Source organism: Paraburkholderia sp. BGA-UO-ETr-F21 (genome assembly GCF_059567925.1).
The window spans coordinates 109,515-340,200 of the sequence record NZ_JCAQOY010000029.1 but is presented as its reverse complement, the minus strand read 5'-3'; the positions used below and the strand labels follow the sequence as shown (position 1 = coordinate 340,200).

The window sequence follows — 230,686 nt, the reverse complement described above, 5'->3', positions numbered from 1 at the left end:
CCCGCACCTGACTCGCGGGCCAGTCAATGGCATGGTTTCTGGACAGCACGGGTCGCGAGTGTCTCGCCCGGACGGCGATTTCACGCGTTGCGGTAAAATCGGTGTTTTGAATCAAGCCGTCTGGCCGCCCCATGTCTTCACCTCGAACTCCCAGTCCGCGCCGCGTCTCGGTTGCACCCATGATGGACTGGACTGATCGTCACTGTCGCTCCCTGCATCGCGTGATCTCTCGCCATACCTGGCTTTACACGGAAATGGTGACGACCGGCGCGCTGCTGCATGGCGACGTGCCGCGCCATCTCGCGTTCACGCCGGCAGAAGCGCCGGTCGCTCTGCAACTCGGCGGCAGCGAACCCGACGATCTCGCGCGCGCGGCGAAACTCGGCGAACAATGGGGCTATGACGAAATCAACCTGAACTGCGGCTGCCCATCCGAGCGCGTGCAACGTGGCGCATTCGGCGCGTGCCTGATGAACGAGCCGCAACTCGTCGCCGACTGCGTCAAGGCCATGCGCGATGTAGTGTCCGTGCCGGTGACGGTCAAGCACCGCATCGGCGTGGATGCAGTCGAGGAGTACGGTTTCGTGCGCGACTTTGTCGGCACGATTGCGGATGCCGGCTGCAATGTGTTCATCGTGCACGCACGCAACGCGATTCTGAAGGGTTTGAGCCCAAAGGAAAATCGCGAGATTCCGCCGCTGAAATACGAGTACGCGTATCAGTTGAAGCGCGACTTTCCGCAGTTGGAGATCATCATCAACGGCGGCATCAAGACGCTTGATGAAGTGGAGACGCATCTTCAACACGTCGACGGTGTCATGCTCGGGCGCGAGGCGTATCACAACCCGTATGTGCTGGCCGATGTCGATGCACGCTTCTATGGTTCGACAGAAACGCCGCTCACTCGCGAGCAGGTCGAAGCGAAACTGATCGAGTATTGCGCGGCTGAAATGGCGCGTGGCACGTATCTCGGCGCGATTACGCGCCATGCGCTCGGCCTCTATCGCGGTGAAGCGGGCGCGCGTGGATGGCGCCGTGTGCTGTCCGATAGCAAACGTCTCGCCACGCGCGATCTGAGGATCTTCGATGAGGCAAGGCAGCATCTGCGCGAGCCTGCCGAAATTTTTGAATAAAGGACTAGGCAAACGAGATTCTTGTTCGTATAATCTCGTTTCTTCATCGACGAGCCAGGTTTTACGGCAAGTCAAGCAGATGTCAGTGGTGGCTGTAGCTCAGTTGGTAGAGTCCAGGATTGTGATTCCTGTTGTCGTGGGTTCGAGCCCCATCAGCCACCCCAAAGAATTCAAGTAGTCAGGTTTTACGAACGGCGTTGTGAGAAATCACTTCGCCGTTTTTGTTTTGGCCTTTGCGGTTTTCCTTCGCGGTTTGAATCCCGCTTCAGCGCGTTGCGTCCGACACGTTGGCTCCGCCCTCATCCGTTTCGGTCGAAAGCCGCCCCGTGTTGCGCATGGCCGATAGCACGTCCTCGATCTTCGCGTCCTCGAGCGGGCGCCGACCGGCGCGCAGGCGTCGAGCGTTTGTCAAATCAATGGCACGTTGCAAATCGGAAGTTTCGGCGGCGATATACACCGCGATCCCGTAGCCGTATCGCTCGGCGAGTTTGTAGTCAAAGAAGTATTTCATGCTTTCGTTTTCGGCAGCCGCACCGAAAACTTTACAGGAACGCCACCAACGTTTCAGCGAGCCGCCCGCTGCGAGGCGTCATCCTCCACATGCTTGTCGGCATCGCCCTGCTGTCGTGAGACGCGGTGCGTCCGCAAAAATCGCCGAACCGTCTGCCGTCAGTGCTGACTCGCGTTCAGCAACATCCAGATCTGCTTGTGTGGCTCGCCGGTCAGAATGCGAGCGAACACCGCGTTGCAGCGCACGCAGGTGTAGTGCTCCTCCACTCGCACGTCTTTCACCGCCCCACGATTATTCAGCGCCAGCCTGTCATGCGGGCTACTGGCGGCCGGTTGGCCATACAGGTCGGCGCAGGCAGCGCATGGTTGAATCCATAGGTCCATCAGACTGCTCCCCCAAGCAACGGATCCGATCGAATTCGATCGAGCCGCGCTCCATTCAATGCATTTAACCTCGTTGCGCCGCGGGTCTTTATTCCTCAAGACCCTTGCCGCACGGGGTCGGACCATCGCTCACGCTTATCCCGCCTGCCTTGCGTCGATTATTCCAGAATAGAGAACAGTAATTTCAAGTTATCGATACAAATTCTCGATAGTAGGGGTATACACTGCATTCCATCGACGTTGCAGACACACCTCACCGGCCCCTGCGACGCCTTCCTGAAATGAAGTCGTAACGTTATCGGAGTCACACCATGAAGACCAAGCTCATCGCCGCCCTGCTGGTTGCTGTTTCTGCCTCGATCGCCGCTCCCGCTTTTGCTAGCGGTTACGGCCCGGCACCGTTCTATCGTCCGTCGGTCGGCGCACCGGCTTCGCAACAAGGCCAGAACGCACAAACCGTCGCAGCTGAGCGCGCTAACGCTGAATCGAATGCCTACGGCGGCGTGAACAACGTGTCGTCGCAATCGGGCGCCAAAGAGCCGGTTTCGGGCCCGCAATCGGTTTTCTTCGGCCACTAAGCAGTTGCCGTTGAACCGGCTGCCTCACGAGGGCGGCCGGTAAACTGGGCGCCGCGCATGCAGTATCGATGCCGGCGCCAGTTGCGTTTACCTTGCGTCACACAAGGCCCCGCAAGCAGCTCCACAAGCCGCTGCAAACCCCCTTCAGAACAGCGCCGCCGATATCACGCCAGCGCGCCTCGGCGCGACGATCTGCCACCAAACCGCTCGCCCCCTAAATGGCAAGCCCCGCATCGATCACTTCGCGCGCCGCGCGGAAGGCCGCCTCGGCCGCGGCATGCTCGGTAGACCATAGGCTGTCGATATGCACGAGCCGCCAGTCGACCATTACCACGTCGTTGCGCAACACCCGGAAATGCGCTTTGACGCCCGTCAGCACCTGCTCGACGGCGACCTCGATGTCGTAGTCCTGATAGCGCTCCTGGTAGTCCCCCATATCGAGGCCCTTCGGCTCCATGGTCTCCTCCGTGATACCTGCGCGAATCTGACGGCCAGACTCGTCCGGCGAGCACGCCAGCGGCTCGCGGAACGATTCGGCCGAACGTCAGGCCGTTGCCGCTTCGACGATCAATCGCAATCGCCCGAAAGGTATTGCCGGCCGTTGCAGGTGATCTCGACTTCGCCGCCGCTCGCTTCGGCAACCAGACCGCCCGCCAGCAATTCGGCGGTCACGGACTGATCGAGTTTCGGCGCCGGCTGTCCGACACCGACGTCGTTCAGACGCCGCAAGGCCTCGACCGATTCGGGACTCAATGACTTAGACATGGCTGTCTCCGTCTACATGCTCAATTCATCCTAGCAAGTTTCGGGGACGTATGCAGGTGCCGCGTCGAGGCACGCGGGTTGCGTCGCGCAATTGATCCCACCAGCACAACGGCGTCGACACCGGTAACCAGCAACCGGAGCCCGGCAGGCGGCACCGCCAAGGAGCACGATCATGGAGCGAAACAGATGCGCCGCGCTGATAGCGGGCGTCGCGCTGGCAATAGCCGGCGCGCGCGGAGCGGTGACATTCGCGCAGACGGCGAAGCCGGGACAAGGGCAACAATCAGGACAACAACCCGCACAAAAACCCGCGCAGGCAGCTGCGCCAGAAGCCAATTCGTCGATGGTCAGGCCGCCTCAGTCCGCCTCGGGCTTGAACGGCTCAAGCGGCCCAAGCGGCACAAGCGGCTCGAGCAATCCTGACAACATGCCGATCAAGCGCCCCGAGAAGCCGACCAACGACAAGATGATGCACGAGCCGCCCGCGAGCGGCGCGAACGCGAAATAGCGCAAGCCTCACAGGCGCGCGATCGAGACCTCCGTCGACTTCACCAGCGCAACCACTTCCGAGCCGACCTTCAGATCGAGTTCGTCGACGGAGCGCGTGGTGATCACCGAGGTGACGATACCGAAAGGCGTATCAACGTCGACTTCGGAGACCACCGGTCCGCGGATGATTTCCTTGACCTTGCCTTTGAACTGATTGCGTACGTTGATTGCGGAAATGCTCATTTCGAGTGGCTCCAGAGAAGCGATTGAGAAAAGTCAGTCAAGGAATGTCAGACGGCCCAGCGGACGTCTGTCGGCCGCCTCGCGCGGCCTTCGTCACGCGTGTCGTACGCACGGTCGGACAGCGCGTCGTCGTTCGGCGCCGTCTTCAGTACGCGTTGCAACACATGCTCTTCGAGCGCGGCGAAACCGGCCGATGCACGCGCCCGCGGACGCGCCAGCGGCACCGGCTGATCGAGCGCAATGCGCCCTTCTTCGATCAGCAGAATCCGGTCGCCGAGCGCCACGGCTTCATGTACGTCGTGCGTCACCAGCAGCGCGGTAAATCGATGTTCGCGCCACAGGCGCTCGATCAACGCGTGCATTTCAATGCGCGTCAAGGCGTCGAGCGCGCCGAGCGGTTCATCGAGCAACAGCAGTTGCGGACGATGCACCAGCGCGCGCGCCAGCGCCACGCGCTGACGCTGGCCGCCGGAAAGCTGCGCGGGCCAATCATTGGCGCGCTCCAGCAAGCCGACTTCAGCGAGCACGGCGCGGGCGTCCTCACGCGCGCTGCGGCCCAAGCCGAGCATCACGTTTTGCAGCACGCTCTTCCAGGGCAACAGACGCGCGTCCTGAAACATGATGCGGGTGTCGAGCGGGCCGCCGTCTTCGGTGCGCTTTTCGAGCACGCCCGAAGTAGTCTTTTCCAGACCGGCGACGAGCCGCAGCAAGGTGGATTTGCCGCAGCCGCTGCGGCCGACGATCGCCACGAAACTGCCGCGCTCGATTGACAGATTGAAATCGGCCAGCACCTCGCGCTCGCCATAGCGCTTGCCGACGCCGCGCAACTCCACCGAATAGTCAGCCGCGCGGCGCACGTCGTCGCGCGCGAGCGCGCCGCCATGCAGCCGCGAATCGACGCGCGCCTGTTGATGATGCGCCGCATCGGCATGCTCGAAGTCCGCGGCTTCGTTCGCGTCATGTTCGACGGTGCGGGCTTGCACCAGTTCGGCTTCGAGGTCGCCGCCGGCGATCCCGCCGAACGACGCCGACAAGGTCGTTGCGTTCATAGCTTCGCTCCTCGTTGGTAGGCCGGGTGCCAGCGCAGCGAGACGCGCTCGAGGCTCTTGGCCAGCACATCGGCGAGTTTGCCGAGCGCGGCGTAGAGCAGAATGCCGACCACCACCACATCGGTTTGCAGGAATTCGCGCGCATTCATCGTCATATAGCCGATGCCGGATTGCGCGGAAATGGTCTCGGCGACGATCAGCGTGACCCACATCAGCCCGAACGCGAAGCGCACGCCGACCAGAATCGACGGCAACGCGCCCGGCAAAATCACATGCCGGTACAGCGCAAAACCCTTCACGCCATAACTGCGCGCCATTTCGATCAGATTGGCGTCGACCGAACGGATGCCGTGGAAAGTGTTGACATAGATCGGGAAAAATACGCCCAACGCAACGAGAAACACCTTCGCTTCCTCTTCGATGCCGAACCACAGAATCACGAGCGGAATCATCGCCAGTGCCGGGATGTTGCGGATCATCTGCACGGTCGAATCGAGCGCGACCTCGGCGGGCTTGAACAGACCCGTGGCGAGTCCGAGCACGAGTCCAATGCCGCCGCCGATCGCGAAACCCGACACCGCGCGCCACGTGCTGACCTTCACGTCCGCCCACATTTCACCGGACTGGATCAGCGACCACGCGGCCTTCACGACCGCGAGCGGCTCAGGGAGCACGCGCGTGGACAACACGCCGCTGCGCGCGGCGAATTCCCACGCCAGCAGAATCGCGAGCGGCGCGAGCCACGGCGCGAGATGCGCGCCGATCCGGCGCAACGTATTGAAACCCGCGCCGCCAGTTGCGCCTTCGTCCCGATCCGTACTTACAGTGGATTGAGCCATGCTTGCCCTTCCTCATTGCTTATCGATGATCGCGCGTGCCGTTCGTAGCACCTGCACTCAGCTCGAACTCGCCGCCTTCGGCAGATAGTTGTTGCCGACGATCTCGCCGAATGGACCCGACAACGGCCCGTTCGAGACTTTGTTCAGCCGGTTCGGCAGCAGCGGAAACACGAGTTCGGCGAAGCGATACGACTCTTCCAGATGCGGATAGCCCGACAGAATGAAGGTGTCGATGCCGAGGTCCGCGTATTCCTTCATGAGCGCCGCCACCTGCTCCGGGTTGCCGACCAGCGCCGTGCCCGCGCCGCCGCGCACGAGGCCCACGCCCGCCCACAGGTGCGGATAGACCTCGAGCTCCGCGCGGCCGCCGCGCTTGCCGCCGTGCAGCGCGGCCATGCGGCGCTGCCCTTCGGAATCCATCTTCGAAAACGAAGCCTGGGCACGCGCGACGGTGTCGTCGTCGAGCTTGCTGATCAGCTTGTCGGCGGCGGCCCACGCTTCTTCTTCGGTCTCGCGCACGATCACGTGCAGACGAATCCCGAACTTGATCTGACGGCCGTGCGCCGCGGCGCGCGCGCGAATGTCGGCGATCTTCTTCGCCACCGCGGCGGGCGGCTCGCCCCACGTCAGATAGGTATCGATATGCTCGCCCGCCATGTCGTGCGCGGCCGGCGACGAGCCGCCGAACCACAGCGGCGGATGCGGATGCTGCACGGGCGGATACAACGCCTTGCCGCCCTTCGAGCTCAGATGCTTGCCCTCGAAGTCGATCGCGTCGTTGGTATGCGCGGCGCTCAGCAGCTTGCGCCAGATGTGCAGGAATTCGTCGGTGATTTCATAGCGCGTGTCGTGGTCGACGAACACGCCGTCGCCTTCCAGTTCCGCCGCATCGCCACCGGTCACGACATTGATCAGCAGACGCCCGTTCGACAGACGGTCGAACGTCGCCGCCATGCGCGCGGCCAGACCCGGCGACGAGATGCCCGGGCGGATCGCCACCAGAAACTTCAGCCGTTTGGTCGCGGCGATCAGGCTCGACGCGACGACCCACGCGTCCTCGCATGAGCGGCCCGTCGGCAGCAGCACGCCCTCGTAGCCGAGCGTATCGGCGGCGACGGCGATCTGCTGGAAGTAGTCGTAATCGGCTGCGCGTGCGCCTTGGGACGTACCGAGATAGCGGCTGTCGCCGTGAGTCGGAATGAACCAGAACACATTCATTTGCTGCTCCTGCATGATCGAAACTGGATTGAATGGAAACGGTGCGTCGAGTGCCGGCGCGCGCGGCCGCGCGCATCCATCCGGCACACAGCCGGACGGTGCAGCGCAAGAAGACGGAAAAACGCGGTATCGGCGCCGGCTAGCGGCGGCAGCGGACCCGCCGGCGCGCGTGCGCCATGTGGCAGGTGAAGATCGGCATCAGGCAGGACATCGCGACGGCTTCCCTCGACCAAACGTGCGCGTCATGCGCGCGTCGATTAAACGGCGACGGCGGCAAACGCCGTCTGTATGGTGAAAGAGTCTATGGATCGGGCCGCGGCTTTTGAACGATTTTTTTTAGCTTAGGTTTTCCACTTTCGTGATTAGCCCGACGCTAAAGCATACGGATGGCGCGCCTTGTGGATGCCTGGTGGACGCGTGGTGGACGCCTTTTTGGAACCGAGTTGCGTCGAGCAAGCGCGTGTCACGCTCGCTAACGCGCCGGGCCGCGCGACGTGTACCGCCCTCCCGCCAGCCCCGGCGCGAAGCGACAGGTCTGGGGCCGCTCTATATAATGGCGCACGTTTCCAATAATCCGGTGCAGGCCACGCGACACCACGCCGCCTGTACCCTGGCGGTGCAATGCATGCAAAAACTCATCCTGCCGTTCGTCGCCGGTTTTCTGGCTTCACTGTTCTTCCACGAATCGACACTGGCGCTGCTGCACGCAGCCGGGATGATCGACCCGACCGGTTTTTCGACCGCGCCGTTTCTGCCGCTCGGGCTACCTGAGTTCATCGCCAACGCGATCTGGAGCGCGTTCTGGGCCGTGCTGATGGCGTGGCTCCTGCGCGTCGCGCCGCATCGTCGCGCGCCCTGGGTGCCGGCCTTCGTGTTCGGCGGCATCGCATTGACGGCGGCGAGCGTGTTCGTCATCGATCCGCTGCGCGGCATCTGGCCGAGCGGCAATATGCTGCCGCGCCTCGCGGTCGGTTTCGCGGCGAATGCCATGTGGGGCTGGGGCGCGCTGGTGTTCATGCGCGCCTTCATGGCAAGCGAAGATGAGGAGTGAGTGTGGACAATGCGCGTGGGCAATGAACGGTCCCCGCACGCTCGCCGCACGTCACGCGCCACGCTGACATGCCGCTCGCAACGACGGCATGACTTTCCGGCGTTTCAGGCTTAGGGCCTAACCGCGCAAATCCCGCAACGGGTGTTCGCTGGCCGGCCACGGGCTCTCGAACATCTTCTCGACCTCGGCGGCGCTCACGTCTTCAATGCGCGCAAAGCGCCAGCGCGGCGCGTTGTCCTTGTCGATGATGCGCGCGCGAATGCCTTCGATCGTGTCGCCCTGCAGAAAGCTGGAGCGCGTCAGATCGAGATCGCCGCGCAGCACGTCCGCCATCGAACCCTCGGCGCGCGTCACCACTTCCAGCGACACCGCCATCGACAACGGCGAACGTTCGCGCAATATCGCGATCGTCTGTTCGGCCCAATCGGCGGCCTCGCCGCTGTCGCGCTCGCTTTCGAGCGAGGCGAGAATGCGAGCGATATCCGGCAACGCGAAGTGACGGTCGATCAACGCACGCGCCTGTGCGAGCGACGAGGCCTCCGGCTGCGGCACGACCTGGTTCGCAAGAGCCTCACGCTCGATGCACGCCACTACGTCCACGCCTCGTTCGAACAGTTCGCTGCGCAAGGTATCGATCAGCGCGGGCAATGCCGCGTCCTCGATGTAGGCGTCGGCCAGACCGGCGTAGAGCGCATCGGCCGCGTCGATCGTCTCGCCTGTCACGGCCAGATAGCGCCCGATCGCGCCAGGTGTGCGGGCCAGAAACCAGCTCGCGCCGACATCGGGAAATAGCCCGATGCGGGTCTCGGGCATCGCCAATCTGGTCGAGTTGGTGACGACGCGCAGGCCGCCGGTACGATGCGCGCCCTGTGAAATACCCATGCCGCCGCCCATCACGACGCCGTTCATCAACGCGATATACGGCTTGGGATAAGTGAAGATGGCGTGATTGAGCCGGTATTCCTCGCTGAAAAACGTGTCGCGCGCGTCCTGCTCGCCACGCTGCGCCGTCTCATACAGAAAGCGGATATCGCCGCCCGCGCAGAACGCGCGCGGGTGCTGGCTGCGCACCACGACGGCGAGCACATCGGGATTTTCGCGCCACTGGTCGAGCGCCGCGTGCATTGCACGAATCATCCCGGTCGACAGCGCGTTCAGCGCCTTCGGCCTTTCCAGTTCGATGAAGCCGATGCGGTTGGCTACGTAGGTCGCGATTTCGTCGCTGACGGCGGGCGAGGCGGGAATGGACATGGAGTGCTAGGCGCAGCGGCGCGATATGAGGTGGAAATGAACGGTATCACGCACGAGTGGGTTTGCGCCTTGAAGCGGGCGCAGGCGTGGGAACCTTGGCCGTCGCCGCTTGCGCCGGCTTCCTGGCCGGCGTCTGCGTGGCAGGTTCCTTGTCTTGCTCCGCCGGCGACTCCGCGCTCGCGCCAGAGGGCTTTTTCTTGCGTGTACCCGCGGTCGTCGCGATGCGCTGCGACGGCGCGTTGTTTGGCGTCGCATCCGACACGCCCAGCCAGGTATCTAAAGCGACGCCCACGACCGTGTCGAGCGGTGCGGTAGGAAACACAGGACAGGTGAGGTTCAGTGCAACGATACCGTGCAAGGTCGCCCAGAAGGCCTCGGCCCACACCGCCACATCCGTCGATGCCGGTAGCCCGCCCGCCGCTTTGAGTTCCTCCAACGCGGAGATCATGATGTGCAACGCGGCCTCGCCGGGGTCGTCCTCGGGTTCGGCCGAATCACCACCCGCCGCGTCCGCTGGCGTGACTGCCGTGTCCTCGCCCGCCGCCGCCCTTCCCTTGAGCGCGCCGCCCAAAGCCGCGCCGGTATAGCTCGGATCTTCCATGAAGATCAGCCGGTAGGTTTCCGGATGCGCGACCCCGAACGCCACATAAGCCCGCCCGAGCGCCTTGAGCCGCTCAGCCGGATCGGCGATGCCCGCGAGCGGCACGAACGTCTCCAGCAATTGCGCGTAGCCTTCCGCGCACAATGCCTGCGCGATCTCGTCGCGGCTCGCAAAGTGCAGGTAGAGCGTGGCCGGTGAATATTCGATGGCGTCGGCGATCTTGCGCATGGACAGCGCGGCGAAGCCCTCGCGCATCACGATGCGGCGGGCGGCATCGAGGATGCGTTCGCGCAATGCCTGCTTCTGGCGGTTCTTTCGTTCAGCGATTCCCATGGCGAACATTCTCCGGTTGACAAACTGAAAAGTCAAATTAAACTGAACACCGTTCACTGAACGGCGTTCATTAAATTTTCATTCGTCAATCCATTCATGCAGGCGCGATGCGGCGCCGTTTCGAGGAGTCGTCATGCAAGCCATAGGCAAGGTCGGTTTATTCGGAGCCGCGGGCGCGGCCGGTCAGATCATTGCAGCGGCGCTCAGTGCGGCGGGCCGCGATTACCGCGTGGTCGGCCGCTCCCGCGAGGCGCTCCAGGCCGCGTTCGGAAACGATCCGCATGCGGAGATCGTCACGTGGAATCCGGACGACCCCGCTTCGATTCGCGCGGCCGCGCAAGGTCTGCAGACGGTGATCTACCTCGTGGGCGTGCCGTACGACCAGTTCGCCGCTCATCCGCCGCTCATGGAGCGGACCCTTGCCGGCGTGAAGGCGGCAGGCGTCGAGCGCTTCATTCTGATCGGCACCGTGTACCCGTACGGCCGCGCGCGTGGCAATCCGATCAGCGAAAATCATCCGCGTGAGCCGCACACGTTCAAAGGACGGATGCGCCTCGCGCAGGAAAATCTGGTGCTGGCAGCGCATGGACAGAACGGCCTCTCGACCCTCGTGCTGCGCCTGCCCGACTTCTACGGCCCGGGTATCGAGCGCAGTCTGCTAAACGGCGTGTTCGAGGGCGCGGCGAACGGCAAGCGCGCGCAGGTGATCGGACCAGTGGATATGCCGCATGAATTCATCTATCTGCCGGATATCGGGCCGGTGGTCGAAAAGCTCACGCGCACGCCGCAAGCGTATGGGCGCTGGTGGCACCTTGCCGGCGCGGGCACGATCACGCAGCGCGAAGTGGCGCGGCAGGCCTACGTGCTGGCGGGCCGCGAACCGAAACTGCTGGTGGCCGGCAAGACGCTGCTGCGCCTGCTCGGTCTGTTCAATCCGTTGATGCGGGAACTGGTGGAGATGAACTACCTGATGACCGAACCGGTCGTGCTCGACGATTCGGCGTTGACGGAACTGATTGGCCCGATCGCCAAAACGTCTTACGAGGAAGGTATCCGCCATGCGTTCGATGCGGCACGCGAGGCGGCAGCCTCTAGCGCTGGGGCAAACAGAAGCGCGGCGAATGCGGCTTGAACGAGGGCGATGATAGCTGTGGAGGAAACCGTGAGCGGTGTTCGCGTGGCCAGTTGCCTGCCGGCTAGCGGCCGTTTATGCCAACGCAGGACGGATCGGCTCGGCCCGCGCCACCGATCGGCCGCACGCTGCAGCAATCCGGAGCGCTCGGCCGCAATGCGGAGCATTCGGCAGCACTCTATTCCAATGAGTCGCACTCACGCGTCATCAACCGCCCACACCGCCCACGTTGCCCGGCGGAAAATGGCCGCTTTTCAGCAGCACGGGCGTGCCGTTACTGATCTGCAAGTGCTCGCGCGCCACCGCTTCGATGCGCGGACGTCCGGCGTCGAACGCGCGCATCCACCCTTCCAGGTCTTCGGAGTAGGCGCCGAAATGATCTTCGAGCGCTTCGACCGAAATCGCGCACGGCACCGGTTCGCCGTCCACCAGCGCGGGAAACACAACGGTCAGATTGGAGTCGCGGTAGGCAGGCGCGTCCGCGGGAAACCGAATTTCCATGGTCGCCTCATCAGAAAGGTCCGGCAGGAAACCGGCGCCGGCGAGAGAGGGCCGGCCCCGGACAACGTCGATATGGTACTCGCGCGACTGGACCGCGGTCCAGCCTGCGGTGGCGCTTTCTTCAGCAGTTTCGACGTTGCTCCCGGCGATGCCTTGCTCCCTTGGAAACACGGCCATCAAGCGCCTCCCAGCAGGCGGTCGACGTAATCCCGCGCGGCCTGCTCGACAAAGAAGAGCGCCTCCTCTTCGCTGCCGAAGCGCTGGCCATCGCCGAGATCGAGCAAGGTTTCCATGCGGTGAGGATCGTCCGGGCCGTGTTCGGCGAGACTCACCGAGCCGACGTAAGTCCCGCTCGCACCGCCCGCAGGCGTGGCCGGCGTATCGGCCGCGTGCACGAGACGCGCGGTGGCGCTGATGTAGTAACCACGATAGGGGCCGCTGACCCGTTCAGCCATATTCGTTCTCCTCGTTGCAATTCATGAGCGGATGCCGCGTGGGCGAGTGTCCGGGACGCCTGCTCACGTTGACCCCGTGTCTGAGCGCCGTGTCGACCCTTGCGCGCCTCGTCCATACGGAACAGGCGTCGGAGCGCCACGGCTAACCACTATGTAAGGCGCCTCGCGAGCCGATTAGTTCTGTACAGCCAGCCAGCGAGGCGCCCAATCGCACTTGTGCGGCCCACGCCGGTCGAACCACCTAGTCGGCACGATCCGTGCTGCCGCGACGACGCCCTTTTCAAGTCAGCGAGCGCAATATGGGAAAATATTTTCTGCAGAACCACGAACTGCCCGAGCCTGATGCGGCAAACACATGGTTTGCCTATGCCGAAAGCCACGGCATCGACATTCCGAAAGCCATCAGCATCTGGGAAGACGCGGCCACGGAAACAGGCGCTGAAAGCCGCCGGCTGGTCAGCGCAGCGGGCATTACGATCGAAACGCCCTGAGCTTGCCCCCAACGAACAGGCGCTCCTTGTCTGCGTGGCAAGCCCACTATCACTCTGAAAGGAAACATCACGATGCATTTCATGACGCAACTGCGCCGCGCCGGCCGCCTCAACCGCCTTCGAACCAGCGCAGCGCTTGCCCTGGTTCGCCGGACGTCGCTCGCGGCGGCTTTGCCCGCAGCCGTGCTGTTGGGCGCGGGGCTGGCCGGCTGCGCATCGTCGAACACCACATCGCTGATCAATCTGCCGAACGGCCAGACCGGCTTCGCCGTGAATTGCAGCGGCGCCGACGCCGCTTCCAGTTGGGCCTCGTGCTACGTGCAGGCCGGCAAGGCATGTGGCGCGACGGGCTACGACATCGTGTCGAAAGACAATGACGAAGGCGCCGCCGCGGGCGGCAGCGTCACCAACGTCGTCTCGGCCAACGTGAAGAACCGTTCGATGATCGTGCGCTGCAAGTGAGCGCCCGTGGCGCCTGTGGGTGCGCGATTCGGTGCGCGATGCCTCAGTGCGCCTGCATCTTCGAAAACATGTTCAGCACGGCGACACCGGCAATGATCAAACCGAGCCCGATAATCGCCGGCACGTCGGGCACCTGCCGGTACAACACCACCGCGACCAGCGTGATCAGCACGATGCCGGCGCCGGACCACACCGCATAGACGATGCCGACCGGCACGCTCTTGAGCGTCAGCGACAGGCAATAAAACGCCACGCCATAGCCAAGCACGACCACCACCGAAGGCACCAGCCGCGAGAAGCCCTCCGACGCACGCATCGCGGAGGTCGCGATCACCTCGGCCACGATCGCGATGCCCAGCAATGCATAAGCAGGCAGCCGCATCGCCTCAGGCCTTTGCAAGCGCGAGCTTGCTGTAGTCGTGACCGAGGTGCGCGCACAGCGCTTCTACGACCAACTCGTGATCGGCGCGCTGCGGCAAGCCCGACACCGTGATCGAACCGATCACGCCCGCGCCCGCCACCGTCAGCGGAAACGCGCCGCCGTGCGACGCATATTCCGTGGCGGGCAAGCCGTGCTTGTCGGCGAGCGTGCTGCCGGCCTGCTGCATCTTCAGACCGATTGCGTACGAACTGCGGCGGAAATGCGCGACCGTGTTGCCCTTGCGGCGTGCCCAATCGACGTTGTCCGGCGTCGCGCCGCCGAGCAGACTGAAGAACAGCGGCTGACCGAACGTGCGCACGTCGATCGCGGCGGGGATGCCACGCGCCTTGGCGACCTCGTGCAGGTAGGCGCCGACTTGCCAGGCGCGGTCGGCATCGAAGTGGGGAAACACTAGCGCGTGTTCCTGGCCGGCAATCACCTGCAGATCGTGAGCGATATCCATGGGGTTCGGATCAAAGGTAAGAGGTGAAGCGTGCGCCGCCGTGCATGCAAGGCGGCGTCGCGAGAAGAATCTGAATTCTAGCGCAGCGCCTTACGCCGGCCTTCCGGCATGCGACGCGCGCAGTGCGTGCCGCGACCTTGGCAAGCTCACGCGAGCCGCACGATGCATTGGATTGAAGCCGGCTCTTAAATAGCTATTGCATCCGCGCCCAACTTCTTCTATAATCTTTTCTTCGACGGACGCGGGGTGGAGCAGTCTGGCAGCTCGTCGGGCTCATAACCCGAAGGTCGTAGGTTCAAATCCTACCCCCGCAACCAAGTGCATTTAGCGTGTTCAACGTGGTGCGCAAAAAGGTTCGAGACGTCGAAACAAAACATTGAAGGCTTGCCCAACCGGCAGGCCTTTTTTGTTTTCTTTCAAGATCTTTCATAATGCGTTGCGCGCTGCGTGCGGCGCACACGTCTTTCCCGCATTCGCATTTCATCAGCGGCTCTCGATCACCACTCGCACTGCCCACACCACGTTTCGCCCTCACGGTTCAAGCCTCGGGCTCAAGATATTCTGCACCCCAAATTAAAAATACCGCCTCCTGTGCCCCAGTCTTCGGCATGCCCCTTGCCAGCTAACCCAATCGTTGCCGAATACCGCGCATCGCAATTTTCCGACGTGAGTAAAAACGCGCCCCAGTGATAAACTCCTATCACCCTTTCCTGTCCCCTTCCTATGAAATTCTGTTCTGTCTGCGGCCACGGCGTCAGTCTGAGCATTCCGCCGGGCGACAACCGCGAGCGCTTCGTCTGCGTCAGTTGCGGCACGGTGCACTATCAGAATCCACGCAACGTGGTCGGCACCGTCCCGGTCTGGGACGACAAGGTGCTGCTGTGCCGTCGCGCGATCGAACCGCGCTACGGCTACTGGACGCTGCCCGCGGGCTTCATGGAAATGGGTGAGACGACCGCCGAGGCGGCATCGCGCGAAACGCTGGAAGAAGCCGGCGCGCGCGTCGAGGTGCAGAGCCTTTTTTCGCTGCTGAACGTGCCGCACGTGCATCAGGTGCATCTGTTCTATATGGCGCGCCTGCTCGATCTGGACATTGCCGCCGGCGAGGAAAGTCTCGAAGTGAAGCTCTTCGAGGAGCACGAAATCCCTTGGGACGAGATCGCCTTTCCCACGGTTGGCCAGACTTTGCGTTTCTTTTTCGCCGACCGTGCCGCCGGCAGCTTCGGCCTGCACACGGGCGACATCTTCCGCTCGCTGCGCGAAGGTTGAGCGGCGCGCATGGTTCCGTGGCTCGGCCCCGACGATCCGTTTCCGCCCGTCGAGCGTGCGCTCGGCGCGACCAGTGGCGCGCCCGGCCTGCTCGCCGCCAGCGGCGATCTGCTGCCGTCGCGACTGATCGACGCCTATCGGCGCGGCATCTTCCCGTGGTATTCGGACGGCCAGCCCGTGTTGTGGTGGAGTCCCGACCCGCGCATGATCCTGCGCCCGGCCGAATTCAAAGTGTCGCCGTCGCTGCGCAAGACGCTCAGGCGCGTGCTGCGCGAGGACGCGTGGGAAATCCGCGTCGACCATGATTTCGCCGCCGTGATGCGCGCGTGCGCTCAGGCGCCGCGACGCGGACAGCGCGGCACATGGATCACCGCGGACGTCGTCGAAGCCTATTCGTCGCTGCATCGGGCAGGCGACGCGCACAGCATCGAAACCTGGTTCGAAGGCAAGCGCGTGGGCGGTTTGTACGGCGTGTCGTTCGGCAAGATGTTCTTCGGCGAATCCATGTTCGCGGACGTCACCGACGCGTCGAAAATGGCGCTGGCCGCGCTTGTCGGACACTTGCGCCGTCACGAAATAGAAATGATAGACTGCCAGCAGAACACGTCGCATCTGGCGTCGCTGGGCGGCCGCGAGATAGCGCGCAAGGCGTTCATCGCGCATGTTCGCGCGTCGGTCGAGGCACCGCCGATTCCCTGGCGCTTCGACAAGACCGTGTTGCTCGAGATCGTCGCGCCAGCGGCGTAGGAAGAATCAGGCCGAATCCGGATCCGCCGCCCACCGAGCCGCGGGTCACGCCGCGGGTGGTCAACCGCAAGGCGCCGGGTTTGCATTACCAGAGACGCTTCGAGAGCTGCCAACGTGACTCATCCCAACGAGCTGCCTCTTTCCCCGCTTTCGGCGCTGCAATTTTATGCAACGGCGCCCTACCCCTGCAGTTACCTGGATGGGCGTATCGCGCGCTCGCAGGTCGCCACCCCCAGTCACCTGATCAACTCCGACGTCTACACCGACCTCGTCAAGGCCGGCTTCCGGCGCTCGGGCGTGTTCACCTACCGGCCGTATTGCGACGGGTGCCGCGCGTGCGTGCCGGTGCGCGTGCCGGTCGACCAGTTCGAGCCGAACCGCACGCAGCGCCGCGTCTGGAAGAAACATGGCGAGCTGATCGCCACCGTCGCACCGCTCCATTACGACGAGGAACACTACGCGCTCTACATGCGCTATCAGTCGGCGCGGCACGCGGGCGGCGGCATGGATCGCGACAGCCGCGACCAGTACGAACAGTTCCTGCTGCAGAGCCGGATCAACTCGCGGCTGGTCGAATTCCGCGAACCGCTGCCGGAGCGGCCGGATGCGCCGGGCATTCTGCGCATGATCAGCATGATCGACATTCTCGGCGACGGGCTCTCGTCGGTGTACACGTTTTTCGAGCCGGGTCTGCCGAACACGAGCTTCGGCACCTACAACATCTATTGGCAGATCGAGCAGGCGCGCAGCCTGAAGCTGCCTTACGTGTACCTCGGCTACTGGATCCGCGAGAGTCCGAAGATGGCGTACAAGGCGAATTTCCGCCCGCTCGAAGGTTTGATCGACGGCGCCTGGCGGGTGCTCGATCCCACGGGCATCGACCTGCCGCCGGTCGATCTGGCGATTCACGGCAGGCGCCCCCCGTTCAAGCCGTAAGCCAGCTGCGGCCGGTCGCGGCGCGCTCGCGCAAGCCGGCTTCATTAATGCGTCAAGGTAACGCTTCAAAGCCGGTAAAATGGCGGGTTCCCATTTTTCGGCCACCCGGCTTCGTCCCGTGTTCAGTTCCCTCTACCCGCTCGTACGCGCCCAACTCTTTCGCATGGACGCGGAAGATGCTCACCACCTGACCCTGCGCATACTCGGCGCCGCCGGCCGCACCGGCCTCGCCGGCGCGCTCGCGCCGCACGTGCCGGATGCGCCGCGCACCGTGATGGGGCTGACGTTCCGCAATCCGGTCGGGCTCGCCGCGGGCCTCGACAAGGACGGCGCCTGCATCGACGGTCTCGCCGCGCTCGGCTTCGGCTTTATCGAAGTCGGCACGGTGACGCCGCGCGCGCAGCCGGGCAATCCGCGCCCGCGCATGTTCCGTCTGCCGCAGGCGAATGCCGTGATCAACCGGATGGGCTTCAACAACGCCGGCGTCGACCAGTTCGTGAAGAACGTGCAGGCCGCGCGCTACCGCGGCATTCTCGGCCTGAACATTGGCAAGAACGCCGACACGCCGATCGAACGCGCCGCCGAAGACTACCTGTACTGCCTCGAACGCGTGTATCCGTTCGCCAGCTACGTGACGGTCAACATCTCGTCGCCGAACACGAAGAATCTGCGCCAGTTGCAAGGCGCGGGAGAACTCGACGCGCTGCTCGCCGCGCTCAAGGACAAGCAGCAGCGTCTGGCCGACATGCACGGCAAGCTGGTGCCGCTCGCACTGAAAATCGCGCCGGACCTCGACGACGAACAGATCAAATCGATCGCCGACACGCTGCTGCGCCACCGCTTCGAGGGCGTGATCGCCACCAACACCACGCTGTCGCGCACCACTGTGACCGGCATGCAATACGGCGACGAAGCCGGCGGCCTGTCGGGCAAGCCGGTGTTCGACGCGTCGAACGAAGTGATCCGCAAGCTGCGCGCGGAGGTCGGCGAGACGGTGCCGATCATCGGCGTGGGCGGGATTTTCTCCGGCGACGATGCGCGCGCCAAGATCGCAGCCGGCGCGTCGCTGGTGCAGCTCTATACCGGCTTCATCTACCGCGGACCGGCGCTGGTGCGCGAATGCGTGCAAGCGCTGCGCTGAACGCGTGCGCGTGCGCAGCACGGCAGCCGCGCCAGTAATATAGACATAAACAAACGATATTTTGGTTTCGATAGTCTGCTTTGTTATGCTTTCGTCTGCTAAAACGCCAGCCGTAAAAAAAGGAACTCGATGAAATTTGGCTTGTTGAAAAAGATTCTGGTCGCCGGTCTGATCGGCGCGTCGTTCACCGCCGTGACCGCCCACGCCGACGACCTGCTCGATCAGGTCAAGCAGCGCGGCACGCTGCGTATCGGCCTGGAGGGCACCTTCCCGCCGTTCAATTCGAAAGCGCCGTCGGGCGAACTGGTCGGTTACGACGTCGACATCGCCAAGGCCGTAGCCGCGAAGCTCGGCGTGAAGCCGGAATTCGTCACGACCGAATGGAGCGGCATCATCGCCGGTCTGCAGGCGGGCAAATTCGACGTGATCGTCAACCAGGTGGGCATCACCGACGCCCGCAAGCAGGCGCTCGACTTCTCGCCGGCCTACACGTACTCGGCCGCGCAACTGATCCAGCGTAAGGACGACACGCGCCAGTTCAAGTCGCTCGACGATCTGAAGGGCAAGAAGCTCGGCGTCGGTCTGGGTACGAACTACATGGACATGGCGAAGTCGGTGCCGGGCATCGACGTGAAGACGTATCCGGGCGCGCCCGAGTATCTGCGCGATCTGGCCGCCGGGCGTCTGGACGCAGCGCTCAACGACCGCCTGATGCTCGCGTACCTGATGAAGAACTCGCAGTTGCCGCTGCGCACCGGCGCGAACGTTGGCGCGGGCAACCCGTCCGGCATCCCGTTCAGGAAGGGCAACCCGAAATTCGCCAAGGCGATCGACGACGCGATGACCCAACTCGAAGCCGACGGCACGTTCTCGAAGATCTCGGACAAGTGGTTCGGTATCGACGTCACGAAGCCGGTCAAGTAACACGCGCTGACTGAAACGAAGGGCGGCATCGTCGGCGATGCCGCCCTTCGCGCTTTGACGGCAACGTTTATGATGTGCGCTTTTGCGCGCCAACCCGACCACCGCTCATGTCCACCACTTCCCTGCTCGTTGAATCGCTGCCCGTGCTCGCGCAAGGCGCCGTCCTGACGATCAAGTTCGCGGTTCTGTCGATGTTCTTCGGCCTGCTTGCCGGCGCCGTGCTCGCCTTGATGGGCGTGAGCCACAGCCGCGTGCTGAACTGGATCGCGCGCATTTACGTGAGCGTGATGCGCGGCACGCCGCTGCTGGTGCAGATCTTCGTGATCTATTACGGCTTGCCGAGTTTCGGCATTTCACTCGACCCCACACCCGCCGGCGTGATCGCCCTGTCGGCGAATGTCGCGGCGTACCTGTCGGAGAGCATGCGCGGCGCGATTCTGGGGATTCACAAGGGTCAGTGGCTCGCCGCCTATAGTCTCGGACTTTCGCGCCGCCAGACGCTGCGTTATGTGATCGCACCGCAGGCCTTGCGCATTGCCGTGCCGAGTCTGTCGAACAGTCTGATCAGCCTCATCAAGGACACCTCGCTGGTGTCGGTGATTACCGTGACCGAACTGCTGCGCAGCGCGCAGGAGATCATCGCCTCGACGTATCAGCCGCTGCCGCTGTATCTCGCGGCGGCTGCGGTCTACTGGGTGCTGTGCCAGGTACTCGAAAGCGTACAGCGCTGGTACGAACGTCGCCTCGCGCTGCCGTCGCGCCACTGAAGAACCGGCGCGCCGACAGTGGCGGCGCCCCGAAGCGCCGGGACGCACCGGGGCGCACCGTAGCGCGCCCGCTCGGATAAGCGCCGGATAACGCGGCGCAGCCCGGTCGCCGCATGTTTAGCCCGCGCTCACTCCCCGGCGAACTTCAGCCCGAGCGCCGCGCGCGCGGCGTCGGCCATCGCGATCATCTGCAACGACTTGGCATGCGGCATCACCGGGCTTTCCACCTGCCCCGCCCGGATCAGTTCGCAGAAGTGCGCCGTCTCGTAGTTCAGGCCACCGCCTTCGAACGGCTCGTCGAGTTCGACCACGCGTCCATCGGCATAACGGATCGTCGCGCGCGACGGGTTCCACCATGGCTCATGAATCGTGACGTGGCCATGACTTGCCATCAACAGCGCATCGCCTTTGCCGTGCAGATCGAGCCCGCAGAACAGCTGGGCGATGCCGCTCTCGTGCCGGCTGTTCAGGCTTGCAAAGGTATCGACGCCGGTCTTGCCGAGCCGCCCGAGCGTCTGCACCTCATGCGGCGCGCCCAACCAGTCGACGGCGAGAAACATCTCGTAGATCCCGATATCGAGCAGCGCGCCACCCGCATGCTCGAACGACAGCGACGGGTGATCGTCCGGCACGCCCGGCACTGAGCAACCGGCCCGCACCAGCCCCACCGTGCCGATCGGGTCGGCGCTTAGATGCGCGCGCAACTTTCTGTACAGCGGATAGAACGGCGGCTTCATGGCTTCCATGAAGAGCCGTTGCGCGGCGCGCGCGGCGTCGAGCACGCGCTCGAGTTGCGGCTGATTGATGGTGGCGGGTTTTTCGCACAGTACGTGCAGACCGGCTTGCAGCGCGGCGATCGAGTAGCCGGCGTGACTGTCCTGGACGGTGGCGATATAGAGCGCGTCGATACCGCTTGCGAGCAGCGCCTCGAAACTCGCGCAAACTTCGCCGCCGAACTCCGCGGCGAAAGCCGCGGCCGGTTCCGCGCGGCGTGACCACAGCGCGGTCAGTTGCGCCTGTGGCACATGAGCGAGACCTTGAGCGAAGCGACGGGCAATGCGGCCCGTCCCAACGATTCCCCAGCGGACCATGCCGTCCAGCGAGGCTTCCTGCGTTGCGATTGTCATCGTTCCTTCGAGTCCATGCAGTTCAGAACAGGCGCTATTGTCGCGCATGCCACACGCTCTCGCGTAGGGCTGAACTCGCGCCTTTTCGTGCTGCGCAGTCTCACAAGGAAAAAACCAGAATCCGGCGTGCCGCCGCGGCGGTCGCGCTCAGCCGTGCGCCGGCGGGTCCGCAGAAAACTGGCTGCCGACTTCTTCCGCGGTGTAGTCGATCATGGCGAGCGAGGCGACTTCCGCTTCCTTCGGATCGCGCCGTTCAATCGCTTCGACTACGCGCTGATGCGAATTCACCGCCGTTTCCCACAGCCCGTCCCGATCGGTGACGATGGGGTTCACGGTCGACAGCGCGCCGCGAATGATCGCCGCCATCTGCTTGAAGAACTGGTTCCCGCTCGCCACCACGATACGGGTATGGAACAGTTCGTCGGCTTCCTGATAGCCCGGCTCGCTCGGCCGAATACCGCGGAATGCCTCGAACGCCTCGCGAATCGCGGCGATATCCGCCGCGCTGCCGCGTGCGGCCGCCTGCGCCGACGCGCGCGGTTCGATCAGGATGCGAAACTCGATCACGTCGCGCAGAAACAGCGGATCGGGTTTCGCACGAAAACGCCATTGCACGACGTCCTCGTCGATCATGCGCCAATCGCTCATCGGCCGGATGCGCGTGCCGATTTTTGGCCGCACATCCAGCATGTCGCGCGCGAGCAGCATCGACAGCGCCTCGCGCATGACGGTGCGGCTGACGTCGAACTCCTTCGACAGCACATCCTGCGGTGGCAGTATGGCGCCGTACTTCTCTTCGACGATGCCCGTGACCAGTCCATCCATGACCTTGCTCACGAGCGATCGATCTTTGTTTGCGTGTTCCATCACACTCTCCCCGAAGCGGTGTTTGCCCCCGCGTAGCCTGTTGATCGAGCGGCCCCGTGTGTCGTTTTATTGGTGTGACAATGTTGTTCTACGATACGTTGCTAGCTTCAAAACGCTTGCGCCAGTTGGGACACTTCCTGAGAGGGTTATCCCTCTGAAGAATTGTTTCTTCCGTGAAACGCCGCATATCTTGACGGGCCATAAGCTTGCGTTTCAAGCGTGCCTGCGTCGTGAAATTTGCATAGTGCGAAGACGCACGTTGCGAGACGAATTGTCTGATCTGCAACGATTGAGGCGGATATGGACTGGCGGAAAGCGACGGTTGGCATTCGCATCAACGCGTAGTCGCCGCGAGCGGCGGCGAGTCCAGTGCGCCATCCTGCGCCGACACGGATCCGTAGCGTCCACCGAAAAAAATCAGGGGCGCGTGCTCATCCAGCGAGAACACCAGCACCTCGCCGACGAACAACGTATGGTCGCCGCACGGATGCCGATCCACCACGCGCGCCGCGAAACGCGCCGCCGCGTGTTCGAGGAGCACGACATCCGGCAACCCCTCGACCGCCGCGAAGCGCGGCGCGAGCCAGCTTTGCGGCTCACCGGCGAAGTGGCGGCTATGCGGCTCCTGCGCCTCGGACAATACGCTCACGCCAAACAACGCGCTGTCCATCAGACGCTCGTGCATACGCGCCCGGTGTCCGACCGAGACGACGACGAGCGGCGGCTTGAGCGAACCCGACATGAAAGCATTGGCGGTCATCGCGTGCAGACTGTCGCCGCTGCCGGTCGAGATCACCACGACCCCGGTCGCGAAGCGCCCCAATGCACGGCGAAAGCGCTGCTCGTCGAAAGCGGCCTGCGCGGGCTGCGGCGTTTCAGCGTGAAGTACCCTTGCCTGCATGGCCGTTCTCCTGATCGCGACCGTACTGATCGTCGAAACGGACGATGTCGTCTTCACCGAGATACCCGCCCGATTGCACCTCGATTATTTCCAGCGAATCTTGCCCGGGTTGTCGAGCCGGTGCGTGACGCCGTGTCTACACGTCAGCCGACAATTCAGGCGCAGGCACTACGCCTGACCGAATAAACGAAACGCGCGCGCACGCTTGACAAGCCATTGCGTGGCCCGCGCGCGTCGCCCACCGGCGCGCCTCGCGAGCGGCTCGCGGGCGGTGACGGCGTCGGGCACGCGCCGCTCATTGAAGGTGTCGCGATAGAACGCTTCAAAATACGACATCACGTTTTCCTGCGCGCTGGCCGACAGGATCGCGTGATCGGTGTGCTCGCAAAACGCCGCGCGAATGTGCCTGAAGCGCTGCAGCCGCGCGCCACGCACGCCGAAATGGCGCTCGAGTTCTTCGACGCCTTCGTCGAGCACTCCGAAGAGGAGCCGTGTCTCGACACCGTGCGCGTCCACTGCGGCGAGGAGGCTCCGCTCTTCCTGCGCACCGAGTTCAATGCCGCAAATACGTTCGATCCGATCGGCAAGCGTCGCGCCGAACCGCGCCGCGAAGCGTCCCGCGAGTTCGCGCGCGACCGGCCATCCGCCCGTTTGCCCCTTCAGCACGCGCAGCCATTTGCGCGGCTCGCACATCGAGCGCAGATAGCTGCGTGTCGAACCAAAAGCCGCGACCGCGACGGTCGGCTTGCCATGCGCGTCGCAGATGTTTTGCCACGTGAATTTCTGCAAGTTCACCAGCACCGCGCCGAGCACCGCCGGTTCGCGTGCCGCCGCATGCAGGCCGACGTAAGCGCCGGCGCAGATGCCGAGCAGCACCGCGCCGCGATGGCCCTGCGCTGTCAGCCAGCGCGCCGCACAGGCGGCGTCGTCGACACCCGACTGCGCGTACAGCGCGTCGAGGCTCAGCGCATCCAAAGATGGCATGCTGTCGCCCAGACCGCCGAGATCGACTCGTAGCGAAGCAATGCCTTGTCGCGCGAGTCGCCTGGCAAAGCGCACGCCAAGCCGCGCATTGCCGATTCGCGAGACCGCGCCTGTATTCAGCAGCAGCGCCGCTGGCGCAGTAACGGCGCCGTGAGCTTCAGGCCGGCAATAGATGCCGAACAGCCTGCCGCCGTCGAGCCATATCGGCGTTTCAACCACGCCGGACTCGACCACGTGGGTCGTCTCGCGATTAGAAGTGTGTGGGGCGCTGCCATGGGTATCGCTGATCGTGCCCGCGCGCCCGGATGCAATCGCATGAGCCGCGCCATCCACCAACCAGTTCTCTATCGACTGAAACGCGGACTGCGGAATCTCACTATCGAGCGACTCCATCATGAACCTGCTGTACTCATCGAAAGGCTGCCGTTCAACGGCGACGCCTTGCTCGCGGTAATGCGCAGCCAGCGCGTCGACTCGCGCGGGGTCCAGCGAATCGAGCATGAGCACGCGACCGGCCGGCCGCGGTGCGTCGCGGGTCAGATCGACAGCACGCAGACTCTCCAACGTATCCTGATAGAGGCGAAAGCCGTACGCCTCGACGAAAGCGTCGGTATCCGGCTCGGGCACGCAGTCCATCGCAGCCGGAATCGACAGCCATTGACGATAATGCGCGCGCAGCTCGCGCTGATAGTTCTTGCCCGACAGGACCGGCGCGAGCAGCACGAGACCGTCCACCCCGCCGAGTTCCTGAGCGGCGAGCGCCGCGAGCGTGGCGCCGAGCCGCAATCCGCACAACGTCACGCGTTCGACACCGGACGATTCGCGCAGCAATGCCTCGGCTTGCCTGATGCTGTCGATCCACGCGCGCCAGCGGCCGGGTTCGCTCGCCTCGCCTGCTGAATCGCCCGTGCCCGGGTAATCGAAACGCAGCACCGGCATGCCGCGCGCGGCGAGCCGCTCGGCCAGCCTGCGCATGCCGCGATACGTGCACAGTGCGTCGTAGCCGAACGGATAGCACAACACCACCCCGTCCGGCCCACTCGCCGGATGCAACCAGCCGAACTGGCCATCGAAGACTACTGGCCTCACGCTATGCTCCTCACGGGGTCCTCCCTTTCAACGCATTACAACAAACGTCACATGACTCATATGTACGTCCTGCCACATTGTCTCGGAGTCCGATTCATCGGCGAATGCGCTTGATCCCGCTCGATCCGCTTGATCCGCTTGATCCGCTTGATCCGCTTGATCCGCTTGATCCGCTTGATCCGCTTGATCCGCTCGATGCGGGTGATCGGAAACGGCCAGCGTAGTCAGTTGCCGTGCGGCGCACGCAACGCGAACGTCGAGCGCGCGGCGAGCAGCAAGTGATAGAAGAACCGCGCGCGCAGTCTGTCGCGCATCGGGTAATGCTTCGACAGCAGCACACGCCACGCGGCAGCGGGCTCGCCGGCTCGCGCATAGGCGGAGGCCGCGCGCGGCGCCACGCGGCGCAATGCATCATCACGCGCGGCCTGTGCCGCAGCCGGAACATGGCTCTCGCGAAGTTGTGCAAACGCGTGCATCGCGGGTAACGCATGCGTTGAAATCGACAGCGCCGTTTCGCGCGATACCGAGACGCACTCGTTCACGAAGCAGATCGCCGTTGCGTCCACGCTGAGCCGCAAGCCGAAATCGAAGTCGCACGCTTCGCCGACTTCGGCGGCCGGGCGATACCCAATGCGGCGTGCCGCCAACGTATCGACCAGAAAACCGTTGTTCGGGAACATCTGGTCGATGCCGGCCAGCGCCGGTATGGGCAAACGGCCGGCACGCTCGGGCACGCGCCGGTAATCGCGATTCAGGCGATCGCTGGCTTCGGGGCGCGGCGTGCCGTCGTCGGCGATCACGCGCTGCTTGCCGAACGCCGCTGTCAGATCGGGGTAGGTTCGCCAGCATGCATCGAGACGATTCAACGCATGCGGTTCCAGCAGATCGTCGTCGTGCAGGAGCACGAGCCGGGCGCCGCGAGCACGCGCGAACAGGCGATTCACATTGGACGCCTGACCGAGCCGGGGCACGTTGCGTTCGTAACGAATGGGCCGGTCGCTGCGCAAGCGGCAGCGTTCCACGACATGCCGCGCGCTGTCGTCGGTCGAGTCGTCGCCGATCACGATTTCGAACTCGCCATAATCCTGCGCGTGGCAACTGTCGATGGCCTGTTCGAGCAACGCAGGCCGGTTGCAGGTGGGAATGCAGATGGAGATGAGCCGCGCATCCAGTCCACTCGCGCCGCTCCCGCCCTGTTCGTCGATGCGCTCAGCCATGGATGTCCCACCAACCGCTCGCGCCCAGGTCCCCTTGCATTCTGGCCGACGAGCGGCGCTCGAATCCGGCACGTTTCATTGTCAAACCCCGTTCGATGATTACGCGGCAACAACCCAGCCGCGCGGCATTACCTTCTGATGATTTGCATTTAACCTCGCCGGATGGCAAGTATCTGTACGGGCACACACATAGACGCGCCAGGGGCCAGGGCAATATCGAAACCTGCGACGGGCCGACACCGTCGTGTCAAGCGCGCTGCAGGGTGCGACTGCGCACCGACAGCGGCCAGAACGGACCACACCATTGCAGGAATTCAGACGCCGGAAAAGCGCACCATGGAAAGAAGTATCGTCAGGAACATCGTCATCAATTTCGCCGGGGCGATCGCTCCAACGTTTATCTCCCTCGTCACCGTGCCCGCCTATATTCACCTGATGGGCGTCGAACGATACGGCGTGATCAATCTGGTGTGGACCCTGATCGGCTACTTCAGCGTGCTGGATCTCGGCACGAGTCTCGCCACCGAAAATCAGATCTCCAAAGCACGCGCCGCCACGGACGATTCGATCGAGCGCATCTTCTGGAGCGCGTGGTTCATGAATCTGGGCACCGGCATTGTGGGCGGCCTTCTCATTTACGTGGGCACGGTTGTCTATATCACGCACGGCGTGAAGATCGAACCGGCCTTCCAGCGCGAAGTGATGGCGAGCCTGCCGTGGATCGCCGTGGCCGTGCCGATCGCCAACGTCTCATGGGTGTTTGCCGGCGCCATCAACGGCGTGGAGCGCTTCACCAGCTTCAACGTCAATCAGACACTGGGCACCGCGCTGTTCCAGTTGCTGCCGCTAGCGGCGATCTTCTGCTTCTCGCCCTCGCTCGCGGTGGTGATTCCGGCGGCTGTGGTGGCGCGCCTCGTGGCCGGCCTGATGCTCGGCGCGGCCGCATTTCGCGCGCTCGGGATTCGCCGCGTGCGGATGCCGCAATGGCATGTGATGACCGAACTCTTCCGCTATGGCCGCTGGATGCTGATGTTTTCCGGCGCCAACATGATTGCGTCGACACTCGACCGGGTGCTGGTGGGCGCGCTGCTCGGCGCGCGCTACGTGACGTATTACGCAACGCCGCAGAACCTGATTACGCGCCTGAATCTGCTGCCCATCGCGATGGTGCGCACACTGTTCCCACGCCTGTCGGCCGTGTCCCGCGCGGATGCGGACGCATTGGCGCATAGCGCTCTCGCGTTTCTCAACGGCGCGTTCACGCCGTGCGTGATCGTCGCGCTATTCGCACTCAAGCCTTTCCTCCTGCTCTGGCTGGGGCCGACGGTCGCGGCCGCCGCGCCGGTTGCCAGCGTGCTCGTGCTCGGCGTATGGCTGAGCGGCCAGTGCGGCATTCTAGGAATTCTGATCCAGGCGCAGACCAGCCCGGCCGCCGTCGCCACGGTGAGCTGGCTCGAATTGCCGGTATTCGCCGGCGCGCTGTGGTGCGGGATTCACTGGTTCGGGATCATGGGCGCGGGTGTCGTCGTCACGCTCAAAGCGCTATTCGACTACGCGGTGCTGCTGGTGTTCGCGCGGCTGCACGTGTGGTCCATCGTACGCAATATGCTGGCCCACCTCGCGTTCCTGCTAGTAGCAGTCGCGCTCGCCGATTCGATCAGCGCGGTGCCGACGCTCATCGTCGCGGCACTCGTGCTAGCCCTCGCGAACCTGGGGCTATCGTTGCACGGGTCGAGCGAGCTTCGCGGCTTGGTCGGCAAGCTCTGGGCGCGCTTTACGCCGTCCACCACCAGCTAGTCCATAGGACTGAAGCGGGCCGCTGCTGAGCGCGGCCCTCTCTTTCAGATCGAGCTCGAGAGCGTGACAGTGTCCGGCACTACTCGTGTAACCGCCGTCATACCGCGTGTGGCGATGCTCGCAAAGCGGCGCGGCTGGCAGCTCGCCAAAGTCCGTTCGTATATCGACAGATAGCCGTCGCTCACCTGCTGCACGCTGAATTTGTCGAGCTTGCAGAGCGCGCGTGCGGACAGCGCCGCATGCGCATCGCGCGCGCTCAGCAGATGCCCGAGCGCCTGTGCCAACGCAGTCGGGTCCTGCACCGGCACGAGCACGCCGGCTTCGCCGCCGTCGAGCATCTCGGGAATGCCGCCCACGCGCGTCGCCACGATCGCCCGACCTAATTCACGCGCTTCACAAAGCACGAGGCCGGCCGCCTCGTAGTGCGAGGCGAGCACGAACACGTCGGCCTGCGCGAGATACGCACGCGGGTCGGCGACAAAACCTTCGAAACGCACCTGCGCGGCGACACCCAGTTGCCGAGCCAGCGCTTCCATGGCACCGCGATCCGGACCGTCGCCGACGAGATACAGGAGCGCGTGCGGCACGCGCTCGCGTAGCAGCGCGAAGGCATGCAGCAGATCGCCGATCCCCTTACGCTCATACATGCCCGACACCGTGACGACGCACGGATGCGCCAGTTGCGGTTGCGCGGGCACCGGCGTGTCGGCGAGGCGCGGCGTGCCGATCGTGCCATTGCGCACGACACTCAGGCGCGCCGGCGCAATGCCGCGCCGCGCCATCGCCGCGGCCACCGCATCGCTGACCGCCACCACGTGATCGCCGACGCCCATCAGCGTGGCGCTGCGCTGAAACTCGTTGTGCACCGTGGTGATCAGCACGTAGCGCCGCCGCAGCGCGCTCACGCGAGCGATCAGCGCGCCGGTCATCATGTGCGCGTGCACGACGTCGGGGTCGACCTGCGCGACCAGCCGTCTGAAGCCCGCCACCATGCTCGCGACACGCGACGGTCTGGGCGATTGCGGCAACCGCACGTGACGCACGCCGTGCCGCGCCAGCAGCGCTTCAAAGCCGCCGCCCGCCGAGGCCACCGTCACGTCGTGGCCGGCGCGCGCCTGCAGGCAGGCAAGGTCGACCATCACGTTGACGATACCATTGCCGACGCATTGCGCGTGATTGGCGAGGTGAATGATTTTCATGGAGTCTGCGCGACAGTCGTTGAATGAGGGGCAGCCGCGACAAGCGGCGCCGAGGGCGGCGTGAAGCGGTACATCAGCGCCTTGCCGTAGGCGTCTTCTTCCACCAGCACGAGGTATTCGCCCGAGGCGAGGCGATGCGCAGTCATCGGCATGGGCACATCGACCCAGCCGCTCGTCGAGCCGACTTCCTTGCCCGGCGAGAGGCGGCCGATATCGCGTCCGCTCGCGCGGTCGTACACACGCACCACGGCGCCGCGCGTTTCGACGGCGAACACGTAGTCGCCCGCCACGGCAAAGCCGCTGATCGACGACCAGTCCGGCGCGCCGCGATCGGGCAAGCCGATCACATAGCGCAGCACGGGCTTGCCGCTTTTCCAGTGGTCATAGCGGGCCAACTGCGAACCCGCGCCATTCCAGTTCTCCTGCACGAACGGATGCGCGGGTGTCGAGCCGGAGACGAACATGCTGTCTTCATCGGGGAAATAATTCAGGCGCGCGACCCGGTAGAACGGCGCGGGCGGCGCATACTGCCGCATCGCCGAGTAGCGGTAGATCGGATTGCCGATGCGATCGAACCCCTGCAGCGGAAAGCAACGAATACCCTGCGATTCGGTGCCCTGCCAGATATCGCCGCGGCTATCCACCCACCAGCCGCGCATTGGCGGAGCGTCGGCGTTGCGAATGTTCTGGTCGAATGCCTGTGGAGAGAAGTCGCCCTTGCCCGTCGTATCGCGCCAGATCCATTCGCCTTGCCGCGGCTGATTGGGCGGCCACGCGCCGTCGATATGCGACTGTGCGAAGAGCCCAGCGGGGATCGCGGTCTCGCGGTCGTCGGCGAAACGATAGATCCGCAGATACGAGGAATACATATCGGTCGTAAAGAGCAGACGGTGACCGCGCACATCGCGCACCATCGGCATGCCCCGCTGGCCGCCGAGATACAGATGAAAATATGGATCGTACGGATAGCGGAAACGGTCCGCGGTGTAGCCGGCATACGCCCACTCCTGCCCGAGTGGCCGCGAAAGATCGAGCGTGAAACGCTTGCTGCCGCTGTACACCGAAGGCGGCTCGCCATCCACGAACTGCGCGCCGTCGACGAATAACAGTCCCTGCAGACTGAAGCGCTGTTTGCCATCGGGCGTATAGCTTTCGAGCAGCGCGCCGTCGTAGGTGCTCGGACCCGTGCCGAACGGGCGCGGACCCGCGCCGTTCATCGACACATAGACGTTGCCGCCGCGGTCCACGCCCACTCCCGTCAGCCCGTTGAAGCGCCGTGGCCCCGGCGCGCCGGCCCGGCCCGCGTAGATGCCGCCCTCCTGTCCGAAGCTCGCCGACAATTGCATGCCCGCTCCTTGCTGAGTCGTGGCGCTCGCCGTCGCGCCGGGCGTCGCCGTGAAGATCAGGATCTGCTGGCGCACGCCGTTGTCGGCGATCAACAGGCGCCCGCGCGCGTCGACCGTCAGGTCTACGGGCACCACGCCGTCGGGCAATGCGAGTTCGCCCAGACGGGCGCCATCGCGTGCATGGTGAACGACGCGCCGCGCGCTGTCCGTGCGGCTGTTCTCAATGGCCCACAACGAGCCGTCGGAAGCGAGCGCAAGCCGGCCAGGCTCGGGCACCGGGAACGCACCGACCGCTTGCATGGTTTGCGCGTCGTACACCTGCACGCGGTTATCGAGCAGGTTCGAAACGAACAGCCGCGTGTCGTCCGCGGCGAGGCCGCGGACCGCGTAGTCGGTCTTGTCGGAATAGGTGGAGATCAACAGATACGCGAGCCGGCTGCTGGCGGGAAACTTCACCTGGCCGGCGAACGGCACGCCGTCGCGTAGGTCGGCCCGGCTGCGGCGCGCCACGCCCGTCCACACTTCGCCCTCGCGCGGGGTCGCGCGGTGTTTCGCCTCTTCGTTGCCGAGGCTCACCATGGTTTGCGCGACGTACACGTACTCGCTGTTCACGGCGATCGCATCGCCCCCCATCATGCCCCAGCCATGCGACTCGCCGCCGTGCCGCACCAGCTCGCCGTTGCGGTACTGGCCGAGTTCGCCGCCGCCTTCGTCCCAGGGCGCGTTCGTGAATACGTCGCCATCCGGCGTGACGGCGAGCGCCTGCACGTCGATCTGCATCCAGCGATGATCGGCATAACCCCACGTATTGCCGATCCACGAGGTTCGGTAGGATAGCGAAGGATGGGCGGATGCCGCCTGTACTTCGGCGGCGGGCCGGCTGGCCGCGGCTGCGGCGACGGTCGTTGCGGCTGCGGTTGCGTTGGGAGTGGTAATGGCTGCCGCCGCCTCGGTACTCAGCGCCGGCCCGTGAATCGTCCATCCCGAGCCAGCGGGGCCGATCACCACCAGCACAGGCAAGGCCACGGCGATTACGCACACCAGGCGCTCGAAGGTTTTGCGTGCGGTGCTTCGCATGATCACAGGCGTATCAGAATGCGCTGATCGCTTCGCGATAGACGCGCGCAACCTGCGCGGCGACCACCGGCCGGTCGAAATGCGCGCTCGCATACGCACGGCACGCCTCGGCATCCGGCACCACGCGGCGCCCGAGCAGGACGTCGGCAATCCCTTCTCCGAGCGAGCGGAAACCGCTCGACGGCAGCACCAGTTCGGACGACAGCGGCGCCACCGCTTCCGGCAGGCCGCCCACCGGCGTCACCAGCACCGGCGTGCCCGCGGCGAGCGATTCGATCGTGGTGAGCCCGAAGCCTTCGAGCGACACCGTCGGCACCACCGAAAGATCGGCGGCCCGATACCACAGCGGCACTTTCTCGTCGGCGACGAAACCCGCCAGCCGAACATTACGTTCCAGCCCGCGCGAAACAATGCGCGCCTGCAACTGAGCTTCCAGCGGTCCCTTGCCGGCGATGATGAGAAGTGCGTCCGGGATCATCGGCTTGACGAGGGCCATGGCGTCGATCAGGTCTTCGAGGCCCATGCGCGAGACGAGACGCCGCATGCAAAAGAGCAACGGCCTGTCCTGAGGCAAACGCAAACGCCCGCGCGCCTCGCGCTTCGTCGCCCGCGTATTGAAGTGCGCCACGTCGACACAGCCCGGCACGATACGAATGCTGTCCTCACGCACGCCGTAGTTCTCGTGAAGCAGCCGGCCAAATGCCTGCGACAGCACGATATGCCGCGTCCCGCTGCGATAGACGAAGCGCTCCAGCGCGACGCGCATGGCGCGCGACCAGCCGCCACCACCGCCCGGAAACGATTCGGCCGCCCATGGTCCGTGAAAATGCACGACCTTCGGCACGCGCCGGAACACGCCGACAGTCGGCGCCGCGTAGAGCGCGAAATGCGAGGCGACCACATCGGGCATCTTCGCGGCGCGCAGCGCACGCGACTGCACACGCGAACCCCACAGCCGCGTGCCGAGTTGCGACTGCGCGCCGGCAAAAGCCAGCACGCGGCCGCCCGACGCATCGAACACGCCCGGCGTGCCGGCCACCATGCCGCGCACATTGACGCCATGCTCGGGCAGCGTATCGATCAATGCCTTGAACATGCGGTCAAGGCCACCCGGCCTCTCGTTGAACCAGTGCATTCCGATTTGCAGCGATTCGATCGACGTATCGCTCATAGTTCCGCCGATGCGGTCGTGCACGCCGCCGGCAGCTCGCGCGCCGCGCGCCGTGCATGCACCTGTTCGTAAACGGACAGATAGCGCTCAGCCATCGCCTGCCAGCTCAACGTGCCGGCCACCGCGCGCGCGGCGAGCCCAAGGCGTCGCGCGTAATCCGGCTCTCTGGCGAGATGCTCGATCGCCACGGCAAGCGCGGCGGCGTCGTTGGGATCGTCGAGCACGATACCGCTGCCGCGTGCGATCACTTCCGCGCCGCCCGCGGTGCGCACGGTGATGACCGGCAATCCGGCGGACAACGCCTCGAGCAGCACGAGCCCCATCGGCTCGTAGCGCGAGGGGAACACGAACGCATCGACCGAGCGCATCAGCGCGGGCATGTCCATCACCATGTCCGTGAAGTGGACCCGCTGCGTCAGTCCGAGCGATTTCACCAGCGCGGGGTAAGGACTGTTGTGCAGAATCCCGGCGACCGCGAGATGCACTTCGGGGGACGTGCGTACGAGCGCATGCAGGACGGTGTCGAGATTCTTGCGCGACATACGCAGGTCGCCGGCGAACAGCAGCATGAACGGCGCTTGCGGCAGATTGAAACGGGCCCGCTCCGGTGTACCGGGCGTGAACTCGCCGACATCGACACCGTTGTGAATCACCTGCACCCGTGCCGAGCCGACGCCCAGCGCGCGAACTTCGCCGGCCACTTTCTGCGAAACCGGCACGATCACCTCGGCATGCCGGAACGCCCACTTTTCGCACAGGATATTCAGCAACGTGTAGACGACCTGGTACGCGTGATACAGGTTGTGCAGCAGCCTGAACGGATAGAAGCCGCAGCGATACCAGCCGTCGTGGACGAAGTGCGCGGCGTTGACGTCGGCACGCGCCCACGCAATGAAGCCGTTCACATGCACCACGTCGAATTCGTCGCGATGCGCGCGAATCCATGCGCCGCAACGCCAGGCGAACATCTGGTACTGAAGCAGTTTGGTCGGCAAACCGCTGGTGGGAACCTGCACGAAACGCACGTGAGGATGCTGCACCAACTCAGGCGCGGCCTCGGCGGCGAGCAGCGTCACCGAATGACCGGCGGCGAGCGCCGCCCGCACGATCTCATAGTTGACCCGCCCCTGGCCGTCGTTTTTTCGCACGACGTGGGTGACGATCAGAATCCGCATCCTTGTGTCCTTCATCTGGATATCTTGTTGTGCCGTAGTGAAGCAACGGCGGCCGCGCCCTGCCGTTCACGCGCATAACGCAGCGAAATCACGGGCAGCGTCACACCGAGAAAGAAAAACATCCCCGATACGGAGGTCAGCGTATTGATGAAAATCATCATCGAGAAAATCGCTACCGCCACGCCCACACCGGAAATCGCCAGCAGGTCGGTCGGATGCAGCCGGCTTGCCCGGTACGCGCGCCAGAGCAAAACGAATACGCCGGTGGCATAGAGCAGCGTGCCCGGCCACCCCATCACGAAGGGGACTTCCATCAGGCCGCTGTCGAAATCGACCCTCGCCGTGGATGATTTGTCGTCGGAGAGCTTGGTGCCAAGGCCGATCGTGCCGAGCCCCTGTCCCGCGATATCGGTAAACGCCGAGGAGAAAAAGCTCTTGTAGAACTCGGCGCGCGCCTGATAGCTGTTGTCCTCGCCGAGGTTCTGCATCGTGCTGAAGCGCTGGATCACCGGTTCGGCAACCTGATCGATCATCATCAGCGGCGCGGCCATCACGGCGAGCCCAAGCACGCCGGCCATCAACCGCATGCGGCTCCTGCCGTCGAGCATGAGGAACGAATACACGATCGCGATCGCAAAACCGCCCCACGTGCTGCGCGCGCTCGTGAGCAGCAGCACGGGAATGCCCACGCAGCCCAGCACGATGCGCGCCTTGCCGCGCGCCGCGAGCGACATCAGCAGAATCGTCATGAGCGTGACCGCGAACGGGCCGCACGAATTCATCGTGCTGCTCACACGCATGCCGAACGGCACCGGTTGCCCTTCGGATTGCATTTTCGAAGCGATCAGCCAGAAGGCGTCCCACGGCATCGGCGAAACGAATTCGACGAGGCCGTACACGCTCATCAGGAGTCCGCCATAAACGAATGCCTTCAGCAACACGCGGTGATAGTCGGGATAGTGGCGCCATGTGACCGTGAGATAAAACGCCACCATCACGGGATACAGCCAGTTGATGAGCGTGTAGGTCGCGGCAGCGGGACCGACCTGCGCCATGCCGACCACATAGGCGTACAGCAACGCGATCACGATCAGCACGAGCGGCGCCGCGCGACGCTGCCCCAGCAGCGAGACGTGCTTGAGCAGGGTCAGGCCTGTGAGCGCGACCGCGAGCAAAGGCGCGATCATGATCGGGCTTTGATCGTTGAACGAGCCGTTGACGAAGTCGGCAAGACGGCGCACTTCCGGCGTCAGGAAAAACAGCCAGCAGACGAAGCCGAGGTAATGCGCGGGCGAGCGCCAGTAGAACAACAATGCAATGCCGAATGCGCCGAGCGGAAAGAAGTATTCGACCACCCTGCCCTGATGCAGCGCGACCAGGCCCAACGTCACCGCAAATAGCAGTAGCGGCAGGCGCAGTGGATGGCGCAGGCCCCTCGCCCGCGCACCGGAGGCCGGCGCGGCAAAAGCAGGTGCCGCGCCCGGCGAAGTGCGTGGTATGTCCGGCGTCGGTCTCGCGAGTGCAAGCTGTGCGCTGGAAGGCGTGACGAGCATTCGCCCCATCACAGCAACTCGAACGTATTCACGAGCACGGCGGCGCCGCGCTCGCGGCGGCGCACGCCGAAGAGCGGCTGACTGACGCGCGCCTGGCGTGTGAGACCGATGAATGGCACGCCATGTTCGAGATAAGGTCCTTCCGTCTTGCGAAAGCCGAATTGCTCGTAGAAGCCGCGCAAACCGAGCGGCGCACTGACACGCGTGGCATGTCCCGGCCAACGTTCGGCGATTGCCTGCAGCACGCGTTCGAGCAGCAGTTCGGCGGTGCCGTCGCCGCGTCGCAGCGGACTCGTCAGCACCTTGTCGATGGTGATCTCCGGGTCTTCCGCGTCGCCGGGCTGCACGCGTGCGTAAGCGAGAATCGGCATGGAGCGCGCCATGTCCTCAACCGCGAACACGTGCAACGCATTTTCGTCGCGGCCGTCGGCGTCCAGACAGACATGCGACTGTTCGACTACGAACACCGCGCTGCGCGCCCGCAGGATCAGATACAACTCGCGTGCCGAAAGCTGATCGAATTCCAGCGTTTTCCAGTTCATCACGTTCCCCAGCGGTCAATAAGTTCAACGAGACCGGCTTTAGGCGCCGGCTTCGACGGCCTGGCTGCCTGCGCCGGTCCGTTCTGATGGCTACACGGTACGTCCGCAAACCGCGTGTTTCCGTGCGCCATCGCACTGACGCTAGGCTTTGACAATTCTTAAATACGGGACATCGGGCACGGCGTGGCAAAGCGCCGCCTGAAACCGCACGCAGTCACTGTGACCGCGCCGCCGCTGGCAAATCGACCACGCCGGCAAGCGCCGCGCGCAATCGACACAAAAACGATCACGTGCGTTCGATCGATGTCCGCGACATTCGAGACCGTTGAACAACTGGGGGACCACACCATGAAAACCGCATTGCGACGCATCCTTTCCGAATCGGCCCGCCTCGACGTCGCGCCGGAGAGCCTCGCCGACGACGCCGACCTGTACGCCGCGGGCTTGTCCTCACTCGCGACCGTGCATCTGATGCTGGCCATCGAAGACGAATTCGGCATTGAAATTCCAGACCGTTTGTTGACGCGGCGGCTTTTCTCGAGCATCGATTCGATGGCCGCCGCGGTAACCGAACTGCAACAGGCGAAGGCGGCAGCATGAACGCCCCGCTGCTGGATGCGGCGGCTTCGCTCGCCCCTACCCAGGTGCCGGCCCTCGACGAAGGCGACCCGCCGGCCGTGCTGAGCGCGGTCGAAGCCGAACCCGGCTGGCGCGCGGCGGCGCAACGCTGCGCCGCAGTGGCCGCGCAGTTCGCGGATTCGGTGGATCGTGAGGCACGCTTTCCGCGCGAAGCGTTCGACGCGCTCAAACGCGAGCGCCTGCTTTCGGCCATGGTGCCGGCCGCATTCGGCGGCGCGGGGCTGTCGCTCGCGGACGTCGGCGCGATCTGCGAAACGCTTGCGCAAGGCTGTGCGTCCACCGCGATGGTGTATGCGATGCATCAGATCCAGGTGGCCTGCATCGAGGCGCATGGCAGCGACTCGGCGTGGCACCGGCAGTTGCTCGCGCAACTGGTCGAGAACCAATGGCTGCTGGCTTCGGCCACCTCCGAAGAAACCATCGGCGGCAATATGCGCACCAGTGCATGCGCAGTCGAGCTCGACGCTGCGCGCTTTCACATCGAAAAGCTCGCACCGACGATCTCTTACGGCGCACACGCCGACGGCATTCTGGTCACGGCCCGCCGCACCGCCGAGTCGGCCGCGGCGGATCAGGTGCTGATCGTCGCGTTGCGCGCCGACACGCAATTGGAAAAGCGCGGCAGTTGGGATTCGATGGGCATGCGCGGCACCTGCAGCGAGGGCTTCCGGCTCGTCGCCACGGGTCTGGCCGAACAGATCCTGCCGACGCCCTTTGCCGAGATCGCCGATCAGACCATGCTGCCGGTTTCGCACACGCTGTGGGCCTCGGTCTGGACGGGTGTGGCCAGCGACGCGGTGAATCGCGCGAAAGTGTTCTTTCGCGCGCAGGCGCGCTCGAAGCCCGGTGCGATCCCGCCAGCCGGCTTGCGTCTCGCCGAAGCGGTCGGTCTGCTGCAGATGATGCAGGCGCGCCTCGCGGTCGCGCTGGAGGCGGCGCGCGCCGCCCACCAGGCACGCCACGGCGGCTCGCAAGCCGATGCGCCGCTCGCAGCCATGCTCGGCTTCGCCTCCGACATGAACACGCTGAAGACGAGCATCTCCACCACCGCGCTGCAGGTCGTGCAGGAAGTGCTGATGATCTGCGGCATGGCGGGCTACAAGAACGGCACACCGTACAGCGTGGGACGCCATTTACGCGACCTGTACTCCGCGCCGCTAATGATCAACAACGACCGCATTGCGCAGAACACCGCGAGCCTGTTGCTCGCGCAACGTCCTGCCGCCCCGGGGAGAGCCTGACATGAACACGATGACCGATACCGCCGCCCTCGCCGCTGCCGCTCAGGCAGCGGAAGCGCCGGGCTTTCGCGACGAACTGCTGGCCGCGGGCCTGTTGATCGATACCGGCGAAAACGGCCTGTACGGCCGTAGTCAGATTTTCGAGGACGTGGTGGACCGTCTGAACGTGGCGATCACGCATCTGGGCGCGGACCAGCAGCCCGAAGTGCTGCGCTTTCCGCCCGCCATGCGCCGCACCGACTTCGAAGACAGCGAGTATCTGAAGAGCTTCCCGAACCTGGCCGGCACGATTCACTCGTTCTGCGGCGACGACATGGGCCACCGGCGCCTGCTGCGCGCGCTCGACGACGCGATGACCGAAAGCGACGACGACCGCAGCGACTCGTGGATGGCGCAGCAGAAACCGACCCGCGTGGTGCTCACGCCGGCCGCCTGCTATCCGATCTACCCGGTGATGGCGCGACGCGGTCCGCTGCCCGCCGGCGGCCGCACCATCGACGTGCTGTCGTATTGCTTCCGTCACGAGCCGTCACTCGATCCCGGCCGCATGCAGATGTTCCGTCAGCGCGAATACGTGCGCCTCGGCAGCGGCGAACAGGTGATGGCATTCCGCCAGATGTGGATCGAGCGCGGCTCGCTGCTCGTGAAACTGCTGCAACTGCCGGTCGAAGTGGATCTCGCCAACGACCCGTTCTTCGGCCGCGGCGGCAAGATCGTCGCCGACAGCCAGCGCGCCCAGGCGCTGAAATTCGAACTGCTGATTCCGGTGGCCGACCCGCGCGGCAAGACCGCTTGCCTGTCGTTCAACTATCACATGGAACACTTCGGCGCGATCTGGAAGATCGAGTGCGACGACGGTACGGTTGCGCATACGGGCTGCGTCGGCTTCGGCATGGAACGCATCACGCTCGCGCTGTTCCGTCATCACGGGCTCGATGTAAACGCCTGGCCGGACGACGTGCGCGCGCTGCTGTGGGGCGATACCGAAGCACGCGTGACGCACGGCATCGCGTCCATGCAGACAGAAACAGGCGTGGCGGCGCAAGACGCCGGAGAGCGCGTATGAATCCGTCGCTGACACCCGTGCCGAACGGCGCGCACACCGCCTTCCCGCTGACCCGGCGCGTCGATCTGTCCGCCGCGGGCGGCGTTGCCGCGGCCACGCCGGCCGCGCCCGCCACGCGTTTGCGCGAGCATGCGCCACACGCGTTGCATCAAGGCGAGCGCGTGTGGCAAGAAACGAATTGCTACGTGGACCTGTGGATCGAACTGCTGCACGGCTTCGGGCTCGATCCGCGCGCGGCGTTCGGCTTTACCGTCACGCAGGATTTCGAAGGCGATCAGTTCACGTTCTTCAAGTTTCCGCTCGAAGACCTCGAACGGCTCTACGGCACCCAGGTGCAGGAACTGGCCATCTACGATTCGCTCGAAGCGCGCGTGCTCGCGCAGACTTCACGCGGCCACACGGTGCTGGTGGAAGTAGACGGCTATTACCTGCCGAACACGCGCGCCACGTCGTACCGGCGCGAGCATCCGAAAACCACGGTGGGCATCGACTTCATCGATCCCGCCGCGCGCCGTCTCGGCTATTTCCACAACACCGGCTATCACCTGCTCGACGGTGAGGACTACGACGGCGTGTTTCGCAAGCTGCCGCAATTCGCGCAGCAGCCCGACCTGCTGTTTCCGTACGTGGAGTTCGCCAAGCAGGCGCGGCCCGCGCTCGAAGGCACCGCATTGGCGGAAGCGTCGGCGGAATTACTGTGTGCGCACCTGGGGCGCCGGCCGCTGACCAATCCGATTTCGTCATGGCGTGCCGCGTTTCCCGCGCATCTCGATACGCTGCTCGAACGCGGCGAAAAATTCTTCCACCCGTACTCGTTCAACCTGATGCGGCAGCTCGGCGCGAACTTCGAGTTCCTCTCGAAGTATCTGGTGTGGCTTTCCGCACAAGGCTTCGAGATTCCGGCATCGATTCCGGCCGCGGCGCAGAGCATCGCGTCGGAGTCGATGATCATGCAGTTCCGGCTCGTGCGGGCCATTGCGCGCGGACGCCGCGATCTGTGCGAAGACTGCTTCGACGTGCTCGAAAGCGCTTACGAAAAGACGCTGCCGCCGCTCGCCGCGCTGGTGCTGTGACGCTCCGCGCACGGCTTCGCGGACTTCTCGGGAACTCGCCGTGGATGCATTGACGATCGACCTGGTGCCTGACAATGGCGATGCGAGCGGCGAACTCGCGAACGTTCTTCACGAAGCCGGCGATTCTGGCGATGCCGTTCAAACCGATGCCGCATTGGCGCGGGCATCGCAAACACTCTGGCCGCAGCGCCTCGAGATCGGCTGGGAATGTTTGAGCACGGCGGCGGGCGCATGCGCGTCGCCCGCCGATTTGCCCGCGCACGGCTGGCTCGCCGCGCAAGTGCCGGGCACCGTGGCGAGCGCGCGGCGTGCCGCAGGTCTTCTCGACCTCGCCAATCCGCCGCCGCTTGCCTTCGACGATCACTGGTATCGGCTCGCACTCGAAGGCGCCGGCAACCGCCGCTTGCGCCTGCACGGGCTCGCCACGCTCGCCGAAGTCTGGCTCGGCGGCATCAGGCTTCTCGACTCCGATTCGATGTTCGTCGCGCACGATCTCGACATCGAACTGAACGGCAACGCGACGCTCGCGCTGTGCTTCCGCTCTCTCGCGCCGGCATTGGCGGCAAAACGTTCGCGCGCGCGCTGGCGGCCCCGGCTCGTATCGCCGCCCACCTTGCGCAACGTGCGCACCACCCTGCTTGGCCATATGCCTGGCTGGTGTCCTTCGGTGCAGGCGGTCGGCCCATGGCGTCCCGTCGAACTGCTGAGCGACGCGCCCCACGCATTCGACACCGTGGACATAGCAAGCCGGCTCGACGGCGACGACGGCCTTGTTTCGTTGACGCTACGTTTCCTGCATCCGCATCACGATGCGAACTGCCACGCCTCACTTAAATGCGGGGATGCTGTTTCGTCTTTGCAATGGCGCGATTCATATACACTGACCGGCAGCGTGCGCGTGCCGCACGTGCAGCGCTGGTGGCCGCACACGCACGGCGAACCCACTTTATATGCATTGTCGTTGCAGCTTGATGACGGGCGCGCGATATCTCACGCGTTGGGTCTGGTCGGCTTTCGCAGCATTGACGTGGAGCATGGCGCGGACGGCATGGGCTTCGCGTTGCGCGTAAATGACCTGCCCGTGTTCTGCCGTGGCGCATGCTGGACCAGCGCGGACCTCGTCACCCTGAGCGGTAGTGAAGCGCAATTGCGTCGCGCTTTTACGCTCGCCCGCGATGCGGGCATGAACATGTTGCGCGTGGGCGGCACGATGGTGTACGAGTCCGACGCGTTTTACGCGCTTGCCGACGAATACGGCATGCTCGTCTGGCAAGACTTCGCATTGGCGAATTTCGACTACCCGAACGATGCCGCATTCCGCGCGTCGATCGAGCGCGAGGCCACCCAGTTTCTCACGCGCACACGACGCTTCGCTTCGCTCGCGGTATTGTGCGGCGGCAGCGAAGTCGACCAGCAGGCGGCCATGTTCGGCCTGCCGCCTTCAATGCGCGCGCAACCACTCTTTACCGAACAGTTGCCCGCCATCGTCGCGCGTGAGCGCTCCGACGTGCCATATGTGAGCAACTCCCCGTCGGGAGGCGCGTGGCCGTTTTCGACTAACGAGGGTGTCACTCACTACTATGGCGTGGGCGCCTATCAGCGTCCGCTCGACGACGTGCGCCGCTCGCAAGTGCGCTTTGCCGCCGAATGCCTCGCTTTCGCCAACGTACCCGACGACGCCACCTTGCGCGACGCGCTGGGCACGATCCATCTGCACGATCCGCGCTGGAAGGCCGCCGTGCCGCGCGACCCCGGCGCAGGCTGGGATTTCGACGACGTGCGCGACCACTATCTGCAAACGTTGTACGGCGTCGAGCCCGCCCGCCTGCGTTATGAAGACCCCGAGCGTTATCTGGACCTGTCGCGCGCGGTGGTCGCCGAATTGATGGCAGACGTGTTCGCCGAGTGGCGACGCGCCGGCTCGTCATGCGGCGGCGCGCTCGTCTGGCAGCTTCAGGATTTGCGACCTGGCGCAGGCTGGGGCTTGATCGATGCCACAGGGCGGCCTAAAAGCGCCCTGCACGGCCTTGCCGGAGCGCTGCAACCCATTCAGGTGATGATCACCGACGAGGGCCTCAACGGGCTCGACATTCATCTGCTCAATGAGCGCGCACAGCCATTGCACGCGCAACTCGATCTGCTGTGTCTGCGCGACGGCAGCGTCAAGGTCGCCTCCGCAAGTTGCGCTATCGACCTGGCGCCGCATAGCGCACAGCGTTTGAGCGCAGCCGCGTGCCTTGGCCAGTTCTTCGATTTCACGCACGCGTACCGCTTCGGCCCGCGCGCGCACGACGTGACGATCGCCACGCTGCGCGACAAGGCAAGCGGCCGGATCGTTTCGGAAGCGTTTCATCTGCCGGAGCGTCGCATTGGCGAACGGCACGACCTGGGCTTGACGGTCGCCGCGGAGCGTAACGGCGACGGCTGGCAGCTCGTGATCGAAACAAAGCGTTTTGCGCGCTTCCTTCATATCGTTGACACACACTACCGTGCCGCGCACGACTGGTTCCATCTGCCACCGAACCGCCGTTGCGTCGTGCCGCTCATCCCGCTCACACCGCTGGACGGTTTGGTTGCACACGCATCGAATGCCGTGTTTAAAGCTGATGCAACATATGCGGCGCCCGCCGGAGAAGTTCGCGCGGTCAATGCGATATCCGCCACGTTCTACGGCTGAACGTCTCCCTGATCTAGCCACCCCTTCGCGAAGCGCGTAAAACCTCGCGCTGCGCGGATCCACCTGTCTGGTCTGCAGAATCACTGTTGGTTTTTCTCAGACTTTTGCGTCGCCAAAAACCTCATCGGTACGCCACCGCACGCAGCGTGTCGAACACATCTGAATCAAATCCGGCACATCCCGGACGCCGTATCAAAACGCATCCTGATGGGCTGATTCAACCGTGAGACACCCGGCACCAGGCCCCTACCAGCACCCGCCAGGCCAATCCCAGCAAGGCGTTGATCCGAATCGACAGACCCCGCGAAGCGGCCTCGGAGCGCGAGGCCGTTGTACAGATTTGAAACAAAAAGGCGCGTTTGGCTTCGCACGCCGCTAAGACTTGGTACGTTACCCCGCACCAGTCCTCGTTTCCCCTACCGCTGGCACGCTCCTCGCTAATAGACGAGCGCAACACAGCGTCACCGCAGATGAGATCGACAACAACGGCGGCGGCGCATCAGGCCAATACGGGGCCGGTCCTGTTTATCCTTCGCTGCTCGCCAGGCAGCAAGTCGTCCAACAAGGGATGCAGGCATCGGATCAAAAACAGAAAGTCACGCAGAGCGCGACTTTCACGCGAGGACCGATCATGTTGACACTTCAATCCGATTTGCACGGCAACCATTTGCTCGGCGCATTGCCGTCCCACGAATGGCAGGCCCTGGCTCCTCATCTCGAACTGGTTCACCTGCGCACCGAGCAATTGCTGTGTGACTCCGGTCAACGCATTCATCACGTCTACTTCCCGACCACTGCGATCATCTCGATGCTCTCGACGATGGAAGACGGCAGTTCGGTCGAAATCGCCGCGGTGGGCCGCGAAGGCATGACGGGCGTGCCGGTGCTCACGGGTGGCGAGACCATGCCGAATCGCGTACAGGTTCAATGCGCCGGCTTCGCGTACCGGATGAGCGCACAGGCGCTCAAGCAACAATTCGCCCGCTCCGACTTTCTGCGCCGCCTGATGCTGCTGTATATGCACGCGCTGCTCACGCAAGTCGCGCAAACGGCCGCCTGCAACCGCCACCACGCGCTGAACAAGCAACTGTGCCGCTGGTTGCTGATCGAGGTGGACCGTGTCGCGTCGAATGATCTGACCGTGACCCAGCAACTGATCGCCGACATGCTCGGCGTGCGCCGCGAAGGCATTACCGAAGCGGCCGGCAAGTTGCACGACGAAGGCCTGATTCACCATAGCCGCGGCCACATCAAGGTGCTCGACCGTAAAGGACTCGAAGCACGCGCCTGCGAATGCTATGGCCTCGTCAAGCGCGAATTCGACCGCCTTCTACCCCGTCTGCGCCAGGCTGAAACCGTCGAGTAAGCGCTGGTTCGTCCGACTAATGGGTAGAGTCAAACATGTTCAGGAATACTGCGCGATTCCTCGACGCACTCTTCGTGATTGCGGGAGGCCTGCTCGCTCACTGGATGCGGTTCTCGACGCCGAGTGCGGTGTCGGACACCGAGCGTCTTCTGATCGCCTTCAACTGCGTGCTGGTTCTGCTGCTGTTTCCCGGCTTCGGGGTTTATGAAACCTGGCGCGGCAAACCGTTGTCCTCCATGCTGGCAAGAGTTGCCGCCGCATGGATGGTGGTGGTCGCCACCGCGCTGATCCTCGCGTTCACGCTGCATCGTATGGATGCCGTGTCGCGTTTGTGGTTCGGCTACTCCACGTTGATTTCCGGCGCGCTGATCATCGCAACCAAGTGCCTCGTGCATGTGGCATTGCGCTTCGTACGCAGCCGCGGGATGAACTACCGCACCGTCGCGATAGTCGGCGCACCCGGCTTCGCACGCACGCTGCTCGCCCATCTCGAACATGCGCCACAAGCCGGCTTCAAACCGGTCTGCCTGTTCGACACCAGCCTCGAAGCGGCCGGGAACTACGGTGCGCATCCGCACCGTCTGCCGGTACTGACCGATCTGAACGCGTTCGCCGCCAAGGTGCGCGAGGAACATGTCAACGAAGTGTGGCTCGCGTTGCCGCTTTCCGAAGAACACACGATTTACCGGTTCACGCGCATGTTCCGGCATGACTTCGTGAATCTGCGCTTCATTCCCGATGTGCGAAGCCTCTCGCTTTTCAATCACGCGCTGGTCGATGTCGTCGGTTTACCGACGCTCAACCTGAGCGCGACGCCCTTCTCGCCGCCGCAGATGTGGCCCAAGCTGATCTTCGACCGCCTGTTCGCGGCAGCCGCGCTACTCGCGCTCGCGCCGGTGTTCGTGGTGCTCGCGATCGGCATCAAGCTCGGCTCGCCGGGGCCGGTGTTCTTTCGCCAGACTCGCAAAGGCGTGGACGGTCAGCCGTTCGCAATCTACAAGTTCCGTTCGATGACCGTGCATCACGAAGCGCAGGGCCAGCTCACCCAGGCCTCGCGCAACGACGCGCGCATCACGAAGCTCGGCGGCTTCATGCGCCGCACGAGCCTCGACGAACTGCCGCAGTTTCTCAACGTGCTGCTCGGCCAGATGTCGGTAGTCGGCCCGCGTCCGCATGCGGTCGAACACGACGATCTCTACAAGGATCAGGTGTACGGCTACATGTACCGCTACCGGATCAAGCCCGGCATTACCGGCTGGGCGCAAGTCAACGGCTATCGCGGCGCTACCAGCAAGGTGGAAAAAATGGAAGCGCGCGTCAAGTTCGATCTCTTCTACATCTATAACTGGTCGTTCTGGTTCGACATGAAGATCGTGTTCATTACGATCTTCAAGGGCTTTGTCGGCCGCAACGCATACTGATCATGCCAATACGGGAACCGTTCGTGAAAGTCTCCGTGATCGTGCCGACCTACCGGCGCACCGCCGACCTGGCGCGCTGCCTCGCGGCACTCGACGCGCAGGAGCGTCGCGCCGACGAGGTGATCGTGATCGCGCGTCACGACGATTACGCCACGCTCGACTGGCTGCGCACCCGCGAGGCCAACCGGCCCGATCCGCGCCGCTCGGTCGTACTGGTGCGCAAGCCCGGCGTGGTCGCCGCGTACAACCTCGGCATCGAGAGCGCGAGCGGCAACGTGCTCTGCTTCACCGACGACGACGCCGCGCCGCATTCCGACTGGGTCGCGCGGATCGCGCGCGCCTTCGAACGCGATGCGACGCTCGGCGGCCTGGGCGGGCGCGACATCGTGCATGAACGCCACGGCATCCTGCAGGGGCAGAAGCCGCGCGTGGGCCTCGTGCGCTGGTATGGGCGGACCATCGGCAATCACCATATCGGCCACGGCAAGGCGCGCGAAGTGCAGGTGCTCAAAGGCGTGAACATGTCGTTTCGCCGCGAGGCGATCGGCGCGTTGCGCTTCGACGGACGCTTGCGCGGCACCGGCGCGCAGGTTCACTGCGAGATGGCCTTCAGTCTCGACATAGAGCGGCGCGGCTGGAAACTGATCTACGACCCGGCGCTCCTGGTAGAGCACTTCCCCGCCCAGCGCAGCGACGAAGACCAGCGTTTCACCTTCAACGACGCAGCGTTCTATAACGCGTCGTTCAATCTCCGACTCATCATGTGCGAATACCTGACGCCGCCTGGCCGATGGGCGTTCGTCGCTTACTCGACGCTGATCGGCGATCGCGCGGACCCGGGGTTCCTGCGCGCATTGTCACTGGCATTCGAGCGCGGAGGCTTGGCGCTTGCGCTGCGCAAGTGGCGAGTCGGCTTACGCGCAATGCGCGGGGCATGGCAGGAAGCAATGCGCTGACGCTTGACGCAACCGATCGACACACCTGATCGGCGTACCGGTTTCTCGCGGGGGGGACCACAACATGACGATCAGAACGATGGCCGTCGGGCTCTCGGCAGCATCGCTTTTCCACACACCACAGTTGTTCAGAACAATCGCTCGCAACGGGGTATCACTATGAGTACATACGACATGCTGGAACCGGGACCGGCGTCCAGCAGCGACGAAGATGCCGTGATGCGCGATCTCTTGCGCATGGTCATGGATCAGATCTGGTGGGTGATCGGCATCGCCGCGAGCGTGATTCTCGCCGCCGTGCTCTACACGAAGGTCGCCACACCGATCTATTCCGCCGACGCGCTGCTCCAGGTCGACGCGCAAAGCAACAACAACGGCAGCACGCAGTCGCAGAATTCGCCGACGCTCACGCCGTCGGTCGGACCGATGCGCACCGACGCGGAAATCGAAATCATCAAGAGTCGCGCCGTGGTCGAGCCGGTGGTCGAACAGTTCAAGCTGAACTTCGCCACGTCTGAAAAGACCGTGCCGGTGCTCGGCAAGATCTCGGCGCTGTTCGCGCGGCCGGGCCATCCGCTCGGCGCGGCGTTCGGCCTGGATTCGTATGCGTGGGGCGGAGAGCAATTCGAGGTCCAGTCGATCGCCGTGCCGAAGTCGCTCGAAGGCGCGCGCCTCACGCTGCGCGTGCTCGAATACGGCCGCTACGAACTGACCGATGCGCTCGGCCAACAGATCCTCACCGGCGTCGCCGGCCAGGAAGCCGAAGGGGGCGGCGTCACGTTGTTCGTGAAGACGCTGGTGGCGCGTCCGGGCACCGAGTTCTACGTGACGCGCTACAACCAGCTCGACGCGGTTTCCGGCCTTGCCGCCGGTTTGCAGGTCACGGAAAAAGGCCGCGACACCGGCGTTGTGCAACTGTCGTACACGGGCACCGACCCGCACGCGATCACCGACATCGCCAACGCGGTGGCCCACTCGTACCTGAAGCAACGCACCGAACGCGCGCAGGAAGAAGCGAGCCGCATGCTCACCTTCCTGAACGGCGAATTGCCGCGTCTGCGCGAAGAAGTGAAGCGGACGGAAACCGCGTTGTCGGAGTATCAGTCGAAAGTCGGCTCGTTCTCGTTCCAGCCCACTCAGGAAGCCGGTGTGTACCTCGCCGGTGGCCTCGACTATGACAAGCAGCTCGGCACGTTGCGCATCCAGCGCGCGCAACTGTTGCAGCGATTCACCGAAGCGTCCCAGGAGGTGCAGCAGGTCGACGCGCAAATCGCCGCGATGACGCGCGAGAAGAAAAACTTCGAGGATCACTTCGCCTCCTTGCCGAGTTCCGAGCGCAACGCCATCGCCTTGCAGCGCGACGCGAAAGTGGCCGGAGAAATCTATGTGACGCTGCTGAACAAAACGCAGGAGCTTTCGATTTCGCGCGCCGGCACGATCGGCAACGTGCATATCATCGACGAAGCCTTGCTGCCGTCCCAGCCGGTACGGCCGAAGTCGGCGCTGATCATTTCGGCGGGCACGGTGCTCGGCGTGATCGGCGGGATTCTGTTCGCGTTCTGCCGCCGCACGTTCTTTACCGGCGTGTCCGACCCCGAGTTCGTCGAACGGCGCTTTCATCTGCCGATTTTCGGCTCGATCGCCTTCAGTCCGGAACAGGCGCGCAGCGACCGGCAATTGAGCGCGATGCGCCGCGCCGCCCTGCCCGGACCACGCTCCACGCCGACCGAAGTACGCGCGGTCGCGGACGAGCCGTCGGGCGTCATGCGCCTACTGCGCTCGCGTTCGGCGGCCGACAGTCGAGCCCAGGTGGCGGTGGGCACGCAGACCGTCATCGGTTCGGGCAAGACGCCGATACGGCCGCTGCTGGTCAAGACGCATCCGTACGACACGACGGTGGAAGGCTTGCGCGGGCTGCGCGCCACGCTGCAATTCGGCCTGCTCGACGCGCCCAACCGGATCGTCGCGATCACGAGCCCGGCGCCCTCGGACGGCAAGAGCTTCCTGTGCGCGAACCTCGCCGCGCTAATGGCGGAATCGGGCAAGCGCGTGTTGCTGATCGACGCCGATCTGCGACGCGGCCGGCTCGCTCACTATCTTGGACGCTCGCCTAACGGCGGCCTGACTGAACTGCTGACCGGCCAGGCGGATCTGGAAGCCGTGGCGCGCGCGACAGGCGTGGATGGCCTGCACTTCATCGGGTCGGGCGCTTATCCGCCGAATCCGTCGGAGATTCTGACCTCGCCGCGTTTCAGCGAAATTCTCGCGCGCTTCGAGCAGGAGTTCGATCTGGTCATTGTGGATACGCCGCCGCTGCTGGCGGTGGCCGACGCCGCGGTGGTCGCCCACATCGCCGGGTCCACGGTGCTGGTGATGCGCTCGGGCGCACACACCGAGGGCCACGTGGCCGACGCGCTGAAGAAACTGCGGCGCGCGCGTGCGCGGGTGGTGGGCGGCGTGATGAATGCCGTGCCGCTCAAGAGTCACAATCGCAACGGCACGTATGACTATGCCTATGCGTATACCTACTCCGCCGGTGACCCGCCTGACATTCATGCGCCGAGCTGAAGCACGTTGAGCGTTGAGCGTTGGGCGCTGGACAAAGAAAGGGCTGCGCCGCATGAAGGCGCAGCCCTTTTGTATTTGCGCGAAGGTCTTTAGACCACAACGAAGCGCGCGCTCAGAACGCGCCACTCGCGTGTGCCTATTCCTGTGTGTGGATCGAGGATGCGGGCGCGCACGCGCTTCTTACGCGAAGGTGCTTCGCATGCTTCGCGTGATCGAAACAGGAACAGCGCCAATGCGCCGAGCACCGACACCGGCGATTAACAATGCCGCCGGTGCGACGTGGACAGGCTGAGGTGAATGGACGAGAAAAGGCTTGCCGGCCGGCACAGCGCACAGCGCGAGGCCGACGCTGCGCGGCGTTTACAGGAACGCGCTGACGTCGGTATGAAAACGCACGGCCAGCGCCTTGGCCACCTTCTTGCTGATGGCGCGGCGGCCCGCGAGGATATCGCTCACCACGGTAGGCGACGCAATACCTATCAGGTCCTTCTGCCTCAAGCCATGCGTTTCCAGCAAATGACGCAACACCTCGCGCGGCTCCGCTTTGGGAATCGTCACGTTGTGCGCTTCCCATTTTTCGATCAGATCGGTCACGATCGCGAACAGATCGGACAGCGGATCTTCCTCGTTGCCATTCAGATGGTCGGCAAGCGAGTTGGCGAGCCGCACCATGGTCTGGTAGTCCTGCTCGTTGCGAATGGGTGTGATCGGCAACTGGGTTCGCAGTGCCGCCCAGGTTTGAGCGATGTCGGGAAAGGCTCCCGGAAGGCGATCGGCATTCATGAGTTTAGATTCTTCCTCGTCCAATGGTCGTACTCCGCATGCGTCATGACATGACGAACGAATAACGACTGCCTGTTGTAGTGAATCGCCGCAACGATCCGGAACCGGTTGCCGCCTACATCGAAAACGGTGTATTGAGGCGGCACGTAGTCCACGCCGGCGAACGTCTGCTTCAGGTCGTTATAGCCATACGCGAGGCATGCCTGCGCCAGTGAATACCACGTCAATAGCGCACTGCGCGCGCCCGGATGTCTCTTTATGAAGTCCAGCAACGCTTTCTTTGAAATGACCCGCATCGGATTTCCTCGCACGTTTTCGCGCGCTGAACATGCGCGCTTCACCTGCAAGGCTAAACGGAGCGAATCGACACCGATAGCCGGCCGGACGGCATAGTCCGAACGGCTATTTACAGCTCACCGCGGTACCACGAACAGCATTTTATTCGCATACCGCGAAGTTCGCAATATGCGAATAAAGAGACAGCCCGGCGCTTCTCCGGGCCGTTCCCCAATCCATACCGGGCCCAGCTGCCGAGCTCACGTTCGAGCCCGTCAGCGGCCCCAACTGCTTTTCGGCGCCGGTTCGGCGGGCCACCGGAGCTCCTGGGTGGCCAGATCGGGTTCGGCCCGCTCGACCATGCCGACCCGATGGCGCAACCCCGCCGCCGCGATCGTGCGCGTCACCTCCGCCATGAACGCGCGCCGGAATACCGCCGCCGAAAAACGTTCCGCGTTCGCGCGGCACGCCGCCGGCGTGATCTGCTCGCACTGACGCTCGAAGCGGGCGATCGCGTCGAGCATCGACACCACGGTCTGGCGCGCGAAATACACGCCGGTGGGATGCGCCTCGCCGATCGGCACCACGGTTTCGAGCGCGCCGCCCTTGCCGAATGCAATGACCGGCGTGCCGCAGGCCTGCGCTTCGAGCGCGACGATGCCGAAATCCTCTTCCGCGGCGAATACGAAGGCTCGCGCGCGTTGCAGATGATCCTTCAGGACCTCGAACGGCTGATAACCGAGGATCGTCACATTCGAACGCGCCTTGGCGCGAATCGCCGCCATCTCCGGCCCGTCGCCGATCACGATCAGCTTGCGATGCGGCGTGGCGTTGAACGTCTCGACAATCAGATCGATGCGCTTGTAAGGCACCATCCGTGAAGCGGTCAGATAAAAGTCTTCCTTGCGCGTGCACAGCTCGAATTCGTGTACGTCGACGGGCGGTGGAATCACGGCCGCATCGCGCCGATAAGTCTTCATCATGCGGCGCGCCACGAACTGCGAGTTCGCAATCAAACGGTCCACGCCGTTGGCCGAGTGCGAATCCCAGCCGCGCAGGTAGTGGAGCAGCGCGCGCGCGGCCCACGACTTCGGTCCATGCGTCAGATTCGCTTCGCGTAGGTACTGGTGCTGCAGATCCCACGCGTAGCGCATCGGTGAATGCACGTAGCTCACATGTGTCTGATCCGGGCCGACCAGCACGCCCTTGGCGACCGCATAGGAACTCGTAATGATCAGATCGTAGCCGGACAGATCGAATTGTTCGACGGCAAGCGGCATCAACGGCAAATAGGTGCGATAGTGGCGTCGTGCGAACGGCAAACGCTGAATGAATGAAGTCGTCACGGGCTTGCCGCCCAAAGGTCTACGGTCTTTAAGGAAATCGACAAGACTGAAAAGATCCGCGTCGGGAAAGCACTCGATGATCTGCTCAAGCACCTTCTCCGCCCCGCCCGGCGCGACCAGCCAGTCGTGCACGATCGCCACTTTCATGATCACCCCGTTTTTTAATTAATGCCTCTTGGGCCTGGTAACGAGTGTATGTGGCGCATCGTTAGCTGTGCGTGCGCGTGCCCACATTCGGCGCGCGACTGTACGCGAATAATCAAGCATCGCCATTCGCCTATTGCGAACCTGCGCGTTCCATTACTTCGCCTTCCTATGCGCCCGACGATCGACGCCACGCCACTCGCCCCTCTTGCTCCACGCGCCCCGCTTGCGCATTCCTTGCCGCGGGTTCAGCCCGCGCTGATCGATCCTGCTGGCGCGTCCGCACCTGCGTCCGCATCTGCATCTGCACCTGCCTCGCCGACGGCAATTGGCGCAACGCCTGCGATACCGCGCGTGCTGTTCGTCGATCAGAGCGGCCAGCTCGGCGGCGCTGAATTCGCGCTGCTGCAACTGGCGCACCATTGCGCTGCGCGCAGCGAAGTCGTGCTACTTTCCGATGGTCCGTTTCGCGCGCGCCTCGAAACACTCGGCGTGCGCGTCCAGGTGATCAACGACGCGCGGGTGTCGAACGTCGAGCGGCAAGCGTCCGCGTTGAGCTGTCTGCGCGTCGTGCCCGGCATCCTGCGTCAGGTGCGTGCGATCGCAACGCGCGCACGACAGTTCGACGTGCTGTTTCTCAACACGCAAAAAGCGCTGGTGCTCGGCGCGCTCGGCAAACCGCTGCATCGCAAACCGGTGATCTGGTATCAGCACGACATTCTCACGCGCGAGCATTTCGGGCGCGTGCAGTTGAGTGTCGTCAAATGGCTCGTGCGGATCGCGGTCGATCACGTGGTGGTGAATTCGCAGGCGTCGGCGCGCTCGCTCGCGGCGTTGACAGGTATCGCGGCCGGCTCGGCGCCGGTCGTCTACAACGGCATCGACGCCGCCGCGTTCATCCGTGTGAACGGCAGCGACATGGCCGCATTGCGGCGGCGTCTCGGCCTGCCGGAAGAGGCATGGATAGCGGGCCTGTTCGGCCGCCTCGCACCGTGGAAGGGCCAGCATATCGCGCTCGACGCGCTCGCGCGCCTGCCGGACGCGCATCTCGTGCTGGTGGGCGCGCCGCTATTCGGCGAGGAAGCCTACGCGCAGCGCCTGCGCGAGCAAGCCTCGGCGCTCGGCGTGACGGATCGCGTGCATTTTGCGGGCTTTCAGGACGACGTGCCCGCGTGGATGAAAGCGATGGACGTGATCCTGCACACATCCACCGAACCGGAGCCGTTCGGGCGGGTGGTCGTCGAAGGGATGGCGGCGGGACGCCCGGTGATCGCCTCGGCGGCCGGGGGCGTGACCGAGATCGTGCGGCACGGGCGCAATGGCTGGCTGGTGAAACCGGGCGACGCCACCGCGTTGGCTGACGCGATCGGCGCGTTGCGCGCCGATCCGGCCTTAGCGCAGCGCCTTGCACAACAGGCGCTGACCGATGCACAAACGGAATTTTCAGTGGAGCAGTATTTGCAGCGGATGACGCAAGAAATCAGGCAAGCCGCAGGCTAACGCTTGTCGTTGCGAACTTCATGCCCGACGCCGGACGCGAGCCGGTTGACCCAGGCTCGCGCGCGGCGCTCACGCGGCGCTCAGACAGCGTTGCTCAACTCTTGCTGTACTGGATCGTCTCGACGCCGGTATCCGTGCCGAGCATGCACAGATCCGCGCCACGGGTGGCGAACAGGCCCACCGTCACCACGCCCGGCCATGCGTTGATATGGGTTTCCAGCGTGCGCGGGTCGCTGATGCGCAAACCCTTGACGTCGATGATTTCATTGCCGTTGTCGGTAATGAACGGCACGCCCTCTTTCGTGACGCGCACCACCGGTACGCCGCCAAGCGCCGCCACGCGGCGGCCGATCGCGGTACGCGCCATCGGCACCACTTCGATCGGCAGCGGGAAATTGCCGAGCGTATCGACCAGCTTGCTGGCGTCCGCAATGCACACGAACACGTCCGACACCGACGCGACGATCTTCTCGCGCGTCAGCGCGCCGCCACCGCCCTTGATCATCGCGCCGCTGTGGTCGATCTCGTCGGCGCCGTCCACATACACCGGCAGCGAATCGATTTCGTTGAGGTCGAGCACCTTGAAGCCGTGCGATTGCAGCCGTGCGGTGGTGGCGAGCGAACTCGACACCGCGCCGCGATAACGCGTCTTGTCGGCGGCCAGCGCGTCGATGAAACAGTTCGCGGTCGAGCCGGTGCCGACGCCGATCACCGAGCCTTCGGGCACGTTGGCGTTCACGTAGTCGGCGGCGGCCTGGCCGACCAGTTGCTTGAGTTCGTCTTGAGTCATGGGAGAGGCAGGCGAGCAGTAAAAAACGCTAGTTTACCGGAGTGGCGCGCGAGCGCCCGTCGGGAATACTTCTTCAGCGGGGGCTGCCGCATTGCGTCCAGCCGGTGGAACCGAGTGGATATGGCAAGTCGACCGCATGAGCAGCATGCACACAATCATCGCGAGACAAAACACAAGAAAAAAGGTTGGGTAGCGAAAGACCCGACAACTTTGCCAGTTTCGTCGCAAAATGCCCTACGGTCGGCTATGTCGCTAGAGGGGGTGCCACTGACGGATTTTAACGATCTCCTTTGGATCATGGCGCAGGAGTCGGACGGCGTTGTCAATGCACGCAATACTGAATCAACTGCGCGGGGCCTGTTTCAACTGCTACGCCCGCAGTACAGCTTGAATCCAAACGGTGAAAAATCGTTCGGCAACGCCATCGAAGAGTGCCAGGGCGGAATTCACTACATCTTCGGCCAATATCACACGGCGCAGATGGCCAGGAAGTTCTGGGAAAAACATCACTGGTATTGAAAATGAAAAAGCTATTTTTCGCGTTTCTTGCGTTGTTGGCTTTCTCTATCGGGCAGTCCTCCGCTGATGAAGCAGCGCCCCAATTTAACGATTTTCCCGCCACAGACGTATTTAATGGCAAACCGTCGAAAGTCAGAATTATCTCTTCCCGAGATAGAAAATTCGCCACTCGACTACGCGAGTTAAGTGGTCAGCGTCCGAATTTTGCGGGGCACTATACGCTCGCCAGTTGGGGATGCGGCGCGTCCTGCATTCAAACGGTCGCAATTGATGCGAAGACAGGAAAGGTGGCGTGGCTTCCCTTTACCGTGTGTTGCTGGGACATCGATATAAGCGAACCGATCGAGTTCAAACGCGACAGCAGCCTGATCATCGTCCACGGAAGCCGGAATGAGGCAGGCGCCGGTGTGTACTATTACCGCCTGGACAAGGCCGGATTCACGCTGGTAAAGGCCGTTGAAAAAGTTGCGTCGTAATCGAACGGGACAGGGCGGCCGGGAAAACGAAGCACTGACGAAACCGCGCGTGTTTGCGGCACTCGAGCCAGCACACGCGCGTCGTAACCCGGCTTGCATTTGCCACTCACTCGCCGGACAGTTGCAGACCACTTCAATCGCTACTGTCCGGAAAGCGGCTGCTTGAACTTGCGCAAGCTCTTGCCTTATCGGCGTTACTTCTTCACCGACCGCTGACGCACCGCTTCGAACAGACAAACCCCGCTTGCCACCGACACATTCAGGCTTTCGACCGTGCCCGCCATCGGGATCTGCATGACCACGTCGCAGGTGTCGCGCGTGAGGCGGCGCATGCCCTCGCCTTCGGCGCCCATCACGAGGGCCACCGGACCGTCCAGTTCCGTGTCGTAGAGGCTCTTGGTGGCCTCGCCGGCCGTGCCGACGACCCACACTCCCGCGTCCTTCAACTCACGCAGCGCGCGCGCCAGATTCGTCACCGTGATGTACGGCACGGTGTCGGCCGCGCCGCTCGCCACCTTCGCGGCCGTCGCGTTCAAACCGACCGCGCGATCGCGCGGTGCGATCACCGCGTGCGCGCCGGCAGCGTCGGCAACACGCAGACACGCGCCGAGGTTGTGCGGATCGGTCACGCCGTCGAGCACGAGAATCAGCGGCGAACCGTTGATGCCGTCGAGCAACTCAGCCAGATTCTGCGCGAGCGGCATGTCGCCCGCGCGCGCGACCACGCCCTGGTGACGCTCCGTGTGCGCGAGGCCCCACAGACGCGTTTCGTCGGCGGCGATCAGGCGCACGCCGGCTTCTTTCGCCGCGTGCAGGAATTCGGTCATGCGACGGTCTTTGCGCGTCGCGTCGTAATAGACATCTTCGACCGTCGACGCATCGTGCCGGATACGCGCCGTCACTGCGTGGAAACCGTATAGAACCTTGAGACGTGCCATAACTGATACAACCTTTGATTGAGCGCGCATGCAACGCGCGCTGCTGTGATGAATATGAACCTGTGCGAATCTGTTTACCGCGCCTGCTTGCCGCAGTCGTAAGCCGCGTTCGCAAGCCGCGTTCGGACGGCAGGCTGCGATGAAATGCAGACCGCGCGCAACCGGCACGTTGCTACGTGCCCGATGCGCGCGGTTCAAGCAGTCAGGCGACTTCAGCGCTTCTTGCGTGCCTGCGGTTTCGACGCCGATTTGGTCGCGGCGCCATGCTTCTTCGCCGCGCCGCGCGCCGCGCGTGCTTCCTTCACCGCTGCGGTTTGCGCGGGCGCAGGCTTCTTGCGGCGCGCGCCCGGCGCGGCCGCGCCACCTTCCGCCGGCGGCAACGCACGCACGCGTGCACCGCCATTTTCACCGGATGACTTGTCGGCCGCCGGCCCGCGCACCAAAGGCGGCTTGATCGGCGTGTCGCGCACGAGCCGGAAGTCGATCTTGCGTGCGTCGAGATCCACGCGGCTCACCTGCACCCGCACACGATCCGACAGACGATAACGAATGCCGGTGCGCTCGCCGCGCAACTCGTTCTTGATCTCGTCGTACTGGAAGTAGTCCGAGCCGAGTTCCGTGACGTGCACGAGGCCTTCGATAAACAGCGAGTCGAGCTGCACGAAAATGCCGAACGACGTGACGCCATTCACCATGCCGCCATACTCTTCGCCGAGTTTGTCGCGCATGAAGTAGCACTTCAGCCACGCTTCGACGTCGCGCGAGGCTTCGTCGGCGCGGCGCTCGTTGGCCGAGCAATGCAGACCGAGTTCTTCCCAGATCGCCACGTTGTTGCCGCGCACGCGGCCGCGTTTTTCGTCGTCGGCCTGCTGCATGGCGCGAGCGCGCGGCGAGAGCGCCGTATTCAGCTCGACGCCTTGCGGCGGCTCCGGCTGATACTTGCGACCCTGCAGGATCGCGTAGATCGCGCGGTGCGTGAGCAGATCGGGATAACGGCGAATCGGGCTCGTGAAGTGCGCATACGCCTCGTACGCGAGACCAAAGTGGCCGATGTTGTCCGGGCTGTAGACCGCCTGCTGCATGGAGCGCAGCAGCATGGTTTGCAGCATCTGCGCGTCGGGCCGCTCGCGGATCTGCGCCATCAGCGCGGCGTAATCGCTTGCGTGCGGCGTCTCGCCACCGTTGAGCGTGAGGCCCATGCCGCGCAGGAAGGTGCGCAGATTCTCGAGCTTTTCCGCGGTCGGTCCGGCGTGGACGCGGAACAGCCCCGGATGTTTGTTGCGCTTGAGGAAGTCGGCCGCGCAGACGTTCGCGGCCAGCATGCATTCCTCGATCAGCTTGTGCGCGTCGTTGCGGGTGCGCGGAATGATCTGCTCGATCTTGCCCTGCGCATTGCAGACGATGTACGTCTCGGTCGTATCGAAGTCGATCGCGCCGCGTTTCTGGCGCGCGGCGAACAGCGACTTGTACACGCCGTACAGATTCTGCAGTTGCGGCAGCAGCGCGGCGCGGCGCGCGGCCTCCGGACCCTTGGTGTTCTTCAGGACCGCGGCGACTTCGGTATAGGTGAGCCGCGCGGCCGAGTGCATCACGCCGGGATAGAACTGATACGCCTTCACTTCGCCGCGCGCGGTGACGATCATGTCGCACACCAGCACACAACGGTCGACGTTCGGGTTCAGCGAGCACAAACCGTTCGACAGTTTCTCCGGCAGCATGGGGATCACGCGGCGCGGGAAATACACCGAGGTGCTGCGCTCGATCGCGTCGGCGTCGAGCCCGCTCTTCGGGTGCACGTAGTGCGAGACGTCCGCGATTGCAACGATCAGCCGGAAGCCCTCGCCACGACCCACCTGAACCGGCTCGCAGTACACGGCGTCGTCGAAGTCGCGGGCGTCTTCGCCGTCGATCGTGACGAGCGGCACATCGCGCAAGTCGATGCGATGACGCGCGTCGACCGGACGCACTTCGTCGGGCAAGCGCGAGGCTTCGTCGAGCGCGGCCTGGCTGAATTCGTGCGGTACGCCGTACTTGCGCACCGCGATTTCGATTTCCATGCCGGGGTCGTCGATATCGCCGAGCACTTCCACCACGCGGCCGAGCGGCTGCGAATGACGGCTCGGGAAATCGGTCAGCTCGACCACCACCACCTGGCCGACCTTGGCCTTCTTGGTGTTCTGCGTGATCAGAATGTCGTGGCCGATGCGCTTGTCTTCAGGCGCGACGATCAGCGCGCCGTTCTCGTTGAGCAGGCGGCCGATCACGCGCTTGTTGGCGCGGTCCGTGACCTCGACGATATGCCCTTCCGGCCGGCCGCGCCGGTCATAGCCGACGATGCGCGCGAGCACGCGGTCGTTGTGCATGACCTTCTGCATTTCGCCGGTGGGCAGGAACAGATCGTCCTGGCCGTCGTCGCGAATCAGAAAACCGTAGCCGTCGCGATGGCCTTGCACGCGGCCCGCAACGAAGTTCGACGGATGGGTCAGCTGATAGAGATTGCGCTGATCGAGCCGGATCTGGCCGTCGCGCTCCATCGCGCCTAAGCGCTTGAAAAAACCTTCGCGCTCCTGGCGCTTGATCGACAGCGCTTCGGCGATGTCGTTCGCGGCAAGCGGCGCTTCACTCGTGCGCAGGACGCCCAGGATTTCTTCGCGGCTTGGAATCGGATACGGAAATTTGCTCAAGGGCTTATCGATGATTTTTTCTCGTTGCATGGACGTCGGTCGGCGATGTGGCTCGGTCTAGGAAGCGATGACGGTGCGCTTCGGTTGCGCTTGAACCGCGCTTGAATTGCACCTGCAAATGCACAGAAAAGACTGCTCGGGTCCGGCTCGTTCAAAGCTGAGTCCGACGGGCGTGTGCACCGTGCCAACGAACTACTGCGAGGCATTCTAACACCCGTATTGCGCGCCAAGCGGCCCCGACAATAGTCGTTAGGCAGTTGCTGTGAAGCGCTTGCAGGCACGTCGTCGCGATGTTTAAGCAAGTTTTGAGAAACGCTTGACAGGCCCTAATCTGTCGCTATAATGGCGTTCTTTGCTGTTCATCACCTGCCCAGGTGGCGAAATTGGTAGACGCACTAGGTTCAGGTCCTAGCGGTGGCAACACTGTGGAGGTTCGAGTCCTCTCTTGGGCACCAGATTCAAAAGTAAAGCCGCTTACGAGCGGCTTTACTTTTTGTGTGAGACCTGGTGATCTGCTTCCGGTTATTCGGAGTGGATTGCGTGGTTGACAGGTAGTTTGAGGTACTTGGCAGAACGGTTGTTGAGCAGTGAAGTATCGCTTCGCTGCACGACTTATCCGGGCGGTTGAGTGAAGCGAAGTTAGTTTGCAGGTAGGGATTGACACGCTGCATCATCACGCTAAAATAGCGGTCTAGCTTGAAGACGTGCCCAGGTGGCGGAATTGGTAGACGCACTAGGTTCAGGTCCTAGCGGTGGCAACACCGTGGAGGTTCGAGTCCTCTCCTGGGCACCACCCCTCTTCAAGTGAAACGAAACACCCCGTTGAGCCTTTGCGCTTCGCGGGGTTTTTTGTTTCTGGCGACGCTTCTTGATGCCTGCCGGACTTCGCCTGCGGCAGAGTGACATTCAACATGCCACCCGGCCAAAGGCCGAATCCTCATCGCGCTTTACCTGCCCCGCTCCAGTTCAAGCCAAAGCTCGACTGCAACGCCGGCACCCACTTCGCGCACGCGCGATACCCCAGCAGCGCGCCGCCCACGGCGAACAGAACGGGAATCAGAAAATCCTGGCTCACGCGGGTGAATTCGAACATCAGCACCACGGCCGTGATCGGCATTTGCATCGAGGCGGCGAGAAATGCCGTCGCGCCGACCACCGCGAATGCGCCCAGCGACGCCCCCGGCCACACGACGCTCCACAATCCGCCGAGCACGATCGCCAGCAACGCACCGTTCGCAAGCCCCGGCGTGAGCAAGCCACCCTCCGCGCCTGCCCGCAGACTGCTCGCGGTGATCACTACCTTCAGCACCAGCAGCATCGCGGCAAGACTCACGGTCAGGCCACCATCGAATGCCAGTCCCGCGGGGCCCTTGCCATTGCCGAGCAACTGCGGGAAATGCATTGCCAGCACGCCGATCATCGCGAAGTTCAGCAGCGACAACACCGGCAGGCGCCAATTCTTCGGCGCGGCCGCACGCGAGCGTTGCATCAGTTCCGCGAAGCTCCACGCCGCCGCGCCGAAGATCGGACCGCACACCACGGACCACACCACGAGCGACGAACTGAGCGTCAGCGAAGGCACGAAGTATTGATGCTCGTTGCCGAGGCCCACCTGAGCGACCAGCGCGGCCACCGACGAAGTCACGATGGCCGGCACCAGAACAGGCCAGCCGAAGCTGCCCAGCAACACTTCGAGTACGAACACCGCGCCGCCGAGCGGCACGTTATAGACGGCGGCCAGCCCGGCGCCCGCGCCGCACGCCACCATGATCCGGCTTTGTGCGACCGACAGGCCCGCCCGCCGCGACAGCCAGCCGGCCAACGCCGAGCCGATTTCACGCGGCGCTACTTCACGGCCGAGCGGCGAGCCCAGCGCAACGGTGACGATCTGGAGCACGGCATGGACCGTCGTGCTTGCTACAGGCATCTGCGGATCGTCGGACTTGACGGCCTGGCGAATGCTCACGAGCGGCCGGCCGAAACGGTACAGCGCCCACCAGCCGAGCCCGGCCACGAGTCCGCAAACCGTCAGCACGAGCAGGCGGCGTTCGGGCGAGGCGCCGCTCACGCCCTGCAGAAAACTCTCCGCGCTGATCACGTGCGTCACGCTGTAGCCGTAAGCGAGATGCTGAATGCCATGCAGCAGCAACGCGAGCAGCATGCCGCCAAGACCGGCGCCGACACCCGTGAGCAGCGTGACGGCGGCGACTACGGCAAATGGACTCCGTTCGCGGCGTACGGACTCGGAAGCGATTGATTTGAATGACATGGCGCGCGGACTACGGCGAAATAAGTGGAATGCCAATCATGTTATTCCGCGACGCAACATGAATCAAATTGATTTTTCAGCTCGACTGATTCACTGCACGCATATATAAGACGGACCGACCCGCAGCACAAACGCCGCGGCGCCTTCACGCTGGCCTAGCGAACCGACACAAAGAACATCGACACCACGCACGCGACACCGACGAACCAGACCAGCGACCTGAGCGACGCCAGGTTAGCCACATACAGTACGCCGTGCAGCACTCGTGTGATCACGAAGGTGATCGCCAGCCAGTTGATCCACGTGCTCGATCCGCCCACCTGTCCGGCTACGACGATCGCGGCGGTAAACATCGCCAGCGCCTCCCACGCATTCTGATGCGCCGCATGAGCTCGCGCTCGCCAGCCTTCGAGGTTCGCAAGATAAGCGCGCGGCGTGCGATTGTCGTAGCGTTTGCTGACCTTCGCCAGCATGGTCCACGGGAACGGCAGCAGCGCCACGATGAGCAGGCATATATGCGGAATCGTCATTGGTTAGTCTCCCTTGTATGCGCGGCGCGAATGCCGCGCGAGCCGCTGTTATACCCGCCGGTGCGCGCCGTCGCCAACCGGAATCCCAGGAGTGTCACCTCTACCTGCAAGCGAATTACCTTAAGTCAAACTGACCGGATTACCGCAATGGCAGCCGAAAAACATTACAGATTACACACTCTATTGCAACACCATTAATACAATAATTACATTTACCCGACGCATAAACATGTACCGCGATTCCGCGTGAAATTGGCTCCAGGGATTAATACGGATAAACGCGCGTTCATTCATGCAAGCGTTTAACAGTCGGCGTACACTCGCTCGAAGCCTATGCCACGGGGGCGTCGGGGCTGCACAGCCGCCCGTGGTCGATCACGGGATATCGGGGACTCAGGAGAACAATCAATGAGCTGGACACGGGAACAGAGAAACGTCACGATCGCCGCCTATCTGGGCTGGACACTCGACGCATTCGATTTCTTTCTAATGGTGTTCGTATTGAAAGATATCGCGGCGGAGTTCAATACAAAAATCCCCGAAGTCGCCTTCGGCATTATGTTGACCTTGATGATGCGTCCGCTCGGCGCATTGATTTTCGGCTGGCTCGCCGACAAGTACGGCCGCCGTCCCACGCTGATGGTCAACATCGCGTGCTTCTCGCTACTGGAATTGCTCTCCGGTTTTTCGCCAAATCTGGCCACCCTGCTCGTGCTGCGCGCGCTGTTCGGCATCGCGATGGGCGGCGAATGGGGCGTCGGTGGCGCATTGACCATGGAAACCGTGCCGCCGAAATCGCGCGGCATCGTCTCGGGTCTGCTGCAAGCCGGTTATCCAAGCGGTTATCTGCTCGCCTCGGTCGTGTTCGGCGTGTTCTATCAATACATCGGCTGGCGCGGCATGTTTTTCGTCGGCGTGCTGCCGGCGTTGCTCGTGCTGTACGTACGCGCGCATGTGCCGGAATCGCCCGCCTTCAAGACGCTCGAAAAGAAAGCGCGTCCGGGTCTCGTCGCCACGCTCAGGCAGAACATCAAGCTGTCGCTGTACGCGATCGTTCTGATGACCGCGTTCAACTTCTTCTCGCACGGCTCGCAAGATCTGTATCCGACCTTCCTGCGCGTGCAGCATCAGTTCGACGCGCATACGGTCTCGTGGATCACGATCACGCTGAATGTCGGCGCGATTTGCGGCGGCCTGTTCTTCGGTTCGTTGTCCGAGAAAATCGGCCGCAAACGCGCGATCTTCATCGCCGCATTGATCGCGTTGCCGGTGCTGCCGCTGTGGGCCTTCTCGAGCACGCCGGTGCTGCTCGCGCTCGGCGCGTTCCTGATGCAGATCTCGGTGCAGGGCGCTTGGGGTGTAATTCCGGTACACCTGAACGAAATCTCGCCCGACGAAATCCGCGCGACGTTCCCCGGTCTCGTGTATCAGCTCGGCAATCTGATCGCGTCGGTCAACGGCCCGTTGCAGGCGAGCGCTGCTGAAGCGCACGGCAACAACTACGCGCTCATCATGGCGGTCGTGATCGGCATCGTGGCGGTGGTGATCGCCGCCCTGATCCCGTTCAGCCGCGAGCGCCGCGGCATCGACATGACGCAGTCCGCCAAACAGGTGGCGGCACAGCTTTAAGCGTTCGAACTAAACAGCTATTTTGCCGGCGCGTTATCAGGCACAATAGCCTGCAAAGGCGGCTCGAACCGCCGCGACGCAAAGCACGCGTCAGCAAACAGAAGCAGGGCCAAACACAGGTAGCAAAGCAATACGAGGCCGTTCCGATTTTCATCGGAACGGCCTTTTTTATTTCCGCGCGGTTTGACGCACTGCGCGCAGGGAAAGCTCGACCTTCGTCAGGTCTTCTAGAGGAGTTAGTCGACACCGATCCCTTGCTCGCACGCACCATTCCTTCTTATCCTGAAAAAAACGGCTGTTTCAAATCGACATTTGAATCGCTTGTTTGCGGGCCGGATGCCCGGCAACTGGGAGACGCAACATGGCAGTTCGCACAACAGGCCGGCATGCCGGCGATACGAAGTCCCGCATCCTCGACGCCGCCGAAACGCTTTTCGTCGAATGCGGCTATGAGGCCATGTCGCTGCGCCAGATCACTTCGCGCGCCGAAGTGAATCTCGCGGCAGTGAACTATCACTTCGGCAGCAAGGAGTCGCTGATCCACTCGATGCTGTCACGCCGTCTCGACCGTCTCAATCAGGAGCGGCTCAAGCTGCTCGACCGCTTCGACGCCATGCTCGGCGAGCGCCTGACCTGCGAGCATGTGCTCGGCGCAATGTTCATTCCGGCGCTGCGCCTGTCACGTGAACCGCGCGTGGGTGGCAAGGCGTTTCTGCGTTTGCTCGGCCGCGCTTATACCGACCCGTCGTCGTTCATTCGCGACTTTCTCAACGGGCATTACGCTTCCGTCGCGGTGCGCTTTTTCGATGCGTTCCAACGCGCACTGCCGCATCTGCCGCGCGAGGAACTCGGCTGGCGCCTTCACTTCGCGATCGGCGCGCTCTCGGGCGTGCTGGCCGGCACCGACACGGACAGTCTGCTTTCCGAGTTTTCGCAAGGCAAGTCGATGAACGATCTGCAACTCATCGCACGCCTCGCCTCGCTGATGGTGGCCGCGCTCAAGGCACCGCTGCCCGACGGCTCGCAACTGGCCGTGTTCGCCGCGGTGCTCGGCGACGCGACTGAAGGCGGCTCGGAATGCGCGACTGGAGACGGCACGGAAAGCGCGGCGAGCGCGGCACGCGCGTCGGGCGAATCGGCGTCGGCGTCGCCCTTTTCGTCCGTATCGGAAGGCGAACGGCATGGCGGCGCTATGGAAGCGGGGGCGTTTCAGCAGGCGTTGCACGGCACGGCATAGCGTTGAACCGGCGCGGACGGCACTGTCGTGAGCCGTCCGCACGGAGCGCCCATGCAAGGCAATAACCGGATCGCCACCGCACCATGCAAGCAATCCACGCAACGTTAAGCACGCCGCAGCATCGAAAGAATCCTCGACCGGCAATCCCTACACAGGCGGTCAGCATCAGAGAAGCAATACGTTCCCGATACACACTCAGCAGGAAGGCGACCGGACATCATGAACGCTGCATACCTGAGCAACGACCTGACCAGCAACCTGAGCGGGACGTCTAAGTCCCGCACCTAAGCGTCGCCGCGCTGTCGAACTACAAACGCGACACGCCAACGAAGCAGGCTCGACAGGAAAGCGAAACGCAGGCAACACCCGGACGCGCGACAAAGCATCCCGCTCGCCGGAAACAAAATCATTAGAACGCGCACCATCCGCGCCCCGTGGATGCGTTCGCACGCACCATCGAAACAGGAGGAAACGTCATGCCGTGGTTCATCCTAGTGCTCGTCATCGCCGCTTTCGCGCTCGTCTACGTTCAGGCACGCGCCGTGTGGTGGCTTGCCTTCATGATCGTCTGGGTCGCGGCCGCGCATGTGAGCGGCGCGGCGGGACCGCTGGCCACGACGCTGCTCGCCATCGTATTCGTCCTGCCTGCCCTCGTGCTCGCGCTCAAGCCGCTGCGCCGCGCATGGCTCGCGAAGCCGGTGCTCGACATCTTCCGCAAGATCCTGCCGGAGATGTCGCCGACCGAGCGTGACGCGATCGAAGCCGGCACGGTCTGGTGGGACGCCGAACTGTTCTCGGGACGCCCGCACTGGGACAAGCTGCTCGGCTACGGTCCCGCCACGCTGACAGCGGAAGAGCAGTCGTTCCTCGACGTCGAATGCGAGCAGCTGTGCGATCTTGCGAACGACTGGGAAACCACCATGGTCTGGCAGGATCTGTCGCCGACCACCTGGCAGTTCATCAAGCAGCGCGGCTTTCTCGGCATGATCATTCCGAAGCAGTACGGCGGCAAGCAGTTCTCCGCCTACGCGCATTCGCAAGTCATCATGAAGCTCGCCACGCGCTGCTCGGCCGCCGCCGTTTCGGTGATGGTGCCGAACTCGCTCGGCCCGGCCGAGTTGCTGATGCACTACGGCACCAACGAGCAGAAAAACCACTATTTACCGCGCCTCGCACGCGGCGAGGAAATCCCCTGCTTCGCGTTGACGAGCCCATACGCGGGTTCCGACGCGGCGGCGATTCCGGACGTCGGCATCGTGTGCAAAGGCACGTTCGAGGGCCGCGAGACGCTCGGTTTTCGCGTGACGTGGGACAAGCGCTACATCACGCTCGGACCGATCGCGACCGTGCTCGGCCTCGCGTTTCGCGCGCTCGATCCCGACCATCTGCTCGGCACGGACAACGAACCCGGCATCACCTGCGCGCTGATTCCGACCGACCATCCGGGCGTGAACATCGGCCGCCGTCACTGGCCGCTCAACGCCGTGTTCCAGAACGGCCCGAACTCGGGCAAGGACGTCTTCATTCCGCTCGACTGGGTGATCGGCGGGCGCGCCCAGGTCGGCAACGGCTGGCGCATGCTGATGGAATGTCTGGCCGCGGGCCGGGCGATTTCGCTGCCGTCTTCGAATGTGGGGATGGCGAAAATCGCCGTGCGCGGCACCGGCGCTTACGCCGCGGTTCGTCGCCAGTTCCGCACCGCCGTCGGCAAGTTCGAGGGCGTGCAGGAAGCGCTCGGCCGCATGGGCGGCAACCTGTACGTGATGGACGCCGCGCGCCGCCTGTCGGCGCATGCGGTGGATCTCGGCGAAAAGCCCTCGGTGATTTCGGCGATCGCCAAATATCACATCACCGAGCGCGCCCGCATGGTCATCAACGACGGCATGGATATCGCCGCCGGCAAGGGTATCTGCATGGGGCCGTCGAACTTTCTCGCGCGCGCCTATCAGCAGGTGCCGATTGCGATCACCGTGGAAGGCGCGAACATTCTCACGCGCTGCCTCATCATCTTCGGCCAGGGCGCGATCCGCTGCCATCCGTATGTGCTGAAGGAAATGGCCGCCACGCGCGAAACGGATCGCACCCGCGCGCTGCGCGATTTCGACGCGGCGTTCTTCGGCCACGTCAGCTTCACGCTGTCCAACGTGGTGCGCAGTTTCGTGTACGGCGTGACGGGTGGCGCGTTCATCGTCAAACCGCGCACGGCGTATGCACCGCTGCATGCTTACTATCGTGCGGCCACGCGCCTGTCCACCGCGTTTGCGCTGCTTGCCGATGTCTCGATGTTCGTGCTCGGCGGCGACCTGAAACGCCGTGAGCGCATCTCCGCGCGTCTGGGCGACGTGCTGTCGCAGCTTTACCTGATCTCGGCCACGCTCAAGCGTTTCGAAGACGAAGGCCGTCAGGAAGAAGACCTGCCGCTGGTTCGCTGGGGCGTCGAGGATTCGCTGTACAAGGCGCAACACGCACTCGACGGCGTGCTCGCCAACTATCCGAACCGCCTCGCCGCCGGCCTCGTGCGCGTGCTCGCCTTCCCATTCGGGCTGCCCCACCGCGAACCGTCCGACCGCCTCGGCAGCGAAATCGCGGAACTCATGCAGACACCTGGCGCCGCGCGCAACCGTCTGGTGTCCGATTCGTACGTGCCGCATCCGGATGTCGACGCGCTCGGTTACGGCGAGCTGGTGTTCGAGCTGAACCCGCGCTTCACGCAGATCGACCAGAAGCTGCGTGAAGCGGTCAAGCAAGGCCTGCTCGAACCGATGCCGCAGAGCCTGCCGCAACTGGCCGCATGGACCGAAGCGGCACAGAGAAAAGGCCTGCTCGACGCCGACGAGCGCCGCGTGCTGGACGATTACGCGCGTTATGGCGCGCAAGTCGTGAAGGTGGACGACTTCCCCGCCGACTTCGACATGCTCGCCAACCTGCAAAAGCGCAAGGAGACCCTGGAAAAGGCGCTGGAGCTCGCGGCCTGAGCCCTGCGCCGGTCTGAAAAAAACATCCGGGCAAGGCGCGCCGCGTGCGCCGAACTCGGTGCACACTGACACACGTTCGACGCCCCCGATTCCCCAAAGACGAACCCCTTTGGGGCGGGCGGCTTCCTTCGAGGCGTGGCCAGCGGAGCAACCAATAATATGAACGACTCTTATCTGAACTTCGTCAATTCGCCGTTCGGCGCGCGTCTTGCGCGCTCGCTCGGCCTGCCCAGGCCCGAGGTGCTGCGCCGCTTTCGCGCCGACCAGCCCGAGTTCGGCGGTCTGGTGGCGATCGGTGCGGGCCGTGAACCGCAGTTGCTCGACGCGCTCGCAAATCTCGTGGCCAGCATCGGCGTGACGAGCGTCGCGCATGAGAGCGCCGGGCTATGGGTGCCGCTCGCCAATCGCCACGGTCTCATGACGGGCCGTTTCGAACCTGCCGACTCTGCATCGCAAGGCAAGCTCGCGGCCCTGCTGTTCGACGCGAGCGGAATCGACGACAGCACCCAGCTCGAACCGCTGCACGGCTTCTTTCACGACACGCTGCGCTCGCTCGGCAAGTGCGGGCGCATCATCGTGCTGGGACGGCCGCCGGAAAGCTGTGCGACGCCACGTCAGTGGACCGCGCAGCGCGCGCTCGAAGGCCTCACGCGTTCGCTCGGCAAGGAAGCCCGGCGTGGCATCACCGCCAATCTCGTCTATGTGGAGCAAGGCGCCGAGAACGGCGCGGAAGCGACGTTGCGATTCTTTCTGTCACCACGTTCGGCTTATGTGTCGGGTCAGGTCGTACGCATCGCCGCTGCCGGCGCGGGCCATGAGGCCATGCCGGCTTTCGACTGGCAGCAACCGCTCGCGGGCCGGCGCGCGATCGTGACGGGCGCCGCGCGCGGCATCGGCGCCGCGATTGCGAGCGTGCTGGCGGCCGAAGGCGCGCACGTGATCGGCATCGACATTCCTTCAGCGCGCGAGGCGCTCGACGCGACCATGCGTCAGCTGAACGGCACCGCGCTCGCGTTCGACATCGCCGCACCCGAAGCGCCCGCACAAATCGCCGCTGCGCTCGACGAACAGGGCGTGGATATCGTCGTGCACAACGCCGGCATCACGAAGGACAAAACCATCGCGAAGATGACCGACGCCGCGTGGCAAAGCGTGATCGACATCAACCTGTCCGCGCAGGAGCGGATCGACGACGCCCTGCTCGCCGCCGGCATTCTGCGCGATGGCGGCCGGATCATCGGCGTGTCGTCGATCAGCGGCATTGCCGGCAATCTCGGCCAGACCAATTACGCCACCTCGAAGGCCGGCGTGATCGGCCGGGTGCAGAGCATGGCGCCGTCGCTGCGCGCGCGTGGCATCACGATCAATGCGGTGGCGCCCGGCTTCATCGAGACGCAGATGACCGCGAAGATTCCGCTGACCATCCGCGAAGCCGGTCGTCGCATGAATTCGATGAGCCAGGGCGGCCAGCCGGTCGACGTCGCGCAGACCATCGCCTGGCTCGCGCATCCGGGATCGGCCGGCGTGAGCGGCCAGGTCGTGCGCGTGTGCGGTCAAAGCCTGATTGGAGCGTGATCATGAGCGAGCCGGGGCACCCGTTCGGCGGCAGTCATGCATCGAACACGGCGCGGCCGAAGACCGTCGTGATCGAGACCTTGCCGGCGCCCGCGAAGCTCTATGCGCGCGCGTTGTCCGGCGTCGTCAAACGCGGGCGCGAGACGCATCTGCCGCCGCTGCGCCTCGTGCGTCCCGCCGTCCCCCTCGACCCCGGCCCGATCTGGCGCTATGCGCGCGTGTGCGGCTTCATCCCCGAGCACGGCGTGCCGCTCACGTATCCGCACCTGCTCGCTTTTCCCCTGCATCTGCTGATGCTGACCGACCCGGCGTTTCCGTGGCCGGCGCTCGGGCTCGTGCATCTGGCCAACCACGTACGCCTGCGCCGGCCGCTCGCCTACAAGGACATGCTGCGCGTCGAGGTGGAATTCGGCGCGCTGCTGCGCCACGACAAAGGCCAGGCGTTCGTGCTGCATACCCGCATGTACCGGCGCGGCGAAGCGGTGTGGGAGGGCGACAGCGTTTATCTGAAGCGCGGCGTGCCGGCGAGCGGCAGTGCGCTCGATCCGCTCGAGCTCGGGCCCGAACCGCTGCAACGCATCGCGCGCTGGCAACTCGCGTCGCAACTGGGCCGCGACTACGCCGGCGTATCGGGCGACTACAACCCGATCCATCTGACCGCTTTGTCGGCGAAGGCGTTCGGTTTTCCGCGCGCCATCGCGCACGGCATGTGGACGCTGGCGCGCGCCGCCTCCGCACTGCAACCGCCCAAGCCGCTCGCGGAAGCCACGCTCAGCGCCGAATTCAAACTGCCGATGCTGCTGCCCGGCGAAGCGTCGCTGTGGAGCGCGTCGCCTTCGCTGATCGAACGCGACATCGAAGTGCGCGACATCAGCGGGCAAAAGCCGCATTTGCGCGGCCGCATGCAGTGGAGACTGCAATGAGGTGCGCGCGGCGTGCATCGAGTCATGGAATCAGAACCGGCTGAAATCGTTGTTCTATCAGGACGGTCAGAACGGTCAGCACGATCAGGACCGCCGCAGTCGATCATCGCAGCAGTCGCACCATTCGCCCACTCAATAACCAGGGAACGACCCGAAGGAGCCGAGCATGTCCAACCCCCAGCCAGCCGTACGCCGCGTCGCCATTGTCGGGGGCAACCGCATTCCGTTCGCCCGCTCGAACACCGCCTACGCGACCGCGTCGAATCAGGACATGCTGACCTTCACGCTGCAAGGGCTGATCGACCGCTACAACCTGCACGGCGAACGGCTAGGCGAAGTCGCGGCGGGCGCCGTCATCAAGCATTCGCGCGACTTCAATTTGACGCGCGAATCCGTGCTGTCCACCACGCTCGCCAGGGAAACGCCCGCCTACGACGTGCAGCAGGCCTGCGGCACCGGACTCGAAGCCGCGATTCTCGTCGCCAACAAGATCGCGTTGGGACAGATCGAGGTGGGCATTGCGGGCGGCGTCGATACGACTTCCGACGCGCCGATCGGCGTCAACGAGCGGATGCGCAAGATTCTGCTCGAGGCGAATCGCGGCAAAAGCGCCGGGCAACGCGTCGGCGCGCTGACCAAGCTGCGGCCCGGCATGTTTTTCAAGCCGCTTCTGCCGCGCAACGGCGAGCCGCGCACGGGCCTCTCGATGGGCGAGCATTGCGAGCTGATGGCCAAGCGCTGGAATATTTCGCGCGAGGCGCAGGACGTGCTCGCCTACGACAGCCACCGCAAGCTCAACCAGGCGTACGCACGCGGCTTCGTCAACGACCTGATGACGCCGTACCGGGGACTCGCGCGCGACAACAATCTGCGCGCCGACCTCACGCTCGAAAAACTCGCGAGCCTGAGGCCCGTGTTCGACCGCGACGCCGGCACGCTCACCGCCGGCAATTCGACGCCGCTCACCGACGGCGCCTCCGCCGTGCTGCTCGCGAGCGAAGACTGGGCAGCGCAGCATGGATTGCCGGTGCTCGCGTATCTGAGCTGGTCCGAGACCGCGGCCGTCGACTTCTTCGACAAGAAAGAAGGCCTGCTGATGGCGCCCGCGTACGCCGTGCCGCGCATGCTCGCGCGCGCCGGACTGAGTTTGCAGGACTTCGATCTGTACGAAATCCACGAAGCGTTTGCCGCACAGGTGTTGTGTACGCTCACGGCGTGGCAGGATGACGAGTATTGCCGCACGCAACTCGGTTTGCCAGGCGCGCTCGGGGCAATCGACCGGGCAAAATTGAATGTGAACGGCAGCTCGCTGGCAACGGGTCATCCGTTTGCCGCGACAGGTGGACGCATTGTCGCCGGCCTCGCGAAAATGCTCGCGCAACTCGACAAACCGGCCGGCACCGCGCGCGGTTTGATTTCGATCTGCGCGGCGGGCGGCCAGGGTGTGGTGGCGATTCTGGAGCGGTGAACGGCCGTAGGATCAGCATACAAATAGATGAAGCCCTAGCTTCAGCGATTATTCCGCATCAAGCTTTGCATGGGAGGAGACGATCATGACGCAGCCCACTCAAACCCCTTTCCCGCTCGCCACGGATTCCGCGGCGCCGAGCGCGGCAACCCACGCGCCCAACACCGACGGCATCTGGTACGCGTCCTATCCGGCGGACGTGCCGCACGACATCGACGTCAACCAGTACGAATCCGTCGTGCAGTTCTTCGACGAATGCATTGCGCAGTTCCGCGAGCGCGTGGCGTATGTGAGCGTGGGCGCGAACCTGACCTACGGCGAACTCGGCCGCAAGGCCAGCGCGTTCGCCGCGTATCTGCAAAGCGTCGGCGTGAAACCTGGCGAACGCGTGGCGATCATGTTGCCGAACACGTTCCAGTACCCGGTGTCGCTGTTCGGCGTGCTGAAAGCCGGCGGCGTGGTGGTGAACGTGAATCCGCTCTATACGGTGCGCGAACTCGCGCACCAGTTGAAAGACAGCGGCGCGCAAACCATCATCGTGTTCGAGAACTTCGCGAAGACGGTCGAAGACGCGCTGCCCGGCACCAAAGTGCAGAACGTCATCGTGACGGGTCTCGGCGATCTGCTCGCCGATGGCCTGAATCTGAAGGGACGCCTGCTCAACTTCATGCTCCGGCACGTGAAGAAGATGGTGCCCGCGTACACCCTGCCGAAGGCCGTGCCGCTCCTCGAGGCGCTGTCGATCGGCTACTCGCGGCCGCTGACACCCGTGCACCCCACGCATGCGGACATCGCGTTCCTGCAGTACACGGGGGGCACGACCGGCGTCGCCAAGGGCGCGATGCTCACGCACAAGAACATCATCGCCAATCTGCTGCAAGCGAAAGCGTGGTCCGAAGGTCAACTGACCGGCGACATCGAAACCGTGCTCACGCCGCTGCCGCTCTACCACATCTATTCATTGACCGTGAACGCGCTGATCTTCATGGGGCTGGGCGGGCGCAACATTCTGATCGCCAATCCGCGCGACATGAAACGCGTGATGATGATCATCCGTCACGAGAAATTCACCGGTATGACGGCCGTGAATACGCTCTACAACGCCTTCCTCGAAAACGAGGAGTTCTGCAAGCGCGACTTCTCAAATCTGAAGCTCGCCATGGCGGGCGGCATGGCCACGCAGAAATCGGTGGCCGAGCGCTTCAAGGCGGTGACCGGCAAGCCGATCATCGAGGGATATGGGTTGACCGAATGCTCGCCGATCGTGTCGATGAATCCGGTCGATCTGAACAACATGCGTGACTTCGAAGGCTCGATCGGTTTGCCCGCGCCGTCCACCCACGTGCGTTTCAGGAAAGACGACGGCAGTTGGGCGAACATCGGCGAGGCGGGCGAATTGTGCGTGAAGGGGCCGCAGGTGATGAAAGGCTACTGGAACCGCCCGGACGAAACCGCCAAGGTGATCGACGACGACGGCTGGCTCGCCACGGGCGACATCGGCGTGATGGATTCGCGCGGCTATATCCGCCTGATCGACCGGAAGAAGGACATGATCCTGGTGTCGGGCTTCAACGTCTATCCGAACGAAATCGAAGACGTGATCGCCGCGCATCCGGACGTGCGGGAAGTGGCGGCCATCGGCGTGCCCGACGCCACACAGGGCGAACGGGTGAAGGTGTTCATCGTCAAGCGCAATGCTTCGCTGACGGCCGAACAGGTGATTGCCCACTGCCGCAAGAATCTGACAGGCTATAAGGTGCCGAAGCTCGTCGAGTTCCGCGACGAGCTGCCGCAAACCAACGTGGGCAAAATTCTGCGCCGCGCGCTGCGCGACGAGGAACTCGCGAAGCAAAAGCCTGCCTGACTGGGATTGCGCCTCGCGTCACCTTACGGAGAGATTCATGAAGCACCGCATGTCCGCACGCTCATGCCGCACGTCGGCCTTCATGCCTCTCCCCCGTGTTTCGACGCAGGCCGCCGGTATACGGGCGTCGCTCCATGCGCCGTTGCAAAGCACGCCGTCGCGCAAACTGCTGCTCGCGGCGCTCGTGGCGAGCGCGGTCGCGCTGGCCTCGCCTCACGCATTCGCGCAAAACGACGATACGCCGCCCGCGCTCGATACCGTCAGCACCCTCAAGGCGCCGGCCACGCCGTCCTCGCAGGTCGGCAAGCTCACGCTGGATCAGCAGGTCAAATGGCTGCGTGCCGCACAGCAAAGCGGCGCCATGGAAAAGCTCGACGACGCGCAACTGGTCGCGCTATTCCAGTCGCTCGATCCGCTCGCGTTGCCGCGTTATATCAAGGAAGGGCCGAACGGTTATCCGTCGTACGAGTTCACCATGTTGCGTTCGGAACGCATTCGCGGCCAATGGCCCGATAAGCCCGATCACATGCTGGTGCGCCTCGCGCGCGACCCGCTGCGAATCTACGCAAAGTGGCTGCCTGATGGCGCGCACGCGGGCCAGGAAGTCATCTACGACGAGTCCAGGCGGACCGACGAAATGTACGGACACCTGGGCGGCATCCTGAACGTGATGCCGTTGTGGACCTCACTGCACGGCGTCCTCGCCCGCGCGCAGTCGAACCATGACGTGCGCGATCTCGGCACCGAATACATCGCGAATCAGTACCTCGCCGAGGGCAAGAAATACGCCGAGGCCGGCTTGCCGCGCTCGACCACGATAAACGTGAAAACCATCGACGGCGTGCGCGTGGTGGCCTTCACCTTCGAGACGCCGAACGGCCAGCCGCAGTTCTACGCGAAAAAAGAGACGCTCGGCCTCGATCTGCGGCACCCGTATTTCCGCTCCGTCGAGTCTTACGACAATAACGGCAATATCTTCGAGCGGATCGTGTTCGAAACCATCACGCCGAAAACCTTCGACGATTCGACGTTCGATCCGAAGAACAAGGCGTACAGGTTCTAGCGCGGCGCGAACGCGAAGGCGACATGGACCGGTTGCGCGTGGGCGCCCGTCCCGTGCTCGTCACTCCGTTCGACCCGCTGTCCCGCACGGATCGCGAATTCGCTAAGGACGAAGAAATCCGAGGCGCGCGTGAGGCCGATCAGCCTCGCCGCCGATCGCGCGGACGTCGCGCCGAGCAGCGGCGCGAGGGTCGTGTACCAGAGCACGCCGATATCGTCGCCGGTTTCGAAAATCGGCCACTGCCTGTGCGCGGCATATTCGGCGAGCGCGACGCCGTGCGCGAGCGTCGAATCGACCACCGCCACCATGCTGTTACGCGCCGCGCCGTGCGCGAGCCACGGCCACGCGCTGCCCGCCACGCTCGGCAGGCAGGCGCCGGTCATCATGAAAGTGCGCCGATGCATGGTTCGCTCCTGTCGTCATATCGGGCGACACGCGCCCTCAGGTGTAGCCTCGCCGGTCGCGCCACGCAGCCGGCCAGATGCCCTGCTTGCCCGGCGCGAGAATGCCGTTCGGGTCGAGCGCGTCCTTGATCGTTTCCGAGAGGCGCAGCAAGGCGCCGTCGTTGAAGCTGTATTGGGCGGCGGCAAAATCCATATACGCGAGATGCGCGCGATATTCGCCGTAGCCGGCGGCGCGCGCGTCGCTCATCAGCGAACGCAAAAGCGCGCCGGCCTGCTCGACCTGGTTCGCGTCGTCGCGGTCGAAAATCGCCGCGAAGATGTGATGCAGATGACGCGCGCCCGCCGTAAAACCGCCGTAGTAATCAAAGCCGTACTCCGCGGCGCGCGTTTTGACCATCGTGTATTGACGCAACGCGTCGCGCCCGGTCGCCGGGCACACCGGCGCGAAGTCGACATGCGCGCCCGCGCCGCCGCGCCAGTCGAGCATGCGAAACGCGCTCATCGCGGGAATGCCGGCGAGATTGCGGTCGCCGCCCGCCGTGGGCTGCGCATCGCCGGCATAACGCGTAGCGGAGAACCGTGCCTGCGGCACACGGGCAAACGCGCGCTGCACGATCGCATAACGCGCGTCGATCAATTCAGGCGTACCGTATAGCGCGAAATGCAGATTCCAGCGGCCCACGTTCAGCTTGTCGAGCATGGCGGCCACCGCGCGCTCGGGCATCGCGCCCGGCCCGTCATACCACTGCGCGCGTGCCGACAACCCGGCCGCGCGGCGCAAGCCGCCTTCGATCACCGCATGATTGCGGATCGTTTCATCGAGCCGCAGCGGACGCAAAGTCTCCACGATCGCTTCGAGATCCGCTTCATGGCGAAACTGGATTTCGCCCAGCAGATACGCGGGCGGCGCGGGCATCAGCCAGACGCCCAGCTTGGTGACGATGCCGTAGTTCGACTGCATGAACATCGCGTCGAACGAGGGACCGAAGCCCGGTTGATACAACTGCCACGCGGTGCCGATTTCGATCCCGCCCATTCCCGTGCGCAACACGTCGCCATTGGCCAGCACCACTTCCATGCCGCATTGCGACGCCGCATGGTCGCCGTAATCCGTATACCCGAAGCCGCGCTCGAGCGTATTGCCGACCACACTGCCCCAACCGGCCGCGGGCGGATCGACCCACAGCTTGTAGCCTTTCTCGCGTAAATACGCGTACAGATCGAAATAACTCACGCCCGGCTCGACCAGCGCGTATCCCATCGTCTCGTTCACTTCGATGATGCGGTTCATCCGGTGCAGATCGAGCACCACCGAACCGGCGAGTCGCGGCGCCGCTCCGCCATAGGCGAAGTTGCGCCCGGTCGAGACGGTCCACAGCGGAATGCGAAATTGATTGGCAATCCGCAATATCGCGCGAATCTCGTCGACGGATCCAGGCAAGAGCGCGGCACTGGCCGAAAACGCCTCGCGCTCGCCGGGCGCGAACGGATCGAGATACGCGGCGAGCCCGTCCGCCGAGGTGACCACCTGCGGCTCGCCGACAATCGAGCGCCAGGCGGCGAGCGCGCGATCGAACTGCGCGGCGGATACCTTCGGCGGCAAGCTGCGAATCAACGCATCTCCTTGGCCGTCGCGCGCGCGAGCGGCAGCGGGTTAGCGGCGCATTCCACCGCCGCCATGCGACATGCCACCCCACGAGCGGGTGGGCGGCGCACCGCGCCAACCGCCATGGCCGCCCACGCCATACGGTCCGCGCACGCCGTGCATGTAGCGCACATGATCCATGTGATGAAAATGATGAAAGCGGTCGACGAACACGAACGACACGCCGACACCGAACACAACCGGTGGCCCCCAATACCATGGATCGTAGTAGTAGACCGGCCCATCCGCCAAGGCCTGAGCAGCAGCATCGTCTTCGACGATCTGCCACGTGCCATCCGCTTGCAGGCACGCGCGGCCGGTGATCTGCTGCATGACGCCGTCGATTTCCGCCTGCCCCACCACGAAACGGCACGTCGACGTATCGGCTGAAACCGGATCCGCTTGCGCTTGCGCCTCGACGGGTGCCGCGCATGCGGCGCAAAAACACAGGCAGGCTGCGGCGCTAAACAGCCGGCTGCCGAAAAGATGAAATGTGAACATGATTTTGCTGCCTCGACGCACCGGCGTTGCGACCCGCAAAAAACGTGTCGGCGCCGTGAAGACACCGTCGGTTTGCCTTGCTCGAAACCGTGCCGCGCATGCGCACGCGAGGACGACACGATCCAGCACCGAGTAAACGAAACGCCGCGCAACGCTATTCCGCTTGCGCCGCTGCAACGCCGGCGGTTTCGGTTACCGCGTATTGCAGCGCCGCGCGACGGCGTTTCGCGCCTGCGAACACCGCTACTGCCAGGACTCCGGTTTGCCGCCGAGCGCGCTGCACACGTCGATGGCGATGGTGCGCAGTTTGCCTTCCGCGATCGGCCCGGAGAGCGCATAGCCCATGCCGTCGTTGATCCAGTAGAAGGTGCGCCGGTTGCCTTCGCGCAACAGCCGGAACGCGGTTTCGTCGCGCGAAGTGCCGGTGACGTAAAGCGTGAGCCGCGCGCCGCTGCCGTTCTCGTACATGAATTGCGCGGCCGGTCCCGCTTCGCCGGGCAACAGCCGCCCGCCCACCAGCGAATAGCCATACTCCTGCAACGACGGCACCGAGAGCGGCCGGTTCAGCCGCTTGGAGAGCCAGTTGATCAGATGCTCTTCTTCGCTGGCCGCGACCTCCACCGGGTGACGACGCTCCGGCGTGTACACCGCATAAGCGATGTCCGCGCGCTGGGCGAAGCTCGGCGGCTGGCCGCCCAAACCGCCCCACGCGCCACCGGTCAGACGCGGCGCGAGCGGACCCAGAGCCAGCGCGAGCCCGGCGCCAGCCGCCAGCCAGCAGGCCGCGACGCCCACTCGCTGCCACCATGGCGTGTTCCGGCGCAACACGATGAAGGCCGGTTCGTCGGCGGCATCGTCCGCACGGCGTTGATTGCGCTCATCACGCTCGCTGCGCGGCGGCGCGCCGCACAACGCCCGCAACGCGGATTTCTGCGCGCGCCAGGCGGCCACGCGCGCGGCGGCCTGCGGATGCTGGTGCAGTTGCGCCTCGATCGCGGCGCGCTCCGTGCCCGGCAATTCATCGTCGACAAACGCCGACAGCGCTCGCAGGTCGAGCCCTTCGGGCAAGCTGGAATCGTAGTCGTCGTTATTCATCACGGGTTTCTCACTACTTTCAACGGCGGAGATTTACGCGCCGGGCCTTGAGCCGGCCCCTCCGTCAGCAACGCGCGCATATGTTCGCGCGCGCGCGACAGCCGCGACATGACCGTGCCGATCGGCACGCCGAGTGCGCGCGACGCTTCCTGATAAGACAGATCCTCCACGCAGACCAGCAACAGCACTTCGCGCTGTTCGACCGGCAGACAATACAGCGCGCGCTGCAGATCGCGCAGCACGAGCCCGTCGACTTCACCCTGAGGCGCTTCGAGATTGCGCCACGGCGCGCTCTCTTCGTCGACGGCAATCTCGCGGCGGCCGCGCAACTGGTCGATGTAGAGATGCCGCAGGATCGTCAGCAGCCACGCGCGCAGATTGCTGTCCGGCCGGAAAGCCGCCCAGCGCGCGAGCGCGCGCTCCGCCGTATCCTGCACGAGGTCGTCGGCCCAGGCGCGGTCACCCGTCAGTGCGCGCGCGTAGCGGCGCAACTGCGGGAGCCACGAAATCACTTCAGTTTCGAAACTCACCCGGCGCGAGACGTTCAGTAGCCGCCGCCGCTGCCCGTGCCACCACTCGTGCCGGAGGCGCTGCTATCGGTCGCGGACGTGCACGCGCTCGTCGCGAGCGTGCCGCCCGCGAGCGCCAGCAGGACGAAAACGGCGGAGAGAATGCGGGATAGTTTCATGGTGAGTCTCCTCATGGGCGCCGGGACGCCTCGCGCGAACCGTGCAACCGATCGGCCGCGCGCACGATGCAGCGCCGCCATGCCTGATATAACGCCGGCAGCCGGTGGTTTATTCCGCTGAAGGCGCCGCCCTGCGCTATCTTTTTCCGCCATCCGCGCCGCGAGGGCCTGCGGGTGGCGGAAGAATGCGGCATTCGTCCGCAGATTCGTAACTCAACGTTACAGTCAATAGTTATCAGATGCTTATGTGTCCACAAGCCGTTATAGTGGACGCAGTTCGCCCGCCGACGCGTTCCGCCCCCACACAGGGTAGAATCGCGGCGAACAACCGTCTTTCTAACCTGAATTGTCCATGGCTTCCGCAGAATCGCATCCGCAAAACGACTTCATGAACGCCGCGCGCAAAGAACGAAAGCGCGTTGAGATCTACCTTGTCAATGGCATCCGCCTGACCGGGTGCATCGAGTCGTTCGATCAGTATCTGGTGATGCTGCGCACGCCTGTCGGCCTGCAAGGCATCTACAAGCGCGCGATCTCGACGATCCAGCTCGACACCGGCACGCGTCCGGCTCCGCGCGCGGGGCGTCCGTCGCACGGCGAACACACCACGCGCGGTCCGCACGGTTCGCGTGAACCGCGCGATCATCGTGAGCCGCGCGAACCGCGTGAACCGCGCGAGTCGTATGGCGCGCCGTCTTCGGACCGGCCTGCGTCAGATCGTAGCAGCAGCACGTCGGACGGCCCCGTGGTCGTGACGCGCCGCCGTCGTTTGTTCGGCACGGGCGGCGACGGTGGTAATCATGGCGGCGGCCACCATGGTGGCGGCAGTCACGGTGGCAACGGCGGTGGTAATGGTGGTAACGGTGGTAATGGCGGCACCGAGTAAGTTGCCGCAACAGCGCTCGGCTACTCCGTTGAATGGCCGAGCCGCTGCAAGATCTTTTCCAGGCGCATCACCTGCAGTTCCGTCAGTTCGAATCCACATTTGACCGCCAGCACGCGGCGGCGCCAATAGCAGGCGTCCAGCATGCGCTGCGCCGGTTGCCTCGTTGCCCAATCCAGATGTTCCAGTTCTGCTTCCACGACGTGTGACGCGTTGAGGCGCTGTGCGCACGCAGTTTTTTTCCGGTTCATGGTTTTCGCTGCCTTGTTGTTCACGGGTTCCTGGTTGCGCTCCTCCCGAGCTCGACACTGCCGGTTCGCGACATGCGTTGCGGTCTTCCGGCCAACACGATCGGCGATTGATTTTGTTTTTCCCGCGCCGCTTTGCGTCGACACACGGAAAACGAGCTGATGCGCATTGGTTTTAAGTTTTTATTGATGACGCCGCTTCGCCTCCCCGCTCGTTCGCCTCGCGCTTTTGAAGCAGACGCTTACGCGCACATTCCTAAGCCATTCGGCCGATATTCGCCGGCGCCCGCTTTGCGCTATGCTGGATTGCCGACTCTCTTCTCACGGAGCACGTCATGACCAGCAAGAAGCAACACGAAACTCACAAAGCCGAAACGCAAACGCCCGCCGAATCCGCTGAGTCCGAGGACAACAGGCTCGATGAGGCACTCGAGGAAAGTTTTCCCGCCAGCGATCCGATCGCTGTGGACACGGGAGACCCGCATCACGTGGAGGACAAAGAGGGGTCTTCGGAGGGAAAGAAGCGGCGCTAGAAATTGCCGCACTGATGTATCACGTGGGCACAGCGAAATGATGTCGTGAAGGTTGGGCTCGCCCGCGCAGATGCGGTGAGCCAGGTGTGGCCCCTTGAGCGCGTGCTCGTCAGATGCGGTATCGCAGAGGTCGCATGCCGAGGGTGGCAGGCGCTGCTTGCGCAGCAAGCACAGCGGGCAGGTGTCGGGCGGCATCTCCAATCCCGCGCCGCCCTGCCCAGCCGACAGTCCTCAGAGCATCGCCCTCAGTGCGAGGGCAAACCGCTTTCCAACTGGCGTTGCAGCTCGCGTACCTGACGCTGCGCGGCACGCAACTGATCTTGCGCGGAAGCTTTCTGCTGAGCGAGCGCCGTGGCTTCGGCGCGCGTTTGCTGCTGCTGGCTCGCCACGATGGTCTGCTGCTGACGCGCAACATCCAGGTCCGCTTGCAGGCGGTTCGCACGGTCCTGCGACAGCGCGATCATCCGCTCCGTGAACGCCTTCTGCGCCTCGAGTTGCGTGCGGCGAATCTCGACGTCCGACAGTTGCACCGTCTGACGCACGAAATCCTTGTAGATCATGTCGGCACGCGCCGCGTCCTGCGTCTTGATGACCCGCCAGAAGTTTTTCTGCTGGAACAGCGCCACGTAGTACGTCATTTCCTTGCCGTAAAACAGCAAGCTCGCGCCGTAACTACCGTTATAAGTGGTGCGCAGTTCGCTCAGATCCGAGCCGTGGATCATTTGCTGCAATTCCGCCACGTTACCCGCGGCGGATTGCTTCGCTTCGTCGGGCGTGAGCGCGGAAGTCTGGGCCTGTCCCGCCTGTGAAGTTGCCGGCAACGCCGCCGTCGTGCCTGGCTGGGAAACAACGCCGCTCACGGCGCCAGCGCTCGTGCTGCTGTCCGGCAGAGCCTGCGCATTGACACCCCGCGCTGCCCCCATCGCGATGACTGCGGCGAAGGCAATCTGTCGTAGTTTCGACTTTCGGTCCATGTAATTCCTGCTTGAACAGTTTTTGTTTTAGTACAACCGTCTCATTATTACTCACTTTCGCGTGTTTCGGGCTCTTCGTCAAAAATTTGGTACTTGCGCATTTTCTCCCACAGCACCTTGCGGCTGATGCCGAGATAGAGCGCCGTATCCTGGCGACGCCAGCCGTTTGCGTCGAGCGCGGCCAGCACGCGGTTACGCTCGGCCATGTCCCATTTGCTGCGGTCCACCAGCACCTCGGCGACACTCTCCGCCGGCACCGGCTGGCTGGTGCGCGCCAGCGCGAGAAGCCGTTGCAGGCGCGCCGCATCCCACGCGCCGATCTGGCGCACGGTCACGCCAATGCGCTCGGCCAGGTTGCGCAGCTCGCGCACATTGCCGGGGAAATAGGTATCGGCCACGGCATCGGCGAGCCAGTACGGCAGGTCGGGCAAAGCAGCCAGACGCTCGGTACCGACGATCTGCGCGATGAACGCCTTGAAGATCGCAATCTTGTCGACGGCGCCCCGCTCTTCGAGTGACGGAATTTTCAACTCGATCACGGCGAGGCGGTAGTACAGGTCGGCGCGAAACGTGCCGTCCTTCACCAGTTGCGGCAGCAATTTGTTGGTCGCCGCCACCAGCCGGAAGTCGAGCTTCACCGGCGTCGCCGAACCGATACGCGTGACCGCGCTGTCTTCGAGCACGCGCAGCAGCTTGACCTGCTGATAGAGCGGCAGATCGCCGATTTCGTCGAGGAACAGCGTGCCGCCGTCGGCCTGCTCGAAATAGCCTTTATGCGCGACCACCGCGCCCGTGAACGAGCCTTTCGAGTGACCGAAGAACAGCGACTCGAACAGGCCGTCCGGTATCGCGCCGCAGTTCACCGCGACGAACGGGCCTTGCCCGTAGCGGCTATGTTTCTCGTGCAGCAGTTGCGCGATGCGCTCCTTGCCGACGCCGGTTTCGCCGTGCACCAGCACGCTCGTGTCGCAGTCGGCGAAAGTATCGACTTCGTGCAGCAGCGCCTGCATGCACTCCGAGTTCGCGATCATCGCGTCGGACTCGTGCGTCTTCGCGCTATGCGCGCGCATTTGCAGCACGAGCTTCATGACCATGCCGCGCAATTCGGCGCAGGTGAAGTCGAGCGGCAGGATATGCGAGTACTCGGACGGATAGGTGGCCGGATCGTGTTCGCGCGGCGCGGCGCCGACCCATACGACGGGGATGCCGTGCGCCGCCTGCCAGTCGCGCAGGATCAACGCGCCGCTGTCGATCACCGACACGCTGATGATCGCGAGCGACGGCCGCAGCGCGGTCCGTTCGGGCGAGATCGCGATATCGTCCGCACGGATCACTTCGACATCGAAGCTCGCCATGCAGCGCGCGACCCGGTCGACGATGTCGGCCTTGCCCTCCCAGACGTAGATATCGAGTTCCTCGATTTTGGTGGGGGTTCTCATCTTGGATAGGCTAGTTGACCAGTTGCGCGACGCCGCACGTCAGCGACATGTTGTGGACCGTGGCGGTGCCGACCTGAACGCCCAACAGGGAAAGTGTCGGGACGAGGACTGCGTCGAGCAGGTTGAAAACGGGTTGGAGAGCCGTCGAGAATACGGGCGCGAGGGCCGCGAGCAAGGGCTTGGTGACCGTTGTCAAGTCAAGCCCCGCAGCGGTCACTTGAAGCAGGTTCGGCAACGCCTTGAGTAGCTGCGCGGTTAGCGTCGACGCGTCGCTTCCGACGGCATTGGAATTGACGGTGATCGACGAGTCGAAACTGCCGGATGAACCGTTGAAGGTAACGGGCTGCGGCGAGGGCGGCGCCAATGGCAATTGGCCCGTGCCACCAAGCGCGATCTGCGTGAGGTCAATCGTGCCGGTCAGAATGGTCCACACCGTAACGTCAGCGATGTTGATCAAGCCGCCGCAAGCCGCGTTTGCCCCGAGGCAGACCGTAGCAATACTCGGAGCGACCTGAATCGTGGCCTTGGTCGCCGCCTTGGTCGATTCGCAGCCGACCGAACTGAGTGAGGCAGTGCCCTGCGCACTCGTCAACGAAAGCATGATCGGGGTATTGAGAGCGGCGATGCTGATCGAGCCGATGCCGAGATTCAGGCTGATCGGCGTGAACATCACCGGCAACAGATTGACGCTCGCGTTGATCACCGCCGTGCGCGCTTGAGTCCGGTACGTCCCGTCGGCCGACGTGCCGCCCTCGCCTACGGCCAACACGGGCGGATTGATGATCTGTAGCGAAATGCCCGCCACGCCGGCCAGCCCGGCCGCCACATTGATCACCGGCGCGTTGCCCTGGCTGCCATCCGGGCTGCGTTGCGCGATCTGTGCGGCGACCAGTAAAGCATCGAACGCGTTGATCGTCGCGCTCGCCGCGGCATTCGGATTAGCGAGGCCGAGCGCGAGCAGTCCTGGCGCGGACGTGCCGCCGTCGCCGATCGCAATGTTCTGCCCGCCCGGAATGGCCACGGCCACCTTCTGCAGAATCGCCGCGTTGATGGTGTCGCCGCCCGCCTGCAGCGCGTTGACCATCGCGACCATCAGTTGCTGAAAACTCACCGTGGTGCCGAGCAGCCCCTTCATCGTCGCGGCACCCAGCGCCACCTTCAGATCGTCCAGCTTGACGTGCGCCGTCGCGAGACTCTGCGTGTCGCCCACGCTCAGCGACACGCTGGTTTTCAGCAGTCCGCCGAGGATCGCGTTCAACAGCGCCGACTGTTGCGTATTGATCGTCGCGATGCCGGTGCCGAGCGAGAACGCGTCGATGTTGGAGGCGAACGCGGTAGCCGTCGCCGAGACGTTACGGTTCGGTCCGACGAAGAAGTACGGTACGCGTTGAGTCGTCGTCACCTGCACCGCATTGAGCGGGTTGCCGCTGGTGCCGAAGTACGTGCTCGAACTCGTGTCCCAGCGGCCGCACGTGGTGGTGATAGTCGTGGTGCTGCCGGTCGTGAAACCGTTGGCGCTCGCATTCTGCTGCGCGGCGGTGGTAGCCGTCGCGCAACCGCCCGAGGAGGCGATCATCTGAACCGCCGCCATCGCGGCCAGATCGGCCGTGCGCTGCAATTGCCTGCGCGCGAAATACACGTTGCCGACATCGATCGCGCCGAGCGCCGCGATCGCGAGGCTCAGCCAGATCGCCGCGACCACCGCGACCGCGCCATGCTGACCGCGCGCGAGCGCGCGCCGCGCGTGCAGCGGACGTGCGTTGCGCGCGGCGAGGCGCATGGCAAAAGGCAACTTGCGCATGTCAGTTCGAGCCACCGCTACTTCCGCCGATGCCGCTGTTCAAGCCCATCGCGCCGCTGCCCCCGCTGCCGCTATTCAATGCGGAGCCATACAGATCGGGAATCTTGCTCTTGAACGATTCCATATACCGACGGTAGGCCAGCCCGGCTTCGGCGCCGAGCATCGGCAGCGCCGGCGCAGTCTGCGTATTGCTGCTCTGCAGGTCGAGCCAGGCACGGGCCGCGTGACCCACTTCGCTGGCCTGCACCACCGGTTGCACAGCCTGAACCGGCTGTTCCGTGTCGCTCGTCTGCGCGCTCGCGGGAGCGGACGCGCCCAGCAGCATACCGGCCATTGCGGCCATCGCGGCCATCGCGGCCTTCGCCAGCCGCCGGCTCGACTTTGCCGCCCGCCAACCCCGCTTCGTCATTCTGTTTTTCATTGTTGCTCCCTGATTGCCTGATGCCTCAGCACGAAGTCGCCACGCGCCCGCTCATTGCGAAAAACGCTGCAACAGACGCGGCGCGGGCTCGATCCCCTGCGCGCTCGCGACCGTGCGCGCGCCCGTACTCCCCGCGCCCACCTGTGGCTGCGCTGGCGCGCCGCGTTGCGCACGCCCTGCCGCGGCCACTTTCGCCGCGTCGCTGCGAATCGCGGCTCGCACGTCCGGCGCGAGTTGCTGCTGATTCATCACGGCCAGCGCCTGCGCCTGGTCGCCATTGGCGAGCAGATAGAGCGCCACGTTGCTGACGATCTTCGGATTGGTCGGGTCCAGTTCGGCCGCCTTCATGAGCGGCACGCGCGCACCGTCCACATCGCCGTCGCGCAAACGCGCATAGCCGAGGTCGGACAAGGTCGCCGCATCGGTCGGCGCGAGCTGGACCGCCTGCTGAAATTCCTGCGCGGCGCGCGTGAAGTCGCCGGCCGCGCCAGCGATCAGACCGAGGCCGCGATAGCCACGCGTGGCGAGCGGCGTCTTCAGCAGTTGTCCGTAGACGGCCACGGCGGCGGCAGGCTGATCGGTCATACGCAGCGCGTCGGCGCGCAGCAGAATCGAGTCGGGGCTCGCGCCGTACTGCTTGTCGTACGCATCGATATGCGCGAGCGAAGCGAAGTACAGTCCCTGAGATTGCATCCGGTCGATCAAGCCGAGGTACATGCCGGGCGTGTCCGGCGCGGGATCCTTATTGGCCTGCTGGGCCAGCACGGCGCGCTCGGCCTGCGGTCCGACGCCGTAACCCACAAGGTCTTTAGATGCGCACGCGCCGAGCAGCGACAGCGCGGCCAGCGTCGCGGCGCAACGGGCGCCCGGTTTGACGGAATCGAACGGGAGACTGTAAGTCATGGCAAATCCTCAGTGCTTCGCTGCGCCCAACGAATGCTGGACAGCCAGCACGCCGGGTCCGGCCGTGACGATCATCAACGCGGGCAACAGCGTCACGATCATCACGCCTGTCATCTTCACGGCGAGCCGGCCGATACGTTCGCGCAGCATCGCGCGGCGCGTCTCCCGCAGGCGGTCGCCGAACTGCTTGAGCGGTTCCTGCACGGCGCCGCCGTGCCGGTCGACCTGCACCAGCAAGCGCATCACCGCGCGCAGATCTTCGTTGTCGTAGCTCGTCGCGAGCCGGTTCAGCGACTGCTCGCGCGTGCGTCCCGCGGCGAACTGACGTTGCGCGATCTCCAGCTCGCCGGCGAGCACCGGCAACATGCCGCGAAAATCGTTGACCACCACCTGCAGGCTCTGATCGAGCGACAAGCCCACGCCTTGCAGGAGACGCAGCAAATCGACCAGCAACGGCAATTCGTCGACCACACCGTTGCGGCGCTTGCTGGCACGCCGCCGCAACACGACCTTCGGCAACATGAAGCCCACCATCGCGGCGATGATCACCAACGCCATATAGCGTGCCCCCTCCAGCTGACCGCGCGCCAGCATGGCGACCAGCACGGGCAGCACCAGCGCACCGACCAGCCGCGCCACCAGAAAGAGGCCACGCGTGCGCGTATCCACGAAACCGCATTGTTCGAGCAGCCGGCGATCTTCTTCCGCGACGATCTGGCGGCCCAACGGCGTGTCGAGCCAGCGAATCCCGGCATGCGCAAAGCGCTCCAGCAGGCCTTTGAGACCCGTGGGCCGAGCGCTGCGCGCTGCCGCCTTCGCGCCACTCTGTGCGCCTTCTCCATTGCGTGCCGCCGCGGCGGCGAGCAGCGCGCGCTCGTCGAGCGCGTGGCGCAGCGTGCGTTCGCTGCGCCGCGCCGCCGCCACGCGCGCCAGCACGAGGCCTGCGATCAGCAGCAAGCCGAGTGCCGCCAGAGCGAGCGCGAGTGCGACGAGTTGTTGAGTCTGCATCGTCAATTCCTCAGGTTCGCGAGGCGATACAACAGATAGGCCCCGCCCAGCTGCAATGCAAACGCCAGATAGACCAGTTGCCGGCCGGTCGGGTCGAACCACATCGACGCGAAATACTTAGGATTGGAGAGGATCAGAAACCCGCCGATCCCGACCGGCAGCATGGCCAGCACCCACGACGAGAGCCGCGTTTCCGCCGACATCGCGACCAGTTCGCGCTCGGCGTGTTCGAGGTCGCGCATGAACGAGGCCATCCGTTCGAGCATGACGTCGGCGCGTCCGCCGTATTTGACCGACAGACGCAGCACGGCGCCGACCAGTTCGAGTTCGCGCACGCCATAGATCAGCGCGACCTGGGAGAGCGCGCGATCGATCTCCACGCCGGTGCGCAGCATTCGCGACACGTAGTCGAGGCATTCGCGCAGCGGCGCCTCGGTGGTTTGCATCGCGGCCTGGAAGGCCGCGGGCACGCTGTTGCCGAGCGTGATCAGACGCACGATGCCGTCGAGAAACAGCGGCAACTGCCGCACGATCTGCTGACGGCGTTTGTTCACGCGCAGCGTCAACAGAAAATAGAAGAACATCACGCAGGCGATCAACGCGGCGCCGGCCGCGAGCAAGCCGCCTGCGAGCGCGGCCCAGCCGCACAGCAGCAACACCACGGTGCCCGCGAGCGCGGCCGGCGCTTTTGCATTGGCAATGCCCGCACGCGCCATCGCGTGCCGCACCATGAAACGCACGCGCGCCTGCAGATAACGCCAATACTCGAGCCAGCCAGCGTTGGCAGACGGTGCCTGCGGAGCGATCACGGCCTGCGTCGCGACGGCGCGCGCGGGGCCGCCGCGCGCACCGCTTGCCGGGCCGCTGCCCATCCCACCCGCAGCGACGCCGGCCGCCATGGGGGACGCCCCAAACGAACCCCCGTTAGGCGACGCCATGCGGCTGTCGATGTAGCGTTCCGCGCTCACCTGGCCTTTGCGTTGCGCGCCGCGCTGCCAGAGCAGCAATGCGAGCGCCGCGCAGAGCAGCGCAAGCGCCGCGAAGACCAGGACCGCGCTAGACATTGAAGCCTCCGCCAAACCCGCCACCACCACCGCCGAAGCCGCCACCGCCAAATCCGCCGCCACCGCCCGATCCGCCAAAGCCGCCGCCGAAGCCCGCGTTGCCGAACGCATTGTTTGCCTCGCCGCCGCCGAGCGCCTGGCGGAAACGCGCCAGCTTCGGCGAGTGCGGATGAATGCCGAGCGAGACCCAGTTGTCGAGCTCGTCGCCTTCGGCGGTCAGGATCGGCTCGTAGCGATACAGCTCCTGCGTGGCGATGATGTTGTCGGACAGCCCCGTCACTTCCGTGATCGACAGGATCCGACGGCGGCCGTTGGAGAGCCGGCCGATCTGCACGATGAAGTCGATCGCATTGGCGATCTGGCGGCGCAGGCTCGACTCGGTGCCCTGAAAGCCCGCGAAACCCGCCAGCATTTCGAGCCGGTACAGACATTCGCGCGGCGAGCTCGCGTGCACGGTGCCCATCGAGCCGTCGTGGCCGGTGTTCATCGCCTGCAGCATTTCGAGCACCTCGCCGCCGCGCACTTCGCCGACGATGATGCGGTCCGGCCGCATCCGCAAGGTATTGCGCAGCAGGTCGCGAATCGTCACGACGCCCGCGCCGTCGAAGCCGCCCGGCCGGCTTTCCAGCCGCACCACGTGCGGATGGTTCAGCGACAGTTCGGCAGTGTCCTCGATGGTCACGACCCGTTCCGGTTCGGGAATATGAAACGCCAGCGCATTGAGCAGCGACGTCTTGCCCGAGCTCGTGCCGCCCGACACCAGCACATTGCAGCGCGCCGCCACCGCGGCTTCGAGCAACGCGCCGATCTCCGGACTGTAGGTGCCGTTGCCGAGCAGATCGTCGGGCCGCATCGGATCTTTGCGGAATTTGCGGATCGAGACGATCGGCCCGTCGATCGAGAGCGGCTCGATCACCACGTTCACACGGCCGCCGTTCGGCAGACGCGCATCGACCATCGGATTCGATTCGTCCAGACGTCGGCCGATCGGCGCGAGAATGCGCCGCACGATTCGCAGCAGGTGCGCGTTGTCGGCAAAGCGCACCTGAATGCGCGTCAGAATGCCGTGGCGCGACACGTACACGTCGTTGTAGCCGTTGATCAGAATGTCTTCAACGGCCGGATCGGCGAGCAGATCCTCGATCGGACCGAAGCCCGCGAGTTCCTTGGTCAGCGCTTCCGCGATCAGGCGCACTTCGCTCTCGTTGATCGGTATGCGGCGCAGCCTGACGAAGCTGTCCATCTCCAGATCGACGAACTGGTTGATCGCGTTACGCGACCAGCGGCCGAACTCGGAGCCGAGTTCCTCAATACGCGTGAGCAGATGTTCGTGCGCCGCGTTCTTGATATCCTGGAACTGCTGGCTATGCGCGAACGAAGGCGCGTCGTCGGCAAATTCGATTTCTTTTGCCATCGTCTATGACCGCTTGTGAGTGGTTGGAATGAGGCGCTTGAGCGCGCCGAGAGCCGACTTGCCGCGTGCCTGCGAAGCGGTGCGCTCGGCGCCGCCGAGCCGCTCGATCAACGGTTCGAGCGCGCGCACATACGGATCGCGCGCGGCGACATCGGCCAGCAGATGCCCCTGATTGACCGCCTGCCCAAGCGCGATACGCCGCTCCGGCAAGGTGGCGAGCAATGGAATGTCCAGACGTTGCGCGATCTGCGCGGCGGCGAGACCGAGATCGGCGTCGAACTTGTTGACGATCAGCTGCACGTTCGCGGTATCCACGCCCTCTTCGCGCAACGCGTCGAGCACGCCGACTGCCGATACGATCGAGGCCACGCCCTGATCGCACAGCAGCCAGGTTTCATCGGCGGCCTGCACGACATGGGCGATGAACTCGCCATTGGTGAAGCCGCCGAGATCGACGATCTGCTGGTCGAAGAACGCCCGCAGGCGGCTCAGCAAACCGATCGACGACGAGTACGAGACCTCGCGCATGTCCGCCAGATTCGGCGGCAGCGTGGTGAGCGCGAGGCCGCTCGCGTGGTGCGACAGCGCGGTATGCACGAAGGTCTGATCGAAGCGGCGCAGGTTGCGCACGGCTTCGACGAAATTGAATTCACTGCGCGTATTCAGGAGCAGCGAGGCGTCCGCGGCCGGCAGGCCGAGATCGAGCAACGCCGCTTGCCGGCCCTGCGCGACATCGCGCCGTTGCAGCATCACCGAAAGATTCGCGGCCAGCGTGCTCACGCCCATGCCGACGCGCGCGCCCAGCAGCGCGGTGACATGGCCATGGCGGCTAACCGGCTCGACAAGGTTGTCGAGCACCTGGCGCGTGATTCGCAGAGCGTCTTCGCGGGGCGCCGTCAGATCGATGAAGTCGCGCACGCCGGCACGCAACGCGGCCAGCGCGCTTTCGGGTTCCGCGAGCGAGCCCAGCGCGACGATCTGCATGCTGGGATAGGCGGCGCGCACCGCGCTCGCGGCAGCGCTCGCCGCCGCGGCGCGGCCGCAGGAAAAATCGACGAACACCAGCGACGGATTCAGCGTCGCAATGCGCTGTGTCAGCATCGACGGATCGAGCGTGGCCACTTCGACCACACCGGCGCCCACCAGCGTATCGGCGAGCCAATGCACGTGTTCGTCGGTTAGCGACGCGAACACGAAATAGTCGGTGACCGCCCGTTCAGTCAATGAATGCGTTCTCGCGTTCATGTTGGACTTCCTTATGCGGCATAGGCGACAAAGCCCCCGCGTCGTACTGCTTGCCGGCGGACGCGCGCGGTTCGCGCGCACGCCGGCTCACCCCTGTATTCATCCGGCGCACTGCAAGAGCGCCTGCCGGCTTCACTTCGAAAATCCCGGCGACGAATCGCGCGCCGCCACGCCGCCGATCAGCGAGCGCCACACCGGCCCGTTGCGCTGCTCGGACTGCTCGCCCGGCGTCGACGGCAAGGTCGCGCCCTTGGCGAGCGGCGAGACCAGATGCGGCGTCACGATGATCACCAGCTCTTTCTCGTTCTGCTGGTAGTTCAGCTGTTTGAAGAACGTCCCGATCACGGGAAGGTCGCCGAGCAACGGCACTTTCGAGACATTCGACGCCGTCTCGCGGTCGATCAGCCCGCCGATCACGAAGCTCTCGCCGTCGCCGAGTTCGACGGTGGTGTCCGCTCGCCGCGTGATGAACGCGGGCACCGACACGCCGCTGATCGTCACCGCGTTGGCGAAGTCCAGCTGGCTAGCCTCCGGCGCCACTTTCAGGGCGATGCGTTGCGGGCTCAGGACGGTCGGCGTGAGCGTGAGTCCAATGCCGTACGGCTTGAATTCGATCGAAGTCGTACCGAGCGCCTGCGGCACCGGAATCGGCACCTCGCCGCCGGCGAGGAAACTCGCGCTCTGGCCTGACAACGCGACCAGAGTCGGCTCCGCGAGCACCCGCGCGAGGTTGTTGCTCTCGAGCAGACTCAGGTTCGCGAACAGCCCGTGCGTCGCGGAGTTGAAAATCAGGTTGAACGCCGACGAGATCGGCGTCACGCCGGTCAGACTCGGCGCCTGGCCCGCCGTCGCCGACACCGAAGTCAAAGCCGACGGCGCGAACGAACCAAATGTGAAGCCGTTGTTCTGCTTGAAGAAGTTGAAGCCCACTTCCTTCAACACCGAACGGCTGAACTCGACCACCCGCACGTCTACCTGGACGACTGCGCGGCTCGCCACCCTCGACGTGTCGAATACCGAACCGTCCTTGCCGAGCGAGCCCTCGGCCGCGACCACGGCGCGCTGGTGAGCCTCCATTGTCGCGGACGTGCCGGACACCACGGCCGTGCCGCCGAGCACTTTCACAGCCGGCGTGTCGGGTCCCAGCAACGACGCGGCGGCCGGCGTGGTCACGTCGACCGTATATTGCAACGGCGCTTCGCGCTCGCGCGCCCACAGCATCAGGTTGGTCGTGCCCGCAGCCTTGCCGACCAGCAGCACGCCACCGCGCTTGTCGCCCTTGATGATCAGCACGTCGGCCACCGACGGGTCACCGATCGCGACACGTTGCAGCGTGTGGCCGACGGCGATTTGCTGCTGCGCGCCGACCGACAGCGCAATGGTCTGCCCAGGCGCAGCGAGCGCTGGCTGGGCCGATTGACCCGCTTGTGCCGCTTGTGCCGCTTGTGCCGCTTGTGCCGCTTGCGCCGCCTGCCCGCGCTGCACCGGCCCTGCTGCATCGGTCGCCGCCGATACGGCCAGCAAGACCACCCCCAGCCACGCCGTCTTGCGGAAAACAAAAATCCGTTCTGTCATGTAGTTATGGACGCGACCGGCCGCCCGCTCCCTGAAACTGCTTTACCAGGCGACCGTCTCGGCGCGCCCACCCCGTATCACTTCGATACCGCTCTTTGTACTGTTGGTATTGCCGGCCACGCGCGTCGGCAGCACGCGCGGAAGCGGCGGCAGCCGTGCGGCGGCGCCGGCGCTGCCAGCGTTCACGCTGCCCGACAAGGTGTCGAGCGCCACGCCGGCTGCGGCGCGGGTCGAATCCTGAAGCGGCGCGCCAGTGCCCGCCTGGGCCGCGGTCTTCAGCACGCCCGGATAAGCCGGCAAAACGCTTTGATCGACTACTTCGGCATCCTTCGGATTACGCAACGCGAAGATCAGACGGCCGGCGCTCTCGGCGAGCGTCAGACGATCGACATCGGCGACCGGCACGGCGAGCACCGCCGTGCGAACCATGCCGTTCGGATCGCCCGCGCTGTCGCCGCTCGCGGTGGCGTTGCCGAACGCCAGCACGCGCACTTTCGACATCAGCAGACGCGCCTGGGTCCGGTCGATTTCGCCGCCGTTCCCCATGCTGCCGCCGTCGCGCTTGAGCGTAAAAAATACGTCGACGAAATTGCCCGGCCGCAGACGGTTGCCGACCGCGTTGCCCTCGTCCACCCGCACGGCGAGCGCGCGCTCGCCCGGTTCGACGCGCTCCGCGAGCCCCGACGACAACTGGCTTTCCAGCACCGGCGAGTCCGCGCCGATCTCCGCGTTCGGCACGCGCCCGGCCAGTTGCGCCGGCTCCGTGAAGGCGCCGTTCGGATTGATCGGCAGCGATTGCACGCGCAGATCGTCGGGGGTAATGGCTTTGCCCGCCGTCAGCGTGCGGGTCGCCACCACCACCGGAAAACTCGCATGCATGGCGGGCGTGACGGCCACGGGCGCCGGGCGGCGCGACAGTGTCCACGCGAACATCCCGAGCACGAGCGCCACCACGATCAATACACCGGCAAAAATTCTGGTCAGATTCGGCATGACGATTGGCTGCTTCGGTTAAACGATGCGGTGCCGTGCGCGCGTGCAATCACGCATTCACGGACGACGAGGCACGGAGCCGGCGCGCGCGTCACTGGATGTTCTCCGGATTGAGTTGTACGGTGGCGCTGCTCGACAACGACTTCGGCACCACGATTCCCAGCAGCGGCAGGATCGGCACGATCGGATTCGCCTGATAGTTATAAGTGAGCAGCACGTTCACGCATTGCATGGCGCCGCCCGGCCCGCACGTCGCGGAAGACGGCGTGCATTGCATGGCCTGCACCAGTTTCGAGGCCACCAGCTTGGCCGCCGCGCAGGCCGCATTGCCGCGGTTGGTCAACGCGGTTTGCAGCGACGTGTTGCTCTGCCAGTTCAAGGCCGCGCGCGCACCCTCTTCCGCGGCCAAGGTCAGATTCTGCTGGGCCACGAGGATCAGGCTGAACGTGATGATCGCGTACAGGATCGCGAAGAAGAGCGGGAACACCAGGGCGAATTCAATCGCCGTGGCACCGCGCTGCGCCCGCGCTCCGCGTTGATGGATTCGCTGGTGTTGCAAACACGTGCGCTGCATCATGGCCGGCTTCATCGCAGTCCTCCGGCCATGCCATGCAGCACGAGCCAGCCGCTTGCGGCCACGGTGAGACACGCGGCGTACGGCGTGGATGCTTTACCGGCAAGTTCGAAGGTCGCGCCGGATCGACGGACAAGACCCATGAGCCGCGAGCGGGTCTTGATCAGCAGCCAGAGCGCATGCACGCCGGCTGCAAGACTCGCGGCCATCCACAGACCGGGCAACGCCTGCATACCGCACCACGCACCCAGCACGGCGAAGATCTTGACGTCGGCGGCGCCCATGACACCGAGCGCAAAAAACGGCAGCAACGCAGCGAGACCAATCAGCGCCCCAATACCCGCGCGAGCAGGAGAAATCCCGAAAGGCCCGCATTGAAATAGCGCGCAGCCGAATGCCGCGGCTAAACCCGCCACGACAATCGAATTGGATATACGCCGCCAGCGGCAATCGCTAATCGCGACTGCCGCGGCCCAGACGATAAATAACATAATGCCAACGAAAACATTCATTTCGCGCTCGACAGGCAAAGCTACGCCCTGCGAATTGCAATGCAATTCGCATTAATCATTCAGCGATGCGTAATACGTCAGCGAAACGAGCGGTCGCCGGAACGACGACCGCTACGCCCAACCGCTTCGCACGACGCTTACGGTTTGCCCTTGATGATTATTACGTGGTAATCAGGCTGGCGACTTTGTTCATCACAGCCGAGATATTCGAGCCGACACTCCCCACCGCTGTAGCGATGACGAGCACAACAAGCCCCGCGATCAGGCCATATTCAATGGCGGTCACGCCTTTGTTGTCGTTCAGAAAACGTTGTGTGAATTTTTTCATTTGAACCCTCGGACTTCATTTATTTCATTTGTGTACGTGCTGCATCGGCCGGTGGAGTACCCGAGTGCGCGAACCGTTGGTCTCTCATTCCCGGTTCTCTTGTTGCACCGCAGTAGCTTCACTTTGCAGCCGCCGTCAGTAAAACGGATGCATATGAGCTGTCTGTTCGATAACCCACCTCCCTCGTCAATCTCCGATGCTTTCGGGTTTTATAGCCGAACAATGATATTTAAGCAATTGTTCGCTGCCCCGATGCTCGTCACGTGTGCGTTTTATCCGCCCGCTCAGATTAACGGCAGTCCGTGCGTTGCAGCACATAGGTATAACCATGAGTTAGATTCGCTCCACTAATTATTTGTTTGAACAGAACGTTTCAAGCGCGCGGGCCCGTTTCGCGCACCTGCGTTACGTCGTGCAGCGTAACGGCGCGCGCGGCTCGTTACGTTACGCCGCCTGCGTAACCACCCCCGAGCATCGCATTTTGCGGACCCATTCTGATTCAGCGCGCATTCCATCAACTTCTCGCAAAGCCTTATCGGATAAGGCGCGGCGCGACACCTCGAGAAAATCCTCCGCATCGCTCAAGCGAAATGGCACGGCTCGTGCAGAGATAGGCACGCAGCAACATCCAACAACACATGCGATTCGAGGGCGACATGAACATTCAAACGACCAACACGACGATACGGGCAACCATGATTGCGGCCAGCGTAGCCGCGATGCTTTCTCTCGGTGCTTGCGGCGGCTCCGGCAGCCTGAGTTCCGGCACCGGCAGCAACGGTAGCGGCTCCGCGGGAGGCACACTGTCCACCTCGGGTGGCGGCAGTGGTTCGATGGGTTCGGGCGGCTCGGGCTCGGGCACCACCACCGGCAGCAACGGCTCGGGAACGTCGGGCACGGGCACGGGCACGGGAACAGGCAACGGAACGGGAACGGGGACGGGCACCACCGTGGTCGCCAACGCGCTCGGCACGGTCGCGGGCAATACGGGCGGCGTGGTCAGCGACGCCGGCTCGACGGTCGGCAGCATCGGCACCGTGATCGGCTCGCAGACCTTGCCCGGCGTCAGCTCGCAAACCACCCAGGCCGCCGGCGGCATCGTGCAGCAAGTCGGCGCGGCCGTGTCCACGCTCGGCGGCGGGGTGTCGCAAGGGCTCGGCCAGCTCGGCACCGGCGGCAACGCGGTCGGCACGACGGTCTCGAGCCTGGGTGGGGTCGTGGGTCATGTCGGCGGCGCGGTGACGGATGCGGGCAACCTCGTGACGAGCCTCGGCAGCGGCCCGCTCGCTCCGCTGTCGGCGATCACCTCGCCGCTCGGCGGCGTCGTCAACACGCTCGGCGGCGCGGTAACCAATGGCGGCAGCACGCTCACCACCGCCCTCTCGACTGGCCCGGTCCAGAAAGTCACGCAAACCCTCAGTACCGCAATCACGCCGATTACGTCGATGGTCGCCGCGACCACGCAGACGGTCGGCAACACCACCGGCCTCGGCGCACCGCTGAACGGCCTGCTCTCGGCGGTCGGCGGCGGGCTCGGCAAAGCCGGCGCGCTGTTGACCGCGACCGGCGGCAACCCGGTCACGGCTGCACTCGGCCACACGGTGACCGACACCGGCACGACAGTCGCTTCGGTGGGCGGCCTGCTCACGGGCGGCAGCGGCGGCAATCCGCTCGCTCCGCTGACCAGTGCACTCGGCGGCCTGACCGGCGGCACCAGCAGCGGTCCGCTCGCTCCGTTGACCAGCGCACTCGGCGGCCTGACCGGCGGCACCAGCAGCGGCCCGCTCGCTCCGGTCACCGGCGTGCTCAGCAGCGTGACCGGCGCAGTTGGCGGCGCAGCCAGCGGCGGCAGCCCGCTCACTCCCGTCACCGGCCTGCTTTCGAGCGTGACGGGCGGCCTCTCCGGCGCGGCAGGCGGCAGCAGCGGCCCGCTCGCTCCGGTCAGCGGCTTGCTGACGAGCGTGACGGGCGCGCTTGGCAGCGTCACGACCACGGCGAGCGCCTCACCGACTACGACGACCACGGCCGCCTCCACCAGCTCGGGCGCCGGTCTGTCGCTGTCGACCAGCACGGGTAAAGGCACGACAGGCAATCCGCTCGCACCGGTGACCTCGCTCGTCGGCGGCCTGCTCGGCGGATTGGGCAAGAAGTAACCAGGACGCTCGGGAACAGCACAAAAACGTAGCGCGAGACCAAGCCGGAGCGCGGCCCGCCAGCCGTGCTCCGGCACTACCCGAGACCGACTGAACTGGGCGCGCCGCTCAGACACCCGTTGCACCGGCGCACTGGAACCAACGCACACGACATCCAGAAGACACGGAGGAGCACACATGTCCACTCAACGTTTCTTTTCTCTCCACGCGACGTGCGCGACTGTGTCGTCGTTGCGCACCCCATTGATCGCCGTGGCCGTCGCCGGCCTGCTCGCGGCGTGCGGCGGCAGCACCGTCAGCGCGCCGCCGACCACCTCGAGCACCGGTAGCGGCAGCGGCTCCGGCTCGACCACCACCGGCACCACCACCACCAAGACCGGCACCACCGGCCTCGCCACCGCGGCCGCACAGACCACCAACGACCTCGGCTCGACGATCGCCTCGCAGACCATTCCGGGCCTGAGCCCGCAGGTCACGCAAGGTCTCGGCAATGCCGTATCGAGCACGAGCGGCACGCTCAACGCGCTCGCCAATGCCGTGAGCAGCGGCGTCGGCCAGACCGGCACCACGGCCAATCCGGTCGGCACCACGGTTGCCGGACTCGGCTCCGTGGTCGGGTCGACGAGCGGCGTCGTGCAAGGATTGAGCACCGCGGTCGGCGGTCTCGGCAGCGGCAATCTCGCGCCGCTGTCGCCGCTCACGACACCGTTGGCCAGCACCCTCTCCACCGCCGCGGGCGCGCTGAACGCCGGTGGCGCGACACTCGGCAATTCGCTCGGCTCCGTGCCCGTGCAGCAGATCACGCAACCGATCAGCACCGCCATCACGCCGATCGTGACGACGGCCGGCCTCGTCACGCAAACGGTCGGCACGCAGACCGGCCTCGGCGCACCGCTCGGCGGCGTGCTCGCGCAAGTGGGCGGCGCGTTGAGCGCCGCCGGCTCGCAAGTAGGCGGCGCCACGAAGAACCCGCTCGGCGCCGATCTCGGCACGGTGGTCGGCTCGCTCGGCAACACGGTGACGAACGCTGGCGGCCTCGTCAATCCGAACGGCCCGAATGGCGCCATGCCGATTCCCGGACTGATTACAAGCCTCGTCGGCAGCACGAACGTCAACGTCGCCAATGGACCGCCCGCCAGCAGCAATCCGTTCGGCCCGCTGCAAAGTTCGCTGGCGAGTCTCGGACTTGGCAGCAATCCGGTCGGCTCGTTGTCGACGCTGCTCGGCGGCACCCCGCTCGCCGGCCTGACCTCGGCGCTAAGCGGCACGCCGCTGGGTTCGCTGACTTCCGGCCTGAATGGCACGCCGTTGAGTTCGCTGACTTCGACGCTGGGCGGCTCGGGTAGCGCTTCGAATCCGTTGTCGACGCTGACCGGCGCGCTGTCCGGCGTCACGAGCGGCACTTCGGGTAGCGGCGCTCAGCCGCTCGCGCCGGTGACCGCACTGGTCGGCCAGTTGACCGGCACGCTCAGCTCGGCGGCAGGCTCGACGAGCGGCTCGGGCACCGCGACGGGCGGCTTGACGACCCTGCTCGGCGGCTTGCTGCCGGCAACCCATAAGTAGTAAACCTAACTGTCTTGCGGCTATCGCACGCATCATCTATCCGATGAGACTTGCGCGAAGCGAGCTCATCGGATGGAACCTGAAGCCGCGAATAGCCAATGCGCATAGACAGTCCGACTCATCACGTGCTCCGGTTTTCTTCGGCGAAGGCTCAAGCCCCACGGAGCATGTGACGTAATACATGCAAGCATGGCAGTACGCATCGAGCCACATATAAGCGTTCGCAACCCGCCCGGCCAGGCAACGCGAGCGCGACACAAGAACGGCACACGAGGAAGATCCGATGAAACTCGGGTATGGCAGCACATGGACCGTCGTCGTCGCCGCGATTGCGGCGAGCACCCTACAGATGCAGGCACACGCGCAGTCCCGCGCGGGCAGCACGGCAGTTGGCGGCAATCCCCTGGATTCGCTGCCGCAGATCAAGGCGCCCGACAAAGGGCCCAATGTGACCGTGCAAGTCGCACCGCAAGCCCCCCAACTCGAAGAATTGCTCGCCCGCCACATCACGCCCTCGCGCATACAGGTCGAGGGCGTGAAGTCCATTCCATTCGACGACGTCGCACAACGGTTCACGCCGCTCGTCGGTAAAGACACGACGATCGGCGATCTGATCCAGGTCGCCAACGGCGTCACGAAGCTCTATCAGGACCGCGGCTTCGCTCTCTCGTTCGCGTTTGTTCCGGCGCAGACATTCGAAGGCGGCGTGGTGCGCGTGACGGTGGTGGAAGGCTACGTGTCCGCGGTCAAGGTAACCGGCAAGGCGGGCGCCGTGGAAGACAAGATCCGCGCGATCGCCGACCACATCACCGCCGACCGCCCGTTGCGGCGCGCCACCTTCGAGCGTTATGTCAACGTGCTGGGCCTGCTGCCGGGCGTGAAGGTCGCGGCCAACGTGCCGCCGCCGCAGAACACGGACGGCGCCACCACGCTCGAACTGAACGTGGAGCGCAAGCCGTTCGACGTGAGCACCGGGATCGATTTCAATCACCCCGGCGTACAAGGATTGTTGACCGCCACCGAAAACGGATTGACCTCGTTCGGTGAACAGTTGAGCGTGTCGGCCTTGCTGCCGAAGGGGCGTGACAATGTCACCTATCTCGCCGCGCACGGCGCGGTGCCGATCGGCAGCAATGGCCTGCTCGCGAAGATCGACGCCTCGCACTATCGCGGCAACCCGACCGACAACCCGGGACTGCCCTCTTCGATCGAACGCACGGTCATCAACGACAAGGTGGGCGGCTCGCTGGCGTATCCGATCCTCTTGAGCAACACGCAGAGCGTGATCGGCACGGCGTCGGTCTACGCGTCGCACGACGAGGATCGCTACAACAACCACGACACGGGTGCGCAGATCGGCTTCCGCTCGCAAATACGCGTCATGCAGTTACAGGCCGACTACACCGGCGTGCAGACCGGCCAGGTACGCCGTGCGAGTGTCAACGTGGCCAAGGCGTTCGACATTCTGGGTGCGTCGAAATCCGGCGACTCGAATGTGCCGGGCTCGCCAGTCACCAATCCGGCGTCGATCAACTTCGTGCGAACCGGCGCCAGCTTTTCGCAAACCAACGAGTGGCCGTTGAAGATCGGCACCGCGGTCTCGCTGACCGGTCAATACAGCGGCGTGTCGCTGCCCACCTCGGAACAGATCTCGTTCGGCGCGCAGCGGTTTGCGCAAGGCTATCAGCCGGGCGAAGCATCGGGCGATTCAGGCTGGGGCGCGATGTTCGAAGTCAATCGCGCTTTCACGCCGGGCTTCACGTATTTACGCACGCTCACACCCTACGTCTCGTTCGACATGGCGCGCGTCTATCTGCATGCGGGTACGCCCTCACCTTCGAAGCTTTCATCGATCGCCTTCGGCTTCCGGATCTCGGACGCGAAGTACTACAGCCTGGATCTGTCGGTGGCCAAAGCGATTGGCGATGCACCGGTGGAAAGCGCGTCACGCAGTCCGCGCATCAACGCGACGTTCTCATACCAGCTGAACTGATTCGCCAAAGTGCCGCGTCCTGATTAGAGGGTCCACTATCAAACGGCGCGCGCACTTTCACGTATTCTGCGCTGACGATGTCGCGACCGGTGGCGCACGAGCTGCAATCCGCAAGTAGCGCACCCAGCCGGACGATGCAGAACCTGAGAGGCCATGCAGACATCGGCAGGCATCACGGTGGCAAAGTACGAAGGCCGCCCGAGATGCCAATAACGCCGCGCGACCATGATCGCGCCGTCTTTAATCAAGGAGGAAGACAATGACGCAATTCACCCACCGTGCTCGCGCAATCGCGCTTCGCTCAGTCAAACATGCCGCGCTCGCCGGCGTCCTGCTCGCCAGCGCCGTGACGGCCATGGCGCAAGCCGACAGCCCGGTCGGCACGTGGCAAACCATCGACGATCATACCGGCCAGCCGAAAGCGCTCGTGCAGATCGCGCAGGACGGCAGCGGTTCGCTCAATGGCAAGGTGATCAAAGGACTCGGCGCGAACGACCAGCCGGACCGCCGCTGCACGGCATGCACCGACGCGCGCAAGGATCAGCTGATTCTCGGCATGACGATCATTAGCGACATGAAGAAGGACGGCGACGCCTGGGACCACGGGCAGATCCTCGACCCGGAAAACGGCAAGCTCTACAAGTGCAAGATGCACCTGGAAGACGGTGGAAACAAACTGGTCGTGCGCGGCTATATCGGCGTTTCGTTGCTGGGCCGTTCGCAGACGTGGGTGCGTCAACAATGATGCGCGGGTAGTTCAGATGTAACGCGGCGAGCTCGGCGCGAGGCGCGCACCTATGCGCCGAAGCACCTGGCAGAGCCCGGGCCACACCGCGAGAGAAATAAAGGGGACTTGGGCGCGGAAGAACCCGAGAGAGACTCACAAGAAACGGCCGACGATCATCATCGCTCGGCCGTTTTCTTTTGTTTGGAGTCGCCCGTTCGAATCCGTCATGCAGCGTGTTTGAAGGGCGAATTGAACACGAACGGCGAGGACGGCAGCGGCTGCGGCGATGCCGGGCTGAACACCGCAGGCGAGACGAGCGCCGCTTTTTGTGTTTCGGCACTCTTCTGCTCCGCACTCACGTGCGAGCGCATCCGACCTTCCATGAGCGCGCACAACTCGACGCTCGCCGCGCCGAACAGTTGTTCCATCACCCGCTTGAGTACACCGGACTCATACCACGCCTTGAAGCGGCGATGGCAGGTTTGATACGACGGGTATCGACGCGGCATGGCGGACCAGGTGGCGCCGCTGTACATGACCCACAGCACGCCGTTCAGTACAGAGCGCGTATTGGCGAGCGGCCGGCCACGCAGTTCCGAGCGCGGACGCAGTTCCGGCAGAAGAGGTGCGATACGTTGCCATTCTTCGTCGTTGATATCACGGTAGGGATTCATGGTTTCTCCTTTGTCAGAACCTCGACAAAAGATAGCCAGTCGTCCGCGGCCGGAGAATAAGACCAATCCGAATCTTGAAAATACGCCGGGTGCAGTTGCCCCGTTCGCCAACGCCGTGCGATCTATCGCGAAAGCACCGCCGGCCGTACCGCGCAGTGTGTCAGGTCAGCGACGTATCGACGATCCGCCGTGGCGCGTCGAGATACTCCTTCGACTGCATTTCGACGATACGTGAGACCGTTCGGGTGAACTCGTTGGCCATCGGACCGTCCACATACAGTTGCTCGGGCGGCACGGCGGCGGACATCAACAGTTTCACTTTGTGGTCGTAAAACACGTCGATCAACCAGGTGAAGCGACGCGCTTCCGAAGCCATGCGCGCCGACATCTGCGGCACGCCCGAGAGCACCACGGCGTGAAAGCGGCTTGCCAGTTCCAGATAGTCGTTCTGCGAGCGCGGACCGCCGCACAACGTGGCGAAGTCGAACCACACGACGCCGTCGGCGCGGCGCAGCGCCTTCAACTCGCGCTTTTCGATATGCAGGATCGGGCTTTCATCGGGAACGGCCGCAAGGCGCCCGAAAGCGTCGCGCAATGCTTTGTCGGCGGCGGCGCCAAGCGGCGCGTGATACACCTCCACCTGAGCCAGGGTTCGCTGCCGGTAGTCGATGCCCGCATCGACGTTGATCACGTCGAGCTTTGCCTTGATGAGTTCGATCGCCGGCAACATCCGGTCGCGATGCAGTCCGTCCGGATACAGCGTGTCAGGATCGTAGTTGGAGGTCATCACGAACTGCACGCCGTTTTCGAACAGCTTGTCGAGCAGGCGGTACAGGATCATCGCGTCGGCGATATCCGACACGTGGAATTCGTCGAAACAGATCAGGCGGTAGCGCTTTGCGATCCGGCGCGCGAGTTCGTCGAGCGGATCGGCCTGACCTTTCAGATCTTCTAGTTCCCGGTGCACTTCGCGCATGAACTCGTGGAAATGCAGACGCGTTTTGCGATGCAACGGCACGATCATGTAGAAGCTGTCCATCAGGAAGCTCTTGCCGCGCCCTACACCGCCCCACATATACACGCCGCGTGGCAGATCCGGGTGGATGATCAGTTTCTTGAACGCGTTCGAGCGGCGCGACTTGTATTCGGTCCACTCTTCATAGCACCGCTGCAGACGGTCGACCGCCGCGCGTTGCGCCGGGTCCGATTGGTAACCCCGCGTCTGCAGTTCTTTTTCGTAGTATTCGGTGACGTTCATCGTGTTGCCGTTGCTGCAAATAGAAAGGCGGGAGGGAATGAACCCGCCCGCCTTCGTGGTAATGCCGGAGTACTGTCAGTCAGGCGTGCGCGTGATTACATGTTTAGCGCGCGCTTGTCGACGGCCAGTGCCGCTTCGCGCATGACTTCCGACAGCGACGGGTGCGGATGGCAAATGCGGCCGATGTCTTCCGACGCCGCCTTGAATTCCATCGCCACCACGGCTTCCGCGATCAGGTCCGATGCGTTGGCCGAGATGATGTGCACGCCGAGCAGTTCGTCGGTCTTCGCGTCGGCGATCATCTTGACGAAACCATCCGCCTTGTTGATGCCCAGTGCGCGACCGTTCGCCATGAACGGGAACTGACCCGTCTTGATCTCGCGGCCTTCGGCCTTCAGCTGCTGCTCCGTCTTGCCGACCCATGCGATTTCCGGTTCGGTGTAGATCACCCACGGAATGCAGTTGTAGTCGATATGCGGCTTCTGACCGTCGATGATTTCGGCAACCAGCACGCCTTCGTCTTCGGCCTTGTGCGCGAGCATCGGGCCACGCACCACGTCGCCGATCGCGTACACATTCGGCACCGCCGTTGCGCAGTGGTCGTCGACGTCGATGAAACCGCGCTCGTTGGCCTTCAGGCCGATCGCTTCGAGACCGAGGTTGTCGGTGTTCGGCACGCGGCCGATCGACACGATCAGGCGGTCGGCTTCGAGCGTCTGCGCGTTGCCGTCCTTGTCCGTGTACGCGATCGTCACGCCGTTGTCGGTCGTCTTCACTTCGCCGACCTTCACGCCGACGTGGATGTCCAGACCCTGCTTCTTGAACTGCTTGGCCGCTTCTTTAGCCAGCGCCTGATCAGCCGCGCCGAGGAATTCCGGCAGCGCTTCGAGCACGGTCACTTCCGCACCCAGACGACGCCACACCGAACCCAGTTCCAGACCGATCACGCCTGCGCCGATCACGGCCAGCTTCTTCGGAGCCGTGTCGAAGCTCAGTGCGCCTTCGTTATCGGCGACGATCTTGTTGTCGACCGGAATGTTCGGCAGATGGCGCGCCTTCGAACCCGTGGCGATGATCACGTTCTTTGCCGTGACCACTTCGGTTTCGCCTTCGCCGCTCACTTCGATCTGCACGCCGGCGTCCGTCTTGCCGGTGAACTTGCCGTGACCCTTGAGCCACGTGATCTTGTTCTTGCGGAACAGGAATTCGATGCCCTTCGTCATCTTTTCGACGATGCCTTCCTTGCGGGCCAGCATCTTCGAGATATCGACCTTCACGTTTTCCACGGAGATGCCGTGGTCGGCGAGGTGATGCGACGCGTTTTCAAACTCTTCCGACGACGCGAGCAGCGCCTTCGACGGAATGCAACCCACGTTCAGACACGTGCCGCCGAGCTTCAGCGCGCCGGCCGGGTTCTTCCATTTTTCGATACATGCGACGGTCTTGCCGAGCTGCGCTGCGCGGATTGCGGCGATATAGCCGCCGGGGCCTGCGCCGATCACGACGACGTCAAATTCTTTGGACATGACAATCCTTTTGATGGCGGAACGGCGCGCGGCCACGCTTCGTGACGCGCGGCGTTCCTGTACTGCGGAATGCGAAAGACGTGTTGCTTGCCTGTTGCTTATATGGTGCCGGCTCGCCCTACGACAAGCCGGCACCGGCCGGGCCGGTGATTACAGGTCCAGCAGCAGGCGAGCCGGATCTTCCAGCGCATCCTTCATGGCGACCAGCGACAGCACCGCTTCGCGACCGTCGATGATCCGGTGGTCGTACGACAGCGCCAGGTAGTTCATCGGGCGGATCACGATCTGGCCGTTTTCGACCACAGCGCGTTCCTTCGTGGCGTGCACGCCCAGAATCGCGGATTGCGGCGGGTTGATGATCGGAGTCGACAGCATCGAACCGAACACACCACCGTTCGAGATCGAGAACGTGCCGCCGGTCATTTCTTCGATCGACAGCTTGCCGTCCTTGGCCTTCTGGCCGAATTCGGCGATCTTCTTCTCGATGTCGGCGAGGCTCAGCTGATCCGCATTGCGCAGGATCGGCACCACCAGACCGCGCGGCGAACCGACAGCGATACCGATGTCGAAGTAGCCGTGATAGACGATGTCGTTACCGTCGATCGACGCGTTCACCAGCGGGAACTTCTTCAGCGCGTGGACCGCCGCCTTCACGAAGAACGACATGAAGCCGAGCTTCACGCCATGTTCCTTCTCGAACTTGTCCTTGTACTTGTTGCGCAGGTCCATCACCGGCGCCATGTTCACTTCGTTGAACGTGGTCAGGATGGCGTTGGTTTGCTGCGACTCGAGCAGACGCTCGGCGATACGAGCGCGCAGACGCGACATCGGCACGCGTTGTTCCGGGCGGTCCTTCAGCCATTGGTCAGCCGAAGCCGGCGCCTTGACGTCCGGCAGCGACGGCTTCGCAGCCTTCGGTGCAGCGGCCGGAGCCGGTGCGGCCTTGGCAGCAGGAGCGCCCGCAGTCAGCACGTCACCCTTGGTGATGCGGCCGTCGCGGCCCGTGCCGGCGACGTCGCCCGCGCCCAGGCCCTTCTCGGCCATCAGCTTGCCGGCAGCCGGCGAAGCAGCGGTGTTGGCACCCGTTGCGGATGCGGCTTGAGCCGCCGGAGCCGGTGCAGCGGCGGGTGCCGGTGCGGCTTGCGGAGCGGGCTTCACTTCGGCTTCGACAGCAGCGGCGCCTGCCGTGCCTTCGGTGTCGATCTTGGCGATCACCTGATCAGCGACGACGGTATCGCCGTCGTTCGCGATGACTTGCGCGAGCACGCCGGCCGAGGGTGCCGGCACTTCGAGCACGACTTTGTCGGTCTCGATTTCGATGAGAATTTCGTCTTGAGCAACAGCCTCGCCGGGCTTCTTCTTCCACTGCAGCATCGTGGCTTCCGAAACCGACTCGGAGAGCTGGGGAACCTTGACTTCAACAATAGCCATTATGAATATCCTGAATACGTATCGGGTGACGGCGCGCGATCCATGGATCCGCCGACCGCCTGCGAACCTTGACTGCCGCGCTGATCATTCAGATGCGGCACGGGAAAGCGCCCTGCGCTTTCCCGGTTCGGCTCTTGTGATTATTTAGCGATCGACGCGCTCTTGAGGCGGCCGAAAGCGCCTTCGACCAGCGCCTTCTGCTGCTCGTAGTGCTTCGCGTAGTAGCCGACTGCCGGCGAAGCCGAAGCCGGACGTCCGCTGTATGCCAGCTTCTGCCCTTCCTTCATGCCGTCCTTCAAGTGGTGCTCGATGTAGAACCACGGGCCTTGATTCTGCGGCTCGTCCTGCACCCAGACCACTTCGGTCGCGTTGTCGTACTTCTTCATTTCCGCTTCGAACTGCTTGTGCGCGAACGGATAGAGCTGTTCGATACGGATGATCGCGACGTCGTTCGACTTCGATTCACGGCGATGCGCCAGCAGGTCGTAGTACACGCGGCCCGAGCACACGACCACGCGCTTGACCTTCTTCGCGTCGATCGCTTCGTCGATTTCGCCGAGGATCGGCTGGAATGCGCCCTTCGCCAGTTCGGACAGATCCGACACGGCTTCCTTGTGACGCAGCAGCGACTTCGGCGTGGCGACGATCAGCGGCTTGCGGAACAGGCGGATCATCTGACGGCGCAACAGGTGGAAAATCTGCGCCGGCGTGGTCGGTTGAACGACCTGCATGTTGTGGTCTGCGCACAATTGCAGGAAACGCTCGATACGTGCCGACGAGTGCTCCGGACCCTGACCTTCGTAGCCGTGCGGCAGCAGCATGGTGAGACCCGAAACACGGCCCCACTTCACTTCGCCCGACGAGATGAACTGGTCGATCACGACTTGCGCGCCGTTCACGAAGTCGCCGAACTGCGCTTCCCACGCGACGAACGTATTCGGTTCAGCGGTCGAGTAACCGTATTCGAAGCCCAGCACCGCTTCTTCCGACAGCACCGAGTCGATCACCGTGAACTTGGCCTGACCTTCAGCGATGTTCTGCAGCGGCACGTACGTGCCGTCGTTCCAGCGTTCGCGGTTCTGATCGTGCAGCACCGCGTGGCGGTGCGTGAACGTGCCGCGGCCCGAATCCTGACCGGTCAGGCGAACCGCGTAGCCCGAAGCGACCAGCGATGCAAATGCCAGGTGTTCGCCCATGCCCCAGTCGAGCTTCGCTTCGCCACGGCCCATCGCGCGACGGTCGTTGATGACGCGCTCGACCAGCGGGTGAACCTTGAAGTTTTCCGGAATCGTGGTGATGCGCTCAGCAAGGCGCTTCAGTTCCGCGAGCGGCACTGCGGTATCCGCGGCGTCGGTCCACTTGCGGTTCAGGAACGGCACCCAGTCCACCGCGTACTTGCTCTTGTAGTTCGAGAGCACCGGGTCGACCGTGTGATGGCCTTCGTCCATGGCCTTGCGGTAGGCCTTGACGTATTCGTCCGCGTCGGCAGCCGTGATCACGCCTTGCTGCACCAGCTTTTCAGCGTACAGCGCGCGCGTGCCCGGGTGCTTGGCGATCGTCTTGTACATCAGCGGCTGCGTGACAGCCGGCGTGTCCTGCTCGTTGTGACCCAGCTTGCGGAAGCAGACGATGTCGACGACGACGTCCTTGTGGAACTGCATGCGGAAGTCGATAGCCAGCTGCGTAGCCAGCACCACTGCTTCAGGATCGTCACCGTTCACGTGCAGCACCGGCGCTTCGATCATCTTGACCACGTCAGAGCAATACAACGTGGAGCGCGAGTCGCGCGGGTCCGACGTCGTGAAGCCGATCTGGTTGTTGATGACGATGTGCAGCGTGCCGTGCGTGCCGTAACCGCGCGTTTGCGCGAGGTTCAGCGTTTCCATCACGACGCCCTGGCCGGCGAAAGCCGCGTCGCCGTGGATCTGCACCGGCAGCACTTGCAGGCCGCTGTCGTCGCCGCGACGGTCCATACGGGCCTTGGCCGAACCTTCGACCACCGGGTTGACGATTTCGAGGTGCGACGGGTTGAACGCGAGCGACAGGTGAACCGGGCCGCCTTCGGTCGAGACGTCCGACGAGAAACCCTTGTGGTACTTCACGTCGCCGGCCGGCAGGTCGTCGTGGTGCTTGCCTTCGAATTCGGCGAACAGGTCCGCCGGCATCTTGCCGAGCGTATTGACCAGCACGTTCAGACGGCCACGGTGAGCCATGCCGATGACGATTTCCTGAACGCCATTGGCGCCGCCGTGACGCACGACTTCGTCCATCGAGGCGATAAAGCTTTCGCCGCCTTCGAGCGAGAAGCGCTTCTGGCCGACGTACTTGGTGTGCAGGAAGCGCTCGAGGCCTTCAGCGGCCGTCAGGCGATTCAGGATGTGCTTTTTCTTTTCGTTCGAGAAGCTCGGCGTGGAACGGATCGATTCCAGCTTCTCTTTCCACCAGCGCTTCTGCTCCGGATCGCTGATGTACATGTACTCGGCGCCGATCGTGCCGCAGTACGTGTCGCGCAGTGCCTTGACGATCTCGCGCAGCGAAGCACGCTCGAATCCGAAATACAGATTCGTGGCGCTGAACTCCTGGTCCATGTCGGCTTCGGTGAAGTCGTAGAACGCGGGTTCGAGTTCGGGGATGGCGGGACGTTCGCGGCGCTTCAGGGGATCGAGATTGGCCCATTGCGAGCCGAGGAAGCGATATGCGCCGATGAGGGACTGCACATAGACTTGCTTTCGCGCGGTGGCGAGGTCTTCGCCGCCGGTTGCGGTGCGCGGGATGAAGGCGTTGGCCTTGGCGCGTTGCGCAAACGATTCGACGATCGGGCCATGGGCCACGTCGTTGGCATTGCTGCCATCCGATGCAGGGACGTTCTGCAACGCGTCGAAATAGCTGCGCCAGTTCTCGGGCACTGACGCCGGATTATCGAGATACGCTTCGTACATTTCTTCTACGTACGGAGCATTGCCGCCGAACAGATAAGAGTTCGACTGGAATTGCTTCATCATTTTTACGCTCACCTTTCTTCGAGCTTCTCGAGAAATAGCGGGTTACAGAACCTTCCGCGACACGGCCTGACCGTTTAGCGGATTGCGCGAATCAAGTCTTGCTTGGAAGGACCTAAAACTTTGCACCCGGGGAGCATATCACAGAACGGATAGTGCAGATAGCAGACGGACCGGCCCCAGAGCCCGTCCGGACGGCGTTTGCGCGTCGTTTCGAAAATCCGCAAGAGTGCATGGCGCCATGCGCAACGATCGTCTTTCGGAGGATGCGCCTGCATTCACGGACACGAAGAATGGACGCGAAGAGATAAATCCTGTTGTGGGGCGCAACCCTGTTCGCCACGCGGTGCGACAACAGGACGAGGCCGCGAACGCGGACTTCTTCTGGCCACCCTCGGATGTAGTGGCTGCTCAATACCCTGCGCGGTGGCGTTTTCCACAGACTGGATGTGCGCAATACGGTTCCGGCACTGACAGGCCGACGAGAGGATCGCGGCTGATCAAAGGAAGCGATGCGTATCGGTATGCCATGACTTTCACGCTGTTCTTACGATTTTCCAAAGGAATCACCTAATGGGACTTACCGTCCAGAGCACGAGTGCAGTGATGCAGAAACAGATTTCCGACAGCCCGACTTTCGCACCGAAAAGGCCGGCGCGGACACCCGAAGTATTCCCGGGCCAGATTTTGTCCGGGGACAGGCGCACGCCGCGACACGAGCGCTCCGTCGATCCAACGCCGGGCGCAACCGGCAACGGGCCAACGGACCCTGCCAAACAAGGGCCGGGCGCCGATAAGACACTGGAGCGGGAAAAACGCGGCCAGGTGCTGGGCGCCTGTAAAGGGTCCTACTTCCGGGAATGCAGAGGCGGAGAGGAACTTCTCGAACTCTCAACAGCGCACGAAAGGTTCGATCAGGCCTACCACGAAAGGACGAGAAAGGGCCCCGATGGGAAGGGCAGTTGCCAAGGCGTTGTTTTCGAAGCCATGCGCCGCGTTGATCGCGCAACCGATGGCGCCTCGGCTCCCGACACCCTGCCCGAGGCGATCAGTCATATGAACAGGGACATGGACACCCTGTCCGCCGCACACCCAGGTGGCATCTATGACCGTATCGACGGTTTCCAGAGCGGGTCGAGGCTCCCGCCACTAGCGAACTACCGCCAGTCGTCGAGCACGAATTTCAATGTCCACGGCACCACCGATCGCTCGAGCCGCATCGACGGATTGATCCATTCCTTCGATGACAACACCATGCCTGAAGGCGCCCTCGCATACGTACGTTTAGGCATCCGGCACGCTGACTCGATGGCGTCGGAGCCATACGGACACGCGTTAGCCATACAGCATCTTCCGGGCGGGAGCCAGTACACACTTTTCGATCCGAACAACGGCGCCTTCACGTATAGCAACCTTGCGGATATGCAAACCTCTTTGAGCAATTACCTAGGTACAGCATTCTCAGAGGATGGATACGTGGTCGCCCCGGATAGCGTTAATTTCTATACGCCGCCCGCAGCGCGTGATTGGGGCTCAGCAGCGCCGGTCACCCAAGTTCCTCCGCCCGGCGTCGTTCGGCCCGAGACCAATGAATTGCTACAACACTTTGGACTCCACCACACCCAACTCTAAACCTCACCTCGCACAAAGCACGAATCACGGCCGACAAATGTAACCTGTCCCGGCCGTCGCCCAAATGAAAGAAGCCGTTCCGGACAAGTCCGGAACGGCTTCTTTTTATCCACGCGGCGCCGAGGTCAGTAACAGCGGCGCCTCAAGCGCACGTGCCATTCACTCAGTCCACCGCGCCCTTACGGCTCGCGCTGCGGCGCTCGTGTTCCTTCAGGTAACGCTTGCGCAGACGGATGGATTGCGGCGTGACTTCGACCAGTTCGTCATCGTCGATGAATTCGACCGCGTATTCCAGCGACATCTGGATCGGCGGCACGAGGCGCACGGCTTCGTCCGTACCCGACGAACGCACGTTGGTCAGCTGCTTGCCCTTGATCGGGTTCACGACCAGGTCGTTGTCACGGCTGTGAATGCCGATGATCATGCCTTCGTACAGCGGCTCGCCCGGCGACACGAACATACGGCCGCGATCCTGCAGCTTCCACAAGGCGTACGCGACTGCCGCGCCGTCGTCCTGCGAGATCAGCACGCCGTTGCGACGCTCGCCGACCGCGCCTTCCTTGACCGGCTGATACGAGTCGAACGTGTGGCTCATCAGGCCCGTGCCGCGCGTGAGCGTGAGGAATTCCGACTGGAAGCCGATCAGGCCACGCGCCGAAATACGGTATTCGAGACGCGTACGGCCACGGCCGTCCGACGCCATGTCGAGCATTTCGCCCTTACGGCGGCCCAACTCTTCCATCACGCCGCCCTGGTGGCCGTCTTCCATGTCGACCGTCAGGTTTTCGTACGGCTCGTGCTTCACGCCGTCGACTTCCGTCATCACCACGCGCGGACGCGACACGGCCAGCTCGTAGCCTTCTCGACGCATGTTTTCCACCAGAATGGTCAGGTGCAGCTCACCGCGGCCCGCCACTTCGAACGTGGTTTCGTCGCCGGTTTCCTTCACGCGCAGCGCGACGTTGTGGTTCAGCTCCTTCATCAGGCGGTCACGGATCTGACGGCTCGTGACGAACTTGCCTTCGCGGCCGGCCAGCGGCGACGAATTGACGAGGAAGTTCATGGTCAGCGTCGGTTCGTCGACGGTGATCATGGGCAGCGCTTCCGGTTGTTCCGGTGCGCAGATGGTCACGCCAATGCCGATTTCTTCGATACCGTTGATCAGCACGATGTCGCCGGCTTCAGCCGAGTCGACCTGCACGCGCTCCAGACCCTTGAACGACAGCACCTGGTTGATCTTGCGGTTCAGGATCGCGCCGTCGGGACCCGAACGGACGGCGACCGCCATGCCGGGCTTGATGCGGCCACGCGTGATACGGCCGACGCCGATACGGCCGACATACGACGAATAGTCGAGCGACGTGATCTGCAGTTGCAGCGGCGCCTCCGGATCGGCCGGACGGACCGGCACGTGTTGCAGCACAGCCTCGAACAGCGGGCGCATATCGCCTTCGCGCACGTCCGGGGTCAAGCCTGCGTAGCCATTCAGACCCGATGCGTAGACGATCGGGAAGTCGAGTTGTTCGTCGGTTGCGCCGAGCTTGTCGAACAGGTCGAACGTCTGGTTGATCACCCAGTCGATCCGCGCGCCCGGCCGGTCCACCTTGTTGATCACGACGATCGGTTTCAGGCCGAGCGCCAGCGCCTTCTTGGTCACGAAGCGCGTTTGCGGCATCGGACCTTCAACGGCGTCGACCAGCAGCAGCACGGAGTCGACCATCGACAGCACGCGCTCCACTTCACCGCCGAAGTCCGCGTGGCCCGGGGTGTCGACGATGTTGATGTGCGTGCCTTCGTACTCGACCGCGCAGTTCTTGGAAAGAATCGTGATGCCACGTTCTTTTTCGATGTCGTTCGAGTCCATCACCCGCTCAGCGATCTGCTGGTTGTCACGGAACGTGGCGGTTTGACGGAGGAGCTGGTCGACGAGCGTGGTCTTGCCGTGGTCGACGTGGGCAATGATGGCGATGTTGCGTAGGGCGCGAGTCATAGGAACCTGGAGACAGTTGAGTGCGCCAGCAGAGCAGCATTGTGTACGAAGCCAACAAAGCCCAAAGCGCACTTTTGGGAACCCAACATTATAGCACGCGTAAATGATGCTTTCTGGTATTCCCTGATAAGCCTGCCGATTTCCTCGTAGCGGCCCGCCGGAAATGAAGAGTAAGGGTGCAGCAAAACCCTACGCAAAATCGCGCGGACCTTGACTTGAGCTGGAATGGACCTTTGCCTAAGCTGTAATAACACTTGCCGCGTCAACCAACCGCCCACTATAATCCTGCCTAGTCAACCATTGCATTCGCACGAGAATCATGACCGAGCCGTCTTCCACACCCACGCCGGACGTCATTAGTGAGTACCAGTTAGGCGAAAGCGTCGGCTACCTGATCTCGCGAGTGAAATCGACCATGTCGAACCTGGTCAATCAGCGCAGCATGGCCGAGTTGGGCATCACCAGCCAGCAAGGCAGCATCCTGTTCATGGTGGCGAGCGGGAAGTGCCTGCTGGCGGCCGAACTGGCGCGTGAATATGGCATCGACGCAAGCGCCATCACGCGTCTAATCGACCGGCTGGAAAAGCGCGGCCTGCTCACACGGGTGCGCAGCAACGAAGACCGCCGGGTCGTGCGCCTCGCGCTGACGCCGGAAGGTCTCGCGATCGCCGCCAGAATGCCGGCTATTTTCACCGGCGTAATGGACAACCTGCTCGGCGGCTTCACCCCGGAAGAAGTGGGTTTTCTGAAGAGCATGCTGCGTCGCGTGCTCCTCAATTCCGGCGACCAAACGGGACTAACCCGTGATGCAGCAAGCAATTTTGACAGTAAATCGTAAGAAATTGCTTGCAGCGTCCATCATTACAATTCACTCAAAGAGTCGAGCGATGAAATCCCTTTCCCTGTCCGCGCCCGCGCTTTCGAGCCGGGCCGCTGTCGCCGCCGCGGTGACGGTGCTCGCCCTCACAGGGTGCGCGAACTACATCGGCATGAAAAGCGACAAGCAGATGTCGTCGCCGGCCCAGTACGAATCCGCGCAGAGCCTGCCCGCTCAGAGCGGCCAGTGGCCGTCGCTCGATTGGGCCAACCAGTTCGGCGACCCGCAACTGCCCAAGCTGATCGCGGAAGCGCTGGAAGGCAGCCCGTCGATCGCGCAAGCCCAGGCGCGGCTCGCCAAAGCCTCGTCCTATATCGAGAGTTCGCGCGCGGCCCTTTATCCGAAGGCCAACGCCAGCTACTCGTGGACCCGCGAGCTCTTCTCCGAAAACGCGCTCTACCCGCCTCCGTACGGCGGCACCTGGTATAGCGAGAATAATGTGCTCGCGAGCGCGTCGTGGGATCTGGACCTGTGGGGCAAGAATCGCCAGCGTCTCGGCCAGGCCGTGTCGCAGGAAAAGGCCGCTGAGGCCGACATGCAGCAGGCGCGCGTCACGCTCGCGGCGTCGGTGGCCAGCACGTACAACCAGCTCGCGCAGCTGTACGCGTTGCGCGACATCGCGGCGCGCGAAATCGCCAACCGCCAGGATATCGGCCGCATCACGAACGGCCGCGTGGCCGCCGGCCTCGACACCAATGTCGAGCGGCAAACCGCGAACGGCAACATCGCGACCACCCAGGCCAATTTGACCGACCTCGACGGCCAGATCACGGTCGTGCGCTACCAGTTGGGCGCGCTGCTCGGCAAGGGTCCGGATCGCGGCCTGCAGATCGCCGAACCCACGCTGACCAAGGGCGACGTCGTGGCACTGCCGAACAATCTGCCCGCCGACCTCGTGGCGCGCCGCGCGGATATCGTCGCCGCGCGCTGGCAGGTCGAAGCCGCGATGCACGACGTGAAGGAAGCCAAGGCCGAATTCTTTCCGGACGTGAACCTCGCCGCCGGCTTCGGTTTCGACGCGTTCGGCTGGGGACGCTTCCTCAAGGCCGGCAGCCGCCAGATGCAATTCGGCCCGGCGATTCATCTGCCGATCTTCGACGCCGGCGCGCTGCGCTCGCAACTGAAGGGCCGTTATGCCGACTTCGACCTCGATGTGGCGAACTACAACCAGACGCTGATCAACGCGCTCTCGGACGTCGCGACGCAAGTCTCGTCGATCAAATCGATCGACCAGCAGCAAGGCGACGCACAGCGCGCGCTCGACGCATCGACCAAGGCATATCAGCTGGCGGTGATCCGCTACAAGGCCGGTTTGTCACCGCAGTTGCAGGTGCTGACCGCCGACCAGAACCGCCTCGCCGCTGAACAGACCGTGACCAGCCTGAAGATGCGCCGCCGCGATATGCAGATCAGCCTCATCAAGGCGCTCGGCGGCGGTTTCGACGCGACGCAAACCGGCCTCGTGGTGCCGACCGATGCCCCGGCATCGGCCACCACGGCGACCGCAGCGGCTAATTGAGCGCGAATCACGGCCAGAACGAACACTCGCACGAACATCCGAATAAACGACGACGCTTGAGAGAACCCGGAGCACATCAATGAGCACCCCCCAGCAGCCCGCGGCTAACACCCAGCCGGCACAATCGGCGAATAACGGCAAACGCAAGCGCATGATGACGCTGCTCGTCATCGTGATCCTGATCGCCGCGATCGCTTATGGCCTTTACTACTTCCTCGTCGCGCGTTTTCACGAAGACACCGACGACGCGTATGTGAATGGCAACGTCGTCCAGATCACGCCGCAAGTCACCGGCACGGTCGTCGCCGTGAACGCGGACGACACCCAGACGGTGAAGGCCGGCGACCCGCTCGTCGTGCTCGATCCGGCCGACGCCCGCGTCGCGCTGGAACAGGCCGAGGCCAATCTGGCGCAGACGGTGCGCCAGGTGCGCGGCCTGTTCGCCGACGACAATCAATATCAGGCGCAAGTCGCCGTGCGTCAGGCCGACCTGTCGCGCGCCCAGGACGACCTGAAGCGTCGTATGACGGTTGCGCAAACCGGCGCCGTGTCGCAGGAAGAAATCTCGCACGCCCGCGACGCCGTGAAGAGCGCGCAAGCCGCCGTGGACGCCGCCCAGCAGCAGTTGGCGTCGAACCGCGCGCTGACCGCCAACACCTCGATCGCGAATCACCCGAACGTGCAGGCCGCCGCCGCGAAGGTCCGCGACGCATACCTGAACAACGCGCGTAACAACCTGCCGGCGCCGGTCACGGGCTACGTGGCGAAACGCTCGGTGCAGGTCGGCCAGCGCGTCTCGCCGGGCACCCCGCTCATGGCGATCGTGCCGCTCGGCGGCGTGTGGGTCGACGCGAACTTCAAGGAAGTGCAGCTCAAGCACATGCGCATCGGCCAGCCGGTCGAACTGACGGCCGACGTGTACGGCTCGTCGGTGGTGTATCACGGCAAGGTGGTCGGCTTCTCGGCCGGCACGGGTTCGGCGTTCTCGCTGTTGCCCGCGCAGAACGCGACCGGCAACTGGATCAAGGTGGTGCAGCGTCTGCCGGTGCGGATCGCGCTCGATCCGAAGGAACTCGAACAGCACCCGCTGCGCATCGGCCTGTCGATGCAAGCCGACGTGAGCATCAAGGACGACAACGGCGGCCAGCTCGGTCAGGCGCCGAACACGGTCTATCAGACCAACGTGTTCGAAAAGTACGGTGACCAGGCCGACGCGGAAATCGCCCGCATCATTTCGGAAAACGCAGGCCCGAACGGTGGCTCGCAGAAGTCGGCCCAGGCGGGCGGCGCGAAGCCTGCCGCCGCGAAGCTGATGTAAGCCGAGTGACGAATCAGACAAGGCTTCTTTAATGGCTCAGGCTCAGGCGCAAGTCCCTCACCCGCCGCTCGAGGGCGCGCAACTGGTGATCGGCACCATCGCGGTGTCGCTCGCCGTCTTCATGAACGTGCTCGACACGTCGATCGCGAACGTATCGATTCCGTCGATTTCCGGCGACCTCGGTGTGTCGTCCGACCAGGGCACGTGGGTCATCACCTCGTTCGCGGTCGCCAATGCGATCTCCGTGCCGCTCACCGGCTGGCTGACCGACCGCATCGGCCAGGTGCGCCTGTTCATGGCGTCGATCATCCTGTTCGTGATCTCGTCGTGGATGTGCGGCCTCGCGCCGACGCTGCCGTTCCTGCTCGCTTCGCGCGTGTTGCAAGGCGCGGTGGCCGGTCCCATGATCCCGCTGTCGCAAACGCTGCTGCTCGCGAGCTATCCACGCGCCAAGGCCCCCATGGCGCTATCCATGTGGGCCATGACCACGCTGATCGCGCCGGTGGCGGGCCCGATTCTCGGCGGCTGGATTTCGGACAACATCTCGTGGCCGTGGATTTTCTACGTCAACATTCCGGTCGGCGCGATTGCCGCCGTGGCGACGTGGATGATCTTCCGCAACCGCGATTCCGTCGTCAGAAAAGCGCCGATCGACGGCGTCGGGCTCGGTCTGCTGATCGTCTGGGTCGGCTCGCTCCAGGTCATGCTCGACAAAGGCAAAGATCTCGACTGGTTTTCGTCGACCACCATCGTCGTACTGGCGCTGGTCGCGGTGATCGCGCTGGCGTTCTTCATCGTGTGGGAATTGACGGCCGAGCATCCGGTGGTCGACCTTTCGCTCTTCAGCCGACGCAACTTCACGGGCGGCACGGTCGCCTTGTCGATCGGTTACGGGCTCTATTTCGGCAATCTCGTGCTGCTGCCGCTGTGGCTGCAAACCGATATCGGCTACACGGCGACCGAAGCCGGCCTCGTCATGGCGCCGGTCGGCCTGTTCGCCGTGCTGCTGTCGCCGATCACGGGCAAGGTGTTGCCGCGTACCGATCCGCGCTATATCGCGACCTTGTCGTTCCTCGTGTTCGCGCTGTGTTTCTGGATGCGTTCGCGCTATACCACCGGCGTCGATACGTACTCGCTGCTGGTGCCAACCTTGATTCAGGGGATCGGCATGGCCGGGTTCTTCATCCCGCTGGTGTCGATTACCTTGTCAGGGCTGCCGGGTAACCGGATTCCGGCGGCGTCGGGCTTGTCGAATTTCGTGCGGATCATGTGCGGCGGCATCGGCACGTCGATCTTCCAGACCGCGTGGGACCACCGCTCGATCATGCATCATGCGCAACTGGCCGAGCAGGCCAACGCGTACAACCCGGTGTTCGACCAGTCGATCCGGCAAATGGGCGCGGCGGGCTTCAGTCAACCGCAGGCGTATGGCCTGTTCAACTCGATGGCGACGCAGCAGGCCGCGCAACTGGGTGTGAACGATCTGTTTTTTGTGTCCGCTGGTATCTTCGTCGCGCTGATCGCGCTGATCTGGATCACGAGGCCTGAGCGCGCCGGTGGCGACGCGGGTGCGGCGGCCGCGGCGGCGCACTGAGTTTTCCGCGACGGTTGCCTCGGCAGACGATATGAAAAAAGGCGGGACCGCTATCGAGCGGTCCCGCCTTTTTTCTGCGCCTTCGATCAGCTATGCGCATCACGCACGCTGCCCACCGTCCAGAAGGCTTTCAGCTCGCCGCAGTGACGACCAACCGTTCCGGCGCCAGCACGCCTTCGCCCTGCTTCGCGACACCCAGCAGACGCCCCTGCGCGGCATACACCCGAACGCGCGGCGCATTCAATGCTTCGCCCGTGATATCCAGTTCGGACAGTTTCAACCGCTGACCGTGCAGGAAGCGGCGCGTCGCGTCTTCGTTCAACTGGACGAGCGGGAAGGTGGACAGCAATGCGTCCACCGGTTGCAGCCACGCGTCGCGCTCGCCTTCCGTTGCATCGGACAATGCGTCGAGCGTCACCGAATTTTCAAGCGTCAGCGCGCCGACGCCCGTGCGCCGCAGCGCCACCAGATGCGCGCCGCAACCCAACGCTTCGCCGATATCCTCGGCCAGCGTGCGCACATAGGTGCCCTTGCTGCAGGTCACGCGAAACGTCACGTCCGGCAACGCGCAACTGAGCAGATCGAGCTTCAGGATCGTCACTTGGCGCCCTTCCCGCTCCACCGTCTGGCCGGCACGCGCATATTCGTACAGCGGCTTGCCGTCACGCTTGAGCGCCGAATACATTGGCGGAACCTGAGTGATTACGCCGAGGAATGTGGGCAGAACCGCTTGAATCGCCGCCTCGTCGCAGGTTACTTCGCGCGTGTCGATGGCTTCGCCCTCGGCGTCGCCGGTGGTCGTGCGAATGCCAAGGCGCATGGTGGCCTCATACGTCTTGTCGGCATCGAGCAGGTCTTGCGAAAACTTCGTGGCTTCGCCGAAACAAAGCGGCAGCAAGCCAGTCGCGAGTGGATCGAGCGTACCGGTGTGGCCCGCTTTTTTTGCCAGATAAAGACGCTTCGCGCGAATCAGCGCGTCGTTGCTCGACAGGCCGAGCGGCTTGTCGAGCAACAGGACGCCGTCGAGCGCGCGGCGCGGCACGCGGGGGCGTTGAGATGCGGTCATGTCGGAGGGACGAAATCTTCGATAAATACGGAAAACAGCGCTGAGCGCAGGGCCACTCAAGCATCGCGGCGAGAGCCTCGGCTACAGCGCGCTCAGTCTTCTTTCGCGCGATTCGCGTTCGCCTCGTCGATCAGACGCGACATTTCGACGGCTCGCTCGATCGTCTTGTCGTAATGGAAATGCAGCGTCGGCACGGTGTGGATATGCAGGCGCTTGAACAGCTGATTGTGCAGATGCCCGGCCGCATGCGTGAGCGCTTCGAGCGTCTGTTGCGGATCGCCCGTGAGCGTCGTGAAGTAGACCTTGGCGTGCGCGTAGTCCGGCGTCAGCTCGACACTTTGAATCGTGACGATGCCGATGCGCGGGTCCTTGACCTCGCGCAGCAGCTCGGACAAATCGCGCTGGATCTGATCGGCGATCTGCACGTTGCGATTGGGGGAAGAACGTTTTTTAGGCATGGTGTGATGTGATCCGCTTTAACGGATGCAAAAAATGGTTCGCGCTAGCGCGGTGCGGGCTTTCCTTCCGGGCGACATTCAGGCGGCCGGGAGAACCGGAAGCCCGACAGCGGGCTGTTACGCGGCGACCGGCGTCAGAGCGTGAAAGAGCGCGGTAAACCGGGAATAAACGCGCGGGAACAAACGCGCGGCAACCAACGCGCGGCAACCAACGCACAGCAACCAACGCGCAGCAGCAAATCACGACAGCAAAGCGTGGCGCCGAAGCGCGGCAATCACGCGGAACAACGTGCGGCGCCAAAAACAACGGGCGGAGCGGGCGTTAAAGCCCGCTCCGCCCCTTTGAGCCGTGCCGCGTAAATTACAGCGAACGCGCGACTTCGGTGATCTCGAAGACTTCGAACTGATCGCCTTCGACGATATCGTTGAAGTTCTTGATCGACATACCGCACTCGAAGCCCTGACGGACTTCCTTCACGTCGTCCTTGAAGCGCTTGAGCGAATCGAGTTCGCCCGTGAAGATGACGACGTTGTTGCGCAGCACGCGCACCGACGACGAGCGCTTGACGAAACCGTCCGTGACCATACAACCGGCCACCGCGCCGATCTTCGGTACCTTGAAGACCTGACGCACTTCGACCGTACCCGTCACGACTTCGCGCTTCTCCGGTGCCAGCATGCCCGACATCGCGGCCTTCACGTCATCCACTGCGTCATAGATGATGTTGTAGTAGCGAATATCGACGCCGTTGGCTTCCGCCAGCTTGCGAGCCTGCGCATCCGCACGGGTGTTAAAGCCGATGATGACTGCTTTCGAAGCCGTTGCAAGGTTGACGTCGGACTCGCTGATGCCACCCACGGCGCCGTGCACGATCTGCACGCGGACTTCGTCGGTGGACAGCTTGAGCAGCGACTGCACCAGCGCTTCCTGCGAACCTTGCACGTCGGCCTTGACGATGAGCGGCATGTACGCCACTTCGCCTTCGCCCATCTGTTCCAGCATGTTCTCGAGCTTCGCGGCCTGTTGCTTGGCCAGCTTGACGTCGCGGAACTTGCCTTGACGGAACAGCGCGACTTCACGCGCCTTGCGGTCGTCCGGCATGACGATGACTTCTTCGCCAGCTTGCGGGACTTCCGACAGACCCTGAATTTCAACCGGGATCGACGGACCGGCCGACTTGGTCGGCTTGCCGGTCTCGTCAAGCATGGCTCGCACGCGACCGTAAGCGCTACCTGCCAGCACCACGTCGCCGCGGTTCAGCGTACCCGACTGGACCAGGATCGTTGCAACCGGACCCTTACCCTTGTCGAGCTTCGCTTCGATGACGAGACCCTTGGCCGGCGCTTCGACCGGTGCCTTCAGTTCCAGCACTTCGGCTTGCAGCAGCACGTTTTCGAGCAGATCGTCGATGCCCGCGCCGGTCTTGGCCGACACCGACACGAACGGCGAATCGCCACCGTATTCTTCCGGCACGACACCTTCAGCGACGAGTTCCTGCTTGACGCGCTCCGGATTCGCATCCGGCTTGTCGATCTTGTTGATCGCGACGACGAGCGGCACGCCGCCTGCCTTCGCGTGGGCAATGGCTTCCTTCGTCTGCGGCATCACGCCGTCGTCGGCAGCCACCACAAGAATCACGATGTCGGTTGCCTTCGCACCGCGAGCACGCATAGCCGTAAAGGCTTCGTGGCCCGGCGTGTCGAGGAAGGTGATGACGCCACGCGGCGTTTCGACGTGGTAAGCGCCGATGTGCTGCGTAATGCCGCCCGCTTCACCCGCTGCGACCTTGGCGCGGCGAATGTAGTCGAGCAGCGACGTCTTGCCGTGGTCGACGTGACCCATGACCGTGACGACCGGCGGACGCGGCAGTGCTTCCGCATCGGACACTTCGCCTTCGACCAGCATGGCTTCCGGATCGTCCAGCTTGGCCGCAACCGCGTGGTGGCCCAGTTCTTCGACGATGATCATCGCCGTTTCCTGGTCCAGCATCTGGTTGATCGTGACCATCTGGCCGAGCTTCATCATCGACTTGATGACTTCCGAAGCCTTGACCGCCATCTTGTGCGCCAGATCGGCGACCGTGATGGTTTCCGGCACGTGCACTTCACGCACGATCGGTTCGGTCGGCGCCTGGAACGTGGTGCTTTGATCCTGATGCTTGCCGCGACCCTTCGGGCCACCGCGCCAGCCACGATCGACACCGCCGCTCGAATCGCCACGCGTCTTGATACCGCGGCGCTTCGCTGCGTCGTCCTGCCAGCCGCCCTTGCCGCCGCCCGGCTTCTTCTTGTCGCCGGCGGAAGGCGTGGTCGTGGCAGCCGGAGCCGCCGCAGCCGGTTTCTTGGCTGCCGGACGTGCCGCCGCTTCACCCGCCGGACGCGCCGGCTTGTGCAGCGTGCCCTTGGCTTCCGCGGCCTTGGCCGGCTCGGCGGGCTTCGGTGCCGGTTCCGGCGCCTTGACCTGCGCCTTGCGCGGCGTGTTCATCATTTCGCGGATCGCGCGTGCTTCGGCTTCAGCCGCGGCACGACGCTTGGCGATTTCTTCCTGCTCGGCACGCGCTTTCTCAGCAGCCTGACGCGCTGCGTCTTCCGCCTTCTTCGCGGCTTCGCGTTGCGCGGCACGCTCTGCAGCTGCGCGCTCGTCGTCCTGCTCGTTATCTTTGGCAACTGCCGGTTCCGCGGCCTTAGCCACCACCGGCTCGGCCTTCGCGGCCGCCGGCTGCGCGGCTTGCGCCGGCTTCGCAGCCTGTGCCTGCTGCTCGCGAGCTGCCGCCTCGGCCGCAGCCGCTGCGCGCTTCTTCGCTGCTTCTTCTTCCGCACGGCGACGCTCGGCTTCGGCAGCCGCTTCACGCGCCTGACGTTCCGCTTCTTCGCGTTCGAGTTGTTCCTGGCGCGCCTTCAGCTCCTGAGCCTGCTTTTCGAGCAGTTCGGCTTCGTGACGAGCTTCCTCTTCACGACGCTGGAGTTCGAGATCGTCGACGTCGGCCTCGGCCACATGATTCGATGCATCTCCGTTTTCGGCGGAGGTTTCGTCGCGGCGGACGAAAGTGCGCTTCTTACGCACCTCGACCTGAATGGTGCGAGCTTTGCCCGTCGCATCGGATTGCTTGATTTCCGACGTATGCCGTTTCGTCAGCGTGATCTTGCGCTTGTCAGCATCAGTCGAGCCGTGAGACTTGCGCAAGTGGTCGAGCAGACGCGCCTTGTCCGTTTCGGACAAGCTGTCGTCTTCGCTCGCTTTTGTGACGCCTGCTGCCTGCAGCTGCTCAAGCAGCACGCCTGCAGGCATTTTCAGTTCCGCGGCAAATTGGGCTACGTTGTTACTCGCCATTCATTCCTCTTAATGCAAGGACCGATTCCTTGCGGTTAGCATCGGGTCATGCGGCCTGACGGCCGCTTCAATTTAGTGCGCCATGGTCATTTCTCACTGGAACCAGTGTTCACGTGCTTTCATGATCAACGCCTTAGCGGCATCCTCTTCCATTCCGGTCATCTCGACCAGTTCATCCACAGCCAGCTCGGCGAGTTCGTCGCGCGTCTGGATCTGATGTTCGGCCAGCTTGGCGAGCAGGTCGGCGTCCATGCCGTCCAGGCTCTTCAGGTCGAGCGCTACATTTTCGACCTTTTCTTCATTCGCGATCGCCAGCGTCAACAGCGCGTCGCGTGAGCGATTACGCAGTTCGTGAACAGTGTCTTCGTCGAATGCTTCGATTTCGAGCATTTCGTTGAGCGGCACATAAGCGATCTCTTCGAGGCTCGTAAAGCCTTCGTCGATCAGGATGTCGGCCACTTCTTCGTCGACATCGAGACGCGCCATGAACAGGTCACGCAGTACGCCGCGCTCCTGATTCTGCTTTTGCGCAGATTCGTCCGGCGTCATGATGTTGATCTGCCAGCCGGTGAGTTCGCTGGCAAGACGCACGTTCTGGCCGCTGCGGCCGATCGCGACCGCCAGTTCGTTTTCGTCTACGACGACGTCCATCGAATGCTTTTCTTCATCGACGACGATCGATTGGACGGCTGCCGGCGCGAGGGCGCCGATCACAAACTGAGCGGGATCCTCCGACCATAGCACGATGTCGACGTTTTCGCCACCGAGCTCGTTACGCACCGCCTGCACGCGCGAGCCGCGGATGCCGACGCAAGTGCCGATCGGATCGATGCGCTTGTCGTACGCGACCACGCCGATCTTGGCGCGCACGCCCGGATCCCGCGCGGCCGCCTTGATTTCCAGCAGACCTTGCTCGATTTCCGGCACTTCCATCTCGAACAGCTTCATCAGGAATTCGGGCGCCGTACGCGACAGTTCGATCTGCGGACCGCGAGCGGTGCGATCGACCTTCGCGATATAGGCGCGCACGCGGTCGCCCACGCGCAGGTTTTCCTTCGGAATCAGCTGATCGCGGCGCAGCAACGCTTCGACACGGCCGGTTTCGACGATGAAGTTGCCCTTATCGAGGCGCTTCACCGAGCCGGTCATGATGTGCTCGCCGCGCTCGAGGAAGTCGTTCAGGATCTGTTCGCGTTCGGCGTCGCGCACCTTCTGCAGGATCACCTGCTTGGCAGCCTGCGCGCCGATCCGGCCGAATTCGATCGACGGCACCGGTTCTTCGATGAACTCGTCGAGTTGAATCTCGGGCTTCTGTTCGCGTGCTTCGAACAGCAGAATTTCCTGATCCGGTTCCTGCAAACCGGCTTCGTCCGGCACCACTTTCCAGCGGCGAAACGTTTCGTGCTCGCCGCTTTCACGGTCGATATGGACGCGGATATCCGCATCTTCTTCGAAGAGTTTCTTGGAGGCCGAAGCGAGAGCCGCTTCGAGCGCGGCAAATACCACGTCTTTGTCGACATTCTTCTCGCGTGCCAGCGCATCCACCAGCATCAACACTTCGCGACTCATTGTTTGCGGCTCCTAAAGTCAACTTTCGGAACGAGGCGTGCTTTGTCCATGTCCGCGAGCGTGAAATCGAGCATCGCGGCGCCTTCCTTCCCTTCAAATTCCAGACCGATCGTCTCGCCTTGCGGAGCATGCAGGATGCCCCGGTACGATTTCCGTCCGTCCAATGGCTTTTTCAATGTGATTACCACTTCGCTGCCTGCGAAGCGTTCGAAATCCGCCAGTTTCTTCAGCGGGCGGTCGAGACCCGGCGACGACACTTCAAGCCGCTCGTAATCGATATTTTCGACCGTCAGAACGTGCTGGAGCTGACGCGTGACTTTCTCGCAGTCTTCGATCGCGATGCCGGCCGGCTGGTCGATATAGATACACATCATGCCGCGCCCGGTGCGCTCGAAGTCGACGAGCTCGTAGCCGAGTCCCACGACCGTGGTTTCAATCAGTTCCGTCAGTTGCACAATGCCCTCTTAGATGTTCGCGCAGCGAGCCTGCCGCCTGTTCTGCAAACAACCAATGCGGGCCGCGCGCCAAGCCGGCGCACGTTCGTGCTACCCGAGATGCCGAACCACTGAGAACTGAGCGGCAAAAAAAAATGGGCTAAACGCCCATCATCTTATTACCGGTGGTCGCACCTGAGCCGCACATAAAAAGCCGCACGCCCAGCGACTTCGCGATTGTAGCCATTTTTCAGGACAAACGCAAACCGCAAAGCGCCGCCCAACGCGCATTTCAGCTTGATTTCATGGGAATCTTTCGACGATATGGCGGCCGTTCAGGCCTTTTGCAAGGCGGCTCGCGCCGCCGCGGATCCACGCCGGACAGGCCGGGCAAGTGAAATCTGCCCCCACTTCCGTCCGCGCTGCGGTTTTATGTGCCGCAAGAAAATCGCGAAACAACACGAAACCTGGAGAGCGCGTCGATCGACCACGGCGGCAGCTGACGAAAATCGTTGAAAAACGTTTCAGCGGCCGGCCGCCATGCATGACTCGCTTACTTTAACGGCCGCGCGAACGGCCGCGCGGCGCGCCACCGCCGCGATTGGCGCCGCCCGGGTTGGCATTGCCGCCACCCGCGCGGTTGGCGTTGCCACCGCGATTGCCGCCCGGCCCGCGGCTACCGCCGCCATTGCCGGGATTGGCACCCGCACCGCCGGGACGCTTGCCGCCGGCCGCGCGATTGCCATTGCCCGACGGCGCACGATTACCGTCGACCTCACGCCCGCCGCGCGGGCCGCCCGCACCGCCGCCCATCGGACCGCCGAGGCCACTCGCGCCGCGGCCGGCACCGCGATTGCCGTAACCACCACCGCCAAAGCCGCCGCCGCTCGCACCGCCACCGAATCCACCGCCCGGCGCACCACGGCGGCCTTGGCCGCGCGGTTGCTGCTGTTCGAAACGGCTATGCGACATCAACACGGGCTCACGGTTGATGAAGCCCATCGACGTCTGCATCGGATCCGGCTGCTTACGCTCCGGCGCTTCGCGGCGGCTGCCCTTGTCTTCGGTCGGCGCCTTCAGGCCCACCGACGCCATCAGCGCACGCACCTGGTTGTCTTCGAGCTCTTCCCAGCGGCCGCGCTTGAGGCCCTTCGGCAGCGAAATCGGGCCGTGACGGGTGCGGATCAAACGGCTGACCATCAGGCCGGCCGCTTCGAACATACGACGCACTTCGCGGTTACGCCCTTCGGCGAGCGCGACGTGATACCAGTGGTTCGTGCCTTCCCCGCCGCCATCACGAATCCGCAGGAAGTTTGCCGGGCCGTCGTCCAGTTCGACGCCGTGCAGCAGCTTCTGGCGCATGCCTTCCGCCAGTTCGCCGACCACCCGCACCGCATATTCACGCTCGACGCTGTAACGCGGGTGCATGAAACGGTTCGCCAGATCACCCGACGTGGTCAGCATCAGCAGACCTTCCGTGTTGAAGTCGAGACGGCCGACCGCGAGCCACTTGGCGGTTTTCATCGGCGGCAGTTTGTCGAACACCGAAGGACGGCCTTCCGGATCGGCATGGCTGACGATTTCGCCGGTCGGTTTGTGATACAGCAGCACGCGCGGCGGCTTGTTGGCGAGCTTGCGCTTGACCGGCTTGCCGTTGATGCGAACCTGGTCGGTCGGCATGATGCGCTGGCCGATGTGAGCCGGTTCGCCGTTCACCGACACGCGGCCGGCAACGATCAGCTCTTCCATGTCGCGACGCGAACCCATGCCGGCCTCGGCCAGCACCTTGTGCAACTTTGGTGCGTCGTCATCCGCTGCCAGCACGCGCTTGGGCGCGGCGGGCTTGCCACGACGCAGCATCGGCGCGCGCACGCCGCCGGTGGCGCTGTTATCCGCGTCGAACGCGGGAGACGTAACGTACGAGAACAGATCGTCCTGACCGGCTTCCGCGGCAGCCGCCGGCGCTTCACCACCGCGGCGGTTCTGACGCTGGCCGCCTTCGCGCGGCTGACGCTCGCGCTGACCTTCACGAGGCGCTCCTTCACGCGGTGCGCCCTCGCGGCGCGCGCCGCCCGCATTGCGGCGCGGCCCCTGACCCTTCGCGCCGGCATCTTTGCGCGGCATACGCACTTGCGCGACGACCTCGCCGTCCGGCGGCGCCTCACTGACAACCGGCGCCTCTTGCGCGGGGCCGCCTTCGGCGCCCTTCGTCTTCGCGCCGGCGCGGCGCCGGGCGATCAGGCTGCGCGGACCGCGACGCAGGCCGCGGCGCGGACGGTCTTCACCGTCTGCTTCCGTGGTCTGCGCCGGGCGCTCGCCCTCGCCTGCCGACGCTTGCGTGGTGCGCGTTTCGTCAGCGCGAGCCGACGGCACGGCGCGCTCGGATTCGGACGAATCGGTGTCGTGGGTATGTGTCAAAACAACCTCAAAATGTCAGGTCGCGCACGCCCGTTGCGGGCGTGGCAAAAAAAGTTCGGTTACGTCAGGCGCTGCGCGACTCAGGTTCGTCGTCGGTCAGAACGCCCGCGTCCTGCGCCGCATCGCGACGATCCAGAGGATCGCCGTGCGCCGCCTTGGTCGGGTTCGGCTCGGCGGCGTGCTCCGTATTGCGGAGTACGCCCGAGTCGTGCGCGGGTATTGCCGGATCGGTCTGGGAGACCGGATCGTGATTCTGTGCGGACCCGGCGGTGCCGGTCTGCGGTGCAACGTTTTCCGCGTGCGCCGTTTCAGCATGATCCTGCGCGGCTGGCTCACCCATTGCGTCCGGATGCAAGCCAGATGCGGGTGCGATTGCCACTGCGCTGTCAGTCGCTCCGGCCGCCTGCGCTGCTTCCATCGGCTCAGCGTGCTGCTTTTGATGCAATTCAGCGAATTCGCCAGCGATTTCCGCTCCGGGCGCCTCGGCTGATGTTTCGAGCCGGCTGGCACCGGCATGGCTACCGGCGTCCGCGTCCGCCTCTACGGCATCGAACTGCGGCGCTCCGCCCACGGCCTCATCAATAGCCGGAGGTTCACCACTAGCGGTCGAATCGACAAGCTCGCCCGCAGCGGCGCTTTCATCTACCACGCCGGAATCCACCGGCTCTTCGAGCGTGCCCTCTTCGCCCGACGCCAACGCTTGCGCGGCGTCCGCGTCCGCGTCCGCGAACTCGATCGCATGCTGGCCGAGCAGATCCGCGTTCAACTGCGCCGACGGGTCCGCGAGCGGCGGCAATTCGTCGAGCGCTTTCAGCCCGAGGTCGTCGAGAAACTGCCGCGTCGTCGCGTACAGCGCGGGACGGCCCGGCACGTCACGATGACCGATCACTTCGATCCAGTTGCGGTCTTCGAGCTGCTTGACGACTTGCGTATTCACCGTGACGCCGCGAATTTCTTCGATATCGCCACGCGTGACCGGTTGCCGGTAGGCAATGATCGCGAGCGTTTCGAGCACCGCGCGCGAATATTTCGGCGGTTTCTCAGGATGCAAGCGATCCAGATACGAACGCATTGCGGGCTTGCTTTGAAACCGCCAGCCCGACGCCAGCCCGACCAACTCCACACCGCGCCCAGACCAATCCTGCTTGAGGTCTTCGAGCAAATTCCGAACGGTGTCTGCCGACACGCCGTCGGCAAAGAGCTTGCGCAACTCGCCGAGCTTTAACGGCTCCTGCGCGCAGATCAAGGCAGTCTCGAGGACGATCTTCGCCTCTTGGGTATTCATGCAGCTAGGTCAGACCCTGTGGTCAAAGAACCGGATCAAACAGACGATGTGGAACTGAAGACGCGCTCGCCCGATTCTGATCGGTCATATTGATGGGAGCACGCACCGGGGGGAGGCGAAACAGACAATCGAACCAAACCCAGCCGGACGGAGCAGCGATATTCCTGAAAGGAATCGCGTGACTGAGCGCCATATTACGCAAAAACAATCAGTGCGTAAAGATGAAATCCCCCGCGCATTTTCCGGCCTCGCCTTGGCGGGCGTGCTTTAGTGAAAAAGCGGGCTTAATTGGACGGAAACCCGCTTTCTTCGGTTGTTCTTCTCCCGGTTTGCTCAATAGTGTTTTGCGCGGCCACCTTGCGGCAGGCGCTCAGCGGTCAGTCGTGTGGCGCGCGAGGAACCGCTTCAGGCGCTCGACGCCCGCGTCCAGTCGCGCCGTGTCGCAGGCATAGCACCAGCGGACGAAGCCCTCGCCCTGCGGGCCGAACGCGCTGCCCGGCGCCACGCCGAGCCCTACCTCACGCACCATTGCCTTGCATAGCTCCAGACTGCGCGAGGCACCCGGCATCGAGAAAAACAGGTACATCGCGCCGGGCGGCGCCTTGACGTCCACCCCCGGCACTGTAGAAAGCGCGCGCACCAGATGATCGCGCGACGCTTTCAGGTCCAGCACCAGTTCCTGCGTGAAGGCTTCGCCCTGCTCGATGGCCGCGATGCCGGCTTGCTGAACGAAGGCCGGCGCGCACGAGGTGTTGTACTCGACGAGCTTGCCCAGATCGTCCATCAACGAGGCGGGCGCGACGATCCAGCCGAGCCGCCAGCCCGTCATCAGCCATGCCTTGGAAAAGGAATTGACGCAAATTACGCGCTCGTCGCGGGTAGCCAGGTCGAGGAACGACGGCGCGGTGAGCGAGGGCGCGGCGTTGGCGTTGGCGTTGGCGTTGGCGTTGGCGTCCTCATAGTAGAGACGCTCATAGACTTCGTCCGCCACGATCCAGATACCGTGGCGCCGGCAGTGCGCCAGCACCGCGCGCTGCTCGTCGCGACTCATCACCCAGCCGGTCGGATTGTTGGGCGAATTGATCAGCAACATCTTCGTGTCGGGCGTCAGCGCCGCGAGCAGTTGCTCGAGGTCGAGCTGCCAGCCGCGTTCCCCGTAGCCCAGCGCGACGGTTTCGACGTGCGCGCCGAGAATCTTCGGAATCTCGACCAGATTCGGCCAGAGCGGCGTAACCGCGACGACGCGGTCGCCCGCGCCCACCACGAGCTGCGCCGCGAGCATCAACGCATTCACGCCCGCGCTGGTCACCGCGATGTGCTCCGGCGATGTCGCGCCGTGCAGCTTGCTGACGTAGCCCGCCAGCGCGGCGCGCAGCGGTGCGATGCCGAGATTGTGCGTGTAGAACGTCGCGCCCGCGGCGAGCGACGCGCTGGCCGCGTCGCGGATAAACGCCGGCGTCACGCGGTCGGACTCGCCGAACCAGAATGGCAGCACGTCGTCGACGCCGAAACCGGCGTTGGCGACTTCGCGAATCTGCGAAGGACGCAGGTCGCGCACGGCGTCGCGCGCATTGGGGATAGCAGGGAAAAACGAATCCGTTTCGCTCATCGAGACTTCCAGACGGGTGGATGGCATGAATTGAAATGCAGCGGAGGCGACAGTTTAGCTTGGCGCTCCTTCTGGGGGCGGCGAGGCAGGCAGCATTATCGTTACTAGCTCAAATCCTCCGCCCGCCCCGGCAACTGACGGATCAGCCCCCACACCGCCTCCGCAGCCGGCGAGAGCGAGCGGTCGCGCCGCCGCACCAGTTCGACCGTGCGCTCGGCGCGCGGCACCAGCGGCCGGGCCACCAGCGAGGCGCCCTCCGGCAGCGGCAATGCCAGCCACGGCAGCACGCTCACGCCGACGCCCGCCTCCACCAGCCCAAAAACGGTCGCGGAATGCCCCAGCTCCTGCACCACCGTGGCGCTCACGCCATATTCCTGCATTACGGCGTCGATGATCGGCCGGCTGCCCGATGCGTAGTCGAGCATCACCAGTTGCTGGCCTTCCAGGTCCGTCCACGCGACCCGCTGCCGGGCGGCAAGCGGATGATCGTCGCGCGTAACGACGCAGAACGAATCCGTCATGAGCGATTCGCTAAGCAGATCGTCTGCGGCGAACGGGCCGATGATCACGCCGAAGTCGACCTCGCCCGACTTGACCTTGCGGACCACGTCGCTCTGCACGTCGTCACGCAGGCCCAGTGCGACGTAGGGAAACTGTTGGCCGCAGGCGGCCACCACGCGCGGCATGAGGCGGCACGCCACCGTCGGGCTGGCGGCCACCACGACGCGCCCGCGGCGCTGTTCACCAATTTCGCGGATCTCGCGCAGCGCGTCGTCCAGATCCGAGAGCAGACGCGACACGCTCGACACCAGGTTGCCGCCCACATCCGTGAGTTGCACCTCGCGGGTCGTGCGATCGATCAGCTTGAGACCGATCTCGCCCTCCAGTTCGCGCACGCAGCGGCTGACCGCTGACTGCGTCAGGCCGATTTCATCGCCCGCCCGGCTGAAGCTTTGCAGACGGGCGACCTCAATGAAAACCCTTAGCTGCCGCAGCGTGACATTCATTTACCGACCTCATCAATTGCATCATTTAATGCGTATTGTAAGTCGAAAGTCAGCACCACAATCGGTTTTAGTCATTGCGCTGCAATGCAGCAATAAGGCGCAAACGCACGCTGGCCGGGCCTGATTGCACAAGATTGGTGATTGTCCCGATTTGCGAGATGGGTTTTTTGGATTCTTATACGCCCCTAGCTAGCGCCCGCGCTGGCCCGCTGTCATGGGGCTTTCAGGCGGTTGGACTCAACTTGGCACACTTCCTGCATTTACATGCACACAAGGGTCGGCGCCATGATTCTGACTGCATAGCAGACCGTGGCAAGCCCGACCCTCCTTGGCACTCGCCTATCGAGTGCATGGAGAGTGCGCGGCGCGGGGCAGCGCACCGGAGTTAGCTTCGCTGAGGTGAAACATGATGCTGTTCGACGATTTGAGAGACAACGAGTGGGCGCTGGTCGAGGCGTTGTTCTGTGCGGAGCCAGCACGGAGCGAACGGCGCGGTCGACCACGCGTGGAAGCGCGCGCGGTTGTCAACGCCGTGCTGTGGGTGCTGTCGACGGGCGAAGGCTGGTCCAAACTGCCGGGCCGCTATCCGTCGCCGCCGACTTGCCGCCGTCGCTTCGACGAGTGGCAAGCCGATGGTACGCTCGCCGAAATAGTTAAGCGACTCGGCACGAGCGGTCGTGAAATTTCGCTGCGCGGCCGTATCGGCGCAACCGCAGCCAAACCGCCGGCACCGCCGAGCCGTGACCGCCTGCGCGGCGCATTCTGGACCAATCCGGAATCGTGGCGCGCTCCGGTCAAGATGGCCTGACGCGAACTGTTTGACCGCCGGGCGCTTGCGGGCGCCCGGCGTTTATCCGATTCAGGTCGACGCGCGCCGCTTGTCTGCGCTCGCCGCATCTGTCATGGGCACCGCTCCTCGGCGCGCCCAATGCAGTCGTCCCCTCCTGCTTACACCCAGCTGAGTGCGCGCTGCTTCAGATGTCTGAAGCAGCGCGATAGTTGCGGGTGAAACATCCATTTACTATTACTTACAGCGTGCTTTCGCGACTGCGCATACCTTATACGTATGCAAACAGGCCTTGAGTCGATCGGCTTGACGGGAGCTCAGCATGAAACCAATGTCACTGCTTCTGTGCGGCATTGTCGTTTCATCAATGGCCGCACCGGCGCTTGCTCAGCAGCGCCAACAGGCATGGAACTGGCGGCCGGATCGTCCGGCTACCCTCGAAGCCTGGCAACAAAGCGATACGCGTGGCCGCGACTTCACGCCGCCGGCGCCGCGCGGAGATTTGCGTGGCGACATCGCCAGTAACGTGCGCACGCGTCCGGAGGCGCCGCGGCAGGATCCGACGCGCCGGCGTTAGTCAGCGCTTGGTCAGCGGTCAGCCAGCGTGAGCACGGAAACGGTTCGTTATGTGCTCGCGCGCCAAGCTGTGCTTTTAATTAATTGGGGGAACCACCCCGCCGAATGGCAGTCTGATTTAACGCCATTAGCACAGCGTGGCAGTAGTAATTCCGGTACGCCCGTATCCTCGCGATACGGGCTTTTTTTTGCGCGTCTCGGGCGGATGCGAAATGTATGCGCGTACGGGCGAGCAAGACGCCCGACACGACCGAGTGTGCTGTGCGATTACCCGCTAGAAGTCAGACGGACACAGCAATGGGATCACCGCCAGCCGCGTCAAGCGGCTGGGAAGGTACGCCTGGCAGCCCGCCGGACTTATGGCCGGACTTCGAGCGCGGCAGTAGGCCGCGTGTCGGCTGCGGCGACGACGTAGTCGTTCATTCGCTGTGCGGTCCAACTGAGCAGGCGCTCGTCATGTGCAAGCCGCGCGAATTCCGCTCTACCGCGCTCAGTCAGCACGGCAATGTCGACCGGTGCGTGAAAACCCGGAGCCGGTGCGACAGTGCGCTGCCGAACGGTGTCCATCAAGCCCAGTGCGCGAAGATATTGGAAGACGCCCGGTCTTCTGGCCCATGGGACCTGGCGATATTGCGCCCGCCGCAGCGCTTCAAGTACCGCTTCGTTGGAATACGTGGTCATCTCACTTCTTTCTTAAAGTGCAGCTATGACACATCCATGCCCAACACGTCACCGCGCCACCAGTGACGCGCTTGGCACCCGCCCTTGGCTGGAAGCTGGCTGCGATTGTCGCAGTCGAATTCCGCCAGGTGCTGCCTGGTCTCGTTTTCGGAACCCCCGTCTGAACGGCATGTTAGCGTTCTGCCTACGAGCCGACGATGCAACCGCTGCGGCGCGATAGCAAGCCCATAGATTTGTCCCGAAAGACATACGTTACCCCATTTAAATTGATTCTATTCACTTTATTAGCGCTTTTTTTTGCAGCAATCGTGCTATGGAAGCGCGCCAGGCGCCCGCTCGCCGTCTGCACGGTTGCCCTGTTCTGGCTGCTCGCCGCCGGCTGGCTCACCGCGCCTTTGCTGTATCTGGCGCAACCGCGCTGGCAGACCGATACGCCCGCCCGGTTCGCGCCGCGCACCGCGATCATCATGCTCGGCGGCGGCACGACCTACGACGACCACACGCTCGTGCCTCCGCGCGACGTGATCGCGCGCATCTCGGCGAGTGCCGAAAACTATGCCGCCTGCAAACGCGCGGCGGCCATATGCCGTGTGATCGTGAGCGGCGGCAATCCGCAGCGGCACCCCGCGACGGAAGCCGATACCTATTTGCCATATCTGTTGCGTGAGCAGGTGCCGCGCGCGGATATCGTGCTGGAAAACAGCAGCCTCACTACCTACGAGAACGCGCGCAACGTATCCGCCATTCTGGAGGGCTCACGTTACGATTCGTTGATCCTCGTTACCTCCGCCTATCAGATGCCGCGCGCCCTGCTCGACTTCCACCGCTTCGGCCTTGCGCCACAACCGATGATCTCGAACGCGCGGCGCGCACGTCTTGGTGTACTGCCTCGGTATGACAATCTGGTGAATGCGGAGATCGCGTTGCATGAGTTGATTGGCATCGCACAATTTCACGTCTATCGCGCAATCGGGTGGTTCTAGAATCCAGATGGCATTGAACAGCCATTTATTTAGAAATGCGAAGGTTGTGGATCAGTGACGAAACCTGATCGTGACTTATTCGCGAAGTGAGTCGCATCGCAGCCGCGCTCGGCGTAACAAGATGTAACGAATTGTCATCGCACTTACAAATCCGTCCGCTGGAGCGGATATTGCTGACTAGAATGCATTGTCTTTCCGTCTGGACAGGCAAGTACTCGGGTCCACAACCACTCTGCGGAGGTAGCAATGAAGAAAGTGTCCCTGGCGATCCTGGTTTCCCTCAGTGCCGTAACGGGCGCGGCTTATGCGCAGGACAACGGCGTCATGATGAGCACCGATCCGGCCAAGGCCGCCGACGTCGAGCAGCGCGCGCAAGATTTGCAAAACCGCCAGCAAGCAATGGAAAGCGCACCGGCCGCACCGATGAAACACCACAAAGGCGCCCCGCATCACAACAAGGCGCCGAAGGCCGACGCCGGCTCCTGAGCACCGTTCACCCGACTCACCCGCGGCCGCGCCGCGACGGTGAAAAGCCGAAGCCTGCATCGCCGGTTTCGGCTTTTTTGTTGTCTAATGGTTTGGCGAGTGGTCTTCCGAAGGTCTGGCGGAAAACTTGCGAGCATCGCAGCAGGCCGGCGCGCCGGCCAACCCGGACATGCCGCTTAAGCCCTGCGGCGCGCGCCTGACGGTGTGCTAAAGTCGCGCACCGACCGGCGCCCAGCCGGAATCCCTAACCCGTGCGCACCCTGGTGCGGAGGACAGCATGAGCAACATCCAGCTTGATATCGAATGGACTGAAGCAGCATCTCGCAAAATCGAAAAACTGATGCCGCGCGGCGGTCAGGAGGCGTTTCTGGCGCTGCCGCCCGTCGAGTGCCTGCCGATGGAAGGCGACGTGCTGTTTCTTGGACCGGATGGCAAGCAGCAGCCGTTCATCGTCGCGGAACGGCAGTATCACCACGACGGCGATGCCGACTGGACCATCATCCTGATCCTCGACGTTCCGCAAGCCACGCATTGATCATCAGGTAGTCGTCAAACGGCGAGCGGGTTGCCGGCCGAACCGGCCCGGCAACCCGCTCGCCGTTATGCACCGTGTCCGCCCGTTCAGGCAATCTTCGACACGACGCGAATCTCAGCGTGCTCCACCCAATCCGCCACCGCTTTCCTGTAGGCCGCGATGTGCTCGGATTTCGCATGCGCTGCCAGTGCTTCCTGGCTTTCCCAACGCTCGACAAACACGAACCGGCGCGGCTCCTGCACGTCGCGGTGCAAGTCGTATTGAAGCGCTCCCTGCTCCTTGCGAGTCGGCCCGACCAGACCTTCAAGCACCTGACGCAGCTGCTCTTCGTGGCCCGGCTTCGCCACCGAGATTGCGACCACCGCGATTTCCGACATGCCTAACCTCCGTTTCATTAAAAGCAGCAGCATACCGGGCGCCTACCAAACCTGCAGGACGCGGATTCAAGGCACCGGCTTCGCGGTCCATGCCTGCGCTCTGCTGACCGATAACGCGCGCACGCATTCAAACGTCTAAGCCGCCCTCGCCTGGAGTTTGGCGGGTGTCCGCTCAGCGCCCTGTTAGGCTCGATTTCATACATGCAATAGATTGCGATGGAGGCAATCGGTTTTGCGCGCGGCATGTGGGCGCAAAACTCGCGCGGCGGGCCAGCGGCATCGTGCCGAATGGCCCGCGGGGAAAGGGTTTGCGGGGCGCCCGACATATGCGCGAGTACGACCCCGCGTCTGTGATTACCCGCACATTCACGCGAATTGCAAACTGCTAGACTGGTTTTGACTAATCCGCCGGAGTCCAGCATGGCTGGCATTGCTCTCCGCGTTCCCGGGCTTTATCCGACCCGCCCTGCACACGTGGGGGCCGTGCCTCCGTTGCGCGCCGAATCGTCAGACGCGCCCCGTCACCCGCTTACCGCGATGCCGCCATGTCCGCACTCATGCCCGCCTTTATGCCATCCGTCAGCGAATTGACCCTGAGCGGCCTGCTCCCGCATCTGGTCCGGCACGAGTCCGGCTGGAGCGCGACGTGGCGCGCGCTGACTTTGCACAGCGTGTTCCAGCCGGTGCTCTCGGTGACGCACCAGCGCATCGTCGGTTATGAAGGACTGCTGCGCGCCTTCGACCCGGTCGGTTTGCCGGTCTCGCCAGAAGTGCTCTTCTCGGGCACCCGCTCGGCCGCCGACGCTCGTGAGCTCGACCGTATCGCGCGCTGCCTGCATGTGGCGAACTTCATGGAGCAAGGCATCAGCACCGGCTGGCTCTTCCTGAATACACGTCCACAGGTGTTCGAAACCGGCTGGCCGCAGCGCGCGTTCATCGACGAACTGTCGGCGCACTTCGGATTGCCTCAGGAGCGCATCGTGATCGAAGTGCTCGAGCAGCCCGCCGACGACGAATCCGCCGTCGCCAGCATGCTCGCCGCCTCGCAGCCGCGCGACTTCCTGATCGCGATCGACGACTTCGGCACCGGCTTCTCGAACTTCGACCGCGTATGGCGCTTCCGCCCCGACATCGTCAAACTCGACCGTTCGTTGGTCGCGCGCGCCGGCAGGCGCGAAGGCGACGATTCGATGATCAGCCACCTGATCGCGATGCTTCATCAATCAGGCACGCTGGTGCTGGCTGAAGGCGTCGAAACCGACGAAGAATTGATGATCCTGATGGAAGCCGATGTGGATTTCGTCCAGGGTTTCTGGCTCGGTCAGCCGAAGAGTTCCGTGCAGGCGGCTTGCGCCGGCGTGCCGGCACTGATCGAATCGATGTGGAGCAAGTTCGCCGACTACGAGCGCGAGCATGCCGGCCACCAGCGGCTGGGTTTCGAGGGTTTCGCCGAAGCAGTGCTGGCCGCCGCCGACACCTACAAAACCACCGGCGATCTGCGCCAGGCGGCGCAAAAGGTGTGGCATCTGCCGGAGGCCCGCCGCGTGTTCATTACCGACGGACAAGGCGAACAAACCCTGCCCTCGGTCACGGCCGCCTCTGTGCCGCCGCCTCCGCTGCGGCTCGCGCCGCTTTATACCGACACGCGCAGCAACTGGTCGCGGCGCGCCTACTTCAAGCACGCGCTCGCCGCGCCGGGGCGCGTTGCGATGATGGGTCCGCACTATTCGCTCGCCGACGCTCAGGACTGCTACACCGCCGCCCTTGCGTTCGAGCGTGACGGCACGCATGTGCTTTGCGTCGACTTCGTGCCGAGCGCCACCCTCCCCGACGTGCGCCCCGCGGGACGCGGCAGCAAGCGCTAATCGTCCACCCGCCCGCGGCCGGATTTGACCTCGCTGCGTTTGGCCTTGCTGTCGAGGCGCCGCCGGTTCGACGCGCGCGTCGGCCGGGTCGGCACGCGCTGCTTGCGCGTCACGCTGACGCTTTCGATCAGTTGATCGAGCCGCGCCAGTGCCGCCGCGCGGTTCATGTCCTGAGTCCGATGCTCCTGCGCCTTGATGATCACGACGCCGTCACGCGTGAGCCGATGATCGGACAGCGCAAGCAGGCGCATTTTCAACACTTCCGGCAACGATGAAGCGCGCACGTCGAAGCGCAGGTGGATGGCGCTCGAGACTTTGTTGACGTTCTGGCCGCCCGCTCCTTGCGCGCGCACGGCAGTCAGTTCGATTTCGTTCGACGGGATCGGATAGCGGGATGTCATGACACGAGATTGGGCTGGGAGACATGAGTGTACACAGTGCGCCCGAACGCCGATTATCGGCTATCGGACGCGGCGGCCGATGCGAAAAACTATTTGCATCCGCACCGCCGCTTCATCGATACTGCGCTTTTCGCTTACGGCGTAAATTAACATGAAGCTTCGTCCGGCTTTTGTGCTCGAACTGGCCGTCAACTTTCTGTTGCCATGGCTCGCCTACCGTCTCGCGTTGCCGCATCTGGGCGAGACCGGCGCGTTAATCGCGTCCGCCGTGCCGCCGATCGTCTGGAGCCTGGTTGAACTCGTGCGGTTTAGGCGCGTCGACGCGTTGAGCGTGATGGTGGTGGCCGGCATCGCGCTCTCGGTCGCGGCAATGGCGCTCGGCGGCAGTCCGCGCATGCTGCTGTTGCGCGAGTCGCTCGTGTCCGGCGCGGTCGGCGTGGTGTTTCTGCTCTCGCTGCCCATGCGCCGTCCGCTGATCTTCTATCTCGCGCGCGCCACCGTTGCCCGCGAAATGGAGGGCGGCGCCGCGCGCTTCGAAGCGCTGTGGCAGGAGCGGCCCGCGCTGGTCGCCGCGATCCGTCTGATGACGCTGGTGTGGGGCGTCGGCCTGACCGGCGAAACGGCGCTGCGTGCGTGGATGGCGCTCACCTGGCCGATCGAGCGCTTTCTGGTCGTTTCGCCGTTCATCGGCTACGGGATCTATGGCGGGCTGACGCTGTGGACGCTGTGGTATCGGAAGACCATGCGCGGGCGGGTCGACGCGCGCGTGCAATCGGGTGGCGCGGTTAGTTGAGCAGGTTCCACGCGCAGTGCGTGGGGCTGCCGTTCTGCCGTTCTGCCGTTCTGCCGTTCTGCCGTTCTGCCGTTCTGCCGTTCTGCCGTTCTGCCGTTCTGCCGTTCAATGTTGGCAGCGGACCTCGAAGCAGTGCCGCTGCCCGCGCATCATTCTATTCAGCGCCGCGCCACGCCTGCACTATCCGCGCGGCCAACCCCGAATCGCGCTGCGTTGGCGTCGCAATTGCCTGCGCCAGCACGGCGCGAGCGCCGACCACTTCCACCCGTTCGCGCGCGCGGGTGATCGCCGTGTACACCAGTTCGCGCGACAACACCCGGCTAAACACCGACGGCAGCATCAACACCGCATGCTCGAACTCCGAGCCCTGCGACTTGTGAACCGTGAGCGCGAATGCGGTGTCGTGCGGTGGAAGCGCCGCCGGCGATACCGCTCGCAGACCGCCATCGCCGGTACGGAAATACACCCGCAACGTGCCGTTCGCGCCCGGCAGCGCAATGCCGATGTCGCCGTTGAAAAGACCGAGTGCGTAATCATTACGCGTCACCATCACGGGGCGCCCGGCGAACCAATGCGCGCCCACTGCCAGCGTCACGCCAGCCGCGCGCCGCACTTGCGCCGCCATCGCCGCATTCACCTGGTCGACGCCGCGCGGACCGGACCGGGTCGCGCACAGAATGCGGAAACGGTTCAACGCGTCGAAAAGCGGCAGCGGGTCGGGCGTATCCGCCGCGAGCGCCGCGGCAAGCGCATCGGCGTAGGGTGCGAAACCCGCCGCAAGGCGCGCGACGGTGCGCTCGGCAAGCGTCGCATGCATGTCTTCGTGAAGCGCCGCCGCGCAAGATTCCACGGGATCGATGCGCAGCACGTCGAGCGCCGCGCTTGCCGAGCCGTTACGGATCGCGAGCGACAGGCGGCCGATCGGCGATTCGAGACCGAACCGGTAGTTGCGCTCGAGCCAGACGACGCAATCGGCGAGCGGGCTTTGCGTGTGCGCTGCCGACCCAGGCGGTGACGCGGCGTTGTCGAACAGCTCACCGGCGCGCGATTCATCGAAGGTGTCCGACGAATCCGCGTATGCAAACAGATCGTCAGGCCGCGCTTCGAAGTCGTCCGGTACATCGGCTTGCGCGGGCAAACCGGCGGCCTCTTCACTGAAACTACGCGATGCGCCCGGCAGCGCCTGCCTGAGCCGCGTTTCGTCGATGCCAAGCGCCGCGGCAATCCGCTGCAAACCCTCTTGCGTAAAAGCCGGACGAGCGCTGAGTTCGGCGAACACCGCGCCGGCTTCGACTGCGGCGAGTTGGTCCTTGTCGCCGAGCATCACGAGACGCGTCTGCGGTGCAATGGCATCGAGCAGGTGCGCTGCCATGGCGACGTCGATCATGGAAGCCTCGTCGATCACCACGACGTCGTAAGGCAACGGATTGTCCCGATGATGCCGGAAGCGCCCTCCCGGCCCGGACCCGAGCAAACGGTGCAACGTGTACGACGTCTGCGGCAAACGCGCGGCGAGTTCGGGCGGCAGATCGCCGGCGCGCGCGAGCAAGGCTTCCTGCATGCGCTGCGCCGCTTTGCCGGTGGGCGCCGCCAGCGCGATTCGCAAGTCCGCGCGCGCATCGAGCAGGCAGGCAAGCACGCCGACCACGGTAGTGGTCTTGCCGGTGCCGGGTCCGCCGCTGACGATGGTGAGTTGCCCCGACAACGCCATGACCGCCGCGACACGCTGCCAGTCGACCTCATTATCCTTCGGCGCCCCGAAGTAGCGCAGCAGACGCTCGCGCAGCGTTTGGGCGCCGACGCCCGCTTCAGCTCCAGCAGTGGCATCAGCGCCCGCAGCCACCGCAGCCACTTCAGCATGCGCGACCAACGCGCGCGCAAGCCGCCGCTCGTAGTCGTAGTAGCGAGCCAGATACAGCCGCCCTTGCCCATCGACCACCAACGGCCGCAACGCCGCCGCGCTTTGCGAACCGTCGCTCGCCATGCCGCTAGCGAACAGCGCCGCACGCGCGTCGGCGCTCGTTGCCGCGAAGCGTCTGGCCAGCAATGCAAGCGGCACACACACGTGGCCTTCAGCCGTCGCGCGGCTCGCCGCGAACGCGGCTCGCGCCGCCCACTTGACCGCTTCCGCCGATGCGCCGCCGCGTCGCGCCAGCGTGCCGATGCGACGCGCGAAACCTTCCGCGAGCGCGATGCTGAAATCGGCCGGCGCGGGCAAACTCACGCCGATATCGTCGAACTCCGGCGGCGCCGATGCGCTCTGTTCGAACGTGCTCATGCGACACCTCCGATCATGGCCGCATCGAGCAGCGCGACCAGTTCGAATGCGGGCCGCCGCATATGCACGCCCGCCGGTCCATCGGCGTCGTGCCAGTGCGGACGCACGCCTCGCACGAACAGATACAGATAGCCGCCAATATGCGTGTGGTACGAATAATCACGCACCCGCGTTTTCAGATAGCGATGCAGCGCGACCGTATAAAGCAGCGCCTGCAGGTGATAGGCATGACTCGCCATGGCCGCTTCGAGCGGCGCGGCGGCGTAGTCGGCGGCCGTGGCGCCCAGATGGTTCGACTTCCAGTCGACGATCCAGAAACGTCCGTCGTGCTCGACGATCATGTCGATGAATCCTTTGACGAACCCGCGCAATACGCCGGGTTCCAGTGCAACGTCGGGATAGCCGTATTCGATCAGCAACTCGCGCAACGCGGGAAAATCGAGCGACGGTGCCGCGAACAGAAACTCGAGTTCGTTCAGACGCCGGCGCGGATTCAGATTGGCCAGCCTCATGCCGGGCTGCAGTTCGGTGGTGACCACGTCCTTGAGCAGGTTGTGCATCATCGCGGGCAGGCGTGCGGCGAGTTCGGGCACAGCCGGCGCCGGACGCTCGCGCAGCGCACCGCGAATGGCGTCGCTCCAAGTATGCGGGTCGGTGAAGTCGGCGAGTTCGAACATACGATGCAGACAGTCGCCGGCCGCCGCGCCGCGCGGGAACGCGAGAATGTCGTCTTCCGCATGGGCCTCGGCGTGCGGCGCGGGCACCGGCGTGACGACGAGTGCATCGGCAATCTCGTCATGATCCGGGCGCACCTCTTCGACCGGCGTGTGCGCTGCCTCGGCTTTACTGCCCGCGGCAATCAGCCCACTGAAACTCGCCATGCGCCATTGATCGCGCAGCGGCCTGCGATTGGCCCGCGCCTGCATGTGCGCCTCGTGGTCCTGAAGGCTTTCCAGCGGCACGCGACGTTCGGGCCGCGGCAGTGTCTGCAGCGTGATCGGGCCGCCCGCCAGCGCTTGCCAGCGCGCCGACAACGCCGCCTCGTCGGGCGGCTCGGCGAGCCAGCCGTCGAAGCTATGGCCGTCGCCGCCCACGAGCCAGTTCAACACGCTGCGGCGCGACTCCTTGGTGGAGCGCGACGACAGGTACGTGCCGGCGACGAGATAGCAGCGGTACACCGCGCGCGTCAGCGCCACGTAGACGAGCCGCGCCCTCTCCGCGGCCTGCTCGCGCACCGCGTAACGCGACGCATGCTCGGCCTCTTCGTCGTCGCAACCGTAGTGCAGCACCGCGGCGCCTGCTTCGTCGTGGTACTCGCGCGCATCCGGCAAACCGGACGACGGCGGCTCACGCAACGCGCCGTCGTTCAGGAACGGACAGAACACCACCGCATATTCGAGCCCTTTCGATTTGTGGACCGTGACGATCTGCACGAGGTTGCGATCCGATTCGAGCCGCAACTGCGCGTCTTCGCCGCCGCCCTGCGTGCGCTGCGCGGCGAGCCAGCGCAAGGTGGGCGCAATACCCGGCTGCGTCGCGGCACGCGCCTGCACGAGTTCGGCCAGGTGGTTCACGTTCGTCAATCGACGCTCGCCGTCCTGCCCGGCAACCAGCCGTTGCGCGACGCGCAGCTCGCGCATCAGCGTGCGCCACATCACCGCGAAGCCGCGCTCATGCCACAGCGTGCGGTAGCGTGAAAAACGCTCGACCCAACCCATCGCATCGGCGGCGTGCGCGGGATCGTCGGCGGCCGACGGCGCGTCGGCGACCTGCTCGAGGCGCCACAGCGCCGCGGCGTCGAGACCCAGCCAGTCGGTTGCCAGCGCGGCGCGCAAACGGCGCAGATCGCCCGGCGTATCGACTGCGGCCAGTACGCGTTCGATCTGCTCGGCGTCGAGCGTCGCGAATACCGACGCCTGCGCCAGTTCCACGCTGCCGACACCCCATGCGGCCAGCACGCGTTTGATCAGACTGCCTTGCTTATGCGTTTGCACCAGCACCGCGATGTTGCCCGGCGCGAGCGGCGCGTCGCCGATCGTCACCGCGCCTTCGCGCGCGCCGCGCAGCAGGCGCACGATCTCGGCGGCGCACGCCTCGCTCGCTTCGCGCTGAGCCTCGCGCTTGGTCAAGGCGGCGTCGCCTTGCGGCAAGGTCCAGATACGGAAGTCGCCCGCGCTCGTGCCCGGATCCGCGAACGGTGGCCGGCGCCGTTCGCCCGCACGCACCGGCTGATAGTCGAGCCCCTCCAGCACGAATGCCTGACTGTTGGCTTCGAAGAGCCGGTTGCACGCCTGAACGATGGGCGCGGTCGAGCGCTGATTGACGGCCAGCGTGTAGCGCGCGGATGCCGCCTCGCGCGCCTTCAGATAGGTATGCAGATCCGCCGCGCGAAAACTGTAGATCGCCTGCTTGGGATCGCCGACCAGGAACAGCGGACCGGCCGGCGCGAAGATGCGGCTGAAGATCGCGAACTGCAGCGGATCGGTGTCCTGAAACTCGTCGATCAGCGCTGCGGGATAACGCGAGCGCAAAGCATCGGCAAGCCAGGGGTGTGCGGCAAGCGCGCGGTACAGGTTGGACAGCAGATCGTCGAACGACACGACCCGGCGCGTGCGCTTGCGCGCCACCAGCTCCGCGGGTGCGTAGTCGAGCCAGCTCTGCACGAGCGAAAGCCAGCGCGCGCGTTGCGCGGCTTCGGCCGCGACCACGGCCGCGGCCAGCGCTTCGGCGTGCTCGAAGAACGGATGCTCAGGCGGTTCGAACTTGACCTTGGTGGCCTTCTTCAAAGCTGAAACCGTGAGCTTCAACGCGGCTTTCGGCGGCGGCGCATGGCAGTCGCCCTGCGCGAAGTACTCGGTCCATGCGGCGATGGCGGCGCTCACATGGTCGGGCTTGTGCGACGTCTTGCTCAGACGGTCTTGCGCCTCGGCGAGCAAAGTGACGATCCTGTCTCGTTCCGCATGCCAGAGGTCGCAGGCTGCGTCGAAACCGGCTTGCGGATCGGCGCCATTGCCGGTTGCGTCGAGCTTGCCCCAGCGCAACTGCGCCAGCGGTTTTTTCAGACGCCGCGCGAGTTGCTCGTCGAGTGAAGCGGGACCGGCGCGTTTGCCCACCAGCCACGCGGCGAACGCTGGATGCGCATGCGCCACTGGCTCCACCTGTTCACGCCAGAAATCAGCGGCCATTTCGAAGCGCAAGGCCGCGTCGTCGGCTTCCATTTCAAACGCGAACGGCATGGCGGCGGCGAACGGCGCCTCCTGCAACGCGCGCTGACAGAACGCGTGAATGGTGTGGATCGCCGCCTGGTCGAAGGTGCGCAGCGCGCGCCGCACCACCTTCAAGGCGGCCTCGCGCTCGATGCCCCGCTCCGGCGCGAGCGTCGTTTCAAAGAGACGGCGGATGAACGGATCGCCGCCGTCGTCATCCATTTCGATTGCACGGTCCAGCTCGGCGAGACGGCCGCGAATGCGCTCATGCAGTTCCGCGGTCGCCGCCTTCGTGAACGTGACGACGAGAATCTGATCCGCATTCAGATTTTTTTCGAGCAGCAGCCGCACGTACAAGGCGCAAATATTCCAGGTCTTACCGGTCCCCGCGGAGGCCTCGATCTGATTCACGCCGTCGAGCGAACAGGCGAAGACGTCGAGCTCTTCGGCCACCAGCGCGTAACTGTGCTTGCCCCCGCTCATGACGCGCTCCGCAGATGCTGGATGAGCGGCTTGAACACGATCGCGGCGAGACTGCCGAACGGTTCGTCGAGCGTGAGCGGCGTGCCGCGCAAGGCAATGCGCAAGGCGGGGTCGTCGGACTCGCCGCGCACGCGGTCGTTGATCCAGACACCGAGCGCCGCTGAATCGCTTTCGCTGACTTTGGTCCACGCGCTCTTCGGGAAAAAGCGCAGCGGCAGCCTGCGCCCGGCCTTGAACAACGCGGCAAGCGCCGCGAGCTGGTCGAGCGGCGCGGCGACCGGCGTGAGCTCGAAGCTTTCGCCGCTGCCATGCCATACAGTGCGGCGCGGACCCTGCGGTCGCACGGCGCAATACACCAGATGCGCAAGCCACGCCGACAGATAGTCGCGTGCGGTAGGTTTGGCGTAACGGAAAATCACTTGTCCTGTTTCGGTGAGCAGATTCAGACTGCCGTGCAGTTGCAGCGGCGTTTCGGCGGCTTGCCGCAGCAGCGCGTCATAGGGGCCAAAGAGCGCACCGGCCATGTCCGCGCTTTCGGGCCAGCGCGGCGCGATGTCGAGCACGAACGGCAAACGCTCGACACCCGAAGCCACTTCGCGGCGCACGCTGTCGGCGAGCTGGCGCAACGCGCCTAGCTCGCGTGCGCGCCACACCGCGCCGGTCGCGCCGCCCGGCAGTTCCGGGCTCGCTGCCGCCACGCGGCGCACGCGGTCGAAAATGACGTCGTCGTCCGTATCGGCGTCGAGCAGCACTGGCAAAAGACGATCCGCCAATGCGTCGCGTCCTGCGTAATCCAGGTCGAACGGCTCGGTGTCGAGCAACTCGCCCTGTGCGTCCGACAACACGATGCCCAGACGGTCGCGCAACAATGCCCGCGCGGGATGGCGCCAGAAACGCACGAACTCGTCGAAGGCGATCGGCGCCGGATCTTCCGGCGGCAACGGCTGATCGAAGAAGGGCGCGGCAACGGAATGCGTGGGCGCGGCGAGTAATGTGGCCAGCTCCGCGCGATCCGCGTCGTAGCTGAACAGCCCGGATTGCGACGAGAAATAGTCCGATGCGAATGCCTGCAACGGATGATCGACGACGAACGCATGCCGCGCGCGCTCCACTTCGGCCGGGCTCGCGCCCTCTCCCGCGGACACCCGCGCGAGATGGTCGAGCAATTCGTCGACCAGCGCGGCCGGCGGCAACGGCGCGTTGTCGCGAATGCTGCGGCCCGTATAAGCGATGAAGAGACGATCGCGCGCGGCGAGCAGCAGATCGAGGAACAGATTGCGTTCGTCGTCGCGGCGCTGGCGGTCGCCGGCTTTGCCAAACGCGGCCATCAGATCGAATTCGTCGGCGCGCGCGAGACTCGGCAGAACACCGTCGTCCATGCCGAGCAGGCAGACGACGCGATACGGCAATCCGCGCAAGCTGGTCAACGAAGAAAACGTCACGCTGCCCCAGGGCACGCCGCCGCGCGCGGGGTCGTCGAGCGCTTCGGTAAGCGCGCTGCGCACCACTGCGGCGGGCATCACGATCTCTTGTGCGCCGGCTTGCATCGCGTCGCCCATCTTGTCGATCGCGTCGCGCACGGCGGCGAGCGAATCGGCAAACTCGACGCCGCCGTCGAAACATTGCGCGAGCGTATCGAGCAGCAGTTGCGTCCACTCGACGGGCGTGCGCTCGATCACGCAATTCGCCGCGAAGCTGTCGATGTCGTCGACGAAGCGCGACAGGCGGCCGAGCAATTCCGCGTCCGAGCCGTCAGCGCCTTCGACCGGCAGCCAGGCGTCGACCGGCTCGCCGCCGTCCGGCATCGCATAGCCGAGGTAGAGACGCGTGAGCGCATCCGCGAAGGTATGACGGGCGATCGGCACATGTTCGCCCGTGGGCTCGACCGGTGCGAGCCCGCGACGCGCGCCGGCTGCGGCCAGCCACTCCTGCGCGGCTTCCAGCGAGCTCGCGTCGATCCCGTAGCGCACGGCGATCGCGTCGACGCGCAACCATTCGATCAGATCCGGCGCACCCACGCTGCGCTCGGGCAAGGCCAGCCAGTCGAGCAGCAAGCGCGCGACCGGATTGGCCTGCGAGGGCGGCAAGCCGGTGATCCGATACGGAATGCGGCGCGTGTCGCCTGGCGGCGTGGTGCCGAACACGGCGTCGATCAGGGGACCGGCCGCCGCGAGATCGGACACGGCGACCAGCACGTCGGACGGCTGCAGGTCGTCGAACTCGTCGAACCAGCCGAGCAGGCGATCGTGCAGCACTTCGAGCTGGCGCGACAGGCTGTGGCAGACGTGGATTTCAATGCCATGCTCGATGGGCAGTTCGTCGGTGTCGGTTTCTGTTCGCAGATCGAGGATGCCGTTCTGAACGGCGGCGAGCCAGCTCGGTTCCGGGTTCTCGGTGAAATCGCCGGTCTCGCCGGAGGCCGCGCTCTCGGTCAGCTCGTGCAGCATGTGCAACTGCGCCTGGGTCTGACGGCCCCACTCGGCGAGCAGCGGATGGCCGACTTGCTGATAGTCGAGCTGGCCGGCGGCGTCGAGCGCCTCGACACGTCCTTCGCTGACGACGTCGAACCAGAACTCGCGGCACGGGTTCATTACGTACAGACGCACGTCCACCCAGCGCGAGAGTGCCCGCAGCAATGCCACGTGCAACGGCGGCATGGTGGGCAGCGCGAATACGCTGACCGCTTCGGGCCACTGCGCGTTCGAGATGGCCTCGAGGTCGAGCGTGCCGATCTCGTCCAGAAAACGGTAGGCAGGCGGCAACGCGGCCGCGGGCGTTTGCGCGTTGCCCGACAGCTCCGTGAGCACCGCGCGCCACAATGCCGCTTGCCAGCGCTCGTCCTCGCGCGCCGCTTCGCTCGCGCCGACCAGACGCGGCCCGCTGTCGTCAGCCGCCCCGCTCGCGAAAATCGAGCCGCCCTTCTGCCATTGCAGCAGCCATTCCGGGCGATAAGTCAGATAGTGGTCGAGCACGGTCGCCACGCGGCGCGCAAGTTCGTAGCGCATCGACGCGTCCGCCGCGTCGAGATACGTGCGCAGACGCGGCGACGCATTCCACGGCGGCGCTTCGTCCCCTTCGTTCACCTGGCCCAGCAGCCGGTAGCAGCGCCACACGAGCCGGTCCGGCGCGAACGGCGAGTGCCTCGGCACCTCGATCACACCGCCGATCTGCGCCCACAGCCATTGCGCGAGATAACCAAAGTTGACATTTGCGCAGATACCCTGGCGCGTAGCGATATCGAGCTCGAGACGACGCCGCACCGCCGCGCTCGGGACGATCACGGGCTGCGCGGTCCAAGGGTCGGACGGCGCCTGCGCGAGGTCGTCGAGCAACGCGCCGACAAGGGTTTCATAGCGGTTCGAGTAGAAGAGCTGGAGCATGGATCCTGGGGTTTGCGCGCGGTGGGAGCGGAACGCCAAAGCCGCGACAGACAGTGAAGCGACAGCATAACAAACGCATCCCTCGCGCAGAACCTGGCCAAACGGACGAGGTCAGATCACCCATAAAATCAGTTAGACTCGTCGGCAGTTTGGGTCTGTCTCTTCAACCGCGTTTATCTCAGTGAACGGAATCCAGGCAGTCGATGCGCTATTCGGTCGAAATAAAAAAATTCCTCTATAGCCAGTACTTTTATGGCGGCCTGCGCATCGCGGTCGGCGTGTCGTTACCGGCCGTGTTATGCCTGATCGTGTTTCACGATCGCGAGCTCGGCTTCACGATCGCCACCGGCGCGCTCGGCGCATGTGTGGTCGACATGCCGGGTCCGCTCAAGTACAAGCACAACGAAATGCTGGCGTGCACGGTGATCGGGTTCCTCTCCGCGCTCGCCACCGGACTCGCCACGGTCAACGCGGTAGCGCTGTGGTGCACCGTCGTGCCGCTTACGTTCCTGCTGTCCTTGATCGTCGTGTATGGCAACCGCTGGCCGCAGATCAGCTTTGCCACGCTGTTCATGATGATCATGACGCTGGAGGAGCGCTTCACACCCATGCAGGCGCTCGTCAACGCGTCGTGGATTCTGGTGGGCGGTCTCTGGTACACCTACTGGTCGACCTTCGTCAGCCGCTGGATGATGCACCGCATCGAACAGCAGGCGCTGGCCGAAAGCGTGTTCGCGTGCGCCGACTATCTGCTCGCGCGCGCCGAGTTCTACGATCTGGATAACGACCTCGACGAGTGTTATCGCAACCTGGTCGACAAGCAGATCGCCGCGGTGGATCGCCAGGACGCCGCGCGCGACATCGTGCTGCGCAATCTGCCCAAGCTCAAGAGCGGCAAGCTCGAGCCGCGCCGCGCCATGCTGTTCAATCTGTTCATCAACACGGTCGATCTGCACGAACTGTTCGTGGGCGCGCACACCGATTACCCGCTGGTACGCACCACTTTCGGCGGTTCCGATCTGCTCGTGTTCTACCGCGACCTGATTCGCAAGGCGGCCGCCGACCTCGAGGAGATCGGGCTCGCGGTGCTGCAGAACCAGGCGCCGCGCGCGCGCGTGAACGTCAAGGCGGAGTTGCGCGCTATCGAGTTCGAAATCGAGTTGATGCGCAAGCAGAACCTGCCGGCCAAAAACCACGAGGCCTATTCGGCGATCTCGTCGACCTTCCGCCGCGTCTGGAGCGCCACGCGTCTGATCGACAAGATGCGCAAGAGTCTCTCGAGCGAACCCAGCACGACCGAGACCGAATTGCGCCTCGACCAGGCGCTCACGCGTTTCGTGTCGAGCCGCCGCGTGCCGTTCGGGCAGATTTTCTCGAACCTGACGATGGCCTCGCCGAGCTTCCGTCATGCGTTGCGCGTCACGATCGCGGTCGCTGTGGGCTTCTGGCTCGGCCGTTTGCTGCCGCTCACCAACGCCTACTGGATCGTGATGACCACCGTCATCATTCTGAAGCCCGGCTATTCGCTCACCAAACAGCGCAATGGGCAGCGGATCGTCGGTACGCTGATCGGCTGCGCGGCGAGCATCGCGCTGATCATGTTCGTCAAGGAGCCGCACTTCCTGCTGGTCGTGATGTTCGCGTCGATGGTCATGAGCTACAGTCTGCTGCTGTTCAATTACACGGCGAGCGTGGTGTTCACCTCGTCGTATGTGCTGCTGATGTTCCATCTGCTCGCTCCGGGCAGCATGCGCATCATCGGCGAGCGTGCGATCGATACCGTGGTGGGCTGCGCGATCGCGATTGCGGCAAGCCACCTGTTCCCGTATTGGGAATATCGTTTGATGGGCAAGCTCGTCAACAACATGATCAACGCGACGCGTCAGTATCTCGAAGCAAGCTGGTGGTGGAGCGGCAAACCGGCCGCCGCAGTGGTCGCCACCGTGACCGAGGCCGGTGCGCGCGCCCCGGCCGCGGCCATGGCCGATCCGGCGCTCGACTTCGGCAAACCGGTGCTCGCGGCTGCTGATGGTCGCGCAAGCGCTGCAGACAGCGGCACAGGTGCTACTCAACGCGGCGGTGCAAGTAGTGGCGTAAGTAGTGGCGTAAGCGCCGGCGCAAGCGCTCAAGCCGCCGCAGGTCCCGGCGCGTCAACAACACCACCGGTTGCCGGCGCCGGCACCACGACGCTCAGCAATCCGACCGCGAGGCCGGCTTCGGGCGCCTCCGCTGCCGCCGCAGCCGCGGCGACAGCGCTCGATCGCGATTACCGCTACCGGCTCGCCCGCAAGAATGTTCACGTGGCGTTCGCGAATCTGGGCCAGGCGTTTCAGCGCATGATGCTGGAGCCGAAGTCCGCGCAAAAGTTCGTGCCGGAACTGAACGGCCTGCTGGTGCGCAGCCACGTGCTCGCCTCGCAGATCACGGCGGCCGCGCCGTTGCTGCGCACCTCGGCGCAACAGCAGGCCGACGGCGTTTCGCTACAGCCGCTGCAACGCGCGTTGAGCGTGGTGCGTGACAATCTCACCGAGGCCGAAACCGGCACCCCGCCGCCCGCCGATCAGGGCGAGCAGATCAAGCAGTTGGGCCGTGAGCTCGATGCGATGGTGGTCGAGACGGAAAAGTCGCCCGACTATTCGACGGACGCCGTGCACGACATGAAATTGCTTGCTCATCAATGCAAGCAGATGCTGTCGGCGGCAGCGTTGATTCGCAAGGACGCGAGTGTGATTCGCCTGCCGGACGAGTGAGGCGGCGTGGGGCCGACATTGTGCGTGGCGCGCGCGTTGTGTTTCTGGCTGTTGGTGCGTCAGCGTTTTGCGTGGCGGCGAGCGTCGCCGGAAAATCGGGCGTGACGCTCGAACCGGGGCTGCGCCCAGTATTACTGAGCCGCGCCGCTTGCCGGCTTCACGGCGTTGGCCGCTGCCGCCGCGTCCGATGAAATCGACGGCGCCGGTGCGTTCTGGCTGTCGAAATCGTGCTTTTCCTTGATGGCGTTATAGAACAGCGTGGCGATCACCAGCAGTACTGCGACCACGATGAAGACAGCAATGCCAAAGGTCGGGTTCTTCTTGCGCGGCGGTTTGTTCATGAGGCGGGCTCGGTTCGCGAAGCAGTCGCGGATGATGGCTGGGAAGGCGGCATTCTACGCCCAGTGAGCTTGCACGCGGCTTGCAATGGACGCAACGAACGAGCGAGCAGCGGGCTGGCAGTAAGCGCGGGCGCGCAAGGTTGCCGCATAGCGTCACCGGCCCCTGCGCGTTGCACGATTCGCTAAATGAACAAATGCAAACAACGGAAAAGCAACAACGTACCTGCGGCCTTTCGCCCTACCTCACCATGGCGGGCCGCACCGGCAGCGCCGTCGAATACTTGATCTGCTCCATCGCGAAGCTCGAACTCACGTCATACAGCGGTACGGCCGCGATCAGCAGCTTGTAGACGCGGTCATAGTCGTCGATATCGGACACCACCACGCGCAACAGGTAATCGGTTTCGCCGCTCATCCGGTACACCTCCACGACCTCCGGAATATCCTGCACCGCACGCGTGAAGGTCTGCGCCCATTCCTCCGTGTGCTGATTGGTGCGTACCGCGACGAACACGGTCGTGCCCACCCCGAGCTTGCGCGCATCGCAAAGTGCGACCTGCGCGCGGATCACGCCCGCCTCCTTCAGACGCTGCAGCCGCTTCCAGCAAGGCGTTTGCGACAGATTCACGCGTTGCGCCAGTTCGGCGATAGGCATGGTCGCGTCCTCCTGCAGCAGTTCCAGCAGCTTCCGGTCGATGATATCCATTCCCACCATGACACCCCCATAGGAAATTATTCTACTTTTCAGATTCCAGGGGGAATTATATGGAAACTCTTTCTCCGGGCAAACCGGTATAAATATCGCTATCCGAAATTAACGATAAGCAGCCCGCGCCGCTGCCCAACGATCATGAGCCAAGAGTTTCAATCAGCGTCCCTAAAACGTGCCACCGTCCAACGTGTGCAACCTGCCGGTGCGACTCCAGCAGCGCCGCGCGAGCCTGCGGACCCGCCCTCGTGCGCCGGGCGCAACGCGCCGCTCGCGCGACTATGCGATAGCCTGGACGCGATCTTCGAAGCCTGCGCCCATTTCCCCGAACCGTCCGATTCGACCTTCTTTGCGCGCAGCATGCGGATTGCGCTCGCTCAGGCGGCGGCGAACCCCGACTTGCTCACGGCAGCGCAACGCGAAGGCTCGGTCGAAAAGTACCGGCGTCATCTGTTGGCTGCGGATCCGCATGGCCGCTACGCGATCGCCGCGCTGGTGTGGCTGCCGCAGCAGGCGAGCCCCGTGCACGCGCATCACACGTGGTGCGGCTACGCGGTGGTGGATGGAGCGCTGAGCGAGACGATCTTCGAATGGAACGGCGCGCAGCACTACGCGAGCGCCACACGGACCCAGGCGCGCAATCGGGGCGCCGTGTCGTTCGTGCGAGGTGGCCGCGGCGGGATTCATCAACTGGGCAATCGCAGCGCCGAGCCTGCGGTGTCGCTGCATATTTACGGCGTTGCGGGCGCGCAGATCGCGACGCACGTCAACGAGGTCTTGCGCGTGGCGCAGACATCGGCACTGGCCTGAAACGACGTGTTACGGGTGCCTCGCACCCTCCGCTCGCTGAGTTGACGACACACCGCCCCATCTCACGCGCGAATTCCAAACCCCGCGTCTCGCCGGCAATCCGCCTGCTCCGGAAATCGACTCGCGCCAAAGCCGATCCTGCCGGCTTCCGGTCGCGATCATGAGCGCCATCAGCGCCATCAACTCTTCCCGCCCGCCTCGCCTGCCGTAGGAATCTGCGGCGGAATCGGCGCTGTCTGCCCGGTGGGTGGCGGCGCCGGCCGCGGTTCGTGCGAAACATCGCGCGCCACGGCGAGAGGCGCATGCGCGGTCCGCGCTGCCACGGCCCCCGACAATGACGCAGCTGGCGCCTCCGCATGCCCATGCGGCCCCATCCCCGACACTTCGTCGTCCTGCAAAGGCTGACCTTCGCTATCCTTCGACGACGTATACACACGCATCTGCGGCACCGGAATCTCGATGCCCGCTTCGTCCATCTTGCGTTTGAGACGCAGATTGAAGGCTCGCGCCACGCTCCACTGCTGTAGCGGCCGCGTCTTGATCTGCCCTTTCACGACCATCCAGTTCGGATCGAAACGGTCCAGCCCCCACACTTCGATCGGCCCGAGCATCTCGCGACGGTAGCGGAAGTCGGCCATCAGATCGGCGCCGACTTCACGGATCAGTTGCGTGATTTCATCGACGTCGGTGGAGAACGACATGCGCACCTCGAACACCGCATACGCGAAATCGCGCGACAGGTTCTTGACGATCTTGATCTGCGAAAACGGAATCGCGTGAATCGCGCCTTGCCCGTCGCGCAGGCGCACCGTGCGGATCGACAGATGCTCGACCGTGCCCGCGTGGCCGCCGTCCACGTCGATCCAGTCGCCCACCGAAATCGTATCTTCGATGATGATGAACAGCCCCGTGATCAGGTCGGTCACGAGCGACTGCGCGCCGAAACCGATCGCAAGACCAATCACGCCGGCGCCGGCCAGCAGCGGCGTCACATTGATACCGAGATTGGCCGCCGTCACGATGCCGGCGATCGTCATGATCGTGACGAGCAGCACGTTGCGCAGGAGCGGCAGCATCGTGCGGGCGCGCATGCTCGGCGCGCGCGCCTTGTTGCGCGGGCCACCCGGATTGAGCGCTTCCGTGATCGCGGTATCGACCAGAATCCACAGCAGCCAGGCGATGAACACGGTGGCGATGATCGCCGTCACCGCGTGCGCGATGCCACGCGCCGCGACGTTTTCCTCGACCACGGCGGCAAGCGAGACGCCCCACAAACGCGCCGCTAGTTCAAAGAAGAACAGCCATACGAAGAGCGTCAGCAAGGTGCCGGAAAAACGCAGCAGGCGCGTGAGATACGGCGAGCGGCGACGCGTGCGCGCGCTGCGCGGACGCGTCAGGCGCAACACGATGGCCGAGACGAAAAAGGCCAGCACCAGCAGCAGCGCGGTCACCACGGAAATCTGCAGCACATTTTCGTTCGACCCCGAGCCGCCGAGCGTGGCGACCACCGACGCGGTGGCGAGCACCAGCACGGGCACGTGCCACAGCGCGGCGAGCACGTCGAAGGCGTCGGTCGCGGCTTTGTGATGGGTGCGCTGCTCGTAAGGCCGGTTGCGGATCAGATGCGCGACCGGCCGGCGAAACGCGAGCGCGAAATAGCCGGTGAGGACCGCGGCCGTCATGTTGGCAGCGGTCGAAATCAGCGCGGCGAGGTTCGGTCCGAGCTGATGCGCGACGTCGTAATTGACGGCGGCGTCGCCAAGCGCGCCGCACACGCCGACCACGAACAGCACGCGCCGCGCGTGATCGATCAGCAGGCGCACCGCGATCCGCCGATGCCCCGATCCGAACAGTGAAAACATGATCAGACAGATCGCGGAGAACACCGCGCCCGCCACGATCGCATACGCGACCACCATGCCGAGCGTGCGGCCGAGCGCATCGGGCATGGCGCGCACGAACAGCAGCGCGGCGAGAAAGGCGATGATCCACGGCCCGACACGGCGCAGCGCGAAGATCAGCAGCTCGCGCGTGGTGGGATTCGGATTGAGCCCCATGACGATGCCGAAACGCCGGTACAGCCGGTGCTGCACATAAATCAGCGCGGCGGCGCACGCGCCCCAGCCCACCAGCATCGCGATCATCGAAAACAGAACGCGGCCGAAGCTCTCGTGCCCCTGCCCTGAAATGATCGTGTAGAGCTCGTTGCCGGCGGCGTTGAAGCGTCCGCCCCAATAGCGGACCGGCGTGCGGCCCTGATGCACGTCGGATTCGAACGACGCGATGCCCGACGCGATCGCGCCGAGCAAACCGGGGCTCGGTTGCGCGGGTGCGGCTGGGGCGACGTTTTGCGACACGTCGCGCAGCTTTTTGAGCTGGGCGACGAGCGCGCTGCGCTGCCGGTCGTTGTCGAGCGTGGAGATCACACTGTCGAGCGAGCGCGTCAGTTCCGCCTGGCTCGCCGGCGAGGGTGCGGACGCCGCCTCAGCCGCCGAGGCGCCGGAAGCGGGAGACGCGCTCACCGTCGCGCTGTTGATCAGGCTCTGCAAAGCCGGGATGACCGGCGCGCCGGTGGCGGCGCCAGCCGCGACAGCCGCCGTGGGCATCCAGCCGACGCACAGAATCAGCGCAAAGCAGGCCGCGGCCAGCCAGGCGCCGAGCCAAGCCGCGAGCCGCGGGCGCACGCCGCGGCGGATATCGCGCCCGCTACGGCCAGAAGAAAAGTGAACGGCGGCGTGGGTCGCCGGCTGCCCGCCGTTGAACGGCGCAGCCTCGGACTCACGCCGCAACGGGCATGACTGCATGGCAATCCGTAGGAAAACGGGAGACGCCAGTGTAGCCGCAGTTTCGCGAGGAGCAACCTGACATGCGTAACCGAATGTTAGGACGCTTGCGCGGACTTCACGCAACGAGCACCGCGCGCGCCCTGTTCACCCTCGCTCAGGCCTCATTTCCGGCTCATTTCACCCTCAATAGGCAACCGTCGCAATCTGACGGACGAAATGGCCCTGCTCCAGTTCATCGACGAAGGCAATCGCGTAATCTTCCGCGGAAATGCGGCTATTGCCCTCGGCGTCGGCAATCAGCGTGTTCGCGCCCGTGCGGAATTTGCCTGTGCGCTCGCCCGGCGCGATCAGCGCGGCCGGCGCGAAGAAAGTCCAGTCGAGGTCGGTGACGCCACGGTAGTACTCGAACGCCTCGCGGTGCGCGAGCGCGATCGCCTTGTAGGCGTCCGGGAAGCCTTCCGTATCGACCAGTTGCTTGCCCGGCGCGACCTCCAGCGAACCCGCGCCGCCCACCACGACGAGGCGCTTCAGGCCCGCCGCGCGCACGCCTTCGACGAGCGCACGCGTCGCCTTGCCAAGCGCCGCGAGATCGTCCTGCGGCGGCGCATAGGCGCTCGCCACCACGTCGTGACCGCGCACCGCGGCGCTCACGCTCGCGGCGTCGAGCAGATCGGCTTGCGCCGCTTTCAGATTCGCCACGCCGGCCGGCACGCGCGCCGGATTGCGCGCCAGCGCTGTTACCTGATGCCCGCGGCGGGCGGCTTCCGCAGCGACCCGCGAACCGATCATGCCGGTGGCGCCGAACAACGCGATCTTCAACTGTTTGCTCATTTTCACTGCTCCTGTCATTAACATATATGTAACTACATTGATTACATATAACGAGGAAAAAAGAGGGGCATGAGCCCCCGATTGTCTAAAGACGCGCGCTTCGAATAACCGATACGCGCCCTTCCGTTCTGCTTTACTGCCAAATCACCCGTGCGAGCGCCGCTTGCGTTCGCGTAGCTTCTCGGCCCGCACTACGTCGGCCGTGGCGTCGGCCAGCGTGCGCGCGCCGAGCGAGGCCTCCATGGCCTGTTGCGCTTCGTCGATGATGCCGCGCAGCACGCCCTGAATGTTGCGCCCGACCATGCACGCCGGATTCGGCTCCTCGCGATGCAGCGCGAACAACTGCGCGTCGTCCACCGCACGATACACCTCGAGCAAGGTGATCTGTTCGGGCGCCCGCGCCAGCAGCGCGCCGCCGCCCGCGCCAAGCTGTGACGTGGTCAGGCCCGCCTCCGCCAGCATGGTGAGAAGCCGCCGGATCAGCGCGGGATTCGTGTTGACGCTGCCCGCGATCATTTCCGAAGAAAGCGGCACGCCCTCCTGCAATGACAGCAGCGCGAGCACATGCACCGCAAATGCAAACCGGCTACTCGTGTTCACAACAAACCCGCCCGGCGACGACAATATGTAACCATAGTAATTACATTTAATCCGGCTGTCAAATGCCCTTGTAGTGCGGCCGGCATGTCACTTGTCCATCTGTTTTTGGGCATCGCCCGATTCGCCCGATGAGGTCGAAGCCGCCGCATTCGCCGAAGACGCCGAGCTTTGCGCCGACCACTCCTGCAGCTTGCGCCCCGCCGATTCGAGGCTCTGGCCGGTCAGCGAAGCAGCCTTGCCGAGTTGCGCATTGGTCGCGCTCGCGGCACTTTGCAGGTTGGCTTGCGCGGTCGAGGCAAGCGCGTTGGGATCGATGTTGATGGACGGCGCGGAGGCCGATTCGAGGTTCTGCTGCGCGGCGGACCTGGTCGCGTCGACCTGCTGGCCGACATAGCTGGCCGCCTGATCGAGCTTCTGACCGGCAACCTGGGCGGCGTCGTTGAGCTTGCCGGCGACCTGGCCCGCGGACGCGTCGTTCTTCTGACAGGCGGCGAGGCCGCCGAATACGACGGCCACGAACGCCGCACGGCGCAGCAAGGATGAACGAATAGATAAAGTCATGTTTGAGTATGAGCCGCGTCGAGCGACTTCCGCATGCGAAAACGCGCCAATGATACGCCGTTGCGCTGCACCCGCTCCTCAACGAGTATCTGGAAGCCCGCTCGTTCGAAGCTGCGGCGCGCGCCCTCGTCATTAGCGAGGTGCGGCAGGCCCGGTGAGCGCGGCGCGAAATAACATGGCGAGCGGCGCCGCATCCCCGGCGCGAAAGGTGTGCCATTCGAACATGTGCATTGCGTGATCCGTCGCGGTTCTGTCAAACGTAGTGGAGTAGACTGCTTGAGCTTATACGAGCGTCAAATGAGCATTCGCTGTGTTCCGTTGATCAATTGGAGGCATACGATGGCGGCAAAGAAGATTCTGTTTCTGACCGGCGACTTCGCCGAGGATTACGAAACGATGGTGCCGTTTCAGGCGCTGCAGGCAGTCGGCCACGTGGTCGACGCGGTCTGCCCGAACAAGAAGGCGGGTGACCGGATCAAGACCGCGATTCACGATTTCGAAGGCGATCAAACCTATACCGAAAAACCCGGCCATCAATTCACGCTCAACGCCACCTTCGACGACGCCGATCCGCGCCAATACGACGCGCTTGCGATCGCGGGCGGCCGCGCGCCGGAATATCTCAGGTTGAATCACAAGGTGATCGAAGTCGTGCGGCAATTCGCCGAAGCGGGCAAACCGATCGCCGCGATCTGCCATGCCGCGCAACTGCTGGCCGCCGCCGACGTGATCCGCGGCAAACGCATTTCGGCCTATCCGGCCTGTGCACCCGAAGTGAAAATGGCGGGCGGCGAATACGCCGACATTCCGGTCGACGCCGCGATCACGGACGCCAATTTCGTCACCGCGCCGGCATGGCCCGCGCATCCCGAGTGGCTGCGCCAATTCCTCGTGCTGCTCGGCACCCGCATCGAACTCTGATCTTTTTGCCTGATCCACCGGCGAGCGCGCCGCCTCTTCGGCAACCCGCGCTCGCTAAAACTCCTCGCATTTGAGACTCGTCCGATAGTTTGCAACGAAAGGCTTTCCTATAGTCGCCGGCTGACTTGGGAGTGTTTTTCGATGGAACTGATCGACTGGATCGTCATTCTCGCCGTCGTGCTGATGGCAATTGCCTTTTTCTGCGGACGTACGCCCGCCAACTGGTCGCGGGAAAATCGCGCGCGGCGCCTCGCAGGTATGCGCATGCTGGTTCAGGCCGCGTGTTCGGTATGGGCTGCGCTGCTGATCGTCGCGCGCGGCCTCTTTGCGCTGGACGGCCTGCCGGGCTTGCGCGCCACGCCCATGCAATTCATGGCCAGTTCCGCCGTGCTCATCGCCTGCGGCTGCTACTGGTCGATTCGCGGCAGCCAGTTGCTCAAACCGCGCCGTCTCTTTACCGCCTGACGGCTATGGCGCACTGATGCCGGGTTCGGCATCCGCGGTATGCGCAGCAGAGCCGCCGCCGCTTGCGTTGCCCCTTCCACTTCCGCTTTTTCGATCGAGAGCTTCCAGGCCGGTGCCGCCATGGCGAACGGCGTGAACACTGCCCGCCGCCGGCGACCCGTGCGTACCGGCAGCCAATTGGGCGATCCGCACCTCAGCCTCAGGCAACGACAGATAGAACGTCGTGCCCGCCCCTTCTTTCGATTCCGCCCACACGCGTCCGCCATGCCGCTCCACCACCCGGCGCACGAGCGCGAGGCCGATGCCCTCGCCCGCCACCACATTGCCGTGCAAGCGCTGAAACGCATTGAATAGGCGCGGCAACGCAACCGCCGGAATGCCCAGACCGTTGTCCCTCACATAGAAGATCCGTAGCGAGTGCACGCCCGGCGGCGGCGGCGTAGTACCGATCTCGATCCTGCCCTCACGCGACGGATCCAGATAGTTCACCGCGTTGCCAATCAGGTTCGCGAACACCTGCTCAAGCGCGGTCGGGTCGCCCCATACCGCGGGCAATTCATGCACGTCGACATGAGCGTGCCGAGCCCGGATCGAGCCTTGCATCGCGTCGATCACGCGCGGCACGATATCGCGCACCTCGACCTTCTGCTGCCGGTACTCCACCCGGCCGACGCGCGACAACCGCAACAGCGCGTCGATGATATGCGAGGCGCGCAGCACCGCCGTCTGCAGATAGTGCAACGCTTCGCCGATATCCTCATCGACCACCCGTTCGATGCGCTGTCGCGTCTCGAACGTAAGCGACGATTCGCGCACCGCGACGCGCAGTTCGTCGCACGCGCGGATCAGCTCCTTCGAAAAGCCTTGCAGGTTCACGAGCGGCGCACGCAGATCGTGCGACACGCTGTAAATGAACATTTCGTTTTCCTGGGTCTGCTGGCGCAAGGTCTCGTTGATCCGCGCAAGCTCGCTGGTGCGGCGCGCCAGGTCCGCCCGGAAGCGCGCCTGGATGCGCTCGGCTTCGAGCAGGCGACGACTGGTCTCGTGCAAGGTCAGATCGAGGCGCGCGATTTCATCGCCGCCGGGGCCGATCGGCGCCAGCGGCTCGTTGCCCGCAAGGCGCCCGGCGTTGTCGGCGAGGAGCGCGAGCCGGCCACGCACGCCGCGCGTGAACAACCAGACAGCCAGCGCGACGAATAGCAACGAGCCGAACACGGCCGCGACCACCAGGGTCTGCTGCCGCTCGCGCGCGGCGTCGGCGGCATTGGAACGCAGCGTGTCGAGACGGCGCTCTTCGGCCTGGAACGCGGCGAGCTGCTGACGAAAGCGGTCGAGCACATCGGTCGAGGCGAGGTCGCGGAATCGCGTCAGCACATCGCGGTGTCGGCCCGAGTGCAGCATGTCCTGAATGCGATCGGACCATTGCCGGTAGCCTTGCACCGACTGACGCACCTGAACCACGCGTTCGACCTGCGCAGGGTTGTCCGCGACCAGTTCGGCCAGTTGATCGATACGCCGGTCCACATCCATCCACACCGTCACGGGGGTGGCGAAGCGGGTGTCGTTGGCGAGCACCGCGCCGCGCAACGCCACGGACTCCCCCAGCACCGGATCGAGAATCGCGGTGGTCTGCCGCAGCACGTCTTCGCTATGGATGGCCCAGCGTTCCGCCTGGGCCGCATCCGACTGCGCCTTGACCAACCCGGACAGGAGCGCCAGTTCAAAGACAGCCGGAATTGCGATCAGCAACAGGCCTTTAGTGGTCAGTCTCATGCATGCGCATTGGAGGTCGGTGGCCGGCAGATCATGCTCGGGGACGGCACATTATGTCGGCGATTGCGTGGGAAAACAAAGAGGACACGCCGTTGACCGCCCATTTGCCGGCGAGCGGCGGCGAACGGAAGCAATGGAATGCCAATTAGTCGTCAGCATTTTGAATTAAACGTAAATCAAATCGAATATTGCGCCCCTATTTGGGTCGCTCAGCCCGCAATCGCAACGTCATGCACATTTATTGTGCTGTTACGCGCCACTCGATTGTGCAGCCCCATTCTGATGATAGTGGACGAAACCCACGCAGAAACCCATTCCGGTGCCGAATTGCACTGGTTCGATGCGACTCGGCACAAATTTGGCCCGCTTCTTGCATTCAGTGCCCGCTTTTTTGGCATACGCAGGACATATCGATGGAAAGTCTGAAAACGGGCACCGATACCCTCTTCCTTCTGCTCGGCGCCGCCATGGTGCTGGCGATGCATGCAGGGTTCGCCTTTCTCGAACTCGGTACCGTGCGCAAGAAGAATCAGGTCAATGCGCTGGTCAAGATTCTGGTGGATTTCTCGGTCTCGACGATCGCGTACTTCTTTATCGGCTACACGATTGCATACGGCGTGCAGTTTTTCGGCAGCGCGGAATCGCTGGCGGCGCACAACGGCTATGCACTGGTGCGCTTCTTCTTCCTGCTGACCTTCGCCGCCGCGATTCCGGCGATCGTGTCGGGCGGCATCGCCGAACGCTCGAAATTCAATCCACAACTGTTCGCGACGTTCGTGCTGGTCGGTTTCATCTATCCGTTCTTCGAAGGGATCGCCTGGAATGGCCGCTTCGGCGTCCAGAACTGGCTGGTCCAGGTGTTCGGCGCACAGTTCCACGACTTCGCCGGTTCGGTCGTCGTGCATGCGTTCGGCGGTTGGGTCGCCCTGCCGGCCGTGCTATTGCTAGGCGCGCGCCACGGCCGCTATCACCGCGACGGCGGCATCGCCGCGCATCCGCCGTCGAATATTCCGTTCCTCGCGCTGGGCGCCTGGGTGCTGGCGGTGGGCTGGTTCGGCTTTAACGTGATGAGCGCGCAGACCATCGACAAGATCAGCGGCCTCGTCGCCGTCAATTCGCTGATGGCGATGGTCGGCGGCACGCTGACCGCGTGGCTCGCCGGCCGCAACGACCCCGGCTTCACCTACAACGGCCCGCTTGCCGGACTGGTGGCGGTCTGCGCCGGCTCCGACATCATGCATCCGCTCGGCGCGCTGGTGACGGGTGGCATCGCCGGCGTGCTGTTTGTCTACATGTTCACCTGCGTGCAGAACCGCTGGCGTATCGACGACGTGCTGGGCGTATGGCCCTTGCACGGTCTGTGCGGCGCGTGGGGCGGGCTCGCGGCGGGCATCTTCGGCCTGCGCGCGCTCGGCGGCATGGGTGGCGTGTCGTTCGGTGCGCAACTGGTCGGCACATTGGGCGGGATCGTGGTGGCAACGCTCGGCGGCACGCTCGTATATGGCGCGATCCGTCTGACCGTGGGCCTGCGGCTCGATCAGGAAGACGAGTACAACGGCGCCGATCTGTCGATCCACAAGATTTCGGCGACGTCCGAATAAGCACGCTTGCACGCCCGTCTTGCCGCGCGCAAGCGCACTGGCGGCGCAGCATCCGGCGCTTGCGCGTTGTCAGCGGGCGCGCCGGATTCGAGCGACGGGCGCGGGCCAGCCTGCTTTCGCGCGCGGGCACCGAACTGTCCCCACATGAACTGGCGATGTTAGACTCCTGCGCTGGAGATGGCATTCTCCATTAACCGCCCCTGTGGCTGATGATGCCTGCTTCGCCCGGATGATTGCGGACGCGGCGTCGCGCGCCACACTCAGCCCGGTTTGTCGACACTCCGGTTTTGTCAGGCCTCCCCATGTATTGGTCCATTCTCGCTGTCGGCATCGGCGGCGCGCTCGGTTCGCTATTTCGCTGGTTTCTTGGCATCCGCCTGAACGGCCTCTTCAGTGGCTTGCCGCTCGGCACGCTCGCCGCCAACGTCATTGCAGGGTATGTCATCGGCGTCGCCGTCGCGGGGTTCGCGCGGGCGCCGCAGATCGCGCCGGAATGGCGGCTCTTCGTCATCACCGGCTTGATGGGCGGCCTGTCGACCTTCTCGACTTTTTCAGCAGAAGTCGTGCAGCGGCTGCAGGACGGCCGGCTCGGCTGGGCCGCGGGCGAGATCGTGATTCACGTGGGTGCGTCGCTCGTCATGACCATTCTCGGCATCGCGACCGTGTCGTTGCTGTCACGCTGAAAGCGCGGCGGGCGGCCGCCGGCGCGCCTGCCGCTCGCGCGTTGGTCATCAGGCGTGTCCCTGCCGTCGCGACACGACGCGGTTCCTGCCCGCGCGTTTTGCCGTGTACAACGCACGGTCGGCGCGCTCGAGCGCGATGTTGATGTCGTCGGTCAACTCCACGCCGCATACACCGGACGAAAACGAGTAGCCGATCGAAATCTCCGCGCCGATCGCCACGCGCCGCCCGGTCAAACTGCAGCGGATTCGCTCGACCGCCGCCACGGCTTCGTCAACAGAGGTGCCCGGAAACACCATCAGGAACTCCTCACCGCCGATCCGGCCGATCAGATCCGACTGCCGCATCGCCTTGCGGCTTAGCTCGGCGAAGTCGCGCAACACGGCGTCGCCGGCAGCGTGCCCGTAGGTGTCGTTGATGCTCTTGAAATGGTCCAGGTCGACCAGCGCGAGCGTAAGCGGCACGGTGGCATGCACGAACGCCGAAATCGCCAGCTGCAGATATGATAAGGCGTGCCGCCGGTTGGCGAGGCCCGTCAACGCGTCGGTGCGCGCCTCCTGAATGGCGCGGTCGCGTGACGCGATCAACGCCTGTTCGCCGTGGCGCAACGTCGAGATTTCCGTGCCGATCACGACGAGCCAGCCGGATTCGAGCAGCGTCTCGGTCATCCAGTACCAGCGCCCGTCCACGAGATCGGCGGCGAAATTGCGCTGACCCGGCTGGCCGCGCCGCGCCGCCTGGGTTTCCGCGATGAACTCCAGCGCATCACCGCGATCGATGCGTGCGCCGCACTGTTTGAGCACGCCGTGCAGAATGACGTCGGCGAAGGTCATGTCGCGTCCGCCTTCGTCGATCTGAAACGCGGTCCTGAACGTACTGTTCGCGAAGTCGAGCCGATCGGCCGGATCGTACACGCCCACGAGGACATGCGGACCCTCGAGCGCTCCGAAGAGCGCCTGCAAACCGGCAGCGTTGCCGGGAAGGTCCAGGATCGATTTCATGTCTCGTATTTTGTGCGCAATTTAGGAAAAAATAGCACGATACATACCGCGTTCGAATGGAAGTTTCGCTGCGTCAGTCTGATGATTGCGGGTTGCGTCGTATGAATAGCCACGCATGATTCGCGGAACGCGGGTCACACGCGAGAGACCGTTCGACGAAAAAAGTCGAAAAAAAAGGCGTCACGTTTCCGTGACGCCTTAAAAAGTTCTAGCCATTCCGAGGGCCGTGCTAGAACCTGAGAGACGGTATTCGAAAGTTTGGCCTGCGATGCGGCGCCGTTAAGGTGCACGACATGGACTGTTGCGGAGGACTATGAGAAGACACTCGACTAGACTTTGCGCGGGCCACGGCGGGTTCAGAAAACTTCAAAATACCGAACCTGAAACCGTCTTTCGAAATAGGATTCCATTTTTTATGGTTATGCTGACTAAGTCAAGCAAAATATAAAGGACATCAGTCGTTGCGGCAAAATGTTCCGATACAATAAATCTTCTGATGGAAAGCATATCCATGCCCCACTTCGGGGCCTGCGGCGGCACTGAGAGAGACAGCCTCCAGTAAGGCTGGGGGCAGAAAACTGAAATAAAGTTCCAAAAAATTTCCATGACCCAACCCACCCCCTTGCGAACCGTAGCTGATCCGGCCAAAGAAAAAGACGGCTCCGGCGAGGAAGTGACCGCCCTCGCACGCGGCTTGACGGTGCTGCGCGCCGTGGCCGCCGCCGACGCGCCGCTCAGCAACCGCGAGTTGACCGAAATGACCGGCATTCCCAAGCCCACCGTTTCGCGAATCACCGCGACGCTGGTCGGCGCGGGGTTCCTGTTCCGCTTGCCCGATAGCGAGCGTTTCGTGCTGACCTCGTCGGTACTGGAATTGAGCAACGGTTTTCTGCGCAACTTCGACATTCGCGCTCGCGCGCGGCCGTTCCTGATCGAACTCGCGGAACGCACTGCGCTGTCCGTGCATCTGGCCGTGCGCGACCGCCTCGACATGGTGGTGATCGACGCGATCCGGCCGCGCTCGGCTGTGCTGGTGTCGCGTCTCGAGATCGGCTCGCGCATGAATCTGAGCCGCACCGCTATCGGCCGTGCCTATCTCGCCGCGCTCGAAGCACCAGAACGGGAAAAATTGCTGATCGGCTTGCAAGCCGCGGAAGGCGACGATTGGGGCCACGTCGGCAGCCGGCTTGAGAGCGCGTTGCAGGAAACCATCGAGCGCGGCTTCGCCATCGCCACCGGCGAATGGTACGACGGCCTGAACGCGATCGCGCTGGGCTTTACCGGCCCGTCGGGCGAACGCTACGCGGTCAACTGCGGCGGCTCGGCCGACCAGTGCCCGCGCGACTGGCTGATCACGCGCGCCGCCCCCGCGCTGCTCGAGTGCGTGGCCAACATCGTGCTCGAAATCGGCGGCACACCCGGGCGCCGCCTCGATACCTGAAGCGGTCAACGGCTCGCCGGTCGGCGGCCATGGCCATGGCAACCCATCCTGTAACCTTCGTAATCAAAAGAAAAATACGCGGGTGGACTGTTACAGAGCCCGCGACGTAGGATCATGCCTTCCCGTCGCGGGACACACGCCCGGCTTGCCGTCTTCCTTCTGAACGACGTTGCGCCCGCCTGCCAGGATGCCGCCTTGCGTTAGCATCCTTGTCCCGCGTCTCCGGTAGCATCGCGCTGAACGCGCGCGGTGCAGCCGTTGTCGAAACCGCCTGCCGCGCCACTCGCATGCCGGTCCGCCGAACTGTCGAAACGGCAGGAACGCGCGAGCGGCTCACATCCAAGCCAGTCACCTGACCGAACCGATGGACGAACAACAAAAGCATTCGGAAACCACACGCCCCATCCCTCCGGCTTCCCAACCGTCCTCCCGCGGCGGCCCGGCCGGCACCCCGACCAGCGCGCCCGGCATGGTGAAGCGGCACCGCGGCCGCAATCTCGCGCTGATCGTCGCGGCGCTCGTCATACTCGGGGTCGTGCTGTGGCGCTGGCATCCGTGGGGCGGCCCCGGCGGCGGCGCAAGCGGCGCGTCCGGCGCCAGCGCGGCGAGCGGCGGACGGCCCGGCCGCGGCGGTCCCGGCGGCATGGCCAATATGGCGCAACCCGTTCATGTGGCGACCGCCACGAAGGGCGAGATGCCGGTGGTGCTGACCGCCCTCGGCACGGTCACGCCGCTTGCCAACGTCACCGTGCTGCCGCAGCTGAGCGGGACGCTGCAGGACGTGTATTTCAAGGAAGGCCAGATGGTCAAGAAGGGCGACGTGCTGGCCCAGATCGACCCGCGCCCCTATCAGATCTCGCTCGATAACGCGCAAGGCACGCTCGCGCGCGACGAAGCGCTGCTGCAAACCGCCCGCCTCGACCTGAAGCGTTATCAGACCCTGCTCTCGCAAGACTCCATTGCCAGCCAGCAGGTCGATACGCAGGCGTCGCTCGTGCGGCAATACGAAGGCACGGTGAAGTCCGACAAGGCCAATATCGATACCTACAAGCTCGACCTCATCTACGCGCGCATCACCGCGCCCGTGTCGGGACGCGTCGGTCTGCGCCAGGTCGATCCGGGCAACTACGTGACGCCGAGCCTGACCAACGGCATCGTCGTGATCACGCAACTGCAGCCGATCAGCGTGATCTTCACCACCTCCGAAGACAATCTGCAACAAATCATCCAGCAGACCCAGGCGGGCGCAAAGCTCTCGGTCACCGCGTATGACCGCAGCAACACCACCTCGCTCGAAGGCGGCATGCTCGAAACGCTGGACAACCAGATCGACACCACCACCGGCACGGTCAAGCTGCGCGCGATCTTCCAGAACAGCAAGAACCTGCTGTTCCCGAATCAGTTCGTGAATACGCGGCTGCTGGTCGACACGATCAAGGACGCCGTGATCGTGCCGACGCCGGCCGTGCTCAACGGCTCGATGGGACCGTTCGTGTACGTCGTGAAGGCGGACAACACTGTCACCGTGCGGCCGGTCAAGGTCGGCCCCGTGGATGGCGAGCGCACCAGTATCAAATCCGGACTGGCTGTCGGCGAGCGCGTCGTGATCGACGGCTCGGACCGCCTGAAGGAAGGCGCGAAAATCACGATTCCGGCGGACAAGCCTCGGGGTGCTTCGGGCACCTCGGGTGCGCGCGGCGCGGCCGCGGCCTCGGGCGCCTCCGGCGCGCACGGGCATCATGGCAAACACGCGGCGCAAGCCTCGCAATAAAGGCACGGCACCTACCGCATGAATCCATCCCGCGCCTTTATTCTGCGCCCCGTCGGCACCGCGCTGCTGATGGCGGCGATCATGCTGGTCGGTCTCGTCGCGCTGCGCTTTTTGCCGCTCTCCGCGCTGCCCGAAGTCGACTATCCGACCATCCAGGTGCAGACCTTCTATCCGGGCGCGAGCCCGGATGTGATGACCTCGTCAGTCACCGCGCCGCTCGAGCGCCAGTTCGGGCAGATGCCGTCGCTCAATCAGATGTCGTCGCAAAGCTCGGCCGGCTCGTCGATCATCACGCTGCAATTCAGCCTCGATCTGCCGCTCGACATCGCCGAGCAGGAAGTCCAGGCCGCCATCAACGCGGCGGGCAACCTGCTGCCTTCGGACCTGCCCGCGCCGCCGATCTACGCCAAGGTCAATCCGGCCGACGCGCCGATCATCACGCTCGCGATCACCTCGAAGACGCTGCCGCTCACGCAGGTGCAGGATCTGGCCGATACGCGTCTCGCGCAGAAAATCTCCCAGGTGGCGGGTGTGGGTCTGGTGAGCCTGTCGGGCGGCCAGCGTCCGGCCGTGCGGATTCAGGCGAATCCCCGCGCGCTCGCCGCGTATGGCCTGAATCTCGACGACCTGCGCACCACCATCTCGAACCTGAACGTCAACACGCCGAAGGGTAACTTCGACGGTCCCACGCGCAACTACACGATCAACGCGAACGACCAGTTGACCGACGCCGAGGCGTACAAGAGCGCGGTGGTCGCGTACAAGAACGGCCGTCCGGTGATGCTGACCGACGTCGCCACCATCGTGCAGGGCGCGGAAAATACCAAGCTCGGCGCATGGGTGAACGGCACACCGGCGATCATTCTGAACGTGCAACGCCAGCCGGGCGCGAACGTGATTCAGGTGGTGGACAACATCAAGAAGCTGCTGCCGCAATTGCAGCAGTCGCTGCCCGCCGCGCTCGACGTGGAAATCGTCACCGACCGCACCACCACGATCCGCGCTTCCGTGCGCGACGTGCAGTTCGAACTGGCCATGTCGGTCGTGCTGGTGGTGCTGGTGATGTACCTGTTCCTCGCCAACGTCTACGCGACCATCATTCCGAGTCTCTCGGTGCCGCTGTCGCTGATCGGCACGCTCGCCGTGATGTACCTGTGCGGCTTCTCGCTCGACAACCTGTCTTTAATGGCGCTGACCATCGCGACCGGCTTCGTGGTGGACGACGCGATCGTGATGATCGAGAACATCGCGCGTTACGTGGAAGAAGGCGAGTCGCCGCTCGAAGCCGCGCTCAAGGGTTCGAAACAGATCGGCTTTACGATCATTTCGCTGACGGTCTCGCTGATCGCCGTGTTGATCCCGCTGCTCTTCATGGGCGACGTGGTCGGCCGACTGTTCCACGAGTTCGCCATCACGCTCGCCGTGACGATCGTGATCTCGGCGGTCGTGTCGCTCACGCTCGTGCCGATGATGTGCGCGAAGCTGCTGCGCCACACGCCGCCGCACGAGAGCCACCGTTTCGAGGCCAAGGCGCACCGCGCGATCGACTGGGTGATCGCGCGCTACGCGGTCGCGCTCACGTGGGTGCTGAACCGGCAGCGCTCCACGCTGGTCGTCGCACTCCTCACGCTGGTGCTGACCGGACTGCTGTACGTGTACATTCCGAAAGGCTTCTTCCCGGTACAGGACACCGGCGTGATCCAGGCGATCACGCAGGCGCCGCAGTCGGTGTCGTATGCGTCGATGGCCGAGCGTCAACAGGAACTCGCCGCGCAGATCCTGAAGAATCCGGACGTGGAAAGCCTGACTTCGTTCATCGGCGTGGACGGCAGCAATATCACGCTGAACAGCGGCCGCATGCTGATCAACCTGAAGCCGCGCGACGACCGCAGCAACACGGCAAGCGAAGTGATCCGCCAGTTGCAACGCGACGTCGCGCATATTCCCGGCGCGTCGCTATACATGCAGCCGGTTCAGGACCTGACGATCGATTCGACGGTGAGCCCGACGCAGTATCAGTTCATGCTGACCGATCCGAATATCGGCGAATTCACGACGTGGGTGCCGAAGCTCGTCGAGCGCCTGCGGCAGTCGCCCGAACTGGCGGACGTCGCCACCGATCTGCAGGACAACGGCCAGTCGGTCTACATCGAGATCGACCGCGCCACCGCATCGCGTTACGGCATCACGCCGGCCACCGTGGACAGCGCGCTGTACGACGCGTTCGGCCAGCGCATCATCTCGACCATCTTCACGCAATCGAACCAGTACCGCGTGATTCTGGAAGCGCAGCCGCAGATGCAGCATTACACCGAATCGCTGAAGTCGATCTATCTGCCCTCTTCCACGTCCTCGGGCGGGCAAGTGCCGCTCTCCTCGATCGCGCGTTTCATCGAGAAGCCCGCGCCGCTGCTGGTCACACACCTGAGCCAGTTCCCCGCCACCACCGTGTCGTTCAACCTCGCACCGGGCTCGTCGCTCGGCGCGGCGGTCAAGGCGATCGACCAGGCGGAGAAGGACATCGGTTTGCCCGCGTCGTTCCAGACGCGCTATCAGGGCGCGGCGCTGGCCTTCCAGGCGTCGCTCTCGAACGAACTGTTCCTGATCCTCGCCGCGATCGTCACGATGTACATCGTGCTGGGCGTGCTGTACGAGAGCTTCATTCACCCGATCACGATTCTCTCGACGCTGCCCTCGGCCGGTGTCGGCGCGTTGCTGGCGCTGCTCATCACCGGGCATGATCTGGACATCATCGGCATCATCGGCATCGTGCTGCTGATTGGTATCGTGAAGAAGAACGCGATCATGATGATCGACTTCGCGCTCTATGCCGAGCGCGAGGAAGGCAAGCCCCCGCGCGAGGCGATCTACCAGGCGTGTCTGCTGCGCTTCCGGCCGATCCTGATGACCACGCTCGCCGCCCTGCTCGGCGCGCTGCCGCTCATGCTCGGCACCGGCGCCGGCTCGGAATTGCGCCGCCCGCTCGGTATCGCGATCGCGGGCGGCCTGATCGTCAGCCAGTTGCTGACGCTGTTCACCACGCCGGTGATCTACCTCGCGTTCGACTCGCTCGGTCGCCGTGCGCGTGAGCGCTTCAATCGGGGCGGCTCGTCCAGCGACTCGACGCCGCCCGCCACCGATGCGGGGACCTGACCGATGAACCTGTCGCGTCCGTTTATCTCCCGCCCGGTCGCCACCACGCTGCTCGCGGTCGGCATCGCGCTGGCCGGCATCTTCGCGTTCACGAAGCTGCCGGTGGCGCCGCTGCCGCAGGTCGATTTCCCGACCATTTCGGTGCAGGCCACGCTGCCGGGCGCGAGTCCCGATACCGTGGCGACCAGCGTCGCCAGCCCGCTCGAACGGCATCTCGGCTCGATCGCGGACGTCACCGAAATGACCTCGATGAGCTCGGTCGGCTCGACGCGCATCACCATGCAGTTCGGCCTGAACCGCGACATCGACGGCGCCGCGCGCGACGTGCAGGCCGCCATCAACGCGGCGCGCGCCGATCTGCCGGCGAGCTTGCGCAGCAACCCGACGTACCACAAGGTCAATCCTGCCGACGCGCCGATCCTGATTCTGGCGCTCACGTCGAAAACGCTCACTGCCGGCCAGTTGTACGACTCCGCGGCCACCGTGCTGCAGCAGTCACTTTCGCAGGTGGACGGCGTCGGCGAAGTGGATGTGAGCGGCTCGGCCAATCCGGCGGTGCGCGTCGAGCTGGAGCCCAACGCGCTGTCGCACTACGGCATCGGTCTCGAAGACGTGCGCGCGGCGCTCGCCGCGGCCAACGCGAACAGCCCGAAAGGCTCGATCGAATTCGGCCCGAACCGCGTGCAGATCTACACCAACGACCAGGCCAGCAAAGCATCGCAATACCGGGACCTGGTCATCGCCTATCGCAACGGCTCGGCGGTGAAGCTCTCCGACGTGGCCGAGGTGGTCGATTCAGTCGAAGACCTGCGCAATCTCGGCCTCTTCAACGGCAAGCATTCGGTGCTGGTCATCCTGTATCGCCAGCCGGGCGCGAACATCATCGACACCATCGACCGGGTGACGGCGATGCTGCCGCAACTGCACGCGTCGCTGCCCGCGGATGTCGACATCGCGCCGGCCGCCGACCGCTCCACCACGATCCGCGCCTCGCTGAAAGACACCGAGCGCACGCTGGTGATCGCGGTCGCGCTGGTGGTGATGGTGGTGTTCCTGTTCCTGCGCAACTGGCGCGCCACCCTGATTCCGAGCGTGGCCGTGCCGATCTCGATCATCGGCACGTTCGGCGCGATGTACATGCTGGGGTTCTCGATCGACAACCTCTCGCTAATGGCCTTGACCATCGCGACCGGCTTCGTGGTGGATGACGCGATCGTGGTGCTGGAGAACATCTCCCGACATATCGAGAACGGCGTGCCGCGCATGAAAGCGGCCTTTCTCGGCGCGCGCGAGGTCGGCTTTACCGTGCTGTCGATCAGTATTTCGCTGGTCGCCGTGTTTCTGCCGATTCTGCTGATGGGCGGCATTGTCGGGCGCCTGTTCCGCGAATTCGCGCTGACGCTCTCGCTCGCGATCGGTGTTTCGCTGATCGTCTCCCTCACACTCACGCCGATGATGTGCTCGCGCCTCTTGCGCGAGCCGCACGAGCAGAAGGAAGAAGGCCGCTTTGGCCGCTGGCTCGAACGCGGCTTCGCGTCGATGCAGCGCGGCTACGAGCGCACGCTCGGCTGGGCGCTGCTGCATCCGCGCCTGATCGTGACGACTCTTCTGCTGACAATCGGCCTGAACGTCTGGCTGTACATCATCGTACCGAAAGGCTTCTTTCCGCAGCAGGACACCGGGCGACTGATCGGCGGCATTCAGGCCGATCAGAGCACCTCGTTCCAGGCCATGAAAGGCAAGTTCGCGCAGATGATGGAGATTGTCGGCAAGAATCCGGCGGTGGACAGCGTGGCCGGCTTCACCGGCGGGCGGCAGACCAACTCCGGCTTCATGTTCGTGACGCTGAAACCGAAGTCCGAGCGCAAAGCCTCCGCCGATCAGGTGATCCAGCAACTGCGCGCGCCGCTCGGCGACGTGGCCGGCGCGCGGACCTTCCTGCAGGCGGTGCAGGACATTCGCGTCGGCGGACGGCAATCGAACGCGCAGTACCAGTTCACGCTGCTGGCCGATTCGACGCCCGACCTGTACCTGTGGGGGCCGAAGCTCACCGAAGCGTTGCAGGCGCGCCCCGAACTGGCGGACGTCAATTCCGACCAGCAGCAAGGCGGCCTGGAAGCGATGGTGACGATCGACCGGGCCACCGCCGCGCGCCTCGGCATCAAGCCGGCGCAGATCGACAACACTTTGTACGACGCGTTCGGCCAGCGCCAGGTGTCGACGATCTACAACCCGCTGAATCAGTATCACGTGGTGATGGAAGTCGCGCCGAAGTACTGGCAGAGCCCGGACATGCTGAAGCAGATCTACATCAGCACCTCGGGCGGCAGCGCGAGCGGCGCGCAGACCACCAACGCGCCCGCGGGCACGGTCACAGCGACGAGCGCCGCCACCACGACCTCGTCCACCAGCGCAACGACGGGCGGCACGGCGGGCACGACCACATCGAGCGCGGCGAGCATCGCCGCCGACTCCGCGCGCAACCAGGCGATCAACTCGATCGCGGCGAGCGGCAAGTCGAGCGCTTCGTCGGGCGCGGCGGTGTCGACCTCGAAGGAAACCATGGTGCCGCTATCGGCGATCGCGAGCTTCGGACCAGGCAATACGCCGCTCTCCGTGAATCACCAGAGCCAGTTCGTGGCCTCGACGATTTCGTTCAACCTGCCTCCGGGCGTCTCCCTGTCGACAGCGACCCAGGCGATCTACGACACGATGGCGCAGATCGGCATGCCGGGCACGATCCACGGCAGTTTCCAGGGCACGGCGCAGGCGTTCCAGCAGTCCATGTCCGATCAGCCGATCCTGATTCTGGCCGCGTTGGCCGCCGTCTACATCGTGCTGGGAATGCTGTACGAGAGCTATATCCACCCGCTCACGATTCTGTCGACGCTCCCTTCAGCGGGCGTGGGCGCTTTGCTGGCGTTGCTGCTTTTCCGGACCGAGTTCAGCATCATCGCGCTGATCGGCGTGATTCTGCTGATCGGCATCGTGAAGAAGAACGCGATCATGATGGTGGACTTCGCGATCGAAGCATCGCGGCAAGGACTGTCCTCGCGCGATGCGATTTTTCAGGCATGTGTGCTGCGCTTCCGGCCGATCATGATGACGACGTTCGCTGCGCTGCTCGGCGCGTTGCCGCTCGCGTTCGGCCGCGGCGAAGGCGCGGAACTGCGCGCGCCGCTCGGGATCGCGATTGTCGGCGGGTTGATTGTCAGTCAGATGCTCACGCTTTATACGACACCGGTGGTGTATCTCTATATGGACCGGATCCGCGTCAGGTGGGAGTCACGCAAGGCTCGCAGAACGGGAGTGGCGCCTTCTTCCTGAGGGTTTGCCAACGCGGCGCCATGGGGGCTGCGCACTGACGACCAACACCCCCAAGGCGCGCGCTAGAGCACGCGAGGCCTCACAGTTTCTGCTCTCTCGCAAGCAGAAAAATCCGCTGCCATTGCCTCGCCTGCCGCTCGCTCGACATGGGCAATACCCACACCTCACGCGCCGCGTCCTTGACCTTCAGGGCGACCCGCGCTTGCGCCTCGGGGCCTTGCGCTTCGGCGTCCAGCAGATCGGCAAAGATATAGGCACCCTGCTGCTCGCCAAGCCGAATCTCGCACAGGCGCTTGCCGGCCGCGAGCCGGACCGATCCCCAGCTGCCCTGGAGTTCGTGAGTCCAGTCACCATTGCGGACATTCGGCGCCACGTCCTTGCGGCGGCGCCACCAATAAGCCAGAGCGGCCATCACCAGGAAACCGGCCAGCGCGGCAACGCCGAGCGCAACGGCCAGTCCGAACGCTGCCTGCAGGGCATGAAACGCGCGGACCGCGCCGTACACCAGCGCGACCAGCGCCATCAACGCAACGATAATCGGCATCGCAAGCTCACTAGACGAAAAACTCAGGCTGGCACGCGCGGCGCTCCCCTCTCACCGCAAGAAACCATGGCGGGAAATGCGTGAGCGCCCGCTTTCGACTTTACGGCTTATGCGTCGCGGCCCAGTCTTTCACCGCCTTCAGCGTGTTCTCGACATGCTTCTCCGGCGACAGGCTCGTGTACTCATAGATGATCTTGCCGTCTGGCGCGATCACATACGACACGCGATTGGCCATCGACGCATGCATCGGCATGCCGGCGTCATACGCGCCGATCACCTTCGAATCGGCGTCGGCCGCGACCGGGAATTTGCTGCGGCATTCGCTCACCGAAAACTTCGTCAAGGTGTCGATGTTGTCGTGCGACACGCCGATCACTGTCGCGCCATATTTCTTGTATTCGTCGACGGCTTCCGCGAATTCGTGCGCTTCGATCGTGCAGCCCGTGGTGAAGGCGGCCGGGTAGAAGTACAGCACCACCGGCCCTTTCTTCAGTTCGGCCGCGAGCGAATACGTATAGGTCTTGCCGCCCAGCGAAGCCTGCGCGGTGAACGCCGGCGCCACGTCGCCCGGCTTGAGGGTCGCCGAGGCCGTCAGCGAATGCAGCGCGAATCCCACCGACACGGCGGCGGCCAGTGCCGCCGATATGAGTTTCTTCTTCATCTGTCTGTTCCTCCAGGCGTTGATGCACGCGGTTCATCCAATGAAAACGGGGCCGCCGCGTTCATCAGAACGCCAGCCGACTCCGCTATTGGACCACGTACTCACAAGGTACGTAAGAACCCGCCGAAAGGATGCGCAAGTCGTTGCCGTCAATCCGGCAACGACAACCTACGGCAACCCGCGCCAACCCGTTGCTCCGCACCGAAAGCAGTGCGAGACCGGCCGGCCGCCCGTCAGGTCACCACTTCTCCGATATGCGCGCCGAACCAGGCCGCGGCCGACAGGTTCAGCTCCGCCAACACTTCAGGCGTGAAGGCCACGAAGCCAGCCGGCGCATCGGGGCCGAGCGCGATCGACGCCGCATCGACGCCCGCGCCGGCCGCCTCGGCAAGGCGTAGCAAAGTGCCCAGTTCGCCTTGCCGCAACACGATCGCTTCGCGAATCTGCGGCGCGAGGCCGAGCTTCTCCAGCGCCGCGCCTGGCGAGCTGCCGAGCACCACATGAATCAGAGAAAAAATACCGGTCATGAACGCGGCATCGGCAAACTCGTCATCGGACGGATGCAGCCAGGCCGCGGCCAGCTCCATGAAACGCGAGCGCGTGCCCGCCAGTTGCACCAGCGGATCGGCGCGCAGCGGCAGCTCGCCGCTATCGGCATACAGCAGCAGCTGCGCCCAGCGCGCGATCTGCCGCGTACCGGTGGCGATGATCGCCTCGCGCAGCGACGCGATATTGCGCCCGAGGCCGAATGCGCTCGAATTGACGAGGCGCAGCAGTTGCACCACCACGCTCGGATTCAGCTTGAGTTCGGCTTCGAGTTCGGTAATGCCGGCATCTCGCGACAGCAACGCCAGCAAGCGCAGCAGGCCCGGCCGCGGCGAGCGGTTGCGCGGCGCGGCCAGCACCTGAGGGCGCGCGAAAAAATAGCCTTGAAACAGATCGAACCCGAGGTCGCGAGCGAGCGCGAAGTCTTCGCGCGTCTCCACCTTCTCGGCGATCAGCGTCTTGCCCTGCCCGCGCAACAGGCATGCGAGCTTCGGCAACACCGCGCGGTCGGTCTGCATGAAGTCGATCTTGACCATGTCCGCGTAGGGCAGCGCGGCGAGCAACTCGTCCGACAGTTCGCTGACGTCGTCGAGCGCCACCTGGAAGCCGGCGCGGCGCAACTCGCCAAGACGGCGGCCCAATTGCGCATCGAATCGCACCGTCTCGAGAATTTCTAGCACGAAGCGCTCCGGCGGCATCAGATGCACGATGTCGCTAAAGAGCAGCGCACGGTCGATATTGACGAAGCCGCGATGCCGGCCCAGCACGGTCGGCACGCCGATCCCGCCAATGGTCCGCGCCACGACCTGCGCCGTGGCCTGGGCGTCGTCGGTGACTTCGGCGTAGTTATGCGCGCCGGCTCTAAACAACAGCTCGTAAGCATTGAGTGCGCCGTCGCGATCGAGAATCGGCTGGCGGCCCAGATAGACGAACTGCACGGGAGGCGGCGGTTCGCAGCCTTCGGCAGTCGACTCGAGCACCTCGCTGTGCCGGGCAAGGGCCCCGGCTTGATGGCGGTCAGACATGAGCATCGGTGCAAGTGTTCGGAAAGCTACGCAGCAGCGGCGTCATAGCCGGCACTGCACAACGGGTTTCCCGTATTAACGGACGTCGGGCGGTCGCACTTTAACTGATTCGGTCTCCAGGCGACGGTTTGGCGCACATACATCCCTTACCGGATGTTTTTCTCAGCACGCGCTAAAGATTTTCCGGCCTGGGCCGTTATCTCGATCTGATGGGGCGGCCTGATACCCTCTCGACCGCCGACCCAGGCGGAAACAGCCGCCCCGCCTGCAGACGAATACAGGTTGCCAGCGATAAACATGGAAGCGAACAGGATCACCGCGCCCCGCCGGGGCTCCTTGCGCACGGTCATCGACCGGCTTCGTGCGCTCGGCCGGCGCGAGCACGGCAAACCGCAGGCGGGAGCAAGCCGCACTGCGCAACTGGAACAGGTGGTCGGCGCCGTCGACCTGCTGGCGCACGTCGACGACGAGTTGCGCTTCCTCTACGTGTCCGACGCCAGCCTGCGCTTCATCGGTTATCACCGCGAGTATCTCGAGACCATCACGCTGCACGATCTCGTCGCGCCGGCCGACGTGCCGCGCCTCGACGCCCTGCTCACGCGCGCGGCCGTCTCCGGCAATGTCGAAAAGGCGACGCTCGGCCTGATCAAGTCGCTCACCTACCCGATCACCGTCGAGTTGCGCGTGGTGCGCAGCACTCACGACGGCACCGAAGGCTATGCGATCGCCGGCTTCGACGTGTCGGCCTGGCGCGCCACCGAGGAACGTCTGACCCAGGCGCTGCATCTGGACCGCCTGACCAATCTGGCCAACCAGCCGGCACTGATCCCGGCGCTGCTCGAAGCCCAGCAGCAAGCCGACGCGCACGGCACGCCAGCCGCGCTGCTGCTGCTCGACCTCGACGACTATCAGCGCGTGAACCGCGCGCTCGGCTACGACGCCGGCGACGAAATGCTGCGCGACACCTCGCGCCGCATTCTGAACATGACGAGCCCGAGCGAGACCGTGGCGCGCGTGGCGAGCGACGAGTTCGCGATTCTCATCAAGCCCGCTGCCAGCCGCACCGACGCGGCGGCCGCCGCCGAAGCGCTGGCGCGGCGACTCTTGACCGCGATCCAGCAGCCGTATGTGTTCAACGGCCAGCAGGTGCACCTGTCGGCGAGCATCGGCATTGCGCTCTATCCCGACGTGCGTCACGCCAACGACACCGCCGCGCACGACACCCACCTGCTGCGCTGGGCCGACCATGCCCTCTTGCAGGCCAAGGCGGCCGGCGGCAATACGCTCGCCTTTTACGTCCCCGACGACAACCCAGCCGACGCCGAGCGCCTCAAGCTGGAGGCCGATCTCTACGACGGCGTGCGCAACGGCGAATTCTCGCTGCACTTCCAGCCGATCACGAGCAGCCGCACGCACGGCGTGGTCGGCGTGGAAGCCTTGATCCGCTGGTCGCATCCGGTGCACGGGCTGGTGCCGCCGTCCATGTTCATCCCGCTTGCGGAGTCGATCGGCCTGATCAACTTCCTCGGCAACTGGGTGTTGAAGGTGGCCTGCATGCAGTTGATCCAGTGGGACGCCAAAGGCATCGCCCTGCAATATGTAGCCGTGAACGTGTCGCCGCAGCAGTTCCGCGACCCGCGCTTCAAGGACTCCGTGCGCGAAGCGATCGCGTTGACCGGCATCGATCCGCGCCGCCTCGTATTCGAGATCACCGAAAGCCTGCTGATGCACGACCCGGCGCACGCCAAGGGCCTGCTCGAAGACCTGACGGCGATGGGCATCCGCTTTGCGGTCGACGACTTCGGCACGGGCTATTCGAGCCTGGCATACCTGCAACGCTTCCCGCTCGCCAAGCTTAAGATCGACAGGAGTTTTGTCGAGAATCTGCTAACCTCACGAAACGATCAGGCAATCGTTAGCGCCGTCGTGGGCCTCGCGCAGACACTCGATCTCGAACTGGTGGCCGAGGGCGTCGAAACGGAAGCGCAACGAACCCTGCTCACCGAGATGGGATGCGACCACATCCAGGGGTGGCTCGTCTGCAAGGCGCTGCCCTCCGACGAACTCGCGCTGCGGTTCGAAGCGCGCACGCTTCATCTGCATACCGCATAGCGATGCAGGCAAAGCGCTCATGTAACGGCTCACGCGCCCGCTCATATGCGGGCTCATGTACGGGCTCATGTGTGTGCTCATTTGCGTGGATTAGCAGCGGAACAAGCCGGCCTCGGGCCGGCGTGGCACTCATTGGAACACGTATGGCTTTTGCGGGACTCACATGGTAAAGGCGGCGGTGCTCGACCGGCTCTGGACGCGAATGAGCGAGCGCGGCGATTTCCCCATGCTGTCGCAGTCGCTGCGCACCACCATGGCGGCGATGAATAACGACGACCTCGACTTCACCGGCCTCGTGCAGGTGGTGTTGTCCGATTTCGCCCTGACGCAAAAGGTGCTGCGGCTCGCCAACTCGGCCATGTACATTGCGTTCGGCGGCAACATCACGACCGTGTCGCGCGCGCTGATGGTGCTCGGCATGGACGCGGTCGGCCACCTCGTGGTCGGCCTGAAGATCGTCGATCACTTTCATCACAGCGCGCCGCGCCGCATCGACGCGAAACTTGAACTGAACCGCACGCTGCTGTCGGGTTGCGTCGCGCGCAAGCTGACCGAGCGCGGCGATCTGCGTGCTGGCGAGGAAGCCGTGGTCTGCACGCTGATGCGCCAGATCGGCAAGCTGCTGGTGGTGTTCTATCTCGACGCCGAATGGGACCAGATTCGCCGCCACATCGACGACGGCGCGCTCGAAGCCGATGCCTGTGTGCTGGTGCTCGGCGTCACGTTCGACGAGATCGGCGCCGAAGCCGCCGTGCGCTGGCGCCTGCCCGACATGATCCGCTCCGGCATGGGCGAGTTCGACCCGCAGGACGTCACGCAGCCGCGCCAGGTGCAGTGGCTGCGCGCCATCACGAATTACTCGACGGCGGTCGCCGACGTGCTCACCCAGCAGAACATGCCGGACTGGGAACGCGAGCAGCGCATCGCCGAGCTGGCGCGCGAATATAGCGGCGCGCTGAATACCGATCCCGAAGTGCTGCTCGGCATGAGCGTCGCGCTCGCCCGCGAGGAAGGCGGCGACGGCGTAATGCGCGAAATCGTCGAGTTGCGCGCCAACGCGGACGCGATCGCGCGCGAGGCGCTCAATCCCGAGGCGCGCATCGCGGTGGGAGTCAAGGATCTGCGCGGCCTGCCCGACGGCAGCCCGCTCGCGCCGGCTTTGGCCATGGCCGCGGAAACGCTGCTGGCCGGTCTCGGCTTCGCGCGCACGGTGGTGTTCGTCAAGCACAGCAACGGCACGTTCAAGGCGCGTTTGGGACTCGGACCGAAGATCGACGCGGCGTTACCCAGGCTGACCTTCAATACCGCCTTCGAGCCCGACGTGTTTCATCTCGCGATCGCGAACTCGGTGGGCATCTTTATCGAGAATGCGCGCGATCCGAAGATGGTCGCGAGGCTACCCGAATGGTTCCGCCGCTCATTCGACGACGCCCGCGCCTTCGTGCTGCTACCCGTCGTCGATGAGAGCGACACGACCGTGGCGCTCTTATACGGCGACTGGTCGCATAGTCAGGAGCCACGCCGTATCTCACAGAAAGAAATGAGCGTGTTGAATGAATTGGCCAAGGAGTTAGGCCGTTTTTTCGGCCTGGGGCAGATGCGGGAAATGGAGATGATGTGAAGACCTGGCGTGATCGTTAATCACGGCGCTTCACTCTCCCCCATACTGTATTTGCCCTACGCCACATTGAAGTTGGACCAGTCTCGCCGGACGCGGCATGCACAACATGCCGCGTCCCCGGTTCGAATCACCGGTCTCAATCCTCGATTCTTTCCAGTCCTTGCGCGCTGCGGTCCGCAACACCGGCCCACGCGCCCGCCGCCAGCCCCATATCCGCGATCTGCTCCACCGTGAGTGGCTGCAAGTGCGCGCACAGCGTGCCGATCTCGTCCCACGCGCCGCGCTCCAGTGCGGCGACCGCGCTCAGCAGCATCCCCAACACGCCCTCGCGATGCAGGATCGCGGCCTGGATCGGACGCGACAACGTCAGCACGTTCAAGGTGCTTTCGAGCGAGCCGTCGAATACCGCGTCGACGAATGAGAACACGCCAGTCAGGAATGCCGCGTCGGCTTCATCGCGGCCGGCTTCGGGCAGGCGCTCGATCGCCAGTTCCATGAAGCGCGCGCGCGTCGCGGCGAGTTGCAGCAAGGGATCGTCTTCGAGAGCGACCTTACGGCCGTCGGCGTAGAGCAGCAGCTGGGTCCAGCGTGCAATGCGGTCCGTGCCCGTCGCGTTGATCGCCTCGCGCAACGTCGTCACCTTGTGACCAACGGCGAGGCCGCTCGAATTGGCGAGCTTCATCAGATGCATCACCAGCACCGGATTGAGCTTGAGTTCGGCTTCGAGCTGCGCGACGGTCGGCTCTCCCGCCAGCAATTGCAGCAGATTCAGCAACGCGTGGCGCGGAGCGCTGACGCGGCGCGTGGTGGAAGTCTGCGCGCGCGCGAAGAAGTAACCCTGAAAACGATCGAAGCCGAGTCCCTGCGCCGTTTCGAAATCGGCTTGCGCGTCGATGCCCGAGGCGACCAGCAGCTTGCCCGCCGACTTGAGCACGCTCGCCAGTTTAGGCAGCAGCGCGCGCGGCGCCTGCGTGAAATCGATCTTGACGACTTCCGCGTACGGCAGCAGTTTGGCGAAGGCTTCGTTGGGCTGCGTCACCTCGTCGAGCACGAAGCGATAGCGGCGCCCGTGCAACTGGACGATGCGCGCGACCAGCGCCTCGTCGACCTCGATCGTGGGTGCGAGTTCGAGCATGAAGCGCTCGGCGGGCAGGTGCAGGATCGCGTCGTCCAACAGCATCTCGCGGCTCACGTCGACATAAGCCGGATGCCCGGTCAGCGCAGCGCGCACCGCGCCCTGCAGCAGCCCGTCGATAATGGCGCGCGCCACGAGTTGCGCGGGATCGGGCGCGCGGCCCGGCGCGGCCTCGTTGTCCGCCTCGTTGTCCGCGGCGGCCCGTGCGGCTTCTATCATCGCCGCGGTCCATTGCGGCGCGCGCACCTTGATCTCGTAGCCGCACAGCATGCCGTCCCGGTTCAGAATCGGCTGACGCGCGAAGCTGGCATTCAATTGCGCATCGTCCGTGGCGCCAGTCTGGCCCGGATTCCCGATTGCGATGGTGGTCATTGTGCTCCCCCGCTGAGCGCCTTCGCGGCGCCTACTACAGTATTCTGGTTTTCGCTCCACCGTTAGCGCATGGCCCGAGACATGAAGCCATTGGCGCCCGCGATGTGCCCGGCGATTTTATCGCAGCCCGCCATGCGCGGACACGTCCGTGAAGCAATATCTCGAAATAATTGGAGAAGTGTCCGAAAGATTTCCAACACGAAATCGCCGATACTCTTGTGCAGTGCAGAAGCGTTCCAACCGCGTTTAACCACCGAGGAAAAACATGGACGTCAAAAGCGTGCTGTCAAATGCCTTCGCGATGCCAATCACAAGCCCGGCGTTTCCCATGGGCCCGTACCGGTTCATCAATCGCGAGTTTCTGATCATCACCTACCGCACCGATCCGGACAAATTGCGCGCCGTGGTGCCCGAGCCGCTCGAAATCGGCGAGCCGCTGGTGCATTACGAGTTCATTCGCATGCCGGATTCGACCGGCTTCGGCGACTATACGGAAAGCGGCCAGGTGATTCCTGTCTCGTATCAGGGCGTGGCGGGCGGCTACACGCTGGCCATGTATCTGGACGACCACCCGCCGATCGCCGGCGGCCGCGAATTGTGGGGTTTTCCGAAGAAGCTCGCCAACCCGGTGCTCGCCGTCCACACCGACACGCTCGTCGGTACGCTCGACTACGGCCCGGTTCGGATCGCCACCGGCACGATGGGCTACAAGCATCGCCAGCTCGATCTCGCGCAGCAAAAAAAACGCCTCGAAACGCCGAACTTCCTGCTCAAGGTGATTCCGCACGTGGACGGCACGCCGCGTATCTGCGAGCTGGTGCGCTACTACTTGCAGGACATCGATCTGAAAGGCGCATGGACCGGGCCGGCCGCACTCGAACTGGCGCCGCACGCGCTCGCGCCGGTCGCGGCGTTGCCGGTGCTGGAGGTGGTCGAGGCGCGTCATCTGCTTGCCGACCTGACGCTCGGTCTCGGCGAAGTGGTGTTCGATTATCTCGATCAGCCGGAAGCGAATACACGCTGATCGATCCACAGTTACCGCGCGGTATCGGTGGGCGCGCGCGTCGTCCCTCAAATGCAAACGGCCGCGATTTGCGGCCGTTGCATCAGAGCAAGCGAGAACGCGCGAGACGCGCGAAGCCTTACTTCAACACGACCTTCACGTCGAAGTACTTGGCTGCGAAGCGGTCGATCGTGCCGTCCGCCTTCAGTTCCTTGAGCGCCTGGTTCAGCGCGTCTTTCAGTGCCTTGTCGCCCTTGCGGATGCCGAAGCCCACACCCGCGCCGAGCAGTTTCTCATCGGTGACGGCCGGACCGGCAAACTCGAAGCCGGCGCCTTGCGGCTTCTTCAGAAAGCCCTTCGACGCGGCTTCCGCGTCCTGGAACGCGGCGTCCAGACGCCCCGAGGCGAGGTCGGCGTAAATCTGGTCCTGCGTCTGATACGGCACGACGTCCACGCCCGCCGGCGCCCAGCGCGCCTTCGCGTAAGTTTCCTGAATCGTGCCCTGTAGCACGCCGACATGCTTGCCCTTGAGCGAAGCCGGCGTCGGCAGCAGACCGCTGCCCTTCTTCGCGATCATCTGATTCGGGATCGTGTAGATGGGATCGGTGAAATCGATCGCCTGGCGGCGCTGTTCCGTGATTGTCATGTCCGAGTTGATCGCGTTGAACTTGCGCGCCTGCAAGGCCGGGATCAGACCGTCGAACGAGTTCTCGACCCACACGCATTTGGCCTTCAGCTTCGCGCACACGGCATTGCCGACGTCGATGTCGAAACCTTGCAGTTCGCCCGACGGCGACTTCGATTCGAACGGCGCATACGACGCCTCGACGCCGAAATGCACTTCCTTGATATCGGCAGCCGATGCGGTGCCGGCCGTGGCCGTCGCGAACAGCGCGAGCGCAGCCATGTTTCGCCAATTCATCTTCATTGCGGGTGTTCCTCTACGGTATTGAACAAGACGGAGCCGAATCCAGGCAAGCATGATTGCCGCGCCAAAATTGCGATTCAAACTCGTGCGGCCTGCGTGATGCAGCGCAACAGCCGCGAGGCCGCGATTGTACAGGCTTCGTTTTCCGCCTCTGTAGGCGCGCCGCTCGGCATTTGGTCGAGCGAGCGCCGCGGGCGGCAGGTGTAAAGGTGTAAGTAGGTGTCGCGTTCAGGCAAACCCGCGCGCAGTGTCGCGGGCATCCGCGTGAACTACACGAGCTTCGAGAGCGTGTCCTGCGTCGTTTCAACGACCATCAGGCCGGCGCGCAAACCGGGCTTGACCGTCGCATTCGGGAACACGAGACGCTCCTCGTCGTGCCGCACGACATAGCGATACTCGCCGTCACGCGCGAGCACCGTGTCTTTCGCGAACGGCGTGAAATTGGCGACGTCGGCCGCGACCAGCAGTTCGAACGCGTCGCTCTGCTTGGTGATCTGGTCGATCACCGTGAACGCCCTCGGCATGTCCGCGCGCACCTCGCCCCGCATGCCGGCCACGAGGTGACGCACCGCATGATCGGCGCCCGCGAAACGCGTCAGATCGTTCTGACCGAACGGACGCACCTTACCGAGTTCCAGCGTGCACGCCTGAGCACCACACGCTTGTGCGGTGAAATGCGAATACGTGTTGCCCTTGGTGGTGTGCAACAGCACCGCACTGATACGCGCCTCGCCGAGCCACGCGAACATCGCACGCGAAAACGGTTTGCCGGTGTGCGGCAGCAACGCGAATTGCTCGAAGGCGGACGCGCGGATTGCCGTATGCATGTCGATATGCCAGCGCGCGCCGGGATCGCTCGGCGCGGCCGCGAAGAACTGCGTCGCGGCCTGCTCCAGCGCTGCCGCGCGCGGCGCTTCGTAGCTGTGCGGCACCTGCAGATAACGTCCGCTGAAAAGGCGGTTCAGATCGTCGTCGCGGTAACGGCAAGCTTCGCGCATCGCGTCGACGTTGCCGAGAATCACCAGCAGGCGGCAGGTCAGCGCGGCTGTGCCACGCGCGATGTCGCGCACGAGAAACGCCAGCAGCTCGATCGGCGCGGTCTCGTCGCCGTGCACGCCGGCGGAGACGAGCACACTGCGCGTGCCCGCTTCCCGCGCTGCGGGCTCCATCAACAATACGCCGTCGTCCAGCCACGACCAGCGCACGCCACCGGCGCACGCGCCCTGTGCTTCCTGCTCGGCCGGCCGCGTGCCCGCCAGCGTGTAGGCGAGGAAATCGTCGAGCAGCGAAACCGGCATATCACGCTCAGCGCTGGAAGTCATACAGCGAACCCAGGCCGAGAATCTGCGTCAGTTCGTCGAGCGCGGTGCGCGATTCGGCGAGCAAGTGTGGATCGGTCAGATCGGCGGGTGCGAGGCGGTCGCGATAATGTTTCTCGATCCACGCATCCAGACGGCCGAACAACGTGTCGTTGATCCACACGCCTTTCGTCACTGCCGCGCGTTCCGCGTCGTCGAGCACCACACGCAGACGCAGGCACGCCGGCCCGCCGCCGTTCTTCATGCTTTCGCGCAGATCGAACACCAGCACGTCGTCGATCGGTCCGGTGTGCGCGGTCAGTTCGTCGAGGTAGGCGGCCACGCGCGGGTTCTCGCGGCATTCCTGCGGCACCACCAACACCTGCTTGCCATCCGGGCGCGTCAGCAGCTGGCTGTTGAACAGATACGAAGTGACCGCATCGGCCACGCTCACCTGCGCGTCCGGCACTTCGATCACATTGAACTCCGCCTTCAGGCCGGAGAGCTTCGCACGCAATTCGTCGTACACCGCATTCTGTTCGACGAACGCCAGTTGATGGCAGAACAGCGTGTTGCGATTGCCGACCGCAATCACGTCGTTGTGGAATACGCCGGCGTCGATCACGTCGGGATTCTGCTGCGCATAGACCGTAGCCGCGTCGGCCAGACCATGACGATGCGCGACCGCACGGCTCGCTTCAAACGTTTGACGCGCAGGGAAGCGCTTCGGCTCCGGTCCGCGACGATACTCGCTGCGGCCGTACACGAAGAATTCGACGCCACGTGTGCCGTATTCCGAGCAAAAGCGCGTGTGATTCGCCGCGCCTTCGTCGCCGAGCGCCGGCGTGCCGGGCAGCGCCTCATGCACCGCGAAACGGTCGGCGTCGCTGAAAATCGCGCGCAGCGTGCGGCGCGTCGATTCATGTTCGATCGCGCGATGCAGCTTGCTGCACAGATTGGCCGGCGTGAAATGCACCCGGCCGTCGTGCGTATCGGCGGACGGGCTCACCGTTGCCGCATTCGCGGTCCACATGGCCGAAGCCGAACTCGCCGCGGCCAGCAACTCGGGCGCGTCTCTCGCCACGCGCGCGATCACCGTGGCGTCGTCGCCGGAAAAACCGAGCTCGCGCAACAGACGCATCGACGGCCGCTCCTGCGGCGGCAGCACGCCCTGGTGAAAACCGAGATCGGCCAGTTGCTTCATCTTGCGCAGGCCTTGCTTGGCCGCGGCCTTCGGATTCGCAACCGACTTCTCGTTGTTCTGCGACGCGACGTTGCCGAACGACAGCCCCGCATAGTTGTGCGTCGGGCCGACCAGGCCGTCGAAATTGGCTTCAGTGGCTTGCATCGTCGATCCTTAGAATTGAAGGCCCGGCGAGACGCTCGCGGGCATTTGCAGTTGCGCGCTTTCGACGGAAGCCATCGGGAACGCGCAGTAGTCGGCGGCGTAATATGCACTCGGCCGGTGATTGCCCGAGCGGCCCGGCCCGCCGAACGGCGCGCCCGACGAAGCACCGTTGGTCGGCCGGTTCCAGTTGACGATGCCGGCGCGGATCGTGCGCTGGAAGTGCGTCCAGAGCGCTTCGTCGTCGGCAAGCAGGCCGGCGGAGAGGCCGAACTCGGTGTCGTTGGCCTGCTCCAGCGCTTCGTCGAAACTGCCGTAGCGGATGATTTGCGCCAAAGGCCCGAAGTGTTCTTCGTCCGGCAGGTTCTTCACGGCGGTCACGTCGAGAATGGCCGGCGTCACGAAGCCGAGCTTCGGGTCGCGCTGCTCCATTTTCAGCAGCGCTTTCGCGCCGTCGGCCAGCAGGCGTTCCTGCGCGGCGACGAGTCGCGAGGCCGCCCGCGCCGAAATCACCGCGCCCATGAACGGCTGCGGATCGGCGTTATATTCGCCGACGCTGATGCGCGAAGTGACCTCGGTGAAGCGTTCCATGAAGCGATCGCCCTGAGCATCGTTCGGCACGAAAATGCGGCGCGCGCAGGTGCAGCGCTGCCCCGCCGACAGAAACGCCGACTGGATCGTGTGATGCACGGCGGCGTCGATATCGGCCACCGGCCCGATCACGAGCGGATTGTTGCCGCCCATTTCCAGCGCCAGCACGATCTCCGGGCGGCCGCCAAACTGTTTGTGCAGCAATGTTCCGGTATCCGAACTACCTGTGAAGAACAGGCCGTCGATCTGCCGGTGATTGGCCAACGCAATGCCAGTGTCTTTTTCGCCTTGCACGAGGTTCAGCACACCTGCCGGCAAACCGGCGTCGCGCCAGATCTGCACCGTGAGCGCGGCCACGCCCGGTGCCAGTTCGGACGGCTTGAACACGACCGCATTACCCGCGATCAGCGCCGGCACGATATGGCCGTTCGGCAGATGCCCCGGAAAGTTATACGGCCCGAACACGGCCACCACGCCATGCGGACGATGGCGCAACACGGCCGTGCCGTCCGCCATGGCCGAGCGCTTCTCGCCGGTGCGCTCGTTATAGGCCTGAATCGAAATCTCGACCTTCGCCGCCATCGAAGCAGCTTCAGTGCGCGCTTCCCACAACGGCTTGCCGGTTTCGCGGCCGATCGCTTCCGCCAGCGCTTCCTTGCGTTCGGTGACGAGCGCGGCGAAGCGGCGCACCACGGCGCAACGTTCGTCGAGGCTCAACGCCGACCACGTGGCGAAGGCACGGCGCGCGCTGCGCACCGCGCGGTCCACGTCGTCAGCCGAGGCGCTGTTGCCTTCCCACACCGCCGCGCCCGTGCCCGGGTTGCGCGACGCGAATGCGGGTCCTGTGCCGGCGGCCCATTCGCCGTCGATGAAAAGCTCGCTCATGATCATCCCTGTTTATGTTTCTGCGGCAGCACGCGCACGAGGTCGCCTGCCTTGACGTCGAGCGCCGCGGCCTCGGCCGCGCTCAGACGGAACACGCCGTCCTGCGGCACGCCCGCCACCACGCCGACGCGAAAATCGCCCAACGACGTATTCGACACCATCGATTTCGGCCCGTCCTGCGGCGCACCCGAGCTTGCCGTGCCGATTTCGACCGGCACCACCACGCTCTCGCGCACCGTGCGCAAGTCCGCGATATGGCATTCGAGAACCGGACCCGCGTCGAAGATATCGACGTGATTCTCGTAGCGCAGCCCTTCCGCTTCGAGCATGCGGCGCGCCGGAATCGTGTCGTTATGCGTGAGGCCCACGCAGTCCTGCGCCTCTTGCGGCAACAACTCGACATACACCGGATAGCGCGGCATCAACTCGGCGAGAAACGCCTTGCGGCCGTGCGAACTCAGGTAGTCCGCCGCGTTGAAGTCGATCTGGTAGAAATGCGAGCCGACCGCGCGCCAGAACGGCGAGGTGCCTTCCGCGTCGAAATGGCCGCGCAATTCCGCGCACAAACGCTGCGGAAAGCGCTCGCGAAACTGCGCGAGAAACATGAAGCGCGACCGCGACAGCAAGCCGCCCACGCCGCTCGTGCGGTAACGCGGACTCAAAAACAGCGAGCACACTTCCGCGTAACCCGTCAGGTCGTGCGAAATGTTCAGCGCGCGCATGCGCGTCCAGATGCCGAGGTCCTGGCTCGCATGCACCACCGTGCTCACGCGATAGTTGTAGAACGGCTGCTGCAGGCCCACCGCGGTTTCGATTCCGCACACGCCGGCGACGTCGCCCGTATCCGTGTCTTCCATCACGAAGAAGTAGCCGGCTTCGTACGGCTCGGCCTTGTCTTCCATCGTGCGGCGCGCGCGTTCCACGCGTGCCGCGAGCGCCTCGCGGTCCGGCTTGAAGGTGGTCAGTCCCGGGCCGGTTTCCTGCGCGAGCCGCATGAGCGCGTCCACATCGCCTCGTTGCACAACGCGAACCACGATCATCGTGCGTCTCCCGATTGTTCGTCCTGCTGCGACTGGTGCAACGGCACGCAGCGCACCGTGTCGCCCTCCTGCACGCCGAGCGCGGCACGCGCCGCTTGCGGCAACGGCGCGCCGGCTTCCTTGCCCGCCGCCAGTTCGCCAAGCACGCAACGGAACTCGCCGTCGGCGCCGTTATGCGCGATCAGATACGTCGCACCGTCGGCCGCCACGTTGCTCTCGCGTACCTCACGTGTTTCGTTGCGCGTGACGCAGGCGCTGCGATCCACTTGCGCGGTCAGCACCGGCCCCGCATCGAAAATATCGACATAGCGATCCGTCTCGAAGCCTTCTTCGAGATGAATGTCATAGGCGAGCAAGGCCTTCGAATCCGGCTCGCCGAGCACGCGCTGCGCCGCTTCGGGCAGCAACGGCACATAGATGGGATACGTGGGCATCACTTCGGCGATGAAGGTGCGGCTGCGGCCACCCGATTCGATCTCGATGTCGGCGAAGTCGCGGCCGAAGAACTTGCGCCCCACCGCTTCCCAGAATGGCGACACGCCTTTCTCGTCGGTGACGCCGAGCAGCAGCGAAAACACCTCCGGCGTAAAGCGCTTGCGATTGGCGGCGATATACATCATCCGGGCACGCGACATCAGATGCGCGGCGGCGTCGCCACGCAGCGACGGGTCGATGTAATAACCCGCGAGGCGGCTCTTGCCGGTCAGTTCATGCGACATGGTCAGCGCGTGAATCTTGCGGTTCACGTGCAGTTCGCGCGACGCATGAATCAGCGCGTCGTTGCGAAACGCGTAGAACGGGTCCGAATAACCGGCCGCGGCGACGATGCTCGCCGTGCCCATCAGCTTGCCGCTCAGCGCATCTTCGAGCACGAACAGATAGAACTCCTCGCCCGGAAAATCGACCTCCGCGCGAAACGAGTCTTCCGACAACGCGACGCGCGCTTCGAGCGCGCGCCGGTCGTGCGGCAGGGAATGCAGCACCGGTTGCGCGGTGCGCGCCATATGCTCGAGCGCGTCGAGATCGGCGAGGCGGCCTGGGCGTACAAAGAGCATCATCGTTCCTGTTGAATGTGGCGCGTGATCAATGCTGCGGCTCAGTGCGACGCCGCTTCAGCTTTCGCGCCGACGATGCCTTCGATCGCCTGGGTCAGACGCGCGAAGCCCTCGTTCATGTCGTCGAGCGGCATGATCAGCGACGGCACGAAACGCAGCACGTCAGGACCGGCCATCAGCATGATCACGCCATGCTGGCCAGCGGCCGTGACGAAGTCTTTCGCGCGGCCCTTGAATGCGTCGGTGAGTTCCGCACCGATCAGCAGGCCCCTGCCGCGCACTTCCTTGAACAGGCCGAAGCGATCGTTGAGCTTCGCGAGGTGGCCCTTCAGCGCAACGCTCCGCGAACGCACGCCCTCGAGCACCTTCGGGTCGCTGACCAGTTCGACCACCTTTTCGGCGATCGCCGCGCCGAGCGGATTGCCGCCGTACGTCGTGCCGTGCACGCCGACCTTGAAATGCGCGGCCAGTTCAGTGGTGGTCAGCATCGCGCCGATCGGGAAGCCATTGCCGAGCGCCTTGGCGGTGGTCAGGATGTCCGGCGTCACGCCGGTTTCCTGGTACGCGTAGAAATAGCCGCTGCGGCCCACACCCGTTTGTACCTCGTCAAAAATCAGCAGGGCGCCATGCTGATCGCAGGCTTCGCGCAGTGCCTTCAGAAACGCCGGATCCGCCGGGATCACGCCGCCTTCGCCCTGAATCGGCTCGACGATCACCGCGCAGGTTTGCGCGCCGATGGCTTTCTTCGCCGCTTCGATATCGTTGTAGGGCAAGTGGGTGATGCCGGCCGGCACCGGGCCGAAGCCTTCCGAATACTTCGGCTGCCCGCCGACGCTCACCGTGAAGAAAGTGCGGCCGTGAAACGACTGCGTAAACGAGATGATTTCGATCTTGTCGGCGCCGTGGCGATCGAACGCGACGCGGCGTGCCAGCTTCAACGCGGCTTCATTCGCTTCCGCGCCCGAGTTGGCGAAGAATGCGCGGTCGGCGAAAGTCAGCTCTTCGAGGCGTTTGGCCAAGCGCAGCACCGGCTCGTTGGTGTAGCCGTTGCCGATGTGCCACAGCTTGCCGCCCTGGTCGTGCAGCACTTTCAGCAGTTCGGGATGCGCATGACCGAGCGCTGTGACGGCGATACCGCCGGCGAAGTCGATATAGTCGCGGCCTTGCGTATCCCAGACGCGTGAGCCGAGACCGCGATCCGGCACGAAGGCGGCGGGAGAAAACACCGGCACCATGACTTCGTCGAAGGTCTGGCGTGTCACTGTCAGGTCGTTCATGGCAAATCCTCGTTACAGGTGAGAGGTAATACAGCTAGTGTAGGTAACTGCGCCCGATACGTCTTGCGCATACGCGACGCTTTCTATGAGCTTCCACGCGAGCGGGCGGCGTTCGGTGAATGGGCAGCGGGATTGAATCCGCGCTTTGAGCCCTTGCCTCGGGCCGCGCTTTGGGCCTCATTTTGGCCCTGCCTCCGGCCGCGCTTTGGGTCTCGTTTCAGCCCTTGCCGCGGTCCGCGCCTTGGCCCGCGCTTCAGTCCACCTGATCCGGCCGCTCGATCAGCGCGCCCGGCCGCGGCTCGCTGGCCGCGGCGCCGCTCGCGCCGGTCTGCTTGTCGATCCAGTTGCGACGATCCTCTCGCGGCGTGACACCAAAGCGTTCGCGGTACGCATTCGAAAAGTGCGCCGCCGACGAAAACCCGCAAGCGAGGCTGATCTGCACCACCGATTTACTGGTGCGCTGCAATTGCGTGCGCGCTTTCGAAAGCCGCAGCCCCAGATAGTATTTGGACGGCATCGAGCCGAGATACTGACGAAAGAGGCGCTCCAGCTGCCGCCGCGACACGCCCACCAGACCCGCGATCTCGTCGGTGGTGAGCGGATCTTCGATATTCGCTTCCATCAGCAGCAAGGCGTCGTTCAGGCGCGGATGGCGCTCGCCCGGCGCGGTGACAAACGGAATGCGCTGACGCTCCTCGCCCGCGCGCAACGCGCCGACGCCGAGCGTATCCGCAATGCGATCCGCGAGTTCGGGGCCGTGCTCGCGGCCGATCATCGCCAGCATAAAGTCGACGGTCGCTTGGCCGCCCGCGCAGGTGGCGCGATCGCGGTCGATTTCGAAGATCTGCTGCGTAACGATGGAGCGTTCGAACTGCTCGGAGAACTGCTGATAGGTTTCCCAGTTGACGCTCACGCGGTAGCCGGATAACTGCCCTGCCATGGCGAGCCACCACACGCCGTGGTGAATGCCGGTGACGAGCGGCGTGCGCTGACCGACCCGCGAGAGGCTGGCGAGAAAGAGGCGATAGTCGGCGAACTGCTGAAACCGCTCGCTGACGATGATCAGCCAGTCGCACGCGATCGCGTCGCCGAAAGCGGCGTCGGCCGGCCATTGCGCGCCGCCCGCGAGCGGTACCGCGCGGCCGTCCCACGAGCACACCTGCACGCGGTAGAGCGCGCGGCCGTCGATTTCATTGGCGAGATTGAGGGCGTCGACAATCGGCCCGACGCCCGACATCGACACGGGCGGCAAGGCGACGATAGCGACTTGCGTGGTGCGAGCCGGGCTGGACGTGCGAGCCATCGCTGAAACGGATTAAACGCTACGGCGCGAGCCGCGCGTTATTTGAGGCTGCCGGAAAGGAACTGCTTGAGCCGCTCGCTGCGCGGCGCGCTCAGGACTTCTGCGGGCAGGCCTTCTTCTTCGGTGCGGCCTTGATGCAGGAACATCACATGGTTCGACACGTTGCGCGCGAAACCCATTTCGTGCGTGACGACGATCATGGTGCGGCCTTCTTCGGCGAGCTTCTGCATGACCTTCAGCACTTCGCCGACCAGTTCGGGGTCGAGCGCAGAAGTCGGTTCGTCGAACAGCATCACGTCGGGGTTCATGGCCAGCGCGCGGGCAATCGCCACACGCTGTTGCTGACCGCCCGACAGATGCGACGGATACTGCTTTTCGAGGCGCGGCGCGAGACCAACCTTCTCGAGATACTCACGCGCGCGGTCTTCGGCTTCCTTGCGCTTCAGACCCAGAACATGAATCGGCGCTTCGATGATGTTCTCGATCACGTTCATGTGCGCCCACAGGTTGAAGTGCTGGAACACCATGGCGAGCTTCGTGCGGATGCGCTGCAACTGCTTGTGATCCGCGACTTCGAGATTGCCGGCGCGGTCGGTTTTGGTCTTCACCGCTTCGCCGTCGACGACGATCTGCCCGGCGTTCGGCCGCTCGAGAAAATTGATGCAGCGCAGAAAGGTGCTCTTACCCGACCCGCTCGCACCGATAATGCTGATCACGTCGCCCTTGTTCGCATTGAGCGACACGCCCTTGAGCACTTCGTTGTCGCCGTAGCGCTTGTGGATGTCCTGTACGGCGAGCTTGCAAGCTTCGGTTTGAGTCGTGTGGAGCAAGATGCTCTCCCTTTGAAAATACGGATCAATCTTCATGACGGCGCGCGACTGCCGCGCCGCCCACTGCAAACACGGCGCGTTTCAATGCGTGCGCACCGCGAGATAGCCCAGCCAATGGCGCTCGGCGCGGCGGAACAGCGCCACCAGCACGAACGACACCACCAGATAGATCAGCGCTGCGAGGCCGAACGCGTCGAACGACTGGTAAGTGGCCGAGTTCGCGTCGCGCGCCACCTTCAGAATGTCCGGCACCGTGGCCGTGAAAGCGACCGTGGTGGCGTGCAGCATCAGGATCACTTCGTTACTGTACAACGGCAAGGCCCGGCGCAGCGCGGACGGTATCACAATGCGGCGGTACATCGTGAACCAGCTCATGCCGTAGGCGCGCGCCGCTTCCACTTCGCCGTGCGAGGTCGAACGGATCGCGCCGGCGAAAATTTCCGTGGTGTACGCGCAGGTGTTCAATGCGAAGGCGAGAATCGCGCAGTGAAAACCGCTGCGGAAAAACGCGTCCAGCAGTTGATGCGAGCGCACGAATTCGAGGCTGTACATGCCGGTGTAGATGAGCAGCAGTTGCACGTACAGCGGCGTGCCGCGAAACACGTAAGTGTAAAGACGCACTGGCGTGGAGAGCCAGCGCTTCTTCGACACGCGCGCCACCGCCAGCGGAATCGCCGCGCAGAAGCCGATCCCGACCGACGCCACCAGCAGCCACAGCGTGACCGCGAGACCGGAGATGCGCTGGCCGTCCCAGTAGAGAAACGCGCGCCAGAATTCATTGAGAATGTCGATCATGGTCTTAAAGCTCCGCGTGCCGCACACCGATCGAATAGCGCTTTTCCAACCAGATCAGCACGAGATTCGAAGCGGTGGTGATCGCCAGATAGATCAGCGCGGCGACCAGGATGAAGAAAAACATGTTGAAGGTGCTTTTGCCGGCGTCCTGCGCGGCTTTGACGACGTCGGCGAGACCGATGATCGACACCAGCGCAGTGGCCTTCACCAGCACCTGCCAGTTGTTGCCGATGCCCGGCAGCGCGAAACGCATCATCTGGGGAAACAGGATGCGCGTGAATACGCGCGCGCCGCTCATGCCGTACGCGCTGCCCGCTTCGAGCTGGCCGCGCGGCACGGCGAGAAAAGCGCCGCGGAAGGTCTCGGTGAAGTACGCACCGTAGATGAAGCCGAGCGTCAGCACGCCGGCCACGAACGGATCGATATCGAACTGCGGGAGATTGAGCGCGTCGGTGAGATTGTTGACCGCGATCTGGATGCTGTAGAACAGCAGCAGCATCAGCACGAGGTCGGGCACCGAGCGGATCAGCGTCGTGTAGCCGGTCGCGATTGCCCGCAGCGGGCGGTTGAACGAAAGTTTCGCCGCCGCGCCCGCGAGACCGAGCAGCACGGCCGCCGCCAGCGACAGGACGGACAGCTCGATCGTCTGGATCGTGCCGGCCAGCAACACCGGGCCAAAGCCGTATAGGAACACGCGTGTCTCCATCCAGGTTGTTTGAGGATGTCTCGGACGGTGTCGGCTCATGCCTGCCCGACTCGTCCAGCATGGCGCGGAGTCTCGCAAGCGAAAATTAAATTCTCAAAGGCGCGCGGGCGTTTTGCTGCAACGCAACAGAGCGGCCTTTGGCGCATTGCACGGCGTGCAGGGCTTGGTTTTGAGGGTTGTGGGAATTTGTAAGGCAGGCAGCGCGCGGCGAGCGCCGCCGCGATTTAGCAAGTTTCGGGTCGCTTTTTCGATAGACGGCGGACCGCCGGAACGCCCTAATCGATGCCCAGACGCGCCCGAATCGCCGGCAGCATGTGCTCCACCGCCGCGCGCCCCTCCTCGATGGCAGGCGCCGCGCGATGAAAATCGAAGATCCCCATGCCGCCCAGCCGCGGCTGGATCAGAATGTCCGCCGGTTCGCCCGCCAGACGGCTGCGCGTAATCCGCACCTGCATGATGTCGATGCTTTGTGCGATCGAACTCAGCATGGACGGCACGCGCGCGCTCGGCGCGGGTGGCACGCGCACGTCGTCCGTGACGCGCGCATCGGCGGGCGCGAGCCAGCGTGGCCAGGGCTTGCCGTTGCGGCGTAGCGCGACCGCCTGAGGCTCGGCCGGGTCGATGGCCGGCGTATCGACCACCGCGCCGCCGAAATCGCGGCCGTTCAGGATATCGTTGTTGAGATCGACAGCGATCACGCAGTCCGCGCGCATGCCCCGCGCCACCGAAACCGGCACCGGGTTGCTCAAACCGCCGTCCACCAGCCACACACCGTTGTGCCACACCGGCGTGAAAATGCCGGGAATCGCAATCGATGCGCGCACCGCCTCGACCACGCTGCCGTCCTGCAACCAGCTTTCGCGGCCCGAGTCGAGTTCGGTCGCGACCGCCGCGAACGGCATGTTCAACTGCGCGATCGAACGGCCGTTGAACTTGTCGGCGAACAACTGGATCACCTTGCGCCCGCCGAGCAGGCCGCCCGAAAGCCGCAGATCGAGCAGGCGCACCACCGTCTGCCAGGTGAGCCGCGAGACCCACTCTTCCAGCCAGTCGAGATCGCCGTTCGCATACACCGCGCCCACCAACGCGCCGATCGACGTGCCGCAGACCACATCGGGCCGGATGCCCGCATCGTGCAGCGCGCGAATCGCGCCGATATGCGCCCAGCCGCGCGCGGCGCCGCCCCCCAACACCAGCCCGATCCGGCTGTATCGACGTCGACGTATCATGATCTTCCCCGCTTGCTCTCTTTTATCACTCACCGCTATCGCCCACGAATCACGTCAGAGCGCGATGTCGTGTACACCTTCTGATACTGGTCGAAATGCACGTTGAAAATCCCTTCTTCGGTCACGCCGCCTTCGCGCCACTTCCAGCTCCACACGGTTTCCGGCTTGAGCGGAAACACCGCGACCTGGCCGGGCTTGCCGAGCAGGCGGCGCACTTCGTCCTCGCTCATGCCAATGCGGATCTTCGCGAAGTTGGCCGCCGTGAGCACCTGCGTGATGGCCTGCAATTTACCGTCGCGATCGATGTCGACCATGTACGTATTCAAGCCTTGCGGGCCGCGCGGATACTCGAAGCGTTTCGAACCGTCGGTGAAGGTGCGCTCGGTTTCCGGCTTGCCCATCTGGTCGCGGATCTGCGCCTCGGTCGTGACGCCCGGCGTCATGCCCTTGAGCAGTAACGCGTCCGGTTTGACGGCGTTGAAGAATTCCTTGAGTTTTTGCACGGCGCGGTCGCTCTGTTGGTCGTCGCAACCGGTCAACGCGACGGACGCGGCCAGCATGGCGACAGTAAGCAGTTTCAGGCTCACAGCGGATTTCCTGTTCGGATGTGGCCCGCGAAGGCCCGCATCCTGTTGTGTAGTGTCCGCTACAGGATAACCGCGCACGGGCAAAACCGCGAGCGGGCGCCGCACGGCGGTGTGCGCAGTCGCACAGGGTGCGCAACGGTGACGTAGGCAGAGGCGGAATCGGATGCCGCGAAGGCGGAGTTAGAAGCTGCGGAGTTAGAAGCCGCGGGGCGAAGTCGGCGACGGCGGAAGGCCACGCGAAGCCGAGGCGCGCGCCGCACGGGCCACGCGCGGGCCAAACGCGAAAATCGCGCGCAAAACGGTCGCCACAAGCAAAAAGGCGACGCTGTGCAAAGCGTCGCCGGGTCGGTCGATACGGTCGACCGGGAAAGTGAAATCGGCCGTCCGGCCGACTGAAAACGAAGCGCCCTGGACGACGCGCAGCGGTCTGGTCCCGGACGAAGCGGTGAGCAACCTTGGCTGCTCACCTCGCGCCATCGCCGGAATGGCAAACCGCTGCTTGACTGGCCGCCCTGGTCCCTCGATAAGCCTTCCAAGTGCAGCTAATTTAAACGGATTGGCGGATTTAGACGAGAGCGCGTTTACACCGAATCGGCAGATGATTTGCGTTGAGTGGCAGCGCTTTCATAGGAATGCCGACGGCGCGCGCGCAGCGCGCGAGATTGGCATGCGGGAATTGAGCCGTGCGGTCGAGGTGCGCGACGCTTGCGGCGAACTCGTTCATGAGTTGCGTCAGCAAGCGTCGAATGCATGGCTATCGAGCGGGCGATGACGCCGTGTCACGGCGCTGTCGGCAATCACGGGCATTCATGCGCAAACGCCTGTCGGCCGCATCAAGGCAAAGGGAAACTGCGGTCGAAGCTCGGCCGCACGTCCAGATGCGCGCGGATCACATTGGCCGCTTCGTAAGTGTCCGCCGTGCGCTGCTGCGCGGCCACGACGCTGTCGTCGATCGCCACCGGATGCACCTGGCCGCGCTGATAGACGGTCTTCAGCACCTCGGGCGGCAAACCCGTAACGCGCGACTGCATCGCCGCGACTTTGTCGGGATGCGAGAGCGCCCAGCGCTGGCCGATCGCCACGCGCCGCAAAAAGTCGGCGAGCTGCGTGCGCTTGTCGGCGATCGCGCGTTCTGTCGCCACCTGATAGCTGAGACCTTCCGACAGGCCCACGCCGTTGGCGATGATCCGGTCGTGATCGCGCGCTTCGCCGAGCGCGGTGTACGGGTCCCACACCGACCAGGCGTCGACGCTGCCCGAGGCGAGCGCCGCTTTCGCGTCGGCCGGCGCGAGGAACACGAAGGTGACGTCGGCGAGCGGCACGTTGGCCTTCTTCAACGCGGCGAGCGCGAGGTAGTGGCCGATCGAGCCGCGCGTCGTGGCAATGCGTTTGCCCTTCAGACTCGCGGCGTCGTTCAGCGGCGAATGCGCGCCGACCACGATCGCCAGATCCAGCGGCGTCGAGCGTGTCGCCGCGACCGCTCTCACCCGCGCACCGGCGGCAAGGGCGAACACCAGCGGCGCATCACCGAGACCGCCGACGTCGACCGCGCCCGCATTCAACGCTTCGCCGAGCGGCTGCGCGGCCGGAAAGTTGAACCATTCGATCTTGTACGGCAGGTCTTTCAACTGGCCTGACGCTTCGAGAATGCCGCGCGTTTGCAAGGACTGGTCGCCGACCTTGAGCACGGGGACATCGGCCGCATAAGATGGCGCGGCGCATAGCGACGCTGACATCGCAAGCGCGGCAGCGCCAGCCGGCAGCGACCTTACGCGTTGCATAACAGATCGGATTGCGAAGGAAAAACGGGAAGTCGTCATGGCAGCGCGCACATCGTCGCATCGAGTGGATTTGCAACGACGATAAGGCACACCTTTGTATAAGACAAACGCATTATTCTGCTAAGCAAATATGCGAATTTTCTTCGGCGACAAGCGGTGAGCGCGCACCGATACGAGTATGATCGAGCGCATTCTTTTGCACCATCATTGGTTACCGCTCACCATGAAGATCGACGAAATCGACGCCTACGTCACCGTGATTCGCTGTCAGTCGCTGCAGCAGGCGGCGCTCTCGCTCGGCCTCACGCAACCGGCAATCACGCGCCGTCTGCAAAATTTCGAAGAAGCGCTCGGCGTCGAATTGCTCGACCGTAATACGAGGCCGCTGAAGGCAACGGCCACGGGGCGCATCGTCTATGAGCAATGCCGTGTGATCCAGCGCGAACTCGACGTGCTGCGCGAGATCGTCGCCACCGACACGCCGCCGGTCGGCACGCTGCGCCTTGGCGTCGCGCAGACGATCGCCGATATCGCGCTCAGCGAAGCGATACGCGGCCTGAAAACGGACTATCCCAATCTGCAGGCGCGCGCCTCGACCGGCTGGGGCGGCCAGTTGCTGCAACGGGTCGAACAGGGGGAACTCGACGCGGCAGCGATCCTGCTGCCCAGCAACAAGTCCTTCGACGAGGCGCTGTCGGCCCGCTCGCTTGGCCGCATCAAACTGGCCGTCGTCGCGCAGAAAGGCCTGCTGAAAAAACGTGCGCACACGCTAACGGAATGCCAGTCGATCGGTTGGGTGTTGAATCCGGACGGCTGCGGATTCCGCGACGGTTTACAGCGCGCACTCACCGGCCTCGGGCTCGCTCTCAAGCTGAACCTGGAAACGCCCGGCACCGAATTGCAGTTGCAGCTCGTCGCCGACGGCAACGGCCTCGGTCTCGTGCCGCTGCCGCTCCTGCAGGCGAGCGCTCATGCAAATGCGCTCGATATCGTCCCGATCAGCGACTTCAAGCCACTCATCGACATCTGGCTCGTGCAGCCGCGCGTGCTCGGCAAATTGCAGCAGCCTGTGGAGCGCTTCGGCGCCGCGATCGAGCGGCAGTTCAAGGAAGCGCGAGCGCAGCGCGCGGCCTGAAACGCGCGCGGCGCCCTGCTGTTTCGATTATCTGACTCAACTGCTGCTGCGAGCGTTGCGAGCACTTCGAGCACTCGCTGCAAGCCAGCCGCTCAGATCACGCGGAACCCATGCGTACCATCGCGCCCAAGCTGCGCGACAAGACCATATTCCCACTCCAGATACGCATTCATCGCCTCGCGCGCGTTATCCGTGCCCTCATAAGGACGCCGGTAGCGATCGATACGCGGCGACGCCAGTCGCGTCTCGCCGCTCTCGACGGGCAAGCCGGCCTCGATCCACGCCGCCGTGCCGCCGCGCAGCACCTGCACCGGCTTGCCGGTCAATGCCGCGACGTCGGGCGCCGCAAAACGCGCGAGCAGACTACTTCCGCAGGTCACCACGTAGCGCTGCGCGTCGGGAAGCTTGAGCAGCGCCTTTTCCAGTTCGCCGCGAATCACGAACCACGCGCCGGGAATATGCCGCTTCACGTAATTGGCGCTGGTGGTGAAGTCGAGCACCGCCGTGCCCGGCGATTGCAACAGCGTGACGAGCTCAGCCGCGGAGATTTCGTCGGCGACGGGCGGCGTGGGCGCATGACGGGCCGCGGGCGCCGCGCCTTTTTCGCCGAAGTCGGCGGACGTCAACCCATCGACCACATACACGTCGACATTCATCTGCGCGAGCCACGACGCGGTCATGTTGGCACGCACGCCGTCGTTATCCGCAAGGATCACGCGCGCGCCGCGCACCGGCGCGAACATATCGGTTTCCTGCACGAGCTGGCCGCCCGGCGCGCTACGAAAACCGGGCACGTGACCCGCTTCGTATTCTTCCGGCGTGCGCACGTCGAAGCGATACACGGTGCGCACGGCTTCGCCGGCCCAGCGGCGCGCTTCGTCGCGTGAGGTGCGGCCTACTCTCGCGCGATCCGCCACTGTGCGCGCGGAATCGGCGGCGGCCAGACGCACCTTATCGTCGACGATCGGCTCGAAGCGGCGCGAACTGCCATGCGCGAGCGCCTGCCCGGCCAGCGTCCACCCGATCGTGCCATTGCGCAGCGCCGCGACCGGATTCGGCACGCCCGCATTGATCAGCGACTGCGCGCCAATAATGCTGCGCGTGCGCCCCGCACAATTGACGATGATCCGCGTAGCCGGATCCGGCGCGAGCTGGCGGGCGCGCAGCACCAGTTCGGCGCCCGGCACGCTGACGCTGCCATGGTGTGATATTCGTCGAAGCGGCGGGCGTCGAGCACCACCACGTCGGCTTCATGGTCGAGCAGCGCCTGCACCTGCGGCGCGGCGAGCGACGGCGTATGGCGCTCGCTTTCCACCAGTTCGCCGAACGCCTTGCTGGGCACGTTGACGTCCTGGAACAACTCGCCGCCGGCCTCGCGCCAGCCTTGCAAACCGCCTTCAAGCAGGGCGACGTCGGTATAACCCAACTCGGTCAAACGGCGCGCGGCGCGCTCGGCGAGCCCTTCACCGGCGTCGAACACCACAATCGGCACGGCCTGGCGCGGCAAACGCACCGGCGCGTCGAGTTCGAGCCGCGAAAGCGGCAGATTCGCTGCAAACAGCGGATGACTGCGGGCGTGCGGATCTTCCTCGCGCACGTCCACGAGCGCGATTTCCTCGTGCTCGAGCAGTGCGTAGCGCACATCTTCGAATGATCGGGTACGAAATGCCTGAACGAAACTCATGAGATCGGAGACTCCTTCGCTACATTCCAGATATTCGGCAACACGTCGTTCGCGTAGCCGGAAATAAACAGCTTGCGGGCGGCGCCGCCCGGATAGAGGGACCGTTTTACCGCGCCAATATTTGCACCGTACACGTGAATGCTGATCGACGTACGGTCACCAAAAGCGTTACTCACGCGATGGGTATCGCCGATGCCCGGCGACACCGCATCCACCGCGCCGGCATCGAGCCGTTTTGCCGCACCCTCTTCCTCTAGCGCGCCGTCGGCGGTGACACGGTACCCCTGCGCAATTTCCGCGCCACGTAGTACGCCGATCAGCCCCCAGCCGACACGTAGCGGGAAATTGCTCAAACAAATGACCGACACATGTTTATTCCCAACCTGCATACCAATTCGATTTTGAGACACCGGAGTCAGTAATATCTCGATCCTTACATGCCAATGAGGTGAACGAATGCCTTGGATCTACCGTAGAACACCGGTCGAATCGAGCACGACGGCACTCTTGCCGGAGTCGGATATAGCGGACGCGGGCGAGGAAAAAATAACCCGTCGCGACAAAACGAGGCCATGATCGGACCCATTCCGCGAGGAACCTGGACGATCGGCGCGCCATTTACTCATCCACATGCCGGCCCTTACGCAATGCGACTCACACCGACTCACACCTTTACCTGGCACTGTTACCTACCGCCGCTCAGGCTTCATGATTCACGGCGACAGCACCGCTCATCCGGGCGCTGCGTCCGACGGCTGCGTGATCGTCAATATCGTCACGCGCCGGTGCATCTGGGAAAGCGGCGACCACACGATCGCGGTGACCCTGTGAGGGCCGCCGCCATTGTGGCCATGCTGACGGCCCCTGCCCTGTGTTTCGCCGGCTCGCCTTCGCAATGCGCGAGTTGGCCAAAAAATATAACGCCGCTCATTCTGAAAAACGTCGGTATCACGGATCCGGTCAAAATCGACGACTCGAAAACCAAGGCAGTGCGGATCGCCTCGGAAAAAATCGGCAAAGACCTTTGGCGCGATGTCTACGACATCACCTTTTACGAACAAACCGGACACGCAATTGAGGTCATCACGTCAAGCGAAGCCAGTTCGGCAGAGTGCTCAATGTCCGATCCCGTCGTGTGGGTCGTGACGCAAAAAATCGACATCAAGTAGTCTGATCATTTCAGCCCTTTGCCAGTGCCGCAGACATGCTGCGAGCGCGCATCGCGAAAGGTTCAGGTAAGCACCTCAGGTTCGTGCTCGACCAGTCCCTCCAGCAGGCTCTGGAACGCGAACAGCGCGCCGCCCGGGCGGCCGACCTGCTCATGCGTGAGCGTGGCGATGTCGTGTGGAATCGCTTGCGGCGTGCCCGCGGCTTCAGCGAGCAGTTGCGCGTGGCACGCGTTGTCGAGCGCGATATACCACCACGCCGCGGCTTCCACGCTCGGACCGGCCGTGAGAATGCCGTGATTCTTCAGGATCACCGCCTTGCGCTCGCCGAGCGCGGCGGCAATGCGCGCGCCCTCATCGGTATCGAGCACGACGCCGCGAAAATCGTCGAACAACGCGTGGTCCTGATAGAACGCGCACGAGTCCTGCGTCAGCGGATCGAGCGTGCGGCCGAGCGACGACCACGCTTTGCCATACAGCGAATGCGTATGGGCCGCCGAGACCACGTCGGGGCGCGCTTCGTGAATCGCCGCGTGAATCGCGAACGCGGCCTGATTCACCGGGCCCTCGCCGACCACGATCTCGCCCTCGGCGTTCACGAGCAGCAGATCCGACACACGAATGCGGCTGAAATGCTTGCCGAACGGGTTGACCCAGAAGTGATCAGGCCACTCCGGATCACGCGCGGTAATGTGGCCTGCCAGCCCCTGATCGAAACCGTAGCGCGCAAACAGTCGGAACGCGACGGCGAGCCGCTCCTGCCGGTGGCGGCGTTCCGCTGCAAGGCTCTCGCGCGGCGGAGTCTCGTCGAACCAGAATTTGCGCAACGGCGCGTGACGCTGGATTGCCGGCGGCTCCTCGGCGGTATTGGTGCCACCGGTGAGAGAAAGATCGGTCATCGCGCCTCCGTTCACGCCGCCACGCGCTCGTCGCGCGCAATCCGTTCACGCGTGGCGGGAATCAGTTCACGGCCGTAGTCGATGGCGTCTTCCAACGGATCGAAGCCGCGCACGAGGAACGTCGACACACCGAGCGCGTAATACTCGGCGAGCGTATCGGCCACCTGTTCCGGCGTGCCGACGAGAGCCGTCGAATTCGAGCGGCCGCCGATTTCCTTCGCGACGCCGGTCCACAAGCGCTCGTCCACACGATCCGAGTCGCCCGATGCCGCAAGTAGCCGCCGCGCTCCTTCGCTTTGCGCCGGACCGCCCCGGCCGATCCCCTGCGCCGCGCGCAGCCGCCTTGTTTCTTCGAGGATGTGTTCCGCGCGCTCCCAGGCCGCCGCTTCCGTGGCCGCGAGAATCGGCCGGAACGAAACGGAGAAGCGCACCGTGCGGCCGTGCTTCGCGGCTTGCGCGCGCACGCGCGCGACCTGCTCGCGCACCTGCGCCTTGGACTCACCCCATAGCGCATAGACATCCGCGTGACGGCCGGCGATTTCGAGCGCGGGCGCCGACGCGCCGCCGAAATACACTGGAATATGCGGCTGCTGCACAGGCTTCACTTCGGAGAAGCCCTGCTCGAAGCGGTAGTACTGGCCGTTGTGATCGAAGGGTTTGGCCTCGGTCCAGATACGCCGCAGGATATGCAGGTACTCGTCGGTGCGGGCGTAGCGTTCGTCGTGCGACAGGAAGTCGCCGTCGCGGCGCTGCTCGGCGTCGTCGCCACCCGAGATGATGTGAACCGCGAGCCGGCCGCCCGAATAGTGGTCGAGCGTCGCCAGCTGACGCGCGGCGAGCGTCGGCGCGACAAAACCCGGCCGATGCGCGAGCATGAAGTGCACGCTGCTGGTCACGCTCGCCGCATGCGCGACCGTCAACAGCGCATCGGGACTCGTGGAATGATGCGGCACGAGAACGCGGTCGAAGCCGGCGGCCTCGTGCGCGCGCGCAAACTGTTCGACATAGTCGATGTCGACGACCGGTCCTTGCGCCGCGTGCGTTTCGGACACCTTGCGGGTCTGGATCATGCCGATGAATTCGATGGACACGTGGGTGTCTCCCTGAATGGTTGCTGCCCGGCGGGACGGTGACGCGGCTGGCCGGATGCATGGTTCGCTTCGAGGCGTTTAAGGTAGCAGCGCGGCATGCGCATGTTAAATATTGATCGGCCATATCTATATCGGATTTGCATGTAACGGTCCGGGCTTCGATCTATGCGTCTCGCCTGCCTGGCGCCGCGCGCTAGCAAACCCCCTTTCGCGAACGTGGACATCGCGGCACCGTCAGCAGGAAAGCGGAACCTTTGCGAGAATGCCCCATCGCGCGAAAGCGCCGGAAACAACAAGTGAACAGACAATGATCCCCTTCTCGGTCCTCGACCTCTCGCCGGTTACCGCGGGCGCCACGCCGGCGGACGCGTTCAGGAATACGCTCGACCTCGCCCAGCATGCGGAAAACTGGAACTACCAGCGTTTCTGGCTGGCGGAACATCACAACATGACAGGCATTGCCAGTGCGGCGACCTCGGTGGTGATCGGCTACGTGGCGGGCGGCACCAAAAAAATTCGCGTCGGCTCGGGCGGCATCATGCTGCCGAACCATGCGCCGCTCGTCATCGCGGAACAGTTCGGCACGCTTGCCTCGCTGTACCCCGGCCGGATCGATCTGGGCCTCGGCCGCGCGCCCGGCACCGATCAGAGCACCGCTCGCGCGCTACGCCGCGATCTGCAAAACAGCGCGGACTCGTTCCCTGACGATGTGGTCGAATTGCAGCGTTATTTCGCCGACCCCGTGCCGGGCCAGCGCATTCGCGCGGTGCCGGGCGCGGGGCTGAACGTGCCGCTGTGGCTGCTCGGCTCGTCGCTCTTCAGCGCTCAGCTCGCCGCGGCGCTTGGCTTGCCGTTCGCGTTCGCGTCGCATTTCGCGCCGGATTACATGCTGACCGCGCTGCAGGTGTATCGCGCGCAATTCCGTCCGTCGGCCGCGCTGGAGAAACCGTACGCGATGGTCGGCGTCAATCTGTTCGCCGCGGATACCAACGAAGAAGCGCAACGTCTTTTCACCTCGCTGCAGCAGCAGTTCATCAATCTGCGGCGCGGCACGCCGGGTCAGTTGCAGCCGCCGGTCGAGCGGCTCGAGGCCTCGGAGATGGAATTGAATAACGTGGCGCACTCGCTCGCCTGCACGGCACTGGGCGATCGCGATACGGTGCGCGAAACGTTGAAGTCGATCATCGATCAAACCGGCGCGGACGAGTTGATGCTCACCGCGCAGATCTACGATCACAAGGCGCGGCTGCGTTCGTTCGAAATCGGCGCGCAGGTGCGTGAGGAGTTGGCGGCCGGTAGGTAAAGGCGTTAAACGGATGTACACCACCGTCAGGACGGCATAGCCGCGCAATTGCCCGGTGCGCCGATGTGACAGGTTTGCCAGGTCACGCGCGCGTAGGCCAGATTGCCGGCTGCCGCGATCGGAGGGCCGTTCGTGCCGTAGGTGTTAAGAGCGCCCCAATCCAAAGTTGATGCCTGCGGCCGGGCCAGTCAGATACGTCGTCATCACGTTGTTCGTAACCGTGATGCCGTTGTGCGTGATCGTGCCTTGCATTGAACGCATTCCTTATGACGCCCGGCGACACGGTGTCGAGCGTCGCGTTCATCGACACTGGTTGGTCGCCCACCATCAGGGCTTAAGACAACTTGTTGATCGCGCTAGCGGCGCGCACCAGGCACATTACGATCGTCGATGCGGTAGGTGCTAGTCCGGGTTCTTCGCGGATCTGCGGAGGAAGACGCTTCCCGCCCCAAACAGCCGGTCGGCATCCTCACCCCGAACGTCTGTTTCCGGCTATTAAGCGTGCCTGCCTTTTACGCGCTCTCATCCGCTTCGCTCCGAAGATCCTGGGCGATAAATTCGACGAACGCGCGAATGCGATTGGACATCTGATGTCGTTGCGAATACACCGCAAAAATATCGGCGTTCGGTGTCTCGTGGTCGGGCAGCACGAGGACCAGTGAGCCATCGGCCAGATACTGCTTGATGTCCCACTCGGCCCGCAGCAGGATGCCGTGTCCTTCAAGCGCCCATTTCACGGCGATCTCGCCATCGTTGGTGGTTAGCGTGCCGTTGATCCGCACAGCTTCCGTTTTGCGCGATGCGCCCCGGCCGGAAGTCAGACGCCACACGCCGTAAGCTTCGTCACCCTGACGAATGCCGATGCAGTTGTGCCGCGTCAGATCGTGCGCCGTGATCGGCAATCCGTGCGACGCAATGTACGAAGGTGCGGCGCACAGCAACCGCCGATTGCCCGCGAGACGACGCGCAACCACGCGCGTATCAGGCGGCTCACCGAACCGGATACAGACGTCGAAGGTGTCGTCCGTGAGCGGCGGTGGCGTGACCGACAATTGAAGCTGCACCGACACCTGCGGATATTTCGCGACAAACCGTGAAATCGCCGGCGCGACATGACTGCGCCCGAAGCCGAGCGTCGCATTCACCCGCAGCAGCCCCTTCGGACTTTTCTTCGCCGTTCCAAGCAGCTCGGCCAGTTCGTCGATTTCGTCGAGGATTCGGCGTGCGTGTTCGAGATACAACTCGCCCTCCGGCGTAAGCATCATCCGGCGCGTCGTGCGGTTGATCAGCGCCACCCCCGCGCGGCTCTCCATCTGTGTCAGGCGCTTGCTGACAGCGGCTGGCGTTAGCCCCAGTTCCCGTGCCGCCGCGCTCAGGCTGCCGGACGCCGCGAGGGTTGAGAAAAAGCTCAGATCGGCTGGCTGGACGGTGTCGCGCATGGCCAATTTGTGAATTTAGGTTAAAGATGCTTTGAGTTTAGCACCGGTTTTTGCGTCTGGAGATGGGTAAAGTTCACTCACGCCCACAACACCTGAAGGACGGAGACATGAAAACCTATCGCATCGCAACCATCCCCGGCGACGGCATCGGCAAAGAAGTGGTGCCGGCCGGCGCGCAAGTTCTCGAAGCGCTCGCAAAGACCACGAAGTCGTTCGAATTCGAATTCGAAAACTTCGACTGGGGTGGCGATTACTACCGCGAGCATGGCGTCATGATGCCGGCGGACGGGCTCGATGCAATCCGCAACAAGGACGCGATCCTGTTCGGCTCGGCCGGCGACCCGGACATTCCCGATCACATCACGTTGTGGGGCCTGCGCCTGAAAATCTGCCAGGGCTTCGACCAGTACGCGAATGTGCGTCCGACCCGCATCCTGCCCGGTATCGATGGACCGTTGAAGCGCTGCAAGCCGGAAGACCTGAACTGGGTCATCGTTCGGGAAAACTCCGAAGGCGAATACTCCGGGGTGGGCGGCCGCGTCCATCAGGGACACCCGATCGAGGCCGCGACGGACGTGTCGATCCTGACGCGCGCCGGGGTCGAACGCATCATGCGTTTCGCGTTCCGTCTTGCGCAATCCCGTCCGCGCAAGCTGCTGACCGTCATCACCAAGAGCAACGCGCAGCGTCACGCCATGGTGATGTGGGACGAGATCGCTCTTGAAGTCTCGAAGGAATTTCCGGACGTCAAATGGGACAAGGAACTGGTCGACGCATCGACCGCCCGGATGATCAACCGCCCGGCGACGCTCGACACGATCGTCGCCACCAACCTGCACGCCGACATCCTTAGCGACCTCGCGGCCGCCCTCGCCGGCAGCCTCGGCATCGCGCCGACGGGCAACATCGATCCGGAGCGCCGCTATCCGTCGATGTTCGAGCCGATCCACGGTTCCGCGTTCGACATCATGGGCAAGGGCCTCGCCAATCCGGTCGGCACCTTCTGGTCGGTCGTCATGCTGCTCGAACACCTGGGCGAACTCGATGCGGCCAAACGCGTGATGCAGGCCGTCGAAGCGGTGACTGCCGATACGTCGCTTCATACCCGAGACCTTGGCGGCACGGCAACAACAGCCCAGGTAACGGCGGCTGTTTGCGCGCTCATCGAGAAAGCTGCGGTGCCCGCTGCCAACGCGGCATAAGCCTCATTAGCGACTCCGCTGAAGCCTGGTACACGGCCCGCGATCGTGCGGCCGTGGCCCGGCTCATCCTGAGCGCGGCGAATATAAGGCAGGAGACACGATGTTCACTTCCTTCAAACAATTTCCGTCCCTCTCTTTGCGAGTACAGGGATGAAGACCACCACCCAATTCAAGCTGCCGGTCGGTGACGCCGCACATAGCGAACGCGACGTCGAGCGCCTTTTGCAGGACATGTTCGAAGCCGCGATCGCGACTGCACAGCCATCGCTTCGTGTGCCCGATTTCCTGCCCAATCCGCCGCGCGGCCGCACGATTGTCATCGGTGCCGGCAAAGCATCGGCAGCGATGGCGCGAGCGGTGGAGGATCACTGGACCGGCCCGCTCGAAGGCCTGGTCGTCACACGCTATGGATACGCAGTGCCGTGCGACCGCATCGAGATCGTAGAGGCTGCGCATCCCGTTCCCGACGAGAACGGTCGGAAGACAGCGGAACGCATGCTGGAGCTCGTATCGGGACTGACCACCGACGACCTCGTCATTTGCCTGATCTCCGGTGGCGGCTCGTCTTTGTTGCCGCTTCCGGCCGAAGGGCTGACACTGCGGGACAAACAGGAAATCAGCCAGGCGCTGCTCGCCAGCGGCGCGACGATTGCCGAAATGAATTGCGTGCGCAGGCACCTGTCGGCGATCAAGGGCGGCCGTCTCGCGGCGGCCTGCTACCCGGCACGCGTCGTCAACCTGATCATCTCCGACGTGCCGGCCGACGCCGCCGGCGACGTCGCCTCGGGCCCGACCGTCGCCGACACGACGACGTGCTCCGACGCGCTTGCGGTTCTACGCCGGTATGAAATCTGCGCTTCACCCGCAGTGATCGCACTGCTCGAAAGCGGCGGCACGGAGACGTTGAAGCCGGACGATCCGCGCCTGCCTCAGATCGAAACGCATCTGATCGCGACGCCCCAACTCGCGCTCGAAGCGGCCGCGGAGCAGTCGCGCGCAGCCGGCATCGACGTTCACATCCTCGGCGACGCCATCGAAGGCGAAGCCCGCGACGTAGGCGCCGTGATGGCGGGCATTGCCAGACAGGTGAACCGCCGGGGCCAACCTTTTCGCGCACCCTGCATCCTGCTCTCCGGCGGCGAAACGACCGTCACCATTCGCGGCAATGGCCGCGGGGGGCGCAACGTCGAATTCCTGTTGTCACTGGGCGTGGCGCTGAACGGCGAGCCCGGCGTGTTCGCCATTGCTGGCGACACCGACGGCGTCGACGGTCAGGAAGAAATCGCGGGCGCAATGCTGCGACCGGACACACTGAAACGGGCTCGCGAACGCGGCATCCGTCCTTCCGAGCGCCTCGAAAACAACGACGCGCACGGCTTTTTCCAGGCACTGGGCGACTCGGTCATCACCGGGCCGACGCTGACCAACGTCAACGATTTTCGTGCCATCTTCATTGCCGCTCAGCACGGCGATCTTTCAGGGAGTCGATAAAGATGCGCCGCAACCGTAACGCAAAAATCGTCGCGACATTGGGCCCGGCAAGCACCAGCCGCGAAACCATCGAAGCGCTGTTCAACTCGGGCGCCGATGTCTTCCGGCTTAACTTCAGCCACGGCACGCACGACGATCATCAACGACGCCTCGCCGTCATCCGTTCGATCGAAAAGGACGCAGGCCGCCCGATTGGCGTGCTGCTCGATCTGCAAGGCCCGAAACTGCGGATCGGCACGTTCGCGAACGGTCCGATTGTGCTCGAGAAAGCCGCAGCCTTTCGACTCGACCTCGACGCCCAAACACCCGGCGACAACGCACGCGTCTCGCTGCCGCATCCGGAAATCTTCGCGGCCCTCAAACCGCAGACGAACCTGCTGCTCGACGACGGCCGTGTGCAGTTGCGAGTCGAACGCTGCGGCGCAGACTTCGCTGACACGACGGTCGTCGTCGGAGGGGCGCTTTCAGAGCGTAAAGGAGTGAACGTTCCAGACGTCGTGCTGCCGCTGTCGGCCATGACGGAAAAGGACCGCCGCGATCTGGAGTTCGGCATGACGCTGGGCATCGACTGGCTTGCGCTGTCGTTCGTGCAGCGTGTCGAGGACATCGTCGAGGTCCGCCAGATCTTCGGCGATCGCGTCGGCATCGTGGCCAAGCTCGAGAAGCCGGCGGCGATAGGCAGCCTCGATGCCATCGTCGATGAAGCGGACGCCGTGATGGTCGCGCGTGGCGACCTCGGCGTCGAGATGCCTGCCGAACAGGTGCCGGCGATCCAGAAGCGCATCGTCCGCGCGTGCCGCAAGGCCGGCAAACCGGTCATCGTTGCAACGCAGATGCTCGAATCGATGGTCGCAGCGCCGGTGCCGACACGTGCCGAAGCCTCGGATGTCGCCACGGCCATTTACGACGGCGCCGACGCCGTCATGCTCTCGGCCGAGTCGGCAAGCGGCAGATACCCCGTCGAAGCCGTACGAATGATGGACCTCATCATCTCGCAGACCGAACGCGATCCCTACTACAGGGAAGTCATCGCCGCGTCGCATGCGGCGCCTCGCGCTAACACGTCGGATGCAATCGGCTACGCGATGCGGCACGTCACCGGGCTGCTGAACGCGGTCGCGACAGTTGCGTACACGAGTTCCGGCTATTCCGCGCTGCGCATGGCGCGTGAACGGCCATGCGCACCGATCGTCGGCATGACACCGCAAACAGGCACGGCACGTCGCCTCGCGCTGGTGTGGGGCGTGCACCCGGTGCTGTGCAAGGAGGTCGTCGATGCACTCGAAGTGAGCGACCTTGCCTGCGAAACCGTGCGCACCGAAGGGTTCGGCAATCAAGGACAGACCGTCGTCATTTCGGCCGGCATGCCGTTCGGTACTCCCGGCACCACGAACCTCCTGCGTATCGCGCAGATCCAGTGACGCATCGCATGGCTTGTTCCGAAGGGGTTGAACGACACGCGCGCCTGACAGGACAAGAGCCGCATCAGATGGCTGCGGCGCGCACCGCACCCCTACTCCGTTTCTGAATAGAGCACTGCTCAAGCCTCCAAGGAGGAGACAATGATTTCCGATCTCGAAAGCCGGGTTTCCCGCAAGCTCATGCTGCGGATCATTCCGTTTGTCATGTTGCTGTATTTCGTGAGTTTTCTCGACCGCGTCAACGTGGGCTTCGCCGCGCTGTCAATGAACAAGGCCATCGGTCTTTCGCCGACGGCCTTCGGTCTCGGCGGCGGACTGTTCTTTATCGGCTACTTCCTGTTCGAAGTGCCGTCGAACCTGATTCTTCACAAGGTCGGTGCGCGCCGGTGGATTGCCCGCGTCATGGTGTCATGGGGGATCGTCTCGGCGGCTTCTGCATTCGTCGTCGGTCCGAACAGCTTCTACGCATTGCGCTTTATCCTGGGCGTCGCCGAAGCAGGCTTCTTCCCCGGCATCATTCTGTATCTCAGCCTGTGGTTCCCATCGCGTCAGCGTGCGGTTGCCGCGGCATGGTTCATGGCCGCCGCGCCGATCTCGACAGCGATTGGCTCGCCGCTTTCCGGCGCGATCATGAAGCTGCCTCCGATCGCCGGACTGGCTGACTGGCAGATGCTTTATATTCTGGAAGCGGTGCCCGCCATCATTCTCGGTTTCTTTGTCCTCAAGTACCTCACGGATACGCCAGCGAAAGCGCAATGGCTCGAACCGGAAGAGCGCGAATGGCTGATCGCGAAGCTGAAAATGGAAGCGGACGCGAAACAGTCGCATGCCGGCCATACCGCTGGTGCGCTCAGCGCTTTACGCGATCCGCGGGTTCTGGCGCTCGCATTGATCTACTTCGGCACGTCGGCCGGGCTGTACACACTCGGCCTTTGGGCACCGCTGATCATCCGCCAATACGGGTTCGGGTCGTTCGAGACGGGCCTGCTGGCGGGCGTACCAAGCATCCTCGCCGTGATAGCAATGATCGTGTGGGCAAAGCACTCGGATCGCACCGAAGAACGCACGTGGCACGTGGTCATCCCCTGTGTCGTGGCATGCCTCGGATTCGTCTTTGCCGGCAACGCCACCACCGCATTGATGATCATCCTGGCGCTGGTGATCGTAAACATTGGGATCAGCGCGGCCAAAGCGCCATTGTGGGCGATGCCCAGCATGTTCCTCTCAGGTGCCGGCGCAGCCGCGGGTATCGCGATGATCAATTCGGTCGGCAATCTGGGCGGCTTCGTCGGTCCCTTCGCAATCGGCTGGCTCAAGAATGTGACTGGCGGTTACTCCGCAGGGTTGTATGTGGTCGGTGCGACGCTGGCTGTGTCTGCGGTTGTCACGTTGATGCTGAGCCGGCAATCGAAGCAGGCACCGGTCGCGGCCGAAGAGCGACACGGCCACTGAGCTTGTACGGTCCATCGCCCAACGGACCATTACGCAAGTGGGCGCGTACGTCGCAGAGCGTTCAGTCTATGCCGCGCTGGCCGCATCCATGCTCGATGCCAAGCAGCGGTGCGTTCAGCCTGCGCGCTAGCGCCGCACCGCCTTCGCGCATCACCGCGTCGTGGTTCCATTGAAAAACGGGCCGCAATAGCGGTGCCAATGCATTCATCCACGCTCGGTTCGTATGCACACACCAGTCATAGCGGACCTTCGTATGGTTGCGTCCGTCGGTCGAAAAGCTCCACCTGCCGGCGCCGCCGACATCGCCACTGGCTTCCCCCTCCAGCGCGACCAATGGGTCGACGCGCGTCACCCGCATATCGAACACGAGACGATACGGCAAGCGGCCTTTCCATGTATAGCGTTGCACGAGACCCACGCCCTGATCGGAACCCGCCTCCAGCTGTTCCACGCGCTCGACGCTACTCCACCACTCAGGCCAGCGCGCAGAATCCTGGATTGCCGCCCAAACTTCCTGCACTGGTGCGTCGATGCGCCAGATGGTGGAAAAGCGGTATTCGACCGTCCGCAAACTGCCTCCGTTCTTGGTATTCTTCTGGGGAGTTTGTCACATGCTCACTGCATTTGCCATGACAGGCGAAACTCTACCGTGCTTCCACCCCTCGATATCGCGTCGGCCATCTGCGATAAAACGCGAAGCAGCTGGAGGCAGCCGGCCAGCGCATGGGAGTCACCGGCTGGGAAATTCACCTTGCCAAGCCCGGCCTGCTGCTACCCGACGCGGCTGGCTCATGCAGACCCGTTCGGCCTGTTGGCACGGTTGCGGCCCCAAAGGCCGCATTGGCGTGCCCAACCGATGCTCGAACGCCATCAAGCCGCTTTCGATCCCGTTCATACAGGCAGTGAGAGGCTTCGTCTATCGTGCGGTCATCCTCCAGCCAGGTCAGTGCCATCCGGTTCGGCGAGCGGCACGACGGATCCTGCACTTAAGTTGAACCGCGACCAGCTGAGAGAAACAATCCCGTCATGACCTCGGTCTGGCGGTGCGCAAGAAAGCTCATCTATTCGTTCAGACATGCATCCGGTTAAATGAGCGCGATCACGACATTGATATTGCCGCGCGTAGCCTTGGAATACGGACAGGTCTGATGTGCCCGGTCCGCCAGCGCCTGAGCGACGTCACGCGGCAAGCCGGGAAGGCTCACGTTCAAACGCGCCCCGAGAAAGTAGGCGCCCTCAGTGGTCCCGAAATCAATTTCGGCATCGACACTCGTGTCGGCCGGCAGCGTCACGTTCAAGGCGCGTGCGGCCCCACTCATTGCGCCAATAAAGCATGCCGACCAGCCGGCGCCGAACAGCTGCTCTGGATTCGTCCCGGCGCCTGTGGAACCGGGTCGCGAAAGTTTGATGTCGAGGCGGCCGTCCGAACTGCGCGCGGCTCCTTCGCGGCCGCCCGTCGTATGGATCTTGCCTGTGTACAGCACGTTTTCGATTCGAGTCATGATGGTTTGCTCCAGTTGATCAATGGAAGTATTAAAGCGCGCAGATGTATCCCACTTGTGTCGGAAAGCAGCGGTTCTGTAATTTCATGAATCAACCTGCACTGCAGATACAGTCCGATACACGGCTGCGACGTGCCAGATCCAGCGAATGCGACAGCGGGTTTCGCGCCGTCATATCGAGTGTCAGAAGAGATGTCGCGCGCCTCTCCCGACACCAAACGGATCACTGCACGGAAATGCGCGAGAGGCGCCCTTGCAGGGGACTCGGAAGCTCAGTGCCCAGCGCTCTGACCGCCGTCCACGTGCAGGATCTCGCCCGTGACGAACGGTGCGGAGTCGAGATACAGCACGGCGTTGACGATATCGCTCATCTCGCCCATATGGCCGACAGGATGCAGCGCGCCCAGCGCCTCATGCGTTTCTGACGCGTGCATCGGCGACTTGATGGCGCCCGGTGAGACAGCGTTGGCGCGGATACCCGTCTTCGCGTATTCGATTGCGAGCGATTTGGTGGCCGCGTTCAGGCCGCCCTTCGTCAGCGACGCGAGAACCGACGGCACGCCTGAGATTGCGTGGTCCACGAGGCTCGTCGTTATCTGCAACACGTGGCCGCTCTTGTTCTTTTCCATCTCAGCAATGGCGAGCTGCGTTTGCAGGTATCCAGATCGTCGACGTCGCTTCGGAAATTGCTCCGGGCCACCCTTCGGTGGCCAGATACCATCGGCGTACGACTTGGCGCGAATCGCAAAGCGCTCATCCAGACTTTCCCAAGACCAGATGTGGGTGATGCGTGGCGCGCCATCGAGCGCGTACATGTTGACCGTTAAGCGCGAGCGCTTCGAACGTTCGGGCATTGCGGATTCCCATGCTTTCATCGTCGGCACGAGTGCGCCCGGCCGCAACCAGTAAGTCCGGAGCAGCACTGTGGCTGAAAACCTACCCCGACCTGCGACGCGCGCGAGCTATCAAGGCTGTCATGGCGTTCCTCGTGGATTGCATCGACCGCGAACCACTGCTGAAGTCGGCGTGAATGAGGTTGAGGTTCTGGAGTCGGAAAACAGAACACGGCCACCTATGCGCATTGACGGGAGAGCGCCATGCGAAGCTATCGCGTCGCTGGCCACAACACGCTCATGACGCACAGCCTTGAAGCAAGCAACAAAACTAGCGAATAGATTGCAGCGAGTCTGCCGCGTTCGGCTCTCGCGGATACGCCGCCAGGCACAATTCGAGCACCTCAGCGCGCAGCCACCGATGGGCCGGATCCCGGTCGAGGCGCGGATGCCAGATCGCCGAGACGTCGAAAGCGGGTGTGAGCACAGGCAGCTCGAAGCCGTGAAGCCCGTTTGCGGCGGCATGATCAGGCGTGAACGGGTTGCCGAGGCAGGAGTGCGGAATGACGGCGAGCAGGTCCGAGTGGCGGGCTAGTTGCATGGCACTGGTGTAGGACGGCACCACCATCAACACCTTCCGGCGCAGGCCCTGTGCCTCCAAGGCCGCGTCCACCGGGCTGACTCCATCTTTGATACGCGAGGTCGCCACATGGCCGCACGTAGTCCAGTGCTCCGCGCTGATGCCGGTGCCGCTCATGAGGGGATGGTCGAGTCGGCACACGCCCACGTATCGGTCGCGGAACAGAAGGCGTGTACGGATCTCGGGCGCCGTGGTCCTGACAGTGCCGATCTCGAGATCAACCGTGCCTTCGCGTAGTGGCTGCGCGTCCCAGTCAGGCTTGGGCGTGAAGCAAAGCCGCACGCCAGGCGCTGTGCGGTGGATCCTCTTCATCAGGGGTGCGCCGAGCAGATCGATGAAGCCTTCCCCCGCTCGCAGCGTGAAGCTTTGCTCCAGGGTGGCGACTTCGAATGTATGGTCGGCGGGGTTCAGTAAAGCCTGCGCTTCGCGGGTCAGGCCGGGAAGACGCTGGCTCAACTGCTCCGCGTAAGGTGTGAGCACCAGCGTGCGGCCGGCCTGCAGCAGCAGGCGGTCGCCCGTGGCCGCACGCAGACGCGTGAGCGTGCGACTCATGGCGGAGACGCTCAGGTTCAGTCGCCGCGCCGCGCCCGTGATGCTGCGCTCGGTCAGCAGCGCATCCAGCGCGGTCAGGAGGTTGAGGTCGACGCGTGACATCCCTCCAGCATAGCCGAAAGCTGGTCAGGTATGGCGTTTGACGCAATCGTGGATTGTAGGCGGGGCGTCTGGTGCAAAGGTGGAGTGATCCCCCAGAATTCACTGCATCACCCGACGAAGAAGGAAAGCTCATGCCCCAAGCACGCGACCCGGCTCACACTCCCACGATTTTGCTCATCGGCGCCTCGCGCGGCCTTGGCCATGCGATGGCGGCCGAGTTTCTGAAGAAGGAATGGAACGTCATGGGCACCGTGCGCGCCGGCAGCGGCCGGACCCTGCTGCACGCCCTCGCCGATGCGCATCCGGACAGGGTCGAGATCGAGACGCTGGACATCACCCGGCCGGATGAGATCGACGCCCTGCACTCGCGCTTATCCGACCGGACGTTCGACATTCTGTTCGTCAACGCCGGCACGACCAATCCGGATCCAACCGAAACCATCGGCGAGGTATCGACCGGGGATTTCGTCAACCTCATGGTTGCCAATGCACTCAGCCCGATGCGGGTGGTGGAGCGCCTTGCCGATCTTGTCCCGCCCACTGGGTTGATCGGGGTCATGTCGTCCGGGCAAGGCAGCATCGCGGACAACGAGTCCGGTCAGCGAGAGGTCTATCGCGGCAGCAAGGCGGCACTGAATCAATTCATGCGCTGCTTTGCTGCGCGCCAGGCTCAAACGCCCCGCGCCATGCTGCTAATGGCACCGGGCTGGGTGCGCGCCGACCTGGGTGGGCCGGAGGGAAGACTGTCGATCGAAGAAAGCGTGCCCGGGGTCGTCAATGTACTGCTGGCCAAGCAGGGCCGTCCCGGCCTGGAATATCTCGATTATCGCGGCCGCACCGTCCGGTGGTGACGGCGATACGCCGGAATACTCAGCCAAACCCTGATCGAGCGGACCGCCGCGACTTAGGAGCACCGTGGCGGCACGGAAAGCCGTACGGATGCCTACCGATTCGTCGGCACCGCCGCCAGCCCCGCCAGCAAGGCCCTATGAAACGCCTTCGGGTCCTGCATCTGCGGCGCGTGCCCCAACTCCGCGAATTCGACCAGCGTCGCGTGCGGAATCGCCTTCGCTGCCGCCTTGCCCAGTTCCGGGTAATGGCCGATCTTCGCCCGCACCTCGGGTGGCGCCGTGTCCTTGCCGATCGCGGTGGTGTCCTTCTGGCCGATCAGCAACAGCGTCGGCATGCTCAATTGTCCCAACTCGTACACCACCGGCTGCGTGTAAATCATGTCGTACAGCAGCGCGGAATTCCACGCCACGATCTGCTTGCCCGGGCCGCGGTACATGCCCGCCAGCATCTGCACCCACGGCTCGTAGTCCGCGCGCCATTGCCCCGCATAATAGGTGGACTGCTCGTAGCGGCGAATGCCGTCGGCGGTCGTCTTCAGTTCGCGCTCATACCATTGGTCCACGGAAAGCGAGGGCACGCCCTTCGCCTTCCAGTCCTCCAGACCGATCGGATTGACCAGTACCAGTTGCTGCGTCTCGTGCGGATACATCAGCGCGTAGCGGATCGCCAGCATGCCGCCCGTGGAGTGCCCGATGACGGTCGCGTCGGTCACGCCGAGCGATTGCAGCAGCGCGTGCGTGTTGCGCGCGAGCTGTTGAAAGCTGTACTGATAGTGCTCGGGCTTGCTCGATTTGCAAAAGCCGATCTGGTCCGGCGCGATCACCCGATAACCCGCGTCGCTCAGTTGATGAATGGTCGCCTCCCACGTCGCCGCGCAGAAATTCTTGCCGTGCAGCAACACCGCTGTGCGGCCATTCGCATGCGCCGGTTTGATGTCCATATACGCCATGTGCAGCGCCACCCCTTGCGAAGTGAAGTCGTACTGGCCAACGGGCGCCGGGTAGTCGAAGCCCTGCAACTCGGGACCGTAAGCCGGCCCGGCATCGCCGCCGATGCTGCCGGCATTAGCGGCGTTGGTGGCGTTGGTGGCGTTGGTGGCGTTGGTGGCGTTGGTGGCGATCACAGCGGCCGCACTGGCCTGACTGTCCGTGGTCTGCGCGGTGGCGGCGTTCGCCGGCGTGGCGTCAGAAGCAGCGAAAACGGCGGACGCGCAGGCGCAAGCTAGCGCGCAAACGCCTACGGTGGCGAGCAAGGAAAGGCGGCGAAAACTCATCGAGGTTTTTTACAAAGGAAAAGCAACGGGGAACCTGCGAGGCAGGCGCACGGCGAGGCCAGCGCCCGAACCAGCGGCCGGGAGCGGACGATTCTACGACGCCCCGCCCGACTCTGCCGCCGCCAGCGCAAGCTCATGGCGCCACGGGCGGGCGTGGCACGCATATTGCGGCGGCCCACCTTGCGCTCTATGTGTTGTGGCGCACGGATCGCCGGGATGCAAGGGGAGATCGTGCGCAAGGTGGGCGCGTGAGCGGCGTCCGCACAATTCAGACTATTCGCCCACGGCAAATCAGTGCTAGAACTAGCAGACGGGCCCGCGAAGACGGAGCCGCCTGGCAGCACGAATCATCGGGGGAGCAAGCGACCCAAGCATCCGGGGCATACTAACCAGCAACCATCTTGCATGGGACCGGAGCAGGTGCTTTAGCTGTCGACCAGCGTTCGCGCGTCAGCGCGCCACACGGGTCCCCTGCAAAGCGCCAGGCCCGGTCGACAAAGGAGACAGACATGGACACTCCGGCACGGCTGAACGATCTGCAGCGCACCACCCTCGCCATCGTCCTCGCGGGCGGACGGGGCACGCGGCTCGGCCCGCTTACCAACAAACGCGTCAAGCCGGCCGTGCACTTCGGCGGCAAGTACCGGATCATCGACTTCGCCCTCTCCAACTGCCTGAACTCCGGCATTCGCCGCATCGCGGTCGTCACGCAGTACAAGGCGCACTCGCTGTTGCGCCATCTGCAGCGCGGCTGGAGCTTTCTGCGCGGCGAATTCGGCGAGTTCATCGACCTGTGGCCCGCGCAACAACGGGTGGAAGGCGCGCACTGGTATCGCGGCACCGCGGACGCGGTGTTCCAGAACCTCGACATCATCCGTTCGATCCGGCCGAAATACGTGGTGGTGCTGGCGGGCGACCACATCTACAAGATGGATTACACGCGCATGATCGCCGACCACGCGGAGAGCGGCGCGGATTGCACGGTCGGCTGCATCGAGGTGCCGCGCATGGACGCCGTGGCGTTCGGCGTCATGCACGTCGACGAAAACCGCCGGGTGACCGGCTTCGTGGAAAAGCCCGCCGACCCGCCGGCCATTCCGGGCCGTCCGGACACGGCGCTCGCCAGCATGGGCATCTACGTGTTCAGCGCGGATTACCTGTATTCGCTGCTCGAAGAGAACATTTCCTCCATCGACACCGATCACGACTTCGGCAAGGACATCCTGCCGCGCGTGGTCACGCAAGGCACGGCGATCGCGCATCCGTTCAGCATGTCGTGCGTGTCGTCGGACCCGAACGTGGAACCGTACTGGCGCGACGTCGGCACGATCGACGCCTACTGGGCCGCCAATCTCGACCTCGCCTCCACCATCCCGACACTCGATCTCTACGATCGCACCTGGCCGATCTGGACTTACCAGGAGCAGTTGCCGCCCGCCAAGTTCGTGCGCGACCTGAAAGGGCTGCAAGGCTCAGGCAACAATCTGATCGTGTGCGGCGGCTGTGTGATCTCAGGCTCGCAGATTTCGCGCTCGGTGCTCTCGTCCAATGTGAAAGTGAGTTCATTCTGTAACATCAATGAGGCAGTCTTGTTGCCGCAGGTCACCGTCGGCGCGAGTTGCCGATTGCAGAAAGTGGTGATAGACCGCGGCTGCGCCATACCGGACGGCACGGTGATCGGCGAAGATCCGGTAAGCGACGCCGAGCGCTTTTACCGAACCGACGACGGCGTCGTGCTGGTCACGCCGGAAGCGTTACGGCAGACGGTGAAGTAAGTCCGGTGCCGGTGTCAGACTCAACCCGCATTCACACAGGATAGAGACGGAGCCTATGACGATTCGCGCCCTGCACGTCGCAAGCGAGCTGTATCCCCTCCTCAAAACGGGCGGTCTCGCCGACGTCGCGGGCGCGTTGCCGCCCGCGCTGATCGAGCGCGGCGCGGACGTGCGGGTGCTGTTGCCCGGCTTCCCGGCGGTGCTCGCCGGTTTGGCCGATCTCGCGCCGGTCGCACAACTGGGCCGCCGGTTCGACGCACCGGGCGTTACGCTCGAGCGGGGCACGCTGGCCTCGAACGGCCTGGTCGTCTACGTGATCCGCGCGGACACGCTGTACGACCGGCCCGGCAATCCCTATCTCAATGACGAGCACGTGCCCTACGGCGACAACGCCCAGCGTTTCGCGCTGCTCGGCTGGGTCGCCGCGCAACTCGCCCAGCAGTTGGACCCCACCTGGTCACCGCAGGTCGTCCATGCACACGACTGGCATGCGGGGCTCGCACCCGCCTATCTGAAAGCGGCGGAGCGCCAGCAGGGCCGACCTTTCGCGCGCAGCGTCTTCACGGTGCACAACCTCGCGTATCAAGGCGTGTTTCCCGCTCATCAGTTCGGTCAATTAGGGCTGCCCGCCGATTACTTCAGCATGCACGGCGTGGAGTTTTACGGGCAACTGTCGTTTCTCAAGGCGGGCCTCTACTACAGCGACCGCATCACCACGGTCAGCCCGACCTACGCGCGCGAAATCCAGACGCTCGCCCAGGGCGGCGGACTGGACGCGCTGCTGCGCCATCGCTCGCACGATCTGAGCGGTATTCTGAACGGCGTCGACTACTCAGTCTGGAATCCCGCCAGCGACGCGCTGCTCGAAAACCACTACAGCGCCACGCGCCTCGCCGGCAAACTAACGTGCAAGGAGGCGCTGCAAAAGCGCTTCGGCCTTGCGCAGAAAAGCGACGCATTGCTGTTCGGCGTGGTGAGCCGCCTGACCGAACAGAAAGGCCTCGATCTGCTGCTCGAGGCAGTGCCTGAAATTATCCGGCACGGCGGGCAACTGGTCGTCTTCGGCACCGGCGACCCGGCGTTGGAAAACGGCTTGAAGCGGGCCGCGCAGGCGCATCCGGAATCCGTGGCGGTGGAACTGGGATTCGACGAGACGCTCGCGCACACCATCGTCGCGGGCAGCGACGTGATCGCGGTCCCGTCGCGCTTCGAGCCTTGCGGGCTGACCCAGCTGTATGCGCTGGCTTATGGCTCACTGCCGCTCGTGCATTGCGTGGGCGGCCTCGCGGACACGGTGGAGGACGCCTCCCTCGAAAATCTCGCCGACGACCTCGCCACCGGCTTCGTGTTCGAACGCTTCGAGCTGAAGGGGATCGGCGCCGCGATCCGCCGCGCGTTCGCCCTGTATGGACGCCGCACCGAATGGAAAGCCACGCAGCGGCGCGCAATGCGCCAGGACTTCGGCTGGGGCGCCTCGGCGGAGCGCTATCTGGCGCTGTATCGTGAGCTCGTGTGAGGCTGGCTTGAGGTTCACTTGAGTTTGGCTCACGGCCGCCCTCGCCGCCCGCACGTTTGATGGTTCGACGCAACAACACGGGGACGGATCAACTCGCGCGCGGCAAACTCATGTATTGTTGCCTGACGATGCACAGTGTGCCGATTTCCCGCATCATCTGAAGCAGTCCTGCCGCATGAGGCGTCCCGCATCCGACGGATCGCCACCGCGGCGCATCCTTCCCGTTTTCTTTGATCGCGCCTATCCGTTCGCGCGGGCCCTACCATGACGAAAAACGTTCTGAGCATCCAGTCACATGTCGTCTTCGGACACGCCGGCAACAGCGCGGCCGTGTTTCCGATGCGTCGGCTCGGCGTCAATGTCTGGCCGCTCAACACCGTACAGTTTTCCAACCACACGCAATACGGACATTGGACCGGTGGCGCGATCGACGCCTCGGAAATGGAGGATCTGGTCGACGGCATCGGCGCGATCGGCATGCTGCCGCGTTGCGACGCCGTGCTGTCCGGCTATCTGGGCACGCCCGAGCAGGCCCAGTCGGTGCTGGAAATCGTCAAGTCCGTGAAGGCCGCCAATCCTCGCGCGTGGTACTTCTGCGATCCGGTGATGGGCGCCGCGAGCGGCTGCAAGGTCGAGCCGGGCATCCAGGAGTTTCTCGTGCGCACCATGCCCGAGTTCGCCGACGCGATGGCGCCGAACCACACCGAACTGCAACGTCTGGTGGGCCGCGAGATCGAGACGCTGGAAGAAGCCGTCACCGCATGCCGCGAGATCATCGCTCGCGGGCCGAAGCTGATCCTGGTTAAACACTTGCTCGATCGCAACAGCCTCGCCGACCGCTTCAACATGCTGGTCGTCACTGAACGCGAAGCGTGGATGGGTCAGCGCCCGCTCTATCCGTTCGCACGGCAGCCGGTGGGCGTGGGCGATCTGACGAGCGCGGTGTTCGTCGCGCGTACGCTGCTCGGCGATTCGATCCGCGCCGCCTTCGAGCACACGCTCGCCGCCGTGAATGCGGTGGTGAAGGCGACCTGGCAGGCCGGGCGTTACGAACTCGAACTGGTGGCCGCGCAGAACGAAATCGCGCAGCCGCGCGAGTGGTTCGATGCGTGGGTGGCGGAGACGGCGTAAGTAGCGTGAGTCACCCGTTTGACGTGTCGTGCGCGGAACGCGACGCGGCTCGTTGGGCTCGGCCTCGGCCACCCGTCCTATAATGCGTGCCGCGTGGACGAGGTACCTGCCCGCCCGCGCCGCATTTTCAGGCATCCGGCATTCAGCAGACGAGGCATCGATGGACGGTTATATCCGCAGCGAGCGGGAAGAATATTTTGAGCAGTTGTGCATCAGCGTCGACGCTGACGAAGCACACGAACAGGAAGCGATCGAGTTCTTCGAGAATCAGTTCGACCAGGCCGACTTCGATCCCGCGCAATGGCTCGACATTGCGCTCTACTATTCGCCGGCCGTGGCGCGCGGCATCGTCGATATGGTCACGGCGGACGACAAGGCGCGTAGCAACATCGCCGAAGTGATCGCCGACAATCTCGACATCTCCTACGGCGAAGACGAATGCCAGCAATTCGCCGAGACCATCGAATTCGCGCTGAACAACGGCGTGCCGGTGGACCTCGACCTCGTGCTCGACGGTTGCCAGCGCGCAATCGACGATCTCGACACATGGGCCGACGACGACACCAAGGCGCCGCTTCTGCGTCTGCGTGAAGAGTTGTTGCGCCAGCAGGGCGAGCATTGAGCGTCCCGCTTTAGTTCGCAAGACACACTCTCTGCGGCGCATGCCTGCGGGTTCATTCCCGCCGCTGCGCCGCGGACACCCGGCCGGCGCATTCGCGCCGGTCTCTTAAGCATGTGCCGCAATCCGCACCCTCGCGACGGCATCCACACGCTATCAGCGAATGCGCTGTGCCCGCTGTGCCGAAATGCTCATTCAAAACGCCTTGAACTGCCAAGACGACAGTAAATTGGCTTTCTATATTCGGGCCAGATTGACGGACGGATGAATGCGACTGTGCGCCGGCAAAAGGAATGGGTTCGGGAAGCCCCCTAAGGGACTTCCTTCAGGCGCCTCGAAGGGGGCGTCCTCTGGGCGTATTCCACTATTGTTTATGGCGCCGGATCATCCGTAGTCTCTCGATGCGCGCCGTGAGACGTCCACGCTCGCGCGTCGATCCAGCGTTACTGCCTTGCCGCTTTCACAACCTGAAACTGTCGATGGAAGGAGAGACCATGAGTCTTCGCAACACGCTGAAACCGCTCGCCCTGTTAGTTGGCGCTATCTTCGCCGTCGCGCCGCCGGCCACGTTCGCCGACGATCTGCCGGTGAAGATCGGTTTTGCCGCGCCGCTGACGGGCGCCAACGCCGGCTACGGCAAGGACCTGGAGAACGGCGTCCGGCTCGCGATCGAGGAAGCCAACGCGCAGAAGATCAAGATCGGCGACAAGGTCGCGCAATTCCAGATCGTCTCCCAAGACGACCAGGCCGACCCGCGCATCGGCGTGCAGGCCGCCCAGAAGCTGGTCGACTCGGGCGTTTCCGTCGTGGTGGGCCACTTCAACTCCGGCACGACAATTCCGGCCTCGCAGATCTACGAGCAGTCCGGCATTCCGGTGATCGACCCGGCTGCCACGAATCCGGTCATCACGGGACGCGGCTTCGCGAACACCTTCATGGTGATTTCCACCGACGCGCAAAACGCCGGCAACGCGGGCGTGTATGCCGTGGAAGTGACCAAGGCCAAACGCATCGCGATCATCGACGACCGGACCGCGTTCGGCCAGGGCGAGGCCGACGAGTTCGAGAAAGCAGTGAAAGCGCACGGCGGCAGCATCGTCGCGCGTGAGTACACCGACAATAAAGCGGTCGATTTCAGCACGCAGATCACCAAGCTCAAATCGACCAACGCCGATCTGATTTTCTTCGGCGGACTGGATACGCAGGCCGCCGGCTTTGCGAAGCGCATGAAGCAGCTGAACATGAACGCGCAGTTGGTGGGCGGCGGCGGCGTGATGGATCAGGACTTCATCAAGCTCGCCGGCGATTCGGCTGAGGGCGTGATGGCGTGGGAATACGGACGCCCCCTCGCGCAACTGCCGGGCGGCAAGGATTTCTCGGCGAAGTTCAAGAAGCGTTTCGGCGTGGATATCCTGTCCTACGCACCGTTCGGCTATGACGGCGCATGGGCCGCGATCAAGGCCATGCAGCAGGCCAAATCCAGCTCGCCGAACGACTACCGGCCCGTGCTAAAGGCGATCGATTTCGAAGGCGTGACCGGCAAGATTTCCTTCGACGGCACTGGCGCGCTGAAGAGCGGCGCGTCGACGCTGTACCAGGTCAAGAGTGGGGCTTGGGTGCCGATCGTAACGAAGAGCGGAAGCTAAGACAGGTTCCGGCACGGGTTCCGGGGCGGTATCCTGCTTTTTGCGTCCGCTTTTTGCGTCCGCTTGTTGCCCCCGTGCCGGCGCCATCGCTACCGGTTCTTCGAATCGGCGACCTTGACCACCAGGCCGGCATCGAGGTCCCGCTCGATTTTCACCAGGTCGTCGTGCATTTCGGCGAATTCATGGGCAGAACACATCTGATGTCCAAAGGCGGCGCGCAGGTGCCGCCTGACCTGCAAGAGGCGCGACACGGGATCGAAAACGTAGCTGGATGAAAACGTCAGAAACCGGTCTTGCACCGCTGTGTCCGCCGGCAAATCCGTCACTCGCACGAAGCGCGGCAGCGTCATTTCCAGCGTCTCGTCGAACTCTCCGCCAATGCACGCCCACGGCTGAGTCCTCGCAGGCTCCGCAAGCCACGCCTGCACCTGCGAACCCATGCCGCCCGCGAAACTCGTCAAAGCGGGTATTGCCGTCGTGCCCTCGGTCCAGACGAAGTGCTCCACTTTCCCTTGCATCGATGTCGCAAACGGTCCCGTCGTCGTAGTGAGATCCGCTGTGCGCAATTGCGCGGTGCCGTGCAAACCCGTCTGCAATAAACGGTTCGCGGCGATCTGCTGCGTGCGTTGCCGCGTCGCGCGACGAAACGTGTTGCGTTCGATCTCTGCCGTGAAACCCGTGTCTTCCACGCGGTAAGCGTAGTGCGCCGCCCCGCTTTCATCGACGTCGATCTGCACGCGCGCATTGCGTTCGCGCAATTGAGTGGCCGGCGTTCGAGACAGGACGCCCTCGCCCACCAGCAACACCGGCCTGTCCATCACGCTCGGCGGCAGATAACCGAACGCCGTGCCGCCGGCTGTCGTATCCGCGAACAACGACAACTCAGGAATCCAGATAATCGCATGATTGATCGCGCTTGCGCCGTAGCCGGGCACGTCCGGCAAGCTGTAGTACGGCCCGAGATTGAGCAGCACCGCTTCGCTGCGGATGCCGAGCGCGGCCAGCAACGCGCCATAGAGCGCGACATGATCCTTGCAATCGCCATAGCGATTGCGCAGGATATCGATCGCCTTGTGCGGGATCGCCGCCGTCTCGCCGAGGAACAAGGCCACGTAGCGGACATTCAGGCGCATCCAGTCGTATAGCAACTGCGCCTTCACGCGTGGGTCGGCAGTGCCGGCGCTCAACGCTTGCGCGAGGCGGACAATCGCCGGGTCGCTCATCGTCGCGTCCACCGCGGGCCCGCGATATCGCGCGGCAAAATTCGCGAAGTCCGGCACCGTCGATACCATCAACCGGTCGCCCCAGTTCGCATAGCCGACCGCGCCCGCTTCGAGCGGCGCATACGGCCCGTGTTGATAGTCGAACTCGTAGCGGGTACGGCCATTTTCCGTGACCGGCGGCACGGCGACGTAGCCGCGCGCGTCGGCATAAAGCGGCACGTCGGCGGGCAGGTCGAAAATCAGGCGTTGAAGTTCGACGGGGTCGCGAGTCGGCTCTACCAGGTACGCGAAGGTGCCCGCCTGCAGCGGCTTCGTGCGGGTCTTACGAAACGCCAGATGCACGCGCGAGCCAGGTTCCACGCCCGGGAAGATCACCGTGCGCAACACGCCGTCCTCGAAACTCGGCGCGCCTGCGGAGCGTGGCTCCTGCACGTCGCGAATCGCCTCGGGACCGACCGGATGCGCGACGCCGCCCGCGTCGATGGTCTCGGCGGCCAGCAACTGCACCTGCTCGATGTCCTTGTTGAACCACACGTAGCGTTGCGCGATATCGTCGACGCCGCTCGTCGTGTTGGCGCGCAAGACCGTGTCGTCGTGCTCTTCGACGGAGCCGTCTTTCTGGATCGTGAAGAGATGAACGTCGCGCTCGATCGTGGAAGGCGCGCGATCGTCGCCGGATGCGGTGGACGCGCTATCGCCGGCGAACGCGATGGACAGCGGACACACACCCAGCGCCAACCCGAAGGCCAGCCTGAGAAAGTACGCCATGCTGGCGACGTTGCTACGCCACCTCCTCGCGCGCGGCATCACTCCGTTTCGCCGAGTTGCCCGAGTAAAGCCTGCAACCGCTCCACGTGCCTGAGCAGAAGATGGCGATGTTTTTCGATCTGCTCCAGCCGTCCCGCGAGATCGGCCTGAATCGGATCGTCGAGATCGGCGGCGGCGATCACGTCTTCCACCTTGGCGCGCATGGACGCCAGTTCCACCGGCGCATGGCTCAGATGCCGCTCGAAACGCCGCACTTCCTGAATCGCCACGTCGCGCACTTTGCGAAAGTGCGCCTGACGCCGATGCGTTTCGGCGTCGAGAATTTCTTCTTCGACACGTTTGGCCGGCCCCGGCTGGCCGAAAATCGGCTCGGGCGGCCGCAGCACCGTCTTCTTTCGCACGGGATGCGCCGTGCCGCGAAACCGCGCGAGCGGCTGTTCGTTATCGATCGCCTCGCGCGCATTGGGCGGTATGTCATGCTCGGTGTGCGGTGCGTTCATCCAGCCAGCCGGCAATCCGGTGACCGCTTCGATCCCGCGCACGAATTCCTCGCTGAATTCGCGCTGACCGGACAACATCAGCTTCAGATAGCTCGCGGAAAAGGTCATCATGCGCGCGAGGCGCGACGCCGCACCGACCTCGCGGGTCAACAGCACCAGGTTCGCTCGCCAGACCGGGAGCAGCAATTCGTCGGAATCTTCCATCGCTGGGTCTTCCATTTTTTTGCCCGATGTGAAGATCACGCGCTTACGCGCGTCATCGTTTTGAAAGGGTAGCCGCTTCACGCCATGACGCGCAATCCCGGCATCACATCCCATGCGCGTCGATCTGTCGTTTTTACACGCCACTGCGCGATTTCGCACCGTCGTGCGCCAGTCACCGCCCGTGGCGGCTCGCGGCGCTCATTGTTGTGAATTGACCCATGCATTTGTCCAGCGTTCCTCCGCTCTGAACGCGCAATGTGGCATGCTTGCGAACCGTTGCGGCACGCGCCGTGCTTCAACGCTAATACCCCAACACCGATTAAGGATTCTGTAATGAAGAAGTTTGTTCTCACCATCGCCGCTGCCGTCGCCGCTCTGAGCGCCATTGCGCCCGCACAAGCGTATGAGCATCATCACCGCGAATGCCACAAGGTGCACGTCCATCATCATTGGGAAAAGCGCTGCCATTAATGGTGCTGCCATGCCCTAACCGGCGCGGCACGTGGTGAAGCCCCGCTACTCGCGGGGCTTTTTTTCGCCGGCAGGTAGGAGACAGCGCAACGGGTTGGACGCGCTCTATACGTTCTGCGCGAAAACGGCAGCATGCAATCACGGACACATGCTGTTACACCTTTGCGGTGTCAGCCGACGCGGACACGGCTTTGCGCACCTTGCGCAGCACCGTGAACCGAGTGGAAGGAAAGATAAAACGACCGCGCGATAACGCGTGCGTCACGCCGCCTCGACGAGCTCCAACGCTTTGACGACGAGCGCTTCCAGCAAGGGCTCGACTTTCGCAGCCAGCGTTTCGTCATACGCATACGGCATGTGCTCTTCCATATACGTGATCTGCGACAGTTCGAGCTGCAATGCATGCACGCCTTGCGACGGCTGCCCATACTCGCGCGTGATATACCCACCCTTGAAGCGACCATTGGCAACAGCCGAATAGCCGCCGTCATGTCGCTCGACGAGCGCAGCCATTTCTTCGGCCAATCCCGCCACCGCGCTCGCGCCATTGGAGGTGCCGAAGTTGAAATCGGGCAGACGTCCTGCGAAGAAACGTGGCACATGCGAGCGGATCGAATGCGCTTCCCACAGCAGCACCTTGCCGTGTTTCGCTTTCAGCGCTGCAAGTTCTCCTTGCAACGCCTCGTGATACGGCTTCCAGTACGCTTCGCGACGGCGCGCGACTTCAGTGTCAGTCGGCAGTTGGCCGTCGAGATACAACGGTTCCTTGTCGAAGGTATCGACCGGCAGCAGACCGGTCGTGTCCTGCCCCGGATAGAGGTTTGCGCCATCGGGCGGACGGTTCAGGTCGATCACGTAACGCGCGTAGGTCGGCGAAAGAATCGACGCGCCCATGCGTTTTGCGAATGCGTAGAGACGGTCCAGATGCCAGTCGCAATCGTCGGTACGCTGCGCGACGGGCGTCATCGTCGCGGCGATGTCGGCGGGGATCTGCGTACCCAGATGCGGAATCGAAATGAGGAGCGGCAGGCTTCCCTGATGCAGCGAGAAAACCGGCGTTGGGTTCGAATCAGTCATATCAGTCCGGAATCGGTGAGATCGAAGAATCAGTTCAGCGGATCATGCAAGTCGCGCCGGCAGCCGCGTTATTTGAGCAGGTCCGCAAGCGCCACACGATAGCGTGCGTACGCGCCCTTTTCATCGCGATGCCGACGATTGTCCACGACCTTGTCGCCGCCCGCATACACGTCGCGAATCGGTGTTTCGCCATGCTCGCAGAATACAACGCCCGAGAGCCAGGCGTGCGGCGCATGCTCGGCAATGCTCGAATGATCTACGTCGAGCACGAGCCAATCGGCACGGCAACCCGCCTGCAAGGCGCCAACCGCGCGGCCCGTCGCGCGCGCGCCGCCTTCGAGCGCAGCGTCGTACAGACGGTCGGCGACATGCGTGGTCTGCGCCGACGCCAGCACATTGCGTTGCCGGCGCGTGAGACGCTGGCCGTATTCGAGCAAGCGCAGTTCCGCGCGCCAGTCGACGCCGATATGGCTATCCGAGCCCACGCCCATGCGTCCTTGCGCGTCGAGATATTCCTGCGCGGGAAAAATGCCGTCACCGAGATTGGCTTCGGTCGTTAGGCACAGCCCGGCAACCGCGCCACTCTTCGCGAGCGCCAGCGTTTCGTTCGTGTCGACGTGAGTGGCATGCACGAGGCACCAGCGGCTGTCTACGTCGAAACGATCGAGCAGCCATTGCACCGGACGTGCGCCCTCGGTTTCCAGGCACGCGTCGACCTCGGCGGTCTGCTCGGCAATATGGATATGAACGGGCGCAGTGCCGTCGATGCCGCCGAGCAGCGCGCGCAATGAATCCGCGGATACGGCGCGCAGCGAATGCGGCGCCACGCCGTAGCGCAACGCGCCGCTTTCGGGGCGTGCCGCGCGCAAGGTGCCGAGCAGATCGAGCAGGCTCTCCGGCGTGTTGATGAAACGCCGCTGATCGTCACGCGGCGCACGCGAGCCGAAGCCGCTGTACTGATACAGCACCGGCAGCATCGTCATGCCGATACCGCTCGCCGATGCCGCATCCACGACACGTTGCGCGAGTTCCGCCTGATTCGCATAGCGGCCGCCCTCAGGCGTGTGGTGCACGTAGTGAAACTCGCATACCGACGTATAACCCGCCTTCAGCATTTCGATGTACAGCCACTGCGCGACGCTCGCCAGGCCTTCCGGCGTGATACGCGCGGCAAAGCGATACATCAGGTCGCGCCAGCTCCAGAAGTTGTCCGTAGCGCCCGCGCCGGACGCGGCGCGATATTCGGTGAGACCGGCCATTGCGCGCTGAAACGCATGCGAATGAAGGTTCGGCATGCCAGGCAATACAGGACCGACGGCTTTCTGCACACCGGCGGGCGGCGCGGACGTATCCGGCGTGACGGACGTCAACGTGCCGTTCGTGTCCCACTCCAGCAGCACGTTGCGACGCCAACCGTCGGGCAGATAAGCATGCTCGGCGAACAGCGATCGTTTCGATTGTGTTTGTGTCTGCGGTTCTGTCTGCGTTTGTGTCATCTCTCAGGTCCTAGCTCAATTCGCGCCGCTTATAAACGGTTTCACCCGCGCGTACGACTTGCGCGCACAACGGACGTCCAATCCAGTAAGCCAGCTCGGCCAGCGAATCGACCGACCACGCCGCGAAGTCGGCCGCTCGTCCGGCCTGCAGCGAGCCGTGCCGATCCGCCTTGCCGAGCGCGCGCGCCGCGTGCGAAGTGACGCCTTGCAGCACTTCGGGCACGGTCATGCGGAACAGCGTGGTGGCCATGTTCATCATCAGCAGCAGCGAGGTGGCGGGCGACGTGCCGGGGTTGCTGTCGGTCGAAATCGCAATCGGCACCTCATA

Annotated in this window: 192 protein-coding genes, 4 tRNA genes, 5 pseudogenes and 1 riboswitch (1 of these 202 running past the window's edge); of the genes and pseudogenes, 84 read left to right on the top strand and 117 right to left on the bottom strand. The window is 64.1% G+C overall.

What is annotated here, in order from left to right:
• Window positions 1–131 precede the first annotated feature (131 nt).
• Both dusA and AC57B1_RS17955 read left to right on the top strand, forming a co-directional pair.
• Entirely contained in the window at window positions 132–1,133 is a 1,002-nt protein-coding gene (gene dusA / locus AC57B1_RS17960) for a tRNA dihydrouridine(20/20a) synthase DusA (RefSeq protein ID WP_496418197.1), read from the top strand.
• 88 nt (window positions 1,134–1,221) lie between these two features.
• Window positions 1,222–1,297, top strand: a tRNA-His gene (locus AC57B1_RS17955).
• A 101-nt stretch (window positions 1,298–1,398) separates the two neighbouring features.
• On the opposite strand, the gene AC57B1_RS17950 is transcribed toward AC57B1_RS17955, so the two are convergent.
• Together AC57B1_RS17950 and AC57B1_RS17945 are read right to left on the bottom strand one after the other, a co-directional pair.
• Window positions 1,399–1,644 (bottom strand): hypothetical protein, encoded by a 246-nt coding sequence (locus AC57B1_RS17950; RefSeq protein WP_408343327.1) that lies wholly within the window; start codon window positions 1,642–1,644, stop codon window positions 1,399–1,401.
• Between the two features lie 158 nt (window positions 1,645–1,802).
• Window positions 1,803–2,027 (bottom strand): hypothetical protein, encoded by a 225-nt coding sequence (locus AC57B1_RS17945; protein ID WP_091794638.1) that lies wholly within the window; start codon window positions 2,025–2,027, stop codon window positions 1,803–1,805.
• Window positions 2,028–2,338: 311 nt separating this feature from the next.
• Here AC57B1_RS17945 and AC57B1_RS17940 point away from each other — a divergent pair, with 311 nt between their 5' ends.
• Window positions 2,339–2,605, top strand: a complete 267-nt coding sequence (locus AC57B1_RS17940) for a hypothetical protein (protein WP_091794641.1) — start codon at window positions 2,339–2,341, stop codon at window positions 2,603–2,605.
• A gap of 214 nt (window positions 2,606–2,819) precedes the next feature.
• On the opposite strand, the gene AC57B1_RS17935 is transcribed toward AC57B1_RS17940, so the two are convergent.
• Together AC57B1_RS17935 and AC57B1_RS17930 are read right to left on the bottom strand one after the other, a co-directional pair.
• Window positions 2,820–3,062 (bottom strand): hypothetical protein, encoded by a 243-nt coding sequence (locus AC57B1_RS17935; RefSeq protein ID WP_496418196.1) that lies wholly within the window; start codon window positions 3,060–3,062, stop codon window positions 2,820–2,822.
• A gap of 110 nt (window positions 3,063–3,172) precedes the next feature.
• Window positions 3,173–3,370, bottom strand: a complete 198-nt coding sequence (locus AC57B1_RS17930) for a hypothetical protein (protein WP_408293424.1) — start codon at window positions 3,368–3,370, stop codon at window positions 3,173–3,175.
• Window positions 3,371–3,542: 172 nt separating this feature from the next.
• On the opposite strand from AC57B1_RS17930, the gene AC57B1_RS17925 reads away from it, so the two are divergent.
• On the top strand, window positions 3,543–3,878 hold the full coding sequence (locus AC57B1_RS17925; protein ID WP_496418195.1) for a hypothetical protein: 336 nt from the start codon (window positions 3,543–3,545) through the stop codon (window positions 3,876–3,878).
• Between the two features lie 8 nt (window positions 3,879–3,886).
• Here AC57B1_RS17925 and AC57B1_RS17920 read toward each other — a convergent pair whose 3' ends face one another.
• Genes AC57B1_RS17920 through ssuD form a run of 4 tightly spaced genes read right to left on the bottom strand, consistent with a single transcriptional unit; the run spans window position 3,887 to window position 7,208 of the window.
• The gene (locus tag AC57B1_RS17920; protein WP_011488137.1) at window positions 3,887–4,102 is read right to left on the bottom strand and encodes a TOBE domain-containing protein; all 216 of its coding nucleotides are present in this window, start codon (window positions 4,100–4,102) and stop codon (window positions 3,887–3,889) included.
• A gap of 47 nt (window positions 4,103–4,149) precedes the next feature.
• Entirely contained in the window at window positions 4,150–5,151 is a 1,002-nt protein-coding gene (locus AC57B1_RS17915; RefSeq protein WP_496418194.1) for an ATP-binding cassette domain-containing protein, read from the bottom strand.
• Window positions 5,148–5,990, bottom strand: coding sequence for an aliphatic sulfonate ABC transporter permease SsuC (ssuC, locus tag AC57B1_RS17910; RefSeq protein WP_496418193.1), 843 nt, complete (start codon window positions 5,988–5,990; stop codon window positions 5,148–5,150). Before ssuC ends, AC57B1_RS17915 begins: the two co-directional genes overlap by 4 nt.
• Window positions 5,991–6,047: 57 nt before the next feature.
• Complete coding sequence (gene ssuD / locus AC57B1_RS17905; protein ID WP_408343319.1) at window positions 6,048–7,208, bottom strand: FMNH2-dependent alkanesulfonate monooxygenase; 1,161 nt, start codon at window positions 7,206–7,208, stop codon at window positions 6,048–6,050.
• A 625-nt stretch (window positions 7,209–7,833) separates the two neighbouring features.
• Here ssuD and AC57B1_RS17900 point away from each other — a divergent pair.
• Window positions 7,834–8,259: a hypothetical protein gene (locus AC57B1_RS17900; RefSeq protein ID WP_408293433.1), complete on the top strand. Its 426-nt coding sequence runs from the start codon at window positions 7,834–7,836 to the stop codon at window positions 8,257–8,259.
• A gap of 117 nt (window positions 8,260–8,376) precedes the next feature.
• Here AC57B1_RS17900 and AC57B1_RS17895 read toward each other — a convergent pair whose 3' ends face one another.
• Complete coding sequence (locus AC57B1_RS17895) at window positions 8,377–9,510, bottom strand: enoyl-CoA hydratase/isomerase family protein (RefSeq protein WP_496418192.1); 1,134 nt, start codon at window positions 9,508–9,510, stop codon at window positions 8,377–8,379.
• A gap of 46 nt (window positions 9,511–9,556) precedes the next feature.
• A complete protein-coding gene (locus AC57B1_RS17890) occupies window positions 9,557–10,444 on the bottom strand; it encodes a TetR/AcrR family transcriptional regulator (protein ID WP_496418191.1) in 888 nt (295 codons plus the stop codon).
• 133 nt (window positions 10,445–10,577) lie between these two features.
• Between AC57B1_RS17890 and AC57B1_RS17885 the strand changes: the two genes are divergently transcribed.
• The gene (locus AC57B1_RS17885; RefSeq protein ID WP_496418190.1) at window positions 10,578–11,576 is read left to right on the top strand and encodes an NAD-dependent epimerase/dehydratase family protein; all 999 of its coding nucleotides are present in this window, start codon (window positions 10,578–10,580) and stop codon (window positions 11,574–11,576) included.
• Window positions 11,577–11,783: 207 nt separating this feature from the next.
• Here the strand turns inward: AC57B1_RS17885 and AC57B1_RS17880 are convergent, their stop codons facing one another.
• Together AC57B1_RS17880 and AC57B1_RS17875 are read right to left on the bottom strand one after the other, a co-directional pair.
• Complete coding sequence (locus tag AC57B1_RS17880; RefSeq protein ID WP_496418189.1) at window positions 11,784–12,254, bottom strand: DUF1488 family protein; 471 nt, start codon at window positions 12,252–12,254, stop codon at window positions 11,784–11,786.
• The gene (locus tag AC57B1_RS17875; RefSeq protein ID WP_496418188.1) at window positions 12,254–12,532 is read right to left on the bottom strand and encodes a hypothetical protein; all 279 of its coding nucleotides are present in this window, start codon (window positions 12,530–12,532) and stop codon (window positions 12,254–12,256) included. The genes AC57B1_RS17880 and AC57B1_RS17875 overlap by 1 nt, the downstream gene beginning before the upstream one ends.
• 299 nt (window positions 12,533–12,831) lie before the next feature.
• Here AC57B1_RS17875 and AC57B1_RS17870 point away from each other — a divergent pair, with 299 nt between their 5' ends.
• Together AC57B1_RS17870 and AC57B1_RS17865 are read left to right on the top strand one after the other, a co-directional pair.
• Complete coding sequence (locus AC57B1_RS17870; RefSeq protein ID WP_091794665.1) at window positions 12,832–13,023, top strand: hypothetical protein; 192 nt, start codon at window positions 12,832–12,834, stop codon at window positions 13,021–13,023.
• 72 nt (window positions 13,024–13,095) lie between these two features.
• The gene (locus tag AC57B1_RS17865; protein WP_496418187.1) at window positions 13,096–13,485 is read left to right on the top strand and encodes a hypothetical protein; all 390 of its coding nucleotides are present in this window, start codon (window positions 13,096–13,098) and stop codon (window positions 13,483–13,485) included.
• 43 nt (window positions 13,486–13,528) lie between these two features.
• On the opposite strand, the gene AC57B1_RS17860 is transcribed toward AC57B1_RS17865, so the two are convergent.
• Complete coding sequence (locus AC57B1_RS17860; protein WP_408183291.1) at window positions 13,529–13,861, bottom strand: DMT family transporter; 333 nt, start codon at window positions 13,859–13,861, stop codon at window positions 13,529–13,531.
• A gap of 10 nt (window positions 13,862–13,871) precedes the next feature.
• Entirely contained in the window at window positions 13,872–14,369 is a 498-nt protein-coding gene (locus tag AC57B1_RS17855; protein WP_496418186.1) for a heme-degrading domain-containing protein, read from the bottom strand.
• Between the two features lie 240 nt (window positions 14,370–14,609).
• Here AC57B1_RS17855 and AC57B1_RS17850 point away from each other — a divergent pair.
• The 7 genes from AC57B1_RS17850 (at window position 14,610) to AC57B1_RS17820 (ending at window position 20,153) form a co-directional block, all read left to right on the top strand.
• Window positions 14,610–14,686, top strand: a tRNA-Met gene (locus AC57B1_RS17850).
• A gap of 406 nt (window positions 14,687–15,092) precedes the next feature.
• A complete protein-coding gene (locus AC57B1_RS17845) occupies window positions 15,093–15,638 on the top strand; it encodes an NUDIX hydrolase (protein ID WP_091794676.1) in 546 nt (181 codons plus the stop codon).
• Between the two features lie 9 nt (window positions 15,639–15,647).
• Window positions 15,648–16,385, top strand: a complete 738-nt coding sequence (aat, locus tag AC57B1_RS17840; RefSeq protein WP_408183019.1) for a leucyl/phenylalanyl-tRNA--protein transferase — start codon at window positions 15,648–15,650, stop codon at window positions 16,383–16,385.
• Window positions 16,386–16,499: 114 nt separating this feature from the next.
• On the top strand, window positions 16,500–17,321 hold the full coding sequence (locus AC57B1_RS17835) for an arginyltransferase (protein WP_408343306.1): 822 nt from the start codon (window positions 16,500–16,502) through the stop codon (window positions 17,319–17,321).
• A gap of 79 nt (window positions 17,322–17,400) precedes the next feature.
• Window positions 17,401–18,462: a quinone-dependent dihydroorotate dehydrogenase gene (locus AC57B1_RS17830; RefSeq protein WP_496418185.1), complete on the top strand. Its 1,062-nt coding sequence runs from the start codon at window positions 17,401–17,403 to the stop codon at window positions 18,460–18,462.
• 129 nt (window positions 18,463–18,591) lie between these two features.
• Entirely contained in the window at window positions 18,592–19,386 is a 795-nt protein-coding gene (locus AC57B1_RS17825; RefSeq protein ID WP_091794682.1) for a cystine ABC transporter substrate-binding protein, read from the top strand.
• Between the two features lie 107 nt (window positions 19,387–19,493).
• The gene (locus tag AC57B1_RS17820) at window positions 19,494–20,153 is read left to right on the top strand and encodes an amino acid ABC transporter permease (RefSeq protein WP_091794684.1); all 660 of its coding nucleotides are present in this window, start codon (window positions 19,494–19,496) and stop codon (window positions 20,151–20,153) included.
• Between the two features lie 128 nt (window positions 20,154–20,281).
• On the opposite strand, the gene AC57B1_RS17815 is transcribed toward AC57B1_RS17820, so the two are convergent.
• The 6 genes and pseudogenes from AC57B1_RS17815 to AC57B1_RS17790 form a co-directional block, all read right to left on the bottom strand.
• Window positions 20,282–21,280: a Gfo/Idh/MocA family protein gene (locus AC57B1_RS17815; protein WP_496418184.1), complete on the bottom strand. Its 999-nt coding sequence runs from the start codon at window positions 21,278–21,280 to the stop codon at window positions 20,282–20,284.
• A 147-nt stretch (window positions 21,281–21,427) separates the two neighbouring features.
• On the bottom strand, window positions 21,428–22,147 hold the full coding sequence (locus tag AC57B1_RS17810) for a FadR/GntR family transcriptional regulator (protein ID WP_408343298.1): 720 nt from the start codon (window positions 22,145–22,147) through the stop codon (window positions 21,428–21,430).
• Window positions 22,148–22,481: 334 nt separating this feature from the next.
• Entirely contained in the window at window positions 22,482–23,048 is a 567-nt protein-coding gene (locus tag AC57B1_RS17805; RefSeq protein WP_408343296.1) for a flavin reductase family protein, read from the bottom strand.
• Window positions 23,023–23,180: pseudogene (locus tag AC57B1_RS17800) on the bottom strand (hypothetical protein); the annotation flags it as partial. The gene AC57B1_RS17805 and the pseudogene AC57B1_RS17800, both read right to left, overlap by 26 nt.
• A 36-nt stretch (window positions 23,181–23,216) precedes the next feature.
• A complete protein-coding gene (locus AC57B1_RS17795; protein WP_496418183.1) occupies window positions 23,217–25,121 on the bottom strand; it encodes an alpha/beta fold hydrolase in 1,905 nt (634 codons plus the stop codon).
• Between the two features lie 224 nt (window positions 25,122–25,345).
• Complete coding sequence (locus AC57B1_RS17790) at window positions 25,346–26,338, bottom strand: glycosyltransferase (RefSeq protein WP_496418182.1); 993 nt, start codon at window positions 26,336–26,338, stop codon at window positions 25,346–25,348.
• Window positions 26,339–26,674: 336 nt separating this feature from the next.
• On the opposite strand from AC57B1_RS17790, the gene AC57B1_RS17785 reads away from it, so the two are divergent.
• A complete protein-coding gene (locus tag AC57B1_RS17785) occupies window positions 26,675–28,135 on the top strand; it encodes an oligosaccharide flippase family protein (protein ID WP_496418181.1) in 1,461 nt (486 codons plus the stop codon).
• 44 nt (window positions 28,136–28,179) lie between these two features.
• Here AC57B1_RS17785 and AC57B1_RS17780 read toward each other — a convergent pair whose 3' ends face one another.
• Genes AC57B1_RS17780 through AC57B1_RS17755 form a run of 6 tightly spaced genes read right to left on the bottom strand, consistent with a single transcriptional unit; the run spans window position 28,180 to window position 36,198 of the window.
• Window positions 28,180–29,334, bottom strand: a complete 1,155-nt coding sequence (locus tag AC57B1_RS17780; protein WP_496418180.1) for a glycosyltransferase family 4 protein — start codon at window positions 29,332–29,334, stop codon at window positions 28,180–28,182.
• A complete protein-coding gene (locus tag AC57B1_RS17775; RefSeq protein ID WP_496418179.1) occupies window positions 29,331–31,757 on the bottom strand; it encodes an NHL repeat-containing protein in 2,427 nt (808 codons plus the stop codon). The genes AC57B1_RS17780 and AC57B1_RS17775 overlap by 4 nt, the downstream gene beginning before the upstream one ends.
• A 13-nt stretch (window positions 31,758–31,770) precedes the next feature.
• A complete protein-coding gene (locus AC57B1_RS17770; RefSeq protein WP_496418178.1) occupies window positions 31,771–32,928 on the bottom strand; it encodes a glycosyltransferase family 4 protein in 1,158 nt (385 codons plus the stop codon).
• The gene (locus AC57B1_RS17765) at window positions 32,925–34,103 is read right to left on the bottom strand and encodes a glycosyltransferase family 4 protein (protein WP_408343282.1); all 1,179 of its coding nucleotides are present in this window, start codon (window positions 34,101–34,103) and stop codon (window positions 32,925–32,927) included. The genes AC57B1_RS17770 and AC57B1_RS17765 overlap by 4 nt, the downstream gene beginning before the upstream one ends.
• An 11-nt stretch (window positions 34,104–34,114) precedes the next feature.
• Window positions 34,115–35,665, bottom strand: a complete 1,551-nt coding sequence (locus AC57B1_RS17760; RefSeq protein ID WP_496418177.1) for an O-antigen ligase family protein — start codon at window positions 35,663–35,665, stop codon at window positions 34,115–34,117.
• Window positions 35,665–36,198, bottom strand: coding sequence for a GNAT family N-acetyltransferase (locus tag AC57B1_RS17755; RefSeq protein ID WP_091794713.1), 534 nt, complete (start codon window positions 36,196–36,198; stop codon window positions 35,665–35,667). The genes AC57B1_RS17760 and AC57B1_RS17755 overlap by 1 nt, the downstream gene beginning before the upstream one ends.
• A 348-nt stretch (window positions 36,199–36,546) precedes the next feature.
• Here AC57B1_RS17755 and AC57B1_RS17750 point away from each other — a divergent pair, with 348 nt between their 5' ends.
• From AC57B1_RS17750 to AC57B1_RS17710, 9 genes are all read left to right on the top strand, one after another.
• Window positions 36,547–36,798 carry an acyl carrier protein gene (locus AC57B1_RS17750; RefSeq protein WP_408182993.1) on the top strand — a complete coding sequence of 84 codons (252 nt, stop codon included), beginning with the start codon at window positions 36,547–36,549 and terminating at the stop codon, window positions 36,796–36,798.
• On the top strand, window positions 36,795–38,078 hold the full coding sequence (locus tag AC57B1_RS17745) for an acyl-CoA dehydrogenase family protein (RefSeq protein ID WP_496418176.1): 1,284 nt from the start codon (window positions 36,795–36,797) through the stop codon (window positions 38,076–38,078). The genes AC57B1_RS17750 and AC57B1_RS17745 overlap by 4 nt, the downstream gene beginning before the upstream one ends.
• Before the next feature lies 1 nt (window position 38,079).
• Entirely contained in the window at window positions 38,080–39,144 is a 1,065-nt protein-coding gene (locus tag AC57B1_RS17740; protein ID WP_496418175.1) for an amino acid--[acyl-carrier-protein] ligase, read from the top strand.
• The gene (locus tag AC57B1_RS17735; RefSeq protein ID WP_408343272.1) at window positions 39,141–40,217 is read left to right on the top strand and encodes a DUF1839 family protein; all 1,077 of its coding nucleotides are present in this window, start codon (window positions 39,141–39,143) and stop codon (window positions 40,215–40,217) included. Before AC57B1_RS17740 ends, AC57B1_RS17735 begins: the two co-directional genes overlap by 4 nt.
• 40 nt (window positions 40,218–40,257) lie before the next feature.
• The gene (locus AC57B1_RS17730; RefSeq protein ID WP_496418174.1) at window positions 40,258–42,894 is read left to right on the top strand and encodes a glycosyl hydrolase 2 galactose-binding domain-containing protein; all 2,637 of its coding nucleotides are present in this window, start codon (window positions 40,258–40,260) and stop codon (window positions 42,892–42,894) included.
• A gap of 631 nt (window positions 42,895–43,525) precedes the next feature.
• Window positions 43,526–44,260 carry a Crp/Fnr family transcriptional regulator gene (locus AC57B1_RS17725; protein WP_006048767.1) on the top strand — a complete coding sequence of 245 codons (735 nt, stop codon included), beginning with the start codon at window positions 43,526–43,528 and terminating at the stop codon, window positions 44,258–44,260.
• Window positions 44,261–44,295: 35 nt separating this feature from the next.
• Complete coding sequence (locus AC57B1_RS17720; RefSeq protein WP_496418173.1) at window positions 44,296–45,681, top strand: undecaprenyl-phosphate glucose phosphotransferase; 1,386 nt, start codon at window positions 44,296–44,298, stop codon at window positions 45,679–45,681.
• Between the two features lie 2 nt (window positions 45,682–45,683).
• Complete coding sequence (locus tag AC57B1_RS17715; protein ID WP_408343266.1) at window positions 45,684–46,637, top strand: glycosyltransferase family 2 protein; 954 nt, start codon at window positions 45,684–45,686, stop codon at window positions 46,635–46,637.
• A 159-nt stretch (window positions 46,638–46,796) separates the two neighbouring features.
• Window positions 46,797–49,205, top strand: a complete 2,409-nt coding sequence (locus AC57B1_RS17710; RefSeq protein WP_496418172.1) for a polysaccharide biosynthesis tyrosine autokinase — start codon at window positions 46,797–46,799, stop codon at window positions 49,203–49,205.
• A 360-nt stretch (window positions 49,206–49,565) separates the two neighbouring features.
• On the opposite strand, the gene AC57B1_RS17705 is transcribed toward AC57B1_RS17710, so the two are convergent.
• The 3 genes from AC57B1_RS17705 to AC57B1_RS17695 form a co-directional block, all read right to left on the bottom strand.
• Window positions 49,566–49,988, bottom strand: a complete 423-nt coding sequence (locus AC57B1_RS17705) for a helix-turn-helix domain-containing protein (RefSeq protein ID WP_408343263.1) — start codon at window positions 49,986–49,988, stop codon at window positions 49,566–49,568.
• Window positions 49,985–50,284 carry a type II toxin-antitoxin system HigB family toxin gene (locus AC57B1_RS17700; RefSeq protein ID WP_408293505.1) on the bottom strand — a complete coding sequence of 100 codons (300 nt, stop codon included), beginning with the start codon at window positions 50,282–50,284 and terminating at the stop codon, window positions 49,985–49,987. Before AC57B1_RS17700 ends, AC57B1_RS17705 begins: the two co-directional genes overlap by 4 nt.
• Window positions 50,285–50,539: 255 nt before the next feature.
• Window positions 50,540–51,757 carry a glycosyltransferase family 4 protein gene (locus tag AC57B1_RS17695; protein WP_408343261.1) on the bottom strand — a complete coding sequence of 406 codons (1,218 nt, stop codon included), beginning with the start codon at window positions 51,755–51,757 and terminating at the stop codon, window positions 50,540–50,542.
• Window positions 51,758–51,925: 168 nt separating this feature from the next.
• Here AC57B1_RS17695 and AC57B1_RS17690 point away from each other — a divergent pair, with 168 nt between their 5' ends.
• A complete protein-coding gene (locus tag AC57B1_RS17690; RefSeq protein ID WP_496418171.1) occupies window positions 51,926–53,254 on the top strand; it encodes a glycosyltransferase family 4 protein in 1,329 nt (442 codons plus the stop codon).
• A 94-nt stretch (window positions 53,255–53,348) separates the two neighbouring features.
• On the opposite strand, the gene rpiA is transcribed toward AC57B1_RS17690, so the two are convergent.
• Window positions 53,349–54,044 carry a ribose-5-phosphate isomerase RpiA gene (gene rpiA, locus AC57B1_RS17685; RefSeq protein ID WP_496418170.1) on the bottom strand — a complete coding sequence of 232 codons (696 nt, stop codon included), beginning with the start codon at window positions 54,042–54,044 and terminating at the stop codon, window positions 53,349–53,351.
• 120 nt (window positions 54,045–54,164) lie between these two features.
• Here rpiA and AC57B1_RS17680 point away from each other — a divergent pair, with 120 nt between their 5' ends.
• Window positions 54,165–54,563, top strand: a complete 399-nt coding sequence (locus AC57B1_RS17680; RefSeq protein WP_408343255.1) for an aggregation-promoting factor C-terminal-like domain-containing protein — start codon at window positions 54,165–54,167, stop codon at window positions 54,561–54,563.
• A 2-nt stretch (window positions 54,564–54,565) separates the two neighbouring features.
• Window positions 54,566–55,039 (top strand): hypothetical protein, encoded by a 474-nt coding sequence (locus AC57B1_RS17675; RefSeq protein ID WP_496418169.1) that lies wholly within the window; start codon window positions 54,566–54,568, stop codon window positions 55,037–55,039.
• 194 nt (window positions 55,040–55,233) lie between these two features.
• Here the strand turns inward: AC57B1_RS17675 and rlmB are convergent, their stop codons facing one another.
• Window positions 55,234–55,977, bottom strand: a complete 744-nt coding sequence (gene rlmB / locus AC57B1_RS17670; protein WP_011488090.1) for a 23S rRNA (guanosine(2251)-2'-O)-methyltransferase RlmB — start codon at window positions 55,975–55,977, stop codon at window positions 55,234–55,236.
• A gap of 212 nt (window positions 55,978–56,189) precedes the next feature.
• Window positions 56,190–58,691 (bottom strand): ribonuclease R, encoded by a 2,502-nt coding sequence (rnr, locus tag AC57B1_RS17665; protein WP_408182966.1) that lies wholly within the window; start codon window positions 58,689–58,691, stop codon window positions 56,190–56,192.
• 338 nt (window positions 58,692–59,029) lie between these two features.
• Here rnr and AC57B1_RS17660 point away from each other — a divergent pair.
• Together AC57B1_RS17660 and AC57B1_RS17655 are read left to right on the top strand one after the other, a co-directional pair.
• Window positions 59,030–59,116, top strand: a tRNA-Leu gene (locus AC57B1_RS17660).
• A gap of 251 nt (window positions 59,117–59,367) precedes the next feature.
• Window positions 59,368–59,454 (top strand) — tRNA-Leu (locus AC57B1_RS17655).
• A gap of 144 nt (window positions 59,455–59,598) precedes the next feature.
• Here the strand turns inward: AC57B1_RS17655 and AC57B1_RS17650 are convergent.
• Together AC57B1_RS17650 and AC57B1_RS17645 are read right to left on the bottom strand one after the other, a co-directional pair.
• Window positions 59,599–60,930 (bottom strand): chloride channel protein, encoded by a 1,332-nt coding sequence (locus AC57B1_RS17650; RefSeq protein WP_496418168.1) that lies wholly within the window; start codon window positions 60,928–60,930, stop codon window positions 59,599–59,601.
• A 155-nt stretch (window positions 60,931–61,085) separates the two neighbouring features.
• Window positions 61,086–61,460, bottom strand: a complete 375-nt coding sequence (locus AC57B1_RS17645; RefSeq protein ID WP_496418167.1) for an MAPEG family protein — start codon at window positions 61,458–61,460, stop codon at window positions 61,086–61,088.
• A 408-nt stretch (window positions 61,461–61,868) separates the two neighbouring features.
• Here AC57B1_RS17645 and AC57B1_RS17640 point away from each other — a divergent pair, with 408 nt between their 5' ends.
• From AC57B1_RS17640 to AC57B1_RS17605, 8 genes are all read left to right on the top strand, one after another.
• On the top strand, window positions 61,869–63,089 hold the full coding sequence (locus AC57B1_RS17640) for an MFS transporter (RefSeq protein ID WP_408185997.1): 1,221 nt from the start codon (window positions 61,869–61,871) through the stop codon (window positions 63,087–63,089).
• A 361-nt stretch (window positions 63,090–63,450) separates the two neighbouring features.
• Window positions 63,451–64,326, top strand: coding sequence for a TetR/AcrR family transcriptional regulator (locus AC57B1_RS17635; protein ID WP_496418166.1), 876 nt, complete (start codon window positions 63,451–63,453; stop codon window positions 64,324–64,326).
• 476 nt (window positions 64,327–64,802) lie between these two features.
• Entirely contained in the window at window positions 64,803–67,301 is a 2,499-nt protein-coding gene (locus AC57B1_RS17630) for an acyl-CoA dehydrogenase (RefSeq protein ID WP_496418165.1), read from the top strand.
• A 159-nt stretch (window positions 67,302–67,460) separates the two neighbouring features.
• Window positions 67,461–68,876, top strand: coding sequence for a 3-oxoacyl-ACP reductase (locus AC57B1_RS17625; protein ID WP_496418164.1), 1,416 nt, complete (start codon window positions 67,461–67,463; stop codon window positions 68,874–68,876).
• Window positions 68,877–68,878: 2 nt separating this feature from the next.
• Entirely contained in the window at window positions 68,879–69,799 is a 921-nt protein-coding gene (locus tag AC57B1_RS17620) for a MaoC family dehydratase (RefSeq protein WP_496418163.1), read from the top strand.
• Between the two features lie 166 nt (window positions 69,800–69,965).
• Window positions 69,966–71,267 carry an acetyl-CoA C-acetyltransferase gene (locus tag AC57B1_RS17615; protein WP_408343237.1) on the top strand — a complete coding sequence of 434 codons (1,302 nt, stop codon included), beginning with the start codon at window positions 69,966–69,968 and terminating at the stop codon, window positions 71,265–71,267.
• 85 nt (window positions 71,268–71,352) lie between these two features.
• A complete protein-coding gene (locus AC57B1_RS17610; protein ID WP_496418162.1) occupies window positions 71,353–73,131 on the top strand; it encodes an AMP-binding protein in 1,779 nt (592 codons plus the stop codon).
• A 37-nt stretch (window positions 73,132–73,168) separates the two neighbouring features.
• Window positions 73,169–74,194, top strand: coding sequence for a DUF1571 domain-containing protein (locus tag AC57B1_RS17605; RefSeq protein WP_496418161.1), 1,026 nt, complete (start codon window positions 73,169–73,171; stop codon window positions 74,192–74,194).
• Here AC57B1_RS17605 and AC57B1_RS17600 read toward each other — a convergent pair.
• The 6 genes from AC57B1_RS17600 to AC57B1_RS17575 all read right to left on the bottom strand — a co-directional run bounded on the left by AC57B1_RS17600 (window position 74,191) and on the right by AC57B1_RS17575 (window position 78,527).
• Window positions 74,191–74,598 (bottom strand): hypothetical protein, encoded by a 408-nt coding sequence (locus AC57B1_RS17600; RefSeq protein WP_496418160.1) that lies wholly within the window; start codon window positions 74,596–74,598, stop codon window positions 74,191–74,193. The genes AC57B1_RS17605 and AC57B1_RS17600 overlap by 4 nt on opposite strands.
• Before the next feature lie 37 nt (window positions 74,599–74,635).
• Window positions 74,636–76,213, bottom strand: a complete 1,578-nt coding sequence (locus AC57B1_RS17595) for an FAD-binding oxidoreductase (RefSeq protein ID WP_496418159.1) — start codon at window positions 76,211–76,213, stop codon at window positions 74,636–74,638.
• A 39-nt stretch (window positions 76,214–76,252) separates the two neighbouring features.
• The gene (locus AC57B1_RS17590) at window positions 76,253–76,744 is read right to left on the bottom strand and encodes a hypothetical protein (protein ID WP_496418158.1); all 492 of its coding nucleotides are present in this window, start codon (window positions 76,742–76,744) and stop codon (window positions 76,253–76,255) included.
• A gap of 243 nt (window positions 76,745–76,987) precedes the next feature.
• Window positions 76,988–77,839 carry an anti-sigma factor gene (locus tag AC57B1_RS17585; RefSeq protein ID WP_408186036.1) on the bottom strand — a complete coding sequence of 284 codons (852 nt, stop codon included), beginning with the start codon at window positions 77,837–77,839 and terminating at the stop codon, window positions 76,988–76,990.
• A complete protein-coding gene (locus AC57B1_RS17580; RefSeq protein WP_408186006.1) occupies window positions 77,839–78,369 on the bottom strand; it encodes a sigma-70 family RNA polymerase sigma factor in 531 nt (176 codons plus the stop codon). The genes AC57B1_RS17585 and AC57B1_RS17580 overlap by 1 nt, the downstream gene beginning before the upstream one ends.
• A gap of 14 nt (window positions 78,370–78,383) precedes the next feature.
• Window positions 78,384–78,527 (bottom strand): hypothetical protein, encoded by a 144-nt coding sequence (locus tag AC57B1_RS17575; RefSeq protein WP_177204988.1) that lies wholly within the window; start codon window positions 78,525–78,527, stop codon window positions 78,384–78,386.
• 352 nt (window positions 78,528–78,879) lie between these two features.
• On the opposite strand from AC57B1_RS17575, the gene hfq reads away from it, so the two are divergent.
• Window positions 78,880–79,413: an RNA chaperone Hfq gene (gene hfq, locus AC57B1_RS17570; RefSeq protein ID WP_408186007.1), complete on the top strand. Its 534-nt coding sequence runs from the start codon at window positions 78,880–78,882 to the stop codon at window positions 79,411–79,413.
• Window positions 79,414–79,433: 20 nt separating this feature from the next.
• On the opposite strand, the gene AC57B1_RS17565 is transcribed toward hfq, so the two are convergent.
• Window positions 79,434–79,661 (bottom strand): hypothetical protein, encoded by a 228-nt coding sequence (locus AC57B1_RS17565; protein ID WP_091800581.1) that lies wholly within the window; start codon window positions 79,659–79,661, stop codon window positions 79,434–79,436.
• Between the two features lie 332 nt (window positions 79,662–79,993).
• On the opposite strand from AC57B1_RS17565, the gene AC57B1_RS17560 reads away from it, so the two are divergent.
• A complete protein-coding gene (locus AC57B1_RS17560) occupies window positions 79,994–80,191 on the top strand; it encodes a hypothetical protein (RefSeq protein WP_496418157.1) in 198 nt (65 codons plus the stop codon).
• A 245-nt stretch (window positions 80,192–80,436) separates the two neighbouring features.
• Here the strand turns inward: AC57B1_RS17560 and AC57B1_RS17555 are convergent, their stop codons facing one another.
• From AC57B1_RS17555 to AC57B1_RS17490, 14 genes are all read right to left on the bottom strand, one after another.
• Window positions 80,437–81,165 carry a DUF2968 domain-containing protein gene (locus AC57B1_RS17555; protein WP_408343223.1) on the bottom strand — a complete coding sequence of 243 codons (729 nt, stop codon included), beginning with the start codon at window positions 81,163–81,165 and terminating at the stop codon, window positions 80,437–80,439.
• Window positions 81,166–81,212: 47 nt separating this feature from the next.
• A complete protein-coding gene (locus AC57B1_RS17550; RefSeq protein WP_496418156.1) occupies window positions 81,213–82,604 on the bottom strand; it encodes a sigma 54-interacting transcriptional regulator in 1,392 nt (463 codons plus the stop codon).
• Between the two features lie 10 nt (window positions 82,605–82,614).
• Window positions 82,615–84,405 carry a TadG family pilus assembly protein gene (locus AC57B1_RS17545; protein WP_496418155.1) on the bottom strand — a complete coding sequence of 597 codons (1,791 nt, stop codon included), beginning with the start codon at window positions 84,403–84,405 and terminating at the stop codon, window positions 82,615–82,617.
• A gap of 1 nt (window position 84,406) precedes the next feature.
• On the bottom strand, window positions 84,407–84,826 hold the full coding sequence (locus tag AC57B1_RS17540) for a DUF3613 domain-containing protein (protein ID WP_496418154.1): 420 nt from the start codon (window positions 84,824–84,826) through the stop codon (window positions 84,407–84,409).
• Between the two features lie 51 nt (window positions 84,827–84,877).
• A complete protein-coding gene (locus AC57B1_RS17535; protein ID WP_408343217.1) occupies window positions 84,878–85,729 on the bottom strand; it encodes a tetratricopeptide repeat protein in 852 nt (283 codons plus the stop codon).
• 9 nt (window positions 85,730–85,738) lie between these two features.
• Entirely contained in the window at window positions 85,739–86,737 is a 999-nt protein-coding gene (locus tag AC57B1_RS17530; protein WP_496418153.1) for a type II secretion system F family protein, read from the bottom strand.
• Window positions 86,738–86,739: 2 nt separating this feature from the next.
• Entirely contained in the window at window positions 86,740–87,801 is a 1,062-nt protein-coding gene (locus AC57B1_RS17525) for a type II secretion system F family protein (RefSeq protein ID WP_496418152.1), read from the bottom strand.
• Window positions 87,794–89,215, bottom strand: coding sequence for a TadA family conjugal transfer-associated ATPase (locus AC57B1_RS17520; protein WP_408343211.1), 1,422 nt, complete (start codon window positions 89,213–89,215; stop codon window positions 87,794–87,796). Before AC57B1_RS17520 ends, AC57B1_RS17525 begins: the two co-directional genes overlap by 8 nt.
• Before the next feature lie 3 nt (window positions 89,216–89,218).
• A complete protein-coding gene (locus AC57B1_RS17515; RefSeq protein ID WP_408343209.1) occupies window positions 89,219–90,460 on the bottom strand; it encodes a fimbrial protein in 1,242 nt (413 codons plus the stop codon).
• 132 nt (window positions 90,461–90,592) lie between these two features.
• Window positions 90,593–92,035, bottom strand: a complete 1,443-nt coding sequence (locus AC57B1_RS17510; RefSeq protein ID WP_496418151.1) for a type II and III secretion system protein family protein — start codon at window positions 92,033–92,035, stop codon at window positions 90,593–90,595.
• A gap of 42 nt (window positions 92,036–92,077) precedes the next feature.
• Window positions 92,078–93,028: a Flp pilus assembly protein CpaB gene (cpaB, locus tag AC57B1_RS17505; RefSeq protein WP_496418150.1), complete on the bottom strand. Its 951-nt coding sequence runs from the start codon at window positions 93,026–93,028 to the stop codon at window positions 92,078–92,080.
• Window positions 93,029–93,119: 91 nt separating this feature from the next.
• Entirely contained in the window at window positions 93,120–93,617 is a 498-nt protein-coding gene (locus tag AC57B1_RS17500) for a TadE/TadG family type IV pilus assembly protein (protein ID WP_408343205.1), read from the bottom strand.
• Window positions 93,614–94,114: an A24 family peptidase gene (locus AC57B1_RS17495; protein WP_496418149.1), complete on the bottom strand. Its 501-nt coding sequence runs from the start codon at window positions 94,112–94,114 to the stop codon at window positions 93,614–93,616. Before AC57B1_RS17495 ends, AC57B1_RS17500 begins: the two co-directional genes overlap by 4 nt.
• A gap of 160 nt (window positions 94,115–94,274) precedes the next feature.
• Window positions 94,275–94,442, bottom strand: a complete 168-nt coding sequence (locus AC57B1_RS17490) for a Flp family type IVb pilin (RefSeq protein WP_496418148.1) — start codon at window positions 94,440–94,442, stop codon at window positions 94,275–94,277.
• Window positions 94,443–95,098: 656 nt separating this feature from the next.
• Between AC57B1_RS17490 and AC57B1_RS17485 the strand changes: the two genes are divergently transcribed.
• From AC57B1_RS17485 to AC57B1_RS17470, 4 genes are all read left to right on the top strand, one after another.
• A complete protein-coding gene (locus AC57B1_RS17485) occupies window positions 95,099–96,595 on the top strand; it encodes a collagen-like triple helix repeat-containing protein (protein WP_496418147.1) in 1,497 nt (498 codons plus the stop codon).
• Window positions 96,596–96,772: 177 nt separating this feature from the next.
• Window positions 96,773–98,158 (top strand): collagen-like triple helix repeat-containing protein, encoded by a 1,386-nt coding sequence (locus AC57B1_RS17480; RefSeq protein ID WP_496418146.1) that lies wholly within the window; start codon window positions 96,773–96,775, stop codon window positions 98,156–98,158.
• Between the two features lie 283 nt (window positions 98,159–98,441).
• On the top strand, window positions 98,442–100,151 hold the full coding sequence (locus AC57B1_RS17475) for a ShlB/FhaC/HecB family hemolysin secretion/activation protein (protein WP_091794854.1): 1,710 nt from the start codon (window positions 98,442–98,444) through the stop codon (window positions 100,149–100,151).
• A gap of 259 nt (window positions 100,152–100,410) precedes the next feature.
• Window positions 100,411–100,896 (top strand): DUF2147 domain-containing protein, encoded by a 486-nt coding sequence (locus tag AC57B1_RS17470; RefSeq protein ID WP_091794857.1) that lies wholly within the window; start codon window positions 100,411–100,413, stop codon window positions 100,894–100,896.
• A 206-nt stretch (window positions 100,897–101,102) separates the two neighbouring features.
• On the opposite strand, the gene AC57B1_RS17465 is transcribed toward AC57B1_RS17470, so the two are convergent.
• From AC57B1_RS17465 to AC57B1_RS17445, 5 genes are all read right to left on the bottom strand, one after another.
• A complete protein-coding gene (locus tag AC57B1_RS17465; RefSeq protein WP_496418145.1) occupies window positions 101,103–101,552 on the bottom strand; it encodes a transposase in 450 nt (149 codons plus the stop codon).
• Window positions 101,553–101,712: 160 nt separating this feature from the next.
• Window positions 101,713–102,810, bottom strand: a complete 1,098-nt coding sequence (gene zapE, locus AC57B1_RS17460) for a cell division protein ZapE (RefSeq protein WP_496418144.1) — start codon at window positions 102,808–102,810, stop codon at window positions 101,713–101,715.
• Window positions 102,811–102,905: 95 nt separating this feature from the next.
• A complete protein-coding gene (gene lpdA, locus AC57B1_RS17455) occupies window positions 102,906–104,336 on the bottom strand; it encodes a dihydrolipoyl dehydrogenase (RefSeq protein WP_408186025.1) in 1,431 nt (476 codons plus the stop codon).
• 150 nt (window positions 104,337–104,486) lie between these two features.
• A complete protein-coding gene (gene odhB, locus AC57B1_RS17450; RefSeq protein WP_408293586.1) occupies window positions 104,487–105,767 on the bottom strand; it encodes a 2-oxoglutarate dehydrogenase complex dihydrolipoyllysine-residue succinyltransferase in 1,281 nt (426 codons plus the stop codon).
• Between the two features lie 140 nt (window positions 105,768–105,907).
• A complete protein-coding gene (locus AC57B1_RS17445; protein WP_091794874.1) occupies window positions 105,908–108,769 on the bottom strand; it encodes a 2-oxoglutarate dehydrogenase E1 component in 2,862 nt (953 codons plus the stop codon).
• Window positions 108,770–109,372: 603 nt separating this feature from the next.
• Between AC57B1_RS17445 and AC57B1_RS17440 the strand changes: the two genes are divergently transcribed.
• Window positions 109,373–110,398 (top strand): hypothetical protein, encoded by a 1,026-nt coding sequence (locus AC57B1_RS17440; protein WP_496418143.1) that lies wholly within the window; start codon window positions 109,373–109,375, stop codon window positions 110,396–110,398.
• A 163-nt stretch (window positions 110,399–110,561) separates the two neighbouring features.
• On the opposite strand, the gene typA is transcribed toward AC57B1_RS17440, so the two are convergent.
• Complete coding sequence (gene typA, locus AC57B1_RS17435; RefSeq protein WP_408343191.1) at window positions 110,562–112,388, bottom strand: translational GTPase TypA; 1,827 nt, start codon at window positions 112,386–112,388, stop codon at window positions 110,562–110,564.
• Between the two features lie 319 nt (window positions 112,389–112,707).
• Here typA and AC57B1_RS17430 point away from each other — a divergent pair, with 319 nt between their 5' ends.
• The 4 genes and pseudogenes from AC57B1_RS17430 to AC57B1_RS17415 all read left to right on the top strand — a co-directional run.
• Window positions 112,708–113,226: a MarR family winged helix-turn-helix transcriptional regulator gene (locus tag AC57B1_RS17430; RefSeq protein ID WP_091794887.1), complete on the top strand. Its 519-nt coding sequence runs from the start codon at window positions 112,708–112,710 to the stop codon at window positions 113,224–113,226.
• Window positions 113,227–113,275: 49 nt separating this feature from the next.
• A complete protein-coding gene (locus AC57B1_RS17425) occupies window positions 113,276–114,784 on the top strand; it encodes an efflux transporter outer membrane subunit (protein WP_408343189.1) in 1,509 nt (502 codons plus the stop codon).
• A 79-nt stretch (window positions 114,785–114,863) separates the two neighbouring features.
• Window positions 114,864–116,102 carry an EmrA/EmrK family multidrug efflux transporter periplasmic adaptor subunit gene (locus tag AC57B1_RS17420; RefSeq protein WP_408343187.1) on the top strand — a complete coding sequence of 413 codons (1,239 nt, stop codon included), beginning with the start codon at window positions 114,864–114,866 and terminating at the stop codon, window positions 116,100–116,102.
• A gap of 1 nt (window position 116,103) precedes the next feature.
• A pseudogene (locus AC57B1_RS17415) lies at window positions 116,104–117,696 on the top strand (DHA2 family efflux MFS transporter permease subunit); the annotation flags it as partial.
• A gap of 130 nt (window positions 117,697–117,826) precedes the next feature.
• Here the strand turns inward: AC57B1_RS17415 and truB are convergent.
• From truB to AC57B1_RS17370, 9 genes are all read right to left on the bottom strand, one after another.
• The gene (gene truB, locus AC57B1_RS17410) at window positions 117,827–118,762 is read right to left on the bottom strand and encodes a tRNA pseudouridine(55) synthase TruB (RefSeq protein WP_496418142.1); all 936 of its coding nucleotides are present in this window, start codon (window positions 118,760–118,762) and stop codon (window positions 117,827–117,829) included.
• A 92-nt stretch (window positions 118,763–118,854) separates the two neighbouring features.
• Entirely contained in the window at window positions 118,855–119,220 is a 366-nt protein-coding gene (gene rbfA, locus AC57B1_RS17405) for a 30S ribosome-binding factor RbfA (protein ID WP_042324072.1), read from the bottom strand.
• Window positions 119,221–119,581: 361 nt separating this feature from the next.
• Entirely contained in the window at window positions 119,582–122,551 is a 2,970-nt protein-coding gene (gene infB / locus AC57B1_RS17400; protein ID WP_091794903.1) for a translation initiation factor IF-2, read from the bottom strand.
• Window positions 122,552–122,644: 93 nt separating this feature from the next.
• Entirely contained in the window at window positions 122,645–124,120 is a 1,476-nt protein-coding gene (gene nusA, locus AC57B1_RS17395) for a transcription termination factor NusA (RefSeq protein ID WP_091794906.1), read from the bottom strand.
• Window positions 124,117–124,575, bottom strand: a complete 459-nt coding sequence (rimP, locus tag AC57B1_RS17390; protein ID WP_064269683.1) for a ribosome maturation factor RimP — start codon at window positions 124,573–124,575, stop codon at window positions 124,117–124,119. The genes nusA and rimP overlap by 4 nt, the downstream gene beginning before the upstream one ends.
• 537 nt (window positions 124,576–125,112) lie before the next feature.
• Window positions 125,113–126,972, bottom strand: a complete 1,860-nt coding sequence (rluB, locus tag AC57B1_RS17385) for a 23S rRNA pseudouridine(2605) synthase RluB (protein ID WP_496418141.1) — start codon at window positions 126,970–126,972, stop codon at window positions 125,113–125,115.
• A gap of 64 nt (window positions 126,973–127,036) precedes the next feature.
• Window positions 127,037–128,257 carry an SMC-Scp complex subunit ScpB gene (gene scpB / locus AC57B1_RS17380; protein WP_496418140.1) on the bottom strand — a complete coding sequence of 407 codons (1,221 nt, stop codon included), beginning with the start codon at window positions 128,255–128,257 and terminating at the stop codon, window positions 127,037–127,039.
• A 370-nt stretch (window positions 128,258–128,627) separates the two neighbouring features.
• On the bottom strand, window positions 128,628–129,893 hold the full coding sequence (locus AC57B1_RS17375; RefSeq protein WP_496418139.1) for a pyridoxal phosphate-dependent aminotransferase: 1,266 nt from the start codon (window positions 129,891–129,893) through the stop codon (window positions 128,628–128,630).
• A 77-nt stretch (window positions 129,894–129,970) separates the two neighbouring features.
• Window positions 129,971–130,873 carry a LysR family transcriptional regulator gene (locus AC57B1_RS17370; protein WP_496418138.1) on the bottom strand — a complete coding sequence of 301 codons (903 nt, stop codon included), beginning with the start codon at window positions 130,871–130,873 and terminating at the stop codon, window positions 129,971–129,973.
• A gap of 409 nt (window positions 130,874–131,282) precedes the next feature.
• On the opposite strand from AC57B1_RS17370, the pseudogene AC57B1_RS17365 reads away from it, so the two are divergent.
• Window positions 131,283–131,678 (top strand): annotated as a pseudogene (locus AC57B1_RS17365) (transposase); the annotation flags it as partial.
• Window positions 131,679–131,982: 304 nt separating this feature from the next.
• Window positions 131,983–132,237: a hypothetical protein gene (locus AC57B1_RS17360; RefSeq protein WP_408186033.1), complete on the top strand. Its 255-nt coding sequence runs from the start codon at window positions 131,983–131,985 to the stop codon at window positions 132,235–132,237.
• Between the two features lie 356 nt (window positions 132,238–132,593).
• Here the strand turns inward: AC57B1_RS17360 and AC57B1_RS17355 are convergent, their stop codons facing one another.
• Window positions 132,594–132,917 carry a hypothetical protein gene (locus AC57B1_RS17355; protein ID WP_408343177.1) on the bottom strand — a complete coding sequence of 108 codons (324 nt, stop codon included), beginning with the start codon at window positions 132,915–132,917 and terminating at the stop codon, window positions 132,594–132,596.
• 266 nt (window positions 132,918–133,183) lie between these two features.
• On the opposite strand from AC57B1_RS17355, the gene AC57B1_RS17350 reads away from it, so the two are divergent.
• The 3 genes from AC57B1_RS17350 to AC57B1_RS17340 all read left to right on the top strand — a co-directional run bounded on the left by AC57B1_RS17350 (window position 133,184) and on the right by AC57B1_RS17340 (window position 134,921).
• Window positions 133,184–133,900: a YdcF family protein gene (locus AC57B1_RS17350; RefSeq protein WP_496418137.1), complete on the top strand. Its 717-nt coding sequence runs from the start codon at window positions 133,184–133,186 to the stop codon at window positions 133,898–133,900.
• A gap of 246 nt (window positions 133,901–134,146) precedes the next feature.
• Window positions 134,147–134,386 carry a hypothetical protein gene (locus AC57B1_RS17345; RefSeq protein WP_496418136.1) on the top strand — a complete coding sequence of 80 codons (240 nt, stop codon included), beginning with the start codon at window positions 134,147–134,149 and terminating at the stop codon, window positions 134,384–134,386.
• A 277-nt stretch (window positions 134,387–134,663) separates the two neighbouring features.
• Complete coding sequence (locus tag AC57B1_RS17340) at window positions 134,664–134,921, top strand: hypothetical protein (protein WP_007182306.1); 258 nt, start codon at window positions 134,664–134,666, stop codon at window positions 134,919–134,921.
• 86 nt (window positions 134,922–135,007) lie between these two features.
• Here the strand turns inward: AC57B1_RS17340 and AC57B1_RS17335 are convergent, their stop codons facing one another.
• Complete coding sequence (locus AC57B1_RS17335; RefSeq protein WP_408343173.1) at window positions 135,008–135,298, bottom strand: putative quinol monooxygenase; 291 nt, start codon at window positions 135,296–135,298, stop codon at window positions 135,008–135,010.
• 545 nt (window positions 135,299–135,843) lie between these two features.
• Between AC57B1_RS17335 and AC57B1_RS17330 the strand changes: the two genes are divergently transcribed.
• Entirely contained in the window at window positions 135,844–137,163 is a 1,320-nt protein-coding gene (locus AC57B1_RS17330) for an EAL domain-containing protein (protein WP_496418135.1), read from the top strand.
• Here the strand turns inward: AC57B1_RS17330 and arfB are convergent.
• Window positions 137,160–137,564: an alternative ribosome rescue aminoacyl-tRNA hydrolase ArfB gene (gene arfB / locus AC57B1_RS17325; protein WP_408343171.1), complete on the bottom strand. Its 405-nt coding sequence runs from the start codon at window positions 137,562–137,564 to the stop codon at window positions 137,160–137,162. The genes AC57B1_RS17330 and arfB overlap by 4 nt on opposite strands.
• 151 nt (window positions 137,565–137,715) lie before the next feature.
• On the opposite strand from arfB, the gene AC57B1_RS17320 reads away from it, so the two are divergent.
• Window positions 137,716–138,357 (top strand): VC0807 family protein, encoded by a 642-nt coding sequence (locus AC57B1_RS17320; protein WP_408343169.1) that lies wholly within the window; start codon window positions 137,716–137,718, stop codon window positions 138,355–138,357.
• 154 nt (window positions 138,358–138,511) lie between these two features.
• Here AC57B1_RS17320 and AC57B1_RS17315 read toward each other — a convergent pair whose 3' ends face one another.
• The 3 genes from AC57B1_RS17315 to recC are packed head-to-tail and all read right to left on the bottom strand — an operon-like array spanning window position 138,512 to window position 147,704.
• Complete coding sequence (locus AC57B1_RS17315) at window positions 138,512–140,635, bottom strand: AAA family ATPase (protein WP_496418134.1); 2,124 nt, start codon at window positions 140,633–140,635, stop codon at window positions 138,512–138,514.
• Window positions 140,632–144,324, bottom strand: a complete 3,693-nt coding sequence (gene recB, locus AC57B1_RS17310; protein ID WP_408343165.1) for an exodeoxyribonuclease V subunit beta — start codon at window positions 144,322–144,324, stop codon at window positions 140,632–140,634. The genes AC57B1_RS17315 and recB overlap by 4 nt, the downstream gene beginning before the upstream one ends.
• Complete coding sequence (gene recC / locus AC57B1_RS17305) at window positions 144,321–147,704, bottom strand: exodeoxyribonuclease V subunit gamma (protein ID WP_496418133.1); 3,384 nt, start codon at window positions 147,702–147,704, stop codon at window positions 144,321–144,323. Before recC ends, recB begins: the two co-directional genes overlap by 4 nt.
• Before the next feature lie 203 nt (window positions 147,705–147,907).
• On the opposite strand from recC, the gene AC57B1_RS17300 reads away from it, so the two are divergent.
• On the top strand, window positions 147,908–150,454 hold the full coding sequence (locus AC57B1_RS17300) for an FUSC family protein (protein ID WP_496418132.1): 2,547 nt from the start codon (window positions 147,908–147,910) through the stop codon (window positions 150,452–150,454).
• A gap of 131 nt (window positions 150,455–150,585) precedes the next feature.
• On the opposite strand, the gene AC57B1_RS17295 is transcribed toward AC57B1_RS17300, so the two are convergent.
• Window positions 150,586–150,795, bottom strand: coding sequence for a hypothetical protein (locus AC57B1_RS17295; RefSeq protein ID WP_408296992.1), 210 nt, complete (start codon window positions 150,793–150,795; stop codon window positions 150,586–150,588).
• Between the two features lie 238 nt (window positions 150,796–151,033).
• The gene (locus AC57B1_RS17290) at window positions 151,034–151,507 is read right to left on the bottom strand and encodes an Lrp/AsnC family transcriptional regulator (protein WP_091800594.1); all 474 of its coding nucleotides are present in this window, start codon (window positions 151,505–151,507) and stop codon (window positions 151,034–151,036) included.
• 138 nt (window positions 151,508–151,645) lie between these two features.
• On the opposite strand from AC57B1_RS17290, the gene AC57B1_RS17285 reads away from it, so the two are divergent.
• Window positions 151,646–152,314 (top strand): cysteine dioxygenase family protein, encoded by a 669-nt coding sequence (locus tag AC57B1_RS17285; protein WP_496418131.1) that lies wholly within the window; start codon window positions 151,646–151,648, stop codon window positions 152,312–152,314.
• A gap of 179 nt (window positions 152,315–152,493) precedes the next feature.
• Here the strand turns inward: AC57B1_RS17285 and AC57B1_RS17280 are convergent, their stop codons facing one another.
• The 4 genes from AC57B1_RS17280 to AC57B1_RS17265 form a co-directional block, all read right to left on the bottom strand.
• A complete protein-coding gene (locus tag AC57B1_RS17280; RefSeq protein ID WP_496418130.1) occupies window positions 152,494–155,118 on the bottom strand; it encodes a mechanosensitive ion channel domain-containing protein in 2,625 nt (874 codons plus the stop codon).
• A 165-nt stretch (window positions 155,119–155,283) separates the two neighbouring features.
• On the bottom strand, window positions 155,284–155,931 hold the full coding sequence (locus AC57B1_RS17275) for an NAD(P)-dependent oxidoreductase (RefSeq protein WP_408343155.1): 648 nt from the start codon (window positions 155,929–155,931) through the stop codon (window positions 155,284–155,286).
• Between the two features lie 144 nt (window positions 155,932–156,075).
• The gene (locus tag AC57B1_RS17270) at window positions 156,076–156,531 is read right to left on the bottom strand and encodes an Rrf2 family transcriptional regulator (RefSeq protein WP_408186824.1); all 456 of its coding nucleotides are present in this window, start codon (window positions 156,529–156,531) and stop codon (window positions 156,076–156,078) included.
• Between the two features lie 87 nt (window positions 156,532–156,618).
• Window positions 156,619–157,092 carry a BCAL1086 family glycoprotein gene (locus tag AC57B1_RS17265; RefSeq protein ID WP_408186825.1) on the bottom strand — a complete coding sequence of 158 codons (474 nt, stop codon included), beginning with the start codon at window positions 157,090–157,092 and terminating at the stop codon, window positions 156,619–156,621.
• Between the two features lie 339 nt (window positions 157,093–157,431).
• Between AC57B1_RS17265 and AC57B1_RS17260 the strand changes: the two genes are divergently transcribed.
• A complete protein-coding gene (locus AC57B1_RS17260) occupies window positions 157,432–158,013 on the top strand; it encodes a DJ-1/PfpI family protein (protein WP_091794967.1) in 582 nt (193 codons plus the stop codon).
• A 141-nt stretch (window positions 158,014–158,154) separates the two neighbouring features.
• On the top strand, window positions 158,155–158,478 hold the full coding sequence (locus tag AC57B1_RS17255; RefSeq protein WP_408186826.1) for a hypothetical protein: 324 nt from the start codon (window positions 158,155–158,157) through the stop codon (window positions 158,476–158,478).
• 3 nt (window positions 158,479–158,481) lie between these two features.
• Here the strand turns inward: AC57B1_RS17255 and AC57B1_RS17250 are convergent, their stop codons facing one another.
• Window positions 158,482–160,251, bottom strand: coding sequence for a sensor histidine kinase (locus AC57B1_RS17250; RefSeq protein ID WP_496418129.1), 1,770 nt, complete (start codon window positions 160,249–160,251; stop codon window positions 158,482–158,484).
• A gap of 413 nt (window positions 160,252–160,664) precedes the next feature.
• Between AC57B1_RS17250 and AC57B1_RS17245 the strand changes: the two genes are divergently transcribed.
• Both AC57B1_RS17245 and crcB read left to right on the top strand, forming a co-directional pair.
• Window positions 160,665–161,852 carry an ammonium transporter gene (locus AC57B1_RS17245; RefSeq protein WP_091794976.1) on the top strand — a complete coding sequence of 396 codons (1,188 nt, stop codon included), beginning with the start codon at window positions 160,665–160,667 and terminating at the stop codon, window positions 161,850–161,852.
• Between the two features lie 164 nt (window positions 161,853–162,016).
• A riboswitch (Fluoride riboswitch) is annotated at window positions 162,017–162,078 on the top strand.
• Window positions 162,079–162,154: 76 nt separating this feature from the next.
• Window positions 162,155–162,535 (top strand): fluoride efflux transporter CrcB, encoded by a 381-nt coding sequence (gene crcB, locus AC57B1_RS17240; protein ID WP_408482618.1) that lies wholly within the window; start codon window positions 162,155–162,157, stop codon window positions 162,533–162,535.
• Window positions 162,536–162,583: 48 nt separating this feature from the next.
• Here crcB and AC57B1_RS17235 read toward each other — a convergent pair whose 3' ends face one another.
• Window positions 162,584–163,534, bottom strand: coding sequence for a GGDEF domain-containing protein (locus AC57B1_RS17235; RefSeq protein ID WP_408343149.1), 951 nt, complete (start codon window positions 163,532–163,534; stop codon window positions 162,584–162,586).
• 604 nt (window positions 163,535–164,138) lie between these two features.
• Between AC57B1_RS17235 and AC57B1_RS17230 the strand changes: the two genes are divergently transcribed.
• The 4 genes from AC57B1_RS17230 (at window position 164,139) to AC57B1_RS17215 (ending at window position 173,226) form a co-directional block, all read left to right on the top strand.
• The gene (locus AC57B1_RS17230; RefSeq protein WP_091794982.1) at window positions 164,139–164,975 is read left to right on the top strand and encodes an IclR family transcriptional regulator; all 837 of its coding nucleotides are present in this window, start codon (window positions 164,139–164,141) and stop codon (window positions 164,973–164,975) included.
• Between the two features lie 364 nt (window positions 164,976–165,339).
• Window positions 165,340–166,746, top strand: a complete 1,407-nt coding sequence (locus AC57B1_RS17225) for an MdtA/MuxA family multidrug efflux RND transporter periplasmic adaptor subunit (RefSeq protein WP_496418128.1) — start codon at window positions 165,340–165,342, stop codon at window positions 166,744–166,746.
• Window positions 166,747–166,764: 18 nt separating this feature from the next.
• On the top strand, window positions 166,765–169,899 hold the full coding sequence (locus AC57B1_RS17220) for an MdtB/MuxB family multidrug efflux RND transporter permease subunit (RefSeq protein ID WP_408343145.1): 3,135 nt from the start codon (window positions 166,765–166,767) through the stop codon (window positions 169,897–169,899).
• A gap of 3 nt (window positions 169,900–169,902) precedes the next feature.
• A complete protein-coding gene (locus AC57B1_RS17215; RefSeq protein WP_408186833.1) occupies window positions 169,903–173,226 on the top strand; it encodes an efflux RND transporter permease subunit in 3,324 nt (1,107 codons plus the stop codon).
• Window positions 173,227–173,305: 79 nt separating this feature from the next.
• Here AC57B1_RS17215 and AC57B1_RS17210 read toward each other — a convergent pair whose 3' ends face one another.
• The 3 genes from AC57B1_RS17210 to AC57B1_RS17200 form a co-directional block, all read right to left on the bottom strand.
• The gene (locus AC57B1_RS17210) at window positions 173,306–173,770 is read right to left on the bottom strand and encodes a hypothetical protein (protein ID WP_496418127.1); all 465 of its coding nucleotides are present in this window, start codon (window positions 173,768–173,770) and stop codon (window positions 173,306–173,308) included.
• Between the two features lie 100 nt (window positions 173,771–173,870).
• Window positions 173,871–174,431, bottom strand: coding sequence for a peroxiredoxin (locus tag AC57B1_RS17205; RefSeq protein WP_408343141.1), 561 nt, complete (start codon window positions 174,429–174,431; stop codon window positions 173,871–173,873).
• Window positions 174,432–174,664: 233 nt separating this feature from the next.
• Window positions 174,665–176,002, bottom strand: coding sequence for an EAL and HDOD domain-containing protein (locus tag AC57B1_RS17200; protein ID WP_408343139.1), 1,338 nt, complete (start codon window positions 176,000–176,002; stop codon window positions 174,665–174,667).
• Between the two features lie 297 nt (window positions 176,003–176,299).
• On the opposite strand from AC57B1_RS17200, the gene AC57B1_RS17195 reads away from it, so the two are divergent.
• Together AC57B1_RS17195 and AC57B1_RS17190 are read left to right on the top strand one after the other, a co-directional pair.
• Window positions 176,300–178,114, top strand: coding sequence for a putative bifunctional diguanylate cyclase/phosphodiesterase (locus AC57B1_RS17195; RefSeq protein WP_408186836.1), 1,815 nt, complete (start codon window positions 176,300–176,302; stop codon window positions 178,112–178,114).
• Window positions 178,115–178,277: 163 nt separating this feature from the next.
• Complete coding sequence (locus AC57B1_RS17190) at window positions 178,278–179,735, top strand: HDOD domain-containing protein (RefSeq protein ID WP_408343137.1); 1,458 nt, start codon at window positions 178,278–178,280, stop codon at window positions 179,733–179,735.
• 136 nt (window positions 179,736–179,871) lie between these two features.
• On the opposite strand, the gene AC57B1_RS17185 is transcribed toward AC57B1_RS17190, so the two are convergent.
• Window positions 179,872–181,242: an EAL and HDOD domain-containing protein gene (locus AC57B1_RS17185; RefSeq protein ID WP_496418126.1), complete on the bottom strand. Its 1,371-nt coding sequence runs from the start codon at window positions 181,240–181,242 to the stop codon at window positions 179,872–179,874.
• Window positions 181,243–181,507: 265 nt separating this feature from the next.
• On the opposite strand from AC57B1_RS17185, the gene AC57B1_RS17180 reads away from it, so the two are divergent.
• The gene (locus AC57B1_RS17180; protein ID WP_091795008.1) at window positions 181,508–182,266 is read left to right on the top strand and encodes an acetoacetate decarboxylase; all 759 of its coding nucleotides are present in this window, start codon (window positions 181,508–181,510) and stop codon (window positions 182,264–182,266) included.
• Between the two features lie 118 nt (window positions 182,267–182,384).
• Here the strand turns inward: AC57B1_RS17180 and AC57B1_RS17175 are convergent, their stop codons facing one another.
• From AC57B1_RS17175 to AC57B1_RS17110, 14 genes are all read right to left on the bottom strand, one after another.
• Window positions 182,385–183,173 (bottom strand): ABC transporter substrate-binding protein, encoded by a 789-nt coding sequence (locus AC57B1_RS17175; RefSeq protein WP_496418125.1) that lies wholly within the window; start codon window positions 183,171–183,173, stop codon window positions 182,385–182,387.
• A gap of 269 nt (window positions 183,174–183,442) precedes the next feature.
• The gene (astE, locus tag AC57B1_RS17170) at window positions 183,443–184,495 is read right to left on the bottom strand and encodes a succinylglutamate desuccinylase (protein WP_496418124.1); all 1,053 of its coding nucleotides are present in this window, start codon (window positions 184,493–184,495) and stop codon (window positions 183,443–183,445) included.
• Entirely contained in the window at window positions 184,479–185,819 is a 1,341-nt protein-coding gene (gene astB / locus AC57B1_RS17165) for an N-succinylarginine dihydrolase (RefSeq protein ID WP_408343129.1), read from the bottom strand. The genes astE and astB overlap by 17 nt, the downstream gene beginning before the upstream one ends.
• 9 nt (window positions 185,820–185,828) lie before the next feature.
• Window positions 185,829–187,292 carry a succinylglutamate-semialdehyde dehydrogenase gene (gene astD, locus AC57B1_RS17160; RefSeq protein WP_408296959.1) on the bottom strand — a complete coding sequence of 488 codons (1,464 nt, stop codon included), beginning with the start codon at window positions 187,290–187,292 and terminating at the stop codon, window positions 185,829–185,831.
• A 2-nt stretch (window positions 187,293–187,294) separates the two neighbouring features.
• Entirely contained in the window at window positions 187,295–188,332 is a 1,038-nt protein-coding gene (gene astA, locus AC57B1_RS17155) for an arginine N-succinyltransferase (RefSeq protein ID WP_408343127.1), read from the bottom strand.
• Entirely contained in the window at window positions 188,329–189,387 is a 1,059-nt protein-coding gene (aruF, locus tag AC57B1_RS17150) for an arginine/ornithine succinyltransferase subunit alpha (protein WP_496418123.1), read from the bottom strand. Before aruF ends, astA begins: the two co-directional genes overlap by 4 nt.
• Before the next feature lie 41 nt (window positions 189,388–189,428).
• Window positions 189,429–190,664: an aspartate aminotransferase family protein gene (locus AC57B1_RS17145; protein WP_408296957.1), complete on the bottom strand. Its 1,236-nt coding sequence runs from the start codon at window positions 190,662–190,664 to the stop codon at window positions 189,429–189,431.
• A 253-nt stretch (window positions 190,665–190,917) separates the two neighbouring features.
• Window positions 190,918–191,967, bottom strand: coding sequence for a GlxA family transcriptional regulator (locus AC57B1_RS17140; protein ID WP_091795036.1), 1,050 nt, complete (start codon window positions 191,965–191,967; stop codon window positions 190,918–190,920).
• A gap of 38 nt (window positions 191,968–192,005) precedes the next feature.
• A complete protein-coding gene (locus tag AC57B1_RS17135; protein WP_091800603.1) occupies window positions 192,006–192,833 on the bottom strand; it encodes an ABC transporter ATP-binding protein in 828 nt (275 codons plus the stop codon).
• A 45-nt stretch (window positions 192,834–192,878) separates the two neighbouring features.
• A complete protein-coding gene (locus AC57B1_RS17130; protein WP_091795039.1) occupies window positions 192,879–193,592 on the bottom strand; it encodes an ABC transporter permease in 714 nt (237 codons plus the stop codon).
• A gap of 4 nt (window positions 193,593–193,596) precedes the next feature.
• On the bottom strand, window positions 193,597–194,286 hold the full coding sequence (locus tag AC57B1_RS17125) for an ABC transporter permease (RefSeq protein ID WP_012432581.1): 690 nt from the start codon (window positions 194,284–194,286) through the stop codon (window positions 193,597–193,599).
• Between the two features lie 287 nt (window positions 194,287–194,573).
• Window positions 194,574–195,527 carry a patatin-like phospholipase family protein gene (locus tag AC57B1_RS17120; protein ID WP_091795041.1) on the bottom strand — a complete coding sequence of 318 codons (954 nt, stop codon included), beginning with the start codon at window positions 195,525–195,527 and terminating at the stop codon, window positions 194,574–194,576.
• A gap of 35 nt (window positions 195,528–195,562) precedes the next feature.
• Window positions 195,563–196,114 carry a hypothetical protein gene (locus AC57B1_RS17115; RefSeq protein ID WP_408186195.1) on the bottom strand — a complete coding sequence of 184 codons (552 nt, stop codon included), beginning with the start codon at window positions 196,112–196,114 and terminating at the stop codon, window positions 195,563–195,565.
• 833 nt (window positions 196,115–196,947) lie between these two features.
• Window positions 196,948–197,850 carry an ABC transporter substrate-binding protein gene (locus AC57B1_RS17110; protein ID WP_496418352.1) on the bottom strand — a complete coding sequence of 301 codons (903 nt, stop codon included), beginning with the start codon at window positions 197,848–197,850 and terminating at the stop codon, window positions 196,948–196,950.
• Between the two features lie 268 nt (window positions 197,851–198,118).
• Here AC57B1_RS17110 and AC57B1_RS17105 point away from each other — a divergent pair, with 268 nt between their 5' ends.
• A complete protein-coding gene (locus AC57B1_RS17105; RefSeq protein ID WP_496418351.1) occupies window positions 198,119–199,030 on the top strand; it encodes a LysR family transcriptional regulator in 912 nt (303 codons plus the stop codon).
• 92 nt (window positions 199,031–199,122) lie between these two features.
• Here the strand turns inward: AC57B1_RS17105 and AC57B1_RS17100 are convergent.
• Both AC57B1_RS17100 and AC57B1_RS17095 read right to left on the bottom strand, forming a co-directional pair.
• Window positions 199,123–200,714: pseudogene (locus AC57B1_RS17100) on the bottom strand (rhodanese-related sulfurtransferase).
• Window positions 200,711–201,040: pseudogene (locus tag AC57B1_RS17095) on the bottom strand (cysteine dioxygenase family protein); the annotation flags it as partial. The pseudogenes AC57B1_RS17100 and AC57B1_RS17095, both read right to left, overlap by 4 nt.
• A 382-nt stretch (window positions 201,041–201,422) precedes the next feature.
• On the opposite strand from AC57B1_RS17095, the gene AC57B1_RS17090 reads away from it, so the two are divergent.
• Together AC57B1_RS17090 and AC57B1_RS17085 are read left to right on the top strand one after the other, a co-directional pair.
• Window positions 201,423–201,545 (top strand): hypothetical protein, encoded by a 123-nt coding sequence (locus AC57B1_RS17090; RefSeq protein ID WP_408343119.1) that lies wholly within the window; start codon window positions 201,423–201,425, stop codon window positions 201,543–201,545.
• On the top strand, window positions 201,542–201,883 hold the full coding sequence (locus AC57B1_RS17085) for a hypothetical protein (RefSeq protein ID WP_286161952.1): 342 nt from the start codon (window positions 201,542–201,544) through the stop codon (window positions 201,881–201,883). The genes AC57B1_RS17090 and AC57B1_RS17085 overlap by 4 nt, the downstream gene beginning before the upstream one ends.
• 62 nt (window positions 201,884–201,945) lie before the next feature.
• Here the strand turns inward: AC57B1_RS17085 and AC57B1_RS17080 are convergent, their stop codons facing one another.
• Together AC57B1_RS17080 and AC57B1_RS17075 are read right to left on the bottom strand one after the other, a co-directional pair.
• A complete protein-coding gene (locus AC57B1_RS17080) occupies window positions 201,946–202,779 on the bottom strand; it encodes a class II aldolase/adducin family protein (RefSeq protein WP_496418122.1) in 834 nt (277 codons plus the stop codon).
• Between the two features lie 11 nt (window positions 202,780–202,790).
• Entirely contained in the window at window positions 202,791–203,870 is a 1,080-nt protein-coding gene (locus tag AC57B1_RS17075) for an LLM class flavin-dependent oxidoreductase (protein ID WP_496418121.1), read from the bottom strand.
• Window positions 203,871–204,177: 307 nt separating this feature from the next.
• Between AC57B1_RS17075 and AC57B1_RS17070 the strand changes: the two genes are divergently transcribed.
• A complete protein-coding gene (locus tag AC57B1_RS17070; protein WP_408343113.1) occupies window positions 204,178–205,173 on the top strand; it encodes an LLM class flavin-dependent oxidoreductase in 996 nt (331 codons plus the stop codon).
• A 512-nt stretch (window positions 205,174–205,685) separates the two neighbouring features.
• Here AC57B1_RS17070 and AC57B1_RS17065 read toward each other — a convergent pair.
• Window positions 205,686–206,612, bottom strand: coding sequence for a LysR substrate-binding domain-containing protein (locus tag AC57B1_RS17065; protein ID WP_496418120.1), 927 nt, complete (start codon window positions 206,610–206,612; stop codon window positions 205,686–205,688).
• A gap of 107 nt (window positions 206,613–206,719) precedes the next feature.
• Between AC57B1_RS17065 and AC57B1_RS17060 the strand changes: the two genes are divergently transcribed.
• The 4 genes from AC57B1_RS17060 to AC57B1_RS17045 all read left to right on the top strand — a co-directional run bounded on the left by AC57B1_RS17060 (window position 206,720) and on the right by AC57B1_RS17045 (window position 212,178).
• The gene (locus AC57B1_RS17060; RefSeq protein ID WP_496418119.1) at window positions 206,720–207,814 is read left to right on the top strand and encodes a tartrate dehydrogenase; all 1,095 of its coding nucleotides are present in this window, start codon (window positions 206,720–206,722) and stop codon (window positions 207,812–207,814) included.
• A gap of 231 nt (window positions 207,815–208,045) precedes the next feature.
• Window positions 208,046–209,305, top strand: a complete 1,260-nt coding sequence (locus tag AC57B1_RS17055; RefSeq protein WP_496418350.1) for a glycerate kinase type-2 family protein — start codon at window positions 208,046–208,048, stop codon at window positions 209,303–209,305.
• Window positions 209,306–209,307: 2 nt separating this feature from the next.
• Window positions 209,308–210,726, top strand: coding sequence for a pyruvate kinase (gene pyk / locus AC57B1_RS17050; RefSeq protein WP_496418118.1), 1,419 nt, complete (start codon window positions 209,308–209,310; stop codon window positions 210,724–210,726).
• A gap of 141 nt (window positions 210,727–210,867) precedes the next feature.
• Window positions 210,868–212,178, top strand: a complete 1,311-nt coding sequence (locus tag AC57B1_RS17045) for an MFS transporter (RefSeq protein ID WP_408343105.1) — start codon at window positions 210,868–210,870, stop codon at window positions 212,176–212,178.
• A 61-nt stretch (window positions 212,179–212,239) separates the two neighbouring features.
• On the opposite strand, the gene AC57B1_RS17040 is transcribed toward AC57B1_RS17045, so the two are convergent.
• The 4 genes from AC57B1_RS17040 to AC57B1_RS17025 form a co-directional block, all read right to left on the bottom strand.
• A complete protein-coding gene (locus AC57B1_RS17040; RefSeq protein WP_408343103.1) occupies window positions 212,240–212,749 on the bottom strand; it encodes an SRPBCC family protein in 510 nt (169 codons plus the stop codon).
• A 514-nt stretch (window positions 212,750–213,263) separates the two neighbouring features.
• The gene (locus tag AC57B1_RS17035; protein WP_496418117.1) at window positions 213,264–213,680 is read right to left on the bottom strand and encodes an organic hydroperoxide resistance protein; all 417 of its coding nucleotides are present in this window, start codon (window positions 213,678–213,680) and stop codon (window positions 213,264–213,266) included.
• 272 nt (window positions 213,681–213,952) lie between these two features.
• On the bottom strand, window positions 213,953–214,603 hold the full coding sequence (locus AC57B1_RS17030) for an SDR family oxidoreductase (RefSeq protein WP_496418116.1): 651 nt from the start codon (window positions 214,601–214,603) through the stop codon (window positions 213,953–213,955).
• A gap of 241 nt (window positions 214,604–214,844) precedes the next feature.
• Complete coding sequence (locus AC57B1_RS17025; RefSeq protein WP_496418115.1) at window positions 214,845–215,807, bottom strand: LysR family transcriptional regulator; 963 nt, start codon at window positions 215,805–215,807, stop codon at window positions 214,845–214,847.
• Window positions 215,808–215,938: 131 nt separating this feature from the next.
• On the opposite strand from AC57B1_RS17025, the gene AC57B1_RS17020 reads away from it, so the two are divergent.
• Window positions 215,939–216,658, top strand: a complete 720-nt coding sequence (locus AC57B1_RS17020) for an SDR family NAD(P)-dependent oxidoreductase (RefSeq protein WP_496418114.1) — start codon at window positions 215,939–215,941, stop codon at window positions 216,656–216,658.
• 92 nt (window positions 216,659–216,750) lie between these two features.
• On the opposite strand, the gene AC57B1_RS17015 is transcribed toward AC57B1_RS17020, so the two are convergent.
• On the bottom strand, window positions 216,751–217,932 hold the full coding sequence (locus AC57B1_RS17015) for an alpha/beta fold hydrolase (protein ID WP_496418113.1): 1,182 nt from the start codon (window positions 217,930–217,932) through the stop codon (window positions 216,751–216,753).
• Between the two features lie 509 nt (window positions 217,933–218,441).
• Here AC57B1_RS17015 and glgC point away from each other — a divergent pair.
• From glgC to AC57B1_RS16990, 5 genes are all read left to right on the top strand, one after another.
• Window positions 218,442–219,707, top strand: a complete 1,266-nt coding sequence (gene glgC / locus AC57B1_RS17010; protein WP_091795080.1) for a glucose-1-phosphate adenylyltransferase — start codon at window positions 218,442–218,444, stop codon at window positions 219,705–219,707.
• 55 nt (window positions 219,708–219,762) lie between these two features.
• The gene (gene glgA / locus AC57B1_RS17005) at window positions 219,763–221,223 is read left to right on the top strand and encodes a glycogen synthase GlgA (RefSeq protein ID WP_408343093.1); all 1,461 of its coding nucleotides are present in this window, start codon (window positions 219,763–219,765) and stop codon (window positions 221,221–221,223) included.
• Between the two features lie 264 nt (window positions 221,224–221,487).
• Window positions 221,488–222,354, top strand: coding sequence for a pyridoxal kinase PdxY (gene pdxY / locus AC57B1_RS17000; RefSeq protein WP_091795086.1), 867 nt, complete (start codon window positions 221,488–221,490; stop codon window positions 222,352–222,354).
• Between the two features lie 160 nt (window positions 222,355–222,514).
• The gene (locus AC57B1_RS16995; protein WP_091795089.1) at window positions 222,515–222,976 is read left to right on the top strand and encodes a hypothetical protein; all 462 of its coding nucleotides are present in this window, start codon (window positions 222,515–222,517) and stop codon (window positions 222,974–222,976) included.
• A 491-nt stretch (window positions 222,977–223,467) separates the two neighbouring features.
• Window positions 223,468–224,619 carry a branched-chain amino acid ABC transporter substrate-binding protein gene (locus tag AC57B1_RS16990; protein WP_408343091.1) on the top strand — a complete coding sequence of 384 codons (1,152 nt, stop codon included), beginning with the start codon at window positions 223,468–223,470 and terminating at the stop codon, window positions 224,617–224,619.
• An 89-nt stretch (window positions 224,620–224,708) separates the two neighbouring features.
• Here AC57B1_RS16990 and AC57B1_RS16985 read toward each other — a convergent pair whose 3' ends face one another.
• Both AC57B1_RS16985 and AC57B1_RS16980 read right to left on the bottom strand, forming a co-directional pair.
• On the bottom strand, window positions 224,709–226,610 hold the full coding sequence (locus tag AC57B1_RS16985; protein WP_496418112.1) for a DUF3857 domain-containing transglutaminase family protein: 1,902 nt from the start codon (window positions 226,608–226,610) through the stop codon (window positions 224,709–224,711).
• 38 nt (window positions 226,611–226,648) lie between these two features.
• The gene (locus AC57B1_RS16980) at window positions 226,649–227,314 is read right to left on the bottom strand and encodes a hypothetical protein (protein ID WP_408186209.1); all 666 of its coding nucleotides are present in this window, start codon (window positions 227,312–227,314) and stop codon (window positions 226,649–226,651) included.
• A 333-nt stretch (window positions 227,315–227,647) separates the two neighbouring features.
• On the opposite strand from AC57B1_RS16980, the gene AC57B1_RS16975 reads away from it, so the two are divergent.
• On the top strand, window positions 227,648–227,785 hold the full coding sequence (locus AC57B1_RS16975) for a hypothetical protein (RefSeq protein ID WP_177204991.1): 138 nt from the start codon (window positions 227,648–227,650) through the stop codon (window positions 227,783–227,785).
• 261 nt (window positions 227,786–228,046) lie between these two features.
• Here the strand turns inward: AC57B1_RS16975 and hutG are convergent, their stop codons facing one another.
• The 3 genes from hutG to hutI all read right to left on the bottom strand — a co-directional run.
• Window positions 228,047–228,862: an N-formylglutamate deformylase gene (hutG, locus tag AC57B1_RS16970; protein ID WP_496418111.1), complete on the bottom strand. Its 816-nt coding sequence runs from the start codon at window positions 228,860–228,862 to the stop codon at window positions 228,047–228,049.
• A gap of 68 nt (window positions 228,863–228,930) precedes the next feature.
• Complete coding sequence (locus tag AC57B1_RS16965; RefSeq protein ID WP_496418110.1) at window positions 228,931–230,358, bottom strand: formimidoylglutamate deiminase; 1,428 nt, start codon at window positions 230,356–230,358, stop codon at window positions 228,931–228,933.
• A gap of 10 nt (window positions 230,359–230,368) precedes the next feature.
• On the bottom strand, window positions 230,369–230,686 hold the 3' portion of the coding sequence (gene hutI / locus AC57B1_RS16960) for an imidazolonepropionase (protein ID WP_496418109.1). The gene runs 906 nt beyond the window's last position; only the last 318 of its 1,224 coding nucleotides appear in the window; its start codon lies beyond the right edge, outside the window; its stop codon occupies window positions 230,369–230,371.

Bases quoted from the DNA above. Each gene is read 5' to 3' on its own strand.
- dusA (WP_496418197.1), top strand. From the start codon at position 132: ATGTCTTCACCTCGAACTCCCAGTCCGCGCCGCGTCTCGGTTGCACCC.
- AC57B1_RS17950 (WP_408343327.1), bottom strand. From the start codon at position 1,644: ATGAAATACTTCTTTGACTACAAACTCGCCGAGCGATACGGCTACGGG.
- AC57B1_RS17945 (WP_091794638.1), bottom strand. From the start codon at position 2,027: ATGGACCTATGGATTCAACCATGCGCTGCCTGCGCCGACCTGTATGGC.
- AC57B1_RS17940 (WP_091794641.1), top strand. From the start codon at position 2,339: ATGAAGACCAAGCTCATCGCCGCCCTGCTGGTTGCTGTTTCTGCCTCG.
- AC57B1_RS17935 (WP_496418196.1), bottom strand. From the start codon at position 3,062: ATGGAGCCGAAGGGCCTCGATATGGGGGACTACCAGGAGCGCTATCAG.
- AC57B1_RS17930 (WP_408293424.1), bottom strand. From the start codon at position 3,370: ATGTCTAAGTCATTGAGTCCCGAATCGGTCGAGGCCTTGCGGCGTCTG.
- AC57B1_RS17925 (WP_496418195.1), top strand. From the start codon at position 3,543: ATGGAGCGAAACAGATGCGCCGCGCTGATAGCGGGCGTCGCGCTGGCA.
- AC57B1_RS17920 (WP_011488137.1), bottom strand. From the start codon at position 4,102: ATGAGCATTTCCGCAATCAACGTACGCAATCAGTTCAAAGGCAAGGTC.
- AC57B1_RS17915 (WP_496418194.1), bottom strand. From the start codon at position 5,151: ATGAACGCAACGACCTTGTCGGCGTCGTTCGGCGGGATCGCCGGCGGC.
- ssuC (WP_496418193.1), bottom strand. From the start codon at position 5,990: ATGGCTCAATCCACTGTAAGTACGGATCGGGACGAAGGCGCAACTGGC.
- ssuD (WP_408343319.1), bottom strand. From the start codon at position 7,208: ATGAATGTGTTCTGGTTCATTCCGACTCACGGCGACAGCCGCTATCTC.
- AC57B1_RS17900 (WP_408293433.1), top strand. From the start codon at position 7,834: ATGCAAAAACTCATCCTGCCGTTCGTCGCCGGTTTTCTGGCTTCACTG.
- AC57B1_RS17895 (WP_496418192.1), bottom strand. From the start codon at position 9,510: ATGTCCATTCCCGCCTCGCCCGCCGTCAGCGACGAAATCGCGACCTAC.
- AC57B1_RS17890 (WP_496418191.1), bottom strand. From the start codon at position 10,444: ATGGGAATCGCTGAACGAAAGAACCGCCAGAAGCAGGCATTGCGCGAA.
- AC57B1_RS17885 (WP_496418190.1), top strand. From the start codon at position 10,578: ATGCAAGCCATAGGCAAGGTCGGTTTATTCGGAGCCGCGGGCGCGGCC.
- AC57B1_RS17880 (WP_496418189.1), bottom strand. From the start codon at position 12,254: ATGGCCGTGTTTCCAAGGGAGCAAGGCATCGCCGGGAGCAACGTCGAA.
- AC57B1_RS17875 (WP_496418188.1), bottom strand. From the start codon at position 12,532: ATGGCTGAACGGGTCAGCGGCCCCTATCGTGGTTACTACATCAGCGCC.
- AC57B1_RS17870 (WP_091794665.1), top strand. From the start codon at position 12,832: ATGGGAAAATATTTTCTGCAGAACCACGAACTGCCCGAGCCTGATGCG.
- AC57B1_RS17865 (WP_496418187.1), top strand. From the start codon at position 13,096: ATGCATTTCATGACGCAACTGCGCCGCGCCGGCCGCCTCAACCGCCTT.
- AC57B1_RS17855 (WP_496418186.1), bottom strand. From the start codon at position 14,369: ATGGATATCGCTCACGATCTGCAGGTGATTGCCGGCCAGGAACACGCG.
- AC57B1_RS17845 (WP_091794676.1), top strand. From the start codon at position 15,093: ATGAAATTCTGTTCTGTCTGCGGCCACGGCGTCAGTCTGAGCATTCCG.
- aat (WP_408183019.1), top strand. From the start codon at position 15,648: ATGGTTCCGTGGCTCGGCCCCGACGATCCGTTTCCGCCCGTCGAGCGT.
- AC57B1_RS17830 (WP_496418185.1), top strand. From the start codon at position 17,401: ATGGCGGGTTCCCATTTTTCGGCCACCCGGCTTCGTCCCGTGTTCAGT.
- AC57B1_RS17825 (WP_091794682.1), top strand. From the start codon at position 18,592: ATGAAATTTGGCTTGTTGAAAAAGATTCTGGTCGCCGGTCTGATCGGC.
- AC57B1_RS17820 (WP_091794684.1), top strand. From the start codon at position 19,494: ATGTCCACCACTTCCCTGCTCGTTGAATCGCTGCCCGTGCTCGCGCAA.
- AC57B1_RS17815 (WP_496418184.1), bottom strand. From the start codon at position 21,280: ATGACAATCGCAACGCAGGAAGCCTCGCTGGACGGCATGGTCCGCTGG.
- AC57B1_RS17810 (WP_408343298.1), bottom strand. From the start codon at position 22,147: ATGGAACACGCAAACAAAGATCGATCGCTCGTGAGCAAGGTCATGGAT.
- AC57B1_RS17805 (WP_408343296.1), bottom strand. From the start codon at position 23,048: ATGCAGGCAAGGGTACTTCACGCTGAAACGCCGCAGCCCGCGCAGGCC.
- AC57B1_RS17790 (WP_496418182.1), bottom strand. From the start codon at position 26,338: ATGGCTGAGCGCATCGACGAACAGGGCGGGAGCGGCGCGAGTGGACTG.
- AC57B1_RS17785 (WP_496418181.1), top strand. From the start codon at position 26,675: ATGGAAAGAAGTATCGTCAGGAACATCGTCATCAATTTCGCCGGGGCG.
- AC57B1_RS17780 (WP_496418180.1), bottom strand. From the start codon at position 29,334: ATGAAAATCATTCACCTCGCCAATCACGCGCAATGCGTCGGCAATGGT.
- AC57B1_RS17775 (WP_496418179.1), bottom strand. From the start codon at position 31,757: ATGCGAAGCACCGCACGCAAAACCTTCGAGCGCCTGGTGTGCGTAATC.
- AC57B1_RS17770 (WP_496418178.1), bottom strand. From the start codon at position 32,928: ATGAGCGATACGTCGATCGAATCGCTGCAAATCGGAATGCACTGGTTC.
- AC57B1_RS17765 (WP_408343282.1), bottom strand. From the start codon at position 34,103: ATGCGGATTCTGATCGTCACCCACGTCGTGCGAAAAAACGACGGCCAG.
- AC57B1_RS17760 (WP_496418177.1), bottom strand. From the start codon at position 35,665: ATGGGGCGAATGCTCGTCACGCCTTCCAGCGCACAGCTTGCACTCGCG.
- AC57B1_RS17755 (WP_091794713.1), bottom strand. From the start codon at position 36,198: ATGAACTGGAAAACGCTGGAATTCGATCAGCTTTCGGCACGCGAGTTG.
- AC57B1_RS17750 (WP_408182993.1), top strand. From the start codon at position 36,547: ATGAAAACCGCATTGCGACGCATCCTTTCCGAATCGGCCCGCCTCGAC.
- AC57B1_RS17745 (WP_496418176.1), top strand. From the start codon at position 36,795: ATGAACGCCCCGCTGCTGGATGCGGCGGCTTCGCTCGCCCCTACCCAG.
- AC57B1_RS17740 (WP_496418175.1), top strand. From the start codon at position 38,080: ATGAACACGATGACCGATACCGCCGCCCTCGCCGCTGCCGCTCAGGCA.
- AC57B1_RS17735 (WP_408343272.1), top strand. From the start codon at position 39,141: ATGAATCCGTCGCTGACACCCGTGCCGAACGGCGCGCACACCGCCTTC.
- AC57B1_RS17725 (WP_006048767.1), top strand. From the start codon at position 43,526: ATGTTGACACTTCAATCCGATTTGCACGGCAACCATTTGCTCGGCGCA.
- AC57B1_RS17720 (WP_496418173.1), top strand. From the start codon at position 44,296: ATGTTCAGGAATACTGCGCGATTCCTCGACGCACTCTTCGTGATTGCG.
- AC57B1_RS17715 (WP_408343266.1), top strand. From the start codon at position 45,684: ATGCCAATACGGGAACCGTTCGTGAAAGTCTCCGTGATCGTGCCGACC.
- AC57B1_RS17710 (WP_496418172.1), top strand. From the start codon at position 46,797: ATGAGTACATACGACATGCTGGAACCGGGACCGGCGTCCAGCAGCGAC.
- AC57B1_RS17705 (WP_408343263.1), bottom strand. From the start codon at position 49,988: ATGAATGCCGATCGCCTTCCGGGAGCCTTTCCCGACATCGCTCAAACC.
- AC57B1_RS17700 (WP_408293505.1), bottom strand. From the start codon at position 50,284: ATGCGGGTCATTTCAAAGAAAGCGTTGCTGGACTTCATAAAGAGACAT.
- AC57B1_RS17695 (WP_408343261.1), bottom strand. From the start codon at position 51,757: ATGAAAGTGGCGATCGTGCACGACTGGCTGGTCGCGCCGGGCGGGGCG.
- AC57B1_RS17690 (WP_496418171.1), top strand. From the start codon at position 51,926: ATGCGCCCGACGATCGACGCCACGCCACTCGCCCCTCTTGCTCCACGC.
- rpiA (WP_496418170.1), bottom strand. From the start codon at position 54,044: ATGACTCAAGACGAACTCAAGCAACTGGTCGGCCAGGCCGCCGCCGAC.
- AC57B1_RS17680 (WP_408343255.1), top strand. From the start codon at position 54,165: ATGGCAAGTCGACCGCATGAGCAGCATGCACACAATCATCGCGAGACA.
- AC57B1_RS17675 (WP_496418169.1), top strand. From the start codon at position 54,566: ATGAAAAAGCTATTTTTCGCGTTTCTTGCGTTGTTGGCTTTCTCTATC.
- rlmB (WP_011488090.1), bottom strand. From the start codon at position 55,977: ATGGCACGTCTCAAGGTTCTATACGGTTTCCACGCAGTGACGGCGCGT.
- rnr (WP_408182966.1), bottom strand. From the start codon at position 58,691: ATGCAACGAGAAAAAATCATCGATAAGCCCTTGAGCAAATTTCCGTAT.
- AC57B1_RS17650 (WP_496418168.1), bottom strand. From the start codon at position 60,930: ATGTCATTCAAATCAATCGCTTCCGAGTCCGTACGCCGCGAACGGAGT.
- AC57B1_RS17645 (WP_496418167.1), bottom strand. From the start codon at position 61,460: ATGACGATTCCGCATATATGCCTGCTCATCGTGGCGCTGCTGCCGTTC.
- AC57B1_RS17640 (WP_408185997.1), top strand. From the start codon at position 61,869: ATGAGCTGGACACGGGAACAGAGAAACGTCACGATCGCCGCCTATCTG.
- AC57B1_RS17635 (WP_496418166.1), top strand. From the start codon at position 63,451: ATGGCAGTTCGCACAACAGGCCGGCATGCCGGCGATACGAAGTCCCGC.
- AC57B1_RS17630 (WP_496418165.1), top strand. From the start codon at position 64,803: ATGCCGTGGTTCATCCTAGTGCTCGTCATCGCCGCTTTCGCGCTCGTC.
- AC57B1_RS17625 (WP_496418164.1), top strand. From the start codon at position 67,461: ATGAACGACTCTTATCTGAACTTCGTCAATTCGCCGTTCGGCGCGCGT.
- AC57B1_RS17620 (WP_496418163.1), top strand. From the start codon at position 68,879: ATGAGCGAGCCGGGGCACCCGTTCGGCGGCAGTCATGCATCGAACACG.
- AC57B1_RS17615 (WP_408343237.1), top strand. From the start codon at position 69,966: ATGTCCAACCCCCAGCCAGCCGTACGCCGCGTCGCCATTGTCGGGGGC.
- AC57B1_RS17610 (WP_496418162.1), top strand. From the start codon at position 71,353: ATGACGCAGCCCACTCAAACCCCTTTCCCGCTCGCCACGGATTCCGCG.
- AC57B1_RS17605 (WP_496418161.1), top strand. From the start codon at position 73,169: ATGAAGCACCGCATGTCCGCACGCTCATGCCGCACGTCGGCCTTCATG.
- AC57B1_RS17600 (WP_496418160.1), bottom strand. From the start codon at position 74,598: ATGCATCGGCGCACTTTCATGATGACCGGCGCCTGCCTGCCGAGCGTG.
- AC57B1_RS17590 (WP_496418158.1), bottom strand. From the start codon at position 76,744: ATGTTCACATTTCATCTTTTCGGCAGCCGGCTGTTTAGCGCCGCAGCC.
- AC57B1_RS17585 (WP_408186036.1), bottom strand. From the start codon at position 77,839: ATGAATAACGACGACTACGATTCCAGCTTGCCCGAAGGGCTCGACCTG.
- AC57B1_RS17575 (WP_177204988.1), bottom strand. From the start codon at position 78,527: ATGAAACTATCCCGCATTCTCTCCGCCGTTTTCGTCCTGCTGGCGCTC.
- hfq (WP_408186007.1), top strand. From the start codon at position 78,880: ATGGCTTCCGCAGAATCGCATCCGCAAAACGACTTCATGAACGCCGCG.
- AC57B1_RS17565 (WP_091800581.1), bottom strand. From the start codon at position 79,661: ATGAACCGGAAAAAAACTGCGTGCGCACAGCGCCTCAACGCGTCACAC.
- AC57B1_RS17560 (WP_496418157.1), top strand. From the start codon at position 79,994: ATGACCAGCAAGAAGCAACACGAAACTCACAAAGCCGAAACGCAAACG.
- AC57B1_RS17555 (WP_408343223.1), bottom strand. From the start codon at position 81,165: ATGGACCGAAAGTCGAAACTACGACAGATTGCCTTCGCCGCAGTCATC.
- AC57B1_RS17550 (WP_496418156.1), bottom strand. From the start codon at position 82,604: ATGAGAACCCCCACCAAAATCGAGGAACTCGATATCTACGTCTGGGAG.
- AC57B1_RS17545 (WP_496418155.1), bottom strand. From the start codon at position 84,405: ATGCGCAAGTTGCCTTTTGCCATGCGCCTCGCCGCGCGCAACGCACGT.
- AC57B1_RS17540 (WP_496418154.1), bottom strand. From the start codon at position 84,826: ATGAAAAACAGAATGACGAAGCGGGGTTGGCGGGCGGCAAAGTCGAGC.
- AC57B1_RS17535 (WP_408343217.1), bottom strand. From the start codon at position 85,729: ATGACTTACAGTCTCCCGTTCGATTCCGTCAAACCGGGCGCCCGTTGC.
- AC57B1_RS17530 (WP_496418153.1), bottom strand. From the start codon at position 86,737: ATGCAGACTCAACAACTCGTCGCACTCGCGCTCGCTCTGGCGGCACTC.
- AC57B1_RS17525 (WP_496418152.1), bottom strand. From the start codon at position 87,801: ATGTCTAGCGCGGTCCTGGTCTTCGCGGCGCTTGCGCTGCTCTGCGCG.
- AC57B1_RS17520 (WP_408343211.1), bottom strand. From the start codon at position 89,215: ATGGCAAAAGAAATCGAATTTGCCGACGACGCGCCTTCGTTCGCGCAT.
- AC57B1_RS17515 (WP_408343209.1), bottom strand. From the start codon at position 90,460: ATGAACGCGAGAACGCATTCATTGACTGAACGGGCGGTCACCGACTAT.
- AC57B1_RS17510 (WP_496418151.1), bottom strand. From the start codon at position 92,035: ATGACAGAACGGATTTTTGTTTTCCGCAAGACGGCGTGGCTGGGGGTG.
- cpaB (WP_496418150.1), bottom strand. From the start codon at position 93,028: ATGCCGAATCTGACCAGAATTTTTGCCGGTGTATTGATCGTGGTGGCG.
- AC57B1_RS17500 (WP_408343205.1), bottom strand. From the start codon at position 93,617: ATGAAGCCGGCCATGATGCAGCGCACGTGTTTGCAACACCAGCGAATC.
- AC57B1_RS17495 (WP_496418149.1), bottom strand. From the start codon at position 94,114: ATGAATGTTTTCGTTGGCATTATGTTATTTATCGTCTGGGCCGCGGCA.
- AC57B1_RS17490 (WP_496418148.1), bottom strand. From the start codon at position 94,442: ATGAAAAAATTCACACAACGTTTTCTGAACGACAACAAAGGCGTGACC.
- AC57B1_RS17485 (WP_496418147.1), top strand. From the start codon at position 95,099: ATGAACATTCAAACGACCAACACGACGATACGGGCAACCATGATTGCG.
- AC57B1_RS17480 (WP_496418146.1), top strand. From the start codon at position 96,773: ATGTCCACTCAACGTTTCTTTTCTCTCCACGCGACGTGCGCGACTGTG.
- AC57B1_RS17475 (WP_091794854.1), top strand. From the start codon at position 98,442: ATGAAACTCGGGTATGGCAGCACATGGACCGTCGTCGTCGCCGCGATT.
- AC57B1_RS17470 (WP_091794857.1), top strand. From the start codon at position 100,411: ATGACGCAATTCACCCACCGTGCTCGCGCAATCGCGCTTCGCTCAGTC.
- AC57B1_RS17465 (WP_496418145.1), bottom strand. From the start codon at position 101,552: ATGAATCCCTACCGTGATATCAACGACGAAGAATGGCAACGTATCGCA.
- zapE (WP_496418144.1), bottom strand. From the start codon at position 102,810: ATGAACGTCACCGAATACTACGAAAAAGAACTGCAGACGCGGGGTTAC.
- lpdA (WP_408186025.1), bottom strand. From the start codon at position 104,336: ATGTCCAAAGAATTTGACGTCGTCGTGATCGGCGCAGGCCCCGGCGGC.
- odhB (WP_408293586.1), bottom strand. From the start codon at position 105,767: ATGGCTATTGTTGAAGTCAAGGTTCCCCAGCTCTCCGAGTCGGTTTCG.
- AC57B1_RS17445 (WP_091794874.1), bottom strand. From the start codon at position 108,769: ATGATGAAGCAATTCCAGTCGAACTCTTATCTGTTCGGCGGCAATGCT.
- AC57B1_RS17440 (WP_496418143.1), top strand. From the start codon at position 109,373: ATGCAGAAACAGATTTCCGACAGCCCGACTTTCGCACCGAAAAGGCCG.
- typA (WP_408343191.1), bottom strand. From the start codon at position 112,388: ATGACTCGCGCCCTACGCAACATCGCCATCATTGCCCACGTCGACCAC.
- AC57B1_RS17430 (WP_091794887.1), top strand. From the start codon at position 112,708: ATGACCGAGCCGTCTTCCACACCCACGCCGGACGTCATTAGTGAGTAC.
- AC57B1_RS17425 (WP_408343189.1), top strand. From the start codon at position 113,276: ATGAAATCCCTTTCCCTGTCCGCGCCCGCGCTTTCGAGCCGGGCCGCT.
- AC57B1_RS17420 (WP_408343187.1), top strand. From the start codon at position 114,864: ATGAGCACCCCCCAGCAGCCCGCGGCTAACACCCAGCCGGCACAATCG.
- truB (WP_496418142.1), bottom strand. From the start codon at position 118,762: ATGACCGCATCTCAACGCCCCCGCGTGCCGCGCCGCGCGCTCGACGGC.
- rbfA (WP_042324072.1), bottom strand. From the start codon at position 119,220: ATGCCTAAAAAACGTTCTTCCCCCAATCGCAACGTGCAGATCGCCGAT.
- infB (WP_091794903.1), bottom strand. From the start codon at position 122,551: ATGGCGAGTAACAACGTAGCCCAATTTGCCGCGGAACTGAAAATGCCT.
- nusA (WP_091794906.1), bottom strand. From the start codon at position 124,120: ATGAGTCGCGAAGTGTTGATGCTGGTGGATGCGCTGGCACGCGAGAAG.
- scpB (WP_496418140.1), bottom strand. From the start codon at position 128,257: ATGAATACCCAAGAGGCGAAGATCGTCCTCGAGACTGCCTTGATCTGC.
- AC57B1_RS17375 (WP_496418139.1), bottom strand. From the start codon at position 129,893: ATGCCATCCACCCGTCTGGAAGTCTCGATGAGCGAAACGGATTCGTTT.
- AC57B1_RS17370 (WP_496418138.1), bottom strand. From the start codon at position 130,873: ATGAATGTCACGCTGCGGCAGCTAAGGGTTTTCATTGAGGTCGCCCGT.
- AC57B1_RS17360 (WP_408186033.1), top strand. From the start codon at position 131,983: ATGAAACCAATGTCACTGCTTCTGTGCGGCATTGTCGTTTCATCAATG.
- AC57B1_RS17355 (WP_408343177.1), bottom strand. From the start codon at position 132,917: ATGACCACGTATTCCAACGAAGCGGTACTTGAAGCGCTGCGGCGGGCG.
- AC57B1_RS17345 (WP_496418136.1), top strand. From the start codon at position 134,147: ATGAAGAAAGTGTCCCTGGCGATCCTGGTTTCCCTCAGTGCCGTAACG.
- AC57B1_RS17340 (WP_007182306.1), top strand. From the start codon at position 134,664: ATGAGCAACATCCAGCTTGATATCGAATGGACTGAAGCAGCATCTCGC.
- AC57B1_RS17335 (WP_408343173.1), bottom strand. From the start codon at position 135,298: ATGTCGGAAATCGCGGTGGTCGCAATCTCGGTGGCGAAGCCGGGCCAC.
- AC57B1_RS17330 (WP_496418135.1), top strand. From the start codon at position 135,844: ATGTCCGCACTCATGCCCGCCTTTATGCCATCCGTCAGCGAATTGACC.
- arfB (WP_408343171.1), bottom strand. From the start codon at position 137,564: ATGACATCCCGCTATCCGATCCCGTCGAACGAAATCGAACTGACTGCC.
- AC57B1_RS17320 (WP_408343169.1), top strand. From the start codon at position 137,716: ATGAAGCTTCGTCCGGCTTTTGTGCTCGAACTGGCCGTCAACTTTCTG.
- AC57B1_RS17315 (WP_496418134.1), bottom strand. From the start codon at position 140,635: ATGAGCACGTTCGAACAGAGCGCATCGGCGCCGCCGGAGTTCGACGAT.
- recB (WP_408343165.1), bottom strand. From the start codon at position 144,324: ATGAGCGGGGGCAAGCACAGTTACGCGCTGGTGGCCGAAGAGCTCGAC.
- recC (WP_496418133.1), bottom strand. From the start codon at position 147,704: ATGCTCCAGCTCTTCTACTCGAACCGCTATGAAACCCTTGTCGGCGCG.
- AC57B1_RS17300 (WP_496418132.1), top strand. From the start codon at position 147,908: ATGCGCTATTCGGTCGAAATAAAAAAATTCCTCTATAGCCAGTACTTT.
- AC57B1_RS17295 (WP_408296992.1), bottom strand. From the start codon at position 150,795: ATGAACAAACCGCCGCGCAAGAAGAACCCGACCTTTGGCATTGCTGTC.
- AC57B1_RS17285 (WP_496418131.1), top strand. From the start codon at position 151,646: ATGAGCCAAGAGTTTCAATCAGCGTCCCTAAAACGTGCCACCGTCCAA.
- AC57B1_RS17280 (WP_496418130.1), bottom strand. From the start codon at position 155,118: ATGCAGTCATGCCCGTTGCGGCGTGAGTCCGAGGCTGCGCCGTTCAAC.
- AC57B1_RS17275 (WP_408343155.1), bottom strand. From the start codon at position 155,931: ATGAGCAAACAGTTGAAGATCGCGTTGTTCGGCGCCACCGGCATGATC.
- AC57B1_RS17265 (WP_408186825.1), bottom strand. From the start codon at position 157,092: ATGACTTTATCTATTCGTTCATCCTTGCTGCGCCGTGCGGCGTTCGTG.
- AC57B1_RS17260 (WP_091794967.1), top strand. From the start codon at position 157,432: ATGGCGGCAAAGAAGATTCTGTTTCTGACCGGCGACTTCGCCGAGGAT.
- AC57B1_RS17255 (WP_408186826.1), top strand. From the start codon at position 158,155: ATGGAACTGATCGACTGGATCGTCATTCTCGCCGTCGTGCTGATGGCA.
- AC57B1_RS17250 (WP_496418129.1), bottom strand. From the start codon at position 160,251: ATGAGACTGACCACTAAAGGCCTGTTGCTGATCGCAATTCCGGCTGTC.
- AC57B1_RS17245 (WP_091794976.1), top strand. From the start codon at position 160,665: ATGGAAAGTCTGAAAACGGGCACCGATACCCTCTTCCTTCTGCTCGGC.
- crcB (WP_408482618.1), top strand. From the start codon at position 162,155: ATGTATTGGTCCATTCTCGCTGTCGGCATCGGCGGCGCGCTCGGTTCG.
- AC57B1_RS17235 (WP_408343149.1), bottom strand. From the start codon at position 163,534: ATGAAATCGATCCTGGACCTTCCCGGCAACGCTGCCGGTTTGCAGGCG.
- AC57B1_RS17230 (WP_091794982.1), top strand. From the start codon at position 164,139: ATGACCCAACCCACCCCCTTGCGAACCGTAGCTGATCCGGCCAAAGAA.
- AC57B1_RS17225 (WP_496418128.1), top strand. From the start codon at position 165,340: ATGGACGAACAACAAAAGCATTCGGAAACCACACGCCCCATCCCTCCG.
- AC57B1_RS17220 (WP_408343145.1), top strand. From the start codon at position 166,765: ATGAATCCATCCCGCGCCTTTATTCTGCGCCCCGTCGGCACCGCGCTG.
- AC57B1_RS17215 (WP_408186833.1), top strand. From the start codon at position 169,903: ATGAACCTGTCGCGTCCGTTTATCTCCCGCCCGGTCGCCACCACGCTG.
- AC57B1_RS17210 (WP_496418127.1), bottom strand. From the start codon at position 173,770: ATGCCGATTATCGTTGCGTTGATGGCGCTGGTCGCGCTGGTGTACGGC.
- AC57B1_RS17205 (WP_408343141.1), bottom strand. From the start codon at position 174,431: ATGAAGAAGAAACTCATATCGGCGGCACTGGCCGCCGCCGTGTCGGTG.
- AC57B1_RS17200 (WP_408343139.1), bottom strand. From the start codon at position 176,002: ATGTCTGACCGCCATCAAGCCGGGGCCCTTGCCCGGCACAGCGAGGTG.
- AC57B1_RS17195 (WP_408186836.1), top strand. From the start codon at position 176,300: ATGGAAGCGAACAGGATCACCGCGCCCCGCCGGGGCTCCTTGCGCACG.
- AC57B1_RS17190 (WP_408343137.1), top strand. From the start codon at position 178,278: ATGGTAAAGGCGGCGGTGCTCGACCGGCTCTGGACGCGAATGAGCGAG.
- AC57B1_RS17185 (WP_496418126.1), bottom strand. From the start codon at position 181,242: ATGACCACCATCGCAATCGGGAATCCGGGCCAGACTGGCGCCACGGAC.
- AC57B1_RS17180 (WP_091795008.1), top strand. From the start codon at position 181,508: ATGGACGTCAAAAGCGTGCTGTCAAATGCCTTCGCGATGCCAATCACA.
- AC57B1_RS17175 (WP_496418125.1), bottom strand. From the start codon at position 183,173: ATGAAGATGAATTGGCGAAACATGGCTGCGCTCGCGCTGTTCGCGACG.
- astE (WP_496418124.1), bottom strand. From the start codon at position 184,495: ATGACTTCCAGCGCTGAGCGTGATATGCCGGTTTCGCTGCTCGACGAT.
- astB (WP_408343129.1), bottom strand. From the start codon at position 185,819: ATGCAAGCCACTGAAGCCAATTTCGACGGCCTGGTCGGCCCGACGCAC.
- astD (WP_408296959.1), bottom strand. From the start codon at position 187,292: ATGAGCGAGCTTTTCATCGACGGCGAATGGGCCGCCGGCACAGGACCC.
- astA (WP_408343127.1), bottom strand. From the start codon at position 188,332: ATGATCGTGGTTCGCGTTGTGCAACGAGGCGATGTGGACGCGCTCATG.
- aruF (WP_496418123.1), bottom strand. From the start codon at position 189,387: ATGCTCTTTGTACGCCCAGGCCGCCTCGCCGATCTCGACGCGCTCGAG.
- AC57B1_RS17145 (WP_408296957.1), bottom strand. From the start codon at position 190,664: ATGAACGACCTGACAGTGACACGCCAGACCTTCGACGAAGTCATGGTG.
- AC57B1_RS17140 (WP_091795036.1), bottom strand. From the start codon at position 191,967: ATGGCTCGCACGTCCAGCCCGGCTCGCACCACGCAAGTCGCTATCGTC.
- AC57B1_RS17135 (WP_091800603.1), bottom strand. From the start codon at position 192,833: ATGAAGATTGATCCGTATTTTCAAAGGGAGAGCATCTTGCTCCACACG.
- AC57B1_RS17130 (WP_091795039.1), bottom strand. From the start codon at position 193,592: ATGATCGACATTCTCAATGAATTCTGGCGCGCGTTTCTCTACTGGGAC.
- AC57B1_RS17120 (WP_091795041.1), bottom strand. From the start codon at position 195,527: ATGATACGTCGACGTCGATACAGCCGGATCGGGCTGGTGTTGGGGGGC.
- AC57B1_RS17110 (WP_496418352.1), bottom strand. From the start codon at position 197,850: ATGTCAGCGTCGCTATGCGCCGCGCCATCTTATGCGGCCGATGTCCCC.
- AC57B1_RS17105 (WP_496418351.1), top strand. From the start codon at position 198,119: ATGAAGATCGACGAAATCGACGCCTACGTCACCGTGATTCGCTGTCAG.
- AC57B1_RS17090 (WP_408343119.1), top strand. From the start codon at position 201,423: ATGATTCACGGCGACAGCACCGCTCATCCGGGCGCTGCGTCCGACGGC.
- AC57B1_RS17080 (WP_496418122.1), bottom strand. From the start codon at position 202,779: ATGACCGATCTTTCTCTCACCGGTGGCACCAATACCGCCGAGGAGCCG.
- AC57B1_RS17070 (WP_408343113.1), top strand. From the start codon at position 204,178: ATGATCCCCTTCTCGGTCCTCGACCTCTCGCCGGTTACCGCGGGCGCC.
- AC57B1_RS17065 (WP_496418120.1), bottom strand. From the start codon at position 206,612: ATGCGCGACACCGTCCAGCCAGCCGATCTGAGCTTTTTCTCAACCCTC.
- AC57B1_RS17060 (WP_496418119.1), top strand. From the start codon at position 206,720: ATGAAAACCTATCGCATCGCAACCATCCCCGGCGACGGCATCGGCAAA.
- AC57B1_RS17055 (WP_496418350.1), top strand. From the start codon at position 208,046: ATGTTCGAAGCCGCGATCGCGACTGCACAGCCATCGCTTCGTGTGCCC.
- pyk (WP_496418118.1), top strand. From the start codon at position 209,308: ATGCGCCGCAACCGTAACGCAAAAATCGTCGCGACATTGGGCCCGGCA.
- AC57B1_RS17045 (WP_408343105.1), top strand. From the start codon at position 210,868: ATGATTTCCGATCTCGAAAGCCGGGTTTCCCGCAAGCTCATGCTGCGG.
- AC57B1_RS17035 (WP_496418117.1), bottom strand. From the start codon at position 213,680: ATGACTCGAATCGAAAACGTGCTGTACACAGGCAAGATCCATACGACG.
- AC57B1_RS17025 (WP_496418115.1), bottom strand. From the start codon at position 215,807: ATGTCACGCGTCGACCTCAACCTCCTGACCGCGCTGGATGCGCTGCTG.
- AC57B1_RS17020 (WP_496418114.1), top strand. From the start codon at position 215,939: ATGCCCCAAGCACGCGACCCGGCTCACACTCCCACGATTTTGCTCATC.
- AC57B1_RS17015 (WP_496418113.1), bottom strand. From the start codon at position 217,932: ATGAGTTTTCGCCGCCTTTCCTTGCTCGCCACCGTAGGCGTTTGCGCG.
- glgC (WP_091795080.1), top strand. From the start codon at position 218,442: ATGGACACTCCGGCACGGCTGAACGATCTGCAGCGCACCACCCTCGCC.
- glgA (WP_408343093.1), top strand. From the start codon at position 219,763: ATGACGATTCGCGCCCTGCACGTCGCAAGCGAGCTGTATCCCCTCCTC.
- pdxY (WP_091795086.1), top strand. From the start codon at position 221,488: ATGACGAAAAACGTTCTGAGCATCCAGTCACATGTCGTCTTCGGACAC.
- AC57B1_RS16995 (WP_091795089.1), top strand. From the start codon at position 222,515: ATGGACGGTTATATCCGCAGCGAGCGGGAAGAATATTTTGAGCAGTTG.
- AC57B1_RS16990 (WP_408343091.1), top strand. From the start codon at position 223,468: ATGAGTCTTCGCAACACGCTGAAACCGCTCGCCCTGTTAGTTGGCGCT.
- AC57B1_RS16985 (WP_496418112.1), bottom strand. From the start codon at position 226,610: ATGGCGTACTTTCTCAGGCTGGCCTTCGGGTTGGCGCTGGGTGTGTGT.
- AC57B1_RS16980 (WP_408186209.1), bottom strand. From the start codon at position 227,314: ATGGAAGATTCCGACGAATTGCTGCTCCCGGTCTGGCGAGCGAACCTG.
- AC57B1_RS16975 (WP_177204991.1), top strand. From the start codon at position 227,648: ATGAAGAAGTTTGTTCTCACCATCGCCGCTGCCGTCGCCGCTCTGAGC.
- hutG (WP_496418111.1), bottom strand. From the start codon at position 228,862: ATGACTGATTCGAACCCAACGCCGGTTTTCTCGCTGCATCAGGGAAGC.
- AC57B1_RS16965 (WP_496418110.1), bottom strand. From the start codon at position 230,358: ATGACACAAACGCAGACAGAACCGCAGACACAAACACAATCGAAACGA.